This is a genomic window from Reinekea thalattae, from assembly GCF_008041945.1.
In the GTDB taxonomy this organism is placed as follows: Bacteria; Pseudomonadota; Gammaproteobacteria; order Pseudomonadales; family Natronospirillaceae; genus Reinekea; species Reinekea thalattae.
In genome coordinates, this window is sequence record NZ_VKAD01000001.1 from 115344 (window position 1) to 346029 (window position 230686).

213 protein-coding genes, 4 tRNA genes and 1 other RNA gene (1 of these 218 running past the window's edge) are annotated in these 230686 nt (G+C 45.2%); 143 read left to right on the forward strand and 75 right to left on the reverse strand.

The window, feature by feature from the left end:
* Window positions 1-67: 67 nt before the first annotated feature.
* The 6 genes from FME95_RS00550 (at window position 68) to FME95_RS00575 (ending at window position 3704) form a co-directional block, all read left to right on the forward strand.
* Window positions 68-244 carry a DUF1328 domain-containing protein gene (locus FME95_RS00550; RefSeq protein WP_147712059.1) on the forward strand — a complete coding sequence of 59 codons (177 nt, stop codon included), beginning with the start codon at window positions 68-70 and terminating at the stop codon, window positions 242-244.
* A gap of 58 nt (window positions 245-302) precedes the next feature.
* Window positions 303-545 carry a YtxH domain-containing protein gene (locus FME95_RS00555; RefSeq protein WP_147712063.1) on the forward strand — a complete coding sequence of 81 codons (243 nt, stop codon included), beginning with the start codon at window positions 303-305 and terminating at the stop codon, window positions 543-545.
* A 137-nt stretch (window positions 546-682) separates the two neighbouring features.
* Entirely contained in the window at window positions 683-1336 is a 654-nt protein-coding gene (locus FME95_RS00560; protein WP_147712066.1) for a glycine zipper 2TM domain-containing protein, read from the forward strand.
* A gap of 19 nt (window positions 1337-1355) precedes the next feature.
* Window positions 1356-1622 (forward strand): PepSY domain-containing protein, encoded by a 267-nt coding sequence (locus FME95_RS00565; RefSeq protein WP_147712069.1) that lies wholly within the window; start codon window positions 1356-1358, stop codon window positions 1620-1622.
* Between the two features lie 55 nt (window positions 1623-1677).
* Window positions 1678-2364: a response regulator transcription factor gene (locus tag FME95_RS00570; protein ID WP_147712072.1), complete on the forward strand. Its 687-nt coding sequence runs from the start codon at window positions 1678-1680 to the stop codon at window positions 2362-2364.
* On the forward strand, window positions 2361-3704 hold the full coding sequence (locus tag FME95_RS00575) for an ATP-binding protein (protein ID WP_147712074.1): 1344 nt from the start codon (window positions 2361-2363) through the stop codon (window positions 3702-3704). The genes FME95_RS00570 and FME95_RS00575 overlap by 4 nt, the downstream gene beginning before the upstream one ends.
* Here FME95_RS00575 and FME95_RS00580 read toward each other — a convergent pair whose 3' ends face one another.
* The 4 genes from FME95_RS00580 to FME95_RS00595 all read right to left on the reverse strand — a co-directional run bounded on the left by FME95_RS00580 (window position 3705) and on the right by FME95_RS00595 (window position 6324).
* The gene (locus FME95_RS00580; protein WP_147712076.1) at window positions 3705-4079 is read right to left on the reverse strand and encodes a hypothetical protein; all 375 of its coding nucleotides are present in this window, start codon (window positions 4077-4079) and stop codon (window positions 3705-3707) included.
* Between the two features lie 9 nt (window positions 4080-4088).
* The gene (locus tag FME95_RS00585; RefSeq protein WP_187265396.1) at window positions 4089-4811 is read right to left on the reverse strand and encodes a M48 family metallopeptidase; all 723 of its coding nucleotides are present in this window, start codon (window positions 4809-4811) and stop codon (window positions 4089-4091) included.
* Between the two features lie 38 nt (window positions 4812-4849).
* The gene (locus FME95_RS00590) at window positions 4850-5095 is read right to left on the reverse strand and encodes a DUF3820 family protein (protein ID WP_147712082.1); all 246 of its coding nucleotides are present in this window, start codon (window positions 5093-5095) and stop codon (window positions 4850-4852) included.
* Between the two features lie 98 nt (window positions 5096-5193).
* Window positions 5194-6324: a MalY/PatB family protein gene (locus FME95_RS00595; protein WP_147712085.1), complete on the reverse strand. Its 1131-nt coding sequence runs from the start codon at window positions 6322-6324 to the stop codon at window positions 5194-5196.
* Window positions 6325-6550: 226 nt separating this feature from the next.
* Between FME95_RS00595 and tcdA the strand changes: the two genes are divergently transcribed.
* From tcdA to FME95_RS00710, 23 genes are all read left to right on the forward strand, one after another.
* Window positions 6551-7336 (forward strand): tRNA cyclic N6-threonylcarbamoyladenosine(37) synthase TcdA, encoded by a 786-nt coding sequence (gene tcdA, locus FME95_RS00600; protein ID WP_147712088.1) that lies wholly within the window; start codon window positions 6551-6553, stop codon window positions 7334-7336.
* Between the two features lie 165 nt (window positions 7337-7501).
* The gene (locus FME95_RS00605; RefSeq protein ID WP_147712091.1) at window positions 7502-8008 is read left to right on the forward strand and encodes a TIGR03546 family protein; all 507 of its coding nucleotides are present in this window, start codon (window positions 7502-7504) and stop codon (window positions 8006-8008) included.
* Window positions 8009-8047: 39 nt separating this feature from the next.
* Window positions 8048-9958 (forward strand): TIGR03545 family protein, encoded by a 1911-nt coding sequence (locus FME95_RS00610; protein ID WP_147712094.1) that lies wholly within the window; start codon window positions 8048-8050, stop codon window positions 9956-9958.
* A gap of 100 nt (window positions 9959-10058) precedes the next feature.
* Window positions 10059-10877: an RNA pseudouridine synthase gene (locus FME95_RS00615; protein ID WP_187265397.1), complete on the forward strand. Its 819-nt coding sequence runs from the start codon at window positions 10059-10061 to the stop codon at window positions 10875-10877.
* A 93-nt stretch (window positions 10878-10970) separates the two neighbouring features.
* A complete protein-coding gene (locus FME95_RS00620; protein ID WP_147712100.1) occupies window positions 10971-12161 on the forward strand; it encodes an amino acid aminotransferase in 1191 nt (396 codons plus the stop codon).
* A 143-nt stretch (window positions 12162-12304) separates the two neighbouring features.
* Complete coding sequence (gene uvrB / locus FME95_RS00625) at window positions 12305-14329, forward strand: excinuclease ABC subunit UvrB (protein ID WP_147712103.1); 2025 nt, start codon at window positions 12305-12307, stop codon at window positions 14327-14329.
* A gap of 191 nt (window positions 14330-14520) precedes the next feature.
* Window positions 14521-15558, forward strand: coding sequence for a dihydroorotase (gene pyrC / locus FME95_RS00630; RefSeq protein ID WP_147712106.1), 1038 nt, complete (start codon window positions 14521-14523; stop codon window positions 15556-15558).
* 264 nt (window positions 15559-15822) lie between these two features.
* Window positions 15823-19164: an HD domain-containing phosphohydrolase gene (locus FME95_RS00635; protein ID WP_147712109.1), complete on the forward strand. Its 3342-nt coding sequence runs from the start codon at window positions 15823-15825 to the stop codon at window positions 19162-19164.
* 221 nt (window positions 19165-19385) lie between these two features.
* Window positions 19386-19461, forward strand: a tRNA-Glu gene (locus FME95_RS00640).
* Between the two features lie 341 nt (window positions 19462-19802).
* Window positions 19803-20144 (forward strand): type II toxin-antitoxin system RelE/ParE family toxin, encoded by a 342-nt coding sequence (locus tag FME95_RS00645; RefSeq protein ID WP_147712112.1) that lies wholly within the window; start codon window positions 19803-19805, stop codon window positions 20142-20144.
* Window positions 20137-20424 (forward strand): NadS family protein, encoded by a 288-nt coding sequence (gene nadS / locus FME95_RS00650; protein WP_147712185.1) that lies wholly within the window; start codon window positions 20137-20139, stop codon window positions 20422-20424. Before FME95_RS00645 ends, nadS begins: the two co-directional genes overlap by 8 nt.
* 285 nt (window positions 20425-20709) lie before the next feature.
* Entirely contained in the window at window positions 20710-21957 is a 1248-nt protein-coding gene (locus FME95_RS00655) for a hypothetical protein (RefSeq protein ID WP_147712187.1), read from the forward strand.
* A gap of 79 nt (window positions 21958-22036) precedes the next feature.
* On the forward strand, window positions 22037-23254 hold the full coding sequence (locus FME95_RS00660) for a HEPN domain-containing protein (protein WP_147712189.1): 1218 nt from the start codon (window positions 22037-22039) through the stop codon (window positions 23252-23254).
* A 42-nt stretch (window positions 23255-23296) separates the two neighbouring features.
* The gene (locus tag FME95_RS00665) at window positions 23297-23620 is read left to right on the forward strand and encodes a hypothetical protein (RefSeq protein WP_147712192.1); all 324 of its coding nucleotides are present in this window, start codon (window positions 23297-23299) and stop codon (window positions 23618-23620) included.
* Between the two features lie 69 nt (window positions 23621-23689).
* A complete protein-coding gene (locus FME95_RS00670) occupies window positions 23690-24100 on the forward strand; it encodes a DUF5675 family protein (protein ID WP_147712195.1) in 411 nt (136 codons plus the stop codon).
* Window positions 24094-24624 (forward strand): hypothetical protein, encoded by a 531-nt coding sequence (locus tag FME95_RS13690; protein ID WP_246109296.1) that lies wholly within the window; start codon window positions 24094-24096, stop codon window positions 24622-24624. The genes FME95_RS00670 and FME95_RS13690 overlap by 7 nt, the downstream gene beginning before the upstream one ends.
* A 158-nt stretch (window positions 24625-24782) precedes the next feature.
* Window positions 24783-25727 (forward strand): hypothetical protein, encoded by a 945-nt coding sequence (locus FME95_RS00680; protein WP_147712198.1) that lies wholly within the window; start codon window positions 24783-24785, stop codon window positions 25725-25727.
* A 67-nt stretch (window positions 25728-25794) separates the two neighbouring features.
* Window positions 25795-26304, forward strand: coding sequence for a hypothetical protein (locus FME95_RS00685; RefSeq protein ID WP_147712200.1), 510 nt, complete (start codon window positions 25795-25797; stop codon window positions 26302-26304).
* A gap of 54 nt (window positions 26305-26358) precedes the next feature.
* Entirely contained in the window at window positions 26359-27219 is an 861-nt protein-coding gene (locus tag FME95_RS00690) for a pseudouridine synthase (protein ID WP_246109297.1), read from the forward strand.
* Window positions 27220-27428: 209 nt separating this feature from the next.
* On the forward strand, window positions 27429-28292 hold the full coding sequence (locus tag FME95_RS00695; RefSeq protein ID WP_147712203.1) for a hypothetical protein: 864 nt from the start codon (window positions 27429-27431) through the stop codon (window positions 28290-28292).
* Between the two features lie 113 nt (window positions 28293-28405).
* Window positions 28406-30196: an SEL1-like repeat protein gene (locus FME95_RS00700; RefSeq protein WP_147712206.1), complete on the forward strand. Its 1791-nt coding sequence runs from the start codon at window positions 28406-28408 to the stop codon at window positions 30194-30196.
* Between the two features lie 233 nt (window positions 30197-30429).
* On the forward strand, window positions 30430-31146 hold the full coding sequence (locus tag FME95_RS00705; protein WP_147712209.1) for an aspartate/glutamate racemase family protein: 717 nt from the start codon (window positions 30430-30432) through the stop codon (window positions 31144-31146).
* Window positions 31147-31227: 81 nt separating this feature from the next.
* Complete coding sequence (locus FME95_RS00710) at window positions 31228-31812, forward strand: DUF938 domain-containing protein (protein ID WP_147712211.1); 585 nt, start codon at window positions 31228-31230, stop codon at window positions 31810-31812.
* Between the two features lie 50 nt (window positions 31813-31862).
* Here FME95_RS00710 and FME95_RS00715 read toward each other — a convergent pair whose 3' ends face one another.
* Complete coding sequence (locus FME95_RS00715; protein WP_147712214.1) at window positions 31863-33263, reverse strand: SLC13 family permease; 1401 nt, start codon at window positions 33261-33263, stop codon at window positions 31863-31865.
* A gap of 324 nt (window positions 33264-33587) precedes the next feature.
* On the opposite strand from FME95_RS00715, the gene FME95_RS00720 reads away from it, so the two are divergent.
* From FME95_RS00720 to FME95_RS00740, 5 genes are all read left to right on the forward strand, one after another.
* Window positions 33588-34421: a WYL domain-containing protein gene (locus tag FME95_RS00720; protein ID WP_147712217.1), complete on the forward strand. Its 834-nt coding sequence runs from the start codon at window positions 33588-33590 to the stop codon at window positions 34419-34421.
* A 449-nt stretch (window positions 34422-34870) separates the two neighbouring features.
* Window positions 34871-35764, forward strand: a complete 894-nt coding sequence (locus FME95_RS00725) for a hypothetical protein (protein ID WP_222709884.1) — start codon at window positions 34871-34873, stop codon at window positions 35762-35764.
* A 94-nt stretch (window positions 35765-35858) separates the two neighbouring features.
* The gene (locus FME95_RS00730; protein WP_147712220.1) at window positions 35859-36710 is read left to right on the forward strand and encodes an HAD-IIB family hydrolase; all 852 of its coding nucleotides are present in this window, start codon (window positions 35859-35861) and stop codon (window positions 36708-36710) included.
* Between the two features lie 62 nt (window positions 36711-36772).
* Window positions 36773-38005, forward strand: coding sequence for a glycosyltransferase family protein (locus FME95_RS00735; RefSeq protein ID WP_147712222.1), 1233 nt, complete (start codon window positions 36773-36775; stop codon window positions 38003-38005).
* Between the two features lie 76 nt (window positions 38006-38081).
* Window positions 38082-39851, forward strand: a complete 1770-nt coding sequence (locus tag FME95_RS00740) for a sugar phosphorylase (protein ID WP_147712224.1) — start codon at window positions 38082-38084, stop codon at window positions 39849-39851.
* A 106-nt stretch (window positions 39852-39957) separates the two neighbouring features.
* Here FME95_RS00740 and FME95_RS00745 read toward each other — a convergent pair whose 3' ends face one another.
* From FME95_RS00745 to FME95_RS00760, 4 genes are all read right to left on the reverse strand, one after another.
* A complete protein-coding gene (locus FME95_RS00745) occupies window positions 39958-40920 on the reverse strand; it encodes a GGDEF domain-containing protein (protein WP_147712227.1) in 963 nt (320 codons plus the stop codon).
* Window positions 40921-41149: 229 nt separating this feature from the next.
* Entirely contained in the window at window positions 41150-41917 is a 768-nt protein-coding gene (locus tag FME95_RS00750) for a YciK family oxidoreductase (protein WP_147712230.1), read from the reverse strand.
* Window positions 41914-42657, reverse strand: a complete 744-nt coding sequence (gene ubiG, locus FME95_RS00755; RefSeq protein WP_147712233.1) for a bifunctional 2-polyprenyl-6-hydroxyphenol methylase/3-demethylubiquinol 3-O-methyltransferase UbiG — start codon at window positions 42655-42657, stop codon at window positions 41914-41916. The genes FME95_RS00750 and ubiG overlap by 4 nt, the downstream gene beginning before the upstream one ends.
* An 81-nt stretch (window positions 42658-42738) precedes the next feature.
* The gene (locus FME95_RS00760) at window positions 42739-44052 is read right to left on the reverse strand and encodes a TRZ/ATZ family hydrolase (protein WP_147712236.1); all 1314 of its coding nucleotides are present in this window, start codon (window positions 44050-44052) and stop codon (window positions 42739-42741) included.
* Window positions 44053-44279: 227 nt separating this feature from the next.
* Between FME95_RS00760 and gyrA the strand changes: the two genes are divergently transcribed.
* The 11 genes from gyrA to FME95_RS00815 all read left to right on the forward strand — a co-directional run bounded on the left by gyrA (window position 44280) and on the right by FME95_RS00815 (window position 55238).
* Window positions 44280-46913 carry a DNA gyrase subunit A gene (gene gyrA, locus FME95_RS00765; RefSeq protein ID WP_222709885.1) on the forward strand — a complete coding sequence of 878 codons (2634 nt, stop codon included), beginning with the start codon at window positions 44280-44282 and terminating at the stop codon, window positions 46911-46913.
* A 54-nt stretch (window positions 46914-46967) separates the two neighbouring features.
* Window positions 46968-48083, forward strand: a complete 1116-nt coding sequence (gene serC / locus FME95_RS00770) for a 3-phosphoserine/phosphohydroxythreonine transaminase (RefSeq protein ID WP_147712239.1) — start codon at window positions 46968-46970, stop codon at window positions 48081-48083.
* On the forward strand, window positions 48076-49194 hold the full coding sequence (pheA, locus tag FME95_RS00775; protein ID WP_147712243.1) for a prephenate dehydratase: 1119 nt from the start codon (window positions 48076-48078) through the stop codon (window positions 49192-49194). Before serC ends, pheA begins: the two co-directional genes overlap by 8 nt.
* Window positions 49195-49198: 4 nt before the next feature.
* Window positions 49199-50086, forward strand: coding sequence for a prephenate dehydrogenase/arogenate dehydrogenase family protein (locus FME95_RS00780; RefSeq protein ID WP_147712246.1), 888 nt, complete (start codon window positions 49199-49201; stop codon window positions 50084-50086).
* A gap of 297 nt (window positions 50087-50383) precedes the next feature.
* Complete coding sequence (cmk, locus tag FME95_RS00785) at window positions 50384-51070, forward strand: (d)CMP kinase (RefSeq protein ID WP_425468221.1); 687 nt, start codon at window positions 50384-50386, stop codon at window positions 51068-51070.
* 309 nt (window positions 51071-51379) lie between these two features.
* On the forward strand, window positions 51380-53062 hold the full coding sequence (rpsA, locus tag FME95_RS00790) for a 30S ribosomal protein S1 (protein ID WP_147712250.1): 1683 nt from the start codon (window positions 51380-51382) through the stop codon (window positions 53060-53062).
* A 242-nt stretch (window positions 53063-53304) separates the two neighbouring features.
* Window positions 53305-53595: an integration host factor subunit beta gene (ihfB, locus tag FME95_RS00795; protein ID WP_147712252.1), complete on the forward strand. Its 291-nt coding sequence runs from the start codon at window positions 53305-53307 to the stop codon at window positions 53593-53595.
* A gap of 36 nt (window positions 53596-53631) precedes the next feature.
* Window positions 53632-53850, forward strand: a complete 219-nt coding sequence (locus tag FME95_RS00800) for a LapA family protein (protein WP_187265398.1) — start codon at window positions 53632-53634, stop codon at window positions 53848-53850.
* Window positions 53843-54964, forward strand: a complete 1122-nt coding sequence (locus FME95_RS00805; protein WP_147712255.1) for a tetratricopeptide repeat protein — start codon at window positions 53843-53845, stop codon at window positions 54962-54964. Before FME95_RS00800 ends, FME95_RS00805 begins: the two co-directional genes overlap by 8 nt.
* Before the next feature lie 79 nt (window positions 54965-55043).
* Window positions 55044-55119, forward strand: a tRNA-Glu gene (locus FME95_RS00810).
* Window positions 55120-55163: 44 nt separating this feature from the next.
* Window positions 55164-55238 (forward strand) — tRNA-Gly (locus tag FME95_RS00815).
* A gap of 160 nt (window positions 55239-55398) precedes the next feature.
* On the opposite strand, the gene FME95_RS00820 is transcribed toward FME95_RS00815, so the two are convergent.
* The 5 genes from FME95_RS00820 to FME95_RS00840 form a co-directional block, all read right to left on the reverse strand.
* On the reverse strand, window positions 55399-56205 hold the full coding sequence (locus tag FME95_RS00820; RefSeq protein WP_147712257.1) for a cupin domain-containing protein: 807 nt from the start codon (window positions 56203-56205) through the stop codon (window positions 55399-55401).
* Window positions 56206-56486: 281 nt separating this feature from the next.
* On the reverse strand, window positions 56487-57854 hold the full coding sequence (locus FME95_RS00825) for an NAD(P)-binding domain-containing protein (protein ID WP_147712259.1): 1368 nt from the start codon (window positions 57852-57854) through the stop codon (window positions 56487-56489).
* Between the two features lie 149 nt (window positions 57855-58003).
* Complete coding sequence (locus tag FME95_RS00830) at window positions 58004-58795, reverse strand: PAS domain-containing protein (RefSeq protein WP_187265399.1); 792 nt, start codon at window positions 58793-58795, stop codon at window positions 58004-58006.
* Between the two features lie 9 nt (window positions 58796-58804).
* Window positions 58805-59476, reverse strand: a complete 672-nt coding sequence (locus tag FME95_RS00835; protein ID WP_147712263.1) for a response regulator — start codon at window positions 59474-59476, stop codon at window positions 58805-58807.
* 14 nt (window positions 59477-59490) lie between these two features.
* Window positions 59491-60672 (reverse strand): ATP-binding protein, encoded by a 1182-nt coding sequence (locus tag FME95_RS00840; RefSeq protein WP_147712265.1) that lies wholly within the window; start codon window positions 60670-60672, stop codon window positions 59491-59493.
* A gap of 433 nt (window positions 60673-61105) precedes the next feature.
* Here FME95_RS00840 and FME95_RS00845 point away from each other — a divergent pair, with 433 nt between their 5' ends.
* The 10 genes from FME95_RS00845 (at window position 61106) to FME95_RS00885 (ending at window position 71002) form a co-directional block, all read left to right on the forward strand.
* Window positions 61106-63436 carry a DUF1989 domain-containing protein gene (locus FME95_RS00845; RefSeq protein WP_147712267.1) on the forward strand — a complete coding sequence of 777 codons (2331 nt, stop codon included), beginning with the start codon at window positions 61106-61108 and terminating at the stop codon, window positions 63434-63436.
* Between the two features lie 128 nt (window positions 63437-63564).
* Window positions 63565-63924: a cupin domain-containing protein gene (locus tag FME95_RS00850; RefSeq protein ID WP_147712269.1), complete on the forward strand. Its 360-nt coding sequence runs from the start codon at window positions 63565-63567 to the stop codon at window positions 63922-63924.
* 130 nt (window positions 63925-64054) lie between these two features.
* Window positions 64055-65368, forward strand: a complete 1314-nt coding sequence (locus FME95_RS00855; RefSeq protein ID WP_147712271.1) for an ammonium transporter — start codon at window positions 64055-64057, stop codon at window positions 65366-65368.
* Between the two features lie 47 nt (window positions 65369-65415).
* Window positions 65416-65583 (forward strand): hypothetical protein, encoded by a 168-nt coding sequence (locus tag FME95_RS13590; RefSeq protein WP_187265400.1) that lies wholly within the window; start codon window positions 65416-65418, stop codon window positions 65581-65583.
* A gap of 347 nt (window positions 65584-65930) precedes the next feature.
* Window positions 65931-66461 (forward strand): dimethylamine monooxygenase subunit DmmA family protein, encoded by a 531-nt coding sequence (locus FME95_RS00860; protein ID WP_147712272.1) that lies wholly within the window; start codon window positions 65931-65933, stop codon window positions 66459-66461.
* Window positions 66461-67411, forward strand: a complete 951-nt coding sequence (locus tag FME95_RS00865; RefSeq protein ID WP_147712274.1) for a PDR/VanB family oxidoreductase — start codon at window positions 66461-66463, stop codon at window positions 67409-67411. The genes FME95_RS00860 and FME95_RS00865 overlap by 1 nt, the downstream gene beginning before the upstream one ends.
* Window positions 67412-67434: 23 nt before the next feature.
* On the forward strand, window positions 67435-68454 hold the full coding sequence (locus FME95_RS00870; protein ID WP_147712276.1) for a heme-dependent oxidative N-demethylase family protein: 1020 nt from the start codon (window positions 67435-67437) through the stop codon (window positions 68452-68454).
* A 76-nt stretch (window positions 68455-68530) separates the two neighbouring features.
* Window positions 68531-69664, forward strand: coding sequence for an S-(hydroxymethyl)glutathione dehydrogenase/class III alcohol dehydrogenase (locus tag FME95_RS00875; RefSeq protein WP_147712278.1), 1134 nt, complete (start codon window positions 68531-68533; stop codon window positions 69662-69664).
* A gap of 102 nt (window positions 69665-69766) precedes the next feature.
* Window positions 69767-70606, forward strand: a complete 840-nt coding sequence (gene fghA / locus FME95_RS00880; RefSeq protein WP_147712280.1) for an S-formylglutathione hydrolase — start codon at window positions 69767-69769, stop codon at window positions 70604-70606.
* 78 nt (window positions 70607-70684) lie between these two features.
* Window positions 70685-71002 (forward strand): DMT family transporter, encoded by a 318-nt coding sequence (locus FME95_RS00885; protein WP_147712282.1) that lies wholly within the window; start codon window positions 70685-70687, stop codon window positions 71000-71002.
* Between the two features lie 18 nt (window positions 71003-71020).
* On the opposite strand, the gene FME95_RS00890 is transcribed toward FME95_RS00885, so the two are convergent.
* Window positions 71021-71614: a helix-turn-helix domain-containing protein gene (locus FME95_RS00890; RefSeq protein ID WP_147712284.1), complete on the reverse strand. Its 594-nt coding sequence runs from the start codon at window positions 71612-71614 to the stop codon at window positions 71021-71023.
* A gap of 285 nt (window positions 71615-71899) precedes the next feature.
* On the opposite strand from FME95_RS00890, the gene glnT reads away from it, so the two are divergent.
* The 11 genes from glnT to FME95_RS00945 all read left to right on the forward strand — a co-directional run bounded on the left by glnT (window position 71900) and on the right by FME95_RS00945 (window position 84291).
* On the forward strand, window positions 71900-73231 hold the full coding sequence (gene glnT / locus FME95_RS00895) for a type III glutamate--ammonia ligase (protein WP_147712286.1): 1332 nt from the start codon (window positions 71900-71902) through the stop codon (window positions 73229-73231).
* 390 nt (window positions 73232-73621) lie between these two features.
* Complete coding sequence (locus FME95_RS00900; protein ID WP_147712288.1) at window positions 73622-74527, forward strand: class II glutamine amidotransferase; 906 nt, start codon at window positions 73622-73624, stop codon at window positions 74525-74527.
* A 26-nt stretch (window positions 74528-74553) separates the two neighbouring features.
* Window positions 74554-75237, forward strand: a complete 684-nt coding sequence (locus FME95_RS00905; protein ID WP_147712290.1) for a GltB/FmdC/FwdC-like GXGXG domain-containing protein — start codon at window positions 74554-74556, stop codon at window positions 75235-75237.
* A gap of 58 nt (window positions 75238-75295) precedes the next feature.
* The gene (locus FME95_RS00910; protein ID WP_147712292.1) at window positions 75296-76627 is read left to right on the forward strand and encodes an FMN-binding glutamate synthase family protein; all 1332 of its coding nucleotides are present in this window, start codon (window positions 75296-75298) and stop codon (window positions 76625-76627) included.
* A 67-nt stretch (window positions 76628-76694) separates the two neighbouring features.
* Window positions 76695-77558: a formyltetrahydrofolate deformylase gene (purU, locus tag FME95_RS00915; protein WP_147712294.1), complete on the forward strand. Its 864-nt coding sequence runs from the start codon at window positions 76695-76697 to the stop codon at window positions 77556-77558.
* Window positions 77559-77676: 118 nt separating this feature from the next.
* Window positions 77677-78549: a bifunctional methylenetetrahydrofolate dehydrogenase/methenyltetrahydrofolate cyclohydrolase FolD gene (gene folD / locus FME95_RS00920; protein WP_147712296.1), complete on the forward strand. Its 873-nt coding sequence runs from the start codon at window positions 77677-77679 to the stop codon at window positions 78547-78549.
* 128 nt (window positions 78550-78677) lie between these two features.
* Window positions 78678-79925 carry an FAD-dependent oxidoreductase gene (locus tag FME95_RS00925; protein ID WP_147712298.1) on the forward strand — a complete coding sequence of 416 codons (1248 nt, stop codon included), beginning with the start codon at window positions 78678-78680 and terminating at the stop codon, window positions 79923-79925.
* Window positions 79926-79957: 32 nt separating this feature from the next.
* The gene (locus tag FME95_RS00930) at window positions 79958-80260 is read left to right on the forward strand and encodes a sarcosine oxidase subunit delta (protein WP_147712300.1); all 303 of its coding nucleotides are present in this window, start codon (window positions 79958-79960) and stop codon (window positions 80258-80260) included.
* Window positions 80257-83157, forward strand: a complete 2901-nt coding sequence (locus tag FME95_RS00935) for a 2Fe-2S iron-sulfur cluster-binding protein (RefSeq protein ID WP_147712302.1) — start codon at window positions 80257-80259, stop codon at window positions 83155-83157. The genes FME95_RS00930 and FME95_RS00935 overlap by 4 nt, the downstream gene beginning before the upstream one ends.
* A gap of 2 nt (window positions 83158-83159) precedes the next feature.
* Window positions 83160-83768 carry an aminomethyltransferase family protein gene (locus FME95_RS00940; RefSeq protein ID WP_147712304.1) on the forward strand — a complete coding sequence of 203 codons (609 nt, stop codon included), beginning with the start codon at window positions 83160-83162 and terminating at the stop codon, window positions 83766-83768.
* Window positions 83769-83784: 16 nt separating this feature from the next.
* Window positions 83785-84291, forward strand: a complete 507-nt coding sequence (locus tag FME95_RS00945; protein WP_147712306.1) for an aminoacyl-tRNA deacylase — start codon at window positions 83785-83787, stop codon at window positions 84289-84291.
* A gap of 67 nt (window positions 84292-84358) precedes the next feature.
* Here the strand turns inward: FME95_RS00945 and FME95_RS00950 are convergent, their stop codons facing one another.
* The 6 genes from FME95_RS00950 to FME95_RS00975 all read right to left on the reverse strand — a co-directional run bounded on the left by FME95_RS00950 (window position 84359) and on the right by FME95_RS00975 (window position 92535).
* On the reverse strand, window positions 84359-86281 hold the full coding sequence (locus FME95_RS00950) for an iron ABC transporter permease (protein WP_147712308.1): 1923 nt from the start codon (window positions 86279-86281) through the stop codon (window positions 84359-84361).
* On the reverse strand, window positions 86274-87221 hold the full coding sequence (locus FME95_RS00955; RefSeq protein ID WP_187265402.1) for an ABC transporter substrate-binding protein: 948 nt from the start codon (window positions 87219-87221) through the stop codon (window positions 86274-86276). Before FME95_RS00955 ends, FME95_RS00950 begins: the two co-directional genes overlap by 8 nt.
* The gene (locus FME95_RS00960; protein WP_187265403.1) at window positions 87218-87931 is read right to left on the reverse strand and encodes an ABC transporter ATP-binding protein; all 714 of its coding nucleotides are present in this window, start codon (window positions 87929-87931) and stop codon (window positions 87218-87220) included. Before FME95_RS00960 ends, FME95_RS00955 begins: the two co-directional genes overlap by 4 nt.
* 67 nt (window positions 87932-87998) lie before the next feature.
* Window positions 87999-90191 (reverse strand): TonB-dependent receptor, encoded by a 2193-nt coding sequence (locus tag FME95_RS00965; RefSeq protein WP_147712314.1) that lies wholly within the window; start codon window positions 90189-90191, stop codon window positions 87999-88001.
* 373 nt (window positions 90192-90564) lie between these two features.
* Window positions 90565-91683 (reverse strand): siderophore-interacting protein, encoded by a 1119-nt coding sequence (locus FME95_RS00970; protein WP_147712316.1) that lies wholly within the window; start codon window positions 91681-91683, stop codon window positions 90565-90567.
* A 279-nt stretch (window positions 91684-91962) separates the two neighbouring features.
* Entirely contained in the window at window positions 91963-92535 is a 573-nt protein-coding gene (locus tag FME95_RS00975) for an acyl-CoA thioesterase (protein ID WP_147712318.1), read from the reverse strand.
* A 210-nt stretch (window positions 92536-92745) separates the two neighbouring features.
* Between FME95_RS00975 and FME95_RS00980 the strand changes: the two genes are divergently transcribed.
* Window positions 92746-95013 (forward strand): YgiQ family radical SAM protein, encoded by a 2268-nt coding sequence (locus tag FME95_RS00980; RefSeq protein ID WP_147712320.1) that lies wholly within the window; start codon window positions 92746-92748, stop codon window positions 95011-95013.
* A gap of 55 nt (window positions 95014-95068) precedes the next feature.
* Here FME95_RS00980 and FME95_RS00985 read toward each other — a convergent pair whose 3' ends face one another.
* From FME95_RS00985 to soxR, 3 genes are all read right to left on the reverse strand, one after another.
* Window positions 95069-96244 (reverse strand): tRNA-queuosine alpha-mannosyltransferase domain-containing protein, encoded by a 1176-nt coding sequence (locus FME95_RS00985; protein WP_147712322.1) that lies wholly within the window; start codon window positions 96242-96244, stop codon window positions 95069-95071.
* The gene (locus tag FME95_RS00990) at window positions 96234-96689 is read right to left on the reverse strand and encodes a dCMP deaminase family protein (RefSeq protein WP_147712324.1); all 456 of its coding nucleotides are present in this window, start codon (window positions 96687-96689) and stop codon (window positions 96234-96236) included. Before FME95_RS00990 ends, FME95_RS00985 begins: the two co-directional genes overlap by 11 nt.
* Window positions 96690-96776: 87 nt before the next feature.
* Window positions 96777-97214 carry a redox-sensitive transcriptional activator SoxR gene (soxR, locus tag FME95_RS00995; protein WP_147712326.1) on the reverse strand — a complete coding sequence of 146 codons (438 nt, stop codon included), beginning with the start codon at window positions 97212-97214 and terminating at the stop codon, window positions 96777-96779.
* Between the two features lie 230 nt (window positions 97215-97444).
* Between soxR and FME95_RS01000 the strand changes: the two genes are divergently transcribed.
* Window positions 97445-98650 carry an MFS transporter gene (locus FME95_RS01000; RefSeq protein WP_222709886.1) on the forward strand — a complete coding sequence of 402 codons (1206 nt, stop codon included), beginning with the start codon at window positions 97445-97447 and terminating at the stop codon, window positions 98648-98650.
* Between the two features lie 29 nt (window positions 98651-98679).
* Here FME95_RS01000 and FME95_RS01005 read toward each other — a convergent pair whose 3' ends face one another.
* The 3 genes from FME95_RS01005 to FME95_RS01015 all read right to left on the reverse strand — a co-directional run bounded on the left by FME95_RS01005 (window position 98680) and on the right by FME95_RS01015 (window position 100168).
* Window positions 98680-99129 carry a GNAT family N-acetyltransferase gene (locus tag FME95_RS01005; protein WP_147712330.1) on the reverse strand — a complete coding sequence of 150 codons (450 nt, stop codon included), beginning with the start codon at window positions 99127-99129 and terminating at the stop codon, window positions 98680-98682.
* Between the two features lie 67 nt (window positions 99130-99196).
* On the reverse strand, window positions 99197-99865 hold the full coding sequence (locus tag FME95_RS01010) for an HAD family hydrolase (RefSeq protein ID WP_147712331.1): 669 nt from the start codon (window positions 99863-99865) through the stop codon (window positions 99197-99199).
* A 153-nt stretch (window positions 99866-100018) separates the two neighbouring features.
* Window positions 100019-100168 carry a hypothetical protein gene (locus tag FME95_RS01015; protein ID WP_147712333.1) on the reverse strand — a complete coding sequence of 50 codons (150 nt, stop codon included), beginning with the start codon at window positions 100166-100168 and terminating at the stop codon, window positions 100019-100021.
* Window positions 100169-100596: 428 nt separating this feature from the next.
* Here FME95_RS01015 and FME95_RS01020 point away from each other — a divergent pair, with 428 nt between their 5' ends.
* Window positions 100597-100839, forward strand: a complete 243-nt coding sequence (locus tag FME95_RS01020) for a type II toxin-antitoxin system Phd/YefM family antitoxin (protein ID WP_147712335.1) — start codon at window positions 100597-100599, stop codon at window positions 100837-100839.
* 7 nt (window positions 100840-100846) lie between these two features.
* Window positions 100847-101146, forward strand: coding sequence for a type II toxin-antitoxin system RelE/ParE family toxin (locus FME95_RS01025; RefSeq protein WP_147712337.1), 300 nt, complete (start codon window positions 100847-100849; stop codon window positions 101144-101146).
* A gap of 79 nt (window positions 101147-101225) precedes the next feature.
* Here the strand turns inward: FME95_RS01025 and FME95_RS01030 are convergent, their stop codons facing one another.
* Both FME95_RS01030 and FME95_RS01035 read right to left on the reverse strand, forming a co-directional pair.
* A complete protein-coding gene (locus FME95_RS01030) occupies window positions 101226-101492 on the reverse strand; it encodes a CopG family ribbon-helix-helix protein (protein WP_147712339.1) in 267 nt (88 codons plus the stop codon).
* Window positions 101493-101668: 176 nt separating this feature from the next.
* A complete protein-coding gene (locus tag FME95_RS01035) occupies window positions 101669-102619 on the reverse strand; it encodes an AraC family transcriptional regulator (protein ID WP_246109299.1) in 951 nt (316 codons plus the stop codon).
* A gap of 59 nt (window positions 102620-102678) precedes the next feature.
* Between FME95_RS01035 and FME95_RS01040 the strand changes: the two genes are divergently transcribed.
* Complete coding sequence (locus FME95_RS01040) at window positions 102679-103641, forward strand: alpha/beta hydrolase family protein (protein ID WP_147712341.1); 963 nt, start codon at window positions 102679-102681, stop codon at window positions 103639-103641.
* A 73-nt stretch (window positions 103642-103714) separates the two neighbouring features.
* Here FME95_RS01040 and FME95_RS01045 read toward each other — a convergent pair whose 3' ends face one another.
* From FME95_RS01045 to FME95_RS01125, 16 genes are all read right to left on the reverse strand, one after another.
* Window positions 103715-104173: a GNAT family N-acetyltransferase gene (locus FME95_RS01045; protein WP_147712343.1), complete on the reverse strand. Its 459-nt coding sequence runs from the start codon at window positions 104171-104173 to the stop codon at window positions 103715-103717.
* A 93-nt stretch (window positions 104174-104266) separates the two neighbouring features.
* The gene (locus FME95_RS01050; protein ID WP_147712345.1) at window positions 104267-104671 is read right to left on the reverse strand and encodes an NUDIX hydrolase; all 405 of its coding nucleotides are present in this window, start codon (window positions 104669-104671) and stop codon (window positions 104267-104269) included.
* Window positions 104672-104747: 76 nt separating this feature from the next.
* Entirely contained in the window at window positions 104748-105221 is a 474-nt protein-coding gene (locus tag FME95_RS01055) for a GNAT family N-acetyltransferase (RefSeq protein WP_147712347.1), read from the reverse strand.
* Between the two features lie 57 nt (window positions 105222-105278).
* The gene (locus FME95_RS01060) at window positions 105279-105725 is read right to left on the reverse strand and encodes a protein tyrosine phosphatase family protein (protein WP_187265404.1); all 447 of its coding nucleotides are present in this window, start codon (window positions 105723-105725) and stop codon (window positions 105279-105281) included.
* A gap of 75 nt (window positions 105726-105800) precedes the next feature.
* Window positions 105801-106088 carry an ASCH domain-containing protein gene (locus FME95_RS13810; protein WP_147714318.1) on the reverse strand — a complete coding sequence of 96 codons (288 nt, stop codon included), beginning with the start codon at window positions 106086-106088 and terminating at the stop codon, window positions 105801-105803.
* A gap of 160 nt (window positions 106089-106248) precedes the next feature.
* Entirely contained in the window at window positions 106249-106671 is a 423-nt protein-coding gene (locus tag FME95_RS01070) for a GNAT family N-acetyltransferase (RefSeq protein WP_147712351.1), read from the reverse strand.
* Between the two features lie 56 nt (window positions 106672-106727).
* Entirely contained in the window at window positions 106728-107330 is a 603-nt protein-coding gene (locus tag FME95_RS01075) for an HAD family hydrolase (RefSeq protein WP_187265405.1), read from the reverse strand.
* 74 nt (window positions 107331-107404) lie between these two features.
* Window positions 107405-108259, reverse strand: a complete 855-nt coding sequence (locus tag FME95_RS01080) for a PIN domain-containing protein (protein WP_147712355.1) — start codon at window positions 108257-108259, stop codon at window positions 107405-107407.
* A gap of 138 nt (window positions 108260-108397) precedes the next feature.
* A complete protein-coding gene (locus FME95_RS01090; RefSeq protein ID WP_147712357.1) occupies window positions 108398-108733 on the reverse strand; it encodes a threonyl-tRNA synthetase in 336 nt (111 codons plus the stop codon).
* Window positions 108726-108941, reverse strand: coding sequence for a glycine zipper domain-containing protein (locus FME95_RS01095; protein WP_147712359.1), 216 nt, complete (start codon window positions 108939-108941; stop codon window positions 108726-108728). Before FME95_RS01095 ends, FME95_RS01090 begins: the two co-directional genes overlap by 8 nt.
* Window positions 108942-108984: 43 nt before the next feature.
* A complete protein-coding gene (locus FME95_RS01100) occupies window positions 108985-109686 on the reverse strand; it encodes a RipA family octameric membrane protein (RefSeq protein ID WP_147712361.1) in 702 nt (233 codons plus the stop codon).
* 581 nt (window positions 109687-110267) lie between these two features.
* Window positions 110268-110636 (reverse strand): 2Fe-2S iron-sulfur cluster-binding protein, encoded by a 369-nt coding sequence (locus tag FME95_RS01105; RefSeq protein WP_147712363.1) that lies wholly within the window; start codon window positions 110634-110636, stop codon window positions 110268-110270.
* A 286-nt stretch (window positions 110637-110922) separates the two neighbouring features.
* Window positions 110923-111306 carry a VOC family protein gene (locus FME95_RS01110; protein WP_147712365.1) on the reverse strand — a complete coding sequence of 128 codons (384 nt, stop codon included), beginning with the start codon at window positions 111304-111306 and terminating at the stop codon, window positions 110923-110925.
* A 69-nt stretch (window positions 111307-111375) separates the two neighbouring features.
* Complete coding sequence (locus FME95_RS01115; protein ID WP_147712367.1) at window positions 111376-111783, reverse strand: cytidine deaminase; 408 nt, start codon at window positions 111781-111783, stop codon at window positions 111376-111378.
* Between the two features lie 441 nt (window positions 111784-112224).
* Window positions 112225-112300 (reverse strand) — tRNA-Glu (locus tag FME95_RS01120).
* A gap of 93 nt (window positions 112301-112393) precedes the next feature.
* On the reverse strand, window positions 112394-113242 hold the full coding sequence (locus tag FME95_RS01125; RefSeq protein ID WP_147712369.1) for an OmpA family protein: 849 nt from the start codon (window positions 113240-113242) through the stop codon (window positions 112394-112396).
* A 346-nt stretch (window positions 113243-113588) separates the two neighbouring features.
* Between FME95_RS01125 and flhA the strand changes: the two genes are divergently transcribed.
* The 13 genes from flhA (at window position 113589) to FME95_RS01190 (ending at window position 128296) form a co-directional block, all read left to right on the forward strand.
* Complete coding sequence (flhA, locus tag FME95_RS01130; protein ID WP_147712371.1) at window positions 113589-115820, forward strand: flagellar biosynthesis protein FlhA; 2232 nt, start codon at window positions 113589-113591, stop codon at window positions 115818-115820.
* Between the two features lie 10 nt (window positions 115821-115830).
* Window positions 115831-117252, forward strand: coding sequence for a flagellar biosynthesis GTPase FlhF (flhF, locus tag FME95_RS01135; protein WP_147712373.1), 1422 nt, complete (start codon window positions 115831-115833; stop codon window positions 117250-117252).
* 164 nt (window positions 117253-117416) lie between these two features.
* Window positions 117417-118241 (forward strand): MinD/ParA family protein, encoded by an 825-nt coding sequence (locus FME95_RS01140; RefSeq protein WP_147712375.1) that lies wholly within the window; start codon window positions 117417-117419, stop codon window positions 118239-118241.
* 23 nt (window positions 118242-118264) lie between these two features.
* Window positions 118265-118990 (forward strand): RNA polymerase sigma factor FliA, encoded by a 726-nt coding sequence (locus tag FME95_RS01145; protein WP_147714320.1) that lies wholly within the window; start codon window positions 118265-118267, stop codon window positions 118988-118990.
* A gap of 242 nt (window positions 118991-119232) precedes the next feature.
* Complete coding sequence (gene cheY / locus FME95_RS01150; protein WP_425468222.1) at window positions 119233-119607, forward strand: chemotaxis response regulator CheY; 375 nt, start codon at window positions 119233-119235, stop codon at window positions 119605-119607.
* A gap of 24 nt (window positions 119608-119631) precedes the next feature.
* On the forward strand, window positions 119632-120534 hold the full coding sequence (locus FME95_RS01155; protein WP_147712379.1) for a protein phosphatase CheZ: 903 nt from the start codon (window positions 119632-119634) through the stop codon (window positions 120532-120534).
* Between the two features lie 12 nt (window positions 120535-120546).
* The gene (locus tag FME95_RS01160) at window positions 120547-122751 is read left to right on the forward strand and encodes a chemotaxis protein CheA (protein ID WP_147712381.1); all 2205 of its coding nucleotides are present in this window, start codon (window positions 120547-120549) and stop codon (window positions 122749-122751) included.
* Window positions 122752-122773: 22 nt separating this feature from the next.
* On the forward strand, window positions 122774-123814 hold the full coding sequence (locus tag FME95_RS01165) for a protein-glutamate methylesterase/protein-glutamine glutaminase (protein ID WP_147712383.1): 1041 nt from the start codon (window positions 122774-122776) through the stop codon (window positions 123812-123814).
* A 107-nt stretch (window positions 123815-123921) separates the two neighbouring features.
* Complete coding sequence (locus FME95_RS01170; protein WP_147712385.1) at window positions 123922-124653, forward strand: MotA/TolQ/ExbB proton channel family protein; 732 nt, start codon at window positions 123922-123924, stop codon at window positions 124651-124653.
* A gap of 279 nt (window positions 124654-124932) precedes the next feature.
* A complete protein-coding gene (locus FME95_RS01175; RefSeq protein ID WP_147712387.1) occupies window positions 124933-125706 on the forward strand; it encodes a ParA family protein in 774 nt (257 codons plus the stop codon).
* 109 nt (window positions 125707-125815) lie between these two features.
* A complete protein-coding gene (locus FME95_RS01180) occupies window positions 125816-127090 on the forward strand; it encodes a chemotaxis protein CheW (RefSeq protein WP_147712389.1) in 1275 nt (424 codons plus the stop codon).
* Between the two features lie 207 nt (window positions 127091-127297).
* Entirely contained in the window at window positions 127298-127777 is a 480-nt protein-coding gene (locus FME95_RS01185; RefSeq protein WP_147712391.1) for a chemotaxis protein CheW, read from the forward strand.
* Between the two features lie 48 nt (window positions 127778-127825).
* Window positions 127826-128296, forward strand: coding sequence for a hypothetical protein (locus FME95_RS01190; protein WP_147712393.1), 471 nt, complete (start codon window positions 127826-127828; stop codon window positions 128294-128296).
* Between the two features lie 144 nt (window positions 128297-128440).
* Here the strand turns inward: FME95_RS01190 and FME95_RS01195 are convergent, their stop codons facing one another.
* A complete protein-coding gene (locus tag FME95_RS01195) occupies window positions 128441-128746 on the reverse strand; it encodes a PilZ domain-containing protein (protein WP_147712395.1) in 306 nt (101 codons plus the stop codon).
* 162 nt (window positions 128747-128908) lie between these two features.
* Here FME95_RS01195 and FME95_RS01200 point away from each other — a divergent pair, with 162 nt between their 5' ends.
* From FME95_RS01200 to aroC, 7 genes are all read left to right on the forward strand, one after another.
* The gene (locus FME95_RS01200; protein ID WP_147712396.1) at window positions 128909-130096 is read left to right on the forward strand and encodes a SpoIIE family protein phosphatase; all 1188 of its coding nucleotides are present in this window, start codon (window positions 128909-128911) and stop codon (window positions 130094-130096) included.
* 95 nt (window positions 130097-130191) lie between these two features.
* The gene (locus FME95_RS01205; RefSeq protein WP_147712398.1) at window positions 130192-130686 is read left to right on the forward strand and encodes an STAS domain-containing protein; all 495 of its coding nucleotides are present in this window, start codon (window positions 130192-130194) and stop codon (window positions 130684-130686) included.
* A 9-nt stretch (window positions 130687-130695) separates the two neighbouring features.
* A complete protein-coding gene (locus tag FME95_RS01210) occupies window positions 130696-131733 on the forward strand; it encodes an NAD(P)H-dependent glycerol-3-phosphate dehydrogenase (protein ID WP_147712400.1) in 1038 nt (345 codons plus the stop codon).
* Window positions 131734-131819: 86 nt separating this feature from the next.
* Window positions 131820-132086 (forward strand): DUF4389 domain-containing protein, encoded by a 267-nt coding sequence (locus FME95_RS01215; RefSeq protein ID WP_147712402.1) that lies wholly within the window; start codon window positions 131820-131822, stop codon window positions 132084-132086.
* Window positions 132086-132523 carry a SixA phosphatase family protein gene (locus tag FME95_RS01220; protein ID WP_147712404.1) on the forward strand — a complete coding sequence of 146 codons (438 nt, stop codon included), beginning with the start codon at window positions 132086-132088 and terminating at the stop codon, window positions 132521-132523. Before FME95_RS01215 ends, FME95_RS01220 begins: the two co-directional genes overlap by 1 nt.
* 86 nt (window positions 132524-132609) lie before the next feature.
* The gene (gene prmB, locus FME95_RS01225; protein ID WP_147712406.1) at window positions 132610-133557 is read left to right on the forward strand and encodes a 50S ribosomal protein L3 N(5)-glutamine methyltransferase; all 948 of its coding nucleotides are present in this window, start codon (window positions 132610-132612) and stop codon (window positions 133555-133557) included.
* Window positions 133558-133661: 104 nt separating this feature from the next.
* Complete coding sequence (gene aroC / locus FME95_RS01230; protein ID WP_147712408.1) at window positions 133662-134771, forward strand: chorismate synthase; 1110 nt, start codon at window positions 133662-133664, stop codon at window positions 134769-134771.
* Here the strand turns inward: aroC and FME95_RS01235 are convergent.
* From FME95_RS01235 to flgA, 6 genes are all read right to left on the reverse strand, one after another.
* On the reverse strand, window positions 134768-135889 hold the full coding sequence (locus tag FME95_RS01235; protein WP_147712410.1) for a cation diffusion facilitator family transporter: 1122 nt from the start codon (window positions 135887-135889) through the stop codon (window positions 134768-134770). The two genes, aroC and FME95_RS01235, sit on opposite strands and share 4 nt — an antisense overlap.
* Before the next feature lie 58 nt (window positions 135890-135947).
* Window positions 135948-136604 carry a response regulator gene (locus FME95_RS01240; RefSeq protein ID WP_147712412.1) on the reverse strand — a complete coding sequence of 219 codons (657 nt, stop codon included), beginning with the start codon at window positions 136602-136604 and terminating at the stop codon, window positions 135948-135950.
* 311 nt (window positions 136605-136915) lie between these two features.
* The gene (locus FME95_RS01245; protein WP_147712414.1) at window positions 136916-138514 is read right to left on the reverse strand and encodes a coiled-coil domain-containing protein; all 1599 of its coding nucleotides are present in this window, start codon (window positions 138512-138514) and stop codon (window positions 136916-136918) included.
* Between the two features lie 3 nt (window positions 138515-138517).
* Entirely contained in the window at window positions 138518-139003 is a 486-nt protein-coding gene (gene flgN, locus FME95_RS01250; protein ID WP_147712416.1) for a flagellar export chaperone FlgN, read from the reverse strand.
* A 55-nt stretch (window positions 139004-139058) separates the two neighbouring features.
* Window positions 139059-139367 (reverse strand): flagellar biosynthesis anti-sigma factor FlgM, encoded by a 309-nt coding sequence (gene flgM / locus FME95_RS01255; protein ID WP_147712418.1) that lies wholly within the window; start codon window positions 139365-139367, stop codon window positions 139059-139061.
* Between the two features lie 122 nt (window positions 139368-139489).
* Window positions 139490-140266 (reverse strand): flagellar basal body P-ring formation chaperone FlgA, encoded by a 777-nt coding sequence (gene flgA, locus FME95_RS01260; protein WP_187265406.1) that lies wholly within the window; start codon window positions 140264-140266, stop codon window positions 139490-139492.
* A gap of 108 nt (window positions 140267-140374) precedes the next feature.
* Here flgA and FME95_RS01265 point away from each other — a divergent pair, with 108 nt between their 5' ends.
* The 13 genes from FME95_RS01265 (at window position 140375) to flgL (ending at window position 158199) form a co-directional block, all read left to right on the forward strand.
* The gene (locus FME95_RS01265; protein ID WP_147712422.1) at window positions 140375-141331 is read left to right on the forward strand and encodes a chemotaxis protein CheV; all 957 of its coding nucleotides are present in this window, start codon (window positions 140375-140377) and stop codon (window positions 141329-141331) included.
* 72 nt (window positions 141332-141403) lie between these two features.
* Window positions 141404-142228 carry a CheR family methyltransferase gene (locus tag FME95_RS01270; RefSeq protein ID WP_147712424.1) on the forward strand — a complete coding sequence of 275 codons (825 nt, stop codon included), beginning with the start codon at window positions 141404-141406 and terminating at the stop codon, window positions 142226-142228.
* Window positions 142229-142638: 410 nt separating this feature from the next.
* Window positions 142639-143037 (forward strand): flagellar basal body rod protein FlgB, encoded by a 399-nt coding sequence (gene flgB, locus FME95_RS01275; RefSeq protein WP_147712426.1) that lies wholly within the window; start codon window positions 142639-142641, stop codon window positions 143035-143037.
* A 3-nt stretch (window positions 143038-143040) separates the two neighbouring features.
* Window positions 143041-143481, forward strand: a complete 441-nt coding sequence (gene flgC, locus FME95_RS01280) for a flagellar basal body rod protein FlgC (RefSeq protein ID WP_147712428.1) — start codon at window positions 143041-143043, stop codon at window positions 143479-143481.
* A 16-nt stretch (window positions 143482-143497) separates the two neighbouring features.
* The gene (locus FME95_RS01285; protein WP_147712430.1) at window positions 143498-144253 is read left to right on the forward strand and encodes a flagellar hook assembly protein FlgD; all 756 of its coding nucleotides are present in this window, start codon (window positions 143498-143500) and stop codon (window positions 144251-144253) included.
* Window positions 144254-144430: 177 nt separating this feature from the next.
* Window positions 144431-148729, forward strand: a complete 4299-nt coding sequence (locus FME95_RS01290) for a flagellar hook-basal body complex protein (RefSeq protein WP_147712431.1) — start codon at window positions 144431-144433, stop codon at window positions 148727-148729.
* A gap of 399 nt (window positions 148730-149128) precedes the next feature.
* Window positions 149129-149872, forward strand: coding sequence for a flagellar basal body rod protein FlgF (locus tag FME95_RS01295; protein WP_147712433.1), 744 nt, complete (start codon window positions 149129-149131; stop codon window positions 149870-149872).
* Between the two features lie 100 nt (window positions 149873-149972).
* The gene (flgG, locus tag FME95_RS01300) at window positions 149973-150758 is read left to right on the forward strand and encodes a flagellar basal-body rod protein FlgG (protein WP_147712435.1); all 786 of its coding nucleotides are present in this window, start codon (window positions 149973-149975) and stop codon (window positions 150756-150758) included.
* A 26-nt stretch (window positions 150759-150784) separates the two neighbouring features.
* Complete coding sequence (flgH, locus tag FME95_RS01305; protein ID WP_147712437.1) at window positions 150785-151474, forward strand: flagellar basal body L-ring protein FlgH; 690 nt, start codon at window positions 150785-150787, stop codon at window positions 151472-151474.
* Window positions 151475-151519: 45 nt separating this feature from the next.
* Window positions 151520-152605: a flagellar basal body P-ring protein FlgI gene (locus FME95_RS01310; RefSeq protein ID WP_147712439.1), complete on the forward strand. Its 1086-nt coding sequence runs from the start codon at window positions 151520-151522 to the stop codon at window positions 152603-152605.
* 164 nt (window positions 152606-152769) lie between these two features.
* Window positions 152770-153792 (forward strand): flagellar assembly peptidoglycan hydrolase FlgJ, encoded by a 1023-nt coding sequence (gene flgJ, locus FME95_RS01315; protein ID WP_187265407.1) that lies wholly within the window; start codon window positions 152770-152772, stop codon window positions 153790-153792.
* A 10-nt stretch (window positions 153793-153802) separates the two neighbouring features.
* Complete coding sequence (flgK, locus tag FME95_RS01320; RefSeq protein WP_147712442.1) at window positions 153803-156823, forward strand: flagellar hook-associated protein FlgK; 3021 nt, start codon at window positions 153803-153805, stop codon at window positions 156821-156823.
* 137 nt (window positions 156824-156960) lie between these two features.
* Entirely contained in the window at window positions 156961-158199 is a 1239-nt protein-coding gene (flgL, locus tag FME95_RS01325; RefSeq protein ID WP_147712444.1) for a flagellar hook-associated protein FlgL, read from the forward strand.
* A 32-nt stretch (window positions 158200-158231) separates the two neighbouring features.
* Here flgL and FME95_RS01330 read toward each other — a convergent pair whose 3' ends face one another.
* Window positions 158232-158537, reverse strand: coding sequence for a hypothetical protein (locus FME95_RS01330; RefSeq protein ID WP_147712446.1), 306 nt, complete (start codon window positions 158535-158537; stop codon window positions 158232-158234).
* A gap of 307 nt (window positions 158538-158844) precedes the next feature.
* On the opposite strand from FME95_RS01330, the gene bfr (FME95_RS01335) reads away from it, so the two are divergent.
* The 8 genes from bfr (FME95_RS01335) (at window position 158845) to trhP (ending at window position 170345) form a co-directional block, all read left to right on the forward strand.
* Window positions 158845-159321 (forward strand): bacterioferritin, encoded by a 477-nt coding sequence (bfr, locus tag FME95_RS01335; protein WP_147712448.1) that lies wholly within the window; start codon window positions 158845-158847, stop codon window positions 159319-159321.
* Between the two features lie 49 nt (window positions 159322-159370).
* A complete protein-coding gene (bfr, locus tag FME95_RS01340; RefSeq protein ID WP_147712450.1) occupies window positions 159371-159838 on the forward strand; it encodes a bacterioferritin in 468 nt (155 codons plus the stop codon).
* Between the two features lie 212 nt (window positions 159839-160050).
* Window positions 160051-160266 carry a bacterioferritin-associated ferredoxin gene (locus FME95_RS01345; protein ID WP_147712452.1) on the forward strand — a complete coding sequence of 72 codons (216 nt, stop codon included), beginning with the start codon at window positions 160051-160053 and terminating at the stop codon, window positions 160264-160266.
* 403 nt (window positions 160267-160669) lie between these two features.
* Complete coding sequence (locus tag FME95_RS01355; RefSeq protein ID WP_147712454.1) at window positions 160670-162907, forward strand: flagellin N-terminal helical domain-containing protein; 2238 nt, start codon at window positions 160670-160672, stop codon at window positions 162905-162907.
* A gap of 124 nt (window positions 162908-163031) precedes the next feature.
* Window positions 163032-163457 (forward strand): flagellar protein FlaG, encoded by a 426-nt coding sequence (locus FME95_RS01360; protein WP_147712456.1) that lies wholly within the window; start codon window positions 163032-163034, stop codon window positions 163455-163457.
* A 326-nt stretch (window positions 163458-163783) separates the two neighbouring features.
* The gene (gene fliD, locus FME95_RS01365; RefSeq protein WP_147712457.1) at window positions 163784-167704 is read left to right on the forward strand and encodes a flagellar filament capping protein FliD; all 3921 of its coding nucleotides are present in this window, start codon (window positions 163784-163786) and stop codon (window positions 167702-167704) included.
* Window positions 167705-167800: 96 nt separating this feature from the next.
* Window positions 167801-168787 carry an alpha/beta hydrolase gene (locus tag FME95_RS01370; protein ID WP_187265408.1) on the forward strand — a complete coding sequence of 329 codons (987 nt, stop codon included), beginning with the start codon at window positions 167801-167803 and terminating at the stop codon, window positions 168785-168787.
* Between the two features lie 196 nt (window positions 168788-168983).
* Window positions 168984-170345: a prephenate-dependent tRNA uridine(34) hydroxylase TrhP gene (trhP, locus tag FME95_RS01375; RefSeq protein WP_147712459.1), complete on the forward strand. Its 1362-nt coding sequence runs from the start codon at window positions 168984-168986 to the stop codon at window positions 170343-170345.
* A gap of 180 nt (window positions 170346-170525) precedes the next feature.
* Here trhP and FME95_RS01380 read toward each other — a convergent pair whose 3' ends face one another.
* Together FME95_RS01380 and FME95_RS01385 are read right to left on the reverse strand one after the other, a co-directional pair.
* Window positions 170526-170960 (reverse strand): hypothetical protein, encoded by a 435-nt coding sequence (locus FME95_RS01380; protein WP_147712460.1) that lies wholly within the window; start codon window positions 170958-170960, stop codon window positions 170526-170528.
* 16 nt (window positions 170961-170976) lie between these two features.
* Complete coding sequence (locus FME95_RS01385; RefSeq protein WP_147712461.1) at window positions 170977-172026, reverse strand: aldose epimerase family protein; 1050 nt, start codon at window positions 172024-172026, stop codon at window positions 170977-170979.
* A 161-nt stretch (window positions 172027-172187) separates the two neighbouring features.
* Between FME95_RS01385 and murI the strand changes: the two genes are divergently transcribed.
* Window positions 172188-172985 carry a glutamate racemase gene (murI, locus tag FME95_RS01390; protein ID WP_246109300.1) on the forward strand — a complete coding sequence of 266 codons (798 nt, stop codon included), beginning with the start codon at window positions 172188-172190 and terminating at the stop codon, window positions 172983-172985.
* A 41-nt stretch (window positions 172986-173026) separates the two neighbouring features.
* On the opposite strand, the gene FME95_RS01395 is transcribed toward murI, so the two are convergent.
* The 8 genes from FME95_RS01395 to FME95_RS01430 all read right to left on the reverse strand — a co-directional run bounded on the left by FME95_RS01395 (window position 173027) and on the right by FME95_RS01430 (window position 181613).
* The gene (locus tag FME95_RS01395) at window positions 173027-173542 is read right to left on the reverse strand and encodes a glycine cleavage system transcriptional repressor (RefSeq protein WP_147712462.1); all 516 of its coding nucleotides are present in this window, start codon (window positions 173540-173542) and stop codon (window positions 173027-173029) included.
* A gap of 45 nt (window positions 173543-173587) precedes the next feature.
* Complete coding sequence (gene gcvP / locus FME95_RS01400) at window positions 173588-176470, reverse strand: aminomethyl-transferring glycine dehydrogenase (protein WP_147712463.1); 2883 nt, start codon at window positions 176468-176470, stop codon at window positions 173588-173590.
* Window positions 176471-176723: 253 nt separating this feature from the next.
* Window positions 176724-177113, reverse strand: a complete 390-nt coding sequence (gene gcvH, locus FME95_RS01405; protein ID WP_147712464.1) for a glycine cleavage system protein GcvH — start codon at window positions 177111-177113, stop codon at window positions 176724-176726.
* Window positions 177114-177188: 75 nt separating this feature from the next.
* Entirely contained in the window at window positions 177189-178277 is a 1089-nt protein-coding gene (gcvT, locus tag FME95_RS01410) for a glycine cleavage system aminomethyltransferase GcvT (protein WP_147712465.1), read from the reverse strand.
* A gap of 140 nt (window positions 178278-178417) precedes the next feature.
* Window positions 178418-178645 carry a hypothetical protein gene (locus FME95_RS01415; RefSeq protein WP_147712466.1) on the reverse strand — a complete coding sequence of 76 codons (228 nt, stop codon included), beginning with the start codon at window positions 178643-178645 and terminating at the stop codon, window positions 178418-178420.
* Between the two features lie 238 nt (window positions 178646-178883).
* Window positions 178884-179441 (reverse strand): cob(I)yrinic acid a,c-diamide adenosyltransferase, encoded by a 558-nt coding sequence (locus tag FME95_RS01420; protein ID WP_147712468.1) that lies wholly within the window; start codon window positions 179439-179441, stop codon window positions 178884-178886.
* Between the two features lie 84 nt (window positions 179442-179525).
* Window positions 179526-180605 carry a sensor histidine kinase gene (locus tag FME95_RS01425; RefSeq protein ID WP_187265409.1) on the reverse strand — a complete coding sequence of 360 codons (1080 nt, stop codon included), beginning with the start codon at window positions 180603-180605 and terminating at the stop codon, window positions 179526-179528.
* Between the two features lie 48 nt (window positions 180606-180653).
* Window positions 180654-181613, reverse strand: coding sequence for a ketopantoate reductase family protein (locus FME95_RS01430; protein ID WP_147712472.1), 960 nt, complete (start codon window positions 181611-181613; stop codon window positions 180654-180656).
* 394 nt (window positions 181614-182007) lie between these two features.
* Here FME95_RS01430 and groES point away from each other — a divergent pair, with 394 nt between their 5' ends.
* From groES to FME95_RS01485, 11 genes are all read left to right on the forward strand, one after another.
* The gene (gene groES, locus FME95_RS01435) at window positions 182008-182295 is read left to right on the forward strand and encodes a co-chaperone GroES (RefSeq protein WP_147712474.1); all 288 of its coding nucleotides are present in this window, start codon (window positions 182008-182010) and stop codon (window positions 182293-182295) included.
* A gap of 35 nt (window positions 182296-182330) precedes the next feature.
* Window positions 182331-183974 (forward strand): chaperonin GroEL, encoded by a 1644-nt coding sequence (gene groL / locus FME95_RS01440; RefSeq protein ID WP_147712476.1) that lies wholly within the window; start codon window positions 182331-182333, stop codon window positions 183972-183974.
* 218 nt (window positions 183975-184192) lie between these two features.
* Entirely contained in the window at window positions 184193-184930 is a 738-nt protein-coding gene (gene gspN / locus FME95_RS01445; protein ID WP_187265410.1) for a type II secretion system protein N, read from the forward strand.
* On the forward strand, window positions 184931-185863 hold the full coding sequence (locus tag FME95_RS01450) for a type II secretion system protein N (RefSeq protein ID WP_147712480.1): 933 nt from the start codon (window positions 184931-184933) through the stop codon (window positions 185861-185863).
* 10 nt (window positions 185864-185873) lie between these two features.
* Window positions 185874-187796: a type II secretion system secretin GspD gene (gspD, locus tag FME95_RS01455; protein ID WP_147712482.1), complete on the forward strand. Its 1923-nt coding sequence runs from the start codon at window positions 185874-185876 to the stop codon at window positions 187794-187796.
* 439 nt (window positions 187797-188235) lie between these two features.
* Window positions 188236-190851 (forward strand): phosphoenolpyruvate carboxylase, encoded by a 2616-nt coding sequence (gene ppc, locus FME95_RS01460; protein WP_147712484.1) that lies wholly within the window; start codon window positions 188236-188238, stop codon window positions 190849-190851.
* 142 nt (window positions 190852-190993) lie between these two features.
* Window positions 190994-191644 (forward strand): adenylate kinase, encoded by a 651-nt coding sequence (gene adk / locus FME95_RS01465; RefSeq protein ID WP_147712486.1) that lies wholly within the window; start codon window positions 190994-190996, stop codon window positions 191642-191644.
* 193 nt (window positions 191645-191837) lie between these two features.
* On the forward strand, window positions 191838-192074 hold the full coding sequence (locus tag FME95_RS01470; RefSeq protein WP_147712488.1) for a hypothetical protein: 237 nt from the start codon (window positions 191838-191840) through the stop codon (window positions 192072-192074).
* A complete protein-coding gene (locus FME95_RS01475) occupies window positions 192067-193830 on the forward strand; it encodes an ABC transporter ATP-binding protein (RefSeq protein WP_147712490.1) in 1764 nt (587 codons plus the stop codon). The genes FME95_RS01470 and FME95_RS01475 overlap by 8 nt, the downstream gene beginning before the upstream one ends.
* Window positions 193823-195604 (forward strand): ABC transporter ATP-binding protein, encoded by a 1782-nt coding sequence (locus FME95_RS01480; RefSeq protein ID WP_147712492.1) that lies wholly within the window; start codon window positions 193823-193825, stop codon window positions 195602-195604. The genes FME95_RS01475 and FME95_RS01480 overlap by 8 nt, the downstream gene beginning before the upstream one ends.
* A gap of 20 nt (window positions 195605-195624) precedes the next feature.
* The gene (locus FME95_RS01485) at window positions 195625-195945 is read left to right on the forward strand and encodes a DUF3301 domain-containing protein (protein WP_246109301.1); all 321 of its coding nucleotides are present in this window, start codon (window positions 195625-195627) and stop codon (window positions 195943-195945) included.
* A 72-nt stretch (window positions 195946-196017) separates the two neighbouring features.
* On the opposite strand, the gene pykF is transcribed toward FME95_RS01485, so the two are convergent.
* A complete protein-coding gene (gene pykF / locus FME95_RS01490; protein ID WP_147712494.1) occupies window positions 196018-197430 on the reverse strand; it encodes a pyruvate kinase PykF in 1413 nt (470 codons plus the stop codon).
* Window positions 197431-197879: 449 nt separating this feature from the next.
* On the opposite strand from pykF, the gene FME95_RS01495 reads away from it, so the two are divergent.
* The gene (locus FME95_RS01495) at window positions 197880-198320 is read left to right on the forward strand and encodes an RrF2 family transcriptional regulator (RefSeq protein ID WP_147712496.1); all 441 of its coding nucleotides are present in this window, start codon (window positions 197880-197882) and stop codon (window positions 198318-198320) included.
* A 161-nt stretch (window positions 198321-198481) separates the two neighbouring features.
* A complete protein-coding gene (locus tag FME95_RS01500; RefSeq protein WP_147712498.1) occupies window positions 198482-199258 on the forward strand; it encodes a methyltransferase domain-containing protein in 777 nt (258 codons plus the stop codon).
* Window positions 199259-199322: 64 nt separating this feature from the next.
* Here the strand turns inward: FME95_RS01500 and acnB are convergent, their stop codons facing one another.
* Together acnB and queE are read right to left on the reverse strand one after the other, a co-directional pair.
* Window positions 199323-201908 (reverse strand): bifunctional aconitate hydratase 2/2-methylisocitrate dehydratase, encoded by a 2586-nt coding sequence (gene acnB / locus FME95_RS01505; RefSeq protein WP_147712500.1) that lies wholly within the window; start codon window positions 201906-201908, stop codon window positions 199323-199325.
* A gap of 316 nt (window positions 201909-202224) precedes the next feature.
* Window positions 202225-202872 carry a 7-carboxy-7-deazaguanine synthase gene (queE, locus tag FME95_RS01510; RefSeq protein ID WP_147712502.1) on the reverse strand — a complete coding sequence of 216 codons (648 nt, stop codon included), beginning with the start codon at window positions 202870-202872 and terminating at the stop codon, window positions 202225-202227.
* Between the two features lie 176 nt (window positions 202873-203048).
* Here queE and ffs point away from each other — a divergent pair.
* The 13 genes from ffs (at window position 203049) to FME95_RS01575 (ending at window position 218343) form a co-directional block, all read left to right on the forward strand.
* Window positions 203049-203145, forward strand: an RNA gene (gene ffs / locus FME95_RS01515) — signal recognition particle sRNA small type.
* Window positions 203146-203363: 218 nt separating this feature from the next.
* Window positions 203364-205559, forward strand: a complete 2196-nt coding sequence (dnaX, locus tag FME95_RS01520; protein WP_147712504.1) for a DNA polymerase III subunit gamma/tau — start codon at window positions 203364-203366, stop codon at window positions 205557-205559.
* A gap of 4 nt (window positions 205560-205563) precedes the next feature.
* On the forward strand, window positions 205564-205890 hold the full coding sequence (locus tag FME95_RS01525; RefSeq protein ID WP_147712506.1) for a YbaB/EbfC family nucleoid-associated protein: 327 nt from the start codon (window positions 205564-205566) through the stop codon (window positions 205888-205890).
* A 74-nt stretch (window positions 205891-205964) separates the two neighbouring features.
* Window positions 205965-206576 carry a recombination mediator RecR gene (gene recR / locus FME95_RS01530; protein WP_147712508.1) on the forward strand — a complete coding sequence of 204 codons (612 nt, stop codon included), beginning with the start codon at window positions 205965-205967 and terminating at the stop codon, window positions 206574-206576.
* Window positions 206563-207696, forward strand: a complete 1134-nt coding sequence (rnd, locus tag FME95_RS01535; RefSeq protein ID WP_187265411.1) for a ribonuclease D — start codon at window positions 206563-206565, stop codon at window positions 207694-207696. Before recR ends, rnd begins: the two co-directional genes overlap by 14 nt.
* 33 nt (window positions 207697-207729) lie before the next feature.
* Window positions 207730-208023: a YcgL domain-containing protein gene (locus tag FME95_RS01540; RefSeq protein WP_147712512.1), complete on the forward strand. Its 294-nt coding sequence runs from the start codon at window positions 207730-207732 to the stop codon at window positions 208021-208023.
* Window positions 208016-208456 carry a YcgN family cysteine cluster protein gene (locus tag FME95_RS01545; protein ID WP_147712514.1) on the forward strand — a complete coding sequence of 147 codons (441 nt, stop codon included), beginning with the start codon at window positions 208016-208018 and terminating at the stop codon, window positions 208454-208456. Before FME95_RS01540 ends, FME95_RS01545 begins: the two co-directional genes overlap by 8 nt.
* 119 nt (window positions 208457-208575) lie before the next feature.
* Window positions 208576-208956, forward strand: a complete 381-nt coding sequence (locus tag FME95_RS01550) for a 4Fe-4S dicluster domain-containing protein (RefSeq protein WP_147712515.1) — start codon at window positions 208576-208578, stop codon at window positions 208954-208956.
* Window positions 208957-209117: 161 nt separating this feature from the next.
* On the forward strand, window positions 209118-209783 hold the full coding sequence (locus FME95_RS01555; protein WP_147712517.1) for a YEATS-associated helix-containing protein: 666 nt from the start codon (window positions 209118-209120) through the stop codon (window positions 209781-209783).
* Between the two features lie 163 nt (window positions 209784-209946).
* Window positions 209947-212439: a VWA domain-containing protein gene (locus tag FME95_RS01560; RefSeq protein WP_187265412.1), complete on the forward strand. Its 2493-nt coding sequence runs from the start codon at window positions 209947-209949 to the stop codon at window positions 212437-212439.
* A 126-nt stretch (window positions 212440-212565) separates the two neighbouring features.
* Window positions 212566-213387 (forward strand): class II glutamine amidotransferase, encoded by an 822-nt coding sequence (locus FME95_RS01565; protein ID WP_147712521.1) that lies wholly within the window; start codon window positions 212566-212568, stop codon window positions 213385-213387.
* Window positions 213388-213523: 136 nt separating this feature from the next.
* The gene (gene hrpA / locus FME95_RS01570; RefSeq protein WP_147712523.1) at window positions 213524-217423 is read left to right on the forward strand and encodes an ATP-dependent RNA helicase HrpA; all 3900 of its coding nucleotides are present in this window, start codon (window positions 213524-213526) and stop codon (window positions 217421-217423) included.
* On the forward strand, window positions 217420-218343 hold the full coding sequence (locus tag FME95_RS01575; RefSeq protein WP_147712525.1) for an alpha/beta fold hydrolase: 924 nt from the start codon (window positions 217420-217422) through the stop codon (window positions 218341-218343). Before hrpA ends, FME95_RS01575 begins: the two co-directional genes overlap by 4 nt.
* A 121-nt stretch (window positions 218344-218464) precedes the next feature.
* Here FME95_RS01575 and FME95_RS01580 read toward each other — a convergent pair whose 3' ends face one another.
* Complete coding sequence (locus FME95_RS01580; protein WP_147712527.1) at window positions 218465-218794, reverse strand: protein tyrosine phosphatase family protein; 330 nt, start codon at window positions 218792-218794, stop codon at window positions 218465-218467.
* 262 nt (window positions 218795-219056) lie between these two features.
* On the reverse strand, window positions 219057-219182 hold the full coding sequence (locus FME95_RS13755; RefSeq protein ID WP_281289355.1) for a hypothetical protein: 126 nt from the start codon (window positions 219180-219182) through the stop codon (window positions 219057-219059).
* A 3-nt stretch (window positions 219183-219185) separates the two neighbouring features.
* Here FME95_RS13755 and pdxR point away from each other — a divergent pair, with 3 nt between their 5' ends.
* Window positions 219186-220634 carry a MocR-like pyridoxine biosynthesis transcription factor PdxR gene (gene pdxR / locus FME95_RS01590; protein ID WP_147712529.1) on the forward strand — a complete coding sequence of 483 codons (1449 nt, stop codon included), beginning with the start codon at window positions 219186-219188 and terminating at the stop codon, window positions 220632-220634.
* 36 nt (window positions 220635-220670) lie between these two features.
* On the opposite strand, the gene FME95_RS01595 is transcribed toward pdxR, so the two are convergent.
* The 3 genes from FME95_RS01595 to FME95_RS01605 form a co-directional block, all read right to left on the reverse strand.
* Window positions 220671-221084 carry a GFA family protein gene (locus tag FME95_RS01595; RefSeq protein ID WP_147712531.1) on the reverse strand — a complete coding sequence of 138 codons (414 nt, stop codon included), beginning with the start codon at window positions 221082-221084 and terminating at the stop codon, window positions 220671-220673.
* Between the two features lie 23 nt (window positions 221085-221107).
* Window positions 221108-221971, reverse strand: a complete 864-nt coding sequence (yghU, locus tag FME95_RS01600) for a glutathione-dependent disulfide-bond oxidoreductase (protein ID WP_222709941.1) — start codon at window positions 221969-221971, stop codon at window positions 221108-221110.
* A 238-nt stretch (window positions 221972-222209) separates the two neighbouring features.
* Window positions 222210-222764 (reverse strand): carboxymuconolactone decarboxylase family protein, encoded by a 555-nt coding sequence (locus tag FME95_RS01605; protein ID WP_147712535.1) that lies wholly within the window; start codon window positions 222762-222764, stop codon window positions 222210-222212.
* 172 nt (window positions 222765-222936) lie between these two features.
* Here FME95_RS01605 and FME95_RS01610 point away from each other — a divergent pair, with 172 nt between their 5' ends.
* Complete coding sequence (locus tag FME95_RS01610) at window positions 222937-223518, forward strand: TetR/AcrR family transcriptional regulator (protein ID WP_147712537.1); 582 nt, start codon at window positions 222937-222939, stop codon at window positions 223516-223518.
* A gap of 54 nt (window positions 223519-223572) precedes the next feature.
* Here FME95_RS01610 and FME95_RS01615 read toward each other — a convergent pair whose 3' ends face one another.
* Window positions 223573-224646, reverse strand: coding sequence for a patatin-like phospholipase domain-containing protein (locus FME95_RS01615; protein WP_147712539.1), 1074 nt, complete (start codon window positions 224644-224646; stop codon window positions 223573-223575).
* Between the two features lie 130 nt (window positions 224647-224776).
* The gene (locus tag FME95_RS01620) at window positions 224777-225523 is read right to left on the reverse strand and encodes an inositol monophosphatase family protein (protein WP_147712540.1); all 747 of its coding nucleotides are present in this window, start codon (window positions 225521-225523) and stop codon (window positions 224777-224779) included.
* 320 nt (window positions 225524-225843) lie between these two features.
* Here FME95_RS01620 and trmJ point away from each other — a divergent pair, with 320 nt between their 5' ends.
* Both trmJ and cysE read left to right on the forward strand, forming a co-directional pair.
* Window positions 225844-226629 carry a tRNA (cytosine(32)/uridine(32)-2'-O)-methyltransferase TrmJ gene (gene trmJ, locus FME95_RS01625; protein WP_246109302.1) on the forward strand — a complete coding sequence of 262 codons (786 nt, stop codon included), beginning with the start codon at window positions 225844-225846 and terminating at the stop codon, window positions 226627-226629.
* Window positions 226629-227399, forward strand: coding sequence for a serine O-acetyltransferase (gene cysE / locus FME95_RS01630; RefSeq protein WP_147712542.1), 771 nt, complete (start codon window positions 226629-226631; stop codon window positions 227397-227399). Before trmJ ends, cysE begins: the two co-directional genes overlap by 1 nt.
* Window positions 227400-227497: 98 nt before the next feature.
* Here cysE and FME95_RS01635 read toward each other — a convergent pair whose 3' ends face one another.
* Together FME95_RS01635 and FME95_RS01640 are read right to left on the reverse strand one after the other, a co-directional pair.
* Window positions 227498-228292, reverse strand: coding sequence for a UDP-2,3-diacylglucosamine diphosphatase (locus FME95_RS01635; RefSeq protein ID WP_147712544.1), 795 nt, complete (start codon window positions 228290-228292; stop codon window positions 227498-227500).
* 297 nt (window positions 228293-228589) lie between these two features.
* Window positions 228590-230686 carry the 3' portion of an ExeM/NucH family extracellular endonuclease gene (locus FME95_RS01640; RefSeq protein ID WP_147712546.1) on the reverse strand. Its footprint extends 471 nt past the window's final position, so the window shows 2097 of its 2568 coding nt (coding positions 472-2568); its start codon lies beyond the right edge, outside the window; its stop codon occupies window positions 228590-228592.

Below are 230686 nucleotides of genomic sequence, written 5' to 3' on the forward strand. Positions count from 1 at the left end.
TTTTTAGCGATCTCGTTATCAAGATCATAACTTGTTAAAAAATAATTAAGTTTTTAGGAGGAATAAAATGCTTACTTGGGTGCTCACCTTTTTGCTGGTTGCAATTGTTGCAGGTGTGCTTGGTTTTTCTGGTATTGCAGGTGCTGCTGCCAGCATCGCTAAGATTATATTTTTCATCTTTTTAGTTTTATTTTTAATTGTCGTTATTCAACGTCTCTTAAGCAGACCTAAATCTGATCTCTGATGTTTGTTTTTTTCGTGGATTTCAATTTTAAATAAAATTTATAAGAGAGAGTGAGAAGATGAAAAATATAGTTATGACATTATCTGCCGTTTTATTGTCGTTAATGATGGTTGCCTGTTCGGATGCAAGTCGACAGGAAGAACTGAAACAGGATGTTAATGATGTCTCAGAAGATGTTGGCGATGCAGTTTCCGATGGCGTCGATGGCGCTAAAGATGCGTTAGGCGATGCCGGTAATGAAGTTGAAGATCTGTGCGAGTCGGTGAAGGAAGATCTGAACACTGAACAGCAGAACTGTTAAGTCAGCGATATATATTTGCTAAAGCCGCCGGTTGGGCGGCTTTTTTTATGTTCTAAAAGCGGTATTCAATTCAGGCCGTATTCAGTCTCGCTGGATTAATCTGTGTTCATTGTTCAGATAACCCTGTGGAGCTACAGATGAAAACAATACTTGCTCGATTTAAGCCATTTACATCAGCTACGGCACATCGAATGACTCGGTCGCTTAACTTGAATGTACTAACAACGCCCGTTATTACTGCAGTCGCACTGCTTTGCGCGTCTTTAGCCAATGCCGGTGGTCACTCTGGAGAGTATTTTTATACCACTGCTCGGGTAGTCGATGTGACTCCAATGTATGAATACCACCGTACTTATCCATCGCACTCGTCTCACCAGCCGCATTACGGTAATGATCAGCGCTGCAAAATTAAGCATGTTGAAGTGCATAATACACATAGAGATTCAGGTGCCGTCGGGGCGATTATTGGCGGCGCTATTGGTGCTCATATCGGTTCTAGTATTGGTGATTCTCGCGAAGCTACAGCGGTTGGTGCTATTGCGGGTAGCGTATTAGGCGGTGCCGTGGGTCAGCAACAAAGCAGTTCGGTGCATTATCGAGTCGGACAGGATTGTTATCAGCGTCCAACACATCATAGCCAAGGTTATGAAAAACCTTATCGAGAATATCGCGAGTTGATTGGCTATAAGGTTCGCTACCGCTACAATGGTCGCGAATTTTCGATGACGACGCATGAACATCCAGGTCGTACCGTTCGCATTCGTGTGGAGGTGCAGCCTAATCGGCGTTAAATGCAGTGAGGGGGAATGAATGTCACGAATGGCATCAATGTTACTAATCAGTGCGCTATGGCTTAGCGCAATACCAATGGCGAATGCCGCCGTGCACCCCTGTACAAAAGAGGCTTTGCCGCTGACTTCTGAGAAATCAGTGGTTAAGGCAATAGAATGCATTTATCAGGGCCGAGTGGCTAAGGTTGAACGTAAAGACGGTTATTATCGGTTACGAGTGGTAACGCCCGATGGCCGCATTCGCAATGTCGATGTGGACCCAAAAACAGGCCAGCCACTGAAGTAAGGCAATTCGGTCGTTTTTATGGCTTTTTATAACAGCACAGAATTGGATACAGCGCATGAGATTGCTAATAGTCGAAGACGAGCAGGGGTTACGAGATCATTTGCTCGCAGCCTTTAAAAAGGAAGGTTTTGCTGTCGATGTCAGCGATAACGGCAAGGAGGGTTTGTTCTTTGCGATGGAAACCGATTACGACGCTGCCATTATCGATATTGGTCTACCTGAGATCGATGGTTTAGAAGTCGTGCGCAGTTTACGACAAGCAGGAAAAAGCTTTCCTATTATTTTGCTCACAGCACGCGGACACTGGAAAGATAAGGTCGATGGTTTAGAAAGTGGTGCCGACGATTACCTAGCCAAGCCTTTTGTATTCGATGAACTACACGCTCGGGTTAAAGCATTAATGCGCCGCAGTGTTGGCATGAGCAGTGCCACATTAGAGTTGGGCGATTACAGTTTAAACACCTCGACCAAAACAGTATCCGTTGCTGGTGTCAGCGTTGAATTAACCAGTTACGAATACAATACGTTGGAATATTTAATGACCCACCGCGACAAGGTGGTCTCTAAAACCGAGTTGACCGAACATCTCTACGAACAGGATTACGATCGCGACAGCAATGTTATCGAAGTATTCGTACGTCGGTTACGTAAAAAACTCGACCCAGAAAATACCCGAAACCCGATCATCACTCAGCGTGGTCAGGGTTACCGCTTTAACGTATCGGCAGCTGCGAACGAATGACATTCTCTTTGCACTCGTTAACCGCACGGCTGCTCTTGGCCGTTGCGCTTCAATTGGTGTTGTTTTTAGGCGTTACTGGCTATGCGTTGGATAGAGCCTATGAGAAAAGCCAGCTTGCCGGTCAAGGCGAACAGCTGTTTATCCGCATCTTCAATCTAATCTCTGTTGCCAGCTTCGACGACAATCAACTTGATCTACCACGGGCATTACGCGAGCAGCGTTTTAATTCACCAGAGTCTGGGTTAATCGGTATGGTGTTAGATGCCGATCGACAACCGATTTGGCGCAGTCTATCCAGCGAGTGGTTCACCGAAGAAGAGTGGCTAAAAAGGCAGCCGGCCTTATCGGCTGGCGATGAGCAATTTGGTGTCCACGCCGACTATGTTTATCAACGTAATGGTTTTGTTTGGGAAGATAGCAACGGACAAGAGCAGTACTTTGAGTTTTGGGTGTTAGAGTCAGCAGAGCCCTTTCGCTCATCGTTGCAAACCTTTCGGCGGCAGTTATGGGGCAGCTTTATTGCGTTGTCGGTTTGTTTGATGGTGTCGATGCTGTTTGTCACACTGTGGGGCTTAAAGCCATTACGCTTGCTGGCCAGTCGCTTACATCGTATTCGCATTGGTAAAGCAGAAAGCCTAACCGGCGATTACCCGCAAGAATTAACGCCTCTTACCAATAGCCTAAATCAATTGCTGGTTGCCGAGCGCACTCAGCGAGAGCGTTATCGCCAAGCGATGGGCGATTTAGCGCACAGCCTAAAAACACCGTTGGCCATTTTACGCAATGAATCGCCGGCCGAACCGTTGATCAATGAACAAATCGATCGTATGGATCAGATTGTGCGTTATCAACTGCATCGCGCCGTCACGGATTCACGCACCGGCTCGACCATCGGTCAGCATTGTCAGCTGGATGAAGTGATCCTGCGTATCGCTAAAGCCTTAACCAAGGCTTATCAAGACGACGACAAAGCATTAGAGGTTGAAGGGCCAGAGCAGGCAATTACCGTGGCGATGGATTCTAACGATGTCTTCGAGATATTTGGCAATCTTATCGATAACGCACTGAAATATGGTCGTAGTTTAGTCGTGGTGAGTTTTCAGCTCGACGATACCAGTGTCGAAGTCTGCGTCGATGATGATGGTCCAGGTATCGATGCAGAACTGCATCGGAAGATATTTGCTCGCGGTCAGCGGTTAGATACTTTAACGCCTGGTCAGGGGATTGGTTTGTCGATGGTGAAGGATATTTTAGCCAGTTACCGCATTGAATTGTCGGTTGGCGCAAGCCCCTTTGGCGGGGCTCGCTTTGCGGTTCGTATGCCGCGACTTAATGATTAATTAGGCCGTGTTGCCTAAAATTTGGAACCAATAAACCGCATAACCGACTAGCGTTAAAGCCAGTAAAATGACTAGGTGAGATCGTTTTGGGTCGGTTCGGCGGCGCGATCGCAACGGCCGTACGCCCAATGCAAATAGGCTGATCAGCGCGCAAATACCGAGTAAGTACGGTAGCCACTGTACCCATTGAGCTTGCCAAGTACGACGAATGTAGATGTCGTTGTAGCGAACCAATGCGTTATCAAACTCAGGCGCAGCAACCCAAACTAAAATCTGTACAATAAAAATAATTGACCAGCCAGCCAGTGCCGATACTTGCAGCATGCGAGTTAAGGGGTCTGGTCGCCTTTTACGGCGTTCACGTCTTTCTTCCACAATCTCTACCTATTCAATGGTTAGTCGATGGCCATTTTCATTCAGCCAATTTCGTTGTGCTTTGTATGTTGGATTAAATTCTTCTACCAGTTGCCAAAACTGAGCGGAATGATTCATGTGCACCAGATGCGCGACCTCATGAGCGACAAGATAGTCAATAACTGGCTCTGGTGCCATCATAATCAGCCAATTGTATTGAATAACGCCTTCAGATGAGCAATGCCCCCACTTTGTTTTGGTCTTGCGCAATTTCAAGCCAGTATAACGGTGTTGTAGGTTAAATTTAATAACCAGTTCACGAGTTTTTTTATCTAACCAGAATTGCGCTTGCTGTTTATAAAAATCGGCAAGAGTTGTCAGTAGGTACTGGTTCTTATTGACCAGCTGGCAGTGAAGGCCCTGTTCGACCAATTGCCATTGGTTTTTATCGGCAACTTCAACGTGCAGTGCGACGTTAAAACCCATAAATGGAATGTGTCGCGCGTTGAGTAGATCTGGCTTTTGCAGTTGACGTTGTTCAATATCAAAAAGCTTTTGGCGGATCCAATGGTCGTGTTCATTAACAAAGGTTTGCGCCAACTTTATCGGTGTGCGGTAAGGTGCGCGAACTTCAATCAGCTCGGGCTTAACATGCAGTGCCATGGTTTTACGTCGACTGAACGTCAGCTTTACTGACTGCTCACGCCAAGATAATTTATCGAAGTGTGAGTTTTTTTTGGCAGAGGAAGTCATAGATGGCAGGCTAGGCGTCATAAATAATGAGGTATGCTTCACTGGATCTGTTGGCTGCTGGGCGCGGTCGGTTTGCTGATTGGCTCTAGCAAATGTTCAAGACCTTCGGTTCGGATCAGCAGCGCCAGCTCCAATAATTGGCCGAGTCGGCCATTAGGAAAGCCCTTGTTGGCAAACCACAATAAATAGGGCTCAGGCAGTTTAATCAGTGCACGACCGGCGTATTTACCAAAAGGCATGGTGGTGTGTGCCAGTTCAAGGAGCACATCTGAGTTTAAATCCATAAAAAAGGCCAGTCGCTTACAGTGAGTCTATTTTGTCAGAAAACCGATGCAAAAATCTATTACACCGGAGTTCTCAGAACGTTCAATACCTAATTAGATTAGTTGCCATGACGCTCAGGCCAGTAGTCCGTGAGCAAGCCAAGAGCTTTATCTAAGGTTTCTGCTCCGGTGCCAAAGTTCAGCCGTGCATGATTCGAGTTGCCAAAAAACTTGCCTTCGCTGGGCATAATGCCTGCCTTAATAAAGTGTTGAGCAATCGGTTGATCATCTGCGGTACTTTCAATCCAAGCTAAAAAGGTTGCAGACTGAGGTCGGTAAATTAAACCGTCGAGCGGTTGCAATGCCTGCTCAATACGTTGCTGATTTTGTTTTAGATGCACTAATAAATCTTGGTGCCATTGTTGGCATTCACTAAAGGCGATTTCGGCACCGATGTAGCCTAAAAAGTTAGGGTGCGGGATGAGGTCGGTCATGCGTTGTTGCCAAGCGCTGCGCAGCTTTTTATCTGGGATAATGGCAAATGAGCAGCCCAAACCTGCAATGTTAAAGGTTTTACTGGCGGCCATCAGCGTAATGCTGCGTTCAGCCAACGCCTCGATGGAACCAGCAGGAACGTGTTGGCTGCCATCTAAAATGAGGTCGCAATGAATTTCATCAGAGCAATAGATCACCTCGTGTGCTTGGCACAGCTGAGCGATTTTTTCTAAATCGTCAGCAGAAAGCAAAGCGCCCAATGGGTTCATCGGGTTGCACAGTATTAATAGGTGGCAATCTGGGTGAGCGAGTTCTTGCTCTAGCGTCGCCCAATCCAGCTGCCAACGGTTTTGATCAAACAGTGAAGGAATGTTGACCGCCGTGCAGCCTTGGCGCTCGGCTGCAGCAAGCAACGGCGGGTAGTTTGGCGTTTGTACAATGACACGACCGCCTTTGCCATAGAGTAAGCAAGCCAGATTAAAACTTGGCACCACGCCCGGCATCCAGACAATCCAGTCCGCTTCAATTGACCAGTCGTACTGGCTTTTGCACCAGTTCACTACCGACTGGTTAAGTGAAGGCCAAGGATGGGTGTAGCCGTAAATAGGGTGAGAGACTCGTTTAACTAATGCATCGGTAATGGCGCTGGGTGAGGCGATGTCCATGTCGGCAACCCACATCGGTAGCAGGTTCTTGTCGCGGTATAGTTCCCATTTGATGGCGTGGGTGTTATCTCGGTTGACCGTATTGAACATGAGCGCTTCCTTTTGAATCTATAGTTGAGTAACAGAATAACGAATTTACAGAATAACTAAGTAAACTGCTGATAAAATAATAAATGACAGTCTCGGTAAAATAACAAAAGACAGCATCAACAAATAGGCCTCATCTGTTGCGATGGCTGTTATACTGTTGCACCGATTTTTTTGATTGCAGTGGTCGTGCTGTTGTTTTTAGTTTGAGGTATGAATGGCTTTGAGTATGAGCAGTGCCGTAGCCGAGCGTTTTGCTGGCACTCAGCGTCTTTATGGCGTTAAGCAAACCGAGTTTTTAGCGCAGTCGCATTTTGTTGTTGTTGGTATCGGCGGCGTTGGCAGCTGGGCTGCCGAAGCGTTGGCCCGAACCGCTGTCGGTGAGATCACCCTGATCGATCTAGACGACATTTGCATCAGCAACACTAATCGCCAGATTCACGCACTAACCAGCACTGTTGGGCAGTTTAAAGTCGAAGCCATGGCTGAGCGTATAAGCCAGATCAACCCAGACTGCCAAGTCAACGCAGTCACTTCGTTTATAACGCCAAACAACCTAGACGAACTCATCCCTAGTCAAGCCATTGGTATTATCGACGCCATCGACAGCCTCAAACCAAAGGCCGCCTTGGTGAATTACTGTAAGCGCAATAAACGCCGACTGATTACAACTGGCGGTGCCGGCGGTCAAATCGACCCAAGCAAAATTACAGTCGATGACTTAAGCCGCACGGTTCACGATCCATTGGCGGCCAAGTTACGTAACAGTCTGCGACGCGAGTATGGTTTTCCTGCGGCAGATAAGGGTAAATTCTCCATCGATTGTGTGTATTCTTCTGAGCAGTTGCTTTACCCTCAGCCGGATGGCAGCGTCGCGCATGCTAAGCCAGCGCAAAACCAAGCATCGAGACTCGATTGCGCCGGTGGCTTTGGTGCCTCGATGATGGTCACCGCCAGTTTTGGTTTGATCGCAACCGCGCATCTAGTGAACAAAGTATTAAAGGCTCACTGTTAGAAAATCTGGTTAAAGGTATTGAGTTAGAAGTACTTAATTAGACGCATTTAATTAGAAGTATTTATAGAAGCATTAAGTTAGAGATATCAAAGGTTAGGGGCACACAGGCTTGCGGCATAAACCATACAAAAGCAGCTTACGATGCCCGCAATAAAGGACAGCTGAATGATTGATCAATTTTTAAAACTCTTTAAAGCATTGAATTCCGACGCCAACCCTTGGCAAATGGCCTTCGCTGCCGCCTTTGGTTTGGTTATTGGCTTCACACCGCTATGGTCGCCGCATAATTTACTGGTGTTGCTGTTAGCCTTTATTTTTCGCGTGCATCTGGCCAGCTTCTTTGTCTTTTGGCTGCTTTTTTCGGCCTTGGCTTATTTGCTCGACCCTTGGTTTGATCAGATCGGCTACAGCCTGCTCACTCAAGTTCAACTCACCGATTTTTGGACCACGCTTTACCAAAACGATTTTTGGCGGGTACTGCGTTTTAATCACACCATTACACTCGGCAGCTTTGTGGTTTCGGTGATTGCTTTTCTGCCGCTGGCGGTCATCTTGCGCCTGTCGATTATTCGTTACCGCGGTGCGGTGATGCCTTGGGTCGAAAAGCTTAAGGTGGTGCAGTTACTTAAAGGCAGTAAACTCTATGAGCTGTATCAGCGGCTTGACGGTTAACGATTGGCGATTAAACGAATAGGCGGTTAAAAGTAGGCTATGAAGATATTTCGTTGGAGTGGTTTGATTGGTTTTGTGGTAACGCTCACGCTGCTGGTCGTTATCGGTTATTTCTTTTTATCTGGCTGGGTAAAAAAAGGCATTGAGGTTGCGGGTATGCAGGCCAATGGTGCCGAAGTGAACGTCAGTGGCGTTTCGCTGTCGTTGAACCCAATTGGTTTCAATATTCGTGGTGTGCAGATTGCCGATGCCGATAAGCCAAGCCATAACGCCGCGGCACTTACTGAAATCAGTTTGCAGATCAGCCTAGCTGAATTGTTTTTAGGCAATGTGCGCATCGAAGAATTGATCGTCAGTAACGTCGATACCAATACCGAACGCAGCCAGGTGGCTAAGTTAAAAGAGCAAAGCGCGGACGATGCAACACAAACTGATGACTCAGATTCCTCTGCGCCAAGCGATAGCGAAAGCTCAGAGCAAGGCAGTTCTATTACCGAGCAGTTAGCAGACCGATTGCCGTCGGCAGATTCGGTGGTCGACTCAGCAACTGCCAGCACGCAAGCGGCGTTAACGTTGACAGAGCAAACGCTGTCACAGTCAGCCGATCAGCTCGACGCTATTCAGGCAGTGCTCCCTTCTTCGAGCACCATTGAACGTTACAACGCGCAGTTGGCGGCGTTAGATATCAGCAAGGTCGACTCACTGGACGACCTAGAAAAATATCAAGATGCGCTATCGGACTTAGCAGACAGCATTAAGAGCGACACGGCCAAGGCAAACCAAGCCACTAAGGATGTAAAAAACCTAACCGAGGCGAACCAGGCGGCGTTTAAAGCATTAGTCTCTGCACCAAGCCAAGATTGGGCAAACATTCAACAGAACTACCCACTGAATAAACAGAGTGCAATTAAAGTCTCCGAGCGTTTATTAGGTGACGGGCTGTGGCAAAAAATAGAAACCGCTGTTAATTGGTACAACAAGGCTAAGCCTTGGTTAGCAAAGCTTCGTTCCGATAAACAAGAAGACGATGATCAGCGCACGCGCAGCGAGGGCCGCTTTGTACAGTTTGAGCATCCTGACCCAAGCGCTAAATTCCAGCTCGACCATGCATTGCTGTCGTTCTATTCCGACGGTTGGCCGTGGCATTTTAGCCTCGACAATGTTCGTTCTACACTCAAAGGTGCGGTTGCACCGGTAACGCTAGAATTACGCCGCGGCGAGCAGGGCAATGCTCGCTTTCTAGTGACTGGTTTATTAGAGCGAAACGATGACCGCTCTATCGATACCTTTAATTTGCAAGGCAATGCTATCGAAGTCGCCAGTCGTCGGCTCAGCATTGCTGGCAGCGAGCTTAATTGGCAACCGAACAAAGCCGATGTTAATGGCACTCTAGTGATTATCGATGGCGAATTAGATGGCAAGGTCGCAATAAACTTTGCCAGCAATCAATTCTCGGTGATCGGTGACGGCGTTACCGCGCGCTTTTTGCAAGATGCCTTGTCGCGGATTGACCAATTCAGTATCGACATTGCGTTATCGGGTGAAGCCACGCGACCAAAGTTTGCCATCAGCTCAACACTGGATAACCAACTAAGCTCGGTATTACAGCAGGTCGCCGAAGAAGAGTATCAAGCTTGGTTGAGTGACGTACGCAATCAGTTTGACCAGCAGGTGGCTCAGCTGACCGAGCCTGCCCGCTCGCAACTGGATCAACTAAACGATGTCGAGAAAAACATCGAGCAGCGCATCGAACAATTCCAGCAGCAGGTTACTGAGCCATTAGACCGGCTAGAAGATGAGGTCGCGGCCAAGCGCAAAGCAATAGAAGATAAAATTAAAGCTGAGAAAAAAGCCTTAGAAGATAAAGCCAAGGCAGAGCAAAAAGCCCTAGAAGATAAGTTAAAGGACGAAGCCAAAGACAAGGCCAAAGATCTTTTTAACGGCTTTTAGTGAAAGCAGGCTTATGTTTAAAACAGAGCCGAAAGCGAAAATTTACCCCAACGCGCGCGCAAGCGGCGCGATAAAAGAACACAGAGGAAAGTTTAAACGCATGGAAATTGATGCAGTTTTAGAAGTTGAAGCCGGCGACCCGCAAATCGCTATCGATTTTTTGGTGGCTAACGTCAACCTATCTAAATCGCGTTTAAAAGACTTGATGAATAAGGGCGGCGTTTGGCGAGTCGATCAACGTGGTCAGCGTGAACGCATTCGTCGCGCCATGACCGATGTTTTGGTTGGCGAGCAGATCGAAATTTTTTACAACGACGAGCTGCTGGCACTAAAGCCGCAGCGTGCCGAACTGATCGAAGATCTAGGCCAGTACTCAGTCTGGAATAAACCTGCCGATATGCCATTAGAAGGCAGCGACTGGGGCGACTTTAATAGCTTTGCCCGCGCCGTCGAACTAGAGTTTTCACCGCCACGCGAATGCTTTTGGCTGACCGCATTAGACTACCAAGCTGCAGGCCTATTGGTGTTAGCCCACAGCCGTAAAACCGCCTTGGCGTTTTCTGAAACCTTTGCCAGCGAAAAGTTTACCGACGCGCAACTGCATTATCGCGCCGATGTTGCTGGCGATATTGGCCAACTCACCGAAATTGACTTAGAACTCGACCAGCAAGCCGCCACCACTCAGCTGGCAAAAGTGCGTTACGACGAGCGGCCTAATCGCAGTGTTGTCGACCTTTGGCCTAAAACTGGTGTGAAAGATCAATTAGTGCGTCATCTCAATGCTAAGGGTTTTCCAATTATTGGCGATGAGCGCTATGCTCACGACTTAGAAAGTCACGAAGGTTTACGCTTACGCTTGGTTGAAATGTCGTTCCTTTGTCCGGTAACGGGTGAAGCGAAAAACTATTCGTTGATTTAGTGCACAGCCGTGCTCGAGCAGTAAAGAAACAAAGCAGCAAAAAAGTACAACCAAAACTGAAAAATTCACAACAGAGGCTAATAGGGTTTAATCATGTTTGAACAAGTGTCAAAAGCGCCTGCAGACCCAATCTTGGGTTTAACTGAAGCATTTAACGCCGAACCGCGTGCCGAAAAGGTCAATCTAGGTGTCGGTGTATTTAAAAACGAAGACGGCATTACCCCTATTTTAAATACAGTTAAAAAAGCCGAGCAGCGTTTACTGCATGATGAAGCCACCAAAAGTTACCTAGCAATCAGCGGCTTTGCCGACTATGGCTATCAGGTACAGCGTCTGTTGTTTGGTGAAGGGCATAACATTATTACCAGCCAGCTTGCGCAAACCGCACAAACACCCGGCGGTACAGGTGCATTGCGAGTCGCTGGTGAATTTATGGCAAGCAAGCTTGGCGTTAACAATATTTGGGTTAGCAACCCAACGTGGGCCAACCACGGCAGCGTTTTTACGGCGGCCAAGCTTGAGGTAAAGAGCTACCGTTATTACGACAAAGCCACGCAAGGCTTAGATTTTGAAGGCATGCTGCAAGATTTAAAACAGGTACCTAAAGGCGATGCAGTGTTGCTGCATGGTTGCTGCCATAACCCAACCGGTATCGACCCAACGGCGGAGCAGTGGCAAGCCATTGCACAGGTTGCTGCCGAAAACGGCTTTGTTGTACTGTTCGATTTTGCCTACCAAGGCTTTGCCAAAGGCGTGGTAGAAGATGCCGAAGGCCTGCGTATTTTGGCGGATAAAATCCCAGAAATACTCATCGCCAGTTCGTTCTCAAAAAACTTTGGTTTGTATAACGAGCGTGTCGGTGCCTTTACTTTAGTTGCCAAAACAGCCGAAGTTGCAGCCGATGCTTTCAGCCAAGTCAAAACAGTCATTCGCGCCAACTACTCAAACCCGCCAGCACACGGTGCTAAAGTAGCAGCGGTTATTTTGGCGGACGATGAATTACGAGCAGAATGGCTAGAAGAGCTAAAAGCCATGCGCGTGCATATTCGTAACTTGCGCGAACTCTTTGTTAAGGCATTGGCAGAGCAGGGCGTTAAGCAAGATTTCAGCTTTATTGAACAGCAAAACGGCATGTTCTCCTTTACCGGTTTAAGTAAAGAGCAGGTGGCAACACTGAAGCAAGATTACGCCATCTACATGGTCGACAGTGGCCGTATTAACGTAGCGGGCTTGTCATCTAAAAACATGGCTTATGTTTGTAAGGCGATTGCAGCGGTACTGTAAGAAATTGCGGTAAGTGCATTGTTTTATAGATTTTTCATCGATGAAACGGCCTTGCTAAAAGTAAAAGCCAGTAGAAATTAAAAGCAAGAGAGTTGACAAGAAGGGCTTTGGTTAAAAACCAAGCCCTTTTTATTGGAGCGGTTATGAAGCCTTTTAAGGTCGAGTCTAAGTATCAGCCAGCGGGCGATCAGCCCAAAGCCATTGCGACGTTAGTCAGTGGTATTAATCAGGGCCTTGCAGCGCAAACACTATTAGGTGTGACGGGTTCTGGTAAAACCTACACCATGGCGAAAGTGATCGAAGCGGTGCAGCGTCCTACCATTGTTATGGTGCATAACAAAACACTGGCGGCTCAGCTCTATTCAGAATTCCGTGAATTCTTTCCCTCCAATGCGGTCGAATATTTTGTTTCTTACTACGACTATTATCAGCCCGAAGCTTACGTGCCTTCTTCGGATACCTTTATCGATAAAGATTCATCGGTAAACGAACACATCGAACAGATGCGGCTTTCGGCTACCAAAGCGTTGTTAGAGCGTAAAGACACCATTATTGTCGCCACCGTTTCTGCGATTTATGGTCTTGGCTCACCAGACAGCTATTTAAAAATGGTGCTGCATTTGCGCCGCGGTGATAGCGTCGATCAACGAGAATTATTGCGCCGTTTAGCCGAGCTGCAATATGCCCGTAACGATGTTGAATTTGGTCGTGGTAATTACCGAGTTCGCGGCGATATTATCGATATCTTCCCAGCAGAATCCGAATTAGAAGCCATTCGTGTTGAACTGTTCGATGAAGAAATCGAAAACATCAGCCTGTTTGATCCACTCACAGGCGAAGTGCTGCAAAAGTTACATCGCTATACTATTTATCCAAAAACGCATTACGTGACACCACGCCAAACCATTTTAGACGCTGCCGAAAATATCGAAAAAGAACTCAAAGAACGGCTCAAGGTTTTTGAAACAGACAACCGTTTAGTTGAAGCGCAACGTTTAGAACAGCGCACCAAGTACGATTTAGAAATGATGCGCGAGCTGGGTTTTTGCACTGGCATCGAAAACTATTCACGTTATTTATCTGGCGCGAACCCGGGCGACCCACCGCCAACGCTTTACGAATATTTGCCCGACGATGCACTCATGCTGATCGATGAGTCGCATGTTTCCATTCCACAGATTGGCGCCATGTACAAAGGTGACCGTTCGCGTAAAGAAACCTTAGTCGAATACGGTTTCCGTTTACCTTCGGCGTTAGATAACCGCCCGCTGCGTTTTGAAGAATGGGAGCAAGCCGCGCCGCAAGCGATTTATGTTTCGGCAACACCGGGCAAATATGAAAAAGAACACTCGCAACAAACCGCCGAACAGGTGGTGCGGCCAACCGGCTTACTCGACCCCATTATCGAAGTGCGGCCAGCGCAAAGCCAAGTCGACGATGTACTGGAAGAAATTCGCCTGCGTATTGCTGTTAACGAGCGAGTGTTGATCACCACTTTAACCAAACGCATGGCCGAAGATTTAACCGATTACCTACACGACAACGGCATTCGTGTGCGCTATTTGCATTCTGATATCGACACCGTAGAACGAGTCGAAATTATTCGCGATTTACGTCTAGGCGAGTTCGATGTCTTGGTGGGCATTAACTTGCTGCGAGAAGGTTTGGATATGCCAGAGGTGTCGCTGGTGGCGATACTTGATGCCGACAAAGAAGGCTTTTTGCGCAGCGATCGCTCATTGATCCAAACCATCGGTCGTGCTGCTCGTAACCTAAACGGTAAAGCCATTTTATACGCCGACAGAATGACCGGCTCTATGGAGCGCGCCATTGGCGAAACCGAACGCCGCCGTGCCAAGCAGATTGCGCACAACGAAGAACAAGGCATTACGCCGCAAGCGTTGAATAAATCGATTACCGATATTATCGATGGCGCACCACAAGCGCCGGGCCGTAAAGGTAAAATGGCCAAGAACAAGAAAAAGGTTGAGCATATTAATGGCGAAGAAGCCAAGAGCTACATGCAAATGACTGTGGCAGAACTCGGCAAAGAAATTGTTAAAATTGAAGACAGCATGCACAAGGCCGCGCGCGACTTAAAATTTGAAGAGGCCGCCGCAATGCGAGACCAATTAGTTGAACTGAAAGACCTACTCAAAAGCCGTTAGCTAGATTAGCTACAGCAAGTAATAAACATAAACACAGGCGCAAAAAAAATACTTTTTAGAAAGTAAAAGTTTTTTAGAAAGTAAATACTTTTAGAGAGAAGTATTTTTAGAGATAAGTGTTTTTTGAAAAAGTTAAAGAGAAATTAAAACCAGCAACTTTAAACGATAAATTGTTAACAACGGGACGGCGCATGACACAAGAGATCACCCTAACAAAACCGGATGACTGGCACTTACACTTTCGCGATGGCGATATTTTACAAGAAACCGTCGCTGCCACGGCGCGCTGTTTTTCTCGTGCCATTGTTATGCCAAATTTGGTGCCGCCTGTTACCAGTGCCGATCTAGCCCTAAGTTATAAAGAGCGCATTCTTGCCGCTCGGCCGCTGGGTAATAGCTTTATGCCGTTGATGGTTTTATACCTAACCGATAACACCACACCAGAGATGATCATTGCTGCCAAGCAAGCCGGTGTTGTTGCCGCCAAACTTTACCCAGCTGGCGCAACCACTAACTCAGCCTTGGCTGTTACTTCCATTGCAAACTTGCAGCCGGTTTTAGAAACCATGGCAGAGCAGGGCATGCTGCTGTTAATTCATGGTGAAGTGACCGATAAAGAAATCGATATTTTCGACCGTGAACAGGTGTTTATCGACACCCACTTAAAAACCATTGTTGCCAATAACCCAACACTTAAGATTGTGCTAGAACACATCACAACCGCCAACGCCGCCGAATTTGTGATGAATGCAGCAGATAACATTGCCGCCACACTGACACCGCAGCATCTAATGTACAACCGTAACGACCTGCTTGCTGGTGGCATTCGTCCGCACAACTATTGCTTGCCGATCTTAAAACGTAACACCCACCAAAAAGCCTTGCAGGAAGCCGTTGCAACCGGCACTAAAAAAATATTTTTAGGCACCGACTCAGCGCCACACGAAAAGGGAGCCAAAGAAAGCGCCTGCGGTTGCGCTGGCTGTTACAGCGCTTGGAGTGCTATTGAACTGTACGCGCAAATTTTTGAACAGCTGGGTATTTTGGATAAGCTCGAAGGCTTTGCCTCACACTACGGGCCAGACTTTTACGGCTTGCCGCGTAATAACGAAACCATCACCTTGGTAAAGGAGTCGTGGCAATTACCAGAAGAAATCACCTTGCCAAACGGTAACCCAATTGTACCGTTTTATGCTGGCCAAACGGTCAACTGGAAAGTCAAAGCCTAATCGTCACATCTTTTATTGAGCGGCGGCTAAGTTGTCGCCGCTCAATGCTCTGCATAATTTAAAATAAATTCGTTAAAAAAAATCCGTTCAATTATTTTTGCCGTGCTAGTCTTAAAAGGTAGCGAGCAAAATCATCGACAATTGTTATTGTCGCTTTCTTCGGTAGTCTGCTGCGTCGGTTAATTTTTAAGCTGTAAAAGCCGTCATCAAACACTCAATAAAAATAATAATGAATAGCCGCAACCAATGCGGTGAGGTGTTTTTATGGACACTCAAAAACCACAGCGACACTTCAGCATGAAAGCAATGGTGCTAAGCTGCTTTTTAATTATTGCCTTTACTGGCACGGGTTTGGCGCTGGCGTTGCAATACAGCTTTGGCGTTTCGTTAGCAAAAGAAGCTGCGCAGCGAGTGTTTAGCCAAATAGCCGAACAGGTGAGCGAACGTATCCACAACATGGATGAGCAAAGCTCCGTGCTGGTGAATATCCTTTCAGAATACCCCGTTATTCATAACTCGGTTTCGCGCCAAGTCGAGTACGATCTGTTGCCGGTGCTGGCTCGTTCGATGGAGTTACACCCTTATGTTTATAGCATTTACTTAGGCCACGCCAACGGCGATTTTTATGGCCTAATCAACCTAGAAAGCGACAGCCATTTACACCAGCACTTTAATGCCAACGCGCAAGACCGCTGGGTGCTTATCCATATTTTTAATCAGGCGGGCGAGCAAGTTCGCGAGTCTTTTTATTACGATGCGCAACTGAATTTACGCAGCAGCGAACAGCAGGCCAGTAACTATTTAAGTTACGACCGCCCGTGGTATCGCGATGCCATACTCGCCAACCAAGTCACCAAAACCAAACCCTATATGTTCAGCCTGCTAGGAGAGCCTGGTGTCACCTATTCAAAACAGATTGCCGGTACCGACAGCGTTATTGCCGTTGATGTGTCGTTATCGATCTTATCCGAATTTTTAAAACAACAACGAACCCTGCCGGAAAGTGAAGTGATGATCTTCGACCAGCAAGGGCGTATTTCGGCGCACTCTTATGAGCTGGATAAAAAACAACTCGAATGGCAAACCGAACCGCTCACGCTTAGCGAACAGGAGCAAGCCTTTATTGCCGCGCTGCCTGCATTGCGTGTTTCTAATCAGGCCAACTGGCCGCCATTCGATTACGCCGACGGCGGCCAGCCTTATGGTTATTCGGTCGATATAGTAAACCTAATCGCGGCGAAAATAGGGCTTAATATTGAATACATTAACGGCTACAGCTGGCTCGAAATTATGGAACTGTTCGAGCAAGGAAAAATAGACTTGGTACAGTCTGTTTTTAAAGCCGACAACAGCGCCAGCTGGGGTTTGTATTCTCAGCCCTACAGCAAAACCGAGCTTGGCGTTGTGGTTAAAAAAGACAGCGCAGCGTTAAAAAGCATGGCCGAATTAAACGGCAAAATAGTCGCCATGACAGAAGGGCGAGCGTGGACTAGCCAAGTACAGAACAGCTTCCCAGAAATAAAAGTTCTATTGGTGAGCGACAATTTAGCCGCGCTCAAAGCAGTCGATCAAGGCTTGGCCGATGCCGCGATCGACAGCAAACAAAGCCTGAGCTTTTTACAGCGCGCCAACTTTTTACAACAGCTGCAAGTGCTTGCCGCACCGCAAGGGTTAAATGCTATTCAGCGCGAGCAAACTCTGCTGCTTGGGCACCAGCAACAGCAATTGCAAAGCATTTTAAATCGCGCCATCAGTGCGATAACGCCGCAAGAATACCAAGCCATAGAACAGCGCTGGCTCGGCGATGATAATTCCAACCAGCTGTTGCATTCGATCAACGCCAGCGTTGTACCGCACCCAAGTTTACTGCCGCAAAATTGGCAAAGCACTGACGAGGCAATTGGCGAGTCGATCATCGAAGGCATTCAACCTTTCACGACGAGCAGCAATGTTAATAACGCTAACGTTAATAACAGTAACGTCAATAACAGTAACGGCAATAACATCAATACCAGCAGCGACAGCCTGTTTACCAATAACAACGCTCAGCCAGAGCAAAGCAAAGAACGCTACAATTACTCGTTCGAGATCGACCGAGAAGCTTACCTAGCTTACGCCCAGCCGATCGACTCACAATTTGGTCAGCAGCAAAACCTAGCCATTGTTGTACCGCTAAAAACAGTGCTTGGCCCGTACGTAAAACGCTTGCGAACCACAGTGATTGTTTCGGCAGCCTTTATGGCGTTGCTGTCGCTTATTGTTATTTACCTAACCCAGTTTATTGTTAAACCAGTTAATCAGCTGGCCCAAGAGAACGAAAAAATAAAGCGCCGCGATTTTAAATCGGTACGCAAAATCCATTCAAATATTAAAGAAATTGCCGAGCTTTCAGAGTCTATCGTCGCTATGTCGAGCGCTATCGAACAACACCAAGCCTCGCAACAAGAACTGTTGGACTCCTTCACTCGCGCCTTAGCGCAGGCTATTGACCAAAAATCGCCTTACACCGGCGGCCATTGCGAGCGCGTGCCAGCCTTGGCAATGATGCTCGCCGAGCAAGCGGCAAATTCAAACGACGCCGCCTTTAAAGATTTTAAATTAGAAAACCCAGACCAATGGCGCGAATTTGAAATGGCCGCTTGGCTGCACGACTGCGGCAAAGTCACCACACCAGAACACATAGTCGACAAAGGCAGTAAATTAGAAACCGTCTACAACCGCATTCACGAGGTGCGCACTCGCTTTGAAGTTTTATGGCGCGACGCCGAGCTAAACTATTGGCAAGGCATCGCTGCCGGTAAAAACCCAACCGAACTGGCGCAGCAGCTAACCGCCGAACAACAACGCCTACAGGATGAATTTGAATTTATCGCCCAATGCAATATTGGCGAAGAACAAATGCCCGAAGAACACCTCAACCGGCTCAGCAGCATTGCAGGCCAAACTTGGCTGCGCCACTTTGATGATCAACTCGGCCTTTCACCAGTAGAGCAACGCAGGCTAAACACACCGCCAGCAAGCTTGCCCGCAGTCGAAACGCTACTGGCAGACTTACCCAAGCATTTAGTGCCGTGGCCTAAAAAGCCCGAGTACGATAAAAAATACGGTTTCCAAATGGACGTGCCAGACTACCAAGCTAACTTGGGCGAACTGTATAATTTATCGATACGCAGCGGCACACTCAGCAAAGAAGATCGCTACCGTATTAACGAACACATTATGTCCACCATACAAATCCTCAACGAACTGGCCTTACCAGAAGACTTATCGCACGTGCCCGAATACGCAGGCGGCCACCACGAAACGCTGATCGGCACCGGCTATCCATGCAAACTTAAAGGCAAAGAATTACCCACAGCCGCACGCATCATCGCCATTGCCGACGTATTCGAAGCACTCACCGCTGACGACCGGCCGTACAAAAAAGCCAAAACGCTGAGCGAATCACTCGATATTTTATACCGCATGGCAGAACGCCAGCATCTGGATATAGACCTAGTACAACTGCTGGTAGAAAGCGGCGTCTATCGCCAATACGCCGAACGCTTTTTGCACCCGCACCAGCTCGACGAAGCCGAACAGCCCAACCATAAACACAGCGCCTGAGCAGGGCGCTGAATAGGACGTTGAATAGGACGTTGAATAGGACGTTGAATAGGACGTTGAATAGGACGTTAAATAGAGTGCCTAACCAAACAAGAAAGCAGCCCAAAAACCAGAGCCCGAAAGCCGCACCTAACCGATATGATAAGTTGTTGATTTTAATAATAAAAATGGTTGATCTTTAGCGACCAATCATTAATATAGCCGCCGTTCGCAAGCCTAATGTCCCGTTCGTCTAGTGGCCTAGGACACCGCCCTTTCACGGCGGTAACAGGGGTTCGAGTCCCCTACGGGATACCATCTTTCTTAGAAAATCTAATCTGCAAAATCACCCTTCGCCTTAGAAAAGCCGGTGTCTCACCGCACTCTCTGTTCAAACTCAAGCACGGCGACTATCAAAGTTCGAGTCCCCTACGGGATACCATCTTCTTTTCAAAACATCTATATCACCTTCAGATACTCAACAATTCGACTAATGTTTCCCCGTATTCTCTTAGATGCTAATGCAAGGCAAAACGAAGCGAACAGAATCGGTTCACTGAACGTACCGCTCGGTAATACTCCATAGTCCCTCATTGACGCAACAAAGAGTTAGCACCTATTTTAGCTTGTCGCCTATAATCCAATGGATTACCATGATAATGCAGACAATCGTAGAACTACCGGAATTTCAAAGGAAAGCGCTGAATATCCTCTCCATAGAAGAGAAGGTGAGTATTATCAATTACTTAGCAAGCCATCCTCAGTCAGGGGATCTAATGCAAGGGACAGGTGGAATACGAAAACTACGCTGGTCGGCGCAAGGAAAGGGTAAAAGTGGCGGGGCAAGAGTCATTTATTACTACCACAATGGAACTGTACCGTTGTTTCTTCTAACGGTTTTTGGAAAAGGAGAAAAAGCAAACCTGAGTAAAGCAGAACGTAATGAACTTGCTCAGCTCACAAAACTATTGCTTAAGCATTATGGTGAAAACAATGACTGAATCATTTTTAAGTATCAAACAGGGCCTAACCGAAGCCATTGAGTTTTCAGAAGGCAAACCAAACCAAGCTGTTGTGCATGAGTTCAGTCCCGTTGATGTAAAAAATATCCGCGCAAAAATAGGCATGTCCCAAAATGAATTCGCATCGGCTTTTGGCATTAGCGTCAGCACACTAAGGCATTGGGAAAGAGGCGACCGAACGCCACAAGGCCCAGCTCTTGTTCTACTGAATGTCGTCGCAAAAGAGCCAGCACTGGTACTTAAAGCACTCAGTTCTTGAGTGCTTTCTCCGTTGCTAACGCAAAATAAAAATAAAGCAAACTCGTCACTCCAGCTGTTTAATTTTTAAACAATCCCTTAAGCCAACTCAAATATCCAATAACCTAACTCTGTTCAAAAACAGAGAAAGTACCTATATGCCGAATTATTATTAATAATCAATTTGACAGGTTAAATTAAGAAATAGGATATTAGGGGAGTTGAGATGGGCGGTTATTTAAAACTGATCCTTCTAAATGCCACTTAAGTTGTATAAGAAACTGTTAAATTCTCACTGGAGTCGATAATGTCAAAATGGATAGATAGATTTAATTCACATGCTCTTACAGGGGTATGGGCTAATTTGATCCAGTTGATTCAAGATAAAAGTCTTGATGAAGGTGTTACTGAGGATGCTGTCGAAGACATTGCTAGGCTTAGAAAGGTAATTTATTATCTCAATGGGATATATGAAAGTATCGATCCGGAAGTAACTCCTTTTAATCATTTAACAAACCTCCAGAAGAATTCACAGAATTGTATAAACGAAATTAATGCATATAAAGGCAATAAAAATCCAGGGCATCTAACAAATGCAAACAATTATGCCGACTCTATTGTGATACAGTTTCAGCAGATTCCAGCATCAGTAAATGCAGCGAGCACTGAGAATATAAAAAAATCTGTAAGTGCATACTCGGAAACAATTGGTTCATACATATCAAAATATAAAAACGAGACTAAAGAATCAGTTGAGAATCTATTCAAACGAATTGAAGACCTTAATGGTGAAATTCTCATTAAAGAAAAAAAACTCATTGACTTGACCTCTCAAATCAAGAGTGTAGAGCAAACGATTCAACAGCAAACCACCGAATTTAACACCCAATATCAAGCAAGCGAAAAAGTAAGAGCAGATAAATTCGAAAAGGAATTAGCTGATTATTCAACTCAATCAGAAGATAACATCGAGAAGTATACCAATAAAACAGATGAGGAGTTCAAAAGTCTTTCTGTAAAAGCAGGGAAGATAATTGAGGTGTTAACTAATCTTCAAGATGATGCTTCTAAGGTATATGGAGTCACCATTAATACGCTACAAGCTGGCGCATATTCATCTTATGCAAATAATGAGGAAAAAGTAGCGAATAGGTATCGACTTTACGCATCTTTTTTAATGTTGTTGGGTGTCGGATTTTTGATTCTACCTGAGGTAAAGCTTATATTGGAAAATGGTAACTACAACTTTGAGTGGGTAAAAGTAATAGGTAGAATTCCGCTATCTCTTGTGGTTTTTGTTCCTGCATTTTATTTTGCTAGAGAATCAGGCAAGCATCGGTCTAATGAAATAACCAATAGACGCCGCCAGCATATCCTCACAACTTTAGACCCTTACATTGAATTGATGAAGCCAGAAAACGCGGAAGACCTTAGGGTTCATGTGGCGAAAACTATATTTTCTGAGAGTCTTCCTACGGGGGAGTCTAAAGACAATGAAACAGGTAACATACTGTCGCAATTAGCTAATTTAGCGAAACAAATAAAAGAAAACTGAATATAACAAGCGTATGCTTTCGGACTGGTTGACCAGTCAAAAATCTGAGCGTTAAGCTTACAAGGAGTAGTGACCTAATATGGACGAATTTTTTAAAACCAAGGTAGGGTTCACTATAGGGCTTCTCGCAGCAGTATTTGCGTTCAAGCCGTTAGTCGATTCCAATTCTGGTGCTGGCTTTAGCGTATTTAATATAAAAATCACAATTGGATATGCATATGTGTTTTTAACTGCATCTTTAGGGTTGGCCGTTTACTTTATATCGCTTCAGTTTGCATCATCTAAGCATGTTAAAACCTTTGATGCAATTAGCGATACTTGTTATTCAATTGCACTTGCAACTCCTCCGGTATTTCTAGCATTTTGGTTGATCACAATAACTTTTAGCTATATTGGGTCGTATGTAAGTCAAATATCTGTTTACGTAGTTAACTTTCTTGCTGGTGTACTCTCTAGCATTTTGGCTGGTGTGATCTACTCATTACTACAAAAATCCATAAAGACAAATTTTTTGAAAACAGAGAAGCAACAAGAGAGAAAAGAGGATATTGAGAGTCTTGCTAAAGCAAAGGAACTCATTAACATCGGTATGTATGATTTATCTTTTTTAGAATCGAGCAAAATTGTTGAATCTGCGTTAAGGAGATTATTAGTAGTAAGAGGTATATCAATAAAAAAAGGCAGTATGATTGATCTGGTACATCTATCAGAAAAGCATAGAATACTTAGCAGTGAAGAAATTAAATTTATAAACGAGATAAGGCGAAAGAGAAATGAATCTGTTCATTCAATTCATGCTGTAGATAAAACTTCGGCAGATAGAGTTTTACAAATTTCACGGGAGTTAATTTCCAAACTTGATGAAGTTACACAATCATCTGGTTACGAATGGCTAAAGAACAATAGAGAGAAGGTAATACAGCAGTTTAAAGAGGGCGATCTTCAAAAGAGTCGTCATGCATTAAGCATGCTCAAGGAAGCCTGGAAGAATCGCGATGGAGCTGCTTGGTTACATATGAGTGACTTCTTTGAAGTCGCGCTCACTTCCAATCCGGAATTAATTGTTACTATGTTTGAATATGATGAAGAGTTGCTTGATAGTTGGCTTGAAAGAGCTGGTATTCAATTATTCACGGATTTTCTTGGTGGGGAAAAAGATCGGCTTATAGGGGTTAGATTTGAAATTATCTCACAACTAAATAAGTATATTAATTCAACAAATAAAAAAAATAGAATAAAAATAGCCAATAAAATTCTTTCAACAATTGAAGAATCTGAAGTTAGAGAGGTTGACTAAAGAATTTAGCAATAAAAAGGCTAAGATCCTTTGGAATTTTAAATGAACGATCAAACTCGCGATGCCATTGTGCGCATAAGCGCTTACGGTTTTTTAGCTTGCATAGCCTTGCTGCTGGTTAGCTCGTTTATATTCGGCAAAGACGTCGGCTTTTGGTTGCTGGCAAGCCTTATGCCTGCTTACTCCATTTATTACGCCATTATGTATTGGCAACTGTGCAAAAACTATTCGGACGAAGTTAAGCGTTTATCGGCATTTGGCACCATAGGCCGAGGCACTTTGGCCGGTGCAATTTATTACGTGAGTTTGTTTTTAATTATTGTGTTTGGTTGTATAGTTTTTAGCCTGTTGATGGATGGCGCTTAAGCATTCATATTAACGTCATTCATATTAACGTCATTAATAGAAGTTGTTATATCCAAGGAGGGAATAGCAGTGAAGTCAGCACTTTTAATTCGTAACGATATCAGTAGTGAGTGCATTCGCGGCGTGCTCTATGCCGAAGGTGAAATCTTCCACACCTTAGAAAGGCCGTGGTTAAATAATAGAGTCAACCAAAGCTGCATAAGTGCAGGCACTTACGATGTCGATTTTTTACCAAGATCGAGCAGTGGCAAATACCGTAATGTATTTTGTTTGCGCTCCGTTCCCGGCCGTTCTGGCATTCTTATTCACAGTGGTAATACCGTTAACCATTCTAAGGGTTGCTTAATTATTGGTAAGCGCCGAGGCGTGCTTGCTGCAAAAAGGGCGGTGTTAAATTCTAAAACTGCGTTATACGAGTTGGTGGATTTAATGGCGAAAGAATCGTTTGTTATTCATATTTATGGAGATCAGCAATGTTAGAAGTCATCGCAGGTATTTTTTCTTCTTCTGGGTTAGGGGCCATTGTTGGGCTGTTTGGCAGTTGGTTAACCAAACGTGAAGAGCGCAAAAACCTAAACCTTAAATACGATTACGAAGTGCAGATGGCGCAGATTCGTAAATCCGAAGCGGAGCTGGAATTTAATCACGAGCTGGCGCTGGCCGATAAGCACATAGAACGCGCGCAAGTCGAAGGCGACATTCAGCGCGATATCGATGAAATGAGTGCTTTTACCGAAAGCCTCAAAGAACAGCAGCAGATGTATAAAATCAGCTTTGTCGATGCCATTCGCGGCCTGATGCGCCCGCTTATCACGGTGTATCTGTTGGTTATCGGTACTTATGTCACTATTAAAATCGGCGGCTATGTCGGCGGTATCGAAGGCGCTATGGATGCAGATGAAATGATTAAAATGTACAAAGAAACCATTAATCAGGTGATGTTTCTGTTAACCACCGCTGTAACATGGTGGTTTGGTTCTCGGCCAAGTAGCCAACGTAAGTAGGTTTGAATAAATAAATTTGAGTAACCAAAGGAGCGGCTTGGTCTTGGCTTGGGCCATTGTTGCTTAATTTTACTCTGAGTCTCATTATTTCAAAAAATTTTAGAGTGCCAGCGCACTAGAGCTATCCCAAGCGTGAGCGTTAAAGAGGTAAGAGTTCGATGTTTAATCTAATGAAAGCACTGTTTGTTAGCCTGTTATTGTTCACCGCAGGGCAGAGCCTCGCCAATTGTTTACCGGATGACATTGTGACACTAAGAAACAGTGCGTTAGCCGATTATAACGCTGGAAGTCATGCACTGGCCGAGCAAAAACTAGCCAGTTATTACGAAAGCCAATGTGGCTATTATGAAATGAGTCAAGAATCTGATGCTGACTTTAATAAAGCTTTGTGGCTGGTGAGTGACTTAATGTTTTATCGTGAAAAAGTCGGCGATTATTTAGGTTGCTTGGCGTTATCTAACGAGGTGTTTTTTACTTGGAGAGTAAGCGAGCCACATCGTTATCAAAGCCGTGTCGACTCGGCTATGAAGGCAAATTATGAAAAATGTAAGAGTTCGCTAGCTGCCCTGTATCCAGAAGCAGAATCCTGCCCGATTGTTGGTTATGAAGATATGTTTGCCGTGCCTTCTGGTTGGCAAGAACAGGATGAACTCTATTTTGAAATTGCCTGCATTGGTTTTGTCGGTAATTATGCTTCAATGCGTGGTGTAGAACGAGACGGGCCTAAAGGTGGCAGTGAAGGTTTATCGGTAAGGCCAAGGTTAGAAGTTCTGTATGTTGAACGGGTTGAAAGAGCCGACGGTTCTACCTTGACTGACTGGCTTAGAAGCGACGAAGAAAACTGGTGGAATGAATTTTATAACGGCGAATGGGTGTCGTTTTATAAGGTTAACGAAGTGTATTTTTCGTCTCTTGAAGGCAGCCTCTGGGGCGCGGGTTATTGTTACTCGCTAACGCCTAAGTTTGGTCAGCAGGCCGGCATGATCTACCTAGCGGGAACGTCTTCTCCCTGTAATGGAGGTTCAGCCAGCTATACCGATAACCTTATTGTGAGATTAGACTACCCATTTAAAGCTCAGCTAATCGACGCTCAGAAACAATAAACGCCAAGACGAGGCATCGCGATTATTAGCGATGCCGCTTAAACGGCAGGAAAAAAGTTAGGTAACTATGATTAACACTCGGCAAGCCATTCTCATTTTAGTTATTTTATTCACCCTTAGCGGCTGTGCTGGCTTTGTGGGTGGTGATCTTAAAAACATAAATACCGACATCGATGTTAACTACTGTGACGAGAGTGCTTTTGAATATCACCTAAGTGTCAGTACAGAAGCAGAAAATGATTATGGTAGTGATAATCTATCGGGCAAAATATCGTCCTATTCGTTTGGTTTAATCCCAACCTATTGGCTCTCGTCTGAAAGCAGCCAAGTTGAAATAACACAGGGTAACGAGGTCGTTTACAGCCGCACAGACGAAAGCAGAATCCATAAGTTTTATGGCTTTTTGTGGCTCTTTGTATTCTTCTCTGATGGCGTTAACTCGCTCGATTGGGATGAAGGCGCAGGCTTAAGAGTAGAAGAGGGCATTAAAGATCGCGCGATTGCGAAAACGGTTATGCAGTTACCGCAAGGCATTGATAGCAACCAGCTGTGTGTTGAGTCGTTTTATTTTTATTAGAGCCTACTTTTATTAGTCTGTTTGGTTGTTGCTAGAATTAAGGTTTTACTCGCGGTGCTGAGGTCTACATCTCGCTTTTGCGCTGCTGTTATCAGTATTGCTCGCGGCATTGCAGAAAGGGTGTTAAGTTCTGCCTTAACGACAGTAAGTAAGCAGTACCTGATCATTATGCAGCCACAAGTTGACCCATTTATTGCGCCTCCGTGCGTTGAACAAATATCGATTGTTTATCAAGATGAGCACTTACTGGTTATCAATAAACCGTCTGGCCTATTAAGTTTGTCTGGCAAACATCCGCTTAATAAAGACTCTGTGCATTGGCGCTTGGTACAAGACTTCCCTACGGCAACTCTTATTCACCGGTTAGACTTCGGCACTTCGGGTTTAATGATTGTTGCGTTAAACAAAGCAGTTAATAAGCAGCTCTGTGAGCAGTTTAGTCAACGTAGCGTGACTAAATATTATCAGGCCATTTTAGATGGTGCGCTGCTCATAAACGGCCAACAGCAGGTTGGGCAGGGCGGTGAAATTAATATTCCAATTATTAAAGATGCCGATAACTTCCCGCTACAAAAGGTGTGTCAGCAAACGGGTAAAACCGCAATAAGTCAGTATCAGGTGATCAGTTATGATGCTTATGATGCTTATGATGCATCCTGCTTTCTCAGTTCTGAGCTTTCCTTTAATTCTGACAGCATTACCACAAAAGTCTTGTTTAAGCCGCTTACTGGCCGGACTCATCAGCTACGTATTCACAGCCGCGAAATAGGCCACCCGATAATCGGCTGCGACCTCTACGATGCAGGCCAATCTTACTTTAAAGCGCCAAGGCTGATGCTGCATGCCAGCCGGTTGATCTTTAGTCATCCTGTCAGCGGTAGCGAAATGGATGTTCAATTAGCCGCGCCTTTTTAAAGGCCGACATTGGCTATTTTTATGCTAGTTGGTTATGTTGGCTAGGCTTTATAGGTAAAAATAGGCTTTTGGGTATTGTTAAGCTGTTCTTTCCTATGGTTGTTTATTTAGGCTGAGTTGCTATCTGTACTTAGCTAGTCTCTATGAGCAGGGCCTGATGAGTTATCAGGCCGTTGTTATTTTTAGGTTTAACTAGGGCGGGGAGTCAGATGTTTTTTTCTAATAGAGTGCGCAGTCACTCTGTATGTTCACCTGTTAAGGCTTTCGGCTTGCTGGGTGTGTCTTTGTTATTGTGTATCCATACTAGCCAAGCGAATACTCTGAATAGGTACATTGAACAAGAGTTGGTTGGCTATAACGCAGAAGTCATTGCTGCTTATCAAGAACAGGTCAGCGGTTCTGGTGGCCAGCGTACGTACAGTTGCAGCTATTATTTTGAAAAAATAGCCAAGCTAGTTAATGACCTTGGCGGCTTAGCAAACAGTGATATTGCCAAAGAAACCCTCGCGAATTCAGTTAATTGCTTAGATTCAAAATTAGGTGGCTTGCAAAACTACTCGCCACCCTGTTCTGTGCCTGGTGAATTTTGCCAAGCGCTTAAAAATTCGTTTAAACAAAAAATAATAGCTAGCCGATTTGGTTACATACAGGCGGGATGTTCTGTTGACAACCTAAAGGGTGTGTCGATTATTCAGGGTGCTAAATCGGGTTGCCTTCTTTTTGAACCTTCTAACAGTCAAGAAAAGTCCGCCAGTTGCCCAAGGCTATATTGGTCGCAACAGGGGTTGATAGAACCTGTGGATATTGTTTTTGCTGCGGGGCCAGGAGGCCCAGAGCCGGAGAATAATATTTTGTACTCGGGCAAGTGTTGCAGTATTAATGAGCAAAGCCTATCTGTATATATGGCTGGCGATGAGTCGTTAATAAGAATTGCTTACGATGGTCATACCTGCCCAGACGGAGATCGTTGGTTTTATTCAGATGAGGTTCACTCGTTTAATCTGGAAACTAAAGAGTTGAATCTATTGGATAGCAAAGAAGTCTACTTTGGCAAAATTTCTGCCGACTTCTGATAAATAGTTAAGCATGCGTTTTAGGTTTTATATTTTTAGTTTTGTACTTTTAGTTTTGTACTTTTAGTTTTTTATCTTAGATTTTAAGTGCTCATATAATGAAAGGTTATTTTATGAAAATAATGATGACGATGTTCTTTGTTAGTGTTCTCGCGTTAAGTGGTTTTTCATCTGCATCGAATCAAGGCGATTCAGTTTTAACACAACAGGATCCTAAAGAAGTATTAATTGAAAGAGCCAACAGTGGCGATGTAGAAGCCATGATTGAGCTTGATGAACGGTTTTTGTTTCACCAATACCTTCCCGGCTTAATTTTATATAAAGAGTGGTACGACATTGTTTTAGAAAGTACCGATGCTGACGCTATTTATTTATATGCCAGCATGTATATTAAATACCAAGATATGTATTTCGATGGCATGATCAAATATCTTGATTTATTAGATCGCGCGCAACAGTTGGGTAGTAATGAAGCCTTTTATCAATTAGTAAATATGTATGAGTCTGTTCACACTGTCGGCGTATTTGGCACAGGTTACCCAGGCTCTGATGAGGTCTATTTTTATAATAACCGTAAGGTATTTAATGACGATTACTCACTAGAAGATTTACATATAGATCTGATTGAAACCAGTTCTGTAGAAAGGCTGGATGATTTGTATGAGTACTATAGAACAAATAATGGTTCCAAAGAGCTTGCGAAAAAATTGGCTGAGGATATTAAAGATAAACTGAAGGACGAGGGTTTTAGCCTTACTCTCGAACCTGCCTATGAAGCTTTTTTTGATAAACGAATTTCTGAGCAGAAAAAAGCCAAATTAATAGACGATCTTTTACTTTCTGATAACAAAAAGGTGATTCTTTTTGCTGCGGGAAGATTGCGATATTCCAATCCAGATAAGTCGATAGAGTTTTATGAGAAATCATTAAGCTTAGATCTAACAGAACGAGAGCGTCTCATATCTTACTCGGTTATAACGCACATCTACAAAAAAGCAAAAGACGAAGCATCATTGGTTTATTTTACAGAAAAAGAAATTGAAGATATCGGTGGCTATAATGCGACTTCTGATTTGTTAGAAATCTACCAAAAAGATGCAGAATCTAAACAAAAGTATGAAGATAATTTTAATAGAATCGAACCCTATATCTTGAAAGATCCTAACGCAAAAAGAGCCTTAGCGGATTATCTTTATAAGTCAGGGTTAAGGTCTGTCGGCGTTAGCATGTTAGAAGAGCTGGCAAACCAAGGTGATGATGAGGCGATTGTTTCGCTTGCTAAAAAAACCAACGATAAAGCTATTTCTGATAAATGGCTAAAACACATCTTAGACAGCAACAATCCCAAGCTTATGTTAGAGGTGTCTGAAGGGCATCATTATTATGAAAAGGGCTTGTTGAAAGCTATATACGATCAAACTATTTCGAACGGCTATATCTATTATCTGCGTGATAGCTATTTCGCTTTTTATAACGAGGACGAGGCTTACGCTATTGACTCCATGCGTCAGCTAATCGAAGCCGGTGATGCGGAGTCCATATCTAACTTTGTTTCTCAATATGATTCATACGATGATATTTTAAAACAAGAATACACCGCGTATGTAGAAGATCTCTACCAAGAGCTGGTGGAAGCAGACAACCTTCGTGTGATACACGATTTCGCATTAATGCATTACAAATCTCAATATTTTTTAAATAAACGCCTTGGTGATCCAAAAGAAGCGCTGAAATATTTTGAAAAATCTGCTGACTTAGGTAATGACTTTGCGGTTTACCAAATGGCAAGGTTTTATAAATATGGCGATGAGACTCTCGGTATAAGGCCGAACTCTAGAAAGGCTAAATTTTATCTTAAACGCCTTGAGAGTATCGGTGCTGATAATCGAATTAAAAGACTATAAATTTAATTTATAAGCAAGAGATAGAGTTAAATTATTATTAACATGTAAGGCCATGAAACGGAGTATGCAATTGAAAGCCTATTTGATGTCAGCCCATGGATTAAGATTATAATTCATATGTTACGCTGTGATAATGAACGTGCTTGCTATTCAAATTATGCCGCATTGGTAAATAACTCCATTGATGAAACAATGCTAAATGTGTTGGATAAGTACCTAGAGCTGAGGGTGATATGAAAACAATTGGTCTGTTAGGTGGTATGAGCTGGGAAAGTTCTGTTGGGTACTATAAGGCAATTAATGAGGGCATTAAGCATTCTTTGGGTGGGCTGCATTCAGCAAAAATTGCGATGTACAGTGTCGACTTTGACCCTATTGAAAAGCTACAACATGAGGGCGATTGGCAAGGTACTGCAAAAATATTGAGTGCAGCGGCTAAAAATGTGCAATCTGCTGGAGCGGACTTTTTACTTATCTGTACAAATACAATGCATAAGGTTGCTCCACAGATAGAAGAGTCCATTGATATTCCTTTACTGCACATAGCCGATGCAACAGCAGAAGTTCTTGTGAAAAAAGGAATCAAAAAAGTAGGGCTATTAGGAACGGCTTTCACAATGGAACAAAATTTCTATAAGGGTAGGTTAAGTGAAAATTACGGTTTAACTGTTTTAACACCTAATTCAGAAGATAGAAAAGTTGTTCATGACATTATTTATAAAGAACTTTGCTTAGGAAAGTTACTACCATCTTCTAAAGTCGAATATTTACGAATTATTGAATCACTTGCTGATCAGGGAGCAGAAGCTGTCATCCTTGGCTGTACAGAAATAGGGATGCTTGTAGAGCAAGCAGATACCGCAATTGAACTTTTAGACACAACTTACATCCACGCAGAAAAAGCAGTGGAATATGCAATTCAAAATATCACTCAACTAACTCAGAGTTAGGTAGATTTTTCGTTATGTCAGTAGTGAACTTAGCGGTGGCTTTGCCCTCTAATAAAACAATTATGTTTATTTAGGATTTATATGAGCAAAGCATTTTCGCCTTCATGCGAGCGTAACCAGCAGCCTATTTTAGAACAGCTAGCAGAGCATCTAAAAGACAGCAAACGGCTATTGGAAATTGGTTCCGGTACTGGTCAGCACGCGGTTTACTTTGCTGAGCGGCTGCCGCACCTTACTTGGTATTGCAGTGATGCGCCGGATAATCATGCGAGCATCAATGCTTGGTTGGCTGAGGCGAATTTAGCTAATGCAGTGGCTCCCTTTGCATTTCACTTTGGTAAAAACGATTGGCCAGCATTGGAAGTCGATGCTGTATTCACGGCGAATACCACACACATTATGCCACCGAGTGCGGCGAAGTTAATGATGCAAACGGTGGCGCAGCAGTTACCTCTGGGCGGGGTGTTTTGTCAGTACGGGCCAATGAATGTGAATGGCGAATACACCAGTGAGGGGAATCGAGAGTTCGATCTGCACTTGGCGCAATCTGGGTGTGGCGGTATTCGTGATATCGATGAGTTAAAAGAGTGGGGCACAGGCCTGACCTTGGTCGATCAAATTGCGATGCCTGCGAATAACTTCTTATTGGTCTGGCAGCGCTTGTAATTAAGCGCTGACGCTGCCTGCTTTACGATTAACCCTAATTTGTCTAACCGCTAAGCAAACATGCCTAACAGTTGCCACCACAAATAGTCCAGCGGCATTAACACCACCAATGTAATCAACGCTAAACGTAAGGTGACTCGCATAAGCTGGTTGAGTGGTTCTTTCGACAGCTGCATGGCGATAATTAACGGCGCCACCTGATATGGAAATATCACGGTAGAAAAGCCAATCACCTGAGTCATCAGCACGGCATTTAACGAAAGCCCAGTGGCTTGGGCAAAGTCCGCTGCCATTGGCGTTAATACTGTCGGTGCGCCCGGAGTTGTAGCAATAAGGCCTGCCAAAGTTGAGGTGATTGAAAGCAGCATAAAGTTTATAAAGTCGTGACCTGGGCCTATCAAAACATGGCTGAGCAAGCTCGCAGCGGCCGAGCCTAAACCAGAATAATTCACCAATGCACCGAGCCCGAGTGCAGCCGAAACAAAGACCAAGGTGCCAAAATCGACTGAGCTGTTAAAGCTTTTGGTTTCGACGACACCGATCTTAGGTAGCAACAAAATGACCGCTGTTGCCAAGCCAACCCAAGCTGGATTAATACCGTGCAGTGAATCGGTGATCCAAAGTAATAATGTTATCGATAACAGTAGTGTGGTTTTAATTTGTTGACTGATATGATGCGTTTGCTCTTCTACAGAGGATGGCGTTTCTGGTTGCAGGTTTATTTGGTCTGGGAACATTCGCAATACCAACGCTCCCAGTAATAACATTTTTAAAATGCCCAGTACCGGGAAGTGCAGTACTAGGTATTCAAGGTAGCTGAACTGAACGCTATAAATGGTTTCGCTAGCGCCTGCAAAAATCATGTTTGGAATATTGGCAGGCAATACGGCAAAGCTTGGCATGTTACAGGCAATAGCCAACGAGGTTGCAATGCCTAAGCGACCGTTGCTGCCGCCTTTAAAGCCGACTTTGTCAGCCAGTGCCATCGCAATAGGCACCAACACCACGGCGCGGCCAACCGAGGAGGGCATAATAAAGCCCAGTGCTGAGGCAATAAATATGAGCCCGAAGATGAGCGCTGAGTAACTGGCAGTAATGTGCGGTGCAATGACGGAGGCTAGCTTTTTACCTAGACCTGAACTGGAAATAGCCGACCCGATCACAAAACCAGAAATGATTAACCAGACAGCCGTAGAGCCAAAGCCAGAAAACAGTAGACTGGTTGGCATTAAATCCAGAATGCTGACCATGGCAAAAAAGCCAAGAGCAATTAAAAAGGGTGGTAATACGCCCGTACTCCAACCCACTAATGTAATTAAAATGACCGCAGCATGGTGGCTAAATTGCTCGGACTGCGCAGTGTTGGGTAGTACTGCAATGATGATTGCGAACAGAATAGTCGCAATGAAAAAGGTCGGTTTAGCTTTTAAAGATTTTAAAGACAGCGTCATGGCGAGGTCCTACGAGAAGTGGCTCAAAGTGTAGAAAGGCTTATATTAGAAAATACTAACATAATTTCAAGCTGCTATAGTCATTAGATGCGCTTGTCATGATGTTGAGCAGCTTATAACGCAGATTCCAGCGTTGCTAAAAAGTGAACGATGGGGTGCGAAAGTCAGATCAAAGGCTGTACACTATTTGTTCAAATGTGCAGAAATGAAGCGTTTTATAATACCAATTTGGTAAATTGACAGCCTAGGTAGCTGTATCTAGAGTGCAGCGATTCAATTATCCAACACTTAATTTTTTAAATTAGATAATAAGTAGAAGAATTTATGACAGAGAACGATCAACCGACCCTAAAAGAACAGTCGCAGCCGCAACAGGAGCGATTGTTTTATTTAGAGTTTCGCCTGTATTTTTTGGGTCATGCTAATCGCAGTGACTTGCAGAGCCGATTTGGCCTAAAAGAGTCGTCGGCATCGCGTGATATAGCGCTCTATAAAAAGTTGGTTCCTGATAATGTTGTTTACGATTACGGCATTAAATCCTATATCCCTCAGGAACACTTTAAGCCGTTGTTTTCGTACACGGCAACGCAAGTACTAACAGCATTATCACACGGCTTTGGTGATGATTACTCTGGGCCGAAGTACCCAGAAATTGCCACCGAGTGCCCTTGCCAAACACCATTGCCTTATATTCCTACATTGGCGGCAGTGACTCGAGCTATTCATAAGCAGCAGTCGGTTCGCATCAGCTATTTGGATGAGAACGAAGGCGAAAAGTCGATGACCTTGGTACCGCACGCACTGATCAATACCGGCATACGTTGGGCGGTTCGTGCTTACGATCGTCAAAGCCGAGAGTTCAATAACTATGTCATTAACCGTATTAAAGCCGTGCATGGCCCAGATGTGGCGCCACTAGTTGACGAGACTCGTGGCGCTGATGACGGTTGGAACAAAATTGAAGAGCTGCACTTGGTGGCGCACCCGTCATTGCCTTACAAAGAAGCGGTTGAGCAAGAGTTTGGTATGCATAAAGGCGTATTAAAAATGACTTGCCGCAGCGCCCTTAAAACTGATCTGTTGGCGCAATGGAATGTCGACTTAGGCAGTGTTGCTAAAGCCGACTCAAACAATTATCTACTCTGGCTTAAGCCTTAGTGCTCCAGTAGTAAGAATCTAAAAAGCGCTCCAATAGGGGCGCTTTTTTTTGCCCTTTATTTGTCGAGGGTTGTGAGTCCATCGTACCGAACGCTAATTATCATAACTTCACGCCAAGCGTTTATTAGTTCTGCTAGCGCTGATCAGTTCTGCAAGCATCTATTATTTTTACAAGCACTAACATCGCACTTTTCCGTTGTGCATGGTCTAGCACAGTGCGCTAGGCAGAATGGCAGTTGGTTTTGTTGGCGGCATCGGCTATGTTGTAACCAGTGATGTTTACTGGTTATGACGCTGGGCGATTGTGATCGGCGCGACAATGTTGCACAAATAATCGGCAGCGCTGCATAAAAAATCGACAGTATTGAGTAAATAATCGGCAGTTCTGCATCTGTGAGTGGCTGGTACATATTGTGCTAATCATCTATGTTGATGAAAAGGGAACCAACGTGACGCTAGATTCACTATTTGAAAATTTTTTGACACAACAGGCGCTGCCAAGCAGCTATAAAAAGATAGCGGAGCAGCACTTTATTCCGCTGGCACAACGCATTTATGAACAGGCGATGGCTTCCGAGCAGCCGATTATTGTCGGCATTAATGGTTGCCAAGGTTCGGGTAAATCGACGGTCACCGACTTATTAACGCTGCTACTAAACGAATACCACGCTTGCCCAGCCATGGGTATGTCGATCGACGATTTCTATCTCACCCAACAACAACGAAACCAGCTGGCTGAGCAAGTACATCCCTTGTTTGCGACTCGAGGCGTACCCGGTACGCACAATACTGAGTTGATGCACGAAACGCTGAATCGATTAAAAAACAGTCAGCTTCCAGTGCAAATTCCTAAATTTAATAAAGCGATTGATAATCCTTATCCTCAAGCGCAGTGGCCGTTAGTTGAACAACCCGTTAAGGTGATTTTGTTCGAAGGCTGGTGTGTTGCAGCCATGCCACAAGCAGACTCCGAGCTGGTTGAGCCGGTTAATAAGCTTGAACGTGAAGAAGATCCAAAAGCCATTTGGCGCGGCTATGCTAATAAAAAATTAGCTGAAGAATATCAACAGCTGTTTTCTTTAATCGATCGAATTGTTATGTTGAAGGCACCGGGTTTTCACACCGTGCAGGCTTGGCGCTTACAGCAAGAACATAAATTGCGTGACCGAGTGACAAAAGAAAAGGGCGACAGCAGTGCGGTGATGAGCGATGAACAGGTTGAGCGTTTTATTCAGCATTATCAGCGAGTAACGCAGAACTGTTTTAATCAGTTGCCGGAAAAAGCAGACGAATTATTTTTAATGGATGAACAACGACAAATTCAGCAAAGTGTTTGTCGATGATGCTAATACTTAATAGGCAACGACTCATTCACTATTGCAGCAGGGTGTTTAAATAATAACGATGATAAATGGCGCATAATATGAGAACAACCTTATGAATTATGTTGTCTATACCGACCTTGACGGTACGTTGCTAGACCACGATAGCTATTCTTATCAGGCGGCTTTACCAGCGCTGGCTCGATTGGTTGATCTTGATATTCCAGTAGTGCCGGTTACCAGTAAAACAAGAGCTGAGCTGGAACCCTTGTGTACAGAACTAAAGCTGCAAACTCCTTTTATTGTTGAAAATGGCGCTGCCGTTTTTTTGCCAAAAAACTATGCGGTTGAAACAGAAGAGCAACAATCTGAGGCCGGTGTTGAACTATCGTCTTGTGGCTGCTATTGGGTAAAGGCATTTGCGCCGAGTATGCCTTATTGGTTGCAGTTGATTGAACAACTACAGCAGTTACAGCCGAATACTTTTGTTGCCATGCACAGTATGAGTGTGGCAGAAATGGTAGAACTGACTTCTCTTTCTACCGTTGCAGCTGAGCGAGCATTAACACGCGAATACAGCGACCCATTGCATTGGTTCGGTAATGATGAACAGTTACAGCAGTTGAGCGATTACTGCGCTCAACAGGATGTGCAGGTGGTTAAAGGCGGGCGCTTTGTGCATCTACTAAAAGACACCGATAAAGGCATGGCATTGCGCTGGTTAAATGATTATTTATCTGAATTTATGCAACAGGCCGACCTAGAAAGTATTGCCTTAGGTGACGGTGAAAACGATCTGTCGATGTTGCGCCAAGCCGACATTGCGGTGCAAGTAAGGTCGCCGGTGCATGAATTTCCAGAATTAGAAAAAACAGCACTCTATCGAACTGAAAGGTTTGGTCCGGAAGGCTGGGCTGAAGCAATAACAAAAATTTTAAACTCATCAGCTAAGCAGTCTTATAGCTGAACTATTAAAACGACCTATTAAAACGATTAATAGAAAAACTTTACCGTTGACCGAGGGCTATCATGGCGGACTTTCATCAAAATGGAATTATTACCACGCTGCATAATTTGTCTCATCGCAGCATCGAAGATTTGGAGTATGACCTACAGCATTTTTCTCATTTTCGTCCTATGGGTCTTATTTTACCGTCGCTGTTTTCAGAACTAGAAGGCGATGCGTTACCTAAAATTGTTAATCAACTGAAAGAGGTTTCTTACCTTTCAGAAATCGTCATTGGCCTTGATCGAGCCGATCGCGAGCAATACTTTCACGCCTGCGAATTCTTTTCGGAGTTGCCACAGCATCACCGCATTCTTTGGAATGAAGGTCCAAGGCTGCAAGCGCTCGACAAAGAACTCGGAGAGCTTGGTGTTTCACCAAAAGAGTTAGGCAAAGGCCGTAATGTTTGGTATTGCATGGGCTACACATTGGCGACTGGGCGTTCGGAGTCTATTGCATTACACGACTGCGATATTGTCACTTACGACAGAGGCCTGTTAGCGCGCCTGCTTTACCCGGTAGCGCATCCGCAATTTAACTATGAATTCTGTAAAGGCTATTACGCCCGAGTTGCCGACGGGAAAATGAATGGCCGTGTTTCGCGTCTATTGGTGACGCCGTTGATCCGAGCGTTAAAGCGTACTTTAGGGCCGAATGAATATTTGGATTTTATGGACAGTTTCCGTTATCCGTTGGCGGGTGAATTTTCATTCCGTAAAGACGTGCTAACTGATATTCGTATTCCGAGTGACTGGGGTTTAGAGATTGGTGTGCTTTCGGAAGTTTATCGTAACTACGCCAATAACCGATTGTGCCAAGTAGATATTGCCGACACCTACGATCATAAACATCAGGATTTAAGCTTAAACGATGCCGAAGCGGGTCTGTCTAAAATGTCGATCGATATCAACAAAGCATTGTTTAGAAAGCTGGCGACTTACGGACAAACCTTTACCAGTGAAACCTTCCGCTCACTTAAAGCAACGTACTTCCGTATCGCGTTAGACTTTGTTGAAACCTATAACAACGATGCAAAAATGAACGGTCTGGTTCTGGACACTCACAGTGAAGAAAAAGCCATTGAAATGTTTGCTCAAAATATAATGACAGCAGGGCAACGCTTCTTAGAAGCACCAATGGAGCGTCCATTTATTCCGAGTTGGAACCGAGTGGTCAGTGCTATGCCAGATGTATTTGACCGGTTAATACAGGCGGTAGAAGATGATAGAGCTGAGTTTTTATCGCAAAAAGGTTAACCGCCGTACAGGGAAAATACATTCGGCAATATAAAGCGACGTTGCGTTAAGGCGCTTCTTTAAAGAGTGAATATTTATGAACGATGTCATTGAAAAGTTATCGGTAACTTTACAGAACCAGTTGGATGTGATTTATAAGGATGTCGAACTAACCACTAGCTATGAAACTATCGTTAGCCAGTTGTTAGAAATTATGCGCCTCAACGAGTTTGCTCATGAGCCTAAACCCTTTACTAACCACTGGAGCGAAAAGGATTCTATCCTGATCACCTATGGTGACAGCATTGAGTTAAAGGATGGCCAAAAGGTTGTCGAGCCGCCATTAAAAACCTTGCATCAATTTTTGGCTGGGCCGTTAAAAGAGGCCTTTAACTCGGTGCATATTTTGCCTTTTTATCCTTATAGCTCGGACGATGGCTTTGCCGTTATTAACTATTCGCAAGTTAATGAATCGTTGGGTGATTGGAAAGACATCAACGCCATTGCCTACGATTTCAGACTGATGTCAGACCTGGTTATTAACCATTGCTCCAGCCGCAGTATGTGGTTTGATCAGTTTATTCATAACGAAGCGCCGGGTAACCAGTTTTTTAAAACTGCCGACCCAGACGCGGATGTTAGCGCTGTTGTTCGGCCACGTGTATCACCGCTATTGAGAGAAACTCAAACCGCTGACGGCACTAAATATGTTTGGTGTACCTTTAGCCATGATCAGGTCGATTTCGACTTTGGTAATCCTGATGTGTTGCTCGAATTTGTACGTATTATTCGTTTGTATTTAGATGAAGGCGTGCGTATTTTCCGGCTCGATGCGGTAGCGTTTTTATGGAAACAGCTGGGCACTTCATGCATAAATTTACCGCAAACACATGAAGTCATTCGTCTGTTACGAACTCTAATAGAATATGCCTGTTCGGACTGCATTATCATTACCGAAACCAATATCCCAAATAAAGAAAACCTGACTTATTTTGGTAACGTCAACGAAGCGCATGCGATCTATAACTTTTCTTTGCCGCCGCTGTTGGTCAATACATTGGTGACAGGTGATTGTACGCATTTAAAACAATGGTTAATGACCATGCCACCTTGCCAAGACGGTACTGCCTATTTTAATTTCATTGCCTCGCACGATGGCATAGGCTTGCGCCCAGCTGAAGGTTTACTGGACGAAAAAGAAATTAATAATCTGGTCAATACCATGATGAACTTTGGTGGGCGTGTTTCGATGCGTACACTGGATGATGGTTCTTCAAAGCCTTATGAAATTAACATAGCGCTTTACGATGCTTTGCAAGGTACCGAGAACGGCCCCGATAAATGGAATTTTGAACGCTTTACCTGTGCACATGAAATTATGTTCTCGCTAGAGGGCATTCCGGGTGTCTACATCCATAGCATGTTAGGCACGCAAAACGATTACGCGCGCCTTGAGCACACCAATCATAATCGCCATATTAATCGCCATCGTTGGGATTTAAATGCTTTGCAGGCTGAACTGGCCGAAGAAAAATCACACCATGCTCGTGTTTATAAGCGCTTAACGGAGCTGTTGGTTATCCGTAAGGAGCAAAAAGCTTTTCATCCCAATGCTACTCAGTTTACCTTGCAGTTAGGTTCTCAGCTGTTTGGTGTTTGGCGGCAGAGTATTGATCGCAAGCAGAGTATTTTTTGCATCAGTAATGTGACGGATGAGCCGGTGAGCCTGATGCTCAGTGCCATTAATTTGATTAGCACCAACGATTGGGCCGATCTTATCAGCGGTACAGCGGTAGATGATATTGCCGGTGAAATTTTGCTCAGCCCCTATCAAACCGTTTGGCTAAGCAACCAAGTCGCCAGCTAATTACTGAGGCGCAAAAAAATAAACCGGACAGCCGTTTCGACTGTCCGGTTTTTTAATGCTCGTTAGGAGCTGCTTTCGGTTTAATACAATGAGGGTTTCGTTTAGCTTAGGCCAGATCTGAATGAACGTTACCAACGAGTGAGGTCACAGTCTGGTTACGGCCTTGAGTCTTGGCTTGATACATGGCGTCGTCGGCGCGCTCAACCAATTCAGGCCAATCAGATTCACCATCGTAATGGGCGATGCCAAAACTTGCGGTTATGCGGCGCTCTTTGTCAGGCAGAAATGCTGTTTTAGCAATTGCCACACGGATACGTTCAGAAACGACCTGCGCTAGCGATGCGGTAGAGTTTGATAGGCAGATTAAAAATTCTTCACCGCCCCAACGGAAACAAGCATCACAACCACGAATAGTGGTTTGAATAATTTGCGCCACGGTTCTTAATACAGAGTCACCAACTAGGTGGCCGTAACGGTCGTTAATGGCTTTAAAATGATCGATGTCGACAACCACAATACTCATCGACTGGTCGCTATGACGGCGGGCACGTTCAATTTCTCGCGTTAAAGCAACCGACATGGCACCACGATTACTAAGCCCAGTTAGCGGGTCAATCATTGCCGTGGTCATGGCTTCTTGGTATTTGAGTGCGTTTTTAATCGGGAAAATCACCACATCCATGATCGATTCAATGGTGGAAAGCTCTTTTTCGCTAAAACGACGGCTGCGGGTAAAGATGATTTCACCGTAGTTAATTTTGCTCATGCTGAGCTGGTAACTGCAGCGGTGTTTTTGGCTACGGCCTGCGGCAGTTTCAATGCTAGGTTGCTTGCAACGGTAATTGATCCCTGAAACATTGACGATCTTATTGAGATGTCGGTAAAGGATGTTGATCAGCTGATCGACTTCTAAAGTTGTCTGCAATTGGCTAGAAAGCTGGAATCTAAAATCTTTTAGATCTTCAGCCGTTAACGATTCAAGTGATATTGGTTGCACCTCTGCCATCTTCGGAGTCGAAGAGCCCGATTTTGAGGTACCAAAATTGATTTGAGTGAATCCGTTAGCCATGGAGTTACCAGTTATTTAATATTAATGAACGCTAATTAAGCGATAACTGTGCCAATGACGGTAAGTCCTTTTAATATCAATGACTTACGGAGATTTTAAGGGCTTTAAGGGCTTTAAGGCGAAGGTTTTTTCCGCTTAGCGGCAATCATATGCCGGAATTCCGTCATATGTTGCGAGTCTACAAGGTGGGTGACTTATTCTTGGCGGCTAAGTCTGACAGGTGAACAGTTTAAAGATAGTCGTAAGCGTCTAGCGATAAGCCATGGCAGTGATCAGACTGTTCGGACATTAAATAGCGGTACAGCGGCATGTGCTGTTTAGCGCTGGGCAGTGTTTCGGGGGCTTCTTGTGGGAAGGCGCTGGCGCGCATCTGAGTGCGAGTACCGCCGGGATTGACGGCAAATACTTTAACGCTTGAGCTGTCTTTAACTTCATCTGCCAGCGTTTGCATCAAGCCTTCGGTGGCGAATTTAGACACAGCATAGGCGCCCCAAGTTGCCCGACCCTTACGACCGACACCAGAGCTGGTAAAAACAATGCGACCCGCATCGGCGGTTTCGAGTAATGGTAAGAGCGCTTGAGTGAGGTAAAAGCAGCTGTTGAGATTGGTGTTGATGACATCGAGCCACTGTTGCGCGGGGTAATCTGCAATGGTGGTTTTGCTGCCAAGAATCGAGGCGTTAAATAGCACGCCATCGAGCCGGCCATATTCCTGTTGAATGGCCTGTGCCATTTCTAGTGCGATATCTGGGTTGAGAGTATTCAGATCGTATGGGAACAGCGTTGGTCGAGTATCTGTAGTCGCTTCTATCTCGTCGTAGATGGCTTCGAGCTTGTCTTGCGAACGAGCAATAAGCACCACGTGCGCGCCTTGGCGTGCAAATTCTAACGCTGCCTCTTTACCAATGCCGTCGCTGGCACCGGTAATTAAAATTACTTTGTCGGTTAACAGGTTTGCGTTGACGGCATTAACTTGAGCTTTGCTCGGTGCGCTCATGATGCCGTCGCTTCGTTGCTGCTCGCTTGTTTCTCAGTTGCCATCAGGTAATTCACCGAAACATCATCGGTTAGTTTAAAGCCTTTGCTAATGGGGTTGTATTGCATGCCCGCTAGGTTGAGTGTTTTTAAGCTAGCGTTTCTGGCGAATTGGGTGAGTTCCGAGGGCTTAATAAACTTTTTAAACTCATGCGTGCCTTTCGGTAACAGCTTTAATACATATTCTGCCCCTGCAATGGCAAACAACCAGGATTTAGGGTTGCGATTAATAGTCGAGAAAAATGCTTTACCACCGGGTTTTAGCAAGCGCTCACAGGCGTGCACAATTTGCTGCGGCTCGGGTACGTGCTCCAGCATTTCCATGCAGGTAATAACATCGAATTGGCCGGGTGCTTCATCTGCCAGCTGTTCGGCGGTCATTTGTCGGTATTCAATGTTTTCCACACCCTCGTCTAGGGCGTGCAGTTTGGCGACCTGTAATGGCGTATCGGTCATATCGATACCCAAGACCTGTGCGCCTCGTTTGGCTAGGGTTTCGCTTAAAATGCCGCCACCGCAACCGATGTCGAGCACCTTGAGGCCAGCGACATTGATGTAGCTGTCGATGTAACTCATGCGCAGCGGGTTAAGGTCGTGTAGCGGTTTAAAGTCGGAATCCGGATCCCACCAACGGCTGGCAAGCGCTTCAAACTTCGCAATTTCTTCTGGATCTACGTTATTAGTTGCACCTAGCTTTGCCACTGTGAATCTCCGTTTTAAATCAAAGCCGGCCTGTTGGCCGGCGGGTTTTGCTTATGTTGGCAATATTGCTTATCGACGATCTTAGCCGCGAATTTTCTTTTGCCATTGCTGCGCGTTTTCAATTACCGCGGCCTTATCAATGGTGGTCAGTTCACGGTCGTTGAGCAACTGCTTGCCATCAACCCAGACGTGCTTGATTTGGTCACGTGTTGAAGCGTAAACAATGTGCGATACCGGGTCGTAAATTGGCTGTGACTCTAAGTCGTCCAATGCGATAGAGGCTATATCTGCGCGTTTGCCGACTTCTAGGCTGCCAATTTCTTTATCCCAATCTAAGGCGATAGCGCCGTTAATCGTTGCCATTGCAAGCGCTTCATAGGCTGGCAATGCAACAGCACTTTGAGCCACTGGCTTGGCGATCATCGCTGCGGTACGCATTTCGCCTAGCATGTCTAGGTCGTTATTACTGGCTGCGCCATCGGTTCCTAGGGCGACGTTAATGCCGCGTTTTTGCAGCTTGTCGACAGGGCAAAAACCACTGGCCAGCTTTAGGTTGGACTCAGGGCAATGCAGAACGTGAGCGCCAGCTTCGGCGATGTCATCGATATCTTCATCGCTTAAGGCCGTCATGTGTACAGCTTGGAACTTGTCGTTTAACAAGCCAATGTTTTTAAGGCGACGAATCGGGCGGTTGCCGCGCTCATCCAATTGGCCTTGTACTTCAACTTCGGTCTCATGTACGTGCATCTGTACCGGTACGCCAAGTTGCTCAGATAATTCTTTAATGCGAATTAACGGCTCGTCAGAGCAGGTGTACGGCGCATGAGGACCAAAAATTACTTTAATTTTGTCGTTGTCTTTATATTTACCGATTAATTCCGCAATTAGATCAATATGCTCGTCTGGCGTTTGTGCCCAGTTGGTTGGGAAGTCCAGAATCGGTGGGCACAATTGTGCTCGCATGCCGCTTTCGATGGCAGCGCGTGCGGCAGCATCGGCAAAGAAGTAGTTGTCAGAGAATGTCGTGGTACCGGAACGAATCATTTCGGCAGCGGCAAGTAGGGTGCCGTCCTTAACAAATTCGTCGCTGACCCATTTGCCTTCGGCAGGCCACATGTGGTCGTTTAGCCAAGTCATCAGCTCAAGATCGTCAGCCATGCCACGGAATAGTGACATCGCGCAGTGGCCGTGAGTATTTACAAAACCAGGAATCAGCGCTTGGCCTTCTAGGTTTAGAGTGTTTGCGGCGCTGTACTGGCTGCTGGCTTGATCACTTGGCAGAATGTCGATAATTTTGCCGTCCAAGATGGCGACGCTGTGGTGTTCTAGTACATCTCTTTGCTTGTTAACCGGAATAACCCAGCGGGCGTTAATAAGAGTGTCGATCGTTTGCATAGGTTTTATCCTGCTAGCGTTGAAGGGAAGTTAAATTGTCTAAAGCGCGTATGCTAGTCAAAACGTCGGCTAATCTCCAGTTTGTCAGCGAATAGATCGCCAATTTCCTGTCTATCTCATTGATTTGTGGTATTATTTCTAGCTTTGTTGGGCTCGAATACTGATGCCCGGTAACACGGTGAGCCAGTTAGGCTGGCAGTGCCAATTAGAAAGGATAGTGATACCTCATGGGTGAATTAGCCAAAGAGATTTCTCAGGTCAATATTGAAGAAGAACTGAAACAGTCTTACTTAGATTACGCAATGAGCGTGATTGTTGGTCGAGCGTTACCAGATGTACGCGATGGATTAAAACCAGTGCACCGACGCGTCCTCTTTGCCATGAATGTATTAGGCAACGATTGGAATAAAGCCTATAAAAAATCTGCCCGTGTGGTCGGTGATGTGATTGGTAAATATCACCCGCACGGCGACTCAGCTGTTTACGACACCATTGTTCGTATGGCTCAGCCGTTTGCTATGCGTTATACCCTGGTCGATGGTCAGGGTAACTTCGGTTCGATCGATGGTGACTCTGCCGCGGCGATGCGTTATACCGAAATTCGCATGGAAAAGCTGGCACATTCGCTGTTAGCTGACCTTGAAAAAGAAACCGTCGATTACGTCGAAAATTACGACGGCTCTGAGCTGATCCCAGAAGTCCTACCGACTCGTGTGCCTAATTTATTGGTCAATGGCTCATCCGGTATTGCTGTGGGTATGGCGACTAACATTCCGCCGCACAACCTTAATGAGGTTGTTAATGGCGTATTGGCGCTTATCGATAACCCCGATTTGGATATCGATGCGTTAATGGAATACATCCCGGGCCCCGATTTCCCAACGGGCGCCTACATTAATGGCCGTAAAGGCATTGTAGAAGCCTATCGCACCGGTCGTGGCCGTATTTACATGCGCGGTAAGGCCGATGTTGTTGTCGATGAAAAGACAGGCCGTGAAAGCATTATTGTTCACGAAATTCCGTATCAGGTGAACAAAGCACGACTCATTGAAAAAATTGCCGAGCTGGTTAAAGAGAAGAAGATCGAAGGTATTTCTGAACTTCGTGACGAGTCTGACAAAGATGGCCTGCGTATTGCGATTGATCTTAAGCGTGGCGAGTCTGGCGATGTACTGTTAAACAATCTTTATGCTCAAACTCAGCTAGAAACTGTCTTTGGTATTAATACCGTTGCCTTGGTCGACGGTCAGCCTAAGGTGTTAAACCTTAAAGAACTGCTTGATGCCTTTATTCGTCACCGTCGCGAAGTTGTGACGCGTCGAACTGTTTTTGAATTACGTAAAGCTCGTCAGCGTGGACATATCCTCGAAGGTCTGGCTGTTGCGCTAGCGAATATCGATGAAATGATCGAATTGATCCGTTCTTCTGCAACAGGCGCCGAAGCCAAAGAGCGTATTTTGGATCGCAGTTGGGCGTTGGGCGATGTTTCAAGCATGTTGGAGCGCGCTGGTGCCGACGTTTGCCGTCCAGAAAACTTGGATGAGCAGTTTGGTGTTCGAGATGAGCGTTATTTCTTATCGCCAGAGCAAGCGCAGCAGATTCTTGATATGCGTTTACAAAAGCTGACGGGTTTAGAACACGAAAAACTGATCGGCGAATACAAACAAATTATTTCTGACATCAGTGAGTTGTTGCATATCTTGAACAGCTTCGAGCGCTTGATGGAAGTGATTCGTGAAGAACTTGAGCAAGTTAAAGAAGAGTTTGGTGACGAGCGTAAAACGGAAATTCTTTCCAGCCGCTTAGATCTTTCTATGGAAGATTTGATTACCGAAGAAGATATGGTGGTGACCATCTCTCATGCTGGTTACGCCAAGACTCAGCCGCTAACCGATTACGAAGCACAAAAGCGCGGTGGTAAAGGCCGTTCTGCTTCAAGCTTAAAAGATGAAGACTTTATTGAGCATCTATTAGTGGCGAACACGCACGACACCGTGTTGTGTTTCTCTAACTTTGGCAAGGTGTATTGGTTGCGAGTGTTCGAAATACCGCAAGCCAGCCGCGCCGCCAAAGGTCGTCCAATGGTCAACCTATTACCACTGGATGCAGAAGAGCGAGTCACGGCTATTTTGCCGATTCGTGAATACGATGCCGATCACTTTATCTTCATGGCAACCGCTAACGGTACCGTGAAGAAAACCTCGCTTGATTCCTTCTCACGTCCACGCAGCAGCGGCTTGATTGCCTTGTCACTGGATGAAGGCGATCACCTAGTCGGCGTAGCGCTGACCGACGGTGAGCGTGAAGTGATGTTGCTTTCTGATGCCGGTAAGGTTGTACGCTTTAAAGAAGAGCATGTGCGTGCAATGGGCCGTACTGCTCGTGGTGTTCGTGGTATTCAATTGGAGTCTGGCCAAGCGGTTATCTCTTTGATGGTACCAACTGAAGAAGGCACCGTATTGACGGCTTCTGAGCGTGGTTACGGTAAGCGTACTGCGATGAGCGAATTCCCAACCAAAGGTCGTGGCACTAAAGGCGTTATTGCCATGGTGTGTAATGATCGTAATGGTAAGTTGGTAGGCGCTAAGCAGGTGTTCAATAACGATGAAGTGATGTTGATTTCTGACAAGGGCACCTTGGTACGGACTCGCGTTGAAGAGATTTCGACTCTGGGTCGTAACACCCAAGGCGTTACGCTGATTCGTATTGCTGAGGATGAAACCTTAGTGAGCATTGAGCGTATCCAAGAGCCTGAAGAAGTACTTCAGATCGAAGCGGACGGCACTGCAGCACCAGAATCTGAAAGCGCAGTCGATTTGCCTGCTGCTGACGATTCTGAGACTCAGGAACCTGAAGCTTAATCAGAACTAGGTACTAACTAAGTAGGCGTTAAAATCAAGTAGGTAAAGGTGGCGATGGTCGGCGCAAAGAAGACATATAATTTTTGTTCTGGCCCGGCCATGCTTCCGGAAGATGTTCTACTTAAGGCGCAAGCCGAACTGTTAAATTATCAAAATCAGGGTGATTCAGTGATGGCACTGTCTCACCGCTCTGATGCCTTTCTCGAGATCCTAGCCCAAGCGCAGCAGCGCTTAGCGGCGTTGCTGGATTTACCCGATCACTATCGAATCTTATTTATGCAAGGCGGTGCCAGTGCGCAGTTTTCTGCTGTGCCGTTGAATCTTAGGCAGAACAACTTGCCGATTGGTTTTTTAGACAGTGGTTATTGGTCGCAAAAAGCTCTCGAAGAAGCTCAAAAATACGCCGAGGTTGATGTCATCGCGAGCTCTCAGTCGTCCGGCTATCTAAAGGCGATCGAGCAAGCTGATTATCAGCTTTCTAAGCCACTGTCTTATTTGCATTACACGCCAAACGAAACCATCGATGGCAATGCGTTTTATTGTATTCCAAACAACCAGTTGCCGAATGGCCAAGAAGTACCGCTGGTGGCAGATATGTCCTCCTGTATTTTGTCTGAACCGATCGATGTTTCGCGTTTTGGAGTTATTTACGCCGGTGCGCAAAAGAATATCGGCCCAGCTGGTTTGGCGATTGTTATAGTGCGTGAAGACTTATTAGCGCGTTCGCAGCAAAACCAGCAGGCTATGCCGCGATTATTAAACTACGCCACGGTGGTTGAGCAAAATTCAATGGCTAATACGCCGCCGACCTTTGCCATCTATATGGCGAATTTGGTGTTTCAGTGGTTGCAGCAGCAGGGCGGTTTAGAGGTGATTCAGCAGCGTAATCAGGCAAAAGCAGAGCTGCTTTATCAAGCTATTGATAGCAGCCGGTTGTTTGTCAACAATGTTGAAAAAAACCACCGTTCTAAAATGAATGTGCCTTTTAGTAGCCAAAATGCAGAATTAGACGCAAAATTTGCCGAACAAGCACAGCAACAAGGCCTGATTAGTTTGCAAGGTCACCGCAGTAAAGGTGGTTTACGTGCCAGTATTTATAACGCAATGCCTTATCAAGGAGTTGAGGCGTTGGTGCAATTCATGAAGAGTTTTGAGAACCAATATGTCTGATCAAAAAAAAACAACCGACGCTAAAGACGAAAGCGAATTATTAGGCTTGCGTGACGAGATTGACCGCATCGACGGCGATATTCTGCAGCTTATTTCGCAACGTGCAAAATGCGCCGAACGCGTTGCCGAAGTAAAATTAAAAGCCGACCCAGAGCACGCTGTTTTTTATCGACCAGAACGTGAAGCTCAAGTCTTGAATCGCATTATGGCTGCCAACCCTGGGCCGCTTGCTAATGAAGATATGGCGCGTTTGTTTCGTGAAATTATGTCTGCCTGTTTGGCTCACGAAAAACCGATTGAAGTAGCCTACCTTGGGCCTGAAGGCACCTTTACTCAGCAAGCGACGAAAAAGCATTTTGGTCAGTGGGTAAAAAGCCGACCGATGCCTGCCATTGATGAGGTTTTCCGCGAAGTTGAAGCCGGTGCTGTTCAGTACGGCGTAGTGCCAATCGAAAATTCGACCGAAGGCGTGGTTAACCATACGCTCGACACCTTTATTACATCGAATATTCATATTTGCGGTGAAGTAGAGTTGCGTATTCATCAGCATCTAATGGCTGGCCCAAATACCAAACGCGATAAAATCACTCGAATTTACAGCCACCAACAGTCGTTGGCGCAATGTCGTAAATGGCTCGATGCGCATATGCCGCATGCCGAACGTATTGCTGTAAACAGCAACGCTGAGGCGGCTAAACGAGTGCAGGGCGAGTGGAATTCTGCGGCCATTGCCGGTGAGTTGGCCAGTGAACTGTACGATTTAGACATCATTGAGTCGAATGTCGAAGATAGCCCAGATAATTCAACTCGATTCCTAATTATTGGCCGTGAAGAAGTTGGCCCTTCAGGTGATGATAAAACCTCGCTGGTGGTGTCAATGCGCAACGAGCCTGGCGCACTCTATAACCTATTAAAGCCTTTTAAAGAGTTTGGTGTTGATATGACACGGCTTGAGTCTCGTCCATCGCTGACAGGTAACTGGACGTATGTGTTCTTTATCGACTTTGTGGGTCACACCAGCGAAGAAAATGTTCAAAAAACATTGGCCTCGCTAAAGCAGACCGCTGCCGATGTGAAAGTGCTGGGTTCTTATCCAAAGGGCGTTATTTAATATTATGAATCAACAGCCTAAAGTGCTCGTTATCGGGCTTGGTTTAATCGGAGCATCCTTTGCTAAGGCTCTAAAATCCCGACACGCCGCCTATGTTTATGGCTATAACCGAGGTGCTGGCGTTGCTCAGCAAGCTAAAGAATTGGCGGTAATCGATGAGGTGGTTGACGATTTACAGTCATTACCGCCGCTTGATTGCATCGTGCTTGGTGTGCCTGTGTTGGCTATCGCACCAGTGCTTGAGCAAATTAAGCCAGCCTTATCCGGTTTGACGCTATTGACCGATGTTGGCAGCGTTAAGGGTGAAGTTGTCACCATTGTGCAGCAAACCTTAGGTGAATTACCGGCCTGTTTTGTACCCGGTCATCCTATTGCTGGGGCTGAGAAAAGCGGTTTAGCGGCGGCCAATGAGACGTTGTTTGACGATCACATGCATATCATAACGCCGTTAGCATCGAGCTCAGCTGCAGCGATTGAGCTGGTAACACAGCTTTGGCAAGCCTGTGGTGCCGATGTTATCTCTATGTCGGTAGAAAAACATGATGAAGTGCTAGCGGCAACCAGTCACTTACCTCATCTGTTGGCTTTTTCATTGGTTGATACCCTGTCTCGTGAATCTGAAAACAGCGAGATTTTCAAATACGCCGCTGGCGGCTTTCGGGATTTTTCCCGCATTGCGGCTTCCGACCCAACCATGTGGCACGACATCTTTTTAACCAATCAGTCGGCATTGTTAGCGGTACTTCGGCGCTTTCAGGCCGATTTAAGTCAATTAGAACAGGCTGTCGAGCAGGGCGATGGTGCCTACCTCAAACAGGTGTTTACGCAAGCTAAGCAGTCGCGAGACCACTTTTCTGACCTATTGGCGGCGCGCAAAAAAAAATCTCAATAACCAGTGCCGCCTTTGTTAATGGGCGTTAGCGCCCATTTTTCATCATTGTCATAAAGAATATTTCGCTAGGCGGTTGCTATTCGCTGACAAGATGCAAGAATGCGCGCCAAAATTCGTTGTCTCAACGTGAAATATGACACACAGCTTTTATTGATCAGCAATCTGTCTTGATCGGTGTCGGTGTTTTTACGTCGCCGGAAATTTTGTGAAGTAAGTAGTGACGTCACCGGAAATGTGAAGTACCGGAAAGATGACGTCGCCGGAAATTTAAAGTAACCCCTAATTAAATAAGTAGGAATGGACATGAGCAGCCAAGCTCCAATTATAACTCTTGATGGACCAGGTGGTGTTGGCAAGGGAACAATCAGTGCATTACTGGCGGAAAAACTCGGTTGGCACTTTCTAGATTCTGGTGCGTTGTATCGACTCACCGCTCTTGCAGCAATCAATCATGGCGTGTCACTCAAAGATGAGCAGGCGGTTGCCTTGATCGCTGAGCACTTGGATGTCCAGTTTGTTCAGAACGACACAGTGACTCATATCGTGCTAGAAAACGAGAAGGTGACCGAAGCCATCCGTACCGAAGAAATCGGCACCAGCGCCTCTATTGTGGCGGCTTACGGCCGTGTACGTGATGCATTATTAAAGCGTCAACGAGCGTTCGCGGTAATGCCAGGTCTAGTGGCTGACGGTCGAGATATGGGCACGGTTGTGTTCCCTGATGCGCCGCTAAAAATATTTATGAATGCGTCGGCGCAAGAGCGTGCAAAACGCCGCGTTAAGCAATTACAGCAAAAGGGTTTATTGCCCGATTACGATACCGTTTTGGCAGACATTACTGCTCGTGATGAACGTGACCAAAGCCGCAGTGCAGCGCCTTTAAAACCTGCTGACGATGCCATCTTAATTGACACAACAGAGCTGTCTATCGAGCAAGTTTTGGACGCTGTTTTAGAAGCGGCGCAGCAGCGAGCTTTGGTTTAAGACATCTGTATCGAATTTGGTGCTAAGTGGCGTTAGATTTGGATTTTCCCTGGTTTTCGAGTTTTTTGGCGGTTTTTTCGCCAAAAAAGCCTCGTAAGTACTTGGGTTTTAGTCTGCTATCCGTATAATACGCCACCCAATTTCAGACGAAACTGCATTGCTGTGTATGTTTCGAACTGTGCTCTAGAGCCTCACTTGGACCAGCAGCGTCGAGGTTTTAGGGAATTTAGACAGACCCGTGAAAGCTGGATCACGGCCTTGTTGTAAAAGATTATTTTACGACGCTAATCGCTTAGGAAATTTAATTAAATGACTGAATCTTTCGCTGATTTATTTGAAGAAAGCTTACAAACAATCGAAATGGAGCCAGGCTCCATTGTTACCGGTGTTATTGTTGACATCGATTCTGACTGGGTAACAGTCCACGCTGGCCTTAAATCTGAAGGTGTTATTCCACGCGCTCAATTCTTGAATGATTCAGGTGAAATTGAGATTGCAGTGGGTGACGAAGTTAAGGTCGCGCTTGAAGCCGTTGAAGATGGTTTCGGTGAAACACGTCTTTCACGTGAAAAAGCAAAACGTGCTGAAGCTTGGGCAGAACTTGAAAAAGCTTACGAAGCGAAAGAAGTGGTTATTGGTGTTATTAACGGTAAAGTCAAAGGCGGCTTCACTGTTGATGTTAGCTCTGTACGTGCTTTCCTACCGGGTTCATTGGTTGATATCCGTCCGGTACGTGACACGCTTCACCTAGAAGGTAAAGAGCTAGAATTTAAAGTGATTAAGCTTGATCAGCGTCGTAACAACGTTGTTGTTTCTCGTCGTGCGGTTCTAGAAGCGTCTAACAGCGCTGAGCGTGATGAGCTATTAGCTAACCTACAAGAAGGTCAAGAAGTTAAAGGTATCGTTAAGAACCTAACCGACTACGGTGCTTTCGTTGACTTAGGTGGTGTAGACGGTCTATTGCACATCACTGATATGGCTTGGAAGCGCATTAAGCACCCAAGCGAAATCGTACAGGTTGGTGACGAAATCGACGTTAAAGTATTGAAGTTCGATCGTGAGCGTAACCGTGTTTCTCTAGGTCTTAAGCAGTTGGGTGAAGATCCATGGATCGACATCAAAGCTCGTTACCCAGAAGATGCAAAAGTAACTGCGAAGGTAACTAACCTAACAGACTACGGTTGTTTCGCTGAGCTAGAAGAAGGCGTTGAAGGTCTTGTTCACGTTTCAGAAATGGACTGGACTAACAAAAACATCCACCCATCTAAAGTTGTTCAAGTGGGTGATGACATCGACGTTATGGTTCTTGATATCGATGAAGAGCGTCGTCGTATTTCTCTTGGTATTAAACAGACTGTTGTTAACCCATGGGAAGACTTCGGTACTCGTTTCAACAAGAACGACAAGATTTCAGGCAAGATCAAATCGATCACTGACTTCGGTATCTTCATTGGTTTAGAAGGCGGTATTGACGGTCTTGTTCACCTATCTGACATCAGCTGGAACGAGTCAGGCGAAGAAGCGGTACGTAAGTACAAGAAAGGTGATGAGCTAGAAACGACTATCCTTTCTATCGATCCTGAGCGTGAGCGTATTTCTCTAGGTATCAAACAGCTTGATATGGACCCATTCGCAGCCTATGCCGCTGAGAATGACAAGGGCACTATCGTTAAAGGTATCGTTAAAGAAGTAGACGCGAAAGCTGTTATCGTAACGCTTGAAGATGAAATTGAAGGCACTTTGAAAGCGTCTGAAATCTCTCAAGACCGCGTTGAAGATGCTCGTAACGTTCTTAACGTTGGTGACGAAGTTGAAGCTAAGATCGTTAGCATCGACCGTAAGAACCGCGTTATCAGCCTATCTATCAAGTCTAAAGATGTCGACGATGAGAAGACAGCTGTTAAAGAATTGAAAGAAAAAGCTGTAGAAGCTGCAGGTCCAACCAACATTGGTGACCTTATTAAAGCGAAACTAGAAGAAGGTAACAGCTAAGCCTGTTTCTCTCTTATTGAAAAAAGCCAGCATTTAGCTGGCTTTTTTTTGCCTGTAAAAAAGCCTTTGGTGCGGCGATTGTCTAGCTCTTTTTTTGATTTGATTAATGATCTTGCTCAGCACCGCTTAAGCAAAGCCCGTGTTAAATGAAAAGTCGTTTAAAAATAAATACTTGTGTTATTTTTGGGGCTGAATTAGTCTAAATATTAAGCACCTAATATAGCCTTGTTTTGGGAGGTTTTGTGACTAAGTCCGAACTCATTGAACGCATTGTTGATCGGCAGGGGCAGTTATCGGTTAGAGATGTCGAGTTAGCAATAAAAACAATGCTCGATCATATGGCGCAAGCGTTGGCCGAAGGCGAACGAATCGAAATTCGTGGTTTTGGTAGCTTTTCGCTACACTACCGCTCTCCAAGAGTCGGTCGTAATCCGAAAACTGGTGAGTCTGTCGAGCTGGAAGGCAAATATGTACCGCACTTTAAGCCCGGTAAAGAGCTGCGAGAGTCGGTTAACGACAGTATTGACGAGTAGCGTCATGGTCTTTTTTCTATCCGGAGGATTCCGAACTTGCGTTTGACCAAATGGTTATTGTTTGTCGGGGTTTTAGTACTGGGCTGGCTGTTAGGCTGGTCGAATAGCAATCTAATTCAGTTGCAGTTCCTTTTTTGGCGTTCGCCAGAAATTCCAATTTATTTAGTCTTACTGATGACCTTTTTTATCGGCCTAATTTTAGGTGTGTTGTTGGGCTATTTTTCTCGTCGTTCTCGTTCCAGCAAAAATGAATAAGCTGATTGACCTCATTAAACAATGCTTGCCCAGTCGTTTTAGACCTCGGCGTTATCCAGTCACTGATGACACCTTTGAACTAACTACCTTTGAAGGCGATATCGAACAGTGGCTACAAAATTACCCAGTTTGCCAAACCAATGTCGATATTTATTACAACCTTGCTGAGTTGTTTCGTCGGCGTGGTGAGTTTGATAAGGCCGTATCCATCCATCAGGCCATCTCATTAGCAAAGCTTGAAGGTCATGAACCCTTTAAATTAGCCATTGAAATCGCGCACGATTATTACTCGGCAGGGGTGCTTAGCCACGCCGAGGAAATGTTGGTCGGTGCCTTAGATGAGGCCGATGATCATACTTCTCGACAAGCCTTTCGTTTATGGTTGGCGATTTTAGAAAAAGAACAAGATTGGCACCGAGCCATTGAATTGATCGAAAAACACGGCACGCCAGGGTCGGGTAGCTTACGCTTGGCTAATCTTTATTGTCAGTACGCTATTGAGCTTGAACAGCGCGGCGATTATGCCGAGTCGGCCAGTTTATTAACCAAGGCGATGCGCATTGAAGGTTGCAGGGCGCTTTTTCTTTCTGGTTTGTGGCAAGAGCGTCATGGTAAGCAAGTACTCGCATTTCAGCATTATGTTGCGGTATTAAAAAATAACCCACTGCGAGCAGATCTGGTCGTATTACCGCTACAGCAGTTAGCCTTAGAGCTTGGCCGCCAAGCAGAATTACTGGCGTTATTTGCTGAGCTTTATCAGCGTCAGCCGTCGGTTCGTTTTGTCGAGTCGGTCATTGAGCTGTGCCGACTGTCACATCAACCCGTATCAGAGTCTTGGTCAGCGGCGATCCGGCAGCAAGCACATCTGGGCCGGTCAACCATTGTGAGCCGTTATTGGCTAGAGCAAAATGCTGACTGTTCAGAAACAACCTTGGCGCTGGTCGATTCTGTACTGGCGTCAGCCGATTTATCGACGACAGAGCATTATGTTTGCGCTCAGTGTGGTCGAGCAGTCGAAAAATTGCTTTGGCAATGCCCTCAGTGTGAAGCTTGGGAAACCATCTATTCCAGTTATGAACTGAAATTATCGAGCAGTTCGACACAATCGCTATAATTCATTGATTTTTATAAGAAAAAAAGTTGCATCACCGAAATTTTTCGGTATTATAGCGCTCGTTCTTGAGGTACACAGTGTCCCGTTCGTCTAGTGGCCTAGGACACCGCCCTTTCACGGCGGTAACAGGGGTTCGAGTCCCCTACGGGATACCATTTTAAAACTCAAGAATTTACCGAATAGTGAAAGCTTCGGTCTTGCGGGAATAGCTCAGTGGTAGAGCACAACCTTGCCAAGGTTGGGGTCGGGAGTTCGAGCCTCCTTTCCCGCTCCAAATTCTAAAAAGCAGCCTTATGGCTGCTTTTTTCGTTTCTGAAGCTCTATTTTTAACATCGAGGTTTTCTCGACAAAAAAAATCCCAACGTCGAATGCAACATTGGGATTATCGATTGTTATCTATTAATTCGCTTAGCCTTGATGACTGGTAGCGTTAATTACTGGCCTTCATAGGCTTTCAGTTTTTCAGCGAAGTACTCTACATTGGTGCCGTAAGGACCTAAGCCCATTGACTCTTTGCGCCATTCGTTAACTTCAGCAAAGGCTTCCTCAGCAGGGCGTAAGAACTGAACGTCTTTGATCCAGTAATATTTAAAGCCACTGAAGTTACCGTTTTTAGGGTACCAGTAGAATACGCCGAAGCCAGATGGATCTTCGATTGGCGTATTGTGGATGGTGTTGCCAGGAATATAAAAATACTGCCCCGTTTCCATCCACTGGTATTTACCTTGCGAAAGTGTACGTGCACGGCCAGAAACCGCGTAGTAACACTCAGGTTGGCCGTGGAAATGTGGTGCGTGGTCAGAAGGCTTACCATTGGTAATACCAATCGTGACAGGCCAATCACTGAGTTCTTTCCAAAGATAACCAACAGGAGCGTTATCTAGGCTACATTGAGCCGCTTCTAATACGTTACCATCGTCATCAATTGTTAAGCAGCCTTGGTTTTCTTTTGGAATGCTTTTGTCTGATTTAATGGTTTCAAAGTTAACTTTGCCTGCTTCCCAATCTTTAATGTAGGCCTCGATCGTTGGGTTAGAGCACTGCTCTGGCATAGTATCTTGAGGCGCATAAGGACTGGTTACATAGGGTACAGGTGTCGCCTGTTGGAACGGCTGCTGTGCCCGAACAAAGTGACCATGCTCGCTCATGTTAATGGTGGTGTGATCTTCTGCACTGGCTTGGCTTGTTGCTATTGCTATTAGTGCTGGGACTACGGTCGTTAAAAGTAAAGCTTTCTTCATGCTATCTATTCCTTAAAGGTTTTATAGAACATTAAAAGTACTTTCAAATTTAAGTGCGCAATTAACGTCGGCACTGTGTTTTTTGCACCGTCTTATGGTTATCGAGCTGGCAGAATAGAATTGCATTCCACCATATTCAGACAGTGTTCGAACAGTAAGCTAAAGTTTACTCGCAAAACCTGCCTGTTAGCGGTTATTCCATTAAATTTCACAAAACTATAATAATTGGAGCGAGACCCTTGGCGGTTATCAAGGATCTCTGCTTGGGCCAGTCGGCGGATTTAACCGACTTTTGGCACCTCGCTGCTCTCTGCCAGATAGGCTTCAAGGGAATCGTCTAAAGCATCGATCCACGGAGTGTGGTGTGCCGGCGACATTGAACCTGTCATCAACGAGCGGAAAGAATAATCACGGAACGTCATGATGTTTTCTTTCTTATGGTGCTTCCACTCTAAGAAGGTTTTATTGACGCCGGCAACGTCGAAGGTGGGGTAGTCTGTCGCCTCAATTAATTCAAGAATATAGTCGCCCTGATAGGTATACATTTCTTCGGCGGTTTCGAGCGTTAATTCACGCTCACGCCAAGCCATGCTGTCGGCGGTCATCTCTTCAGTGGTTGCTGGTAGTGGAATTTTTCCAACAATAAGATCACGCACATACCAAGCTTGGGCGTCGAACATATTGAAGGTGTACCACTGGTCCTGCATACCTAAATAAAACAGTTTTGGGTTAGCTTCCCAGGCAACGCCTTTATAGAGATTCAACGGCCATAAGCGGTTGTCGGTTTTTAAACGTAGCGACTCTTCCATGAATGGGAAATGATGCAGGTAGCCAGTACATAAAATAATGGCGTCGACCTGTTCGCTGGTGCCATCTTGGAAGTAGGCTTTATCGGTATCGACTTTAATTAGATTGGGTTTTTCATCCCAGTTGTCTGGCCATTTATAACCCATAGGCGCGGTTCGGTAACAGTTGATTAAACGCTTAGCGCCGTATTTGTAGCACTGCGAGCCGATATCTTCAGCGGAGTAACTGCTGCCAATAATCAACACGGTCTTGTCTTTAAACTCTAATGCATCGCGGAAATCGTGGGCATGAAGAATGCGGCCTCCAAACTTACTGAAGCCTTCAAATTCAGGTACGTTTGGTGTTGAGAAGTGGCCCGAGGCACAGATAACATAGTCAAACTCTTCGCTGTATACGTTGTCTGTATTGTGGTCGTGAACGGTTACCGTGAACAGCTGGCTTTCATCACTAAACTCAACATGACGCACAGGTGTGTTGAAGCGAATGTACTTACGAACACCAGCCTTCTCTACGCGTCCTTTTATGTAATCCCAAAGCACTTCGCGTGGCGGATAGGAGGCAATCGGTTTACCAAAATGCTCATCAAAGCTGTAGTCAGCAAATTCCAAACACTCCTTCGGACCGTTAGACCAAAGGTAGCGATACATACTGCAATGCACTGGCTCACCATTTTTATCTAAGCCGGTGCGCCATGTGTAATTCCACAGGCCACCCCAATCTTCTTGCTTTTCAAAACAAACTAATTCTGGAATGTCTTCGCCTTTTTCTTGCATTGACTGAAAGGCTCGCAGTTGCGCTAAACCACTTGGGCCTGCACCTATGATCGCAATACGTGCTGTCATAATCGTCTCCGGTTAGTGCTAATTCTCAACGTTCAGGCTGCATTATTGATTACAGCGTTATTGCGACTAATAAATCACGTTAGCTGGGGTAAAAAAATTCCTACGAATGGGTAATTCAAAGGGGGTAAGCAAGGGTATTTTGGGCAATGTTAGTCGTGATTTTTTCGTTGCGTCTGAAAAATAAATCCTTCAACACCGAGCACAACACCGCTTTCAGAATATTGGCCGTGACCCTTGTCTCTTACCCAAATTTCTTTGCCATCTTTTTGTACTAAAACATATTCCAAGTCAAAGCTGCTGTATTGTTGCAATGCGCCCTGTACACCTTCCCAAACATAAGAGGCGTAATCGGGATGAATCATGGTGCCGATGCTGATTTCCAATTGATTCAATAATTCATCGGTGGAGTAACCGGTTAAGGCTTGGCAGCCGCCGCTGACATAATCGATGGTCCAGCTAATATTGTTGCGTGTTCGATACAGCATGGCCGGTAGGCGATTAACCAAACTTTGCAGGCTGCGGTGACTGGCTTGGCGAATCTGTTCGTTACGAACTTGCGGAGTGATATCGCACAGCGTCGCCGATAAGGGGTACAGACTAGACTCCCGCATTGATTGAATACGCATTTCACACCAGCGGAATTCACCGCTGCTGTGTAATAGGCGAAACCAAATAAGCTCGCTCTGATCAGGACTGAGTCGCTGCAATAATTGATGCCATTGGTTGATATCTTCTGGGTGAATAAAATGATTCAGTGGTAGGTCTAAACTCTGATCGACGCTGACACCTGTTAAATTTTGCCAGCATTGATTTACCGTTAAAATTTTCTGATCTTTATCCAAGGCGAGTACAACGTCATTTAAACTATTGAATAACTGCCAGAGGTGACGTTCAGATAATTCTTTGTTTGTGTTTTTGATCGGCCATTTCAGTAGTGCCATCATAGACCCCTAATTCATTTCATCTTCCGTCAAATTCTTATGCGCCCATGCGGCTAACTCTAGGCGAGAATGCATCCCCAGTTTTCGCAATAGGTTTTTAACGTAGACTTTTACAGTGCCATCGCTAATACCCAGTTCACGGGCGATGAGTTTATTATTCAGGCCTTTGGCAATGTAGAGTAACGTCTCGCGCTCGCGTTCGGTCATATCGGCCAGAGTTGCATGATTATTGGTTGACTCCAATTGACTGCTTTCTCTTAAATGGCTGGCTATGGATGTTACAGCGTCGGCGTTTAAGGCGATGTTGCCATCAATAACAGACAGCAAATGGCTGAGTAATTCATCCGGTGGCGTGTCTTTTTGCAAGTAGCCGTTGGCGCCATATTTGAGTGCTTCTAGCATTTTTTCCTGTTCGGTACAGGCCGTCATGATGACAATTTTTAATTGCTCATTACATTCCCTTAACTGTTTGAGTAAGGTCAGTCCGTCTTTATCGGGCATTTGTAGGTCGAGCAATAAAATGTCTGGATAGGCCGCTTCTAGATTATCCAGCAGGCTAAAGGCATTGTTGTATTCAGCAATAACTTGCATCTGTTCGCTGTCATTCAGTAGCTCAACAACGCCACGTCTAAACAGTGGGTGGTCATCGACAACAGCGACTTGAATGGCTTGTTCACTCATAGTTCTCTCCGATTTTAAGACTCAGAAGAGTCTTCGACGTTTAACAATAGCCGAGTTTGGCTGCCGCCCTGATCACGATTGGTAATCGATAGGCTGCCGCCAATGCGCTCGGCCCGTTCACGCATAATTTGCATACCAAAACTATCGCGTCTTGCCGCAGAAGGCTCGATGCCGATGCCGTTATCTTCGATAACCACTTCCAGTTGGTTGCTGTTAACAGGGTTTAATAAAATGCTGGCATAGGTTGCATGCGAGTGGCGAACAATGTTGCTCAAGCTCTCTCGAATAATGTACAGGATTTGCAACGACTGCTTTGGGCTCAGTGTGTTAATGCGCATACGATTATCCAATTCAAAAAATATCGCAGACTGGTGTTTAAATTCATTGATTGAATTAATAACGCCTTCAGCCAGGTTGTCCGTTTGCATGGTGATGCGTGAAGAGGTGATCAGTTCGCGAGTTTGACGGTAGGCGCATAAAGTGTAACTGCGTAAGTCTTCGGTGATCGGCTGTAATTCTTTATAGGGTTCTTGCTGGCAGAGCTTATCGAGTTTGGCGCTTTTAATACGCAAGTAGCCCAACACCTGTGCCAGTGAGTCATGTAATTCTGCCGCGTAAATTGAGCGCTCTGTTTGCAGTGCGTTTTTTACTCGCTGCTCACGTTGATACCAGGCGTAAATACCTTTCATTAAGCCTTGTTCAATGGAGCTAAGGGCCCAGTTTATTTTTTTACTGTCCGGTACTTTATCGTCGAAACTGCACAGTAACCAAACCACCACCTTGTCATACCTTAAGATTCGTTTGGCGAGCAATTGCCAATGCTTAGATTGGTGCGAAATGGTGAGTAATTCGTTTTCGGCTGGCGTGTTTTTGGTGAACTCTCGATGCAGCGACTGCAATAATTTTGGATGCGGTTGGTTTTGTTGCGCATGATGTACATAGGTTTCTGAGGTTTCTGGCATCGAAAAAATCACCAAAAGATCGCACCGCTGTCGGCTGGTAAATAAATCATTCAGTGACATCTGTAAGTTTTCGATAATGCGCGGTAAGCGTTCACTTAACTGATCGGCCGTGGCTAATTCAAATGCTAAATCATTAAGGTCTGGAGCCTTGATTGGTTTATGCACTGTCATTGTTTGCGAGGTCAATAGTGGCAGATCGATACTCTGCAACCACTTTCTTATCGTTAGTGCCATTGCGCGCTCCCACGTTACTTTCTGATCACTCAACTTCCTGATCACTCATTATCAAGATTGAGACTGCTGTTCTGATTCGTATGTTCTTGGTACGTATGTTCTGAGTACGGACATTTGAAGGGCACTATCTATGCCATAAATTTAATTTTTATTTTACTAACCCAAAAGGGGTATTCCCTCTGGAGGATTGCCTGAATTTTCCTACTGGTAAATATTTATTAACTGAAAAGCGGACTCCATTCAACAGCAAAGTAGGAGTGGAAGGATGCTCAGCTTTGGTGACGCGAAGGTCTTTATTCGCACTCATAAGGCGCATTATTGGATGTTGTTAGGCTTTAGTCGTAGGGCTGATTTCCAGTGCACAGCAACGACAATTTATTTTGTTAAGACGTGATTTTATGAATAACAGAGTTCCATTGCGTAGGGTGAAAGTATGCGTGAAGAGCAACAGAGTGATGGCGATGTTTCAGAGCTTTATAATTTTAGTGTTGATCGTCCAGTAGACAAGCAGCTGTTTAGAATTGATGCGCAAAAGGCATTGGCGTTAACGCTGAACAAAGGCGATCAGTTAAAGCTAGACAGCCCAGACCAAGCTCAGATTTGTGAAATTTTGGTGCTCGATGAGCAGGGCCAGTCGGTACCTGAGGCATTGAGTCAGCAAGCCGTTTCGGTGGCAGAGCAAACCTTAAAACAGCTGCAAGGCAAGGGTGCTTCGGCAAAGCAATTACAGCAACAGTTTGATGCTTGGGGGATTGAAGAATCTCATCTCAACAAGGCGTTGCAGTTTTCCGGTGAAGGCAGTGTTTTTTTAGAAGTGGCTGAGCCGGTGCGAGTTATTTTTATTGCCGCAGGCGAGGACATGCTGGTTGAGCAACATACGCCAGTCGGTGAAGTGCATCTTACCGTGCAATATGCGTCGCCGTGGAGTGAATACCTGCCGGAGCCGTTGGCAGAAGTTAAAGAAGAAATTCGTATTCCGCGCGAAACCGCACGCAGCTACGAAGTTAAAGCCGGTGAGTGGATCCAAATTATCGATGTTTCTGGTAAGCAGTGTTCCGACTTTCTGGCCTTTGATCGTGCCGAGTTAGTTGCCGGTAACGAGCTGGGTTTAGACTCAACCGCGACTCGCTCGGTTATGTCTAGATCAACGCCACAGCCTGGCTTGTTTTCACGATTTTTAGCCAGCGACATGCAGAGTATGGTTGAGGTTGTGCAAGATACCGTTGGCCGTCACGACAGCTTTTTAATGGCCTGCAATCCAAAATATTACGAAGACAGTGGTTATTTTGGCCACAAGAGTTGCACCGATAATTTTAATCGCGTGTTGTCCTTTTACGACATTGCACCGCGCGCCGCTTGGCCTGCGATTAATTTCTTTTTTAACACCGGTGTAGAGCCTTGTGGCACCGTCTTTATGGATGAACCTTGGTCTCGTGCTGGCGACTATGTCTTGCTGCGAGCAACGCGAGATCTTGTCTGTGCATCGTCCGCTTGCCCTGATGATATCGACCCTGCCAATGGTTGGAATCCTACCGATATTCATGTCCGTATTTATGACGCAGAAAACGAATTTCCTCGTGCCAGTGCGCATCGACTTTTACCTGAGGAGTTGCCTCGAATGACTAAGACCACCGGTTTCCATAAGCCGATTTCTGAAATGACTAAGCAGTTGAGCGAATATCGAGGCTACTGGGTTGCATCGGAATACGAAGGCTGGGGCGCAAAAGCAGAATATTTAGCCTGCCGTGAACGCGTTGCCATGATTGATCTTTCGCCACTAAGAAAGTTTGAAGTAACTGGGCCAGATGCCGAAGCCTTTTTGCAATATGTGCTGACTCGTAACGTGCGGCGGTTGGCGATTGGTGAAATCGCTTACTCTGCAATTTGCTTTGATACCGGCGGCATGATCGATGACGGTACGGTTTTCCGTATGAACGAACAAGCCTTTCGCTGGGTTTGTGGCGACCCTTACACCGGTATTTGGATGCGCAATAAAGCGCGCGAAAAAAACTACCGCGTCAATATCCGAAACTCAACCGACCAGCTGCATAACGTAGCCGTTCAAGGCCCAGAAAGCCGTAACTTATTGCGCGAAATTATTTGGTCGGCAGAATGCCAGCCTAGTATGGACAGCCTAGCCTGGTTCCATTTTTTGATTGGCCGAATCGGTGGTCCAGAAGGTATTCCGGTTATGGTTTCACGAACTGGCTACACCGGCGAGTTGGGGTTTGAAGTCTGGTGTCACCCTGATGAAGCAGAGCTCGTTTGGGCTGCAATTTGGAGCGCGGGCGAAAAATATGGCATTGCGCCGCTCGGTTTTGATGCACTCGATATGTTGCGAATTGAAGCCGGATTAATTTTTGCTGAGCATGAATTCTGCGCCGAAACCAATCCTTTTGAAGCTGGAATTGGTTTTACCGTGCCGTTAAAAACAAAGGAAGATGAGTTTGTAGGTCGTCAGGCAATCGCGCGTCAGGCGCCAGAAAGCCGCAAAAAATTAGTCGGTCTTATTTTAGATCAGGATGAGCCAGCAGAGCATGGTGATCAGGTTTTTCAGGGCCGTTATCCGGTTGGAATTATCACCAGTGCAACGCCTTCGCCATTACTCGGCAAACAAATTGCATTATGTCGAGTCGCCCCTGAATTTGCGCAGGCGGGGACTGAACTAGAAGTAGGGAAGTTAGATGGCCATCAAAAACGGCTGTCAGCAACGGTAACTACGTTGCCATTTTACGACCCAGACAGAACCCGAGTTCGTTCTTAAAACTAGGCCTTGGCCTAGTTGAGAAAGATCCGTTCGTTAAAATTCTTTTAGTATTTACCTAGCCTAATTATTAACAGAATTTTTTAGCGAATTGTTAACAAGCCAAATAAACCAGAAGGGGAAAATCAATGGCTGAAGCAATGACGTACTATGAGAAAGCAGTAAAAACAGATCTACCAACAATGGGAGTTCCCGGTGTTAATGCATTTTTAGGTGACATTGCGGTCTCTAAAGATGAGGATAAAACCATTGTTGCTGGTTTTTATCGAATGGAAAAATCAGACGAGCCATTGGTTTATGAATATCATTATCACGAAATGAAAATTATCGTTGAAGGTGAAATGATTATTTCAGATGCAGCAGGCAATGAAGTTCACGCGACAGCTGGCGATGTATTTTATTTTCCGAAAGGCAGTGTTATTACCTTTCAATCGCCGAATTATGGTATTGGATTCTTTTGTGGCCAGCGTAAAGAAGGCGAAGCCTAAGCTTCACTAATTTAAGCCGGTAAAAACTTATTACTACAAAGTTTTCTTTTAATTAAGAAACAAAAAAAGCAATCACATGTATTAGCCATTAATAACTTAAATCTGTTTTAGAGCAGTTGGAGAGAGTCAAATGGATCAAACTGAAGTTGCAACAACACTAGCGAGCCTACAGGCTCAGTTAGACATGACAGGCATTATCAATATGGAAGTTTTTTATTGGTGGTGTACTGGCCTTATGGTGATCATTCACGCAGGTTTCTTGGCCTACGAAATGGGTGCATCTCGGCTAAAAAATGCATTGGCATCGGGTGTTAAAAACATTCTTGCTTTTGCCTTTATTATTCCTACCTTCTTCTTTTTTGGTTGGTGGATTTACCTTGCGATGTACAACGGATTTGTTCCAGATTTCGCAGCGGCAGCAGCCGGTTTGCCTTGGTCACAATATATGGGGCCAAACCTAACCGATAATGCCAGCGGTATTTTCTGGGGTGCATTCGTACTGTTTGCAGCAACAACCGCTTCGATTTTCTCGGGCGCTGTTATCGAACGTATCCGCATGAGTTCATTCATTGTACTGGCCATTCTTTTGGGCTCGGTTGTATGGATTCTTGGCGCATCTTGGGGCTGGCACCCAACCGGTTGGTTAACCGTTAAATGGGGCTTCCATGACTTTGGTGCTGCTGGTGCGGTACACATGGTTGCAGGCTTCTTCGCACTGGGTGTAACGATCAACCTAGGCGCACGTTTAGGTCGCTTTGCTCCAGATGGCACGCCAGTGGATATCAAAGGCCACAGCATGCCAATGACGATCATCGGTCTTATGCTTATTATCGTTGGTTTCTTCGGCTTCCTAGGCGGCTGTATTATTTATGCAGGCAACGCTCAGTGGACGACCATCTTCGGTACGCCAGTAACGCTATCTGCTATTAGCTTCAATACCTTGATGGCATTCTCTGGCGGCATCATCGGTGCTTACTTCGTAACTCGTCAGCCATTCTGGATGATGTCTGGTGCGCTAGCCGGTATTTTCTCAGCAGCGCCAGGCTTAGACCTTTACTACCCACCATTGGCTTTCCTAATGGGTATCACTGGCGGTATCGTCACTCCATTGGTTGATAAGTTCATTACCAGCAAGTTCAAGTTGGACGATGCTGTTGGTGCTTTCGCAGTACACGGTGTCGGTGGCCTAATTGGTATCGTCGGTCTTGGTATCTTCAGCGGCTTCCCGAACGTTATCGAAGGTGCACCAAACATTACCTTCTTCGGTCAGTTAGCCAGTGCTGTTGTTATGGCGCTACTGGGCTTTATTCCTGGCTTTGTTGTGTCTTTCTTTATGGCCAAAGCGGGCGCATTACGCGTACCACCAAAAGCCGAAGAAATGGGTCTGGATATCGTCGAAGTACCACTCGTCGCGTACCCAGAATCTGTACCTGCTTCTAAATAAGTTACCATTTCAATCAATACTGCCAAGTGCAGTAAAAGGAGAACAGTATGAATGCAAGTCCAATTACCAGCTGGGATGGCGCTGAAGCTTACTTCACGTTCGCTGACAGTCCTGTAGCTATGGGGATTATCTTAGTACTCTCTGTTGTTGTAACCGTTGGTGCCATTGTTGCCTCGGTTAAACATGAAAACGACACCTATATTGATTATCAATAAGACGGCTATCAATAAGATGTTAGTTACCCCAAGGTAACTCGTTGTAACATCTTTGCCGCTTGCGGCAGTCGTTAAAATAAAAGCCAGTAATCCTTTGGATTACTGGCTTTTTTTATGCTGACTTTTTGCGTGGATCTGCATTTTATAAATAAATTTATTTTGCCCTAAGCAGTCCGTGTTTTTTTTGTATCCAACCTTGACCTCAATGCTTACCCCCATCGGGGTACTCCTTCTAAGGGATTGTTTAAATGGCTGTTAAAAATACTATTTAACCTATGTTTTGTGATTTAAGTTTTTGTTTGGGCATATCGCCCTAATTGAGCTGTCGTTAAATAGAGGAGGGCATTATGCAGTCAGACATCTTACCCGAGGTTGTCAGCAAGCCAGTTTATCGCTCTGTGGTAAAGCACCCTCGTGCTCAGCATCATCTGTTTGTCAGTAACGAACCGTTAACCGGCGCGGCTGAGTCGATTTTTAACAGCTGCGCGGAAGGTGAGCGCAGCCTCATTGTGGTAGCCGACAGTCAAAATTTGGCAGCCAATGTTGCTGAATTAGTATCCGAATTACCACTGGCAAGCTGCCTTTATTTAGCTGGTGAAGAATCCTTTATGTGGGTCGTTGCTGAATTGTTTTTTGCCGAGGGCTTACGCGAAGATCAGCTGCAGTTTTTTAAACCGACTAGCCAAGGCCGCGCCATTTTTTGTTGCCACTGTTATCAGGTAACGCAAGGCGTAACACACAGCCCTTCGGCGTGCGCTGGTTGTGGTCGTTTGTTATTAGTGACTGATCATTTTTCGCGTAAAAATGCTTCTTATTTTGCCTACCAAGCCAATGCCGAAGATCCGCAGGATATTCCTAAAACGGAGAAGTTAAGCTGATGAGTGCTGATCAAATCCTTGTTGAAGTGACCTCGGTGGTCGATGTTTCGCCGTCGATTCGAGAATTTACGTTAAGCCCGGTTAACGCCGAATTTTATCCGTTTTCTCCTGGCTCTCACGTGGTTGTTGAAATGCCCGCAGCAAAGAAGACGATCAAGAATGCCTATTCTCTGTTGAGCGACCCACTGGATACCGCTGTTTATAAAATAGCCGTGCGTTTGCAAGAACAGTCACGTGGTGGTTCGGTTTATATGCACCAGCAGGTGACGCCGGGTGATCAATTAAAAATCTCACCGCCAGCCAATTTATTTGCGCCACAGTGGCAAGCTAAAAAACATATATTGATTGCCGGCGGTGTCGGTATTACGCCCTTTATGTCCTACTTGCCTGAGCTGGAACGACGCCTAGCCGATTACGAATTACATTATTTGTATCGTAGCGACTTTACCGGCGCTTACCGAAAAGAATTGGCCGAGCAATTGGGCGAGCGTTTTTTCGATTACGATTCTAGCCAGAGTCAACGCTGTGATCTGGCGCAGATTATGTCTGATCGCACGGTAGGTACGCACTTTTATATTTGTGGCCCAGAAGTATTGATCGACAGTGTCAAGGCGCAAGCAGAAGCCTTTGGTATTCCTGCCAGTGTGATTCATTACGAAGAGTTTGCCGCACCTGCACCAGGTGAACCTTTTGAAGTGGAATTGAAAAAAACCGGTCAAGTTGTCTCGGTTAGTTCTGATGAAAGCATGTTAGAAGCCTTAGAGGCGGCGAATGTTGATATTCCTAATTTATGTCGCGGCGGCGTTTGCGGCCAGTGTGTTTGCCAAGTTGCCGACGGCGATATTGAACATCGCGACAACTTTTTATCGGAATCAGAAAAACAGGCGGGCACTGCTGTGATGCCATGTGTGTCCCGTGCCAAGAGTGATCGATTGGTCTTGGATATTTAAGCTTTATTGTGTGGAGTAATGTTATGCGATTAGCACCAAAAGAAATTCAAACCTTCCGGGATGACTTCACCTATACCAACAGTGCCGAAGCGATACGTCGATTTCCGTTCCCGTTTCCTGAAGACGAATACCGTTACAGCGTAAACATCGAACCACATGAGCCTAAAGACGGCGAAGGTTCGGTGTATGAAAATTTGTTGGACATTGATGAGCATTACCTTTCAGAAATGCACGAGCGTTCGTTGGTGTTAAAAGAAATGCCGCATCGTTGTTTAGCCATGGATCATATGGAACTGGCCAGCTGGGACATGATTGAACGCTGCATGACCTCGATGGCAGAAGATTACCCAGAGTATTTTTCACTAACCAAAGAGGGTGAACACTGGACGTGGGAAAACAAACTGCTTGGTATTAAAGACGATTTTATTTTTGCCGACAGCGACTCGCTACCGATGCCGCCGTTAGAGTATATCGGCCGACAAGTTCAGGGTGACTTTGCTCTGCTTGACCAGCGTGACGGCGATCTATTTATGGACGCCGGTATCATTACTTGCCCTGCCGATTGGTCGTTAGCGTTTGATGCTGGAATGAGTTTTTCACAATGGCACGGACCGGTGCCGATGGCGCATAAAGAGGGTATTTTTGACCGAGCACTAAAATACCTGACGGCAATTCCAGTAGGTAAACCGGTGCGTCGATTAAATTGGACGTTGACAGTTAATGCCCGCATGGATACCGCGCCAGAAAACTACCACGAATGGGGCCATGAACGTACCAGTGTAACGCCTGAAAATGTCGGCGAAAAAGTTTACCTGCGCGTTGAGTTACAAGTGATCGACCGTATGCCGCGCAGCAATGCATTGATGTTCAGCATCCGAACCTATCTCATGAGTCTAGAAGATATCGTGACTAACCCACAGTGGGCGCAGCGGTTACATCGCGTCATGAAAACCTTGCCGCCAGCACTGATTGATTACAAAGGCTTGTCCCGTTACCACAGTACCGTGGTGGATTACCTTGCTCATTTCGATCAAACCAACTGATTGCTAAAACCAGTTATTTGACCTAGCCAGCTAATTAATCATTGCGCTAAACGAGCCAACTTTTTAGGAGTGTGACATGAAATTAAATGCCAACGGCATGATCGAATCTAAAGCCGCCGTTGCTTGGCGTCAGGGGGCACCGCTGAGTATAGAAACAGTGGAAGTGATGCCGCCAAAATCAGGCGAGGTGTTGGTAAAAATAGTTGCCTCTGGCGTTTGCCATACCGATGCGTTCACGCTTTCTGGTGACGACCCTGAAGGTATTTTCCCTTGTATTTTGGGCCATGAAGGCGGCGGTGTTGTTGCCGCTGTTGGTGAAGGCGTTAGCAGTGTTGCTGTCGGTGATCATGTCATTCCGCTTTACACTCCAGAATGTGGTGAGTGTAAGTTTTGCACGTCAGGTAAAACCAACCTGTGCCAAAAAATTCGAGAAACCCAAGGCAAAGGTTTAATGCCAGATGGCACCACGCGTTTTTATAAAGACGGCAAGCCTATCTATCACTACATGGGCACTTCAACCTTTTCTGAATATACGGTACTGCCGGAAATTTCATTAGCCAAGGTAAATCCTAAAGCGCCATTAGAAGAGGTTTGCTTATTAGGTTGTGGCGTGACTACCGGTATGGGCGCGGTGATGAATACCGCCAAAGTAGAAGCCGGTGCCAGCGTGGCAATTTTTGGTTTAGGTGGAATTGGTTTGTCTGCTGTAATCGGTGCAACTATGGCGCAAGCGTCACGAATTATTGTGATCGATATTAACGAATCTAAATTTGATCTGGCAAAAAAATTGGGCGCCACCGATTGCATTAACCCAACCCTATACGACAAACCGATTCAGGATGTTATTGTTGAGTTAACCGATGGTGGTGTCGATTATTCGTTTGAATGCATTGGCAATGTTAATGTTATGCGATCGGCATTGGAGTGTTGTCATAAAGGCTGGGGCGAATCGGTGATTATCGGCGTTGCTGGTGCAGGCCAAGAAATCTCGACTCGACCTTTCCAATTAGTCACTGGGCGAGTTTGGCGTGGCACGGCTTTTGGTGGTGTAAAGGGTCGTAGCGAATTACCAGATTATGTTGAGCGCTACTTGCAAGGTGAATTTAAATTAGACGACTTCATTACTCACACCATGGGCTTAGAAGATATTAATGACGCTTTCGAGCTAATGCACAAAGGTAAAAGTATTCGTACGGTGGTGCACTTTTAATCGATTAAACGCAAAGGCTTATGAGCTGGTGAGTGCTCATAGCCTTGGCCGATAAAAACCGATTAAAGCTGCCAGCGGTACGAAGCGTAAGGATAAAAAATCATGCAACTTATCAGTAGTCAGGCTTTGTTTGCTGGCAAGTATCAACGTTATCAACACACTTCAGCGGCAACACAGTGTGACATGGTGTTTTCCATCTATTTGCCGCCAGCGGCATTGGCAGGAAAAAGTGTGCCGGTGCTGTATTGGTTGTCTGGCTTAACCTGTACCGATGAAAACTTTATGCAGAAAGCAGGGGCGCAACGTATTGCAGCAGAACTAGGCATCGCCTTAGTTGCACCAGATACGTCACCACGTGGCGAACAAGTCCCAGACGATGCTGACGCAGCTTACGACATGGGTTTAGGCGCAGGGTTTTATTTAAATGCTACTCAGCCGCCATGGAATCAGCATTACCAGATAGAGCGTTACATTGTTGAAGAGTTGCCTGCCTGTATCGAAAGTAATTTTCCGGTGACTTCGCAAGCCAGTATTTCTGGTCACTCGATGGGTGGCCATGGCGCGTTGACATTGGCGTTAAAAAATCCGAAAAAATTTAAATCTGTTTCTGCTTTTAGCCCAATTGTTAGTCCAATGAATTGCCCTTGGGGTGTTAAAGCATTGAGCCAATATTTAGGTGACGATCAAACAGTATGGCAGCGTTACGATAGTTGCGCTTTGATCGAGCAGGGTGCAGAACAGTTGCCAATGCTGATTGACCAAGGCAGTGCTGATGACTTTTTAGAAGCGCAATTAAAAACAGAGCTTTTGCTCGATACGCTAAACCGAAAAAACTATAAAGCGACAGTAAGAATGCAGCCAGACTACGATCATAGTTATTATTTTATTGCGACCTTTATCGAAGAACACTTACGTTTTCACGCTGGTTATTTGTTGGATTAACACCTGTTGTTAGATTAAAGCTTGTTGCTAGATTAGAACGAGATGTTATTGGGTATTAGTGAATAAGGAATCGTAGTTATGGGTTGGATTTATTTAGCAATAGCAGGATTTTTTGAGTTTTTTTGGGCGATAGGTTTAAAGCAAAGTGATGGCTTTTCTAAATTTTGGCCGTCGGTAATTACAGCGGTTTTAATTGTCGCTAGTTTGTTTTTATTGTCGCTGGCGATGCGCACCATACCGATTGGTACTGCCTATGCAGTTTGGTCTGGTATAGGCGCTGCGTTGTTAGCTATTTATGGCATTACATTTTTAAATGAGTCGGCAAGTCTATTACGCATTGCCTGTATTTTGATGATTATTGGCGGTGTTGCTGGGCTAAAATTTTTAGCCCATTAGGTTTTGTTAGTTTTTTTATTAATCATCTGAGTAATAAATTAACGATAAAATTTCTATCGGTACATCGGTTAGTTTTTCTGGCCCGTGCGGCAGCTCACCATTAAAGGCTAGGCTGTCACCTTCGGTCATTTCGTACATCTTATTACCCACGCGATAGGTTAGTTTACCTTTCAGTAAATAAATAAATTCTTCACCTGGATGCGAAAAAGTAGGGAAGGTTTCGCTGAGATCATCGATGCTGACTAAAAAGGGTTCTAGGTGGCGATGACTACCGCGTTGGTAACCTAAAAGTCGGTAAGTGTGGCCTTTTTCTGTACCGCGCCGCACCACCTCGATGCCGTTTCCTGCTTTGGTGAAAAGAGCACCGCCGTCTGGCAAATTGTAATCGCTAAATAATTTAGCGACCGGAATACCAATGGCGTTACAGAGTTTGTCGATGGTTTCTAAACTGGGCGAGACTTGAGCGTTTTCGATTTTAGAAATCATGCCTTGGCTAATGCCAGAAATGGCAGCGATGTCGGTAATTTTTAATGCCTCAGCTAGACGTTCTCGCTTGAGTCGAATACCAACGTGACGATCTAAGGATGACTTATCTTCTTTGCTTTGGTTCATCGATTTGCCCCAAATTGGAAATGCGACGCATTAATGTTGCGCACAGATGGAAAAGATTGTTTTAACTAGTTTGCCATATCTCTGGCGTGTGACGTAGGAAAAAAATTTATTTTATATAAATCAAAGGCTTAGCCTTTTTCGCCGATGACTGGCACGGCTCCTGCTTTCCTATTGGGAATATTATATTCCTGAGGTTGTTCGATATAACAGCAGGCAATGTAGTCGCTCATTTGCGTACGAATTGCTTAAAAAATTTTAAGCGCGCCCATACTGAGGAGAGTAGTCATGACCGTTAATACAGAAGCGTTTATTAAAGAAAATAATATCAAATATGTGCTTGCCCAATTTGTCGATATCCACGGTGTTGCAAAAACCAAGTCGGTGCCTGCGCATTGTTTACAAGATGTTGTCGACACCGGAGCAGGCTTTGCCGGCTTTGCAGTTTGGGGTTTAGGTATGGAACCGCACGGGCCAGATTTTATGGCGCGTGGTGATTTAAAGTCGATGACCGTGGTGCCTTGGCAACCAGGTTATGCTCGCATCGTTTGCGACGGCTATGTCAACAACGAGCCGTACCCTTACGACAGTCGAGTCGTTTTGAAAAATCAGCTAAAAGCATTTGATGAAAAGGGTTGGACATTAAATACAGGTTTGGAGCCAGAATTTTCTTTATTCCAACGTCGCGAAGACGGACTGGTTGAAACGGTCGATAACAGCGATGTGTTGGATAAGCCCTGTTACGACTATAAAGGCCTGTCTCGTTCACGCCAGTTTTTAGAAACCTTTGTTGAATCGCTACAGCAGGTCGGTTTGGATGTTTATCAAATCGACCACGAAGATGCTAACGGTCAGTTTGAAATTAATTACACCTACAGTGACGCACTCGACTCTTGCGACAGCTACACCTTTGTTCGTATGGCCGGTGGTGAAATTGCTAACGACCTAGGCATGGTGTGCTCCTTTATGCCAAAACCGGCTTCAGATAAAACCGGTAATGGCATGCATATTCACCTATCGTTGAGCGACAAAGACGGCAAAAACCTATTTGGTGACGACAGCGATGAAAACGGTTTAGGCCTTTCTGAAATGGCGTATCACTTTATTGGTGGCCTGATGCATCATGCCGAAGCTTTGTGTGCCTTTGCCGCACCGTCGGTCAATTCTTACAAGCGTTTAGTCGTTGGTGGCGCAGCCTCGGGTGCAACTTGGGCACCGGCTTATAAATGTTATGGCGATAACAACCGCTCGGCGATGGTGCGCATTCCTTATGGTCGTCTTGAATTCCGTTTACCAGATTCCGGTTGTAACCCTTACCTTGTACACGCGGCGTTAATTGCTGCAGGCATGGATGGCGTTGAGCGCAAACTAGATCCAGGTGCGCCCTGTAATGAAAACCTGTACACCATGAGTGCAGCAGAACGTGAACAGCGTGGCATTGGCGTGCTGCCGCAAAACCTTAACGAGGCGTTAGATGCACTCGAAGCCGACACAATTCTGCGTGACCGTATGGGTGCAGAAATTGTCGATGAATTCCTAAAAGTAAAACGTAACGAATGGATTGAATACATGCGTCACGTTTCGGATTGGGAAGTGAAACGTTATTTAGAATTTTTCTGATAACGGCTGTATTTAATTACGTCGATGGTATTAAAACGTCTGTATTTAATTAAGTCGATGGTATGAAAACGGCTGTCGCTAATTGCAGCACAGCCGTTTAGCAAGGTTGGATCCATCGGCGCATTCCCAGAGATGCTGTGAATGCGCCAAGTTGACTCTCAGAGAAAACAGCATGCTCGTTGATGAGGCGGTTTTTTATCAGTTAGAGCAAGCAGCGTTACCGATTTTAACGGTTTAATTTCTTTTAAATCTTTATAAATCAGTCACTTATGTATTTTAGGTGGAAGTTGGTACGTCTCCTGCTATTCCTGAGAGTAATATTATATTCCTATTGGTGCTTTTCGGGTGGCCCGACAAGACTAAGCGGACGCTTTTACAAAGGAGCTAATTATGTGTGGCATTGTGAGCTTGTACTTAAAAAATCCGGATTGGCAGAATCGTCTCGGAGAATTGTTTGAACCGATGTTGATATCGATGACCGATCGTGGTCCAGACAGTGCTGGGTTTGCTATTTATGGTGATGCGGTAACTGACGGGCAATGCAAACTCACCATTCGTGGCGAGCAAGATACCGACTGGCAAGCGTTGGCCGAAACACTGAAAAAGTCTTTTAGCGTGGACTGGTTTAACAACGCCAATGTTGGTGTTTTTAAATGTTCGACCGATCAAAAAACCGCTACGGCAGCCGTTGCGAAAGCGGCACCAGAATTGACCGTGCTGAGCTCTGGTCAGTCGATCGAAATTCTTAAAGAAATTGGCTTGCCAGAAAACATTGCCCAACACTTTAAGCTTTCTGGCATGAAGGGTTCTCACATCATTGGTCATACTCGCATGGCAACAGAGTCAGCGGTAACGACCTTGGGTTCACACCCGTTTTCGACCGGCAGTGATCTTTGTTTGGTGCACAACGGTTCTTTATCGAACCACAACAGTTTGCGCCGCGATCTAATACGTGAAGGCATTGTTTTTCACACAGAAAACGACAGTGAAGTGGCGGCGGGCTATTTGAACTGGCGGCTTAATTGCGGTGACACCTTGGAGCAAGCGCTTGAGTCTGCATTAAAAGCTCTCGATGGTTTCTATACCTTCGCGATTGGCACAGCCAATGGTTTTGCAGTGCTACGTGATCCTATTTCTTGTAAGCCAGCGGTATTGGCAGAAACCGATGATTACGTTGCCATGGCGTCGGAATATCAAGCCTTGCGCACCTTACCAAATATCGAAAAAGCGAAACTGTGGGAGCCGGAACCGGCAAAAATTTATGTTTGGCAGCAGTCGCAAGCCGCCTTTCATTAGTCGAACGTTTTGTTGAGGAGACAATAATGCAAACTCTGGATTTAACACAACACAAAACGCGCCAGATCAATCAGCGACTGCATGAGCAAAAGGTTGAATGCACCGAGCGCGAATGGTTAATCGAAAACGCCCAAGGCGAGCACAATTTAGCCTGCGGTCTCGACCAAAATATCAGCGTCGATATTAAAGGGCCGGTCGGTTATTACTGTGCCGGTATGAACCAAAAAGCGCACGTAACCGTGTATGGCCACGCAGGCCAAGGCGTTGCCGAAAACATGATGTCTGGCAGCGTACGTATTAAAGGCGATGTTTCTCAGTCGGCTGGTGCAACAGCGCACGGCGGCCTGTTAGTGATTGAAGGTAATGCCGGTGCTCGTTGTGGTATTGCCATGAAGGGCGTCGACATTGTTGTCAAAGGCAACGTCGGTCATATGAGTTGCTTTTTGGGTCAGGCTGGCAATCTTTTAGTCTGTGGTGATGCTGGCGATGGCTTGGGTGATTCGCTTTACGAGGTGCAAATTTTTGTGCGTGGCAAAGTAGAAGGTTTAGGCGCAGATTGCATCGAAAAAGAAATGCGCGCTGAGCATTTAGAAACCGTTAAAGACTTACTTAATCGTTCTGGTATTGATGCCGATCCAAATGAGTTTCGTCGCTACGGTTCTGCTCGCACACTTTATCATTTTAATGTCGCGAATCAGTCTGCTTATTAAGCTTGTCTCAGCAAAATTAGTGCAGTGACTCACTGAGAATTTATTAAGGGATACTATTATGACTAAACCCATCGATCCACACGCAGGCTTGCGTGAATCCGCAACGTTCGATCTGTTTACCCAATCGCAGATTCGTCGTGCCGCAGAAACCGGTATTTATGACATTCGCGGCTTTGGTGCCAAGCGCAAGTTGCCGCATTTTGACGACCTATTATTTTTAGGTTCAAGCATGTCGCGTTATCCATTAGAGGGTTATCGCGAAGCCTGTAATACCAGCGTTACTTTAGGAACGCGCTTTGCCAAAAAACCATTGCAGCTGGATATTCCGATTGCCATTGCCGGCATGAGCTTTGGCGCTTTATCGGCCAATGCTAAAGAATCATTGGGGCGCGGTGCCAGTACCTGCGGTACCTATACAACCACTGGCGATGGCGGCATGACACCAGAAGAACGAGGTCATTCTAAAACGCTGGTGTATCAATATTTACCATCGCGCTACGGTATGAACCCAGATGATTTGCGCAAAGCCGATGCCATTGAAGTGGTATTGGGTCAGGGTGCAAAACCGGGTGGTGGTGGCATGTTGCTGGGCCAAAAAGTGACTGAACGTGTTGCTGGTATGCGTACGCTACCGGTGGGTATTGATCAACGCTCTGCTTGCCGTCATCCCGACTGGACCGGCCCAGATGACTTGGCCATTAAGATTGAAGAACTGCGTGAAATTACCGATTGGCAAGTGCCTATCTTTATTAAGATCGGTGCAACCCGCACCTATTATGATGTCAAACTGGCGGTTAAAGCCGGTGCCGATGTCATTGTTTTAGACGGTATGCAAGGTGGTACAGCAGCGACTCAAGAAGTCTTTATTGAGCATGTCGGTATTCCAACCATGGCAGCTATTCCGCAAGCGGTGCAGGCACTGCAAGAAATGGGTTTGCATCGTAAAGTTCAGCTGGTGGTTTCTGGTGGTATCCGTAACGGTGCTGATGTTGCCAAGTGTTTAGCTATGGGCGCAGATTGCGTTTCTATTGGTACCGCAGCGCTGTTGGCATTGGGTTGTAACAGTCCAAAATACTCAGAAGAGTTTCGTAAAATTGGCTCCGAAGCGGGCTATTACGATGACTACCAAGACGGCAAAGACCCAGCGGGGATTTCTACTCAAGACCCAGAATTGTCGAGCCGATTAAATCCAGAAGAAGCTGGTAAGCGTTTGTCTAACTTCTTGTCAGTAATGACTATGGAAGCACAGGTTATTGCCAGAGCTTGCGGTAAAAATGATGTTCGCCATCTGGAACCTGAAGATTTAGTTGCACTGACAATGGAGTCCTCTGCAATGGCACGAGTGCCTTTGGCCGGTACCAACTATATTCCAGGTATTACCGATAAATAATTGAAAATTCATAATCAAATTTAAAAGCCATAAGCATTTAAAAAATTAAAGCAATAAGGAGCCAGTCATGGCTGCAGAGAGTCAAAGCATTATCTTAAAAATTAATTGCCCAGCTGGCCGAGGCATTGTTTCGGCCGTGTCCAGCTACTTGAGTGAGCAGGGTTGTTACATCAGTGAGCTGGCGCATTACGACGACCAAGATTCTGGTCAGTTGTTTTTACGTGCCAGTTTTCAGCCGCAAGTCAAACCATTGGGTATTGATGAATTGCGCGAGGGCTTTAAAAGCGTCGCCGAAGAATTCTCGATGAAATGGGATATGCACGACGAGTCGGCGCCGGTAAAAACTATTTTAATGGTCAGTAAGTTCGATCATTGCCTAGACGATTTGTTATTCCGCATTCGTAAGGGTGAATTGAACTTAGAAATTACCGCCGTTGTTTCAAACCATTTAGATTTAAGACCGATGGCCGAACGCGAAGGCTATCGCTATATCTACTTGCCGGTAAACAAAGAAAACAAACCAGAGCAGGAGGCGGCCTTGTTAGAAGCCTTTAACGAAACCGACTCAGAACTGGTTGTGTTAGCGCGCTACATGCAGGTGCTGTCTAATAATTTGTGTACCCAATTGCGTGGTCAGGCGATCAATATTCATCACTCCTTTTTGCCCGGCTTTAAAGGCGCTAAACCTTACCACCAAGCCTATGATCGCGGCGTAAAATTGATTGGTGCCACAGCGCATTATGTCACCGCCGACTTAGACGAAGGCCCGATTATTGATCAGGCTGTACAGCCGGTGGATCACACCTATAGCCCAGAACAATTAGTGGCTGTTGGTCGAGATACCGAAACGGTCGCCTTGGCACGCGCGGTTAAATTACACGCCGAACGCCGGGTCTTTTTGGATGGCAATAAGACGGTTATTTTTAAATAAATATTGCTCGTAATGGCTAGCTCTTAAGGTGCTAGCTGTTGATATGCGTCTTAGCCTATTTTTATTAGGCGAGTAGTCGCCTAAAGCAACGAGCTGAATGCAAAGCAGGGTGAAGTAGATGGCAACGATCATTGATGGTAAGGCAGTCGCCTTTGAGGTTGTCGCGTCGGTGGCAAAAGAAGTCGCGACGTTAGTTGAACAAGGCTTACAACGGCCAGGTTTAGCCGTGGTGTTGGTCGGTGATGATGCCGCCAGCCAAGTGTATGTGCGTAATAAAATCCGCACATCAGAGCAGGCGGGAATTACCAGTATAGAGCACCGCTTAGCGGCAGATGTGAGCCAGCAAACGCTGCTGACATTAATCGATGAACTCAATGCCAGCGATCAGGTAAATGGCATTTTAGTGCAGTTGCCATTGCCGGATGGCTTGGATGAAAAACTGATCTTAGAGCGAATTTCTCCAGCCAAAGACGTTGATGGATTCCACCCCATGAATGTGGGTGCGTTGAGTAGTGGCTTGCCTTCGTTGGTGCCCTGTACACCGCAAGGCTGTTTGATCATGTTGCAACAGCAGCTGGGTGATTTATCTGGCAAACATGCGGTGGTTGTTGGCCGTTCAAACATTGTCGGTAAACCGATGGCGGCTCTGTTGCTACAGCAAAGCTGTACCGTCACAGTGGTGCATTCTCGCACTAAAAATATTGAGCAACTCTGTGCCCAAGCAGACATTTTGGTTGCCGCTGTTGGCCGGCCAGAAATGGTAAAAGCCAGCTGGTTAAAAGAGGGCGCAGTGGTGATTGATGTTGGCATTAACGCTCAAGAAGTTGACGGTAAACGCAAGCTGGTGGGCGATGTCGATTTTGCCGACTGCCTAGCTAAAGTTTCTGCCATTACGCCAGTGCCCGGCGGTGTTGGCCCGATGACGATTGCCTGCCTGATGCAAAACACTCTAATTGCAGCGAAACGTCAGTTGGGTTTTTCAGGTAACTAATTTAGCGCGGCTTTTTTGTTAGTCGTTTATATAGCTTGCTTAGCCGGTTATATCTTTTGAGTAGCCGACTATATCTTTGAATAGAAAGTTATATAGCTTGAGTCTGCGTTTTTAAAGGGAGTAAAGCGATGCCTTTTGGGTTATTGAAGTACGGTTTAAAACACGAATACCCGTTTAGTGATCATGCTGATTTACCGTCCAATAAGGCGCTAAAACCGCACTACGATGTGGTCATTATTGGTGGTGGCGGTCATGGTGTGGCAACGGCTTATTATTTGGCTAAATACCATGGCATTACCAATGTAGCGATCTTAGAAAAAGGCTATTTAGGCGGTGGTAATACGGCGCGTAATACGGCTGTGATTCGCTCTAATTACATGACCTCTGAAGGCGTTAAGTTTTACTCAGAATCGGTAAAGCTATTTCAAAAATTATCCAACGAATTTGATTTTAATATTATGTATTCGCGTCGCGGTCAGCTGACCTTGGCGCATACCGACGCCACCGTACGTGCCTTTCGTCAGCGCGCCGAAGTAAACAAACACTTTGGCGGTAAAACTGAGTTGATCGACGCGCAGCAAGTCAAAGAACTGGTGCCGACGTTAAATATGAACCCAGCCGGTTTGCCGGTGCTGAAAGGTTTGTGGCATATGGATGGCGCAACAGCACGGCACGATGCAGTGGCTTGGGGTTACGCTCGTGAGGCCAGCAAACGCGGTGTCGAAATTCATCAGCTTACCGAAGTTCAAGACGTTGAAGTTGAGCAAGGTAAGGTGACGGCGGTAAAAACAAATCGCGGTACCGTTCAGTGCCATTCTGTCGTTCAGGCGGTTGCCGGTCACAGCTCTGTGGTTGCGGCGATGGCGGGTATTCGTTTACCGATTGTCACCTATCCATTGCAAGCCATGGTGACTCAACCCTTTAAACCCTTTTTAGATCCACTGGTCAGTTCCTCGGCGTTGCATTGTTATGTGCAGCAAACTGGCCGTGGCGAAATTGTATTTGGTGGCGGCTCCGATCCGTACCCTTTGTACAACACCCAGTCGACGTTAGAACTGAAAGAAAGCTTACTGGCACACGCGATTGAAATGTTCCCCTTTATGGCGAATTTAAAACTGATGCGCCAGTGGGCTGGCTTAACCGATATGACATCCGATTACAGCCCGATCATGGGTTTAAGTCCGGTGCAAAATTATTATCTCGATGCCGGTTGGGGCACCTGGGGCTTTAAGTCGACACCGATCTGCGGCAAAACCATGGCGCAGTTAGTCGCCAGCCAAGGCAAGGTGCCGGAGCTGATCGCACCCTTCTCATTAGATCGATTCGGTCGTTTTCAGCAGGTTAATGAAATGGGCGCTACGGCGGCGAGTCATTAGTTAAGCGCTTATTAAATAGCGAGGTTCTTATTATGAAAATAATGCCATGCCCGTTAAATGGGCCGCGTAACATCAGCGAATTTGTTTACGGTGGTGAAGTCACCGATATGCCAGAGCCGAATCAATGTAGTGATCAGCAATGGGCAGAATACGTTTTTTATTCCGACAACCAAATCGGCGTAGTGCGCGAGTGGTGGCTGCATGCGCCCTCTAACTATTGGTTTATTGCCGAGCGCCATACGCAAAGCGATGAAATTATTCGCAGCTATGATGCCAGCGAAATCTTTAATCAGCGTGTCGAGTTTAGTCCGCAAGATCCACAGGAGGCCTCATGAACAGTCAGCGCTTAGCGGCACCGATGGGCCGTTTAATCGACCGTGATAAGCCGGTGTCATTCTCCTTTGAAGGTCGAGAGTATTGGGGTTATCAAGGCGACAGTATTGCCAGCGCATTGGCCGCGCAGCAGCAGTGGGTGTTGTCGCGTTCTTTTAAATACCATCGCCCGCGCGGGCCGTTAACCATGGCCGGGCACGACGCCAACAGCTTGGTGCAACTTCGCGGTGAGCCAAATGTGCTTGCCGATCGCCGCACCATTGAGCCGGGTTTAGAGGTGAAAGGGCAAAACTACGTCGGTTCACTGAAGCACGATCTCGATGCCTTGCAAGGCTACTTTGGCCGCTTTATGCCGGTGGGTTTTTATTATCGCGCCTTCTATAAGCCGCTGGGTGTCTGGGACAGCTGGGAAAAGTTTTTACGCGCCAAAGCCGGCTTGGGTGTTATCGATCTTGAACATGAACCGAGCTATCACGACAAAGCCTATTTGTTTTACGACCTAATGGTGGTTGGCGCAGGGCCTGCTGGTATGCAAGCAGCACTGGATGCAGCGCAGGCCGGTGCACAGGTGTTGCTGGTGGATGAAAACCCGCTTATGGGTGGCTCGCTTAATTACCACCGCTTCGACATCGATAATCAAGCTGCGGAGCAACTTAGAGCGCAGCTGATCGAACAAATCGAAGCGCACGACAACATCAATGTATTATTGCAAGCTACCTGCAGCGGCTATTTTAGAGACAACTATTTGCCCGTGGTGAAAGACAACCGGCTTTATAAGGTGCGTGCCAAAGAATGCATTATGGCGGTTGGATCAATGGAGCAGCACGCGGTATTTCACAACAATGATCTGCCCGGCATTATGCTCAGCTCGGCAGCGATGCGTTTAATGAGTCTGTACGCGGTTAAACCAGGCGAGCGAGCGGTGGTGTTGGCCGGTAACGACGATGCTTATTTAACCGCCTTGAGTTTAGCCGAGCAGGGGGTTGAGGTGGCTGCTTTGGTCGATATGCGGCCAGCGGCGCAAAACGCAGCACTTGCCGAGGCGATGAGTGCGCACGGAATCGAAATTCTTTACCACAGCGCTGTCTATCAAGCCGAAGCGACATTTGGCCATAAGCACATTAAAGGCGTTGAGGTTCGCCCGTTGATCGCAGAAGGTCAGGTTGGCGAAAAAGGTCAGCGCATCAGCTGCGATCTATTGTGTGTCGCTGTCGGTTATATGCCGAGTTACCAGCTGCTTTGCCAAGCCGGTGGTCAGCTTAGTTATAACGATGAACGTGCCAGTTTTCACATCACGCAATTACCTGAGCATTTACGGATGGCCGGTTCAGTGAACTCGATGCATGAATTAACAAGCGTGCTGCAAGATGCCCATTTTGCCGCGCAAACCGCGCTCGGTAATCTTGGTTTAGAGGTGGCTACGCCAGTGATGCCAGCGCAATGTGATCAGCAGGTGAATCACCCTTGGCCGATGGTGGCGCATCCGCGCGGCAAAGACTTTGTCGATTTCGATGAAGACTTGCAAAGCAAAGACATCATTAATGCCACCAAGTTAGGTTACCGCGATGTGCAACTGGTGAAGCGGTTTTCTACCGTTGGTATGGGGCCTTCGCAAGGTCGGCATTCGGCAGCGCCAACCGCTCGTTTAGTTGCCAAAGCAACCGATCGCAGTGTGCAAGAAACCGGCGTCACCACGGCGAGGCCGCCACTGGCTGCCGAAACTCTGGCGCACATCGGTGGCCGTATTTTTACGCCCTATAAGTATTCTCCTATGCATAATCGCCACCTCGAAGCGGGCGCTAAGATGATGCCAGCGGGAGTTTGGCAGCGGCCCGGACATTATGGCGCGCCAGAACAACGCCAGCACCGTATTCAGGCCGAGGTGAATCAGGTTCGTAACGGTGTCGGCGTCATTGATGTCAGCACGCTAGGTGGCATTGAATTACGTGGCCCAGATGCCGCCGAAATGATGGAGCGCATCTACACCTTTGGCTTTAAAAAACAGCCGATTGGTAAAACCCGTTATGCCGTTCATACCAATGAGCACGGCGTGGTGATTGATGACGGCGTCGCTTGTCGCATTGCGGACGATTACTTCTATGTGACCGCCACCACTTCTGGTGTCGATCGCGTCTACCGCGCCATGCTTAAATGGAACGCCATGTGGCGCTTAAACGTCGTGATCAGCAACGTCACCGAAGCCTATGCTGCGGTTAATGTTGCAGGCCCTAAAGCGCGCGAGGTGTTGGCTAAATTGACCGATATCGACATAAGCGCCGAAGGCTTCCCGTATCTTGCCTATCGTGAAGGCCAGTTGTTAGGCGTCGAAGCACGCTTTATGCGCGTCGGCTTTGTCGGTGAATTGGGTTATGAAATTCACTTGCCTGCTAACTATGGTCAAGCTTTGTGGGATGCCGTTATCGAGGCGGGCAGCGAGTTTGGTATTCAGCCCTTTGGTGTCGAAGCACAACGGCTGCTGCGTTTAGAAAAGGGTCACATCATTGTTGGTCAAGATACCGACGGCATGAGTCACCCCGGCGAAGTGCATTTGGATTGGGCGGTGAATCGCAAAAAGCCATTTTTTGTTGGTCGTCGCTCAGTCGATATCGTGCAAGCGCAAACGCAAAAACGTCGCTTAGTGGCATTTACGCTGGCTGCTAAAAGCGCCAAACCAGAAGAAGGCCATCTGGTGCTAGCAGGGCCAGACATCAGTGGTAACGTCACCTCATGCGAATATTCCCCAACGCTGGATTGCATTATTGGATTGGCTTACGCCAGTGTTGAGCAAGCCGCCATTGGCAGTGACCTGCCCATTCGGGTCGACGGTGGCAAGCTGGTGACCGCCAAGGTCGTCAGCCTGCCATTTTTTGATGCCGACAACAGCCGACAGGAGATGTAACCATGACGCTAAATACGCAACTTAAGGCACGCAGCCCCATTCATCACAGCTTAAAAAGTGCAGGCCCGCTGCAAGACTTCCGTTCGCTAACGCCAGAGCAACTCACGCTGTGTGACCTGTCGCTGTGCTCACGTGCCAGCGCCAAAGGTTCGGGCGTGGCAGAGCAATTAACGGCTCAGGGTTACAGCTTGCCAAAGGCGGTGAACGAGGCAGTTAAAAGCCAAAAAGATCATCTGGTTTTGCAATTGGGCGCCAATGAATTTTGGTTGCTCAGCGCGCCAGAAGTCACAACCAGTTTGGTTGCGTTAGCCGAGGCCGAAAATTGCTACCCGCAACCTTGCCAAGCCGCTTATGCTTGGTTTGCCTTAGCAGGGCATCAAGCCAGCGAATGTTTAGCCAAGGTTTGTGGTGTCGATTTGCGTGAAAGTGCGCAGCCGTTAGGCAGCATTGCGCAAACCTCCGTAGCACGAGTGAACTCTATTGTTGTTCGCGTGCCTGACCCTGAACCGATTTTTTATCTCTTCTGCGCGCAATCTTCGGCGGACTATTTGTGGCATGCACTGCTTGACGCCATGGCCGAGTTTGATGGTATCGTCAGCCAACTGAGTTAGCCCGTGGAGAACCGTTATGAGCGAACCGTTACCAACCACAGCCCAGAGCGATTTGGTTTTTCAGCGCATCAAACAGCAGCTGCAAGCAGAGCAGGTGGAACATGAGTACCTTGCTCATGAAACCAGTAAAACCATACAGGACGCGCAAGATAAGCTGCAATTCGACGTCAACAGCATTTTAAAAACCATTGTCTTTAAGCAAAAAAACGCTGGCTTAATTTTGGTTGGCTTAACCGGCCACAAACGTATCGACTATAAAAAACTTGGCCAAGCTGTGGGTGTTTCACGCAGTAAATTATCAACCCTTTCGCCTGAAGAAGTACTGCAAGAATTGCAGGTCGAGGTCGGTGGCGTCAGCCCATTTTTAACCAACGCCGACATTGCTTTATGGCTGGATGTTGATTTTCCCGACTATGTAATTTGCGGCAGCGGCCGTTTCGATTACAGCATTCGCATCAACAGCCAAGAGTTGATCCGCAGTACAAATGCGCAGCTTGCCGACTTAACAAAAGTTGAAGCCTAGGCTTTATAGCAAATGGATTCAGCAAACAAAAAAAGCAGCGCGAGGCTGCTGTTCGTGTAAGTAAAAATTATTTTCTTTTTCTGTAAGCGGCAAATAGCAATAATAGAAAATAAAGGCTACCAATTACCGAAACTAATAAGCCTGCCGGTATTTCATTTGGATACATAAGGGTTCGACTTAGGTGATCAGCGTACATTAGCAATATAGCGCCAGTCATTGCAGAAGCTGGTAGCAAATGCACATGCCGGTACAGGCCTAATAAGCGAGCACAGTGTGGTGCTAGTAAGCCAACAAAGCTAATAGCTCCAATAGTTGCAATACAAATGGCAGTGAGTACTGCTGTTATGGCAAGCAATAGAGTTCGTTGGCCGTTTAGTGAAACGCCTAATGTGCGAGGTAGTATTTCACCTAGAGGCATTAAATCTAGGTTTCTGATGAATGGGATAATCAGTGCGCCAGCAACTATAAGCACTATGGCTAATGGCACTATGCGTTCGGTAGAAGCTCCATAGGTTGTTCCAGCCATCCACATCATCGTGACTGATGAGGTGGAAGTACCAAAGGTTAATAAAATCTGGGTTGCTGTTCCGGAAAAAGCAGTAATCACGATGCCGAACAAAGCAAGCTGAGCCACACTTAGTTGTTGGTTTAATCCCCAAGTTAATAAGCCGATAACAATGCCAGCACCGATCAGAGCGGCAATAATTAATATAAAATGATTGGCTGAAGGAAAAATTACTAGCACGCAAGCAATAATAAAAACTGCAAACGCACTGACGCCAGAAATATCTGGGCTGGCCATTGGGTTTTTAAATAGTGTTTGTAGTAATGTACCCGCACAGGCTAAGCCCAAACCACCAAGCCCTGCTAAAATAACTCGTTTATTAATCCAAGTAGATCCAACATTACCTAAAGGCTCTGAACAAACGTAGATAGTAAAAAGTAGCAATAAAAATAACGCGATTAAGGTTTTATTAGCTGAGATATGCAGTAATGGCCGCAGAGAGATATTTTGTCGTTCCGTTGCTGCTAATAGTCGCCCAGAGCGTTGAAATAAAAGATAGATAAAATACGGAGCGCCCAGTAAAGCAGTAAAAGCACCTGTCGGTAATCGGTAGCCTAAAAATAATAAACTTCGTGAGCACCATTCTGCGAGCAATACTAGCATCGCACCAACAATGATAGTCAGTAGCCACTGAAACCCCATGTTTCCGCCGCCGTTTTTAAATTTATTTAACAATAAACGTGTGATATGAGGAGCCATTAAACCGACAAAACCGATCATGCCAACAATTGATGTCGCTAATGCAGCCTGTACTAAAGCAAGTAACAAAACGAGCCAGCGCCAAGGTTTTACTGCTAAACCTAAGTTAGCTGCGTGAGTATCGCCAAGCAAAAAGAGGGCTAACTTTGGAAATATAAAAACTGTTAGCAACAAGCTAATAATGATAGGTGTGAAAGACTGTTGAACGGCCGTAAAGCTTGTTTGCAATACTTGACCGCTGCCCCATAAAAATAACCCATCAATTTGATTTTCAAAATAAAGAATCAATAACGAAGACAACGCTCCGGCGCTCAGACCCAAAGTCATACCAATAAGAATAACAGGCAGTTTACCACCACCGATTAAATGACTCAGACTTAGTACTGCTAGAGATAGAAAAAGGGCGCCAATAAGTGCACCGGTCCAAACAATAGTTAAACTAGCTTCTGGCATTATGATTCTAACTAACAGTGCGCCGAGCAAGGAGCCGGCTGCGATGCCTAGTGTCGAAGGTGAAGCGAAGTCATTATCTAGTGAGGTCTGAATGAGCAAGCCAGAACTGCCTAACAGAGCGCCTGTCAATAAAGCCATTAACGCTGTTGGCAGCCAAACATTATTGAACATCGCAGTTGCTAAAGACGTATTAGATATCACAGGAGGAAAGAATAAATACCCGCACAGCAGTGCAAGTAGAAGTACTCCGCCTATTGAAAGTGACTTAATCATGTAGATTTTCCTGCCGTGTTAAAAGTGACTGAGTAAATGCTTCAGCCATTTTTATAGCGGACAAAGGTCCACCAAAACTGAATAATGGAGGTATTTCAGATATGTCGTTGTTTTGTACAAAGGGCAATAGTGGCCAAACAGGTGAGTGCATCATACGTTCGCCGTCTACCTGGTTACCAGCCAAAAGTAAGTGGCTATTTTGTAGTGCGGGCAACTGCTCTAATTGTAAGTGAGTGAAATCTTTTCCAGGTAGCCCATCTCGCCATGTGTAGTTTAATCCCAGTTCTTCAGAGATTGAACCAGCAAGACTGATGTCGGTAAAAATTCTTAAACCATAACCCATACCAACAAATTTACCGTAACTGACATCCATATTGGCAAGGCCAGCATCTGCTAATTGTTGCTTTAATTCAGCTAGTCGGGTGTGCATTTCTTCTAGTTGAGATAAGGCTTTTTGTTGTTTGTCGGTTGCTTCTGCTATAGCTAAGAAAATTTTTTGAGACTCATCAAAATAGCGAAATTCTGATTGTGATAGTGTTGGAAATTGTTGGTAGAGTAGTGTGGGTGCAATGCTTTGCAGTGAGCTTAGAATTCTACGATGACGAAATTCGTAGCCGATAATTAAATCAGGATTTAAGGCCATAATTGCAGCAAGATTAGGCTCTTGTCGAGTCCCGACTTCAGTTACGGTTTCAGGTAACTCAGGTGTATTAGTTTGCCATTTGCGATAGCCATTTCCCTGAGTCACTCCAACAGGTGTTATGTCCAGTGTTAATAGCATTTCTGCTACAGACCAATTAAGTGCAACAACTCTTATGGCTGGTTTATCCAGTTGTACGCAACTACTCAAGCACACAGAAACAGGCGATGCCTGAGCATAGGATTGGGAGTTGCTAACAAAAACCAACAGGAGCGTTAGGCACAGGGCGCAACGTTTCATAGTTGCTCCTCGGGCCATAAAATATCGCGGTTTCCAAGAGAATGCATTTTTACTGAAGTTTGGTAGACGCGAGTAATATTTTCAGCATTGATAACATCGTTGACATCACCTTGAGTAATAATTTCACCATTGTTAATTAAAATGGCTCGATCACTAAATTGGCGAGCTTGGTTTAAATCATGCAATACCCAAACAATGGTTTTATTATATTGCTTGTTTAGGCGGCGAACGATTTTTAACAGGCTGACTTGATGGGCAATATCGAGCCAAGATGTCGGTTCGTCCAACATTAAAATGTTTGTATCTTGAGCAAGTACCATGGCAAGCCATGCTCGTTGCAACTCACCGCCGGATAAATCTGTAAGTAAGCGCTCAGCGTAAGCTGTGACACCGGCTTCATTCATCGACCAGTCAATCACTTGCTTATCTTCTTTGGCTACTTTTTTATACCAAGGTCGATGTGGATGGCGACCAAAGGTCACTAAGTCAGAAACGGTTAATGTTGTCGGGACAGGGTTACTTTGAGGTAATAGAGCTATCTGTTTTGCTATAATGCTGCGCTTTATTTTGTTAAGCGATTTTTCGTTTAATAAAATTTCACCTTCTGTCGGTAAGGTTAATCCGCATAACAGGGATAGTAAGCTACTTTTACCTGAGCCATTAGGCCCGATCAATGCTGTGATCGAGCCTTCTGGAATTTCTCCTGTCATATGACGTAAAATTTCATTCCCTCCAATTTGGAGGGAAAGGTTGTTAAATTTAAACAAATAAATTCTCCTAAAATTCAGCGCTGTAGCTTATCGCATAAGTTCTACCACTGCCTTTGAACTTGAACAGGTCTTCATCTAGGGTGCTATAAAGAATTTGTGCTCGTTGAGACCAAAGCGTGTAGTAGTCTTCGTTTAATAGGTTCTGTACACCAAAGCTCAACTTACCTATAGGTAAGGTGTAGTAAGAACTCAAATTCATTAAAGAAAACCCATCAAGTTCTTCATCATTGTCGTCAGAGTAACTTGCTATCGTTTGCCATTGCAGTTCTGCACCGTAGTCAAAGTTATCGAAGCCAGCGCGAATAATTGAGCTAGAAGGAGAGACTAATTCAGCGTCTAAAGCGGACCAGCTGCCATCTGTTTTTGTTTCACTGTTAAGTAAGTGCGCTTGTGCACCTACATACAATGCATCAGTGAATCGATAAGTTGTTTCACCTTCAATACCGTAAATACGTTTTTGATCGTCATTTACCACAACAGATAAGGTGGTTTCATCAATAGTCGTTGTTTTGTCTGACAAAGCATAATAAGCGGCTATCTGTGCATTGTATTTTTGTTTATTTAGACGCCAGCCAAGCTCAACTGAGTTTGTTTTTACGCCGTCCAGCGGATTGTTTTCTACACTGACACTACTCGTTAGGCTTCCTGTATTGTCATAAGTACCGATGCCGTAATATTTTGATGGATCCGGTGTCTCAAAGCCCTGGCTGACATTAGCCCAAAGTTGTTGGTTTTTATTTATGGTGTAAATAGCACCAATATTGGCTAGGAGCTCATTGTAATCAGTTTCGCCACCTTCTATGGTATCTGCACTGGTTAGATAGCCTTTATCAATTAATATCTGCTGCTCTGTGCCAACAAAGTCACCAATCTCATGAGAGATATATTGATAACGTAAGCCGCCTGAAATACTTACATGATCATTAATTTCCCAGTCAGCTTGAGTAAATAAACCTACTTTGGCGGTATCGACATCGGGGTATCTATCAACTTCTCCCTCTTTTTCAAAGGTTATACCACCAGAACTTGTTGCGGTATCATCGTAATAGGTTGATACCGCTGTAGAAGATTCCAATTGGGCATCAATGCCGTGATTCAGCTTTATGTTGTTGAATGTTTTGCTTGCGAGAGTCTTTGCACCAATGGTTTCTGTTTTTTGTAAGGAGGCTGAGAAGACGTAATAACCAGACACTCCTATGCTAGATCCAACCGCAGATGGAAACGGGAAGAATTGTATTTCTTCATTTCGATAATAAGCTTGAGTAAGAAGGTTATGGCCTAGTACATCTTCATTACTGTATTGAGCGTTTAGCATTAGACGCTCAGTGCTTGGTTGAGTATCTAAATCTAATTCATCACTGATCGTGATAGGAACATAGCCAAGCGCGCCAAGAGAGTTCGTGCCAAGGTCTGCTGTATAGTCGGTGTCTTGTGCGCTGTTATAATATTGGGCCGTGATGGATAAGAGCTGCTTATCCGTTGGCTGGTAATCTACATTACCCATAATGTCGAGGGTGTCGTTAAACTGAAGGTCTGTTTGTGTGATGTCTGGTAAAACCATGTCGCCGTTGGCGTCATAATTTGCACCAGTGGTTTCATAGGAGGCAGATAATCGACCGCGAAGTTGCTCACCACCACCAGAGACAGCAAGGCCAATATTTTTAGTTAAATCTTCACTGCCATTGAAGCCAGTTGATACGCCGGATTCAAACTCTACAGTCGTTTCATTAGCCGTTGCTTTTTTGGTGATAATATTAATGATGCCGCCTGAAGCGCCAGCACCATAAATAGAGGTCGCACCCGATAAAACTTCAACTCTGGCAATGTTAAAAGGAGAAATACTTTCCAGCTGACGGCTAACCGCTCGTGTTGAATTTAGAGACACGCCATCAATCATAACCAGCGCCGAACGACCACGTAAATTCTGGTTGTAGCTTGTTCGGCTTTCGCCACCAAAATCGTAACCAGGGATCAATCGACCCAATGCGACTTTTAAGTCGGCACCACTTTTAATTTCGCGTTCAATCTGTTCTTGATCAATAACCCACATAGTTGCAGCAACATCAGATATCGAAGTGTCGTTACTGTTTGCGGTAACGATGATTGTGTCTAGTGATTCAGCGGTACTAATTGCAGATGCAGTTATTATCGCTAATACAAGAGGGGTGAGTTTTGTAAAGGTCGTCGGCTTACTAATCATTTATCGTGAGCTCCGTATAGGCCTTTTACGCCACTCGAAAAAGGCTGAGTATCTAGGATGATTTAAATGCAAGTGAAAATAATATTGATAATCATTCTCAAAGTAAAGGATTGCTTACAGTTTATGCTGAGAATCTTCGATTTTGATCTTTGTCTTTGATATGAAAACTTGAGTGCAAGCTTGAAAACGCTCATCACAACGAGAGTGTTTTTTATAGCAAGCTTCTGGATAAAAATGATTGAAAGGTAGGTTAGGTCTGGTGTGAGCCTAATAAGTAAGTGGGTTGTAGCACTAATTCAACATTTAAAATGTTTGTTAGGGTGAACTCGAACCGTATGACAATGGCTGTATGTAGTGAGTGTTACTTATTGATTTATTTTATCCTCCAATAAGCTTTTACATTGTTGTTTTTCCCTGGTAGGGCTCGTTTATTACGCAGATAATGCCGTACTTTTTTTGCGGATACTGATTCAAAAGCAGCCCAAACCGCATCGATATTTTTTATTTTTTCGATAGTAGAGATGACTTCTTCTGCCTGATCTTGAGGGGTGCATATTATGTTATGAATTTGAGTTCCTTCCGGTAAAACTATGGAATCAAAGTAGCTTTGTTCAGTACTTTTTGAACTGATTGTAATGAGGATAGGAGCGGTTGGGTTTTGCCAAAGCTCAAGAATACCAGCGATAGCAGGGTAGGCAGTCTCATCTGCTATGAGTAGTGCTTGTCCTTCCTTTAAGTGCGGATGATTATCCTTTGACTCTGATTGGCTCATAATGATGTCGCCAATGATCAAGTTTTTAGCCCATAGGCTGCCAGCGGTGTCATTGTGAGTATAGATGTCTACATAGGCGAGATCATTGTGCAGCGAGGATTCATTACTTTTCCACGCCTTCCTAAGTGTATAAGGCCGAGTGTTTTTCTTTGTTTTTGCCAGTAATTTTCTGCGAGATTCTTTTGAAATATGTTTGAGTAACCAGACGAAAAATCGATTCAATAATGCTTTTAACCATTGATCGCTCTTTTTATTTTTTTGCTGTTTAGTTGAGTGATGTTTTAATGATTTTAGCGAAAAGGCATAAGCATAACCTGCATAGTATTCAGGTAGTGATGTTTGCGTTTTTACAGTGAGCCTGATTATATTTTTTGTAATGTTTTCTTTTTTTATAACCTCAAAAAAGCAGGTTCCGGTATTATTTAAATCGATTCCCTGCTTGACGGCTGCAATATAGGCGAGGTAAAAAATTTTCTCTTCTATAGACCCTTCTACCTCAAATGGAATGAAAACAGTATTAGCTGTTTCAATCTCTTTGTAGAACAGTTGAACCATAATTCCTTCATGGAAAATATCGACGAGAGTTGCTCTAGATACAGGCTCTTGAGTGACTTGACTGCTCGCGATGATATTCACTTCATGTTGATGGTTTTGATTTACATGATCAATAATATCTTGTTTTAGGTCGATATCTTGAATGGCCGTGTACGATTTTTTCATAGACTTTTTTTATTGAGTGTCGAGGTGAGATAGTTCAGTAGAGCCTATTTCAAATGAGAATAAATTGCATTAAAAAATACAATAGATCACTAGAATGCAAAAAATAGGTGACGAGCAGGTTGGAAGGGGTGAGGGGCGATTAGGCATATGCACTATTGTTTAGCCAGTAATTTAGTGTCGTTATTTCAGCAAACAAAAAAAGCAGCGCGAGGCTGCTTTTCTTATGAGCTTTTTTATCAGGCTGTTTTTGAGCTATGAGCCGCAAAAATCAGCCATTGGTTAGCTTTTATCAGTGTTCATGTATTTATCGAATTCAGCGTCGATCTGTTCGCTGGTTAGGTTTTCTATTTTATCTTTCCATTTACTGTGCAGTGCAGAAAGGTGTTCGTTGTGCCGTGCTCTGAGTTCTTTGCGTAATTTAGCCGCAATGAAACGTGCCTTTTGCGTGCTGTCGACCAGCTTAAGCGGTGGCACCTTGCTCGGTTTGCCGTTTTCGTCCACTGCAACCATGGTTAAATAGCAGCTGTTGGTGTGACGTTGCGTGTTGGTTTGGATATCTTCGGCGACGATTTTAACGCCGACTTCCATCGAGGTATTGCCAACATGGTTAACAGACGCCAGCAGCGTCACCAGTTCGCCAATTTTGATCGCTTCTTTAAATTGAACGTGGTCAACCGATAGCGTCACCGCATATTTGCCGCAATAGCGAGCGGCGCAGGTGTAAGCGACTTGGTCAATCAATTTAAGCAAGCTACCACCGTGCATATTGCCGGAAAAGTTTGCCATGTCCGGCGTGATCAGGACCGTCATTTCTACTGTGTTATTACGTTCGTCATAGTGTTGTTTGGTCATTTCTGTAGCCTGTTATTCATGTATATAGCTAGTGTAATCTAACCTAACAGTGTTGCTATTCCTATTTAAGTACTAATTTAGCACTGAAGCTCGATTTATTGCGCTTGAATTACGCTCTAGAGTGCTTGAACCAAAGGCGGATAGGCCAGAACGCGACGTATTCGGGCGGCTCTGCTACTATGCGCGCTTAACTTTACCGATACTGGCCTTATGCATAAAACCGCACCTGATTTATTCAAATACCCGAAATACTGGGCGTCCTGCTTCGACCCCGCACCTTTTTTACCGATGAGCCGTGCCGAAATGGACCAGCTCGGTTGGGACAGCTGCGATATTATCCTAGTAACGGGCGATGCCTATATCGATCATCCTAGTTTTGGCATGGCGGTTATCGGCCGTTTATTGGAAGCACAAGGTTATCGCGTCGGTATTATTTCCCAGCCAGATTGGCGCAGTGCCGAACCCTTTAAAGAACTCGGTAAACCGAATTTATATTTTGGTGTCACCGCGGGCAACATGGATTCGATGATCAATCGTTACACGGCGGATTTAAAAGTTCGTAACGACGATGCCTACACACCCAATAACGAAGGCGGTAAGCGTCCCGATCGTGCGGTATTGGTTTACAGCCAGCGCTGCAAAGAAGCCTATGCCGATACGCCGGTGGTGATCGGCGGTATTGAAGCCAGTTTGCGCCGTATCGCCCAGTACGATTACTGGAGTGATAAGGTTCGTCATTCGGTGTTGTTCGATGCTAACGCCGACATTCTGCTGTACGGCAATGCCGAGCGCGCATTGGTTGAAGTGACGCATCGTTTAGCCAATGGCACTCCTATTTCTGATATTACCGACGTGCGTGGCACCGTTGTGTTGCGCAAAACCGTACCAGATGGCTGGACGGTTATTGATTCTACTCGAATCGACTGGCCAGCAAACATTGGTGAGTTGACCGAGTTTGAGCGCGAAAACCCCTACCAAGAAGCCATGCAAAGTTCTTGTGCCTCAGGCTCGGGTAAGAGTGCTGGTAAAGATGCGGGCAATGATCAAACTGCAACAGTGCAAATGGCCGAGCCAATGGCAGCCACGGCGGTAGCAGAAGAAACCGAAGTACAGACCGTACGAGTGATTCCATTGCCGTTACAGCGTAAAGAAAAATTCGAAAAAGACACCAGCTGCATTCGCTTGCCGTCTTTTGAGAAGGTCAGTGCCGACCCCGCACTTTACGCCCATGCCAGCCGAATTTTGCACATGGAAGCCAACCCGCATAACGCTCACGTGTTAGTGCAAAAGCACGGCAACCAAGAAGTTTGGGTGAACCCGCCGCCGATCCCGTTGTTAACACATGAGATGGATGGCGTGTTTGATTTACCGTACGCCCGTGTGCCGCACCCCAGTTACGGGAATGCCAAAATCCCCGCGTACGACATGATCAAAACCTCGATCAACATTATGCGCGGCTGCTTTGGTGGCTGTACTTTTTGTTCGATTACCGAGCATGAAGGCCGAGTCATTCAATCGCGTTCGCACGAATCGGTATTGCATGAAGTCGAAGAGATGAAAGCCAAAGTACCAGGCTTTAGCGGCGCTATTTCCGATTTAGGTGGCCCAACCGCCAACATGTATCACCTCAACTGCATCAGTGATGAAATCCAAGCCAGTTGCCGCCGTTTAAGTTGTGTTTACCCAACCATTTGCGTCAACCTAAAAACCGATCATTCTGAAACCACTGAGCTTTACCGCAAGGTGCGTAAAACTGAAGGTATCCATACCGTATCTATCGCATCGGGTTTGCGTTACGACCTAGCGGTAGAAGACCCAGAATACGTTAAAGAATTGGTGACTCATCACGTTGGCGGCTATTTAAAAATTGCCCCAGAACATACCGAAGACCGACCATTAAAAATGATGATGAAACCGGGCATGGGCACTTACGACCGCTTTAAAGATATGTTCGATAAATTTTCTAAACAGGCCGGTAAAAAACAATATTTAATTCCGTACTTTATTGCCGCGCACCCCGGCTGTGAAGATGAAGATATGGTTAACCTTGCGCTGTGGTTAAAGAAACGCAAAATGAAAGTCGACCAGGTGCAAACCTTTTATCCTTCGCCGATGAGCTTGGCGACAGCGATGTACTATTCGGGCAAAAACCCGCTGAAAAAGGTTAACTACAAAAGCGGCCGAGTCAGCATTGTTAAGCAGATAGAACAACGCCAATTGCACAAAGCCTTGTTGCGTTACCACGATAAAAACCACTGGAAAGATATTCGCAAAGCGTTGGTGCGCATGGGCTTACAAAAGTTGATTGGTGATAAAGACCATCAGCTCGTACCAGCAGAAGGGCGCGGGCAATCGACAAAAGCCGTTGGCAAAAATACGGCGGGTAAAAACAATAACAAATTCAAACCTACCAGTCGGCCAGCTAACCGCAAGGGCGCGCGCTATACCGGCAAACCCAGCTCAAGTAAAAAACGCTAGGCGGTAATTTAACCGCCGCTTGTAACACTCACCGGGCAATAAAAAACCGTGAGTGTTACTCGATAGCGTTTAGCAACTGCTGATAATCGCTGGTCAAATTCCGCTGATAAAAACTCGATAAATCAGGGCTGCAAGGTAAACCCTGTTGCAGCCAATGCTTGAGTTTTTTAACCGCGCTGGTTGCTTGCTGGTGGATGCTTTTTTGGCCGTTGTATAAAAAATTCGCATCAAAAAATTCTGGGTAACTGAGTCGGTTTGGCAGCAGCGGCACGCAACCTTCGCTGACCGCTTCCATCACCGCAATACCTTGAAATTCATGGTCAGCGGTAGAAAGCACCACATCGCATTGCTGTAGCGTGGCTCGGTAATCTTCATCCTGTTCAATAAAGCCAGCTTGCTTAATCAGGTGAGCAAACTGCTGTTCAATTTGCTGCAATTCTGTTGGCACCGTTCTAAATTGTTGGCCGGTTAAAACAAAGCGAATCGGCAATGCTTGCTCGTTAACCTGCTTGATAATTTCCAACAACAAGGCTGGGTTTTTGTCCCATTCCCAGCGGTGATTCCATAAAACAGTTATACCGTTATCTTGGGTTGATGCTTTGGTTGCTTTCTCTAAAGCTTTAGAGCTTATAGTTTTACAGTCTGTAGCTGGAAGGCTGGATGTTTGAGAGGTTACAGCGTGAGCGTCTGGCTTTAGGGCGCGGGGTTCAACAATGGGTACCGCCAGCACGCTGGATTTATCCGCCAGTTTTTCTGTTATGCCTTTAGGCACTAAATCTGGCAGTTTGCGCATGAGCTCGGTTACGCCAGTTAAAAAACTTTGCTGGTTAAACTGGCTGTTAAACACCAAATAGTCGGCGCGTAATGCCGAGTAGAGGTTGACCATTTGCCAGTCAATCATGGCTTTAGGTTGGTTGGTTTTCGGGTAGGCGAATTGGTTTTCATGGAAGTACAGCAGGCTCGGAATATTACGCAGTGCAGGGTACAGGCTTTGCACTGTGGCAAGGTCGACACTTGAGGTTGCCACTAAAAAGTCGTAAGGCTGTGCCAGCGCAGGTTCATCGAGTGCCGCAAACGAAAGCGGTGCGCCGCGCATTCGCCACGAAAAATAGCGCGCCGGTAAGGCTAACAGTTGCCAATTAAAGTCGGTGTTATGCACCACAAACTCAGCCCAATGTTTTTGGCTTAACGCATGGTAGCCAGAAAGCAGCAAGGCATTTTTATGGTTCATTGCGCGCCAATTCAGCAAGCGGCAACCATTGAATACCAACACCGGCCTGTTCAAACATTTCTGCGCTGATCTTTATTTTATCGCCCCAGCGAGATAAAAAGTCGTCGCTCTGTTCAGGGCAATTAACGGTTTTAATACCGGTCTGAATAATTTTTGCCGCGCAATTGGGGCAAGGGAAGTGCGTTACCCAAATTTCACAACCAGTTAGGTCACGCTTGGCAAATAGAATGGCGTTTTCTTCGGCGTGCAGTGTTTTGAGCAATTTCATGTCGCGGTCGTCTTGATCGGCGCTGTCCGATATGCCGTGCGGGTAACCATTAAAACCAAGTGATACAATACGGTTATCTTCGGTGATCACCGCGCCCACTTGCGTAGAAGGGTCTTTACTCCACGAGGCAACTAATTGTGCCATTTGGAAAAAGCGCTTAGCCCATTTTAAATTCATTAGTTTTTACCTGTTTTTAGTAACGAATGTTATTTGCCTAATATTGTTGGTAAACGCGCAGCAGTGTAACCAAAATGCGGTGTGCAGTCATTCAGTCGTGTTTGAGTTTAGTTTTGAACCCTGATTATTTTCACCAAAGCTATCGTCTGGGTTAAATAGCTGGCACACACCGAGCGATAAACAGCCGCAGTTTATGCAGCTGTCTAGGCCGTCTTTTAGCTGGTTAAGGGTGTTGATTTTGGCTTCGAGCAAATCATTCCATTGGTTTGCCATTTGCTGCCATTCTTCTTTGCTCGGCGCTGCATGTGTTGGCAAACAGCCGAGCGACTGTTTGATCTCTTCTAGCGATAAGCCGACTTTTTGCGCGGCTTTAATGACTGCAACGCGGCGCAGTATTTGGCGGCTGTAACGGCGTTGATTACCGTTATTACGAGTGCTGCTAATTAAACCCTTTTGTTCGTAAAAGTGCAGCGTTGCCACGCTCACCCCAGAACGCTTGGCCACTTGGCCGACGCTCATTTCCATAACGGCTCTTCTCCATCGTCGCTCAGCGTTATAGCTATTCACTTAAAAAACGGCAGCAAAACACCAAAAAATGCTTTACCTAAAGTTAACTTGAGGTTTTAGCATGCCAGCGATTCATCAAAAAAGACAGTCACTAATCAAAAAGACGGTCACAACTTATCCATAACCACAATCAATCCATTACACGGCGATTTAAGAGAACGAACTTTATGCAAGCTATAAAAAGTCACATGACGAAAAAGACTCGGCATTACCTGTGTGCTTTGTTTTTCGATGGCCTCTCCACAGGCTTGTTTTTAATGGCATTACCCTGGTTGATGCTTTCGGGCGAGGGCAATGGCCTGTTTGTCGCCTCGGTTGCTATTGTCTGTACTGCTGCTTCCTTTTTGGTGACACCGTTTTTTGCCACGTTGATCGATCGGCATTCGCGCAAGCTGATTCTGCTCAGCATGCAAGGCTTGCAAGCGTTAACGGCAGTCATCACGCTGCTGGTTTCTATCTATGTTGAAAACCAACTCATCTGGTTAGCCGCAGCGCAACTAATTTTTTGGGTCAGTAGCGACGTCGCCTGGACAGCCTCCAATGCCTTTGTGCAAGAAAATTTCCAGCCAGAAGAATATGCGCAACTGGCAGGGCGGCAAGAGGTGGTGTTGCAAGGCACCACATTGGCCGCCGGTGCTTTGGGTATTTTATTATTGCAACGTTGGAGCCTGACGGAATTCGCCCTGTTTGCCAGCATTGCTTCAAGCTTGGGCTGGTTGTTTTTTCTGTTAACGCCCTATAACCGCCAGCCTCGATCGCTTCAAAGCAAAGCATCGTTCAAAGCCGAGCTGGTGCAAAGTGCGAGCTTGGTAAAAGCACAGCCGCGATTTTTTGCCTTGCTTATGCTGTCTACCCTGTCTTACCCATTGCTCACCTATTTGGCAAAACTGGTGCCTATTTGGTTTGCCGAGCAGGGCGTTTCTGGTAGTTGGTTTTCGGCCTATTACTTAAGTTTTGGGCTGGGTTCTTTATTGGTGGGTTTTGTTATTCAAAAGTTGTTAGCTCGGTTTCAACAAACTCAAATAATGTTGGCGGCGTTATTTGCCATTAGCCTGTTACTGTTAACCGTCGCCAATATACTTACGCCCATTTTTGTAGTCGGTTTTGCTGCGCTATTCGGCGTGTTTAATGCCGCTAATCGCATTGCGCGTATTAATTGGATGCATCACCAAATAGAAGTAAGTAAGCGCGGTCGCAGCGAAGGTGTGTTAACGCTGTTTAGCATTGCAACACAAAACTTATCTTATGTTGTCATCGCCTTGCTAAGCGCACAAAAAATAACCCATTACGGTTTTTATATTGCCGCAGTGGTTATGCTTTTTGCGGCGCTGGCATTTTATGGTTTAGTGAAGGGGCGTACAGCTTTAAATGACTCTCTTACTGTAAAAACCTAATGGGCTTTGAGTGGCAAAAGCAGGGCAGCCTAAATGGCAAGCACCATAATAAATTTATCGTCGGTTTGCTCAACAATGCGGTAACCGTGTTTTTGGTAAAGCCCTGTGTTTGCTTCAGTACAGCGTAAATACAACGCCGGTATGTTGAGTGTTTTGGCTTTTTCTTCCGCAAAGTTAATTAACTCAGTGGCATAGCCAAGGTTACGATGTTGCTCACTAATAAAAACACCATCGAGCCAGTAACGGTAGTCTGGGTATTCTGCAATGTTGCGAAACTTTAATTCGGCTGTGCCAATTAGCTGGTCATCTACAAAGCTCAAAAACATAATCGGCAATTGGTTTTTGTTAGCGCTGAGCTTCAGTTTTTCAGCCAGTGCTTCAACGGTAGGTGTAAACTCGCTCGCACCCCATTGATTAAAAAACCATTCGGCAACGGTGGGTAAAAGGTCAGGGTGATCGGCGAGGTAAGCTAGTTTCATGTTTGGAGTTGTTTTTTCTTAAAGTGGGAGTTGATTAATTTTATTAATTGGTTATCTACAATTTTAGTTATTCATTATTAGGTAAAAGCACAGATGGAATGTCCGTAATATTTTCGAGTTTATAGGTTGCACCGTTAAAGTCGGCTTTCTTGGTTAGCTGATTAGGTATGACAATACAATCAATTGATGCAGCCTTTGCTGCAAGTAATCCACGTGGAGAGTCTTCAATAGCCACGCATTCCTCGATATTAAAACCGCTGCGATTGGCAGCTGTAAGATATGGTTCTGGTGATGGTTTACTAAAGGCATAGTCTTCACGTGTTATCACAAAGTTAAAATACTTTAATAATCCTGTTCTATTATGGATTGTCTCAAAGTGGCTCTTGCGTGAACTGGTAACAATGGCCATTACATAATTAGACTTTAGTTTTTCGAGCGTTTCTTTAACGCCTTCAATGACAATATCTTCTTTGCTTAAATATTCGTTGTAGAGTTCATTACGTTTCTGCTTTAAAGAAGCAATATTTGACTCTGATAAGCCATGAAGTGATGCATATACTGAAGTACCGCTAGAGCCTTCTAAGAAATAGGTGTAAAAATCATCTGAACTGAGCTTTATTGAAAATGAAGCAAAGGCTTCCAGCGTGGCTTTGTAGTACCACTGCTCAGTATTAACAAGAATGCCATCGTTATCCCAAAGAATCGCTTTGTAGTTTTTGTTATTTAGAATATTCATAATTAATATTTATAGTGGGTGTCTGGTTAACTGTGGTTGACTCGTCAAGTTAGCTATAGGTGTCTACTAAAACGGGGGAAGTTCAAGCTCTGTTTAATTAGTTTGTTAGGAATTGATGTACTAAGTACATCAATGTTTATGAGTTTAGATTCTCTAATTCTTACAACCATTTTTATCACAGGTTATTTTTTGATGTGAATTAACCCAATGATCTGAGTGTTTTTTTGTATCGATACCACAACCCGTTTTACTCCCTTTGCTGCCATTATGAACTACACCAGTCGGGGTATGTTTAACTGCCATATTGCTCTCCTTTATTAGTGTCATGGAATATCTAACAGCGGTTATTTCACCACTCTCGCGGCATTATCCGAAGCGGCTTTTTCTAGTTACTGAAACCGACCGATTCCGTTGAATAACCCTAATATGCTATCTCTTAAACTAGCCTGTCAATTTGAGATGTTAGAAAAAAAATCGTCTGGCTGATTCTTACAGTGTTTCAACTGTGTAGGCTTAATTACTTGTGATTTAGGTGCAGGGTTTGGGTGCTAGATTTTGTGGATGGGTTTGGAGCGGAGAGGGCGTTGCTTTGTTGTTTTTGGCGTTATGGGTTAGCTGCCTGCGAGGCTGTTTCTTCCATATATTTTGCCCAAATCGCACGATTTAATTAAATTGAACATTTCGCACAAAAACCTATAATCCTACTGTTAACCCGAATTTGGAGTTTGTACATGCATACATTAACAGCCAATGACGCTAAGCGTAATTTTGGTGAGCTACTTCTCAGTGCTCAACGAGAGCCCGTTAAAATTAGCAAAAACAGCAAAGATGCTGTTGTTGTTATGTCTATTAAAGACTTTGAAGAGCTTGAAGCAATGAAAGCTGAGTACATTAAATATTGTTTTGAGTCTGCAAAAGAAGACCTAGCACAAGGTAATGCTATTGATGGCGAAACATTCTTAAAGAACTTGTAGCCAAAATATGCAATCGAAGAAATATAAGCTAAGTAAATTGGCTCAAATTCATCTACGCAAAATTAAAAGCTACACCGTTACTAACTTTTCTGAGTTACAGTGGAATAACTACAAAGGCAACCTACTTACAGCTTTTCAAATGCTTGCTGATAACCCTGCTGTTGGGCGAAGCTGTGATGAATTGTATCCAAACGGATTCTACTTCCCTGTTGGTAAGCACACGGCTTACTTTACCAAAGAAGATGGCTTTATTCTGATCGTTGCCGTTCTTGGTCAATCACAGTTGCCTCAGAACCATTTGAGATAAAACTAATATCCTAGGCTCAACTGTTAGAGTGCTGAAATTGGATTTTTCTCAGCAATAGACTCCGGTGAATACTGCAAGATCATGGTTTAGGTGGCGTCTTTTCATTTGGGCCTCCCCAGCTCTGTAGCCAAGATTCTACCTCTTGAGCACTAACTGCTTTACCGGACTTGATAGAATTAAGAGCCTCCAAGGTATCTGACCAGAGAGTCTCTACCATTTCTTGGCGTGCAATAAATTCTCTAATTGCTTGATTAATAAGGTAATTTTTACTTCTATCAAGCTTCTTTGAGAGGTTTTCAAGCGGGATTTTGACTTCATTATTGAGGCGGATACTGGTTAAGCTCATAACCGTTTGTTTTACCGCTCTCGAGGCACTATCTAAACTAAAGCGGATTTTTCAGGGTGCCGACTCTTACAGTGTTTCAACTGAGTGAGCATTCATTGTTTGTGGCTTGTGGCTTGTGGCTTGTGGCTTGTGGCTTGGAGCGGTGAGGGCGTTGCTTGTTGTTGTTTTTGGCGTTATTAGTTAGCTGCCTGAGAGGCTGTTTCTTCTATATATTTTGACGGTGGTTGGCCGACGTATTTACTAAATGCCGAGCTAAAGGCGCTGGCAGACTGGTAGCCAATCCGTTCTGCAATTGTGGCCATGGAATAGTTTTGCTGCCTGAGTAGGTCTTTTGCGATCGCCATGCGCCATCGAATAATGTACTCCATTGGCGTACAGCCGACCGCTTTACTAAAGCGTTGAAAAAACGCGGAGCGAGACAAGGAGGCCTCTTTTGCTAGCTGTTCTATGGTCCAAGCTTGGTTAACATCCTGATGTATTTTACGGATTGCCACCGCCAGCCGTTCATCAGCTAAGCCGACTAATAAGCCTGGCGCATCGGGCGTATTCATCTGAGTTCTAAAAGCTTCGATCAACAGAATTTCTAGTAGCCTAGACAAAACCGAGTCGCGACCTGGGCGTTGCGCTAAAGACTCTTCAATGACCAGTTCGACTAGTGTTGTCAGTTTTGTGGCGGCGCAAATATGCACCAGCTTTGGCAGCAGCGATACCAATAGATTGGAGTCGGGCGAGGCAAACTGACAATGACCAATGAGTAAGTGCGCATTTAATTCACGGCTTTCGTCACCGGCAAAAAAACGGTTAGCTGCAGTTTTAACGGGGACTGAATCCGGCATGTTTAACGCAGGGGGTGGGCTGCTGCTGACAGTAAAATTATGCGCTTCTGGAACAAGAATAAAATCGCCAGCGGTTAAAGCAATCGGCTCATCGCCCTGTAATGTGAATTCGCAACGGCCATCTAACACAACACAATAAAAGGGGTTGCCGATTTCTTCGCGCCGAATGCGCCATGTGCCGGCGGCATGCAGCACCTTAGAAAAGTCGGCCTTCGGCTGTAATAGGTTCACAATACTCGAAAGAGGATCGCTCATATCAATACCATTGATAACGTAATTTGGATTTTTCATTATATATCGTTCAGGTTTGTTTCGGTAGAGTGAGTAGCTCAATCGCTAAAGGAACCTTTATGAATAATCTCGTTACGGAATCTAAAATGATTCCAGACTCTACTAGCCAACTGACTCAGTCGATAAGCCCAGTTAGGCTCGCAATTGAGGGGCGTGAAACGCTGCTTGAGCTTCGCATTACGATGCCATTGAGTGGCGATAACATTCCGATTATCTTGCTTTCGCATGGTCACGGGCCGTCGTCGTATTTACCTTCTAAAGATGGCTATGCGCCGCTGGTCAATTATTATGCCGAGCAGGGGTTTGCCGTTATTCAACCGACTCATGCCAGTTCAAGAGTTGGCGGTTTAGCTGAAAGCCATGCCGATGCGCCGTTATTTTTAAACGAAAGAGTGCGCGAAATAAAAACCATTTTGGACAACTTGGTGCACATTGAACGCGACATAAGTTCTGTTTCTGGTCGGCTCGATAAAGAACGCATCGCAATTGTTGGTCATTCCGCAGGTGCGATGACCGCCGCTATGCTCATGGGCATGTTGCTACCAGAAAACCAAAGCGCATTAGATGAGCGCATTAAAGTTGGCGTGCTGCTCGCGGCTGTTGGTAAAGGCGGCGATGATTTAATTCAATCTGCAAGAGAGCGATTCCCTCAGATTAATCCCGATTACGCATCAATGAAGATTCAAAATTTAGTTGTGTATGGCGACCAAGATTTGAGCCCTCACTTTACTCACAGAGGTGCCGACTGGCATGCAGATGCGTATCATCTTTGCCCCGCGAGCGATTATTTACTGACACTCATCGGCGGCAAACACGGGCTAGGTGGCATAGCGGGTTATGATGCCAAAGAAACAGACGATGAAGATCCCGACCGCCTCGCCATTACCCAAAAAATGACATCGGCTTATTTAAAGTCGGCGTTATATAAAGGTGATACTGCTTGGAAAGATGCCTGTGCAGCCTTGAGTACTTCTGCCAGCAAACACGCATATGTAGAGCGTAAGCACAGCGCCGAAAGTTAACAGTGTTTTAACGTTTTATTGGTGTAGAAACTAGAACAGGCAGAACAAGCGAAGCTTTTATCTGCCTGTATTTTTAACTGCTCTTAAAACGCTTTACATCTAACTCCATTTCTACGCAATCAATACCTTCACCAAATCCATTTGGTGTTGTTTTGGCTATAACAAAGCCCTTTGTGCTGTAGAAGTCCGACGTGTGTTGAGAGGTTTGTATTTTAACTTTTTCAACTCCAGCGATAAGCTTAATTTTAGACAGCCTAAAATCCGTCAATTTAGAGCCAAGACGCTGATTGTGGAACTCACGCAGTACCATTCCCCAAGTTAAAGATGCGTTTCCATTAACAATATTAAAACCACCACAAGCCAGAACCTTTTCATTCTGTCGGTAAACGTAATAGCAACTTTCGCTATCTATTGAATCTAGGTACTCGCAGAAATCCTTTCGCTCAGACGGGTCAAAATACTTCCCGACATTGCTATCAAAAACCTCTAAACACTGAGGCTTTAGTTCTTTATTGTATTGCTGAAAGCTCATGTATTTCCTTGCTTGTTATCACTAAGAACAGCGGTGGAAGGGCTGGCACATAATTGTGCAGCAGTTGGTTTGCTAGCCTTATGCTGTTGTTTGCTAGAGCGCTATACCCAAACTACCTGAAACTCTCTTGAACTCAGACAATGCAACTTTATCCACATTGATGCCAACTGGAGCTTCTGCTAATGAATACCAAGATATATCTTCGGCTTCAAATGGTTGAGCTTCACCCTCCCAGCTAGTTACAACATAGTAATGAATTAGCTGTAACTCACTGGTTGGATGATAAAGAGAACATAGGAAGTGGTACGTGATGGGTACGATACCTAACTCTTCTGAAAGCTCACGATATAGAGCCTGACTCTGTGTTTCATCGTTTTCGATATGGCCGCCGGGGATATTAATAGTCCCTGGATCAACCTCCCTCAACTCTGAGCGCTTCTCTAGAAGAATTTTCCCATCTGAAATAACTAAAAAAGAGACGCATTCATTTGGTTGCATCATATTTCCTGTAAGGTTTAACGCATTTAGTAGTTGCGCGGGATTTTTCGCGTCGCTTGCCTATGATTGTTAGTAGTCATAGTCCTGTCGCCAGAAAAAACTTATAACGATGGTTCTCTGTATTACGTAAGCTGAACCCTAACCGCTTATGCAAGGATACAGAAACGGCATTATTAATATGAACAGAACTTTTAAGTTCTTTTATATGTTGCGCAGGAATACACGATTTAAAATTTCTAATCAACCATATCAAAACACTGCCATTTCGATGATCAGGATGTACTTGTAGAGATACCACGTAACAACTGCCAAATTCATCAACCGAGTATTGCAGGTATCCAGCTAATTTCGGCCCAATATATCGTGTAATGATTTTTGATCCATCGCGAATTTCTTGTTTGAGTGCATTACTTCTCTTTTCTGGCGAGTAGGTTCCACCAGACTTTTCAATAATGTCACTCATATTAATTCTATCGAGCTCTACAATATCGCTTACTTTCAAATCAGCCATTTCTAAATGTCTACTAATGCCAAAATTTGTGGCGAGCATCAGCGAGTCCAACACCCACCGCGATACCGGTTGGCGGGACTACCGAGCATTGCCTTGTTACAAGCCGATGTCCGAGGATGACCAGGACATAAGTTCTTCCCAAACGGGGTCTAATTCCCAGTATTCAAACATTAAAGACTTAGCTTCCGACTCTGGAAGTTTTTCAACCTTCGACAAATAATGGTACATAAAAGCTGAGACTCGGAAATTCATAATGCAATGTACAAATATCTTTGTACCTTTAAGCGAAGACATTAAATTACAGAAAAATCGAACCTGTTCTTTTGTTGGTGAGTCAAAAGCGACCGGAATATGGACATATGTCAATCCTAATTCAGCAACAACTTTATTTTCTGTAGCGACTGCATGAGGGTGATCAAGCATGCCTATATTAATAACGTATTTATACCCAGCTTCAGCTATGTCCTTAAACTCAATTTCCTTAGGCTGACCAGCGGTAGCAATATCATTTGTAAGTTTAATAAAATTCTTAATAGAGTCCATCATATTCCTTGCTTGTAACGCCTAGCAAAGCTTTGCCAGTCCAATGTTGCTGTTTGTTCTGAGTAGACTTTATAATCATTGGTTTATTACCTTGAAACAAATAAACATCAATTCTGATTCATCTGGATAAAGTTTCCGAGCTATTCGCTTCAAAAGAAAAGTAAACGGAAGCCCTTCTGCTTTTGCATGAGATCGGTTGAGATTCTTAAGATTCACCTTCTCAATCCCCTTAATCTCCAAATTGCAGATGAACTCACCTTCTTCATGAGTTACAGCACAGAGTATTTGGCCCAACTTAAAAGTGCTCTCAGCTGTACTACGAATAGTGCCTGTCTTTCTTCCGGCGATTATTAAGGGAGCCAGTCTTCGAAAAAACTAATCTTCTCCATTTAAGTATCAGCCTTAATAAACTCATAACGTCAAACTTTGGGGTGAGTGACGAAGGGAAAAGCCCCTTGGCCCGTCGCGAAGCGATTTTTTGGCGAGGCAACTTGCAACAGTGCCTTGTTAATTGGCAGTTATGCTATATCGCTTTTTTGAAGCAAATTCTTTCACCCTCAGCATGCCCATAGTTTTCTACTCCAGTTATGTCATAGCCATTGGCGACTAACATCAGCAACATGGAACGAAAACGGTTCATAGACTTTACTACGATATTCTTAAATGAATGTTCGGCTGCTAATTTTTCTTGCAACTTAAGCAAGCCTTTCGCTACTCCTAATTTACGTTTACTAGGTACAACGCCACCCAACCAACTGTAGAAATCAGTGGTGTTAAGCGGGTATCCAATCTTAAATCCAACTATCTCGCCTTGGTGTTCACTTACCAGAACTATGGAACCTTTTATAACACGCTTTCTCATATCTTCGAGCGATAAATACTGGTCTAATTCTGGTACTTTTAAAAACACTTCAAAAGCTTCTTCAACAGTTCCGACTCTTTCCATTTTAAATCTCTAACGCTTACAGCAAGTGTGCCTATGGCGTCGCTTGCCTGTTTTTGTTATGCGCATTTTTCCTCAATGAACTGCAGAGTTTCCTGAATATTTGAATGCAATAGACTTTCAATACCCAGAGACCTCGCTGCCTCCACATTCTTAGGAGTATCATCAATGAATACACAATTATCCTTACTTACACCGAGTTTCTTTAGTGCAATGTGAAAATAGTTCAATGCTGGCTTTGCAATGCCTATTTCAGATGAGTTAATGACTTTATCAAACTCCCCCTCTAAACCAACGGAGTGAAGATCGTTATTAAGTCTGCTTGTAGCATTAGTCACTAAAACAAGTTGCCCGAAAGAAGGTTGGCTACGAATTTTGGTTAGAAAATCGTAGTCAATTTCAGCTTCCAAGGAGTACCATTTTTTTACTAACTCTTCCGCCACATTTTGTCCGTAATCTTTTGATAGATCAAAACAGACATTATCACACCATTCTTCGTGCGAAATCCTCCCCGTAATAGCCGGTAGTAAATGCCGTTCAGAAAAGGCGCACGGAAATAAAGGATTGCTTTCTAGACCCAGCGAAGCTGCGTAATTATCAAGCTCAGTACTCGACCAGTGACGTATTACACCGTCAAAATCGATCAATACCGTATTTCTCACTGAGGCCTCCCTGCGTATAACGTTAAGCGCTGGGGCGAGGAACGAGTCCCAAGCCCGTACTTGTTATGGCGCCACTACCCATTTTTCAGTATTGCCCGCAATTGTTCGATCACAGTTGCTGTATCAACTGCATCGACCTTATCTAACTTTTCACTTTCAGAAATTGTCTTAATATCATCTTCTTCGGCTTCTGACTCTGCCTTAGTAACATTTACTTCTAACTCTTTAAGTGCAACAGACAGCTTATTTGTAAAAAGAATCGACTTCTTGCCTACCCGGTCCCTAAACTCAGACTTTAGAGCATCATTGAGAAAGGCCTTGTCATTAAAGAAAGATCCAAAGTCTCCATCTCTAGAGACAATAATGAATTTCCCCTTTAATTCTGATGCGCAATGAATAAACCATTCCCAATTTAACGCGTCTCCGATAGATGTGTCATTGGTTTTTCTAGGCGGGTATCCCATTACAAACCTACGCCATGCAAGCCTTTTTATCTGATGGCGAATTTTCATGTCTCTTGTTAGAACATGTGTATTTGGACTTTGAAAGATTGTATCTAACGATTTATGAACAGGATCATATAACCCCGGATTCGAGATAATGTTCTCTATGCGTTTTTGGTGTTCTTTTTTGCGCTTTTCTAAATCACTTTTAGTTCGCTTTAATACGGAACTTAAAGAACTATCCTCCATTACAGCAGGAAGTCGAACATCGATATTTAATTTTGTCTCTTTCGAGTTATCGATAATCGCTCGTTGTCGGTTCTTCCGAAATTCCATTTCAACCTGATAAGTGCAAATTATGTGCTCTTTTACCGTTTCTAACTTACTCAGGAGCGACAACGATGATTCATTCTGTGACCTGTAGAAGTCCAAGAATATATTCGTGTCGATAAAAGCATATACGTTCAATGGTTTTTTCTTTGCCATGCTTCCCTCATTGATAAGCCATAACGCCCTGTTAAGGGGTGAGCAACGCAATACGGAAGCCGCTGCATTCCACCTTAATCACTAAAACCAACGCATAATAAAAATGCCACGCGTTGCGAATCCCTCTTGAACAGTTTGTTAGTTGCTTTCTTCTACGGGCACTTGCTCATTACTACTTTCGCGTTCTTTTGTTGGCTGAATAGCGTCACGATGGAAGCCTTGTGCTGATACAGCAAAAACCGCGAGACCACTTACGAAAATATAGATATCTATGCCTGAAATCATAGCCTTGGCTTCGGGGAAAAATACACCTGCAATCAAAAAGACACCGCATACGATACCACTTGCTTGAAACACGCTATTTATCATAACTGCATGATTAAACTCCGTACCAGTTTTCAAACAACGCCATAGATATAAAAAAACTAGAAGTAGTCCCAAGATAGCGGAAGGAATAAGCATTACTTTATCCACGGTTCCCTCCTTTTGGCTTATTATCGTTTGATGGTGTTTTTTTCTTTTCCGCTCGTTTGGAATCATTGACTGATTCACCAAGAGCAGCGCCAATTACACCACCAATAATTGCTCCAAAAGGTCCACCTAAAGATGCCCCCAATATTGCTCCACCAACAGCAGAACCTGTCGTTCTCGTATTATCTTCTTCAGATCTTTTATTAGACATAAAACCTCCATGTAATTTTGATAGTCGCCAAGCAACTAACGCCTCAATCAGCCGACGCGTTAGCGGTCGGCTGCATTGAATTGTTAGCTGGTTTGACTCTAGACTGCCTTTTTTTCGCTATATGGTAAAGCCCATCTTTATATGATTTACCCTGCCAAATGAATGAAATACATACAATCACTGATAGGATGATGGAAACCACATAGTACCAATTAATACCGGCGGATTTACTAAACTCGGGCAGCGAGTAAATAAGAAAGAAAATCCAGAGCAAGAACACATATATACTGATGAGAATATTAACCTTTGACACTGACACTTCCGCAGGCCCTGTAATGAAATTGGATGCGCGTTGACGCCTATTCATTTCATCATTTCGCTTCAACTCGATCTTGTAGAGAGGTCCAGTGATACTGTCCTCTAATATATCAACATGTTTTTCCCAGTTTTCCTGCCAATACTTACTTCCTTTATTTACACACACCCAACCAAATGAAAACACTATACCTATACAAGAGAGAAAGACTGAAAGATCCGTTCTTGAAGGTGAGGCAGAAGCTTGCACCGCTAAGAACGCAGCAAAGGTAGCCCCGATAAATGTCCAAAAATAGGTGGCCCTTTTCCAGTAAAGCTCGATTTCAAATTTACGAATATCGACAGCCTGATTAAATGCTTCTAACTCCTTTCCCTCGAATTCTTGAGTATATTCTTCTGGGGATAATGTTTTGGTTGTCGTATTCGTCATCTAACTCATATCTCTGATTTCTACTTACAGCTAACGGTTTCTTATATCGCTTAAGCGGCATTGTATGGGAGCGGCTTTTTACGGTTGCTGACATCGACTGACTCCGCTGAATAGCCCTAATATGCTATCTCTTAGGTTAGCCTGTCAATTTGAAACGGCAGAAAAAGCCGCGTGCGCGGTTATTTCCTTGTTTTTACCACGCCGCTAGGCCTTTAAACATCAGAGGGTTGTTTTGGTAGGCTGATTAAATAGCACATAAAAATATACCGCTTGCCATGTTTTACCGCGCAAGCGGCATTGTATGGGTATTTGCGGGGTTTTACCGCGTGGTTGAAGCTTTCAATGTTTTTAAAGCAGCGCAGGGTTTCTTGAGGCTATAGATAAATAGGCATCGTGAGCGGATTGCTAAACGTTTGAATGATGGGTTAAGCCGATCAGCCTCATGGGTTTAGCTTAGGCTTAATTAGAATGTAAGTAGCTTGCTTAGGTAATGGCTTTGCAGTGTTAAAAGTACAGCGTTTCTAATCTGTTTGATAAAGCCGCCTTGCTTGGCGGCTTAATTACTGGCCTAAAACTTACGGTTAAGCGCCTCCTGGCTCGCCGGTAAACTCAACAAGAATATCTTCGTCAGTTAACATGGTTTGGCAGGCTAAACGATAGGTGGGTGGTAGGTCATGAACGGATGCGTTTTCTTCTTCTTTCGGGGTTATTTTCCCTAAGGACTTCAAGGCCATGCGTTCCTTATCTGTTAGCATAACGCCTTTAATGCGATCGCCATCTAAGTGAGTGACCTTTACTAAGCAGCTGCCGCATTCACCATCTTCACATTCATGCGGAACGGGTACGTTGTGTTTTTTAATAACACCTAAAAGTGCTTTTCGATCACCTGTGGTTGCTTCTACTTTGAGGTTTTTCTTCATGATCGGGGATGTAAAATAAACTGTCGCCATGGATAATCTCCTTCTGGCATTGAAGTTGTTATTCCGGTCCCCGAAAATGAATATAGCAGAGTATCTGTCTGTGAGTCTTTATAAAATTTAAATAAAAATATCTAATTTAATTTTCTAAATTTTTTTCACTTAGAATATATTTTTTAAGAAATAGGGTAGTGATAATTATTGTCATTCCTATTTTTATTTCTGTCTTATTGTATGTTTTTTAAGTTGATTTATAACGGCTAATGACAGTTGCCATATCGCCGCTATGTGAACACTTAGGCAGGTCTGTTCATTTTTACTAGGGGTGAACAACAAAGGCGAGTTTATTGCCATCTGGGTCACGAATGTAGGCGGCGTAAAAGCCTTCGTCGTATTCAGGCCGGTAACCCGGTTTACCTTCGCAGCTGCCGCCCAGTTCCATTGCTATACGGTAGAGTTTATCGACAACGGTTGGGTTGCTGATTTCAAATGCGGTCATCACGCCGTTGCCAACGCTGTAGGCTTTTTTATCGAACGGGTAGCCGACAAAAAAACGCGGTAAGTCTGGGTTGTCTTTTTTACCAAACGAAGCCGATGAGTCATCGCGCCAGCAAAGTTCCATCTCCATTTCAGCAAAAATCGCGCTATAAAATTTCAACGCTAATTCTAAATTCTGTGTGCCAACCATGGTGTAAGCGATCATAAAAGGTGCTCCGGTTTATTGGTCTGTGCGAGGAATATTTACACAGCTTGGGTTGTTGTTAATTAATACTTAAAGCGTTTCGCCGTTTACGATAGACCAATGGTGCGGCATTAATTCACGAATGGTTTTAAAGATCAGTTTGTTTTCTTTGTTGCTGACGGCAGCTTTGACATCGCCACCCCAAAAACTGAGCCGCTCTTGGCAGATGCCGCAGGGCGAAAGAATGATAATTTCGCCGTCTTCTTGTTCTCTGTAAATGCAAAGGGAATGAGTCACTGCTTCGTCAATTTTAAAGGCTTCTAAATAAGCGCCCAGTTCAATGCAAACATTGAGGCTGTCGTTTTTAACGTCTGGCGGTACGCTGGTGAGTATTTTACCGGATTCGGTACGAATGGCCGCGGTAAAGCCTTCACCGCTTGGGTAGCGTTTATCCATTAATTCAAGCGCAGAGTCGTACAGCTGTTGTTCGATATTCATGGTTTGCCTCAGAGTGCATTTATTTTTTGGCGATTAAATCGATGGTATCGCAGGGGATAAATGGCGTAAAGCAAGGGGGAGTGCGGTGAGACACCGCCTGATACGGCGATAGATTGGCTATATAAGTGGAATTTAAAACGAAAACTAAGTGGTATCCCGTAGGGGACTCGAACTTTGATAGCCGCCGTCTCAACAAACGTCTAACTACCTGCGTTGCTTCTGCTGCGTTAAAACTCAGCTCACAATACTCATTTATAAACATAAACTCCGTCTGTTCGCTTCGTTTTGCCTTGCATTAGCGGCCTCGGAAACGTTAGTCGAATTGTTGAGTATCTGGAATTGATTAGATGGTAGAGAGACTTTCTAAATAAAGAGTGCGGTGAGACACCGGCTTTTCTTAGGCGAGAATGAGAAGAGGTTAAATTTAAAACGAAAACTAAGTGGTATCCCGTAGGGGACTCGAACCCCTGTTACCGCCGTGAAAGGGCGGTGTCCTAGGCCACTAGACGAACGGGACACTTAGGTTGCTCGAAAAGAGCGGGGCGCATAGTACCATCGCGTTTTGGTTATGCAACCCTTTTCTTTCTCTCACATTAAATAGCGGGCCGTTTTAGCGGAAGGTGATTTCAATACGGCGATTGAGGTTCCATGCTTCTGAGTTGTAGTCGGTGCGCACAGGGTCGGTGGCGGATTTACCAATGACGGAAATCTGTTTTGGGTTAATACCAGAGTCGATTAGATGCTGGGCAACTTTACTGGCGCGTGCCGCGCTGAGCTCGATGTTGGTTGGGTAAAGGTTTTTTAACTCAGAGACAATGGCGCGCGAGTCGGCGTGGCCGATGACGCTGATTTCGGCTTGTGGGAACGCCATTAAGGTTTTGCCGATAGGTGCCAATAGCTGGTCGGCGTCGTCACGCAAGGTAACGGTGTTTTTTTCAAATAGATCGCCCAGTGTTAATTCGATGACGCCGTGGCCTTCGCTGGTTTGGCGGAATAGGCTGTTCGGGTAGCGTTGTTCTAAACGTGCTGAGAGGTTTTGCAGTACTTCTTGATAGGCCAGCTGTACATCTTGGTTTAAGCCAAGCACTCCGGCGCGCATTAGGCGTTGTTGGTTGGCGATGGTTTTTTTCGCTTCGGTGAGTTCTTTTTGCTGGGCTTTGAAACGGCCTTCTAACGCAATGCGTTGTTGTTCTACAAGACTGAGTTGCCGCTGTGTTTGGTTGGCGGTTTCTTGGCTGTTTTGGTAAGCCTGCGTCAGGCTGGCGAGCTGTTGTTGCATTTCGATAGTAACGTCGATCAGCTCTTGCTGTTGCGCTTTAACGGCGTCTAGTTTCGAGGTGTCGCCCGTGCCGGTCAGTGCATTTGGGTTGCCTTTCACTAGCAGGATATTGGCGATCACTGAGATGGTCAGTATCACGATAAAAATAGTTTTGGTCGAGGTGTGAATAGAACGGCTCACGCTGCAATCCCTTATGTCTGTTTTTGTTTCTGCGACTGTATCTTGCTTTCTCTATGTCTATGACTGCGTCTTGGTTTTTACGACTGCGTCTTTTTCTAAGATAGAGTCTTTGTTATCGGTCTTTGTTCGGCTATCTGTATCTGTTTTTAACGGTACTGGCTTGTTTAACGGTACTGCTATTAATTACTGAGGCTGATCAAAGTATATGTGCTTGAGGATAGCAAACAACAGTATCGATAAATGCCGATTAGTTGGTTTTTTGAACGCCGATTTAATTCTTTCTGGCTGTTGGCCCGATCCTTGCGATACACACTATAACGATATTATTTTGACAGAATGTTGACGTATGGCTTTCATTGACAATTTCCGTAACGCAAGTGCACAACTTAGAAATGTAGACGGCCAAGCCGTGCTTAAAGGCACCGGTGAAGGTGCAAAGGCGGCCAGCCAGAAGCTGATGGGCGTGCCTATTTTGCTGCTGCTGCTGTTGGGTTTAATGACTCTGCCAGTACCTACGTTGCTGTTGGACTCCTTCTTTACCTTTAACATTGCGCTATCCATCGTGGTTTTGCTGGTTTCTATTTATGTGTTGAGACCGCTCGATTTCGCCGTGTTCCCAAGTATTTTGCTGGTTGCGACGCTGATGCGTTTGTCGCTCAATGTTGCCTCGACCCGAGTGGTGCTGATGTATGGCCACGAAGGTGGCGATGCTGCCGGTAAGGTGATTGAGTCGTTCGGTGAAGTGTTGATTGGCGGTAACTATGCGGTTGGTCTTGTGGTCTTCGCGATCTTGATGATCATTAACTTTGTGGTTGTCACCAAAGGTGCTGGTCGAGTCTCTGAAGTTAGTGCTCGCTTCACCTTGGATGCAATGCCGGGTAAGCAGATGGCGATTGATGCCGACTTAAATGCCGGTTTGATCGATGCCGAAACTGCCAAGCTACGTCGTTCAGAAATTGCTCAAGAAGCCGACTTTTACGGCTCTATGGACGGTGCGTCAAAATTTGTACGCGGTGATGCAGTCGCCGGTATTTTGATTTTGGCAATTAACATTGTCGGTGGTTTGTTGATCGGCATGATGCAGCATAATTTGGAATTTGCTGACGCCGTTCAAAAATATGCGCTATTAACCATTGGTGATGGTTTGGTGGCGCAGATCCCATCGTTGTTGTTGTCGGTTGCGGCCGCCATTATGGTGACGCGTAACTCATCGAGTGGCGAAATGGGTGAGCAGATTATCAACCAGATGTTCTCCACGCCTCGCGCCTTGGCGATTACCAGTTTTGTGCTCTTTATCATGGGCATTATTCCGGGCATGCCGCACTTTGTGTTTTTGTCTCTAGCTGCTGCTACCGGCTTTGGCGCACTGTTTATTATTATGAGAGATCGTCACGATGCGGGCGAACCTATGCTGCCGATGAAGTCGGCTGCTACAGACGTTAGCTCTGGCCCTGCCAAGCGTGGTGAAAAGGGTGCTAAGCCCGATGGCCCGCCAGCTCGTGTTGAACAACCGACCGAAACCAAAGAGCTAAGCTGGGATGATGTTCAGCCAGTCGACATGATCGGCCTTGAAGTGGGTTATCGATTGATCCCGCTGGTTGATCGTTCTCAAGGCGGCCAGCTGCTCGGCCGTATTAAAGGCATTCGTAAAAAGCTTTCGCAAGACCAAGGTTTTCTTATTCCTTCTATTCATATTCGCGATAACTTGGATTTGATGCCGAACGGCTACCAATTGACGTTAATGGGCGTCGGCGTTGCTGAAGGAGAAGTCTATACCGACAGAGAGTTGGCGATTAACCCAGGTCAGGTATTTGGCCCGTTGGATGGCATTAAAACGGTTGATCCTGCATTTGGTCTGGAGGCTGTTTGGATCAGCGCGACCGACAAAGATAAGGCGCAGACTTTGGGCTATACCGTTGTCGATACCAGTACTGTGGTTGCAACGCACGTTAACCATGTCTTGGCGCAACACGCCTATGAACTGCTCGGCCATGAAGAAGTGCAGCAAATGCTCGATTTGTTGAGCAAGCATTCACCTAAGTTAGCTGAAGAGTTAGTGCCCAATACTTTGACGCTCAGTCAGCTATTAAAAGTATTACAGAATTTATTGATCGAAGAAGTGCCCATTAAAGACATGCGTTCGATTGCAGAGTCGATCACCAATATTCAGCCAAAAACACAAGATATTGGGGTTTTGACCAATGCAGCACGCATGGGATTGTCTCGTATGATTGTTCAGCGCATCGTTGGCAACGAAAAAGAGATCCCTGTTGTGACATTAGATCGAAGCTTGGAACAGTTGTTGCACAAGACTGTACAACAGGCCGGAGCTGATGGAAATCTTGACAGTGTGGCGTTGGAACCTGGTATGGCCGAGCGTTTGCAGCAATCGTTAGCTGAGATGGTGCAAAAGCTCGACGCCGAAGGTAAGCCCGCCATTTTATTAGTACCGGCGCAATTAAGAATGTTGCTGGCACGTTTTGTCAGACACGGTGTACAAAATTTGAAAGTGCTGAGTTTCCAAGAGATTCCAGACAACAAGCACATAACCATTGTCGCCAGCGTAGGCGGCCAATGAGGAGCTACTCATGAAAATTAAACGATTTACTGCAGGAAGCATGCAGGCGGGTTTGAAAACCATTAGCGAAACGCTAGGCCCAGACGCGGTGATTTTATCGAATCGCCGATTGGCCAATGGTTTAGAAATTGTCGCCGGCGTTGAAGAGATCGATTATGAGCGCTATCTGGAATCTAAGCCTGCTGAGCAAGCCGACGCTGCTCAAGCAACGGACATCATTAAGGCAGATGCGGCACTGGCCGGTCAGCCGTTAGATGGCGATACCATGAAGCATTTGTTCGAAGCGATGGCCGACAAAAACAGCCAGATTTTTGCGCCGCATCAGGGAGCTTCACAGCAAGCCGATACGGTAAGTCGCCAAGAGCGAGTAGAGCCTTCGTTTGAGCGTTCAAAACCAGCATCACGTTCTAACGTGGTTGCTCACCGAGCGCCACAAAAGGTTGAGTTCGATGCCGACTATCAGCCTAATGGCGCTCAGCCAGATTATGCCGAATACGAAGACTATTTAGAGCCAGAACCGGAACAAGGTTTGGTGTCGTCTGATATCAGCTTGCTTCGTCAGGAAATTGACGGCTTAAAGGGTATGTTAAAAGCCCAAGCTGAGCAGCTTGAAGATCCAGCAGGGCCAACACAGTTTTCGCCTCAGTATGAGCGCTTAGAGTCTCGCTTGTCGGCATTGGGCTTTAGCTCGCGCCTGACTAAGCGTTTATTATCGCAATTCGATAAAGAAGAGCCGATCGAAACAAACTGGCGCAAAACGCTATTTCGTTTGTCTTCGTCTATTTCAACACCGCTTTATGAACCAATGGCTAACGGCGGTGTGTTTGCATTGACCGGCCCAACGGGGGCGGGTAAATCGACTACCATTGCTAAGCTTGCGGCATTAGCAGTACGCGATCATGGCATCGATTCGGTGGCGTTAATTTCGTTAGATTGGCATCAGGTTGGTGGTCAAGAAATCTTAAGCTCAGTGTCTGAAATTTTAGGTATTGAGTTCCATGCGTTATCAGAAAAAGATTCGTTGTCTGAAGCGTTGGTGAAACTAAGCGGTAAGCGTTTGGTGTTGATCGACACCAGTGGTAGCCGAGTCGCGGTTAATCATTGGAACAAGCTGATGAAAAAGCCAAGCTTGAGCAATCGTATTCGTAAGCTCTTGGTGTTGCCTTCAAATATGAATCAGGGTTCGGTGAATCAGTTTGTTGATTTACACGAACAAAAAGATTTTGCAGCGGTTATCTTGTCTAAGCTGGATGAGTCGATGAGTTTTGGTAGTGTTATTGAGCCAGTACTAAAGTATGGCTGGCCGGTATGGTTTTGCACTACCGGGCAAAATATTCCCAAAGATATAGAGAAGGCAGACTCGAAAGCGTTGATTGGTTACCTCGTCGAGGCGCTTAAAAAAGACGCCGCACCACTAGCAACGGCGGGTTAATCCGGTTGCGTTGGCAGGTAGTTGATCAAAAAATATCATTGGTTTTTTCACCAATGTTAAAATATATTGAGAATTCACTCAGAACAGCATGGCATTGAGACCGAGCAATCTGCATTTTTTAAGTGCTGATCTATACTGAGTGATATTGAGGATATAGGTAATTCATGAGTAGTTTGAACCCAGTACAGGTTGTAGCTGTCACAGGTGGTAAAGGCGGCGTTGGTAAAAGCAACGTCTCTGTGAATCTCGCCATTTCTCTTGCCGAACTTGGTAAGCGAGTTGTTATTCTGGATGCCGACTTAGGTTTAGCAAATTTAGATATATTGCTTGGGCTATCAGTTAATAAAAACTTAGGCGATGTGCTCAACGGTGATGCTGAGCTTGCTGATATTATGGTTGAAGGCCCATTGGGTATTAAGATCATTCCGGCGTCGTCTGGTACGCAGCAGATGGCAAACCTAGGCGAAATCGAGCATGCGGGCATTATTGCGGCCTTTAGTGAGCTAGCGGATTCTATCGATGTATTAATTGTCGATACGGCTGCTGGCATCTCGAAAACCGTGACCAGCTTTGTTCGAGCCTCTCAAGAAGCCATCGTCGTTGTTACCGATGAGCCGACCTCGATTACCGATGCCTATGCCTTAATAAAAGTATTGAACCGAGACTGTCGTATGGATCGTTTCCGTATGGTCTCTAATATGGTTCGCTCAGCCAAAGATGGTCAGCTATTGTTTGAAAAGCTGGCCAAGGTAACTGATCGTTTTTTAGATGTATCTCTACAGTATGGTGGTTCCATTCCGATGGACGAGGCGGTGCGCAAATCTGTGCAGCGTCAAAAAGCGGTTCTTGAGGCGTATCCACGCTCAGAGGCGGCTGCTGCTTATCGAGCTTTAGGCCGAAAGGTTGTGACTTGGCCGTTGCCAACCACACCGAAAGGTAATCTGGAGTTCTTTGTAGAGCGACTCATTCAAGGAGCAGGAGCGGCCTGATCATGTCTGCACAGATATATGGTATGTATGAAACTGAAGCTAAAACGAAAGTAGATTACCAGCAGCTCGTCGAACAGTATGGCGTTCTCGTTAAGAGGATTGCACATCACCTGTTAGCTAGGCTGCCAGAGAGTGTTCAGCTGGACGACTTGATTCAATCCGGCATGATTGGCCTGTTTGAAGCGGCGACCAATTACGATCATTCAAAGGGCGCGAGTTTTGAAACCTACGCTGGTATTCGAATTCGAGGCTCGATGTTGGATGAAATTCGCAAAGGCGATTGGATTCCACGCAGTGTGCATCGCAATTCGCGGCGTATCTCTGATGCTATTCATACCATTGAAATGCGCGAAGGCCGTGACGCTACAGACCAAGAGGTCGCCGATGAGCTTGAGGTTAGCCTGCCAGAATATTACGGCCTGCTAAAAGATACTCAGGGCTCTCGGCTGTTTAGCTTTGAAGAGCTAATAGAAAACAGTCACTCAGATACCTACGATACTACCCACCCCGATATTACTGATGAGGCTGCACCTCATTCAGGTCATCAAAATACACAGATGAACGTTCAGTTGGTCGATGCCATGAAGGCTCTGCCAGAGCGTGAACAGCTTGTCTTGTCGTTGTATTATGATGAAGAGCTGAATTTAAAAGAAATTGGTGCAGTATTAGATGTCAGTGAATCGAGAGTCAGTCAGATACATTCTCAAGCGACTTTGCGGTTGCGAGCAAAAATGCGCGACTGGGCATAATATCGCTGCAAAATTTTCTTTTTTACTCATTATTGTAAACTTCTCATTAAATTAGCCGATATAGGTAGCACCTGTATCCGCTGATTAATGGTAACCTTTGTTCGCGATTTCTTTTCCTCGCGTTCTTGTTAAAGAAATACGGGGAAATGAATGATTTAGTGGATAGCACCGTAGCACGGTCTATTATGAAGAGTGGAGTGGTTGTCCGGATAAGGCTATAGGAGGTCATCTTGGATAAAAATATGAAAATTCTAGTTGTCGACGACTTTTCAACGATGCGTCGTATTGTTAAAAATTTGTTACGTGACCTAGGGTTTACGAATACACAGGAAGCAGACGACGGCGCCACGGCTTGGCCGATGTTGCAAAGCGGCGATTTTGACTTCGTTGTGACGGATTGGAACATGCCAGGCATGACAGGTATTGAGCTATTGGGCCACATCCGTGCGGATGAGCGTCTTAAAAGCATGCCTGTTTTGATGGTGACTGCAGAGGCAAAACGCGATCAGATTGTGGCTGCAGCTCAGGCTGGGGTTAATGGTTACGTTGTTAAGCCATTTACTGCCGCCGCGCTAAAAGAAAAAATTGAAAAGATATTCGAGCGTGTTGACGGCTAGCTTGACGGAATTACGGGGGACGTTATGAGTGAGCTCGCTCAAGTCTCGAATGAGTTTGTAGACCTGTTGAAAGATCAGGCTGCAATCTTATTGGAGCATGTAGAAGGCGGCAATATAGAAGCTGCAGTTACAGTATTAAGCAAGTTACAGCAAGCCCGTACTCCGGAAATCGCTAACGATGATGACTTGATGGAATTGCTGCGTAGTAAGGCTATGGATCTATACAGCAATATTTCCAATGGTGAATTTAAAGAAGCCATGGAAAACCTGCAGCAAATGCAAGATGTCAGGGATAAAGGTCTCTATCAAGAAGTCGGCAGACTCACTCGTGCGCTGCACAGTGCTATTACAAATTTCCAAATAGATGCTGCCTCAGAGGAAGCCACTTCGGAAATTACCGACGCGACTGATCGCTTAGGTTATGTCGTTGAGCTAACCGATAAGGCGGCGAATAAAACCCTAGACTTAGTCGAAGAAAGCCTCCCCATTGCTGATGCTGTTCAACAGGAAGCAGAAGAGCTTCAGGGTCAATGGCAGCGGCTTGTTCAGCGTGAAATGACACCCGATGAATTTCGTGTGCTCTATTGGCGCTTGGATGAATATTTTAAAAAATTAACCACTGACAGTCGCCAGTTGTCGTCTAACATGACAGAAATACTGATGGCTCAAGACTTCCAAGATCTGACTGGACAGGTCATTAACAAGGTAACGTCGTTGGTTAAAGAGGTCGAGGCAAGTCTTGTTGATCTTGTTTATATGGCCAGCCAAGTTGAAGCGATCACCGGTATCGTAACAAAAGGTGAAGGTTTGCCAGACGCTGCCGATATGGATATGAAAGGTCATGGCCCGCAACTGGATAAAGACAAAGAAGATGTGGTTGCCAACCAAGACGATGTAGACGATCTATTATCAAGTTTAGGTTTTTAAAGGACATAGGATATGGGCTTCGAAGCAGATGATGAAATCCTTCAGGACTTTCTCGTTGAGGCGGGTGAGATTCTTGAGCAGTTATCAGAACAGCTGGTAACCCTTGAGAATACGCCAGACGATAAAGATCTGTTGAATGCGATATTCAGGGGCTTTCATACTGTTAAAGGTGGTGCTGGGTTCTTACAGCTGACAGAGTTGGTTGATTGCTGTCATGTTGCGGAGAATGTGTTTGATACCTTACGTAATGGTCTTAGATCAGTAGATGCTGATCTAATGGATTATGTATTAAGTGCATTGGATTCGGTAAATGGCATGTTCTCTCAAGTGCAAAATGGTGAGGCACTGACCCCTGCCGAGCCTGAACTGCTTGAAAAGCTGCATCACTACGCTAAGCCAGAATCCGAAACCGGTACTACGCCACCACCGGCGCCTGAGCCTACTCAAGCTGCTGCGCCAGAACCAGAGCAGGCGGAGCCAGAGCAACCAGCGGCAGAAACCTCAGTAGAAGCGGGCCAGCCTGGTGAAGATATTACTGATACTGAGTTTGAGCAGTTATTAAACGCCATTACTCCAGACGGTAGTGCAAACAGCGCTGAACCATCTGTTGGTAGCGATTCTGATGATGAAATTACCGATGATGAGTTTGAAGCCTTGCTCGATCAGTTGCATGGCAAAGGTAAGATGTCACAAAACCCATCAGAGCCTGAGGCAGTAAAAGAGCAAATGGGTGAGCCCGTTGCATCGACGCCGGCACCGGAGTCTGCACCAGCGAAAGAAAAAACCAGCAGTGATGAAATTACTGAAGACGAATTTGAAGCCTTATTAGACGAATTACACGGTAAAGGTAAATTTGGTGCTGACGCTGCACCTACGCCAGCGCCTACTAATAACGCACCGGCTGCGCCTGCTCCGGCAGCAAAACCTGCGGCACCCGCAGCGCCAGCCAAACCCGCCGCACCAGCAGCAGCTTCTAAGCCAGCGGATGCTAAACCGAGTGCGCCAGCGCCAGCTAAAGCCGCCGCAAAAGCACCAGCGCCATCCAGTCAAGATACAACGGTGCGTGTTGATACGCAGCGCCTTGACGACATTATGAATATGGTCGGCGAGCTTGTCTTAGTGCGTAACCGTTTGGTGCGCTTGGGCGGTGAGCTAGAAAACGAAACGCTGCAAAAAGCAGTTGCGAACCTCAATGTGGTGACGGCTGATCTGCAAACTTCGGTGATGAAAACCCGAATGCAGCCGATCAAGAAGGTGTTTGGTCGATTCCCTCGTGTTGTTCGAGATCTAGCGCGTAACCTGAAAAAAGAAATTAACTTAGAGTTGGTTGGTGAAGAAACCGACTTAGATAAAAACCTAGTGGATGCCTTGGCCGATCCGCTTGTCCACCTTGTGAGAAACTCGGTTGACCACGGTGTTGAGCTACCTGAAATCCGTGAAGAGAAAGGCAAGCCGCGCACCGGTAAAATTGTTCTTTCTGCAGCCCAAGAGGGTGATCACATCCTATTGACCATCAAAGATGATGGCGGTGGTATGGATCCGGATAAACTTCGAGCCATTGCTGTTAAACGTGGCGTTATGGATCAGGATGCGGCAGATCGACTATCGAACTCAGAATGTTTTAACTTAATTTTTGCTCCAGGCTTTAGTACTAAAGATGTGATTTCTGACGTCTCTGGTCGAGGCGTGGGTATGGATGTTGTTAAAACCAAGATTTCACAGTTGAACGGCACCATCGATATCGACTCGGTGATGAATGTCGGTACCACAATCAGTATTAAAGTGCCGTTAACGTTGGCGATTATGCCAACGCTTATGGTGATGTTGGAAGATCAAGCCTTCGCGCTGCCGTTGGTCAGTGTGAATGAAATTTTCCATTTGGATTTGTCGCAAACCAATGTGGTTGATAATCAGGAAGTTGTGTTGGTTCGTGGTAAGCCAATCCCTCTGTATTACTTGAAGCGCTGGTTAATTAATGATCAAGCCTATGCCAATGTTGAAAATATAGAGGGTCACGTTGTTGTTGTTTCTGTGGGTACTCAAAGTGTGGGCTTTGTGGTTGATCAATTAGTTGGTCAAGAAGAGGTAGTTATTAAGCCACTTGGTGAAATGCTTCAAGGAACGGATGGTATGGCAGGTGCTACTATTACTGGTGATGGCCGTATTGCTTTGATTCTTGATATTCCAAGCCTATTAAAAGCACACGTAAAAAAATAATAGTAAATAAAGAGGTACGCACATGTCGATTAAGGTTTTAATCGTCGATGATTCATCTTTCTTTCGCCAGCAAATTAAAACCATAATCAACTCCGATGCGAGACTTCGAGTTGTTGGTGAAGCTGCAAATGGGCGAGAGGCAATTGAAAAGGCTGAAAAGCTTAAGCCAGATGTAATCACAATGGATTACGAAATGCCGATGATGGATGGCATCACCGCAGTTCGTGAAATCATGAAGCAGCATCCCACCCCGATTTTGATGTTTTCTTCGCTAACACTACAAGGCGCGCGAGTAACGCTCGATGCATTAGATGCTGGTGCAGTTGATTTCCTGCCTAAAAGTTATGAGCGAGTTTCGGGTAATACCGATTCGTTAAAGAAAGTTTTAATTGAAAAGCTGATTACCATTGCTAAACCATCAACGGCATCTCGTTCTGGTTTAACAACATCCACTACGCCGCCGCCAAGTCGTCCTAGCAGCAGTGCTAAAAAGTATCCGCAGCGTTTTGAATTAGTGATGATTGGTACCTCAACTGGCGGTCCTGTGGCATTACAAAAGGTACTTACGCAGCTGCCTGCTAATTTCCCAACACCTATTTTGCTAATTCAACATATGCCAGGCTCTTTCACTGGCGCTTTTGCAGCTCGCTTGGATAGTCAGTGCCAAATTAATGTCAAAGAAGCGGAAGATGGCGATACTATTCAGCCTGGAACCGCTTATTTGGCACCCGGTGGCATGCAAATGATGCTGACTGCGAAAAATAAGTTGAAGGTATTGGAAGGCGATGCGCGACTAAACTATAAGCCTTCGGTTGACCTAACCTTTGGCAGTGCCACCAAATACTATGGCAAAAACGTACTTGCCATTGTTATGACGGGCATGGGAGCTGACGGTCGCGAAGGCGCTCGTTTGTTAAAGCAGTCTAATAATGTTATTTGGGCTCAAGAAGGCAGTACTTGCGTTATTGATGGCATGCCATCTGCAATAGTTAAAGCAGACTTAGCAGATGAAGTCGTTCCGCTACAAGATATACCGCAACGTATGGTCACCGTGGTGTCCTAGTGGCAACTTTTAGCCGGAACGTTAGTGATGCTAGCCGTAAGGCTGGCTGATCCATCTGCAATATCTGATTGATGTATTTTTGACGTATTGCAGAACAAGGACATTTAATGATCGCAATTTTCGGATTGCTTTTAGCCTGGCTGGCGTTATATGGCAGCCTTATGCTAGAAGGCCATTCATTAGCTGTATTGTCCGACTCCAACGCCGCCTTGTTCGTTCTCGGTGGCTGTGTCGCCAGTGGTTTGATCCATTTTAGATTGACCACGTGGCAACTCGTTTGGCGTCTCTTCCCAGCAATTTTTTGGTTCCAAGATCGAAACCAAAAGGTTGTTGCACAGCAGTTGGTAGAGTGGGCTCAACAGGTTCGCCGTGATGGTTATGTCAGTTTGGATGCGCAATCTAGCCAGCAGACGGACGAATTCCTTCGCTTTGGCCTACAGTTGGTCGCCGACGGTGTTCAGCCTCATAGCCTAAAGCAAAGTTTGAACGCTCGTATTCAATCCCGAGAAGCGCAATGGCTTTTGGTCGCCAGTTTCTTTGACGCATTGGCCTATTACGCAATCTGTATTGGCGTGCTGGGCTCGTTGATTGATGGTGCTTTTTATCTGGATACTTCATTAAGCCAAGGTTGGCAGAGTTTGCACTCGCTAATCACTGTATTCACGCCTGTTATTTATGGCATTGCACTGTCTACGGTATTTCTAAAACCTGTTGCGGGTAAATTTCGTTCAGAGTCTCTTATTCATCGCCAGTTTGAAAGTATGGTGTTGGATGGGTTTGTCGCGATTGCAGAAGGCGAAAGCCCGATAGTGATGCAGCGCAGGTTAGATGAGTATTAAGTTATTGGTTCTGGTTTAAGTTATTGATAATTAAAGTTTTTTAGTCAAAATGGCTGCAAACTGAGTAAGTTTGCATATTTAGTTACATATTTTTTTGTAGCTGCCGATATTATCAATGTAACGGCAGTTTTATGCGCTTGTGCATTGTCGATTGATGGTCTCGTTGTTGTGAAAATAGAGATTAATAAACTGAATAACCACTTAGTGCATTTTATTGATGGGCAGATCGGTAAGAGTCGTTCTGTATCTAAAAAGAAGTCTCGAGTTAATGGGTGTGGTATGAGAATTTGGTCTGTAGCAAATCAAAAGGGCGGGGTCGGTAAAACAACCTCGACTGTTTCGATTGGCGCGCTTCTCGCGGAGCAGGGCTATCGCGTTCTTTTGTTTGATCTTGATCCACAAGGGTCGCTAACGAGTTATTTTGGTTTAGATCCTGATGAAGTATCTCCCAGCGCTTACGATCTGTTTATGCATCAAGGCAATATCAAAGCCGACTTAGTCAAGCCTATCTTGGTTGATACGCCGGTTGAGGGGATGAAAATAATTCCAGCCTCTACTGCTTTGGCAACCTTAGAAAGAAATGCCAGTAAACAGGATGGTCGAGGCTTGGTGGTTTCTAAAACCTTGGCTAGCCTGTGGGATGACTTTGATTTTGCCATTATTGATACGCCACCGTTGCTGGGTGTTCTGTTAATTAATTCATTGGCGGCCTGTCAGAAATTATTAGTGCCGGTACAAACTGAATTCCTAGCAATAAAGGGTTTAGAAAGAATGGTAAACACCATTCAGATGGTGATGAAATCGCAGCGCCGAGAAATGGACTACATGGTTATTCCGACGATGTTTGACCGCCGAACTCAAGCGTCAGTGAAAAGTTTGCATACATTACGCGAGCAGCATGCCGGCAATATTTGGCAGTCTGCTATTCCTGTCGATACTAAATTACGCGATGCCAGCCGATTAGGTAAAGCGATTAGCCAGCTAGATCCAGACTCTCGCAGTGCCAGAGCCTATACTCAATTGGTTAAGAATTTAATGGAAACATCGAACTGAGCATACGACGCCCGGTTAGTTGAATACGAAAACGGAACAAACATAAAGACTTGAGCCTCTCATGAGATGGAACATTGAGAGTGGTTGAATTCAAAAGTAAGACGCTGTTATGAACAGAGATAAGCTCACACCAGATACAGAAGTACTGACACAAACCGCAGGCAGTCGCCTGGCGGTGATGTCGTATTTGGATGACATGCTACATGAAGCGACGACCCAGGCAGAAGAAGAGGAATGGGTTGACGATTCTATACTGGCGTTGACGATTGTTAAGCCGGAGTCGGCGCCTGTGGCGCAGCCAGAAACAGTCGAGCAGGTCGAAGAGCCCGCTGTGCAAGCTGATCAGGAACCTGTGGAAGAGCTAAGCGCACAGGCTTTCGAAGCATTACACGAGCCTGAAGAACTTGTTGCTGAGCTAGAACCTGAAACATTTGTAGCACCAGAGCCAGTTGAGCCTGAAGTCGAATTACAGGCAGAGCCAGAGCAGTCAATTGAAGAGTCGCATGTCGCTGAATTTGACATGGCCCCTGAACCGGAGTCGGAAGCTGCATTAGAAGCAGAACCACAGGCTGTCGAAGCTGAACTAGCAGAGCAAGATCTGTCAGATGAGTGGTTGTTAGACCCTGAAGTTCAAGCTAAGGCGAATCGCCAGTTAGCGACACCTCAAGCTGAGCCATTGGCCGCCGTTGAGATGGAACCAGAAGCCGTTGTTGAGCAGCCTGCTGTTGAACAACCTGTAGTTGAGCCGCAGGTTGATGTTATAGAGACGCCGGCAGCTATAGAGACACCGCAGGTTGAAGCCTTCGTTGTAACGCCTGAGCCAATAGTAACGGAACCAGAAGTCGCCGAGCCGGTCGATTATATCGACCCAGAAGAAGATTTTGATATTGCTGGAGTTGACTTACAAGCTGCTTCGGCCGTGCCTAGCTGGCAAGAAAACGGCCAGCCAGAGTGGGGACAAAGTCGGTTTGATTGTCTAGTCTTTACTGTGAATGGGCTAAAGCTCGCTGTGCCACTGGTATTGCTGGGCAATATTCACCCGCTGGATCGTGAGTTGACCTATCTTTACGACCAACCCGATTGGTTTTTGGGTTTGTTGCCGATCCATCAGGGGCGCAATATTCGAGTCGTAAATACAACGGCTTTGGTGATGCCAGAAAAATGCACGGAAGACGATAAGGATAATTTGAAGTTTGCGGTCAGTATGCACAACTCAGATTGGGCGTTGGGTGCAGACTCTATTGAAGGCTCTATTTCGTTAGACCCTGAAATTGTTAAATGGCGTTCTAACCGGACTTCGCGGCCATGGCTTGCAGGTACTGTAACGTCAGAGATGTGTGCATTGATCGACATCGACGGCTTTGCCGGGATATTAAAAGGTTAAGGCAGAACTGCTTGGTTAAGTGGCTGCTATTTTTAGAATTGACCAACGAAGAATAGATTGACGTAAATACGGCTACCAATCCACCGGTGCTGCTATATAGCGAGATCAGTCCTATCGTTAGTGAATATTAGGATCATTAGACTGATATAGCGCAGGTTAAACCAACCTAGGCTATAGTAATTACATTCGAGTTGCGGAGGAAAACAAATGACCACTCAGACAGCTAAAGGCGGTGAAGATCCAATTCTTCAGTGGGTGACATTTCGTTTAGAAAATGAAACGTACGGTATTAATGTTATGCAGGTTCGTGAAGTCTTACGCTACAGTGAGATTGCCCCGGTACCTGGTGCGCCATCCTATGTGATTGGTATTATTAACCTTCGCGGTAACGTTGTTACAGTGGTTGATACTCGTGAGCGCTTCGGCTTGCAAACCACAGATGTGACTGACAATACGCGAATCGTTATCTTGGAAACTGAAAGTCAGGTTGTTGGCATTTTGGTTGATGCTGTCGCAGAGGTTGTTTATTTACGTCAGTCAGAAATCGAGGTTGCGCCGAATGTGGGTAACGAAGAAAACTCTCGTTATATCCAGGGTGTGAGCCATAAAAATGACGAGCTATTGATTCTTATTGAAATCAAAAACCTGCTGACTGAAACAGAATGGGCGGAAATCGCCGACCTGTAATTTATCTTGGCTTGAATCCTGCTAAGTACCCATAGATGTGTCAATTTTATGGAGACGACAATTATGGTGATGCTTGGCGGGATTCAACTTTCAATTATTGAGCTAGTACTTTCTTCTTGTTTAGCGCTGTTCGCGTTAATCACACTTTTTTCCTTACATCGTATCTCACGTTTGCAAGCGCAACTGGCGCATCTGCATGACGAGGCTTTTCGTGAAATCAAAATGGTCAATCAGGGCGCTATTGGCTTGGGTCGACGTTTTTCTCATTTAGAAAGCAATATGAAAAATCGTGCAGCTGCTGTTGCAGCACCGGTTGAGCCTGTTTCTGCAACCCAAACACAAGAGCCAGAAATGACGGCGCAGGCGTTTGAAGCTTATCGTCGACAAGCGATGGCCGAGAGTGAAGCGGTAGAGCAAGCCTCTGTGCAAACTGCACAAAAAGCAGCACCGACTCGGCGTTTTAAAACGGTTGCTGAGCAGTCTTTATCTCGCTGGATGAATGAGCAAAAAATGGCTTAGTAGCTAAGACCATAAAATAGGCTGTCATTAAATGCATAGCTACTTGCTGAGCAACATTAGGATGTCAGTCGTCAACTCACCGACGCCCAGTAAACAACTGGGTGTCAGCGGTTTAGGTTGCTGATAGTCGTTAGCCGCAGAGTGCTAGCTAATATTGCTGATTTCAACGCCAACTAAGAAGCGTGTTTCATCATCATATGGATCGCAGCGAACCACTTGGCCTTTACTGCTCATGGGTTCAAATTGAGCGTTGGGGGAGGGGATGTCGATGGTGACTTCGCTACCCAGTGTGAGTGGCTCGGTGGCAATAATAGACATGCCGGTGGCGCTTAAATCGTGGCAGATCACATCGATAGGTTGCGAGCCTTGTGAGTGAAGCTTCGCGGTGGAATTGAGTTGCATCCGAATAAAGTCTCTTTTCTCTTCAAAGTCTCGGTCAGTGTGGCCCATATAGCCTCCCTCAAGTTTTGAATGTTAACCCTTTGATAGATAAACGCAGCTGAGTGCCGATTGCAAAGTCATAGTACTAGCAGAGCGTCAAAGTACAAATAGTTGCGTTCTTTTTCGAGTATAGCTAAGTTGCATCTATATTCTTGGTATTTTGACTATAAAATGACAACGAAAGATTCAACGCTTTTAATCGTTGAGGATGAACCTGCGTTACGTCAATCATTGGTGGCGTTTCTCGAAGACAGTGGTTATCGAATTCTACAGGCAGAAAACGGCAGCGATGGTTTAGCTGTGTTCGAACAAAAGCGTCCCGATCTTGTTATATGCGATTTACGTATGCCAGGTATTGATGGCTTAGAGCTGTTAAAGCGTATTTCGAATGCCTCCGCCTGTACGCCGGTTATCCTGCTCTCTGGCGTCGGTGATATGAAGGATGTTGTTGACGCCATGCGCTTAGGCGCAGCAGATTATCTGATCAAGCCAGTCGTCGATTTACGTGTTCTAGAATGCGCCATAGATCGCGCCATAGACCGCTCCTGCCTGTTACAAGAAAATATTCAATATCGACAAAAGCTGGAACAACGCAACAAAGAATTGCAAGAGCATGTCGATCGCTTAAAGCTCGATTTGCAAGCAGGCCGAGCGGTGCAGCAACAATTATTACCGAGCGAGCCGTTACTTATTGCCGACTACCGCATTTCATTCGATATGGAGCCGTCGTCCTATTTAAGCGGTGATCTGGTTGATTATTTTAAGCTCTCGGATGACGTTTTCGTTTTCTACATTGCCGATGTTTCCGGCCACGGAGCCAGTTCAGCACTGATTACCCTGCTGATTCAAAATCAAATCAGTTTATTGTTATCGCATTACAATTCTGGCGCTTGTGCGGCGGTGCTTAACCCCAGCGAACTGCTAAGCCAGATCAATCAAGAACTGCTGAAAACGGATACCAGTAAGCATGCAACACTGTTTTATGCCGTGTTTGATATCGTAAAACACAGCTTAACCTATGCCTCAGCGGCCTGCTTCCCTGGGCCCATTATCTGCACGGAGCAGAAGTGTGAAATGCTCGAGCCCGAAGGGCTTGCGGTTGGGCTATTTGAAGACGCAACCTATAGCAATCAAACGCTTGATATGACCGGTGTTCAGAGCATTGTGTTGTTGTCCGATGGTATGTTTGAACTTATGGATGAGCCCAGTTTGGCAGAAAAAGAAGCGAGGTTGCTTGAGATAGCAGGCCAACCTGATCATACTATGCATCATTATTTATCTGAGCTGCGTAACAACGGCAAAACAAAGCACGCACCAGATGACATTACCGTGCTCACGGTTGAAAAGTACCGCAACTGATTCAGGTTATATTTAATAAGGTTGTTTATTGATATAGCCGGTCAATGATTCATCATTGCGGTTAAGAAGTATCAAGCAATAGGGTGTAGCAATGTATGAGTAAGGGCCGAGTGTTGGTGGCAAACCACCAAGGAGACTATGTCATTAAATTGACTGGTGATGTCCGAATGACGCTCTGTACAACCATAGACGCCTGCTTAAACGACATGCTTGATGATCCCGACTTCAGTCATGTTGTTGTCGATGTATCAGAGGCTGAAGGTTTAGACAGTACCAGCCTTGGCATGTTAGCTAAAATCTCGCGCGTTTCAGCGCCAGTTATGGGCCAGCCTCCGGTACTTGTTTCCCAAAATACAGATATCACAAAAGTTATAGATTCGATGGGGTTTCGTGATCGGGTTTATACAATCGCCAATAAATCTGACATGGTTGATGCGTATGCGCTACAAGAAGCCAACCTCAGCGAGTTAGACGAACATTCTGCCCGTGAGCAAGTATTAGAAGCTCATAAAATTCTGATGTCATTGAACGAGCAAAATCGGATAGCGTTTACCGAGCTTGTTGAATGTATTGAAAACCAACCTAAGTAAGGAATTTACGTGTCACAATCCAACTCTTTGGCTTCCTGCAAAGTAACCGTTTTGGGAGGCGGTAGTTTTGGAACAGCAATCGCTAATATTGCTGCTATCAATAATCACCAAGTAAAACTGTGGATGCGCAGCGAGAAGCAAGCGCAAGATATTATCGATAACCGAGAAAACTCTCGTTATTTGCCGGGTTACCAACTACACGAACAGTTACAGCCATCATTAGATTTAAAAGATGCGGTCAGTGATGCTGACTATGTCTACGTAGCCGTGCCGAGTAAGGCTTTTCGCTCAGTCGTCGAAGAGATGGTGCCATTTTTACCGAAAAAAGCTCGTTTGATTAGCTTAACTAAAGGTATTGAACCGCATAGCTTTAAGCTGATGAGTCAGCTATTACAAGAGCTAGCTGTCGGTCATGAAGTTGGCGTCATTTCTGGTCCAAACCTAGCCAAAGAAATTGCTGACGATCAGATAACAGCAACGGTAATCGCTTCTTATAGCCAAGAGTTGCGCCGTGATGTGCAAGAAATGCTGAGCTTTCACTCGTTCCGTGTCTATGGCAATCCCGATATCTACGGTGTTGAAATGGCCGGAGCGTTAAAGAATATCTATGCGATTGTCACAGGTATGGCGGTCGCTTTAGGAATGGCAGAAAATACCCGAGCGGCGATTATTACTCGGTCCTTGGCTGAAATGTCGCGCTTTGCTGTTCGTTTGGGTGCCAACCCGATGACATTTTTGGGTCTAGCCGGTGTCGGTGACCTTATTGTGACTTGCTCTTCTAAGCTGAGCCGAAATTACCGTGTTGGCTATTATATTGGCGAAGGACAAACATTAAAGCAGGCGATTAAGCATATTGGTGAAACGGCTGAAGGGATAAACACCTTACGCATGGTTTATGAAAAATCGAAAGAATTAGACATCTACATGCCGCTGGTCAATGGTCTTTATAAGATAATCTATCAAGATTGCCCAGTTGAGCAGGTTGCGAAAATGCTAATGTCCGGCGATCTAGCTCAGGATGTTGAATTTATGTCTGCTGGCGTTTAATAGAGCGTATCAAGCAATAACAAACCAAAAATAATAATAAATTGAAAACAGCAATACGTTAAAAATAAGGCACAGGTGAGCAGGCAATGCACAAAGAAAAACGAGAATTTCTACTATTCCGATTGGCTTTTATGATTCTTTTTGGCCTCTTGTTTAAGCTCAGTTTGGTACTGACGGTGATGATCGCATTGATTCAGTGGATTATTCTGTGGTTTCAAGACGAGCCGGTACTGAGCTTGTCTCGCTTTTCTCGTGCACTTATTCAATATCAGCGTGCGATTTTAGAGTATTTGAGTTTCCAATCTGACGAAAAGGTTTTTCCGTTTCGTGATTGGCCGAGCGAGACAGACTAATGCGCCTTTATCTGATGCGTCACGGCGAAGCCGAATTTAATGCACGCGATGATATACAACGCTCATTGACTGCAACTGGACGCGCTGCAGTTGCCAGTAAAACCAGCTTTATTGAGCCGGTTGATCGCATGGTGGTCAGCCCCTATTTAAGGGCACTGCAGAGCTCAGATATCCTAATCGCTGAAGGCTTAAGTGTGCAGCGACGTATTGTCGATGAACGAGTCACGCCAGATTGCGACCTGCAACCAGTGATTGATGAAGTTATCTTGCCGGATGTCGAGGTACAATTAATCGTTGCTCATAACCCGCTATTAAGCCGCTTGATCCATCTATTATGTGGTGAGCAGGCCGCCAATATACAACTTGATACGGCCGATTTAGCCTGTCTGACTGGCGATTTTCTGCCCGGTTGTTCGTCTTTACTGTGGTTGCGCTAATAGCATTATCTGCTGCTGTCGGTGGTTAGGTTTTCCGCGAGCCGTTAGGCAGGTATAATGTCGCCACCTTTGCTAGAAACCATGCTATGAGCGTTCACAATCTAACTGTTTTCCCCGAATTTAAAGACCTTGCTGAATTGAAATCTATTCTTGATTGGACTCGATTTTCAGCCAGCCAAATGGAACGCCACGACTGTTTTTATGGTCACGGGTTTCAATCGCCTTGGCATGAAAGCCAATTTTTGGTGTTGCGAACACTGAGCTTAGATTGGGATGTGCCTGACGTTGCATTGTCATCGTCGCTGCTTTTGAATGAGCAAGAAACCCTGTACTCGCTGATTCGTAAGCGCTGCTTGGATAAAATCCCAACCGCCTATCTGTTAGAAGAGGCATGGTTTTGTGCTGAGCCGTTTCGAGTGACTCCAGATGTTTTAATCCCTCGGTCACCTATTGGCGAGCTAATCCAACAGGGTTTTGCGCCTTGGCTGGTAGAGCCGCCTAGCCAACTGTTAGATATGTGTACCGGTAGTGGCTGCATTGGCATTGCCATGGCCAGAGCCTTTCCAGAGGCGCAAGTGGATGTCAGCGATATCAGTGAGTCGGCGTTAAATATTGCGATTGAAAATATCAGTGATAAGGATCTTGGTTTTCAGGTTGATGCCTATTTGAGCGATCTATTTGAGTCGATACCTGAAAAAAAATACGACCTAATTGTCACCAATCCTCCTTATGTCGATACCGAAGATCTTTCAGATATGCCAGCTGAATTTACTCATGAGCCAATGCTCGGCTTAGCTGCAGGTGAGGATGGCCTAGATTTGGTTATCGATATTCTTGCGCAAGCGCCAGACTATTTAACCTCGCAAGGTTGGTTGATTGGCGAAGTGGGTAACAGTGCGCTGGCGCTCATGAATCGATTCCCAGAGGTTGAATTTCAGTGGCCTGAGTTTGAATTTGGCGGCCAAGGTGTTTTTGTTGTCTCCGCCGAAGAACTTTTAAAGCATCATGATCAGTTTGTCGCGGCACAACGTTGAGTGGTTTACTGTTAAAAATAGAACATCAAAAATTTTAAAGCATTAGCTGTTTTAAAATATACATAAGCAAAAGAATATAAAAAGTAATAGAGAGAATTAAGCGAATGTCTGGAAATACCTACGGTCGATTATTTACCCTGACAACCTTTGGTGAAAGTCACGGTATTGCATTAGGCGCAGTTGTAGATGGTTGCCCGCCGGGCTTGAGCTTAACCGAAGCCGATTTACAGCAAGATCTGGATCGTCGTAAGCCAGGCACCAGTAAGCATACAACGCAGCGTAAAGAGCCTGACGCAATCAAAATTTTATCTGGTGTTTTTGAAGGCAAAACCACCGGAACGCCGATTGGTTTATTGATCGAAAATACCGATCAGCGCAGTAAAGATTACTCCAATATTCAAGATACCTATCGCCCAGCGCATGCTGACTATGGCTACGACCAAAAATATGGCTTCCGTGATTATCGTGGCGGTGGTCGCAGCTCGGCACGTGAAACGGCGATGCGAGTTGCCGCTGGTGCGATTGCAAAAAAATACCTTAAAGAAGAATTTGGCGTCGAAATATTTGGCTATTTGAGTCAATTAGGGCCGATTCCTTTGGCGTTTAAAGATAAGAGCCAGATAGAGCAGAACGCATTTTTCTGCGCCGACCCAGATAAGGTGCAGCAGTTAGACGAGTACATGACCAATCTGAGAAAGCAGCAAGATTCGGTTGGCGCGCAAGTCTCTGTAGTCGCAACCGGTGTGATTCCTGGTTGGGGTGAACCTATTTTTGATCGCCTTGATGCTGAAGTGGCGCATGCCATGATGAGTATTAATGCCGTTAAAGGTGTAGAGATCGGCGATGGTTTTGCCGTTGTTGAACAAAAGGGTACCGAGCATCGTGATGAGATGACCAGTGCTGGTTTTTTAACTAACCATGCCGGCGGCATTATTGGCGGTATCAGTACCGGCCAGGATATCTTGGTGAATATTGCGCTGAAGCCAACATCATCAATTACCACACCTGGCCGCAGTATTAATCGCCAAGCAGAAAATATTGACGTTGTGACTAAAGGGCGTCATGACCCCTGTGTCGGTATTCGCGCGGTTCCTATCGCTGAGGCGATGTTGGCGCTGGTATTGATGGATCACTGTATGCGTCATCGAGCGCAAAACCAAGGCGTACAGCCACCCATCAAGCCTATAGCAGGCCAAGCGCCACAGCAGGGTTAATCGGACATTGCCTGATAAATTCGGATTGAGCGAATCCACTCAATCCGGCTTTCTAATGCCTCGCAGCGTGATTTGATGCTGGTTAGTACGACGTCGCTGTCGTATTGCAGTTCAATTTCAATTTTATTTTTTGCGTAATGCAAGCCAAGCTGCTGATAACGGTCGATATCGCAAGCTTTCAGTAAGGCTTCAACTTCTTGGCGTTTAGGCTCGAGTCGAGTTTTTGACGGCAAGCTGTCGTTTTCAAAGTCGATGTGTAAAGTAACATCGGTCACTTCTGGGTGATTCTCTCGAATCGCCTGAACCGCAAAATCATTTATCTGATGAGCTTCAGAAATCGATATCTTCGGCAATACCTGAATATGAGCGTCGATAATGACATCAGAACCCATCAGCCGTGAGCGCAGTTGGTGAGCGTCTAAAATATCAGGTATGGATTCTAACGTTGCTGCATAAGAGGCAATTTTATCGGTTGGTACGCCTCGGTCTGTTAGGTCGAGTAGGGCGTTCCATGCCAGCTTGATGCCCATGTGGCCAATCACAATAGCCACTAAAATAGCTGAGATGTATTCCACTAGCGCAAAGCCAAATAATGAGCAGGCAATACCAATAAAGACGGCGACAGAAGACAGGCTATCGGTACGTGAATGCCAAGCGTTAGCCTCCAGTAAGCTGGAGCGACTGGCCTTGGCCCATCGGATGGTGTAGTGAAATAAGACTTCTTTGATAATGACAGAGACGCCTACGGTGATTAATGCCAGTAAGCTTGGCTCTAAGGTGTCGCCGTGAGCCAGTGCTGCAATGTTTTCAAAGCCAATGCTTAGCGCCGCGACAATTAAAGCAGTACCAATGATTGCCGTGCCAATAGTTTCGTATCGCGCGTGACCATAGGCGTGGTCGTCGTCAGGGCCTTTTTGTGAGAATTTAGACAGGATTAAGGCAAATATGTCGGTTGCAAGGTCCGATAAGCTGTGTAGCCCATCTGCGATTAAACCAGGAGAGCGTGCCATGACGCCAACAGATAGCTTCAGTGCAGAAAGAAGGGCATCGACCAGAGTACATACCCAATTGACACGATTAATAATCTTATAGCGTTGTTGACTGTTGAGCTCGTTCATAAGCGGCTAAACCTTGCTCTGACTACTGGACCCTGTACTGATTGCCTACTGGCGTTAACTATTCAGGAACATTTAAGTACTGATTAAAAATGGCGGCCTGAGTTCGATTAAAGATGCCAAGCTTACGGAAAATTTCTGAAACGTGTGTTTTGACGGTGGTTTCTTTAATGCTGAGCTCATAAGCAATCTGCTTATTGAGATAGCCGCGGCTGATCAGGCTTAAGACATTTTGTTGCTGAGGTGTCAGTGATGAAAGCTTGCTCATGGCCTCGATATCATCGTCGACATCGGCCTGATCAATAACGCCTTCTAGGGCAAAGTATTGCTCGCCTTTTAAAAGACTATTGAGCGCTTCAACGAGGCTATCCAGTTCCATTGATTTGATCAGATAGCCGTTGGCTCCGGCCGATTTCACTTTACGCATGGTTTGGCTGGATTCATTGGCGGTTACTACGGCAACTGCGATTTCTGGGTGCTTTTCTCTTAGCTCGATTAAACCCATTAGGCCAACGCTATCTGGCATTTTTAGGTCTAGCAGAATCAGGTCGAGATCGCCTTGATCCGCAGCTTCAAGAGTACCTGCCATCGTTTGGGCTTCAGAGATTTGAATCTTGTAGTCGGTCTTAGATAGGGCTTCTGATAAGGCTTGTCGGAAAAGAGGGTGATCATCGGCTACTAAAATATTAATTTGATTAGAAAATACACTTGAGTTCATAAAGATTGCAGCCTGAATTAATCAATTGTGAATTGCAGTTTGTTGCCTCTGCAATGTGGCTATAAGCCATTGTTTTATGGTTAGATTTTATATTTAAACAAAAATGCCTAATGAATGATAGCGTCTTTGTCCACCCACCTTTTAGGTGATTTGTTTTTTGCTGAGCATAGCCCGCTAGAGGCGCATGGTATAAGGCTTTACAAGGCGAGGGGAAGTTTTACTTTGCGTTGCACCGGTTTGTTTAGAATCGGTGTTTTTATAGGTGGTTGTCAGAACTTGAGGTGATGCAGTTTAAGAGAGAGCTGGGATCGTTAAATTATCTCGGCACTGAGCTTGGATTTTAATTCGCCATTTTCTTTTTCCAGCTTACTGGTCATTTTTAACAGGCTTTCCGTGTCACTCATGTATTGGCGTAGTAGTAATTGCATTTCTTCGACACTTTCATTCGGGAAGCTGGTCGAGTCGTCGCTGTGCATGCTGTCAGCGCCAGCCTGATTGGCATTTTCTAGCTGATCGGCAAGGCTGTTGACTTCCGATTCTAACTGTTCGATAAGTGTCTCAGATTCGGCTAAGAAGCCTTCTAGACGGCTAATCTGCTCCTGATGTTGCTGTACCAGCTCGTCACTGTTGCCGTCACCGCGCTGAATTTCCGCAATGATGTCTTTGAGTTTGCCGAGGCCGTCTTTTTGTCCTTCTTGGGTTGAGTTTAGGCTGCTAATCTTGTCGCTAGCGTTACTGGCATTGCTGCTTGCTAAATCGGATTCCAGTCGGCTGATATCGGCGAGCGATTTGGCCAGTTCGGATTCTAAAATAGCCACGCATTGTTCGCTTTCGCGAATGATCTGTTCCAGAGAGGCGAGCTGCTGCTCTTGGTCTTTAATAACGGCGTCAAGGTCTTCACCGGATTTGAGCTTTTCTATATTTTCCTTCATTGAACCGAGTGCTTCAGCTTGAGCGGCCTGCTGTGCTTGTAGTGGTGCGAGCATGCCGCTGGTATCGATCTCCTGGCCACTATTCGCTGCTGGTGAACTGTTGTTTGCGCTGAGTTGAACTTCGAGTAGCTCGGTGGTGGCGTTAAGGCCTTCGATCTGTTGCTCTAAATAGCTGATTTGCTTTTCTAGTAGCGCGATATATTCATCTTGTGAATCGCCTGCGTTGGCCTGTTGTAGCTCCAATTTTAGATTATTGATGGTGTCATTCAGGTCATTGTTCTTATATTTCAGCTCATACAGACGTTCATCGTAACTGTCGGTAAAGGCCGCATCCATTGATGAGCCATCTTGCGTTGCCTCTGGAGGGGTAAGTTTGGCGAGTTCGCCTTCAAGTTGGCGAATTCGAATCATCGCCTCATTGAGTTTGGCTTCAGACTCGCCTAAGTCTTTTTCCAGTTGTCCGGTATAGCGCTCACCTTCAGCGTTGGTTTTCTGGTTTTCAGTGGCCTGTTCAAATGCTGCAACTTGGCTATGCATGCGGCCAATGGCCTCGGAGGCAAATTCTTGCCACATGTTATCGCTGATGTTACCGGCGAGTAATTCTTGCTCAAGCTCCAGTAAGCGAATGCGCAGCCATTGCTCTGGTTGATTAAGCTCGATAGCGTTAGTTAAATCGTGTGGGTAGGCTTGTTTATGTTTTTCTAACTGACGAGCGATTTCACCTTTTGGCGGCGGTCTACTGTCGTTAGAAAAGATATCACCAGTTGAATCGGGTAGTGGGCCTCGATTTTGCGCCCGCTCAAGAGCCGCTAGGTTCTGTTTTTCTTGTTGTCGTCGCAGTTTTTCATAACGCATTTCTTGCAGTAGGGCAGTTAATACTTTGCGCAGCCTGCTTTTATGAAATAAAAAGATATTAATAATGATATAGACAACAAAGATCTCGCCAGTAATGAAGAGCGTGAGCGGATCAATATACATAGTTTAGACCTGTTCAACCCAGCCGCGATTGGCGTAATTCGTTTGTTGGCCTTTTGCTGAATAGGTATCTGTTTGCCGGCCTAAATTATGCACAATCTGCTGCTTTATCTGATTTCTACGAATAAGTTCATTCAGTATAGCTTGGTTTGTTTTGTTTAGGGCTTGGTTCTTGATGAGTTGGTTTTTTAACTGGGTCCAGTCTTCAAGGATGGCATCTGCCGTCGGTACGCCAAGACGGTAGAGGTAGGCTCTGAGAGCGCTGTAGCTGGGCTCAATCTTGCTGGCTTCACAAAAACCAAGAATGGTGGTTTGCATACCAGCAAGCTGATTAATTAATAGCTCTTTTTGAGGGAGTAGAGCATTGATCTCTTCTCTATCTTTCGACGTCAGTTGTTTCTTCTCGTTGAAGAGTAGCTCCCCAAACTCACGTGCAATTAAGAGTGTTTCCTTTAGTACTTCCTGCAATTGGGTAAAATTTTGAGTAACCATAACCACTGCCTTTTTGGTGAGCTGCGCGGAGCACCTCGGCAGTGAATGTTAGCGGTTAAAGCTCATTCTCGAACTGACGAAATGCCGACGCGAGCTTGTCATAATTAATTTCATACTCGCCGTTCGTAATAGCATTTCGAATGTTGTCGACCTTTTCTTGGTTAACATCTGGCAGGCTTTGGATGCTGCTTTCAAGCGATTCCATCACGCGGCCACGATCCGAAAGTTCTACTACGTCACCAGAACTAGCAGGATTTGTGCCATTGCCGCTTTTTGCCGTCAGCTCAGCTTCTGGAGCGCTTTGCTTTGCTGTTTTGTTAGCACCAACTTGAGTGGTGTTCGTGCTATTGATATTAATTGCCATTGTGGATGATTCCTTTATGCAGAATAAACGTACCTAAGGTGTATATCGGCAGTTTGTTAGTTTACTTTAACTTTTTTTTAAAAGCTTCTGTTTTCCGCTACAGCCCTTAAATATAGGGGGCTTTAATTAAAATCTTTTTGAGTGCTGACAACGCCTTTTTTCACCACCCAAGCTTTTAAGCGTGTATTCGACTTGACGTTTTTGACCAGAATTTGGTCGCCATAGGAACCGTCTCTTAAGGCTTCTCCTGTCGAGGTGACGCGTAAACCGCCACTGCCAGAAATAATTGTCACCCAATCACCGCGATTTACTAAAAACGGAGGTTTTGCCATATAGGGGGTAATAATTTGGCCAATTTTTACCGTTCTTTGGACTTCGTAGTCGGTTAGGGCTTTCGGGTCGGTGAAATAGCCTGATCGCAATTTACTGGTCGGCATACGCTGAAGCGTTAAATCTGACGGCAACATAGGTTGGCCTCGACTGAGAGGCTTGGCTGTGACAACGACGTCTTTAAAAATCTCAATACTGACTGGAATGTAAACTTTCCAGAGAGGCTCATTACACGTCATCGATAGCGTGTTGTTGCCAGCACTGGGTTTATCGCGCCATTCAAAATAGACTTTAGCAGGACAGCCATTATTAAGTACTGAATCTGGAGGGTAGTTAATAGTATACTGTCGGTCAGAATGATCAGTATCAGGAAAGTTTTCAAAGAGTGATTCCAACACATAACTATCGATAGCCGCTTTATTGGCGTCTAATGCCGTATCGTTCGCCCAGCTCGGCAAACTGAGCAACGACAAAAACGCAGCGCAACGCAAAATATTTGCACACAGAGGTAAACCCTTGCTCACAGCAGCCGATAAGGAATAAAAATGTCGGCTATTACGGTTGTTCATGTGAAATTGCCGTCTATGCTTAATTTTCATATTTAGTCAGTTTTTTGGCGTGTCTATGTAATTACCTAGGTTGTTGCAAATGCCATGCCTGAGTTACGGAGTGCTTTTATGGCCGGTGTAATGGAAAGTGTAAACCAGCGAACTCAGCTGGTGGGTCAAAACCGTTTAGAGTTATTGCTCTTCCGTTTGGAAGGTCCGCAAATTTACGGAATTAATGTATTTAAAGTAAAAGAAGTATTGCAGTGTCCTAAATTGACTAACTTGCCACAGGCCAGTTCAGTAGTTCGCGGTGTGGCGCATATTCGCGAAGGCACGATTCCGATTCTTGATTTAAGTATGGCGACGGGTAATCAACCTATCCAGGACATTGAAAATCGATTTGTGATTATTACGGAATACAATATTCGTGTTCAGGGCTTTTTGGTAAGCGGTGTCGAGCGCATCATTAATATGAATTGGGAAGACATTCAGCCGCCACCAAAAGGAACTGGCCACGAACATTATTTGACGGCGGTAACTAAATACGAAGATGAGCTAGTTGAAATTATTGATGTTGAGAAGATTCTTGCTGAAGTTTCTCCGTCAGACGACAGCCTATCTGACGATATTATTACTGAGGAGGTTTCGGCGGCGGCTAAAAACATTGAAATTATGATTGCCGACGATTCAAAAATTGCACGTAAGCAGATATCACGGACGCTTGAAAAAGTGGGCTATGTTGTACGTCAATTTAATGATGGTAAAGAAGCACACGATCACCTTGAAGAGTTAGTATCTCAAGGTATTAAACCATCGCAAAAATACCCTATTTTAATATCTGATATTGAAATGCCGGAAATGGATGGATACACACTGACCGCAGAGATAAGAGCTAACCCACAACTGCAAGATATGTATGTTGTGCTACATACCTCTTTAAGTGGTGTCTTTAATAAGGCCATGGTGAGTAAGGTTGGCGCGGATGACTTTTTAGCGAAGTTTCAACCGGATGAACTGGGGAAATTGGTTATCGATCGCATTACCAGTCTAGGTTTGACAGCACCTCAAGAACAAACAGAAGAATAAAATAAGATGATAATAACCAAAGCAGCACAGCAAACAGCGAGCGCAATTGGCGATCAGGGAGAGAGTATCTGAATGACGGACTTAACAGCCGGCTATGAAGAGTTTTGCGCCTATTTAGAAAAACACAGCGGGATTTGTCTTGGCGCAAATAAACAATATCTGGTGACTAGTCGCCTGCGACGTATTATGGCAGACAATAATCTAGAAGATTTAAAAAGCCTATTAGACAAAATTAGCTCATTTCAGCATCGAAACCTGAAAACAGAAGTCATTGATGCAATGACAACTAACGAAACTCTGTGGTTTAGGGATACGCATCCCTTTAGGATTTTAGAGGAAATGTTGCTGCCTGAGTTTTATGGCGAAAAGTCTTTACGCCAGTTGCGAATCTGGTCTGCGGCCTGTTCGACCGGACAAGAGCCTTACTCAATGTCGATGATTATTAACGACTATAAAGAGCGTCATCGTATTGCTGGCATGGGTGAAAAGATCATTGCGACGGATATTTCGCCAACTGCTCTCGATCAGGCTAAGCAGGGTGAGTATCCGAGTTTGGCGATTGGTCGAGGGCTTGATCCCGCTCGCTTGAAGAAGCATTTTGCAGAAACCAGTGACGGTCGTTTTAAAGTCAATCCTAAAATTGCTGCGCCGGTTGAGTTTAAATTGTTAAACCTTCAAGACAACTATGCTGGTATGGGTAAGTTTGACATTATTTTTTGCCGTAATGTGCTGATCTATTTTACCGCTGAGTTTAAGCAAGACATCTTAACTCGCATGCATGCTGCGCTGAATCCTGGCGGCTACCTGATGGTCGGCGCATCAGAGGCGGTGAATGGTCTTTCGGACTTGTACGAGATGGTTCATTGCCGTCCAGGTATTATTTACCGTAAAAAGTAATGCTCTCGTAGTATTGATCGGCGCGGGTTAAGCCCACGCTGATCAAACTCCCAAACTCCCAAACTCCCAAACTCCCAAACTCCCAAACTCCCAGACTCCCAGACTCCCAGACTCCCAGACTCCAAACTCCAAACTCCAAACCCCAAACCTCAAACCTCAAACCTCAAACCTCAAACCTCAAACCTCAAACCTCAAACCTCAAACCTCAAACCTCAAACCTCAAACCTCAAACCTCAAACCTCAAACTCTGGTCGAGGCGGTAAGGAATGGCATTGCCGCTTTGCCGATAGCTGCCGCTATTTTAAAAGCCAAAACGTCATAAGTCTTTGATTTTAAAGGTTTTATTTTTTTGGCATCGCTATTGCATTATTCATGGAAAGACACTCAGAGCGGCAAATAGAGGATAGGTTATGTCTGCATTAGGTTTTCAAAACTCGCTAGGTATTCACGACGATGCGTTGATGATTCGTTCAGATCGTTCGTCAATCTTAGCTAATAACCTGGCGAATACAGATACGCCGGGATACAAGGCCCGCGACATTGACTTTCTAGGTGTATTGCGTGGCGAAGTAAAGCGCCATAAGAGCCTAGGTACAGATTTGACTCATGACCGCCATATCGATGTGCCAGTACGAGAAAACTGGGAAGCGCTATACCGTAACCCAACGCAGCCGTCGATCGATGGCAATACGGTGGATGAAAACATCGAAAACAGTGAGTTCACCACTAACGCTCTGTCCTATAACTCAAGCTTTGAATTTTTAAGTGGTAAGTTCAAAGGCTTAACCGGCGCGCTTCGAGGAGAATAATCGATGAGCTTAGGTAACATTTTTGATATTTCCGGCTCGGGCATGAATGCCCAATCTATCCGGTTAAATACCACGGCAAGTAACCTGGCAAACGCCCAGAGTGTCAGTTCGAGTATTGATGAAACCTATCGTGCACGTAAGCCGATTTTTCAAAATATCCATACCGATATTTTGGATCGTTCGCTAGTACCGGTGGATTTAGAACACGATGTAGGTAAGGGCGTTAAGGTTGCCGCCATTGTCGAAAAAGATACGCCATTAGAAATGCGTTATGAGCCGTCCCATCCGTTTGCAAACGAAGAGGGTTATGTCTATTACCCGAACGTCAATGTGGTTGAAGAAATGGCCGATATGATGTCCGCTCAACGAAGCTTTACCATTAATGTTGAGGTGTTTAACACCGCCAAAACCTTAATGCAAAAAACACTTACTCTCGGTCAATAATAAGGAGCAATGAAAAATGACTGATATTACCGACAGCAGTATTTACGCTCTTTATGGCAACAGTGCTGCGACAAGTGCTGTTTCAACGACTAGCGAAGACAGTAACGAGTTAGGTCAGGATGAGTTCTTGCAGTTGATGATTACTCAGCTAGAAAACCAAGACCCGACAGACCCATCTGAAGGTGCGGAATTTATTTCTGAATTGGCTCAGTTCACCACGGTAGAAAACTTGGAAGAGATAGCAACATCGATTGAATCGCTGTCCAGTTCTTTCCAATCATCTCAAGCATTACAAGCCAGCTCTTTGGTCGGTGGCAACGTCACGATCGATGGTAATTCGACCAGTACGCTTTACTGGGGCGATATTGTCTATGGCACCGCAGATGTGGTTTCTGGTGCCAGCGATTTATCGCTGCAAATCACCAATAGCGCAGGCGAGATGGTTGAAAACGTCGATCTAGGTTCCCAGTCGAGTGGAACCTTAAGCTTTAAATGGGATGGCGCTAACTTAGAAGTTAATGGCGAGTTAATGGATATTGACTACAGCCAATTCGAAACCGATGAAGACGGCAATATTATTCCGCACGATGCCGGTGAATATACATTCTCTATCGTCGGTAGTTATAACGGTTCTTCAACCGCTATGGATGTCAATACATCTCAGTTTGTTGAGTCCGTGACCATTCTAGACGACGGTACGATTCAATTGAATTTAGATGACGGTTCGACGGCAACATCGTCCGAAATAGCATCGATAAACGAAACGGCCTAAGGGCTATTAATGGCCTAAGGGCTATTAATGGCCTAAGGACTATTAATGGTCTAAGGACTATTAATGGTCTAAGGGCACAGCAAGACAGCATTTTATTTTTTAAATAGGGCGAGTTTGGTCGTCGTTTAAGAATACTGGCATCAGTGGCACGCCACAGCCTAAAAAGAGGAACGTGTTATGAGTTTTAGCATTGGATTAAGCGGGGTTTCCGCGGCAAATACAGATTTAAGCGTAACAGGTAATAACATTGCTAACGCCAGTACGACCGGTTTTAAGTCGAGTCGTACCGAGTTTGGCGATGCCTATACATCATCGCTCTTGGGTATGGGGCAAGATATTGTTGGCTCTGGTGTATCGGTGACCAATATTGGTCAAAAGTTTAACCAAGGCTCGATTACTCAAACCGATTCGGCGTTAGACTTAGCTATCGATGGCGACGGCTTTTTTGTTACCGAATACGATAACGGTGAAATTACCTATACCCGCTCTGGTATTTTTGGCTTAGATGAAGATGGCTACGTAGTCTCTAATTCTGGCGCTACTCTGCAAGGCTATAGCGTTGCCAATGGTGAGATCGTCACTGGTGTATTAACTGATTTGCAGGTCGACAGTACACCTATCGCACCGCAACGTACGACCGATGTAGACATGGCGGTTGATATCCCATCGAATGCCGAAGTCTTAGTTTCTGAAGGCTCTATCACAACAACCGATGGTCTTGCCGTTGGCGTTGTGCAAGCTGGTCCAGAAGAAGATACCGCAACGACGCTGAATTCGATCAGTTACCCAACAACAGCAGGAACGGCTTCTGAACTGGCGGGCGGTCCAATCACAGGCATTGTTTTTCCGTGGCAACCCACTACTGCTCAAGCCTCTATGACTCTCGATGTTAGTCTATATGGAGTCAATATTGACACTGATAGCTTTGCAGTAACGGCAAACATTCAGCCCTTCTCTGACGACACTGTTTACAATGACGTTAATGATATTGTTTCTGCGATCAACTCAGCAATAGAGGGAAGTAGCGAGATTGCAGGGAAGATAGAAGCGTCAGTAAATGAGGTTGGTGGTATCAGCTTTCAAACCGTCGGAACTTATGCAACAGACGGCACTTCGATTGTGAGTGTGGACGATAATGTCGGTACACTTTCAAGTAGCAACTTTTTGAATTTTTCTGATTTTTCTTACACCTTGCAAGGCTCCAGTGAGACAGGTTTAGAAATTGTCAGCACGGCTACCTTTACAACGCTGACTAGTGGTCGGGAACTTTCAGGTGTTGATACTAGTTCTCCTTATTTAGACGCTTATATAGGTGAAACCATTGACTTTAATGTCAGTGTAGGTGGGACCATTGATAATATTAGTGTAACCATCCCACCAGGGGGGTTTACAGCGATAACTGATTTAGTAACCGCATTAAACACTGAGTTTACAGCCGCTGGTGCCAACGTTACTGCTACTAACAGTGGTGATACCTTGGTCTTTACTTCTACTGTTGCAGGTGACGTTGACCTCTACTTTTATACTGACACTTCATCAACAAGTGCCTTCGATGCTGAAGATTTAGGTTTTTTAACTTCTTCATCTTTTACGCCGACGACAGTGCAAGGTATTGATGTAAATGATACTTTGGTTCTTGATTATAACGGTACGACATCCGGCACAGATACATTCAATATTACTCCTGGCTCCTACGCAAATGCAGATGACTTGGTTACACATCTTAATTCTTTAGGCTCCACTGAGATTCAGTTCTATGCAATTGATGAAGTACTCTATGTCACTCGACTAGATACTGATACTACCGCTTCTGTATCGGTAGATACGCTGCTCAGTACTAACCCAGGCTATTTTGGTTTAGATCCTGCTAGTGCTGAAGTTATTACGGCCCCAACGAGCGTAACCCCTATTGCCGGTACAGACTTATTTGCTGACGATGGTTTTATAGATTTAAGTTCTTTCGATGGAGTAGCGACATCGATAGAAGGTAATACCACCGCTGGGACGAGCTATAATAACTTTTCTGCTGGCACATATAGCGTCTATAGCGCAGCTAACCCTAATAGCTTAGGCGACATTGATACAATATTAGCTGGTGATGCCAGCCCTATTGAGTTCACTATTACTATTGGTTCTACAACTCACAGTATCAGCTATTCTCACTCAGGCGCAGGTACTTACGCCTCACAGGCGGCTTTTGCAGCGGATCTTGAAGCACAAATTGAAACGACTTTTGGTGCTGATTTAATAACGGTTGCGTTTGACGGAGATATTATTGAAATTACGTCTAATAATGTAGGTCCGGTTAATATAGAAATTTCTGATATCTCAGGCCACCTAACAAATATGGCGTTAACCGAAGATGCTAATCCTGATGCCTTTTTACAACCAGGCACTAATGATATCGAAGCCAATAATGTATTAGAAATTACTATTGATGGTGGTAATGCAGAAAGTATTTCAATACCGGAAGATACCTATAGCATTGATGACCTTGTTGATGTAATTAACGAGCAGATTAACGCTAACGCTGTGCTCGCTAATGAGGTCGTGGTCACCGAAGAAAATGGTCGACTTGTATTCACCCGAACAGAGGTTGGTGACTACCCGTTAGAACTTGAAATTACTGGTACCACCGAAGCGCTGGAAGCCTTTGGTTTGGATAGTCAAACAGAAACCGCTGGTGAAGACCCGATTGATCGTAGCCATAGCTTTACGATTAATTTAGATGTACCGGACCCTGATGAGGACGGCCGCTCTGGTTCGGTGACTATTTCGTTAGATGAAGTAATCTATTCGATTGATCAGTTGGCGGCTTCGATCAACCGTGAGTTAGCCTCGGTGGAAGAGTCTGAATACATTGGTGTGCAAGCGGTTGTCGAAACTGATGAAGATGGTAATGAGTATTTAACTCTAGTGGCAACGGTCGAAGGTGAAGAGTCAACTATTTCCCTTACTAACATTACTGCAACGGGTGACGACTTAGATGTCAATGCGCTCTATGGCTTGTTGCAGGCTGATGAGTATGATTCAGACCTGTTAGAGATCGGTGAAGCCGCAACTGATAATGGCTACCCAGAACAGACTTTTGAGCTTTATAACGAAGCGGATGGCACCACTGAAACCATTGTGATTCCGGAAGCGTCGAGTGCCGCAGAAATTGCTGGTCAGCTGAGCGATTTAGCTGGAGTTACAGCGACAGCAGAAACCAATATGACCTTGGTTGCCAGCAGCTACATTAACAGCGGCGATATGGATCTTTATGTTAATGGCCAAGTGATTGAGTCCGATGATTTTGACGATATCGTTGACGAAATTAACAGCTATAGCTTGACTACGCTGAATGGTATTACTGCCGCACTGGATGAAGAGACCGGCAATATTACCATCACATCGGCGACCGGTATCGACCTTAACGTCGGCATTGAATCGGATAACCCAACCGATTCTATTACTGTAGAAGGCACGGATGGCTATATCGATGTTACCTTGGGTGGTGATGAGAACGCTGAAACCTATGCCGTTGTTGGTGGCTCGGTGGAGATTATTCTCAACGAAGGCTTCAGTATGTCTGAGCCGGACCCACGTTTGACAGGTCTCTTTAATGGCTTAACCGATGCTAGCTTTGAGCCTTACACCATTAATGAATTTGATCCGGATGATAGCGAAACCTACAACGAAACCTCGTCGATGACAGTGTACGACTCTTTAGGTAACGACCATGAGATGCAGCTCTATTATGTGAAAAACGCAGCCGATGCTAGTGAGCTGAGTTCTTGGACAGTCTATGTTCGTATCGATGGCGAAGATGTCGGTGACCCTGATACATCGCTGGATTATCCAGAGAATTTAGAGCCGACCTATGCTTCGTTTGAGCTTTATTTCAATGCTGATGGTACCGTCAACGAAGAAGATTCCGGTGAGTTTTTAATTACCAACTGGGATCCACTTGATCAGTATGGTGAGCCGACCGGTGCCTATACCTCGGTGAATATAGCCGAAGGTGCGTCAAGTATTATTGATAGAACTGATACAAACTCTAACTTCTCGATCTCATTCGGTGGTACCACCCAGTATGATCAAGACTTTTTCGCAGAAGTCGAAGGCCAAGACGGTTATGCGAGTGGTCAGCTTTCGGACCTTTACGTTGGTGAGGACGGTACTATTTACGCTACCTACACCAATGGCGAAACCGACCCAATTGGCCAGGTTGCCATTGCTAGCTTTACCAACAATGAAGGCCTAACACCTTCGGGCGATACTGAATGGGTTGAAAGTGTCGACTCCGGTGAACCGTCGATTGGCGTGCCTGGTACAGGAACATTAGGTACGCTTGTTTCGGCGGCATTGGAAGAATCGACCGTTGAGCTATCTGAAGAGCTGGTTAACCTGATTATTGCGCAACGTAATTATCAAGCCAGTGCTAAGACGATTGAAACAGCTAACGAAGTAACGCAGACCATCATTAACCTCTAACGGTTTATCGTAAGAGTTGATTGACTGATCTACAAAGCGAGTCGCTGCAGGCAGCGGATTCGCTTTGCTTTATTTAGTATCTTAGTTTGTTGTTAAGTGCTTCTATCAGGCTTATCGATTTAGGCAAAATTAAAAGTGGTACATAATAAAAAGCGGCACGTAATTAAGAGCGGCAACCTCGTTGCCGTTTTTTTCATATGAATGGAAAGCGTTTGCCATCTTTCCTGATCTGATGGTTGTTTGAGTGCTGTTTAGCTGTGACCTCCTGCTACAAAGATGCTCCTAGGCCTTTATCTATGTGCCCTCTGAATTAATTCCCTAGTAAATTTAAAAACTGGCACGTCTCTCGCTTAACTCTCTGTAATGACGAAAACCGTCAATCTAACTCAGGAGTTTGAAATGGATCGTGCAGTCTATATCGCCATGACCGGTGCCAAGAACAATATGTTTTCGCAGGCGTCTCATGCAAACAACCTTGCCAACTCAAGTACCTATGGTTTTAAGTCGGATTATGAGCAAGCCAGAGCGATTCCGGTTTGGGGTGAACATCATCCATCGCGTGCTTTTGCAATGACCGAACGACCCGCTTCAGACTTTAACGACGGCGATCTAATACAAACCGATAACCCGCTCGATGTGGCGATTGCCGGTGATGGCTTCTTTGAAGTAATCGATGCTAATGGTCAGCCAGCTTATAACCGCCGTGGTGACTTTTCGGTAACGCCACTCGGTGAAGTCATTAACGGCTCCGGCCAATTAGTAATGGGCACGGGTGGCCCGATTACTTTGCCAGAATATGAGCGTCTAGAAATTGGTTACGATGGTGTTATCAGTATTAAGCCCGCAGGTGCTGCTTCTGATCAGATGGTGATTGTTGATCAAATTAAAATGGTGAACCCAGATTTGCAAAATTTTGAAAAGGGCATCGATGGTTTGTTTCGTCCAGTTGAAGGTGAACTGATTTTGGAGGCTGACGAAACACTGAGAGTCGTTTCAGGCTACATCGAAGGCTCTAATGTTAACCCTGTTGCTGAGCTTACCAATATGCTGGCGGTGAATCGCCAATACGAAACGCAAATTAAGATGATGAAGACCGCAGATGAAATGTCGGAATCATCGGCCAGTATTTTACCGATTAGTTAATAGTTTGAGAGCTTTGTTTGCTAAAAATCTAGCGAATAAAGAATGAATTTAAATTGGCTGCAAGAGGCAGTCGGTTAAAAAAATAAAGAGGGCTTACGCCATGATGAAAGCACTTTGGGTCGGTAAAACCGGCTTAGAAACTCAAGATACATCGCTATCGGTGATCTCGAACAACCTGGCTAACGCATCAACCACAGGCTTCAAAAAAGACCGTGCGGTTTTTGAAGATTTAATCTATCAGGTACAGCGACAGCCGGGCGGCCAAACTTCGCAAAACTCGCAACTACCCAGTGGTTTGCAGTTAGGTAGTGGTGCTCGTGTTGTGGCAACACAAAAGCAATTTACTCAGGGTGATTTAGAAGTTACTGACCAAACGTTGGATTTGGCAATTAATGGCCGTGGCATGTTCCAAATTACATTACCGACAGGTGATCTCGCCTATACCCGTGACGGTACTTTCCAGATTGATTCGGAAGGTAACTTGGTGAACTCCAGTGGTTATTTGCTAGAGCCTAACATCGTTGTGCCGGATCAGACTGACACCATCACTATTGGTGTCGACGGTATTGTCACTGCGGTTTCTGAAGGTGAAACGCTAGGTGAAGTGATTGGTAATATTGAAATCGCTGATTTTATTAACTATGCCGGCTTGGAAGCCATTGGTAATAACATGTTCCAAGAGACTGATGCCAGTGGTGATCCTATTGTCGGTGATCCGAGCATCGACGGTTTTGGTTCGTTGATTCAAGGCGCTTTAGAGTCTTCAAATATTTCAATCGTAGAAGAGATGGTTGACATGATTGCGACTCAGCGTTCTTACGAAATGAATTCAAAAGTGATTAGCTCAGCAGACTCGATGCTTGGCTTTATTACCTCGAACTTATAATAAAAATGAGTAAAGGGGAGCAGATAATGAAAAAAAACTTGGTGATATTTTCAGTCATGTATGCGTTGTTACTGACTGGCTGCGGCAGCATGGAAGTTGCATCGCTACCGAGTTCAGAAAAACCAGGCGACCCTGAATATGCTCCAGTTCCGTCTGATTCATTATTGCCACCGCCAGGTGCCGGAGGTTCGTTATTTTCAGACGCTTACGGTTTAAGTTTGTATGGTGATAAAAAAGCTCGTCGCGTTGGCGATATCATCACCGTTCTTTTAGATGAAAGCACGCAAGGTTCTAAGTCTTCTGCGGCGTCATCGAGTAAAAGTTCCAGTGCAGAAATTACCGCACCGACCGTAGCCGGTTTTGGGCCCTTTAATTCATTGAGTGCGCAAGTTGAGGGTGGTCGAGATTTCAGTGGCTCAGGTGATGCAGACCAGTCTAACTCTTTGGTGGGTAATATCACGGTGACTGTTTCTGAAGTGCTGCCTAACGGTGTGCTTCGAGTGCGAGGCGAAAAGTGGATTACCTTGAATACCGGTGCAGAATTCATTCGTATTAAAGGCATGTTAAGGCCTGATGATATTAATTTAGACAATACAGTTTCTAGCCAAAAATTGGCCGATGCCCGTATTGCTTACAGCGGTTCAGGTGCTTTACAAAATGCCTCGAAGCAGGGCTGGTTATCGGCATTCTTTAATTCACCATGGGTACCTTTTTAGGCACGAATCAGCACTCAGACGCAGCGCTAAAATGAGATCATTATTATGAAAAAACTGCTATTCATTATGTTAATTGGCCTATCTAATTTGGCCGTTGCCGATCGAATTAAAGATCTGGCTTCGGTGCAAGGTGTTCGCAGTAACGAGCTTATTGGTTACGGCTTAGTCGTTGGCTTAGATGGAACGGGCGACAATGCCGATTTTACTGAGCAGACCTTCCGTAACATGATGGAACAGTTTGGAATCACCATTCCTGAAGGTGAAGACCCTGATATCGATAATGTTGCTGCCGTCAGTATTCATGCAACGTTACCGGCCTTTGCTAAACCAGGTCAGCAAATTGATATTACTGTATCGAGTCTCGGTAATGCCGATTCGTTGCGCGGAGGCAGTCTATTGTTAGCGCCATTACGCGGTGCCGATGGAAATATTTATGCCTTGGCTCAAGGCAGTGTCATCGTCAGCGGCTTTGGTGCTGAAGGTGAAGATGGCTCATCGATCAAAGTGAATATTCAAAGTGCAGGTCGAATACCAAATGGCGCAACGGTTGAGCGGTCAGTACCAACGTCCTTTTCTCAAGGTGATCATCTAACCTTTAACCTACACCGTGCCGATTTTACAACTGCAAAACGCATGGCTGAAACCATTACCGATCTTTTAGGGCCAGATTCTGCTTATGCTCTTGATGCTACGTCGATTCGAGTGACAGCACCGCGCGATGCTAACCAACGAGTGAGCTTTTTAAGTGTGCTTGAAAATCTGGAAGTTACTCCGGGTGAAGAATCTGCCAAGGTGATTATTAATTCCCGAACCGGAACCATTGTTGTAGGTCAGCATGTTGCTATTGATCCTGTTGCCATTACGCACGGAGATTTAACGGTCACAATCGATAATAACCTCGAAGTGAATCAACCCGAAGGCTTCACCGCAGGTGAAACTGTCGTGGTACCGGACGCAGAAATTGACATCGAAGAAGAAGATCAACCGATGTTCTTATTTGGCCCTGCGGTTACCTTGAATGACATTGTTAATGCCGTTAATGAAGTCGGTGCAGCGCCAGGTGATTTGATGGCAATTCTCGAAGCGCTAAAGTCTGCTGGTGCATTAAAAGCAGAACTGATCATTATATAAAACCAACCATTACGCCGGTGGTTGATAGCATCTTATTGGCCCACCGGTTGTGAGTAGCATTGTCTTTTTTGCAGGCGTTTATAAAACTGGCACGGCTCTGGCTATATAAATAATAAGACCGATATTTTTGACGAATAGCGGCAATTTATTTCCGGAGGATGTTCATGACAGCACAATTTGATGCCGCCTTTAATTACAACGATTTATCAGGCTTGAACTCGATAAAACAGGGCGCTCGTAAAGACGATCCTGAAGCATTAAAGGCTGTTGCGCAGCAGTTTGAATCAATGTTTATGGGCATGGTTTTAAAGAGTATGCGTGAGGCAAACGACGTCCTTCGATCAGATCTTCTCAATAGCAGCGAAACCGATTTTTATCGTCAAATGCATGATGAGCAGCTATCGCTGACGCTTTCTCAGCAAGGTGGTTTTGGTCTAGCAGACGTTATCTATAAACAGTTAACAGATACCGGACGCGTCAAACTATCGGACATCGACTTAGAACCCTTTGAACAAAACCTAATGCAACGTAAGTCTGTTGAAAGCGAAGGCCAGTCAGAGTCTGACTTTATTGAAAGTTTAGGTATCCAGTTAAATAGCTCGTTGTTTGACGGCAGCCAAAACGACATAACTGAATCACCTAAGCAAGCAAGCGATGTGAGCAAGTCAGCTGGAGATGAAGTATCAAATATGGTGACGCCACTGTCGCAATATTTAAACTTCGACGGCCCTAAAGACTTTATTAAAAAAATGTTACCACTGGCTGAGAAAGCTGCAGATGCGATTGGTGTTTCAGCTAAAGTTTTGGTGGCCCAAGCGGCACTGGAAACAGGCTGGGGTGATAAGCAAATTAAGACAGAGTCGGGTGATTCGAGCTTTAACTTTTTTGGTATTAAAGCCAATCATAATTGGCAGGGCGAATCGGCTTCGACACTCACCACCGAATATATCGATGGCCATGCTATTAAAATCAATGAGCCTTTTCGTGCCTACAGCGACCCACAACAATCATTCGATGATTATGCTCAATTTATAACGCAGCATGACCGCTATAACTCGGCGGTTGAAAATGCAGATGACGATGCTAGTTACGTCACTGAATTACAAAATGCTGGCTATGCTACCGATCCTCAGTACGCAGAAAAAATAATTACCATCGCCCAAAGCGATTGGTTCGATGAGTTTTAGGAGTGTATAGATGAGTCTGATAAATACTGCCATATCGGGCCTTAATGTCGCTCAAACTGCGCTAGAGGTAACCGGAAATAATATTTCTAATGCTGAGACAGAAGGCTACTCTAGGCAAGTGGTTGAGGTTTCATCATCCATTTCACTCTATACCGGCTCTGGTTACATTGGTACTGGCGCAGACGTTGTTGATATTACTCGTATAACCGATGAATTTTTAACTGTTCAATTACGCTCGGATACTTCGGATTTTTTCGATCTTGAAACCTACCGCGAATTAATTGAGCAAGTTGATACGCTAATTTCTACCGACTCTACTGGGTTACAATCCTCTATGGATCAGTTTTTTGCTGCCTTGCAAACGGCAGCAGAAAACCCTGCTTATATTCCATCAAGAGAAGTGCTAATCGGTGAGGCCGAAAGTTTGTCGGCTCAATTTAATATGGTTGCCGATTATCTCAACGATATAGAAACGACTTTAGATAGCCAAATCGCCGCATCGGCAAAAGAAGTAAATTCTCTGGCAGAAACCATTGCGTTGTTGAACCAGCAAATTATGTCTTCAGCTGGTTCAGCAACAGGGTTAGATGCGAATGACCTACTCGATGCGCGTGACCAAGCGGTTTTAGAACTGAGCAGTTATATTGATGTCGATGTTGATGAAGTCGACGGCGGTTACAATATTTCTATTGGTAGTGGCCAGGCCTTAGTACTCGGTGTGACCTCCTATTCTATCGAGGCCACAGCCTCGGAGTCTGATCCAACTCAGATGGGTATTACTTACGTTGGCGCGACCAGTCGAGTTGATATTACCGATGACATTAGTGGTGGCTCGATTGCCGGCATGATCGATTTTCGTGAGCAATCTTTAGATAGCACCTACAACAGTATCGGTCAGCTAGCATTGACAATTTCTGAGGCGATTAACTCAACCCACACTTATGGTCTCGACTTGAATGGTGAATGGGGTGGTGAATTCTTTAGTGAAATTAATAGCGATGATTTGGTTAGTAATCGAGTCACCAGCTTTTACACCAATACGTCGGCAAACGATAATTATTTTAGTGTCTATATTGAAGACACCAGTGCGCTGACTGGCAGCGATTACACGCTATCTGTTCCAGGACCTGGCACTACGCGTTACCAGATAACCGATGGCGATGGTAATGTTGTATTAGAAGGCGGTTTACAAAATGACTTCCCTCAAGAAATTGAATTTGATGGCTTGCGGCTAGTGATTGAAGATGGAAGTTTTGCTGAAGGCGATGGCTTTACCATCAATCCTTACAGCGGCGCTGCAGAAAATATGACAACAGTGATCAGTGATCCTGAAGCAGTTGCGTTGGCTTATCCGATTCGTGCCATTACAAACCTGAGTAATAACGGTTCTGGCGAAATAGACCAAGGTACTATGCTCAGTATCGATACTGAAACATTTTCAGTCGACGGTGAATTATCGCCACCGTTAGTGATCGTTTTTCATGATGAATACACCTACTCTGTATATGATAATACCGATGAAGGTAATCCGGTTTCACTTGAGCCGCCATTAGAATACTTAAGCTATGTTCCCGGTACTACCAATACTATTTTTACCGATGATCCAGGTGAAACTCAGGTCAGCAGTTGGCGAGCTCGCTTGCCTTTTGATGCAACCACTGTCGATCAGGGTGATACTGAAGATTTATATAACGGCATAAACCCGGAGCGTTTCGAGTTCTATTATACCGATAGCGAAACTGGTGAGGTCACCCTAATGGATGATCTGTCGACTGAAAGCGGTGCCTCTGCGGCAGAAATAGCAAATGAGTTGAGTTTTATTGATGGTGTTGAGGCTCGCGCCTATACCGAAGTTCAGATGACCAACTTCACCAATAATGGCACGACCTATGTACCAGACAATGAATTCGAGGTATGGATAAACGGCTTCAATATTACTAGCGAGGTGACTGCATCTTCGCAAACAACCTATATGGATGGTTATCCAGAAGAAGTACCTGACGAAATGACGCCAGACTTTTTGGCCGATCGTATTAATAGCCATTATGAGCTTGTTGATTCGGGCATTGTTGCTTATAGCGACGGTACTACGCTAACAATTGTCGATTCCAGCGGTGAAGATATTGTTATTGAGATGACCGGTGACAAGCCAGATGAAGTGCTTGTTGATGGTGTGCCGGACGTGATTGATCCAGGTGACTCTTTCCAACTTAGTACAGGGCAAACTTGGTCGATAGATCCTATTGTGGGCAATACCGATGGTTCGCTTAACAACAATACGGGCTATGATTTTACTGAGGAAGGCCCTTATGAATATGAGCTATATTTGCCGGATGGTCGCACGGGTTATATCACGCTAGATCAAAACTACTCTGATGCCGAAACGATGATTGCGGATATAGAGGATAAAATCACAGATTTACTGGATGATACATCCGTTGCTGAAGTTTCTATCGATGCCAGTGGCAATCTAAGCTATAAAACATTGATGACTATTTCTGGAACAGGTGATCCTACTCAGGTTGAAGCGGTCAGTATTGGTGGGCAAGTCGATATCACAATGGCTGATGGTATCTCGTTAGAAACTGACCCTGATATTGGTGGTATTTTCAATGGCATACCAGATGCGCAATCAACTTATTTTGGTTTCCAGTTTGAAATATCGGGTAATCCAGAAGCTGGAGATGAATTTAGTATTGAGTGGAATGAAGACGGTGTCTCAGATAACCGTAACGCGTTAGATTTAGTCAATCTAGAAACTGCAGAAATTGTTTATGGCACCACCACCATGGGTGAACTTTATAGCCTGACGGTTGAACGAGTCGGTGCGCAAACATCTTCGGTACAGGTATTGGCTAGTGCCTCTGAAGTGATTCTTGAAACAACGGCGGCTGAAGTACAGAGTATTCAAGGTGTTAACCTTGATGAAGAGGCCGCACTGTTGATTGAGTATCAAGCTTTATACAGTGCAAATGCTAAAGTTATTTCGGTAGCGCAAGAACTGTTTGATACATTATTAGCAACATTTTAATTTTAACTACTAAAGCAGAATATTTATCAACTAGGTGTTGTTCTCAGTAGCGCAGGTTCTTAATAACACAGTTTTTAGTAATACATATTCTTAATAGTTAATGCTCTTAGAAACAAACGCTCTATAAGGAGCCCGTTATGGCTGATCGTATTTCAACATCCTGGAGTTATAGCCAGCCGATTAGTGATATGTTGAGTTTGCAGGTACAGGTGAACGAAACTTACTCCAAAATTAGTTCTGGTAAAGAGGTTCAAACCGCCTCTGATGATCCTGTGGCTATGGCGCGTATCCTTCAGCTGGATCAAGACATTAACCAGATGGAACAATATCAAGAAAACATAGATATGTTGGAGGCTCGGCTAGAAATTGAAGACGCAGCCTTGTCTGGCGTTGCCGATGTGTTGCAAGGTATTCGTGAGTTGGTTGTGCAAGCAGGTAATGAAGGGGTTTACGAAGACACAGAGCTTCAGGCTATAGCCGATGAGATTCAGCAGTATCTATATTCGTTAGTCGACTTAGCTAACAGTAAGGATGGTGGTGGTGAGTATTTGTTTTCTGGTTTTCAGGGTGATGACATGGCGTTTGTCGAATCCCCAGGCGGTGGTTACAGTTATCAAGGAGATGATGGTGTCCGAGAAATTAAAATCAGTGACAGCGTAACGCTCGATGCTAGTGATGCTGGCTCGGAAGTTTTTTTGGATATCGATTCTGCCAGTACATCCTTTTATTCTTTTGCCAGCGATCAAAATACTGGCAGTGGAATTATCACGCAGGGTATTACTGTTGATCAAGAAGCGCTTGATGAGTTTTACCCGGATGATTTTTATATTGAATTTAACAATGAATATGAATTGGATCCGCCTAATACCAACTATACCGTTTATCGCGTTTCTGACGGTCGAATAATGGAAGGTCTTGAGAACGTCGAATATTATGAGGGCCAAGATATCGTGGTCGGTGGTATGAGTGTTGAGATTACAGGTGATCCTTACGCAGGCGATCAGTTTATTGTTGAATCATCACAGACTCAAAGTATGTTCGTTTCGATCGAAAAAATAATTTACGCCATTGAAAATTATTCTGATAACACTGAGCTGTATGCAGCTGCCATTGCAGATGGCTTAGATAATATGGACTATATTATTGATAACGTTTCAACGGTTAGAGCCAGTATTGGTTCACGCTTAAATACAGCAGACAATGTTGATAACCAGATGGCGGATAATATTTTAGCCTCACAAGAAATCCGTTCAGATCTTGAGGATTTAGATTACGCCGAGGCTGTGAGTAATTTGCAATATCAGGAATTTGTTTTGCAGGCAGTTCAACAAACCTATTCAACAATTTCTCAATTGAGCCTGTTTGATTACATCTAATGATTCGGTTACTTCCCCAGTAGAGTAGAGCTCTACTGGTCGCCTTCTTGCTTGAACTTACCTGCTTGTTTTTCTTTTGTATAACTCAATTCACCAATCTTTAATTGTTGTTGTAGTTTATTTTTTTGCTCACTAAATAGTGCGTTATTTTTATCAATTATGTCTTGCCAACTGTCAGCATATTGACTTAACACCTTAACGTTTTTTGTGTTTGCGTCGCTACGTTCAACTAAGTCCTGTAGTTTTTCTTGCCACTGCTGTAGTGCCTTGGGTAGCCTCTCGGTTTTTAGCCAAAGTGCTTTAAATTCTTTATCTAGTTTATCCAGTTCGTGTTTCATTAATGGCTCACATTAGAGTTATATAGCTAAAATGGTTGTAGGTATAAGAGTTATAGGTAAATAAATTCTGTTACTTGAGTTTACCATCCTATTTAAAAGTTACTACGATATTGGCTTTATATTTCGTCGTGACGATCAACGTTCATTGAGTGTCTATCAAAGTTTTAATATGAATGAGAATCGCTTGATAGTGAGAGTAATTATTGTTGACATCTATCGTATTTTTTATTAGCAACCTGCAAAAGTTGTATTGTTTTTCGGTAGCTATTCGCCTACCTTGTGATGCAAATAAATAAGGAGATGCGCCATGAAGGGTGATCGCCAAGTATTGGTTGAATTAAATAAAATATTAAAGAATGAGCTGACGTCGATTAACCAGTTTTTTTTACACGCACGCATGTATAACAACTGGGGTTTTGAGGTTTTAAATGAAAAGGCTTATAAAAAATCGATTAAAGATATGAAACAGTCTGATGAAATCATTAATCGTATTTTGTTCTTAGAGGGTCTGCCAAATTTACAAGACCTAGGTAAGTTGCACATTGGCGAGCATACCGAAGAGATGATCGAGTGTGATAGCCAAATACAGTTGGCGCAAATTGCTCAGTTAAAAGACTCCATTAAAGTTTGTGAAGATTTAAAAGACTTTACCTCTCGTGAGCTGTTAAAAAGTATTTTAGCCTATGAGGAAGACTATCTCGATTGGTTGGAAACTCAACAACATCTCATTGAAACGCTAAGCATTGAGAAATACTTACAGTCACAAATTCACGATGATGACTAATATTTCTAATATTACACATCGCTTTGTTAAAGAATCATAGGAGCACAGTATGAAGGGTAATCAAAAAATCATTGATGCATTAAATAGTTTGTTAGCACTAGAACTTACAGCGATGGATCAATACTTTATTCACAGTGAAATGTATGCCGATTGGGGTATCACAAAACTCTATGAACGCATTGCGCATGAATTTGACGATGAAAAAAGCCATGCTAAAGCGTTGATTGAACGGATGCTGTTTTTGGAAGGCGTACCAGATATGGCAGGGCGAGCGCCATTGCGTATTGGTAAGGATGTTCCAGCCATGCTCGATGCCGATTTGCAGGTAGAATATGAAGTACAAAAGGTGCTGGTAGAAACAATGGCGCTATGCGAACAAGAAAAAGACTTCCATACACGGCATATATTGCAAACCTTACTGGAAGATACCGAGGTTGATCACGCCTGGTGGCTGGAACAGCAACTTGGTTTAATCAAGCGTATTGGCTTAGAAAACTACATTCAGTCGCAGCTTTAACGGCTCGTGTTAGCCAATAAGCGCATTAGTTTGTTTCATAAAATCGATTAAAGCAGGCTTGATGTCTGCTTTTTTTGTGGGTTTAGCTCGAATCGAAGTAAAAGCAATGATTCTTATCAATAAATGAGAATCATTGCTTTTAATGTGTTGTGAGAATGACTATTATTCTTTTTGTTAGCTTTTAATGAAATGAATAATAGGGCGTTCTTAAAATGTATGTTTGTTTATGCTTAGGTATCACCGACCAAGATATTCGCCAGTCGATAGCAGATGGCGCCAGTTCGGTTAAGCAGGTGCGTGAACAGCTTGGCGCCGGCTCTCAGTGCGGTAAGTGTGCAATGCATACTCGTCAGCTGGTTCGAGATGAACTGGAACTGTTGAAACAGAGCACTGCATCAGAAACTCAATTGTTTTATGAAGCTTCTTAATCTTTTAAGTCATAGTCATTGCATTCCGGGTTGCTTAGTTGGTCTGAGTTGTAAAATTAAGTCGCCATTTCGCCATTTCGCCATTCATTATAGTCGCCTAGCTTCACCAAAACTGTTTGTATCTATTTATAGTTAAGTCTTATTGTCTGCCGCACACCGCACACCGCACACCGCACACCGCACACCGCACACCGCACACCGCACACCGCACACCGCACACCGCACACCGCACACCGCACACCGCACACCCACCGCATGCTGTGAAGGTTATATATTTTTGGTTTTTTATTCCAAAAAACTATAAAAGGTTTTTCAATATCGGCCGTTATAAATATTGTGAATCAATAACGTCGCTGGTTCGGGTCGCAATAGGGTGGCACTGTAAGGCGAAGGAGAAAAGAATATGGCTTTAGTTATTAATACCAATATGGCCTCGCTTAACGCTCAACGTAACTTGAGCTCTTCTCAAAGCGAGTACAATACATCTTTGCAACGTTTGTCTTCTGGTCTACGTATTAACAGTGCGAAAGACGATGCAGCAGGTCTTGCAATTTCTGCAAAATTTGAATCTCAAATTACCGGTCTTGATCAGGCGGTACGTAACGCAGGCGACGGTGTATCGCTAGCGCAAACAGCAGAAGGTGCCTTGGGTACCATGACCGATAACCTTCAGCGTATCCGTGAACTAGCGGTTCAGTCTTCTAACTCAACCAACTCAGAAGAAAACCGAGTGGCGTTGCAGGCAGAGGTTGAGCAGTTGATGTCGGAAATTACTCGTACAGCTGAAGAGACTAACTTTAACGGTCAAAACCTACTAGACGGTAGCTTTAATGGTATTTTCCAGATAGGTGCTGATGCAGGCCAAACTGTAGAAATTAGCATTTCAGAATTGACGGCGAGCAAGTTAGGCGCCTCTAGTCAGGCTGGTGTTTCAGCGTTAGGTAATGAAAATGCATTATCTAATGGTGACCTTGTCATCAATGGTGAACAGATTCGCTCGTCTACAGGTTCTGATGATAACTTGTCTTATGCCAATGCTGCTGCTAGTGGTATCGCTAAGGCTGCAGCTATCAATGAATATGCAGAAGAGACCGGCGTAACAGCAACTGTTGATGAAAATGTCATGGTTGGTTCAGGAATGGCTGACCTAGCGACTGATGGTACGGCTGGAGCTGATGCTACTGCTGTTATTGCCATTAATGGTGTGGATATCACCATTCAAGGTACGGATAACTCTGATGAAACGGACCGAGCGGCGACGCGTAGCTCTGTTGTTGCATCTATCAATGCCTTTGCTGAACAAACAGGTGTGACGGCATCAGACGGTGGCGATGAAGGTGGTATCGTGCTAACTGCAGCCGATGGTCGTAATATTGTACTGGAAGATGGTACAGGTAACGCCGTAAATGATTTGACTGTGTATGGTCTTCAGGATGGAGATACAGCAGCTACTTCCGCAGGTGCTGATGCGGATGGTGACGGAGTAGATGATAGTGGTGTTGCTTCCTATGCTGGTTACACGCTGACTGCTGAAAATGCTTCGACAGATATTGTAATCACCGGCGGTAATGGTACTGGCAGTGGTGATCTTTCTAACTCTGGCTTAACAGAAGGTACCTACACAGCTCAAAATGCTTATGTCACCTCGACATCTCAGGCTGTTGCTTTTGATACAGATATTGCTACTACTGAAGCGTTGGCAGCAGAGAAGGCGTTAGATGATGGTGATTTGGTCATTGAGGGTGTAACTATCAGGGCCTCTAGCGCAACTGATGATACCGCTTCCTATACAGGTGCGGCTTCTTCAGATGCCTCAGCTTCAGGTATTGCTATCGCGGCAGCTATTAATGATGCTTCAGATGATACTGGTGTTACGGCAACGGTTAACGCAACTGAGTTTACTGGTGCGTATGATGCGACTACTGCACTAGCTGGTACGGCAGGTGATACATCTGTGCTTACTCTTAATGGTATTGATATTACGTTAACCGATTCAGGTGATTACGATACTAACTTGACCAATGTAGCTGATGCGATTAATCAATATGTTGGTCAAACAGGTGTCACAGCAACGAATAACGGTAAAACTATTACGTTAACTGCAGAAGATGGGCGTAATATCTCTACCGAGCTGGTTGGTACGTCAACCGGAGTTCAGTTAGGCCTATCGGGTGTGTCTGAGGTAACTGGTGAAGCAAATACGACCTACTCTACGGTTACACTAAATGCTGCTTCTGCTATTGATATTGAGTATGGCTCTAACGGTATTGATGGTGTTACTGACTCTGGTTTTGCAGTGGGTAGTTTTGGTGGCGGTGAAGATGGTACCTTCCTAGAAGATATTGATATTTCTACCTTCGAGGGTGCTCAAGATGCGATTGTTGCCATCGATAATGCATTAGAAACAGTAACATCGCAGCAGGCAGAACTTGGTGCAATTCAGAACCGTTTTGAATCAACAGTAACTAACCTTGAAGTAACGCAAGAGAACTTGACGGCTGCGCAATCTGCAATTCAGGATGCTGACTTTGCAGAAGAAACAGCAGCGATGTCTCGTGCTTCGGTTCTGCAGCAAGCGGGTATTTCGGTACTATCGCAAGCGAACTCAAGTGCCGAGCAAGTGTTGTCACTATTGGGTTAATAGCAACTCTGTTAAAGCAGCTTGATGCCAACCTGTTTGGCTATCTAATAGCAGTAGTATGGGTATCAAGCGGCTTGTTGTTAACGGAATTGATTGATAAGCCTAACAGTGAACGGAGGTGGATATGAATGAAATAAGTGTGCCGCAGCAAATAAAAAGCAGTACGCCGAAAGCATCCGCGCCGAACACGCAAGCTGATGGAGTGAGTAGTGGGGGTTCCACACCTCCAGCAGTAAGCAATGCGGATAACCACGCAGTTGGAGTTGAAGACGGTTTAAGCTTAGCAGTAAACGAGCAAAACAAACCTGAGTCACAACAAAAGGAACAGGAGCAGCTAGCTGCTGCAGTTGCAAAGTTGAATGATTACGTGCAATCACATGAACGTAAGCTCGACTTTCAGATGGACCAAGATTCAGGTGAAACGGTAGTCACGGTATATGACGCAAACTCAGAAGAGGTTATTCGCCAAATACCAAACGAAGAGGCTTTGGAGTTAGCTCAGCGATTAAATCAGCAAGAGCCGATCACTCTATTTAGTGCTAATGTTTAAGCTTGCATTTAAAGCTTTTACTGTCAAAACCCAGCTTAGCTGGGTTTTTTTATGCCTGTAATTTTTACTATGTATGAACTAAGGCTTTTACTGTCAAAAGCGAAGCGTTTTAAAAATAAAGTGTATTTTTATTTTGGTAACAAGTCGTTACAAAGCTTCCATGAAATCTACTTAAAGTTTTTGACATATCGGCCGCTATAGAAACTAGCCGGTTTTGTATCTATTGGCTTAAGCTTTGCATTTGATTAGTGTTAGCAAGTAACTGTTTAATACAGACTATTGCAGTATTAAGTTTCTTTAATTGATGAGTTGTTCAGGGTGAGCATATGGCTAGTGTATCGTCGCTTGGTATTGGTTCTGGGACCTTAACGTCCGATTTAGTGGAGAGCTTAGTTTCCGCTACTCGAGCGGACGCTGATCTCCGCTTAGCCTCCGATGAAGCGGAAAATGAGGCAGAAATTTCCGCTTGGTCTGAACTGCGAAACTACCTTGAAGACTTACAGTCGGCCGCGTCTGCACTATCAAATTCTAATACGATTGATAGTACAACTGCCACGTCTTCGGATGAAGATGTCCTTACAGCAACAACAACGGCCGCAGCCGAAGCAGGAACCTATCGATTTGAAATAGATCAGGTTGCTACAGCTCATACCTTAGCTAGCCAAAGCTATGACAGTGTTGATGCAGTTGTTGGTACTGGTGTTTTAACTTTTAGCTTTGGTACGACAACCTTTGCAACAGATGATAGCTATCTTGCCTTCGAGCAGGATGCTGATACGGTTTCTACGCAAATTACAATTGACTCTAGTAACAACACGCTCGGAGATATTCGTGACGCCATAAACGATGCAGAATTCGGTGTAACGGCATCGATAGTTTATGACGGGAATGGTTATCGACTTTTGATGACTAGTGATGAAACCGGCGAAGAGAGCTCAATGGAAATCACTGTTTCAGGTGATTCTGGATTACAAGCACTGGCTTACAACAGTGCCCAGAATGATGAATCAGTCAATATGATGCAGACTCAGGCTGCGGAAGATGCATTACTTACTGTTAACGGGTTGTCTATTTCCAGTGCTAGTAATCAATTATCAGAAGTGATCACTGGCGTTACCATTGATCTAATTGATGCTAAAAGCAGTGCAGTAACATTGAAAATTTCGCAAGATACCGATGAGATTGCCGACAAAATTCAGACATTCGTTGATGCTTATAATGAATACGCTGGTCTTTACGACATTCTAACCGAATATTCTGTTAGTGAGGATGACGAGACTATTTCTGAAAATGGTATTTTGATTGGTGATAACACCCTTCGTACTATTGATGATGCAGTACAAGATATTTTAAGTACTGTCTTAGATGGGCTAGAAAGTGCTACCTATACCTCTTTAGTATCACTAGGCATAGAGACAGATCAAAATAATGACTTCATGTTAACTTTTGATAGCAGTACTTTTAATGAGGCTATGGAAGAAGCTTCAGATTCTGTTATTGGTCTTCTATCCAGTGCAGAAACAGCTACCAGCAGCCAGGTAAGTATATTGTTAACGGGTACTGATACACAGCCGGGAACATACAATGTCGATATCACTCAGCCTGCTACACAAGGCTATTACCAAGGATTGTCTACTGATGCGCTGGCTTTTGCATCGGATGTGGTAATTTCTGATATTAATGATCAATTTAGTATCACCTTAAACGGAGATACAGAAGTGATTAGTCTTGAGCAGGGGTCATACTCAAGTGGTGATGAGCTGGCTCAAATGATCCAGACATCTATTAACACTCAATATACTAGTGATAGCGTTTCTGTTGAGTTTGATGAAGATAATCTTAGGTTCGCTATAACATCCACAAAATTTGGTAGTGAGTCGGAAGTCGTTATTAATAGTGTTGATACTATATTAGCAAGTACGCTTGGTATTGCATCGACAGGGTCTGGTGAATATCAAGGAGCTTATTTTGGTTCCTTGGGGGATACTTCCTTTTCTGCTATCAGTGATGCCGCGGTCCTTACTGTAGATGAAGAAGATGGTATTGATTTTAATTTAAATCCGGTCAGCTTCGATATTGCATTGACTGGGACGACTGCAGATGGCACATACACAATTAACCTAGATGAAGATTGGGCTGATGACATCGATTCAAATGGTGAAATAACTAACGATCGTGATCGTGACGATGTACTAACTTATATACAAAGTGAATTAAATGATGCCGGTCTTGCAGGCATTGTGACCGCAGAGTTTAACGATAGTGATCGGTTGGTATTTTATACAGAGCCAGGTGCAGGAACTCAGACACTAGATATTTCGAATATTTCGGTCACCGGTAGTGATTACTTAGGCTTGGTTGATAGTTCTAACACGAGCGGTTATACGGTTTCTGGTGCCAGTTTCGATCTTTCTTATTCTAACCGGGTGGGTGATGTTGACTCGGCTGCGAGTATTGTCGTTCCAGATGGAACTTACGAGACGGCAGAGGACCTAGCCCAAGCAATACAGGATGCAATTAACGCTGATGCAAATGTTTCTTCAAGTGCTTATGGAGCAACGACAGAGAGAGGCTCGCGTAGTCTTTATACTGCAGTGGATTTTGCTTCCGATCCAGCCCAGTTTGTTATGGCAGTCAACGGTCAGGAAGTAACCGTCACAGTCGACACTAATGGTGCTGATAACATTAATAGTATTCAAGATGCGATAGATGCTGCTCTAACGGCTGCAGGCATTTCAGAGACAGTTAGTGCAAGCTTAGACAGTAATGGTTTAGTGCTAACAACAGACTCTACTGGGTCGAGTGAAACACTGGAGATATTATCTGACGGTGCAGGTGCGACAACAAGTTCTGGATCAATTGACTTATCGTCATCTGTTATCGATTTTGCTACAAATCCTGCAGCGTTCTCTATAGAAGTCGGTGGTTATGATTTTGATATTGAAGTTGACTCAAATGGGCTGACTGGTGATACAGATGAAGAAACAAATCTTAATGCAATACAGAATGCACTAAATTCTGCACTAGCTTCTGCTGGTGGTGGCGGAGTATTTAGTGCTGGTGATGTTGAGGCTAAGTTAGACGAAAACGGTTATCTTTATTTTGAAACTATTTCTCAACAAGGCGAACAGACAGAATCAACCTTCGGTGCCGATGCCACAATTCAAATTACATCAGTTGATGCAACTAATAATTCACTAGGATTGACTGCCGAAGCTTCACCTAATATTAATGGTTATGACAGCTTTGGCTTGAGCTTGGGTTTATATTACGGATTCGATTCCGGTGCTACGGTAACTTATAAACAGAATGATGAAGGAGAAGGTGGATTTTCAATCTCCTTTGATAATGATACGGATGTAACCCTCAGTAATATATCAACTGAGGCAACTGCATTATTGGGCTTTTCTACTACTAATTACAGTGGATCTGAAAATCAAATCGGTCAGGATGTTGCGGGTACTATTAATGGAGTGGAGGCTATCGGTAATGGTCAGTTTTTGACTGCAGCCGAAGGTAATGAGTCTGCAACAAATGGTTACTTATTAGGCTTTTCTGCAGCAGATTTTAGTGAAGCGGTTATTATTGATAGCTCTAATAATAAATTTACCATTGAAGTTGATGGTGTAGAGTCTAATGAAATCGAAATAACGCCGGGTGCTTATGCTAGTGCTGATGATTTGATGGCAGAAATAGAGGAACAAATTAATAGCGACTCGAACATTTACTTAGCAGACCTCGGTGTTGAACTTCAGTACGATGCTGATAATGCAATTTTTGGTATTTTTTCAGAATCTACGGGCTCTGAGTCTTCTATATCTATTACAGATATTAATAGCGGGCTAGTTGATATCTTAGGAATGGCTGAATCGACTCAGGGGGTTGATGGTTCTGAAGCCTCAGGAGAGGTTGATGACGCGGCAGGTCTAATGCTCAAAGTAACCGCTACTTCAGCTGGGTATTATGGTAGTGTCACTTATGTCGAAGGGATTTTTGCTAATTTAGATGGCTATTTTGATGATATCTTAGGTTCTAATGGTCTAGTAACCTACAAGGAAACTGTGCTCGAAGAAGAAGCGACAGAGATTGATACGGAAATGAATGATCTAGATGATGAAATGGAAACTTATGCGGCAAGGTTATCTGATCAATTTATATACTACGATTCAGTTATTGCGGAGTTAAATAGCTGGGGCCAATACATTACCTCTCTATTTGCTGCTTTAACCAGTAACGATGACGAATAGAACGGAGTTTGTTTTATAACCTAACTGAAAAAACGCTAACTATTTTATTGAAAATGTATTAGCGTTTCGAGCTTCAACAGGTGTGTGGAGCTCGCGTTGTTTTTGTTTATCATTAGCGTTGTTATTTTATTTGGGTTTTTGCTTGGCCCCAGAGCCAATGTTCGCTTAGGTCGATACCAGCTAGTACTCGACACGAAATTAAATACCCAAGAACGAAACCAACCTGATTTACTAGCACTGCTGGCCGATCAGGTTGCGACCCAAGAGCGGCAATATCCATCGCTCATTTCTGGCACTGAAAAGCTAGTGCAATTCCACAATCCTGAGAAGCCTACTAAAACAGAGCATGTTGTTTTGTATTTGCATGGTTTTTCTGCCTGTCGGCAAGAAATATCCCCCGTGGCTGAAAATATAGCTGCGCAACTGCAAGCTAATTTTTTTGCCACTCGGCTCACCGGTCACGGTATGAATGCGGAGCAGTTAGCACAGGCAACCGCTGATGATTGGTTACAGGATGCAATCGAAGCTTGGCAGCTTGCAACGCAACTTGGACAAAAGGTCGTGATTATTGCCACTTCTACGGGCGCAAGTTTAGCGACTTGGTTAGCGCAGCAGCACAGTGTTGCGGAACAATCACACAGCCTAATTTTGGTTTCGCCTAATTTTCGACCTAACCATTGGGCGATGAATGTCTTTTTATGGCCATGGGCCAAATTCTGGCTGCCGCTATTAGTGGGGCGAAAGAAGGGGCGTGCACCGCAAGATAAAATTGCAGCCCGTTATTGGACGGCACCTTATCCGACGAGTTCTTTGTGCCATGTGGCTGCATTGGCTAAAGCGGCGTGTCAATCTGATGTCGCGTCAATACAAACACCGACTCTGTTTATTTATTGTGACGATGATAAAACGGTGGACTCTCGTGTCACTGATCAAGTGATTAAACGCTGGGGCTCCAAGCGAATTAGGTGTTTATCTGAGCAGGCTGTTGAGGGAACGACCAATCATGTCATTGTCGGCGATCTCGCACGGCCAGAAAGTAATCACCGTATTACAGAAGAAATTCTTCGATTTATTCACGGGTAAGTCGTTGTCGATTTAATAAGTCGTTGCGGCTTGAATAAATCTAGAGCGCTATGAGTATTTTTATTTATATAAACCCGACCTAGCTCAATTTCCTGTTAATTATTTTTGTTAAAATCCGCGCCCGCCGTGTCGGCCAAGCAAATAACTTGGCTAATCGGTGCTATTTAGCAAAATCTCAATTGGCCTAGGTAATGAAATGACTTTTACACCAGAACTCTTGTCTCCCGCGGGCACTCTCAGAAACATGCGTTATGCCTTTGCTTATGGTGCCGATGCTGTTTATGCCGGTCAGCCTCGCTATTCATTACGTGTTCGTAATAATGACTTTACGCTAGCCAATTTAGAAACCGGTATTAATGAAGCCCGAGCGCAGGGTAAGCGACTTTATGTTGCCAGCAACATTGCGCCGCACAATTCAAAAATAAAAACCTATATGCGTGATATCGAGCCGGTGATCGAGATGCAACCGGATGCGTTGATCATGTCTGACCCTGGTTTAATTATGTTGGTGCGCGAGCGCTTTCCAGATCAGGAAATTCATCTTTCTGTGCAGGCTAATGTCGTCAATTACGCTGCCGCACAGTTTTGGTATAAACAGGGTATTAAGCGAATTATTTTATCGCGAGAATTGTCGCTGGAAGAAATTCAAGAGATTCGTGAAAACTGCCCAGGCCTAGAGATTGAAACCTTTGTACACGGTGCTTTGTGTATTGCCTATTCTGGTCGCTGCTTGCTGAGTGGTTATATTAATAAGCGGGACCCGAATCAGGGAACCTGCACTAACACTTGCCGCTGGAAGTACAATGCTCACGAGGCTGAAGAAGACGCCAGTGGCGATTTTGTACCTAAAGACGCCAAGATATGGACACCGCCAGAAAATAAAATTGCCAGTGATGCTCCGACATTAGGTCAAGGCCAGCCAACCGACGAAATCTTTTTGTTAGAAGAAGAAGGTCGACCAGGAACCTATATGCCAGCCTATGAAGACGAGCATGGCACCTACATTATGAATTCAAAAGACCTTCGTGCCATTCAGCATGTTGAGACATTGACAAAAATGGGCGTGCATAGCCTAAAAATTGAAGGCCGCACTAAAAGTCATTATTACGTCGCACGAACAGCGCAAGCTTATCGCCAAGCAATTGATGACGCCGTCGCCGGTAAAAGTTTTGATAAAGGCCTAATGAATACCTTAGAGAATTTAGCTCACCGCGGTTATACCGAAGGCTTTTACCGACGCCATGTTCATGATGAATACCAGAACTATGAAATTGGTCGTTCCGTGGGTGTGCACCAACAGTTTGTTGCCGAAGTTATTGGCCGTGATGGTGACGCGCTACATTTAAGGTCGAAAAATAAATTTTCAGTTGGTGACTCAGTCGAGCTGATGACGCCAGAAGGGAATGCGACTTTTAATATTGAACATATTCGAAACTTGAAAAAGCAGCAGGATTTAACCGAAGTGCCCGGCGGTGATTACGAAGTAAAAATTCAGGTGCCAGAAGCATTGGCAAAATCCGCTGAGCAGTATGGCTTGTTGATGCGTAATTTAGGTTAAGCACTATGAGCTAAAGCTTAGGAATAAAAGATTAAGAGTCAAAGATTAAAAGCCAGTTAGGCTGAAGTCAAAAAAATGAAATGAGCTGGATTAGACAGCAACAAAAAAGGAGCCAATGGCTCCTTTTTTATTTTTTAAATTAACGAACATGTTCCTAAACAGATAAAGGCCTAACTAAGTTTAAAAACGTACGCCAACGGAGACATAGTTTGAGGTTGGGTGAGTCCCAACTTCAACAAAAACTAAGCTTTTATTCACATCGACATTGGCACCGATTTCGGCACCGATATCAAATACAGCGTCGTCTGCAATGCCAATAGCCGGACCGGCACTGACATAGATACTGATACCTTTATCGATTGGGAACAACAGGCCAGCACTGGCGTCTGCGCCTGCGACAAATTCATCGTTATAGCCTGCGCCAACTTCTAGCTCGCCATAGGTGTATAAACCTTTGGAGCGTAAAAAGGTTACATGCAGTGGATAACCTTTAGCGGCAGTCACTCCGAGTCCGCCGTATGAAGAAAGCGCTAATTCAAGGCCACCTTTGCCGCCAGCAAAGCTGAGTGATGAAAGGAATAGCGTTGTTAATGCCATCATCAAGGTTTTTTTCATTAGGGAATACATCCATCTATAAAAATGAGTATTCAATTATAGCTGAGTAGCCGTTGCGTTCGTCAATAATACATTGGGGAAAGTGTGTATGGTTTGGCGAATTAATCCAATAGCCTGGCTCAAAACAGAAGGCTCCATGGCGGTTGTAGCGGTGTGAGGCGTCGATAGCAGTATCTTGTAAAAAATTTGCGCTATAAAACTGCATTCCTGGTAGGTCGGATTTGCAGACCAATTCTCGATTTGAGCGTGACGATTTAGCGCGTGCCATGGTGATCAGTCTTTTGCTTGAGTCGAAGCAGTAGCAGTGATCGTAACCTTGAAAGGGTTTTAATAAGGGGTCGGTTAACTCGGTCAGTGGCTGTTTAATGTTACGCCATTGAGAAAAGTCTAACAGGCTTTCGGCGCGGTTGACGATTTCGCCGGTTGGGATGCAGAGGTCATCGGTACTTAAAACATCGGTACTTTCAATTTGGAATGCGTGATGGTCCAAATTACCATAGTCGTGGCCATCTAAATTAAAGTAACTGTGGTTGGTTAGGTTAACGATTGTTTTTCTATCGGTCGTGGCGCTGTATTGGAATTGCACACAATTGGACTCTGTTAGCCGTATTTTGACTTCAAAGTCGACATTACCAGGATAGCCAGATTCACCGTGTTGGCTACGGCAATGAAAGGTCAGCGTTGGTATTTGTTGTGCGTCCAGTTCAATATGACTTTGCCAGATTTTTTTTGCCAAACTGGTGCTGCCACCGTGAAGGTGGTGGCCAGCTAAGTTTCGCTCCAGCTGTACTAATTCACCATCTAACATAAATTGCCCATGCGCGATGCGGTTCGCGTAGCGGCCAACGGTAGCGCCTAAAAAAGCCGATTGCTCTATAAAAGCCTGTGCCGTGTTACAACCGAGAACCAAGTTTGGTTCATCGGCTGCTAACTTAAATTCTATCCATGCCGCACCAAGATTATAGAAGCAGGCTTGTGCGCCAAGACTGTTTGTTAATTGATATTTTTTTAATGTTTGGCCGTTGTTAAGTGTGCAAATATCGCGTTCAGAAATGCTCGCAACCATCGCGTTGTTCCTTTGTTTTATTATTATAGTTTGCTTAGTTTAGCAAAAAATGTTCGTTCATAAACGATTTAACTGACTTACAAAGCGCTATACAGATTGATATTATGGGGTTGATTTTAACCATCTTTTCTTTATTGCGATTAACGGTTCATTAACTATGAATGACTTCTATGATCGGTGTCTTTGATTCTGGTCTGGGCGGGTTGACCGTCTTGACGCAATTAAAAATTCACTACCCAAAGCTTTCTTTGCTTTATGTTGCTGACCAGCATTATTCGCCTTACGGCAATAAGCCTGCTGAGCTTATTGTTCAACGTTGCAGAAGCATTACTCAATGGCTAGTTGATCAGGGTTGCAGCGTTATTGTGGTGGCCTGTAATACCGCAACGGCATTGGCGATTGAATTATTGCGTGAAGAGTTTGATCTGCCCATTGTTGGCGTTGAGCCTGGTGTTAAGCCTGCGGCGCTAAGTTCTCAATGTAAAAAAATAGCGGTATTGGCGACAGAGAATACTGTCAGTTCGCAACGATACAGTGAGCTGTTGAGTCGGTTTTTACCAAGTGTCACGGTGGTTAGTCAGCGTTGTGTCGGCTTGGCCGACGCCATTGAGCATTCTAGTGAACAGCTGCCACGTTTAATAAAAAAATACTGTCAGCCGCTAGTCGCTGAAGGTGTTGATCACATAGTGTTAGGTTGCACGCACTACCCATTAATTACAGATCAAATTCTCACAGCTCTAGGCAAGCCGGTGGCTATCGTTGATACCGGTCGAGCCGTAGCGAATTATGCTTTTCATTGCTATCAGCAGTTGGGCATTCAACCTCGGATCGCTGAAACAGCGATATACACAACTTCAGCCGCTGAGCAGTGTAAAGCGATGTTGTTGAATTATGAGCTGTTGCAGCCGCTGCGGAATGTGCCAGTGTATGCACTGGCGCACTCGGAGCTGACTTGTTGATTGGCTGTGAATTAGCGAAAAATTGGATTAGCTAATCAGCGCTATCGCTGATCAGTATCGACCATTAGGTCGGGTGACAACGCCTCTAAAGCATCTGTTATCTGTATCAGGTTTTGCTCATCCTGTAGCGTAAACTTGATCAGTGCCTTAAATAGATTACCGCCACTCATCGATGCGGGTTCGATTTCAGTTTTTATATCAATTAGGTTTGCGCCAATGCTTGCCAGTACGTTGGTAACCTGCCGAACAATACCAGGCCGGTCGTTACCGACCACCTCAACAACCTGAATGGTTAGGTTACTCAACGTGTCATCGGCAACGGAGTCTGCTGCTTCAACCTGTATTGACAAGCCCTCTTGCTTTAGCGGCAGTAACGCAGTTTGCAGTGCGGCAGCCTCGTTGGTTGCCACCTGAACACGAACGATGCCGGCAAATTTACCGGCCATGCGCGCCAAACGGCTTTCTAGCCAATTGCCTTGATGTTGTTCGATAACGGCTGCCAACTTTTCGGTAATTCCCGGTTTGTCATCGGCCAAAATGGTTAAAATAAGTTCCATGAAATTGTCTCCATTATGAGTTATCGAACGGGTTGTCAGTCGCTCTTATTCTTGTTCTTGGTAGCTGCTGGTATCTGGGCAAGAGCAGAATAGATTTCTATCGCCCCAAGCATCATCAATACGATTCACGCTTGGCCAGAATTTATTTTCTGCCACCCAAGTTAATGGGAATACCGCCTGCTCACGGCTGTAACTGCGTTGCCAGTCGTTGAGTAAGTCAGCTTGGCTGTGCGGCGCATTGACTAATGGATTATCTTGTAATGACCAGCTGCCGTTTTCGACCTGCTGAATTTCTTGGTAAATGGTTGTCATCGCTTCAATGAATCGATCTAACTCTTCTTTTGACTCCGACTCGGTCGGCTCAATCATAAAGGTGCCCGGCACTGGGAATGACATGGTCGGCGCATGGAAGCCAAAGTCCATTAAGCGTTTGGCAATATCAACTTCGCTAATGCCGGTTGCCGCCTTTAATGGCCGCAAATCAATGATGCATTCATGAGCAACGTAGCCATTGGCATCGGTGTATAAAATAGGGAAGCAGGGCGCGAGTTTTTTCGCCACATAGTTAGCGTTTAGAATCGCCACCTGACTGGCTTCTTTTAGACCGTTTGCGCCTAGTAATCGAATGTACATCCATGAGATTGGTAAGATCGATGCGCTGCCGTAAGGTGCTGCAGAAACCGCCCCCATTAATGGGTTACCCTCTTTTATTTGCGCAACCGAATGGTTCGGCAAGTGAGGCTTTAAGTGACTCACAACACCGATAGGGCCCATACCAGGACCACCACCGCCGTGCGGAATGGCAAAAGTTTTGTGTAGATTCATATGCGCGACATCGGCACCGATATCGGCAGGGCGGCTTAAACCGACTTGGGCATTAAGGTTGGCGCCGTCCATATAAACTTGGCCGCCGTGTTGATGAATCACTTGGCAGACTTCTTTGATACCGGCTTCATAAACACCGTAGGTCGATGGGTAAGTCACCATCATACAGCTGAGGTTATCGCCGGCTTTTTCTGCTTTGGCTTTTAAATCATCAATATCAATATTGCCTTGCTCATCGGTATTCACGACAACCACTTTTAGCCCCATCATCTGTGCTGAGGCAGGGTTTGTGCCGTGAGCAGACTGAGGGATTAGGCAGATATCACGATTCGCTTCACCATTAGCTTCTTGGTATTTTCGGATAGCTAATAAGCCAGCGTACTCACCCTGCGCTCCTGAGTTAGGCTGCAAGCTCACCGCATCGAAACCGGTAATGGCTTCTAACATCTGTTGCAGCTCTGCGAGTAATTTTTGATAGCCTTGGGTTTGTTCACTTGGCGCAAATGGGTGGATGCGGCCAAAGGTTTCCCAAGTAACGGGCATCATCTGAGCGGTAGCGTTCAGCTTCATGGTGCACGAACCTAGAGCGATCATGCTGTGGTTCAATGCTAAGTCTTTATTTTCGAGTTTTTTCAGATAGCGCAGCATATTGGTTTCGCTTTGGTAGCTGTTGAAAACCGGATGCGTTAAGTAAGCGCTTTTACGTTCTAAATTTTCTGGCACAAAGGTGGTGTTTTTGCTGCCAATCTGTTGGTCGAGGCTGGATAAGCTTAAGCCGTGATCACTGCCTAAAATGACATCAAATAGCTGTTCAATGTCTGCGCTCGTTGTGGTTTCGTTGATAGAAATACCAACTAGATTGTCGCTAAAGCGAAGGTTTACTTGAGCGGCTGTTGCGCGCAGCTTTATGTCTTCAAGTTGCGGTGAAGTAAAACTGATGGTGTCGAAAAAGTGCGTATTACTGACGTAAACACCTCGCGACTCTAAGCCTTCTGCCAAGATGCCTGTCAGGTGGTGGATGCGTTTTGCAATCTGACGAATACCGTCTGCACCATGATAAACAGCATAGAAACCAGCCATGTTCGCTAGCAACACCTGTGACGTACAGATATTCGATGTCGCCTTTTCGCGACGAATATGTTGCTCGCGAGTTTGTAGCGCCATGCGATAAGCTGGCTTGTCGGCACTGTCTTTGGATAAGCCAATAATACGGCCTGGAATGGCTCGTTTGTAATCTTCACGAGTAGCAAAGAAGGCCGCGTGTGGTCCGCCAAAGCCCATTGGAATACCAAAGCGTTGACTGCTACCAAGCACGATATCGGCGTTCATTTCACCCGGTGCTTTGAGTAAGCAAAGTGCCATTAGATCGGTAGCGACAATGGCCAGTGCATTGTGTTCGTGCAGCGCGTCGATAAAGGGCTGCGGGTTGCTGAGCTGACCGTTTGAACCTGGGTATTGAATGAAGGCAGCAAAGACATCGTCGGCGGCTAAGTTCACCAGATCATCAACGACTAATTCAAACTCAAAATATTCGGCACGCGTTCTTAATACATCAATGGTTTGTGGATGCGTGTTTTTATCGACAAAGAAGCGATTTGATTTGTTCCGCTTGACGCATCGCTTTGCCATGGCCATCGCTTCTGCCGCCGCGGTGGCTTCATCCAACAAGGAGGCATTGGCAATATCCATGGCGGTTAAATCAAGGATCACCTGCTGAAAGTTCATTAACGCTTCTAGTCGACCTTGCGCAATCTCTGGCTGGTACGGCGTATAGGCGGTATACCAGCCCGGGTTTTCTAACACATTACGCTGAATAACAGTCGGCACTTCGGTGTCGTAATAACCCATACCGATATAACTTTTGGCAACGATATTTTGCTGCGCCAAGCTTTTTAAATAGCTTAACGATTCGGTTTCAGTGGTGGCATTGTTTAAGGCTAACGGCTGATTAAATTGAATGTTCTCTGGGACGATCTTATTGCTGAGTTGATCTAAGCTTTCGGCGTCAACCGCAGCCAGCAACTCTTTCTGCTGTTGTTTGTTGGGGCCAATGTGGCGGCTGATAAAGGCGTTCGAATTTTCATAGTTTGATAATGAAGTCATGTATATCTCAGCAATTAGTATCGTTGGGTTAGCAGTTCGTTCAGTGTTAACTTGAAAGCATGTCAGCATCAGAGTAAGCCTAAGCTGATGCTGGCATTTTTTACGGCTTAGCAAAAATAAAAGGCCTGCACTTTGAGACCTTTTATGATGTCCATCTTAAATCAACGTACGCGAAACAACTTTAAGATTGCTTTGTTCGCGTTAGCTGTTAATTACTCTTATTTTTTAGTTACTTTTATTTTCCTAGTTACTCTTATTCTTCAGAGCACTGGTCGGCGTAAGAGTCAGCATCCATTAGGTCGTTAACCTCTTCAGGGTCAGACATTTGGATTTTAAACAGCCAGCCATCTTCGTAAGCGTCTTCGTTAACCTGCTCAGGATTATCTTCGAGGTTAGAATTCACTTCGGTGATAACACCGGTTACCGGTGTGTAAATATCAGAGGCGGCTTTTACAGACTCAACCACAGCAACAGGGTCGCCTGCATTGAATTCAGCACCTTCTTCCGGTAGTTCAACAAAAACCACATCGCCCAGTTTGTCTTGGGCGTAATCACTGATGCCAATCACGACCACGTCACCGGCTTCTTCTCTTAGCCATTCGTGAGAGATGGCGTACTTCAGATCGGCTGGAATATTACTCATGAAAAAATCCTTAGATAACCTGTTAATAATTGAGATTGTTAATAATGCTTGAGAGTTAATTAGATTAGTCGTTAATTAAAACTGCTTTTTACCCATTCTGACAAAGGGTAGTGAAATTACCGTTGCAGGCAACTTCTTACCTCGAATATCGACCCAACATTGTTCGTCAATGTTGTTATCCACCCGAGCTATCGCAATAGATTGGTTAAGTGTCGGTGAAAAGCTACCGCTGGTCAATTCGCCGACCAGTGTTGTTTCATCACTGGCGTAAACCTTTTGCTCAGCACGCATAACGCCTTTCGCATCAAGCACTAGTCCAACCAATTTTTGCTGATTCGCTTGGTTTTTGATAGCTGTCAGTGCTTGGCGGCCAATAAAGTCACGTTCTTCTGGTTGCCAAGCAACAGTCCAGGCCATAGCAGACTCTAACGGGTGGTTCTGTTCGGTCATGTCATTGCCGTATAGGTTCATGCCGGCTTCTAAACGCAAGGTATCGCGTGCGCCTAAGCCGCAAGGCTGAACACCTGCGTCTAGCAAAGCCTGCCAAGCCGCTGTTGCCTGTTCTGCTGGCAGCATGATTTCTAAACCGTCTTCACCGGTATAGCCGGTGCGAGCAATAAACCAGTCGTCTATTGGCAAGCCTTGGAAAGGCGAGAGCTGGCTAATGAGCTCTGACTGAGTGTCATTAAAAGCCTGCTGGCTACGTTCAAGAGCGTTGGGGCCTTGCACTGCGATCATGGCAAGCTCTGGGCGTTCCTGTATCTGAACATCAAAGTTAGCGCCATGCTGATTAAACCAAGCGAGGTCTTTTTCGCGTGTTGCGCAGTTGACCACGGTGCGATAACCGAGGTCGGTCTTATAAACAATCAGGTCGTCCAATATGCCTGCCTGTTCATTCAGTAGAGCGGTATAAAGCGCCTTGCCGTCGCTTTTTAATCGCGCCACATCGTTAGCTAACAGGTAGCGCAAAAAGTCACTTGCTTGAGGCCCTTCAACGTCAACGATGGTCATATGAGAAACATCGAACATACCTGCGGATTCACGCACATAGGTGTGTTCAGTTTTTTGCGAGCCATAATTTATCGGCATTTGCCAGCCACTAAAATCGACCATTTTGCCGCCAGATTTTAAGTGCGCTTCATAAAGTGGGGTTTTGTTAGCCATAAGCCTTGAATCATTAATTGGATGAACCGTTCCCAGCGCGTCGCAAAGGGAACGAAAAAATGAGGAGGGCAGGCTATCTTATTCTGAGTGTTTTACCAAGTAGGAAATGGCAGGAAAGCCAAGCAGAATCAATTGTTGACCTATTGGCCAATTTTTGTGGTATCTACAGAAGTTATAGGTTTGGTTGAAACATAAATCCGTTCAGCCTTCATTGCTTTGATCAGTGCCAGCGACGATTTTTGGGCAACGTCGGTGGTAAGGTTGGTCAGCTGAGTCAAGTTTAAGCACTGTGAGTTTAAGTCACTGAATGCAAATTCGATCAGTTCTTCTTTGCTGAGTAGATTTTTACCAAGAATAATAGCCGTCATGAGCTATTGCCCCTTCTAAATGAATGTATGTTGGTGACAATTTAGTTATCGACCAGACACCGATTTGGTTTAGCGCTGTACGCCTTTTTCTTGATAAAAATTAATGGCTGATTGTTTTATCTGCTCTTTTGTTTATGAAGAAAACCTGTTTGCCTGAGCGGCCATCCAGTGCCATTAGCTTAAACCGCTTGATGGTTGGCCGCTCGCTTGACCGTTCAGCAAAGCAGGTTTGTTTGGATTAGCGTTTATGGCGTGATTGCCAAAGTACTTCATCACCGCCAGCTTCGATAACTAAGTAGCGTGCTAAGACGAACAGGTAATCTGAAAGCCGGTTTAAATAGCCCTGAGCAATAAGGTGCGGCGCCTGTTCTTGTTGATTGAATGCAACGATGGATCGTTCTGCACGGCGACAAATTGAGCGAGCCATATGGGTGTGAGCGGCGGCTAGATTCCCGCCCGGTAAAATGAAATTTTCCAGCGGTGGAATATCCTGATTGAGTCGGTCTATTTCTTGTTCTAGATCAGTGATTAATTGCTCGGTCAGTAACTCATAACCGGGCATGGCCAGTTCGCCACCCAAATCAAATAGATCATGCTGGCGCTGAATTAGCGCTGAGTGAGCAGGATGTGTTTGGGCTAGGGTTTCGCAAATCACGCCAATACAACTATTCAGTTCATCGATATCGCCAATGGCATGAATGCGTAAGCTTGCTTTAGATATACGTTCGTTTGTACCGAGTCCAGTGTCACCCTTGTCACCGGTTCGGGTGTAAATTTTTGAAAGGCGAAAGCCCATTTTTTTATTCCTTAAACTGTTAAATTTAGAAGGCTATTTTAAAGTCTGTCTAAGCACGATCTTAGAGGCTGGACAGATTTGTGTTTAGTTATTTGTTAGCGGCAGCTTAATGCTCAAACAGGAGCCAACGCCTTGTTTAGAGGTAACGCTTAGCTTGCCTTGATGATGTTGACTGACAATTTGCTGGCATAAAGCCAAGCCAATGCCGTGTCCGCTCGCTTTGGTGGTGAAGGATGGTTCAAATAGCCGTTGTTGTGTTGCTTCGTCCATTCCCATGCCGTTGTCGCTAACGCTGATTAAACATTGTTTATCTCTGGTTGTTTTCTGCTCAAGCAGAATATCTGCTTGCAGGATATCTTGTACGCATTGGCGACGCTCTTCGATCGCATCTAAAGCATTATCGATTAAATTTATCAGCACCTGTTGCAGTTCGATAAAAATACCGCTGATTTTTTCATTGGGGTTGGCGATGTCGGTTTTAATGTTGATCGGTAAACATGCCGACAGTTGTTGGTAGCGAGGCGTCAGGTACGTCATTGCTAGGCTGCGCTCGATCAGCTCTGCAACAGTAAAAACCTGCTGTGGTGCGGCATTGGTTTGGCTGAACTGCAATAAGTTTTGGCTAAGCTCAGAAGCGCGCAGGGCTGACTGCTCTATCTGGTTTAAGAATTCAAAAATATCACGCTGTGTTAAGTAGTTTTTGAGTTGGTTGAGATCAATATTCAACTCAGCTGCCAGCGTTTGATTAGCGGCCAGCGGCTCACCTAGACGGCGATTAATATTTTGTACGTTCTGTTGAATAACGCTCAGCGGGTTGTTGATGTCGTGAGCGACGCCGCTGGTCAGTGTTGCGATAAGCTCTTTACGTTGTTTTGCCAGCTCGGTCGCAGGGTCTTGATCCGACTCAGACTCAGAGTCATCTTTGTGATGTTCTGTATCACTATCAGAAGCGGAATGCCCCAATTGCATTGCATGGCTCTGCCGTCTTGATAGCCCAGCCAGCACCAACAGTGAGATAAACACCAACAGTAGACAGAGTTTAATAACCACTAAGCCATCTTGTTGCCATACTAAAAGCCCTGCTAGCCCGCTACAGGTGAGCGATAACAGCCACAGTAGCTTGTGTACCGTTTTAATCCGTTGATCGCGACTGTTGTCATTCATAGACATTGCCATTGTTAGTTAGGTCAGTAGAGCTAGATAAATAGATATTTAAGCGTCTGTCTGACTGTGCTGAATAATGCGCTGATACCAGCGGCTTATAAAGGGTGTTGCAAAGCCAGTCTGCCTAGCCTGTTCTAATAAAAAACCAAGAATAAAGTCGATCTCGGTTTTACGAGCTTGTCGAACGTCTTCGGCCATCGATGAGCGGTTGTTGGCCGTCAGTTGTGCCAGTGAGCGGACAAATGCTACAGCATCGGCTGGCGGCTTGATATCTTGCTGGCGCATCAGGTGAGTAACTTCTTGGCAAATACCGGCTACATCGGCAGTGAACTCAGGCGCAAGCACATCGCCATTATTGCATTGTGCGTAGGCGGTGATCGGGTTGATGACGCTGTTGGCTAATAGCTTATGCCATAACACCTGCTGAATGTTGGGGTTGGCGGTTAGGCCTAAAAACGGCGTTGTTTGCGAACAGTCATCGATAAGCTGTTTCACCAGCGTTGGTAATGGTTGAGGTGTCGGGTAGCCAATTTGAGTTTGCCCGAGCGCGGTCTGGCAAAACACGTGACTGCTTTGTTTAACGGCACCGCAGGTAGTTGCTCCCCAAAGTACGCGCTCGGCAAATTCATCACTGAGGGCTTGCTGTGGTCCCATACCATTATGCAATAGGATGGCAATCGCTTTAGGGTGTTGCTGAAGCAATTGCTGCGTCATCCTGTGGCTATGAAAGGCCTTACAGCAGACCCAGATAATATCTATCGATAGGTTCGGTATCGAGGTGTGCGCTTGCCACTTTAGAGTTGTTAAGGATGGCTGCAAGGATTGTTGCTTTGCCTCGGCTGGTGAGTCTGAATGATTAATAAGCTGCTCAGCCAGCTCTAGGTCGGGTCGATGTGCATAAGCATAGCAATTGTAGTGCTCTTGAAATTGAGCGCATACCAGCGAGCCAATAGCACCAGGGCCGACGATGAGCATGTTGAGTCGTGATTTGTTCAAAATGGAAGTCATAGAGCTTGCGTGATTCGGTTAGAGTCGATGAGTCGCGATGATGGCATTGCCGGTTCTACTGGGCAAGTCTGATTAGGAATTGATCAATTTTAGCTTGGAGGGCGATGAGTGACGCTGAGTCCAAAAAAATGCGTAATAAATTTAAAAAAAGACTGTTGAAATGGACTTAACCGCCCCCACTTATTCGCTGCAATGATGTTACGGCCCAGTACTTTAAGTGCTATCAACCACTTTGTGTAATTACCAAGCACTTCGTGTATTAAATAGTGCTTTAAGTCTAAATAAGAGTACCTTGAAAATAAGAATCGCTTGAATCTTATTCAGGACTCTTCAAAGACAACTGGCGGTAACGAACTATATATAACAGTCCCAACATTTTTTAGGAGGCTTATTCATGAATATTCGCCCTTTGCAGGATCGCGTTGTTGTTCGTCGCAAAGAAGAGGAAGAAACGACAGCTGGCGGCATCTTGCTTCCCGGCTCTGCCAAAGAAAAACCATCACAGGGTGAGGTTTTAGCGGTTGGTAATGGTCGTGTATTAGATAATGGTGATGTTCGCCCAGTAGATGTGAAAGTCGGTGATACGGTTGTATTTGGTCAGTACGCTGGCAATACCGTAAAGATTGACGGTGAAGAGCTGTTGATCATGAGTGAAGGCGACATCTTTGGTGTTATTGAATAATTTCTGAAATTTGAGAGTTAACAAGGTTAAAAAATATGACAGCTAAAGAAGTTTTATTTGGTCTTTCAGCACGAGACAAAATGCAGAACGGCGTTAACCTATTAGCGGACGCTGTGAAAGTTACGTTAGGCCCAAAAGGTCGTAACGTCGTGTTAGAAAAATCCTTTGGTGCGCCAAGCGTTACTAAAGACGGTGTGTCTGTTGCTAAAGAAATCGAACTAGAAGATAAGTTCGAAAACATGGGCGCGCAAATGGTGAAAGAGGTTGCCTCTAAAGCCAACGATGAAGCCGGTGACGGTACAACAACAGCAACGGTACTTGCTCAAGCGTTTGTTAATGAAGGCTTAAAAGCAGTTGCAGCGGGCATGAACCCAATGGATCTAAAGCGCGGCATCGACAAAGCAGCCGCAGCGGTTGTTGAAGAGTTAGCCAAGCTTTCTATTCCTTGTGTTGATTCTAAGTCTATCGCTCAGGTAGGTACTATTTCTGCGAACTCTGATGCCACTATCGGCCAGCTGATTGCCGATGCGATGGAAAAAGTTGGCAAAGAAGGCGTGATGACTGTTGAAGAAGGCAGCGGCTTCGTTGATGAGCTTGACGTTGTTGAAGGTATGCAGTTCGACCGTGGTTACCTATCACCTTACTTTGTGACTAACCAAGAAACCATGTCTGCTGAGTTAGAAAACCCTTACATCCTATTGGTTGATAAGAAAATTTCTAACATTCGTGACCTTATTCCGGTATTGGAAGCGGTTGCGAAAGCTAGCCGTCCATTGATGATCATCGCTGAAGACATCGAAGGCGAAGCGTTGGCAACCTTGGTTGTTAACAACATGCGCGGCACTGTTAAAGTTGCAGCGGCGAAAGCACCTGGTTTTGGTGATCGCCGTAAAGCGATGTTGCAAGACTTAGCTATCCTAACAGGTGGTACTGTTATCTCTGAAGAAATTGGCCTTAGCCTAGAAACAACGACGCTAGAACACCTAGGTTCTGCTAAGCGTGTGACTTCTACTAAAGAAGATACTGTTGTTGTCGATGGTGCTGGTGACGAAGCAGATATCAAAGCACGTGTTGAGCAAATTCGAGCCGAGATTGAGCAATCTAACTCTGATTACGATAAAGAGAAGCTACAAGAGCGAGTTGCAAAACTGGCCGGTGGCGTTGCAGTCATTAAAGTGGGTGCGGCAACTGAAGTCGAAATGAAAGAGAAAAAAGCACGTGTTGACGATGCTTTAGCTGCAACTCGCGCTGCGGTTGAAGAAGGTGTTGTTGCTGGTGGTGGTGTTGCTCTGGTTCGTGCCATGAATAATGTTCACGAATTAAGCGGCGATAACGATGACCAAAACGTTGGTATCTCTTTAGCATTGCGTGCTATGGAAGCTCCGTTGCGTCAAATCGTTCAAAATGCTGGTGGCGAGCCTTCAGTTGTATTGAATGAAGTGAAAAAAGGCGAAGGCAGCTTCGGCTTTAACGCTGCAACTGGCGAATACTTAGACATGATCGAAGCCGGTATTATCGATCCAGCTAAAGTTACTCGTACCGCGTTGCAAGCGGCATCTTCTGTTGCTGGTCTGATGATTACAACAGAAGCGATGATTGCTGATAAGCCTCAAGAAGGTGGTGCAGCCCCTGCGATGCCTGATATGGGCGGCATGGGTGGAATGGGCGGCATGATGTAAGCCTTTTCCTCGCTGTATTTTAAAAGCCCGCATTTGCGGGCTTTTTTGTGCCTGAAAGAAAGCTATGCTCTACTAAACCCTGTGGCCAAAAGGCAGAAACAGCTGTTCAATATGGCGGTTTTTTATTAACCTGCCTGCCTTAGTGTTAGAGTCATTCAGGCTTAGAATAGAAAAATCACTTTACTAAAAAGATGTGCTTAAAAAGTAGCCATGTATTCATGAAATTTTTCAATATAAAACTCGTCATTATTTTTGTTGCCAGCTACTTGCTAGTGTTAGTTGTGACAGCACCGATTCAATGGTGGCTGCCTAAGATTATTCAGCCTGCTCCGTCAACCGGTATTCTGCTACAAAACCCGCAAGGTAATATCTGGCAGGGGCAAGTCCATGTGCTTAGCCGAGAAGTTCAGCCTGTTACAGTGAGCTGGGATCTGTCGCCCTATAAATTAATCCTGTTACAGGCCGCCGTCGACTTCAGCCTTTCAGGTCAGGATATAGCGTTAACCGGAAAGGCTTCTTTTAGTCCGTTAGGTATGCGTTTACGGCAACTGAGCGGTTATGCGGATGAGCCATTTGTTGCGCCACTGATGCAGCAATATAAAACACAGGTCACGGGCCGTTTAACGGTCCAGCAATTAGCTTTTAATCTCGGCTGGAATCATTCTATTGGCGATTTAGAAGGACAGTTGGTTTGGTCGGGCGGTAATGCGCAGATGTCGGTTAACCGGCGTCAGCAGACTTATCAGGTGCCAATGATGATGCTTAATTTACAAGGCGATTCTGACGGTTGGCTCGGGCAGGTTTTAGGCAGTCAGCAGCAGTCGTTTATGACGCTATCTTTAACGCCAGAAGGGCGTGCTAGCATTTCGGTAAAGCGCCTACTTGCTGAGGCTCTTTCAATTCAGCTTCCTGGTTCCACTGAGTCAATTTTAGACTTTTCGCAGCAGGTTTTTTAAGTGAAGGTAAAACGATTACTGCAGTTTGCAGAGCTTAAATTACAATCTTGGGGTGTGGCGCTGTTGCTCATCACCAGTGCTTGGCTGCTCGCAAAAATTACTTGGCTTGTTATCGCCCCAATGCCCGGCGTTACTGTACCAAGCCTTGTTGCGTCTGATACACAAGCGAGTTCATCAGCTGGCTCTAGCGCAAATTCCCAGTGGCGAGAATGGGCACAGGCCATTAATCAGCGTGCTTTTTTTGGTGAGCCTGAAGCACAGCAAGTTACCGATGCTAGCTCGCAGATTGATGCGCCAGAGACACGCTTAAAGCTTTCGTTATTGGCTATTCTCGCCGCCAGCGACCGCGGTGGTTTTGCCATCATTGGGCAATCGTCTTCTTCTGGCAAGGTGTTTCAGGTCGGCGATAACCTCTTTGGTCAGGCGGTATTGTCGGCGGTATACAGTGATCGAGTAATTATTGAACGTGGCGGCGTTATGGAAACGCTCTACTTTGAAAAAACCAACAGCTCTTCGCTCGCAACGCCGGTGCCTGAACGGCCGGTAATCGATTCGAATGCCGAGTCATTACAGCAGGCGTTGACCAGCGCTAACCAAGCCATTGCTCAAGGAGCAGATGTTACGCTACAAACTCAGGGGGTCCTGGGTTATGTTGAACAGGCGATAAATGAAGATCCTCAAGCTTTACTGAATGAGCTGGGCTTAGAGGTAACCGATCAGGGTTATCAGGTATCACGCCGTGCTCGGCAGTTACTAATGGTTGGTTTGCGGCCTGGCGATATTATTACGGCGGTAAATAACACGCCAGTGGGTAATATTTCTCAAGATCAACAACTGCTTAACCAGCTAATGAGCACGGGTGGACAGGTGTCGATAGAAATTACTCGAGGCTCCAGAACATTAACGATTCATCAAGAAATACCGGCACGTTAAGGAATATAGAATGACGGTTCGAAAAGCACTTAAATTACTACTACTCATGCCAGTATTGTTTATGGCTGCAATGTCGATTGCTGCCGATGATGAACGATTCACGCTCAATTTGCAGAATGCAGACATCAAAGAGGTGGTTGACCTTGTTGCTAAGGTGACGGGTAAAACCTTTATTATCGATCCGAGAGTACGCGGTAATGTTACGGTCATTTCCGATAAGGAAATGACTCAAGCGCAAATATATGAAACCTTTTTAGCGACATTAGAAGTTTATGGTTTCTCTGCAGCCGAAAGTGGTGATGTCGTCAAGATTATCGCCCAGTCAGACATAAAATCAGCGGGTTTGGGTGTCGATCTTGATGGCTCTGTCGTTGGTGAAGAAATCGTCACTCGCGTCTTTGCTATTGAAAATGTTAATGCCACTGAATTGGTGCCAATTTTACGGCCATTGGTAGCTAAGTACGGGCATTTAGCCGGAGTCGCTTCAGCTAATGTTCTTATCATCGCTGATCGTGGTGCTAACTTGGAGCGAATTGCCGATATCATCGAGTTGTTGGATCGTGCCGGCAGTGAGGAGATTGAAGTCGTTGAACTGCAATATAGCTATGTCAGTTCTATGATCACCCTGTTAGAAAGTATTGCGCCAAGAACACTGACCACCGGTAACGATCGTGCGCCAAGTACGCTCGGTGTGCATCTGGTTGGCGATGAGCGCAGTAACCGTATTATTGTGAAAGGCGATGTAGAGTCGCGTAGCCAAATTATTGAGTTAATTAAAAAGCTCGATACGCCGGTTCGGGAGCAGGGGTCGTCTTATAAAGTTATCTTCTTGAATTACGCCGATGCAGCACAGATGGCACAAATATTAGAAGGGGTGTCATCCAGTTCGGTCGTTTCTGGCGCTGTTGAACAGGTTAATTATCAGCAGGTGCCGGTTTCGATTTTGGCGGACGAAAATCAGAATGCCTTGATTATCAAGGCGTCACCGATTGAATTACGCCAGTTGGAAAACCTGATCTCACAATTGGATATTGCTCGCGAGCAGGTATTGATCGAAGCGGCAATTGTTGAAATCAGTGGTTCTAGCGATGATGCTTTAGGCGTGCAATGGCTAACTAATCCTGAAAATACCTTTGAAAACGGATCGCCGTTTTTCTCTTCATCCAGCGATGTTGCAGGCAATTCGATCAGTAACATAGCTTCGTCGGTTGGTAGTGCAGACAGCGCTTTAGGTGCTCTTGCGGGGGTTCCAACAGGTACGACCTTGGCTCTCGCTGATAAATCCTTGTCGATTATGTCGATTATCGAAGCGTTGGACTCACGTACTAATACTAATCTGTTGTCGACACCCAGTGTTATGACCTTGGATAACACCGAAGCCTTTATTACCGTTGGTAGCGAGGTGCCGTTTGTAACCGGTGGTAGCGGCACGGATGATGATCCCTATACGATTGAGCGAGAGGACGTCGGTACCACCTTGACCGTGATACCGCATGTCCAAAAGGACGGTACTATCCGTTTAGAGGTGGATCAGTCGGTCGAGTCTATTCTTGGTGATGTTGTTTCGGGTGCTGTCGATATCATTACCAGTAAAAAAGAAATCAAGACAGAAATTCTGGTCGAAGATAGCCAAATTGTTGTACTAGGCGGACTGATCTCTGACGAGTTGGTGGAATATGAGTCTGGCATTCCGGTGCTCAGTCGCATTCCGCTGATCGGTTGGCTGTTTAAATCAACCTCGACCAGCAAGACTAAGAGCAACCTAGTGGTGATTATGCGTCCGACGATCGTTAAAGATAATTTGAGCGAATACCGTCGAAAACGTCTCGATGGGCTTTGGGAGTTGCGCATCGGTGGTGACTCGTCATTGCAGCAGCCGGATGCTGAATCTCTCTATGATGGCAGTTTCCTCGAAGGGATTATCTCTGAATAGCTTGGCCACTGAATAATCTGACGGTAGCCAATCAATAATGCTATTAAATTAAATAAATAGCTCGGTGTGAGTGCCCATGTAGAACCCCTTTAATAATAGGTTCTAGGTCGCTCTAACCGACTATATTTAACGCTGTTCGCGGCCTATTATTGCCACTATTGAAATACAGTACACGAATACTGTCACCTTTAAATTATAAGAAACACGCTTTTTATCGATTATTATCATATGCATCTTAGTTTTGCTGTGTATTATTAGCAGCTGTGATTTTTATTTAAGAGTCAAATTTTTGACCACTGGGTCGATGTGTAATAACAATCGGCTGGGTGAGTACCGACTGACCGAGTATCTATAGATTCGAGTGCCTATGAATTAGAACCCATAGGCTAGGCTCGAGTGCCTATAGGTTCAAGTCAGTCCTCAATTGTTGGAGTTAACCATGACATTAATACCGGATACCCTGCGCTCACACGTGCGCCTACTAGGGGATTTACTCGGGGATACTGTTCTAGAGAACCATGGACCAGAGTTGTTTCGTAAGATCGAAGAAATTCGTCTGTTAGGTAAGACGGCGTATAACGATCGTAACAGCGATGTGCAACCGCTTAGAACCGCATTGGCGAATCTTGAAGACAAAGATATTTTGCCTATTGCGCGTTCATTTAACCAATTCTTGAACCTAGCCAATATTGCAGAGCAAACCTATTTCTCAAGCGCTGAAGCTGCTCAACGTGATGTTTTAGAAGAAGCCGTTGAAGAGTTAACCGAGGAGTTGGGCAAAGATCAGGTCAGTGAAGCGCTGAGCAAAATGAAGATCGAGCTAGTCTTAACTGCTCACCCAACTGAAGTATCGCGTCGGACTCTGATCCGTAAATACGAGAAAGTCTCAAACGCATTGCGTGATTTGGGCCGAACCGACTTGTTCCCTTATGAAGTCGATAAGGTTAAAGGCCAGCTACGTACCACCGTTGATGAAATTTGGTACACCGATGAAGTACGTGAAACACGTCCATCGGCAGTTGATGAAGCTAAATGGGGCTTTGCTGTTATTGAGAATTCACTTTGGGAAGCAGTGCCTGATTTTATGCGTGAGTTCGATGCCATTGCACGCCGAAAAATTGGCCAAGGTTTACCACTCGATGCTAGCCCGTTCCATTTTTATTCTTGGATGGGCGGTGACAGAGACGGCAACCCGAACGTCGATCACAAGGTTACTAAAGAAGTGATTTTATTGGGTCGCTGGATGGCGGCCGAGCTGTATCTCGCCGATATCGACGAGCTAAAGACCAGCCTCAGTATGCAATCTGCCAGCGATGAGTTTAGAGACAGCTGGGGTAAGGGTTCAAAAACACCTTATCGTGAGTGCATGCATACCATTCGTGATCGATTAATTTTGACTCAGTCGCGAGTACATGCGCGCCTTAATGGCTTGCCCGTGCCTGAAGGTCGACCTATTTTAACGAAACAAGAATTGCTCGAGCCATTGGTTGCTTGTCACGATGAGTTAATGGCCCAAGGCCTTACCCGAGTGGCGAACGGTGCACTGCTGGATACTATCCGTCGCGTACATTGTTTTGGTGTAAACCTTGCTCCATTGGATATCCGTCAGGACAGCGAGCGTCATGTTAAGGCGATCGATGAACTGACTAATTACCTTGAGTTTGGTTCGTATGAAAGCTGGGATGAAGACGCACGTCAGGCATTCCTATATGAGCAGCTGCAAAGTAAACGTCCACTGATTCCTAGAAATTGGACGCCATCAGCAGATACCCAAGAGGTGTTAGATACCTGTGCCGTGATCGCCAGCGAGCCACCAGAAGCGCTGTCACATTACATTATCTCAATGGCTCAGCAGCCATCGGATGTGTTATCGGTTGCATTACTGCTGAAAGAAAGCGGTGTCTCTTGGAATATGCCCATTGTGCCGCTATTCGAGACCTTAGATGACTTAGATCGAGCACCAAAGGTGATGTCTCAGTTATGGCAGAACGAATGGTATCGTAACTACTCTGACAATAATCAGACAGTGATGATTGGTTATTCCGACTCCGCTAAAGATGCCGGTAAAATTACAGCAACGTGGGCTCAATACCGTGCTCAGGAGTCGTTGGTGGAGCTGTCTCATCAGCATGATATTACCTTGATGCTGTTCCACGGTCGTGGTGGCACCATTGGTCGCGGGGGCGGCCCAGTAGAAAAATCCATGGCGTCGCAACCGCCGGGTTCTGTTCCGGGGCAAATCAGGGTGACAGAGCAGGGCGAAATGATTCGCTATAAGTTTGGCCAGCCACGTGTTGCGATTCGCAGCTTGGCCATCTATTTGGCAGCAACGTTGAGAGCGACATTGCAGCCGAATCCAGCACCTAAACAAGAATGGCGCGATCTGATCGCGGCCATGTCCGATCATAGTTTGGCAATGTACCGTCAGGTTGTCCGTGAAGATGAGCGTTTTGTGCCTTATTTCCGCTCATTGACGCCAGAGCAAGAGCTCGGAAAACTGGCCTTGGGCAGCCGACCGGCTAAGCGTAAGGCAACCGGTGGTGTTGAAAGTTTGCGTGCTATTCCTTGGGTATTCGCTTGGATGCAGGTGCGACTGAATTTACCTGCTTGGTTAGGCGCAACTCAGGCGCTTGAGCATGCGGTTAAGAATGATGTCGACACGCTTAAAGAAATGATGACCGAATGGCCGTTCTTTGCCGCCTATATCGATCTACTAGAAATGGTCGTGGGTAAGGCAGAAGGCTCGATTGCCGCCTATTACGAAGAACAGCTGGTAGACGAGCAATATAAGAGTCTTGGTGAGCAACTACGTGATGATCTTTCTCGTTGCCAAGCGTTGCTCAATGAGCTGAAAGATCAGCAGGTATTGTTGCAATCTGATCCATTATTGCTGCAGTCGTTGCAAGTGAGAGCGCCATACACCGACCCACTAAACTATTTGCAAGCTGAACTGCTAAAACGTGAGCGTAAAGCAGGCCAAATAGCGCCAGAACTTGAACAGGCGTTAAAGGTTACCATGGCAGGTATTTCAGCGGGTATGCGCAATACAGGGTAAAGATTAAGCGTTTTATTCGGTTGTAACTTGTAAGGGGCGCAGGTAAAGTAGCGCCCCTTCATACGTTAAGGGTCTGTGTGATGTTGGTAAAATCAGACAAAATGGTCCTAACGTGGTAATAAAATAGGAGTACGTCTTTAATATGCGTATTATTTTGCTAGGTGCACCCGGCGCCGGAAAGGGCACGCAAGCCAAGTTTCTTTGTGAAAAATATGATATTCCACAAATTTCAACAGGCGATATGCTCAGAGCGGCTGTCAAAGCGGGTACGCCTTTAGGCATTCAAGCTAAAGAAGTCATGGATCAAGGCCAACTTGTTTCTGACGAAATCATTATTGGCCTTATTAAAGAGCGCTTGCAGCAAGATGATTGTAAAAACGGCTGTTTATTTGACGGTTTTCCACGCACCATTCCACAAGCCGATGCATTGAAATCGGAAGGCATCGAAATTGACGCCGTGGTTAACTTTGACGTTGCTGACGAAGAGATCGTTGCTCGTTTAGGTGGTCGTCGAGTGCACCCAGGTTCAGGTCGTGTTTATCACACCGTTTATAATCCACCGAAAGTTGAAGGTGTTGATGACGAAACTGGTGAGCCGCTTATTCAGCGTGAAGACGATCAGGAAGGCACTGTCCGTAAACGCTTGGCTATTTATCATGAGCAAACTAAACCGCTAGTTGAGTATTATTCCGATTGGGCTAAACGCTCACCGGCAGAGGCTCCTAACTATATCTACATTGAAGGTGTTGGCTCTGTTGATGAGATTAAAGAGCGAGTGTTGAGCGCTTTTTAAGCGCCCCGTGAAAACCCATCGGGGACTAATCGAAATCAATGAAGCGCCTTATGGCGCTTTTTTTTCGCCTGATTTTTAGTGATGAAAAGTGTACACTTATCAAAAAATAAGCTCAGCGTGAATTGCTGAGCGCAGATAAACCCAACGCAGATACATTAACGCCGAAAGAATAACGGCGGTTAAGGCAGTGATCATGAAAGCGAAAGCGTCACAAACAGATGAGGCTCAACAGGACTGTTGTGGGCGAGGTGGTGTCAGGCCTGGTTGTGGCCGAAAGCCAGGAGTTAAAACGCACCCAGTTAGGTTGCCGCAGTGGTTGTTGTCGGAACTGGAAGCGCGTGGAGATATAAAACAAGGCATTATCGAAGCCTGCGTTCGCCACTATAATCTTGATTGGCCGAAAGATGCTGAGGGCCATACAAGTGACTAAAATTGGCTTTATCCTGCATTATCTAAAACTTAATCGATTGTCTTATAGTCTGGCGGTTTTATTTATTTTTTTAGTGAATTGGCTGCAAGTTCAGATTCCACTCTATATTCAACGAGCCATCGACCTGATCGATGATCCAACCGAAGCCGGTCATGGTCAGTTGACTCATTACGTCACGGTCGTGGTGTTAATGGCCACGGCAATGATCGTTGTGCGAATTTTGTCGCGGGTTTATGCGTTTAATCCTGGGCGAATTACAGAAGCGGCAGTAAAAAATAAATTGCTTTATCAGCTAAACCGATTGCCTCATAGTTTTCATCAGGGCTTTGCCTCAGGGCAATTAATCTCGGTGATGAATAACGACATGCATGGCGTTCGATTGTTTTTTGGTGTCGGTGTTTTACAGTTTTTTAATGTCTTTTTTGCTTTGTCGTTAACGCCGGTTTGGATGTGGCAAATATCACCTGCTTTAACACTCTATTCCGTTATTCCTATTTTGTTTGGCTTTGTGATTTTTCGTATTGGCTTCAAACGCATGAAAGATCTACACCGCGAACATCTAAGTCGTTTGCAAAGTCTATCGAAGCATTTGATGAACTTATTATCCGGCATTGATTTATTAAAAAATTCCAACATGAGTGATTGGGCTCAACAGGAAGTCGGTCGGTTAAATCAGCAGTTATTAGAATGCCGAATTAAGATGGCGCGAATCCAAACCTTTATTATTCCGGTGCTGGAATACACCAATAACCTAATGAAAATTCTTATTTTAGGCTTGGGTGGCTATCTCTTATTACAGCAGCAATTAAGTTTGGGTGAAATCACCGCCTTTCTGTCTTATTCCGTTATGCTGGCGTTTCCATTGACACAGTTGGGCCGCATTGCAACGGTCTATCAGCGCGGCATGGTGAGCATCAGTCGTGTGCAAGAAATACTCAATGCTGAAATTCCAAAAACAGAATTTAATCGGTTAAGTCCGCCGCAGCTAGAGCTTGCTCAACAAGCCAGTTTGTCGGTCAGGCACTTAACATTCTGTTATCCCGGTAGTGATGAGCCGGTGCTGAAAGATATTAGTTTTGATATTCCAGCAGGCAAAAAAGTTGGCATTCTAGGTGGTGTAGGTTCTGGAAAAACAACGCTGGTGAATTGCTTAAGTCATCACTTCGACATTCCAGAAGGTTCGGTTTATTGGGGCGATATTGATATAGCGACTATTTCTCGCAATGATATTCGGCGTTTTATGCGTACTGTTACGCAAGACCCCTATCTCTTTTCTAATAGCATTGAGAATAATATTCGCTTTGGTCAAAACCATGTTGAGATTACCGATGCCGATATTGATCAGGTGTTAGAACTTAGCCAGTTTGCAGAAGATGTGTCACGCTTCCAAAAGGGTAAGCAAACCGTTGTTGGAGAAAAGGGCGTCATGCTATCGGGTGGTCAAAAACAACGGTTAAGTATGGCTAGAGCACTGTTAACGCCGACTAATTTATTGATATTGGATAATGTACTTTCGGCGGTCGATTACGAAACTGAGCGAAAAATTTTAAAACACATCTTCCGACGTTTAGGTCAGCAATCCATTCTGTTGGTGTCGCATCGAGTCAGTGCCTTGGAATATATGGATGAAATTATCGTACTCGATCAAGGGCGAATTATTGCTCAGGGTAGTCATCAGCAACTGCTAGAAACGAATAGCTACTACCAAAAAACTTGGCGCTTACAACAAAACAGTAAGGAGGCCAGTCTTGCTTAAAGCAAAGGACATACAGCACCTTAAGCATTTTTTTAAATATGCTAAGGCATATCGAGTTACTGCATGGATTGGCATCTTGATGTTGCCGTTGTCGATCATTACAAACCTATTGTTTCCTTGGTTAATTATTCAGGTTATTGATGATCAATTAGCGCAAAATAAAATCGAAGGCCTTTGGCTTAATATCGGTTTGCTCTGTTTAGTCTTGGCGCTGAACTATCTCTTTGAATCGCTTTATTCTTATAACTTAAAAAGAACAGGTCAATTAACCGTTGCCGACATGAGAACGGCGCTTTTTAATCGAGTGATTCATTTACCTCGTCGTTATTTCGATAACACACCATCGGGCGTTACCTTGACTCGCTTAACCAGCGATTTAGAAGCCATAGGCGAGTCTTTTGTGCAGTCTGTTGTTGGGCTGGTTAAAGACTCATTAATTACCATTTCTCTATTGGTGATGATGTTCGTTATTGATTGGCGTCTGGCCAGTATTGTGCTGTGCGTTATTCCTCCGGTGATGTATTTGACCATCTATGTGCGTAATCGATTACGTGCGCTGTATCGTATTACTCGCTCGGTAATGGCGCGCAGCACCGGCTTTCTGCAAGAAGTTTTATTGGGCTTTAAAACCGTTCAGCTGTATCGAGCCGAACAAGAAGTAGAGGAGGTTTATGGTGCTTACACGGATGAGTTTTTACGAGCACAAATAAAGGTCAATAAATACGATTCGATCCTGTTCGCAGTAATTTCCGGCATTACCTCAATCACGGTCGCGTTAATGATATGGTATGGATCAGGGCAGGTATTGCAGCAGGGTTTAACGCTCGGTGTATTGATTGCGTTTATCAATATGTTGGAAAAGCTTTTTTCACCGATTAAAGATTTTACTTCTCAAATAGCGACGATTCAGAGTTCTTTTGCTTCGTTGGATCATGTTGAAGAACTGTTTACGGAGCCTCTAGATGAGGCGGATCGCTTAATGATTTTAAGCGCGGGCGTAAGTAAGAAGCTCGAACAGTTCGATAGTTTAGAATTTAAAAATGTCAGCTTTCGCTATACCGAACAATTGCCTTATGTGCTTAAAGAAGTTTCTTTTTGCTTAAATAAGGGGCAGCAAATTGCGCTGGTTGGCGCGACAGGTTCGGGTAAGTCGACGATATTACGGCTCATCGCGCAAATTTATTCCGGCTATGAAGGAAGCATCCTATTAAATGGTGTCGAGCTTTCTTCGATACCGACAAATCAAATAAATCATATCTTTTCACTGATGAGACAGGATGCGTTTTTATTTGAAGAGTCGGTTCGCTTTAATATTGCGCTGGGTAAGCAGGATATGACTGATAAAGAGATCAAGGCTGCAGCTGAATATGTTTTTGCCGATCAGTTTATTGAACAGTTACCGAACGGTTACGATTTTAAATTAGATAAGAACGGCTCGAATTTATCCTCTGGGCAAGCTCAGCTGATTTCTTTTGCAAGAGCAGTCGCGCAAAAGGGGCAGGTTTTTATGCTGGATGAAGCCACTAGCTCGGTTGACTCAATGACTGAAAACCTGATTCAAAAGGCAGTGAAGCGCTTATTTGATGGCAAAACGGTAATTGCGATTGCACATAGACTCAGCACCATTCGGCATTCGGATGAAATACTGGTGTTTGATCAGGGACGTATTGTTGAACGCGGAACTCATGAGCAATTATTGACTCTTAATGCTGTCTATTGGCAACTGTTAAATAGCGATACAACACAGGCTGAACCGCTGAGTATTGCACAGTAAATTAAAAGAGGGCTAGGTATTTGAATTTCGTATTATCGGATGTCGTACTGTTAGCAATGTTAATTATTGCAGGTGCTTTGTGGTGGCACGGCCAGGGTATTAAGGCATTTGCTTTACGCAGAGTACGGCAATACTGCCAAGAGCATGATTTGCAATTATTGGATGAGAGCTTAGTGCTTAAGCGATTATGGTTGGCGCGTGGTGCTGATGGCTTATTGAAGGTTAGACGGCGCTACGGCTTTGAATTTACCTCAACAGGCGAGTTTCGCTATCGTGGTGCGGTCGTCATATTGGGTTATCAGGTCGATGCGATGGATTTAGATTCCCATCATTTGGTTTAAAGTTTTTTGATGACAAAAAAAGGAGCCTAAGGGCTCCTTTTTATTGGCTAACTTAATGTGCGCGAGGCAACATTAGTCGATGCACTGTACTGACATAGTGTTAGTTGATTGATGCATTGCACCAGCAACCACTAAGATTGAGTCGCCAGATTTTGCTACGCCATATTCAACGGCTTTTGCTTTGGCTTTTTCATAAATTGAATCGCTGTCAGCAAAAGGTTCTACAACAGAGGTGGTAACACCTTTTGTTAAACATAACTGCTGTGATGTTTTGGTATCTGTTGTAAGAGCAAGGATAGGTGCTTTAGGGAAGTACTTACGTACGGCCTTAACTGACTTACCTTCAACAGTAGCTACAACGATAGCTGCAACATTTAGTTCTTTAGCTGTTTGAGCCGCTGCTTTCGCGACTGCTTCAGTAACACGTAGTGCGCCTTTCTCTTCAGGTAATTTCACTTCGATCTGCTTCATTGCGGAATCTGTACGTTCACAGATTTGCGCCATGATTTTAACAGTCTCAGTCGGGTACTTACCTTTAGCTGACTCACCTGAAAGCATAACTGCATCGGTGCCATCTAGAATTGCGTTGGCAACGTCGCCGGCTTCTGCACGTGTTGGACGTGGGTTCTTGATCATTGAATCAAGCATTTGAGTCGCAGTGATCACAGGCTTACGTGCTAGTACACAGGCTTTGATCATCATTTTCTGAGCAAAGATTACGTCTTCAACTGCAATCTCAACACCTAGGTCGCCACGAGCAACCATGATGCCGTCAGAAGCTTCAAGAATTTCGTCGAAGTTATCAACGCCTTCTTGGTTTTCGATTTTAGAGATGATTTTAATGTTAGCGCCACCGTTTGCTGTCAGTAGCTCACGAATTTCGTGAACATCTGAAGCTTTACGGATAAACGAGGCTGCAACGAAATCAACTTCTTGGCCAGCACCCCAGATGATGTCTGATTTATCTTTCTCTGAAAGAGCTGGTAGCTTAACGCTTACGCCTGGTAGGTTAACGCCTTTTTTGTTACCTAGTTCACCGGTGTTTTCAACACGGCAGATAACGTCGTTACCTTTGATTTCAGTAACGGTTAGGTTTAATAGTCCGTCATCTAGAAGAACCGTGTTACCTACAGAAAGGTCTTTTGCGAAATCTTCATAGGTGACTGCAACGCGTGTTTTGTCGCCGACAACAGACTGATCTGTTGTTAGTGTAAAAGTTTGGCCTGCTTCTAGTAGGACGTCACCATCCGCTAGGTTCATTGTGCGAATTTCAGGGCCTTTGGTATCAAGTAGAATGGCTACTTTTTTACCGGTTTCCTTTACAACTTCACGAAGGTTTGAAATGCGTGCACCGTGCTCATCGTAATCACCGTGAGAAAAGTTAAGTCGCATGACATTCATGCCAGCGTTGGTGAGGTTCTTTAACATTTCCTTAGAGTCGGAAGCCGGTCCGATCGTACATACGATCTTGGTCTTACGCGTCATTTTGAAAGCCCTTATGTTCAGATTGGTCAATTTGGGAATGAAATTAAATTAGGGCATGGATGCTACCAAGTTTTAACCGTTGTTTCATTATTTCAAATCAACTTAATTCGCCATAGGGTCTCTTGACGGACGATTTTTTTTATAGATAGCTGTTTTTAGTCGAAAAAGTGTCTTAAGTTGCTTATCAGTTGACTGCTTTTGATTGGATTTGATTATTCGCAGTAGTGCAGTCTGCTGGCATTGCTAAAGCCAAAGAGGCTAATCAAATTGCTTGAGGAAGGCAAAGTGAACAATCACCGTCAAACTACTAACAGTAATAATGCGACCCATTAGACTTTCTGATTATAACTTGCTCGATTCGAATCCTTTAAGATGACCGGAAAAAGATAAGCAGCATCGATATCTGTACAGTTTTAACCCATGTTAAGTCGTCGTAGAGGTAGGGCCGAGTGAAAATTAACAACTTTACCAATTATGCATATCGCATATTAATTGTGTTGGGTTTAAATAAAGATAAAACGGTACCTCTTTCAGAGATTGCTGCGCTTTATGATATTTCGTTAAACCACTTGAAAAAGGTTTCGGCTCGCTTAGTTGAGCATGGCTATGTTGAGACAGAGCGAGGCCGTAGTGGCGGTCTAAAAATAGCGAAACCGACGGTAGATATCGGTTTAGGTGATGTTTTTAAAATCGCTCAGACTGAAACAGCCTTTATTGATTGCAGCATGAAGGATTCCAGTTCTGTATTGCAGGCCTCGGTCAGTGAGTTGCAGCTGGTGTTTGAAAAGGCGCTCAGTCATTTTATTGCAGTATTAAATCAATATACGTTGGCTGATTTGATGATTGATAGACGCCTGCAGTCGAGCCTCATGGTTTCGTCAACAGTTTAAACTTTGGTTGAGCGTTGTTTTTAGCTTGAGCACATTGAGTTAGGCGACGACGTTAAGTTTATAAACCCCCTGATCGTGATGATATGCTTAGTCCACTTGCCGATATAGGTGTAACTTAACTGCCATCGGTGACAATCCTTTTTGTTCAACGAGCATCATCCATGTCGAGTGTTAATTTTGACGGTCTGTTTGACCGATTTTCTCAGCAAATTTATCAAAGTCGGAAAGGGCGTTTGCGTATGCAACTCATCGATGCCCTGTATCGCCGCTATTTACCCTTAACTTCATTGAATGAAGCAGATGTGCTCGATGCCGCAGGTGGATTAGGGCAAATGAGCGCATGGTTTTTATCGCAAGGCAGTCGTGTTAACTATTTCGATGTCTCTGAAGAAATGGTGCAGGCGGTAACAGAACAGTTCGCGCAAGCAATAACTACTGATCGCCTTTTGGTGAGTTGCCAGTCGATTACCCAGCTGGAGACTAAGAATGCATTTGATTTGGTCAATGCACATGCAGTTTTAGAATGGTTAGAGCAGCCTTATGACGCGTTGGCTAGGCTGCAAGCCGCCGTCAAGCCAGGTGGTTACCTCTGTTTGATGGTGTATAACAAACATATGCTGATGCTAAGGCATTTGATGCGTGGAACGATGGCGCGGGCTATGGCTGGCGAAATTGCTGGCGATCGTAAAGGGTTGACGCCGATTTCGCCGTTGGACCCGAATGAGGTTGCAGCGACACTACGACAGTCTGGTTTTGAGGTAATATCTCAGGCTGGCCTTCGTACTTTTTCTGACTTGGCAGAAAAGACGGTGATTGATTGGTATGACGAGTCTGATGTTTTTGAATCTGAGCTGCGGCTGTGCGAATCGCGGCCTTATTGTGACATTGGCCGTTATGTACTGATAATTGCTAGGAAGGCTGATAGCCGAGAAAAATAACATGAACGATAAGTTATAAAAAAGCCCGAACGAGTCGGGCTTTTTTAGTGGTCACGATCAGAGCTTAGGCTGATGCAATCAGCGAGCTAGCTGCGTCAGTGAACTCTTCGATCTGATCGAAGTTCATGTATTTGTATATCTCATCCGACATGCTGTCTAAGCTTTGGATGGTGTTTAAATACTCATCGACAGTCGGTAATTTACCGATGATCGCTGCGACAGCTGCTAACTCTGCAGAGGCTAAGTAAACGTTCGCACCTTGGCCTAGACGGTTAGGGAAGTTTCGAGTCGAGGTTGATACTACTGTCGATTTATCCGCTACACGCGCTTGGTTACCCATGCAAAGGGAGCAGCCTGGCATCTCTGTACGTGCGCCAGCACGGCCGTAGATGTTGTAGTAGCCTTCTTCCATGAGCAGGTGAGCGTCCATTTTCGTTGGTGGCGCAATCCACATACGGGTTGAGATTGAGCCACCGTAGTTGTCAAGCAGCTTACCAGCGGCACGGAAGTGACCAATATTGGTCATACATGAGCCGATAAAGACTTCATCGATCTTGTCGCCAGCTACTTCAGACAGTAGTCGAGCATCATCAGGGTCATTTGGAGCACACAGAATTGGCTCTTTTACGTCTGCTAGGTCGATCTCGATAACATGAGCGTACTCTGCATCTTTATCTGCACGCATCAGGCTTGGGTTAGCAAGCCATTCTTCCATCGATACAGCGCGGCGCTCAAGCGTACGCTTGTCGCCGTAGCCGTTGGCGATCATCCAGCGCAACATAACGATATTTGAGCGCAGATATTCTGCTACTGAGTCTTCGCTCAAGGTAATGGTACAGCCAGCAGCTGAACGCTCAGCGGATGCATCAGAAAGTTCAAAAGCTTGCTCAACGGTTAGCGTCTCAAGACCTTCAATCTCTAAAACACGACCAGAGAATTCATTTTTCTTGCCGGCTTTTTCAACGGTTAATAGGCCTTCTTTGATGCCGTAGTAAGGAATCGCATGCACCAAATCACGTAATGTAATACCAGGCTGCATTTCACCTTTAAAGCGCACAAGGATCGATTCAGGCATATCCAATGGCATAACACCTGTGGCTGCGGCAAAGGCAACCAAACCAGAACCGGCTGGGAATGAAATCCCCATTGGGAAACGAGTATGGGAGTCGCCACCTGTACCAACGGTGTCAGGCAAGAGCATGCGGTTGAGCCAGCTGTGAATGATGCCGTCGCCAGGGCGTAAAGAAACACCGCCGCGGTTCATGATGAAGTCTGGCAGAGTGTGCTGAGTGTCAATATCGACCGGCTTAGGGTAGGCAGCGGTATGACAGAAAGACTGCATGACAAGGTCTGTCGAGAAGCCAAGGCAGGCTAGATCTTTCAATTCATCACGGGTCATTGGGCCGGTGGTGTCTTGAGAGCCAACCGTTGTCATTTTAGGTTCGCAATACTGACCAGGGCGCACGCCTTCAACGCCACAGGCTTTACCAACCATTTTTTGTGCGAGCGTGTAGCCTTTGTTGGATTCAGCAACATCAGCAGGGCGCTTAAAGATATCAGACGGGCCTAAGCCTAATGCTTCACGAGCACGATCTGTTAGGCCGCGACCAATAATTAATGGGATACGACCGCCGGCACGAACCTCATCCAGCAGCACGGTTGTTTTTAGTTTGAACTCAGAGATGACTTGGCCGTCTTTCTCAACTTTACCTTCATATGGGTAAAGGTCGATAACATCGCCCATGTTCATCTTGTCGACTGGAAGCTCGATAGGTAAGGCGCCTGCATCTTCCATGGTGTTAAAGAAAATAGGAGCGATTTTGCCACCCAGACAGAAGCCGCCAAAACGCTTGTTGGGAACGAAAGGAATGTCTTGACCGGTATACCAAAGAACAGAGTTGGTCGCTGATTTACGTGATGAACCGGTACCAACAACGTCGCCCACCATTGCAACTAGGTTGCCTTTGGCGGTGAGTTCTTCAAGTTGTTTGATTGGGCCGATTTCACCAGCTTTATCTGGGTTAATGCCATCACGGGCATTTTTGTACATGGCTAAAGCATGCAATGGAATATCTGGGCGAGACCAAGCGTCTTGCGCAGGTGACAGATCATCGGTGTTGGTTTCACCAGTCACTTTAAAGACGGTTAGGGTGATTTTTTCTGGTACTTCAGGCTTGTTTAAGAACCATTCGCCTTCGGCCCAAGATTGCATAACTGCTTTGGCTGCAGCATTACCAGCGTCGGCCTTTTCTTTGACATCGTGAAAGGCATCAAAAACCAATAGTGTTTCTTTAAGTTCTTCGGCTGCTAATTCCGCCAGTTCGCTGTTGTCTAGTAGTTCAACCAGCGTTTCGATGTTATAGCCACCTTGCATAGTGCCGAGTAACTTAACAGCTTCTTCTTTTGTGATTAGCGGGCAGCTGTCTTCACCTTTGGCAAGGGCCGATAAAAAGCCAGCCTTTACGTAGGCGGCTTCGTCAACGCCCGGTGGTACGCGGTTAACGATTAAGTCTTTAAGGAATGCTTCTTCGCCAGCGGGCGGATTTTTTAAGAGATCGACCAAGCTGGTAACTTGCTCTGCGTTTAGCGGTTTAGCCGGAATACCTTGGGCGGCTCGCTCTTGTTCATGTTTACGATAAGCATCAAGCACGATTTGATCTCCATTTTTAGTTCGTTGTTATGCGTTAACATTGATCACTCAGATGTTTAAGGCATAGCTGCCTAGTTAGGGTGACCGTTGTTAAGCTGTAGTCCCAGCTCGGTTTTTAATGATTCTCCCGCCGCTTCAATTTAAGAGTAGGCAGATATAGTAATAGCTCTAGAATCAAAATGTATCGAGCTTGTAGTGTTGAAAAAGTTTAGTGAATAGCACTCGGAAAGTTAAGTACTTATCGACGGACTGAAGAAATAACTAGTATTCACTGCGTGAATGGCTGGGTCAGCTTAATTGATAAGTTGTATATTTGTTAGTCAATATGAAGAATCTTGTGGCTTTGTAGTGTTAATCGCCATTGAGGGTGCGCAAGGCAGTAGTCAATCGTCGCTTGAGTATTACTGTTAAAGATCAGAGTGCTTTGCTGCCAGTCGTTTAGTGGGCTGAGATAGCGATAACGGGCTTTTATGTCGGTAAAGCGTTCAGGCATGGCGGCTTCTTGTGGGAAAACCAGTTTAAGCTCATCGCATTCGGTGACGGTAATTTCAGCGCTACCTTTTGGGCTGATGCAGACCCAATCGAGCTGACTAGGCAACGGCAAGGTGCCGTTAGACTCAACAGCGCATTCAAAGCCGCGCTTCTGCAGTGCAATAATCAGTTCATTGGTTAGTTGTAAAGCTGGTTCGCCACCGGTAAAAACGACGTATTTATGCTCGGCTTGCTCAGGCCAAAGAGCTTCTATTGCTTCAACTAATGCCTGTTCGGTGCGAAATTTACCACCATTTTGACCGTCGGTGCCGATAAAGTCGGTATCGCAAAAGCTGCATACTGATTGTTCGCGAGAAGCCTCTTTGCCGTTCCAGAGATTGCAGCCAGCAAAGCGACAGAAAATAGACGGTCTGCCACTGTGATGGCCTTCCCCTTGAAGGCTGTAAAACATCTCTTTTACGCTGTAAGCCATAACTTGCTAATCATCTGTTCTTAAAATCCAAGCGCTCAATAATAACGCAGCTGGCGCTTTATCGGTAGTCTAAGCTTTTTATCGCCAGCCTAAGCTTTCAGTGAGCGTTAAATGCTCGGCGGTTCTTGTGTTTCGCGTCTGGCTGTGGATAATGCGCCGCTCTTGTTATGGCGACCTGCCGGTCCCCTCGCAACGAACGGTCGTAAACCCCGCCAGGCCCGGAAGGGAGCAACGGTAGCGGCTATCTCGTGTGCCGGGGTGTGGCTGGTGGGTTGCCACCCAATCTAGATTCAGCAAAAATACCTACCTCGTTGCTTTACTTCACCTGTTTGTTTTCCTGTTATCTTTCGATTATGTCTTTGTTTTCCGATTTCTGTTTATCTAAGCCACTGTTTTATCTAGCTTTTTACTTAGCTTAAGCATTTCAGGGCTGGTAGAGATTGTGAATCAAAGTTAGGATACCGCTTTATTTAGTTTCTAATCGGATCTCTATGTCCTATCAGGTTTTAGCGAGAAAGTGGCGGCCAGCAACCTTTGCAGAAATGGTCGGCCAGGTTCATGTCTTGCGCGCACTTATTAATGCCTTAGACCAGCAGCGACTGCACCATGCGTATCTGTTTACTGGAACACGTGGCGTCGGTAAAACGACCATTGCTCGATTGTTGGCTAAGAGTCTGAACTGCGAACAGGGCGTCAGTTCAAAGCCCTGTGGTGTTTGTTCTAGCTGCAAAGAAATATCTGAAGGACGTTTTGTCGACCTTATCGAGGTTGATGCTGCGAGCCGTACAAAGGTCGAAGATACGCGAGAGTTATTGGATAACGTCCAGTATGCGCCGACCCGAGGTCGCTATAAGGTGTATTTGATCGACGAAGTGCACATGCTGTCGTCAAGCAGTTTTAACGCCTTGCTGAAAACGCTCGAAGAGCCGCCAGAGCATGTTAAATTTTTATTGGCGACGACCGACCCGCAAAAACTTCCAGTCACTGTATTATCGCGTTGCTTGCAGTTTAACCTGAAAAATATGACGCGCGAGAATATCGTTTCGCACCTCAATCATATTTTGGCAGAAGAGCAGGTGCCGCATGATCAAGGCTCGCTTTGGTCTATCGCTGAGGCCGCAGCTGGCAGTATGCGTGATGCGCTCAGCCTTACCGATCAGGCAATTGCTTTTGGCGAAGGTGCGTTAAAGGATTCCGATGTCTCGGCCATGTTGGGCTCAGTAGACCTAAAACGAGTGCTGCGCTTTGCTGTAGCCTTATTCGAGCGCAATGTTGATCAGCTAATGGCATTAACCGCCGAAGTTGATGAGCACTCCCCAGATTACCAAGCTTTAATGACTGAGTTGATGTCCGTATTGCATCGCACCGCGATAGCTCAAGCGGCGCCTACTGCGATTGATAACAGCAAGGGTGATCGCAATGCTATTGTGAAATTGGCCGGAGCGGTGCAGCCAGAAGATGTCCATCTGTACTACCAAATAGCGGCGAAAGCGAAACCAGAAATGCCGTTAGCACCGAGTGAGCGTGCTGGTTTTGAGATGGCCTTGCTGCGAATGGTAGCGTTTAGCCAGACGCCAGTGTCGAATATCGGTGAACTACCTGAATTATCAGCACAGCAACACCAGGCCGATCCAGAGGCGGTGGAGGCTGATGCTACTCCGGCAAAAAAGTCTGAGTTGATCAACCAAGCCGAATCGGCTTTAGAACCCGATGCATTGGCTGATCAACAGGCGACTAGCGATAATGCCGAATCCAACCCTGAGCTTGAACCTGAACCAGAATCTTCAATAACTGATTCTTCAATAGTAGATTCTTCAATAGTAGATTCTTCAATAGACAGTACCGCCGTGATTGCAGAATCGAGTGGCCAAGCGGACAGTCAATCTGTTACGCCGGTCGAAGAGCATGCATCTGAGTCTGTTTCCTTAGCGGAGCCGATAGTAGATGAGCAAACTATCATCGCGCCTGAGCCAGAAGCTGAGGTACTGCAAGCTGAGTTTGTTCAAGCATCGGTTGATGAGGCAGTAACATCGGTTGATGAGGTAGAAACGCCAGAAGCTTTAGCCACGTCGGAAATAGAGCCCGCTGAGCGTTTCGAGCCGCAAGGCGTAGAGTCTCAAGGTGTAGAGTCTCAAGGTGTAGAGCCTCAAAGTATCGACTCAGAAAATACAGCGAGTCATGAGCTATTATCCTCCAATGTCGATCAAGCAGAGCCAGAAAAAGCACCAGGCCAGTCAGAAGATAGGGTGGCTAAGGCTCAGTGGCCTGCAACCGATCGCAATGAAGATCCGGTATTTTGGTGGCAAGTTAATCTGCATCGTTTAGGTTTACAGGGCATGACAAAAACATTGTTTGCCCATAGCCAGTGGTTGGGTTTTGAAGGCGATACCTTAAGCCTTAATATATCGCCTAACTATCGTAAAATTATGAATGACAGTCACCAAGAAAAGCTGATGCAAGCCTTGGCAGATTGGTTGCCGGGTTGTCGTCGGCTTGCTTTTGAGTTCGCACCGGTCGAGCTAACCCCGCAGTTGTGGCTAGACCAATTGGTGCAGGCATCGAAAGATCAAGCCTACCAATATTTACAGCAAGACCCATTTATTACTCAGTTGGTGAATGAATTTGAAGCACAGTTACAGCGTGAGTCGGCAGTCACTAACCATAATCCAATTCCTTCAGGAGAATAAAAAAATGATGAAAGGCGGCATGGGCAACATGATGAAACAAGCCCAAAAAATGCAAGAAAAGATGCAGCAAATGCAGGAAGAAGTAGCCAATATGGAAGTCATTGGAGAAGCCGGTGCTGGCATGATCTCTGTGGTAATGACAGGCCGTCATGATGTTAAAAAAGTTTCCATTGACGATTCAGTTATGGGCGAAGACAAAGACTTATTAGAAGATTTATTGGCTGCGGCCGTAAACGATGCTGTGCGTAAAGTAGAAGCGCAAAGCCAAGAAAAAATGGCCTCGGTAACGCAAGGTATGGGTTTACCGCCAGGCATGAAACTGCCGTTTTAAGCGGCTTGAGCATAGAGCATTTTGTTGTCGTTTCATGCTTTAAAAGCGATAACCTGAACAAGATATAGGCAATCATGGCGTACACCCCAGCAACTGAAGAACTTATACGAGCCTTGCAAGGTTTGCCTGGTATTGGCAGTCGTTCGGCTGCACGTATGGCGTTGCATCTGCTAGAGCGCGATACCGAATCGGCACAATGGCTTAATAATGCATTGGCCGAGGCCTTGAACAAAGTGCATCGTTGCCCGTCATGTCGGACACTGACTGAGCAAGTTGAGTGCGATATCTGCCAGGATTCTGAGCGAGATGCATCGAGCCTCTGTGTTGTTGTCAATGATGCCGATAGAGCCGCTATTGAGATGTCTAAACAGTTTCAGGGGCATTATTTTGTTTTACATGGTGTGCTGTCGCCGATTGAAGGTGTTGGCCCAGAGCAGTTAGCGATTTTTGATTTAATCGATAAGCTTAAAAACAATGACGTCAGTGAAGTGATTTTTGTTTTAGACGATCAGATGGAATCCGAAGCCACCGTCTTCTACATTACTGAGCAACTTAAGGCGATTGATGTTCGCTGCAGCCGAGTGACGTTAATGCATTTAAAAAATGGCAATTTAGACCAAGCCGAAAGTCGCCATCTCGTCAGTGCGTTGACTAATCGTCAGGAGATCACGCTTGAGCAAGAGTGAACATTACCGTTGGGTTCAGGGTGATGCCGAGTTGGCGGATGTCTGTCAGCAATGGCTTACGTCACCGGTGATCGCGGTCGATACCGAATTTGTCAGAACGGAAACCTTTCATGCGCGTTTAGGCCTTATTCAAATAGGTATAGAGCAGCAGGTTTGGCTGATTGATCCGTTAACCATTGAAAATTGGCAACCGTTGCAGCAGGTTTTTACCGATCCGAATATCATTAAGGTTTTTCATGCCTTGTCAGAAGACGCTGAAGTGATTAAACACAGCGTCGGTGTGTTATTGGTCAATGTATTTGATACTCAAATAGCCGCTGCTCTGTTGGGTTATCCATTGCAGGTTAGCTACGCAAAGTTAGTTGAAGATGTTTGTGGCGAAACAATCAGTAAAGAAGAAACCCGAAGTGATTGGGTGGCACGGCCGCTCAGTGCTTTGCAATGTGAGTACGCTGCGGCTGATGTGCTTTGGCTTTATCAGGTCTATAAGCAGGTTGCAGAACAGCTAAAGCAAATGGATCGCTATGCTTGGGTACAAGAAGATAGCGAGCGACAGGTAGCCAATAATTTACCCGTAGAGCCAGAGCAGTACTATTTAAAGCTGCGAGGCGGCTGGAAACTCAAAGGTAAGGCCTTGTTTGCGTTGAAGCAGTTGGCGGCTTGGCGTGAGCGCAGAGCACGTGAAGAGAATTGTAATCGCGGGCAAATCTTGCAAGACAAAGAGCTGATTCAGCTGGTTGAGCGTATGCCGATCACCAAAAGTGATTTGCAATATCGTATTAAGCTCAGTCCGCGTAAGATCCGCAAATATGCTGATACCATTATGGAGATCATGGCAACGGCGGAAACCATTGATCGGCAACAGTGGCCAGACAAAATCGATGGGCCTTTGCCAGCGGACCAGTCTGATGTACTAAAAAAAGTGCGTCAGCTTATTAATGACATTTGCCAACAGCATAATATACCGCCAGAAGTCGTCGCCAAGCGTAAACAGCTCGAAAGCTGGTTGAGAAGCGGCTGCCGTAATGGAGAATACATTGTTCCTGATGTTTTTAATGGCTGGCGTCATGATTATATCGTGGAGCCCATTTGCCAGCTGCTTGAGCAGCAGGGATCTTGAAAGAGTGGCAAGACAAATGAATGAGGTATCTGTGTGAAACGAGAGATCGTTCGAATCTATCGGTCATCAAAGTCTGCTGAGACCTATTTATATTTGCGTAAAAAAGACTCCTTTGATCAATTACCTGAGGCGTTGAAAGCCTTGTTTGGTAAAGGGGTTGTTGTACTGGATATGCTATTAACAGAAGACAAAGCCTTAGCGCGAGTCGATGCGGCAAAGGTACTTAAGAGTATCGAAGAGCAGGGCTTTTATTTACAGTTACCACCACCAAAAGAAGACTACCTGTTAGACCTGTATAAAGAAAAGGGTTATTCCGATCATGGCTGATAGGGTTTTTTGGCAACGTAAGACACTGGCAGAGATGTCTCAGAGTGAGTGGGAATCGCTTTGTGATGGCTGTGGCAAGTGCTGTTTGCAAAAATTAGAGGATGAAGATGATGGAACTGTGTATTACACCTCAGTAATTTGCCAATACATGACCGAAGATTGCCGTTGTTCAGAATATGAAAAACGACATGAATTGGTTCCAAACTGTGTTTGGTTAAAGCCTGAGGATGTGGACAATTTCTTCTGGTTGCCATCGACCTGTGCGTATCGGATTTTATCCGAAGGCCGCGATTTACCGGTCTGGCATCCGCTGGTCAGTGGCGATCCTGATATTATCCACGCGGTTAATATATCGGTGAAACATATGGACTTGGTAAAAGATAACCAAATTCCTGAGTCTGATTGGCAAGAATATGTTATCGATAATCAGTAGCTTTTATTAAGCTAGGTTTAATCGAACTGAGCTTAGTTAAGCTGGGTATAATCGAACAGTTTAGGCAAAAGTAGGGCATTGCTCCAACAGTTGGGCGTAGCCTAAATAAGAGGCAATTCATGGTTTATCAAGATTTATATATGAATGCAGCCATCATTTATATGATTGCATTTTTAGGTTTTTGGTTGTGTTTATGGCGTGCAGTGTCTTATCTGCCATGGCGATTGGTACGCTGGTGGATACACTGGGTGTATCTGTGTGTGGTGTTGACGCCGTGGAAAGGTACAGAACCAGAAATTTTTTATGCGCCAGCCATTATAGTTGGAGCGTTTGATTTTCTAGATGTCGGTCCAACTGGCGCGATGAAGGCATTATTGCCAATGATCGCAGCATTGGTTGGCGGCAGTTTATTTTTAGTATTGGTTGCTATAGTTGGTCGTCATTTACGTATGAAGAAGGCTGGGCAACAATCTGAGCAAGAAGAGTCGGCTGTCGGCTGATGCCGGTTATGTTGATATGAGTGTTATTTAGTTCAGTAAACCTAACCTCAGTCGTTCGAGATCTTTAAGCTTTAGTGTACATTACTCGTTTAAATAGCTAGTCTTTTCGGGTAATACATCTTTAAAACTCGTTAAAAGAGAAACCAGATAGAAGGAATATCATGGCGAATCATATATTTATACTCGTAGCAATCATGTTAATGGCCGGTGTGTTTGGTGGTCTTTTAAACTATTACATGCAAGCGCAAGTAGACACCGACAATACGAGTATGCCTCGTTGTTTGGTTGGCGGCTTGGCGGCGTCTTTTTTGGTGCCTCTAATTCTATTTTTATTGTCCAGTGACCTCATTGTTAGAAGTCAGGGTGATGCCAGCGGCTTACTTATTTTTGCGGGTTTCTGCTTGATTGCCGCTTGGTCTAGTCGGTTCTTCTTAACCACCATTACTAAGCAAATTGTTCAAGAAGTGAAAACAACGACGCAGCAGTCTAATGAAATTTTAACTGAGCTGCGTTTACTTCAGCGTGAAATGGAGCCAATGTTAGACACTGAAATCGAGCACGAAGACAGTGGCGAGCAATTAGTTTTAGCACCTGAAGACGAACTCGATGTAACAACAGCGAACGTGCTAACAGCATTGGGTAATGGCCGTTACATCTTCCGCAGCGAAACTGGATTGGCGACAGAAATTGGCCTTGATGCTAATACCATCCATAAAACATTAAATATCATCGTTGCTCGTGACCTAGGTGGCAAAGTGCTCACCAAGAAAGGTACTCGTTGGTTTATCACCTCCAAAGGTCGTCATTACCTTTCTGTCTCCAACTAATGAATTTTTATTAGCTTATAGCCGTTTATATTTTTAAGCTGGCTTTGCCTTTATTTAACGCCCCGTATATACGGGGCGTTTTAGTTTAAAAAAAGACTACAGTTGAATAGGAAGATGCCGATTTATAATGGTGAGTAGTACGATTAGTTTAACAGAGGCGAACATGGTCAGGTTTCCAAACACAATAAATACCGCTTTTTTGCGTATCTGCATCGCTGTCGCGGCTCTACTATTGAGTTCGGCTCAGGCTGCGGATATCCGTATTCTGATTGATGTTTCGCAAAGCATGTTGCAGCACGACCCTGAAAACAAACGTCAGGCTGTAATCAGTGAGTTGATCGATCAAATCCCCGAGGGCGATAAGGCGGCGATCTGGACTTTTGGTCGTTACGTAAATTTATTGGTTCCTCATCAGGTTGTAACCGATGAGTGGCGTGATCAGGCAAAAGCCGAGGTCGCTAAGCTAGGTGCGCCAGCGGTGCGATCCAACATTGGCGCAGCACTTAATGAAGCCGCCTATGACTTTGACTTTACTAATTTTACCGCAGATGTTGAAACCATCTTAATCACTGATGGCGCTGTCGACATTGCACCGAATGCCGGCGTCAACGGTGTAGCGCAGCTGCACTTAGAAAAGCAGTTGATCCCTCGATACCAAAGCGCGCAAGCTAAAATTAATACCTTAGCATTGGCGGTAGCCGAAAATAATGATTTGCTGAAAGCATTGTCCACCAATACTGGCGGGCGTTATGCCAGCATTGACGATGCTCAATCCTTATTTGACCAGCTATTTGATAAAACAGACTTAATGGCTAGCGGACCGGATGATGTCATGGCTGATCCTGAAGTCGCGTCAACTGATACTACTATGGCCGAGATGGATGGCGTAGTGATGGAGCTGGTGGTAGAAGAAGGTCCAGCCTTGACGCCAGTGGTTGACCCTGAAGAGGCCTTCGGTGCGCCTGTCAATGCGATGGCAGGCCAGCTGGACAGTAAAGTCTTTAATGTTGCTCCGGGTACCGAGCAGCTAACCTTGGTTGTACGTCACTTTGCAAATGCCGCCTCTTTAACCTCTCCGTCTGGTCAGCAGACTTCTGCTTTAGCGCCTGCGAATCAGTATTGGCATGTCACAGCCGGTATGACGGAAGTTACTGTCATTGCACCAGAAGCAGGGCAATGGAAATTGGATGCCGAAAAGTTCATATCTGCCGAAGCCTATAGCGATATCGCTTTGGAGTGGACAGAGCCGCTAGAAGATCGCGTGGCGCAAGCCAGTACCATTGCCATTGCCGCCAGCCTTATGGATAGCGAAGGTCGCTCAGTGTTGGCAAATATTGGTCAACTGATGGAAGTTAATCTCTATGTCGATAATGTTGAGGTACCGATCAATGTAACGCCTCAGGCTATCGAAGCAGATTTGATGACCAGAGAAGGGCAAACATCGCATCAGCTGACATTAAATATTGCCGCCGAGACTTTCTCTCGAACCATTAGTCGAGAGTTGAGCCTGTTAAAACCCTATGTTTCTGAATTGCTAACCCTGTCGGATGCATACGAATGGCGCCTTTACCCAAGTCGTTCATTGGACATTTATTCCATTCAGGCGCAAGCCAGTTTTGACAGCAACGATCAGGTTCAAACACATGACTTTATTCAGCATGAAGCCGGTTACTGGTATTGGCGCTTACCCTTTGACATGCCTGCCGGGCAGTACGATGTCACCCTGTCAGGTGACTTAGTCTTATCGGACTCTATTCGTGCATTGGTTCCTGAGCAAAATCGTTTACAGGTACCACCAAAAAGCCTAATGCGCGCGCCTGAGCCTAACATGGCAATGCCAACCACATCTGCAACGACGGATATGAATGACAGCTCAATGATCGAGCAGGCCGATACCATGATTGACGATATGGCCAGTGAAAACATGGCTCCATCCGTTGATGACATGATCGAGCCGCAGGTTTCTGAAGATGTAGTTTCTGAAGACTTAGTTTCTGAAGACTTAGTTTCTGAAGACTTTGTCAAAGAACCGATTATCGAATTTGAAGAGTTGACCGCAGATATCGTGGTGTCTGATGGCGCACTAGACCCACTGATGAGCGAAGAGGACGCCTTAGATCCGTTGGATCAGCCTGCGAATAGCGCACCGATTCCTTGGACAACCTATTTGTTACTCAGCTCGGTTGGGGTAATTAGCTTGATAGTTGCTTATATTGGCTATCGCTGGTTTGAATCTCGACGTAAAACAAAAGCGGTTGAGTCCGACATGTTGGTCGGTGACGATGAGTTAGCAATGGTGGACGATCCAGAAGCCTTTACCTCCGGTTTAGATTTGGCAGGTGATGACGATTTATCCAGCGATGACTTGGATATGTCCAGCGATGAAGACAGTATTTTAGATGATGATGGCGGCATCGACTTGGCAAGCGATGATGATCTCGATATCGCTATGGACAGTGATGATTTTGGTAACGATGATGTGCCGACCTTAGGTGAAGAAAGTCTATTGGATGAGTCGTTACTGGAAAGCGAAGTAGATGGCAGCGATGGTGAATTATTTGATATCAGCGATGTCGATGGTGATTTTGATGACATTGATCTAGACGTAGATGACCCATTTGCAGAATCAGAGCAAGAGCAACCGGCCAATGCTTAACGTTTAAGCCTGCCTTTGCTCTGGTGGTTTGCTGAAATCCTTTAAATTTGCGGAATGTTGGTCGAGACATTACTGAAAAACAGATCGAATGAGGTAGAATGGCTCCTCTTAGGAGGTAATCCCCATATGTGTGAGTTAATGGCATTAAGCGCTAATGTGCCAACCGATATTCGATTCAGTTTTTCAGGTTTGTGCCCGCGCGGAGGTGTCACCGGCCCTCATCGCGACGGCTTTGGCATTTGTTTTTATGAGCATGGTGGTTTACGAGAGTTTAAGGACTACTTGCCGAGCTGCCAGTCTGCTATTGCTGAATTTCTGAAATCCTACGCTATTCGCAGCAAAACCATTTTAAGTCATATCCGCCAAGCTAATGTTGGTGGCGTCAGTCTTGAAAATACTCACCCTTTTCAGCGCGAGCTTTGGGGCAAAGTCTGGACCTTTGCGCATAACGGGCAAATGCCAATAGAGCAAGTACCTCAACCCAGTTATTACCAACCTGTAGGCACGACCGATAGCGAGAAAATTTTCTGCTGGATTCTCAGTGAGCTACGTTCTGCTTTTAATGCCGATGTTTGTATTTCGCAAGTTTCAGCCTATTTACACAGTTTATGTAATCGCTTGAATGCCTTGGGTATTAACAATATTTTATTATCCGATGGCGATGCCATCTTTGCATTCTGCTCAACCAAATTACATTGGGTAGCACGCAAAGCGCCTTTTGGTGAAGCGCAATTGCGAGACTGTGATCTATCGATTGATTTCGCCTCGGTTAACAGTGACGATCATGTTTCGGTTGTTATTGCTACCGAACCACTGACCAAAAACGAGCAGTGGTTGGCTATGAAATCGGGCGAGGGGCGTATGTTCGTCAATGGCGAAAGTAGCTGGCATGATTTTGGGCCAGAAATTATTCATAAAAAATCAGAGCCGACTAAAATTGCATCCTAATGACTAATAAACGCGACGCTCATTAATTAATGCTTGTGGCTGGTTAGGCTGCAAGCTTGTTTTTTACAAGCCGGTTTAGATTACCAACATGTAGGTAAGTAAAACGGTAAACACTTAACACATCCTTTGGTTGTTCATGTCGACATCATTAACCCCGCATTATATTTTAGCTAACTTAGATCAATGTCTTATTCGTGATCGGCATTTTTTACGCTCGCGTTGTCGGCGTATTGAGTCGTTGCAAAAAGCAGCCAAGCCGACAGAAAAACTGCAGGCAACGGTAGAGCAGGTGTTTACTAAGTCTGCTGCAGCGCTGAAACAGAAACGAGATCGCATACCGGCGGTAACGTTAGTCGAACAGCTTCCTGTGAGTGAGCATGCGCAAGAAATTGCTCATACTATTTCTTCGAATCAGGTGGTTATTGTTGCCGGTGAAACCGGTTCTGGTAAAACAACTCAGCTGCCTAAAATTTGTTTGCAACTAGGCTTAGGTGCCGAAGGCATGATCGGGCACACTCAGCCAAGACGGCTAGCCGCTCGTTCGGTAGCAGACCGAATCGCCGAAGAAGTGAATACCGAGCTTGGCGATTTAGTTGGTTATCAAGTGCGTTTTACCGATAAATCCAGCAGCGATACTGCCATTAAGTTGATGACTGATGGTATTTTGTTGGCTGAGATTCAGAACGATCCGTACCTTAATCAGTATCAAGTTATTATTGTCGACGAAGCGCATGAGCGCAGCCTCAATATTGATTTCCTATTGGGTTATCTGAAGCAGCTGTTACCTAGGCGACCGGATTTAAAAATTATTATTACTTCGGCAACCATCGATGTTGATCGTTTTTCTGCTCATTTTAATGACGCACCGGTAATTGAAGTTAGCGGCCGCTCCTATCCGGTTGATGTCTTGTACCGACCTATGAGTACAGATGATGCTGATTACGCGGCAGACTTACCGACAGCCATTTTAAATGCCGTCGAAGAGATTGAGCAGCTTGAGCGATCTGGCCAAACACACAGTCGCGGTGGTGATGTGTTGGTGTTTCTTCCTGGTGAACGAGAAATTCGTGAAGCCTATAATGTTTTAAAACGCTCTGAGCTTCGAAGTACAGAAGTCTTGCCGCTGTATGCTCGACTTAGCGCCGCAGAGCAACAGCGTATTTTTTCATCACACTCTGGCCGACGCATTATTTTGTCGACCAATGTTGCCGAAACATCACTGACCGTTCCAGGCATTCACTATGTTATTGATAGTGGTTTGGTGCGGATCAGTCGTTACAGCTATCGTTCTAAAATCCAACGCTTACCGATTGAGCCGATTGCACAGGCTTCTGCAAATCAACGCTCCGGTCGGTGTGGGCGAATAGCTCCAGGCCTTGCAATTCGGCTGTATGATGAAGAAGATTTCTTAGCGCGACCTGAATTTACTGACCCTGAAATTCTGCGTACAAATTTAGCTTCAGTTATTTTGCAGATGTTACATCTTGGCCTCGGGCTCTTAGAAGATTTTCCATTCGTTGAACCGCCAGAAAAACGAATGATCAAGGATGGTTACACGCTACTGAATGAACTCGGCGCAGTGACCGATCAGGGCAAACTGACGCCAGTTGGCAAAGAACTAGCTCGTTTGCCAGTCGACCCAAGAATTGGCCGTATGGTCATCGCGGCAAATAAATTTAATGCGCTGCGTGAAGTGCTGATTATTGCCAGTGCGCTATCTGTGCCAGACCCACGCGAACGACCGCAAGAAAAACAGCAGGCTGCGGCAGAAAAGCATGCACAAGATAAAGATGAGCAGTCAGACTTTTTGGGTTTCTATAATTTATGGCAACGTTTTGAAGAGCAGCGCCAAACATTGACGCAAAACCAATTAAGAAAGTTTTGTAAAACGCAATTCTTAAACTACTTACGAATGCGTGAGTGGCGCGATATACATCACCAGTTAACACTCATGTGCCAGCAGCTTGGCTATAAGCTCAGCCAAGGTGAAGCCGATTATGAAGCCATTCATAAGTCGTTAATGAGTGGTTTGTTGAGCCATATAGCAACACACAAAGAAGAGCGAACCTACACAGCAGCTCGTAATCGACAGTGTGTTATTCATCCTTCATCGATTTATCGCAGACGCGGCCCTAAATGGTTTGTCTGCGCAGAAATGGTCGAGACAACCGCGGTTTATGCGCGTTGCGTAGCTAAGATTGAGCCGGCTTGGTTAGAACCCATCGCCATGCATTTGGTGAAGCGAAACTATTCAGAACCTCACTTTGAAAAAAAACGGGGTCAAGTTGTCGCTAATGAAACCCTGTTGCTTTATGGCTTGCCCATTGTGGTTAATCGTACCGTTAACTATGGTGCGATCGATGCTGTTCGTTCACGAGAAATATTTATTCGCACAGCTTTAGTTGAAGGCCAGTTAACCACTAAAGAAAAATTCTTTAAGTATAATCAAAGCCTAATGGACGATGTATTAGAGCTAGAAGATAAAGCGCGACGCAAAGATATTTTGGTCGATGAAGAAACGCTGTTTCATTTTTATGACGCTAAATTACCCAATGATATCGTCAACAGTCGAGGCTTTCATGCGTGGCTGAAAAAAAAACCTGCAGATTTTTTAAATTACAATACAGAGCTATTGTTGGCTGATACGGCAACTCATGTTTCTGATCGAGACTTCCCAAACAGTATGGAAGTGAACGGTATGTTGCTGCCGCTGAGTTATCATTTTGAACCGGGCCATGCTGAAGATGGCGTCACTATAAAAATTCCTGCAGGGGCTGTTAGTCAAATTTCTGCTGCCAAAATGCAATGGTTGGTACCCGGTTTATTAAGAGAGAAAATTACTGCGCTGTTAAAAGCGCTGCCAAAATCTTATCGTAAAAACTTTGTGCCGGTTCCTAACTATGTCGATGCGTTGATGGATTCATTAATTCCAGAAGATCGACCGTTAACAGCTTGTCTTTCTGATAAGTTATTTCGCATGACCGGTGTAAGAGTGCCAGAAGATGAATGGCAAGAAGACAGCATTGCAGAACATTTGCGCTTTCGTTTTCAAGTGGTCGATGAAAAAGGTAAAACTGTTGCTGAAAGTCGTACGCTGCAGCAAATTTTAAAACCAGCTAACGAAACGGCGCAGAAGCAAGCGGCTGAACCAAAGTTAAATAATGAGAAGTATGTCACTGCAACCGCATGGGAGTTTGCAGAATTACCTGAAATAGAGCACAGAATACAGGCTGGAATCAAAGTTATTATGTACCCAGCTTTGGTTGATAAGATTAATTCTGTTGGCAAAGAAAGTTTTACTAGTGAACAGTGGGCACACTTCAATCATCGTCAAGCTTTATGGCGTTTAGCGAGTTTTTATTGGCATGACAATATCCAATATATGGCTAAGCGGTTGCCCACTTTTAAAGAGTCGGCATTGTTATTTGCGCCTTATGGTAAATCAGAAAGCTTAAAGCAAGATCTATTATTTGCAGCGGTGAAAGAAAGCCTACCGCTCAATGATGAATTACCTCGCAGTGAATCCAGCTTTAAGAGCTGGCTAGATCAGGGGCGAGGCGATTTTTCTGCAATTGCGGAGAAAAAGGCAACAGAGTTGCACGATATCTTGTTAGCGCATCATAAGGTGCGTAAACAGATTAAAGGTAAGGTTTCGTTCGCAACGGCGTTTATTTTTGCCGATGTGGCCAGTCAATTAGATAACCTTATTTACCCTGGTTTTATATCGAATACCGAATCGGAACATTGGCAGAATTTACCTCGGTATTTGTCGGCAGTTGATAAACGACTTAACCGGACTTCTGGTATTCCAGCTTCCGAAACGATGGTAGTTGATCAGCTAAAAGAGTATTGGCAAAGGTTTACAAAGTACTCGACAGTGCTAGAAAGTAGTCAGCGTTTGTCAGCTGAGCTTATAGAGTTTCGTTGGATGCTTGAAGAGTATCGTGTTTCTCTTTTTGCTCAATCGTTAGGGACGCGTTTTTCTGTTTCTCAAAAACGTATCGAGAAACAGTGGCAGAAGGTTATTGAACAATGAAAAATGCATTACACATCGACAAAGTAAAAATTCAAACCGTTAAAGGCGGTCAGATTTATCTGCGCCGATTAGAGCCAGAAAACAGCAAGGCAGTAGTACTGTTTTTGCATGGTTTAGGCAACAACGGTGATACCTTTTTGAAAAATGATCGTGGCCTTGCGAATTTTTTATATGAACAGGGTTATGCATGCTATATCCCTGACATGATCGGTCATGGCGAAAGCTGGCCGCATTTAAATCAGCATCTTGATCACACTGTTTCTGATATTTTAAATGAAGACTTACCTCGGATTTTTCATGAAGTTAGTCGTCATTTAAATGGTCGTCCGTTACTTCTTGTTGGGCAGGATTTTGGCTCAACACTGTTGATGGCCGCTTACGCTCGTTACCCTAACTTACGTAACATGGTTAGAGGTTTTGTGCATTTTTCTGCTCGCCGAACGACTGCGCATAGCGATCTTAATCGCAACCCTATCAAAACTATTTTCTGGCAGCGTCTTCTGCCGTTATTTGCGCGTAAGAGCCGAGTAGTGCCGTTGAATTTATTGTCTGATTTTAATGAGCCAGAAAGCCTTCAGTGGTACCAGCGTTGGGTCGCTTGGTCTAACGGCCCTTGGGTCGATGATGGTGATAACTTTGATTACAGTGCTGCGATGAAAACATTGGTGCTTCCTTCGAGCCTGTATATAGCGGCTAACCAAAATAAGTACCGTTGCGACATTGCTGATGCGCGAGCATTTATGATGGAGCAGGGGCGTCATGATGCACGCTTGGTCATTGTTGGTAAACGACAGGGTAATTTACATCAGTACAATGATCGGGAATTACTAGAGCATCGACATGCCAGCAAGGATCACTTTCCACTGATTTTAGATTGGCTGGATAGTTGTATCGATGTTGAGTACCAACAGGCAATATAAGTTGGCAAGTGATGATGGCCTATTTGCTTCGGCCTGATAGGTTAAAATGACCCGTCCTAATGTATGTTGACGGTTTAAAGCCGCTGAGATCAGCGGCTTTTTTTATGCTTTGGAGACAGGCTTAACCTTGAGTGGTTGCTTCAAACAATACTGCCGAGCGACGACCAGAGCGGCAGTAAGCCAAGACTTTCTTATCTTCTGCAACAATCGGTTTTAATGCCTCAACCTGTGCTGAGCTAATATTGATGTTAACCATTGGGATATGGATGCAAGCCATACCTGCACGAGTGGCAGCGGCACTTATTTCTTCAAAGGTTGGTTGGCCTGGATCTTCAGCATCTGGGCGATTGCAAATAATGGTATCAAAACCTTGACGACTGGCTTCTTCCACATCGGCTAGTGTGATTTGAGGGCTAACAAAATAGTTGTCGGCAATTTGGGTCCAGCTCATAAAAAGATCTCCGGTTGCAAAGCTGTTGCTTGAATGAATTATCAAGCAGCTAGCTAAAATATTCAGTTTATCTAATATAATGAATTCTATCAGATTTACTAGGGCCAGCGCAGTTCAAAGTAGCTCTTTAATGCATCTAACAGGGTTGACGAGATGCAATTCACCCTGATGATCATCACCAAGGTTAAACGGCAGTGGTTGCAGGTCGGTTAAAAAACCGCATTGCTGAAAAAAGCCTAACATCTAGTTAGGCATTGCTTTATTAGCTTTTGGTGTACGGGCAAGCCGGTAGTGTACCGTGCCAAACGGGCAGTTCCATATCTTCCGGTTCTTCATTTGGGCCGCCAGTGCGCTGTTTGAAAGAGCCTTCTTGGATTGTCAGCTTCATTAAATGGCCATCAGTGATTTACCGCCCTTTGATCTAGATACGACGCAACCGTTGCAGGCTCAGATACATCGACAGTTTGTGCAATGGATTAAAGAAGGGCGGCTAGAGCCGGGCACTCGATTGCCATCGTCTCGACAGTTGAGTCTGTTGTTAGCGGTCAGCCGTAATACGGTGGTTGCCGTGATAGATCAGCTAAAAGCGGAAGGCTTTGTTCGTACAGAAGTTGGCCGTGGCAGCTTTATTGAGCCATCGTTGCCCCAAGTACAGCCGATAGATCCTGTAGTTTCATCACTAGAGTTTTCATCTTTGCCTCTTTCTGGGTTTGCGCAACAGCTGGAGCAGCTCTCTGTTAGCGTGCATCAAAAAACGATGCCGTTTACGCCGGGTATTCCCGCATTAGAAGACTTCCCAATGGCGGTTTGGCAGCGCTTATGGCGATATAACCAGAGCCGCATACGACTCATGGGTTACGATCATTATCAGGGTTACATGCCGTTGCGTTCTGCAATAGCCGACTATTTGCGGGTATCGCGAGGGGTTCGCGCCAATGCGGATCAGATTTTAATTACCGATGGCGCACAACAAGCATTGGCTTTGAGTGCGTTGGTTTTGCTAGACGATGGCGATAAGGTTTTGCATGAAAATCCAGGTTATCGAGGCGCACAATCGGCCTTTTCGATTCGCCATACGCAGCAAGTTGCGGTGCCGTTAAAGCACCAAGCGATCGATGTTGATTGGCTGATTAAGCATGAGCAGCATTGCGAAGATGCAAAACTTCTCTATACAACGCCAACTCACCAATACCCGATGGGTGGTTTACTCAGTGCGGCTGATCGTATTCGGTTGTTAGAGTGGGCGACTGAAAAAAAATTATGGCTAATCGAGGACGACTACGACAGTGAGTTTCATTTTTTACATTCCCCAGTGGCGGCAATGCAAGGCATGACTCAGCAGAATAATGTTATTTATATGGGCAGTTTCAGTAAGGTTTTATATCCATCGTTACGATTGGGTTATTTGGTGTTGCCAAAGCAATTAGTTGCTCCCTTCACTCAGGCTAAATCTATTGTCTCAGGAGAATCGACACTGTTGCAGCAAGCGGTTATTGCAGACTTTATTGAAGAGGGACACTTTGCTCGGCACTTGCGTCGCATGCGTCAAAGCTATAAGAAAAAATGGCTCGATTTTGAAGATAAAATTAATAAAAAATTAGCTCAGCAAGTCGATGTTATTGCTGAAAGTGCCGGTATGCATTTGGTGTTAGATTTTAACGGCCGGGACGATAAATCTATCTGCCGGATATTAAACCAAGAAGGTTTTGGTGGTTCTGCGTTGTCAGCCTACTACTTAGATGATGCGCAAAAAACCGGCATGGTTTTTGGCTTTGCCAATAGTAATGAGCAACAGCGAGAAGCGCTGGTTGAGCGCCTCGCTGATTTATTAGGGCATTAAGCCTTTGAATATTTTTATCTACGGATAGTTAAGCAGTTAGGGCTGTCGAGCGAAGCTCTTAACGCCTTCTGGTATGGTGAACCAGCTGACTTTTTCATCAGTCCAAACGTGCGCTGTTGGTTCAAAGATCGTATCGTCTTCTAGCTCGATTGGTTTCAACTTTAACTTTATGGTGCTTGGGTCTGCAGGGTTAAAATGATAAACCCGATTACCACAAGTACCGCAAAATTTAGCGGCACTGATATTGCCGCTATCAGCAGAGCGTTGCCATTCTTTCAGTTCACCAAAAAAACGAATATCGTCTTCAGCCATAACTGCCGTTACACTAAAAGGAGCGGTTGCAAGTTTTTGACATTCTTTGCAATGACAGGCAATGACCATTTTGGGCATTTGCAATATTTCAAAATGAACTTGGCCACACTGGCAAGCCCCTTTTAATGGAAAGCTCATTCAGTTTCTCCTTTGGCTGACTTTTAGTCCTTAGGTTTATTTTTTAGCACTTCGTCAATATCGGCAGCACTATGACGCTCAGCCAACTGTTCCCATTCTTCACCGAAGGTACGGTTTACAATGCGACCACGCTGTACTGCTTCGCGTTGTGAAATTTCGGTAGCCCAACGAACCACATTTTTGTACTCATGTACGGCTAGAAATTCTGCCGCTTCGTAAGAGTTGTTCAGCACTAAGTTACCGTACCAAGGCCAGGTCGCGATATCGGCAATGGAGTATTCATCACCGGCTAAATAGCGATTGTTTGCTAAACGCTTGTCTAACACATCGAGTTGGCGTTTGACTTCCATGGTGAAACGGTCGATTGGGTATTCGTATTTTTCATCGATGTAATAATAAAAATGACCAAAGCCACCACCCAGATAAGGTGCTGAACCTTGCAGCCAGAATAACCAATTGAGTGCAGTTGTACGCTGGTTAATTGATGTCGGTAAAAAGGCTTGGTACTTATCGGCCAAATACAAAAGGATCGAACCGGACTCAAATACTTCGACTGGAGTGTCGGTTGAATAATCAACCATCGCAGGGATTTTGGAATTTGGGTTTAGCTCGACAAAGCCAGAAGAAAACTGAGTACCTTCTCGGATGCTGACTAGGTGAGCGTCGTACTCGGCGTCTTTGCCTAGAGCGAGCAGCTCTTCCAACAAGATAGTAATTTTTTGACCATTAGGCGTACCCATAGAATAAAGCTGAATAGGGTGATTACCTACGGCAAGTATCTTTTCGTGTGTGGCGCCGGAAACCGGTTGATTGGTGCCTGCCCATGCGCCGCCGTTTTCTTTATCGAATGTCCATACCTTAGGGGGGGTGTATTTTTCTGCCACAATAAAACCTCATCTGTTGTCGGTTATAGCTTGTTGGTATTAATACTTGATGCTTGATGCTTGATGCTTGATGCTTGTTGCTAATTGTCGATGCTGTTGGTTGTCGACGATAATGCATTTAAACCCTAGCTTATCAGGCTGATCGGTTAAGCGCTAAATCAGACTGGCTGAATTAGCGCTCAAACTCATATTATTGTTGTTATTTTTTGCCGTTATTTTAACAGCACGATGCGTTTAGCTATTAGGCTTTTTTGGTCCACGCAAAGGGTTGGAACATTTCATCAACAGGCGTTTTAGCAAGGTGGTTAACGTAGTTGCTGATCACCTTTTGAGACAAGCCTAGAACGATTTCAAGTACTTGTTTCTGTGCGTAACCTGCAGCGTAAAAAGCTTCAAGTTCTGCATCGTCAACAAAACCACGCTTACGTACAACGCTCAATGTGAAGTCATGCAAAGCCTGAAGTTTAGCTGTAGGCATTGGTTCTTCGTTACGTAACGCTTCGGTTAATTCAGGGTCAACCTTCATTGAATGAGCAATGGCTGTGTGGGCTGGTACGCAAAAATGACAGTTGTGCTCGACGTTGATCGTTTGCCAAACCACAGTCAGCTCTTCTGCACTAAAAGACGTGCTGGTGAAGTAGCCGTGCAGCTTAGTGTAGGCTTCTAGCAGCTCAGGTGATTCTGCCATAACCGCGTATAGGCTTGGGATAGCGCCCATTTGCTGCAAAGAACCTTCTAGAATAGGTTTGGCTTGTTCTGGTGCTGATTCGACGTCGTGCAGTTTAAATTCGCTCATATTTTTTTACTCTTAATTGTATTGGCTAATGATATTAGGTGTCTTTTTTCGTGCTGTGATTAGCTAAAAATCACGTTGCTTGTTTAACGGGGAGTAACTTAACTGGATTTGAACGATCGTTCAAGCTATATTTGAACAATCGCTCAATTATATTTTGTTCTAAGGTTATGCCATGAGTAATTCCGCAAAGTTCGACCGCTTACAGGTGATAGAGAAAGCGACTCAGCTGTATTGGCAGCGAGGCTATCATGCAACCTCGATGCGTAACTTGCAGGATGCTATTAACATGCGCCCAGGCAGTATCTATGCTGCATTTGGCAGTAAGGATGGTGTCTTTAAAGAGGCGTTAGAGCATTATGCGCAGCAGAGCTTGGCTGGCCTGAGCCGTGCGCGACAACAGCATAGCTCGCCGTTGGCAGCGTTAAAGCAAATGATTCACGATACAGTGGTGGAGTCCCGAAAAGACGCTCCTAGCTGTTTATGTATGCTGGCTAAAACCGTAGCTGAGCTGACAGAAGATCAAGCCGAGTTATTAAGTTTGGCAAAGCACAAGCTTAAGCGCATAGAGCAGGGATTTGCGGAGTTGTTGAGTGAAGCCCAGCAGCAGGGTGAAATTGGCTCCGAATATGATGTCGACCAGTTAGCGCAATACGTACAGGTGCAAATTATGGGCTTACGTTCTTATGGCAAGGCGAACGATGACGCGCCGTTAGAGCGTATGGTCGAGCAGATGTTTGAGCGTTATTTAGCGTAGCGATAGCAAGCAGCTTACCGTTAAATACGGCTTGCTGCCTGTTTAAAGATTGGCTCACTTAGAGTGGCAGATTTCTTCGATAGGTTTGACGTTCTTAATAGGCGTGCCCTGTTCATACCAACGCTGGAACTCTTCAGCAAGTTTACGGCTTTCTCTTACTGCGGTTGTCCAGTTGTTGATGCGAGTCAGATCATCAAAGCGTGTGTAGTCTTTCCGATTTGGAATCGCGCCATTAGGTAGTGAGTCAATAAAGGCTTGGCTTGGGCAAATAACCACAGTATGAGAATAGTTATCTGCTGAAACCTTACGAGATTGGATATTTTTATCGAACCAGCCTGGCTTTATCGTCGATGAAAAATGCGGATACAGTACCAAGCCGTCTTTTGGCTTGATTGGTAGGTCGAAGTGGTAATCGACCATGCCGCCGTCGCGGTATGTACCTTTAGGCGCACCAAAGGGGTCTTTGACGCCTTGCATCACAATCGGTATCGCACCGCTGGCTTCTACTGCTGTGAAGTAGTTTTCTTTAGACAGAGTGATAGCGCTGGTTTTAAATTTATCCCACTGTTCGATAGGCAAGTGACCACCGGGTGATTGGAATATAACGCGATCAAAATGGCGCGCCAGCAGTTTGCGAGACAGATAATTACCCGCTGCTACCTGTGCTAAGCCTAATCCCTGTTTGAATTTATTTTCGTTCTCAATTAAGCCTTTTGCTCGAGCAGTGATGATATGAAGCTTGCGGCTTTGATGATGCTTGAGGTCATTTTCTGACAGCATTGCCTTGAGAATATCAATAGAGGATTGTGAGACTTCTTTGCTGCTTGGGCGATTAGTTGAGTAGCGTTGATTAATGTATTGTTTTTCAAGCTGCTCAATTGCCGCTAATGGGTTTTCGCTGGCGTAGGCGGCCATGCGGAAAGCACCGATAGAACTACCGACTAACTCTAGTTGATGATCAATTTGGGGTAACCAGTTGCTTACTAGATAGCGGTCGAGGTGGCTTAATACAAACCATTTAGGGCCGCCAGAGGCACCAATAATAACGCGAATATCACGCGGTTTTAGACCGTTTTTCTCAATGTGTTGAAACGCCTGTTTGCCCGCATAGATGTCTATTGTTTGCATACTATTCAATACTCAATAAAGCCCTTTACAGTCATTGCTAAAGGCATTTAATTCGTGCTGTTCTGTCTATAGATATGGGCAAGTGCTGGAGCTGTTGTCGAGAACTCGCCCTGAATTGCTGTCGGCTAAATTAGCGTGCCATCAGCTGTTTAAATAATTTTGGTGCTGCTGCCATTAGCTGGCCATTGTCCATTTTAACCGGTCGGCCACTCATGTCGCCGGTCAGAGCACCTGCTTCTTGAGCAATCAGCATAGCGCTTGCTATATCGGATGCGGACATTTTGTCGGCGGCAGCAATATTGACACGGCCAGCGGCTAGGTTAACAAAATCTAGTAATGCACAGCCAGAAACACGCAGTGCCTTTACCTTGCCATGCCACTGAGCTAGGCGTTCAGAGTCATCGGTATATAGAGCGCAAAAGGCATCTTTTAATGGGCAGGTTTCAACGCGCACACGCTTGTCTGAAAACTGTACACCACGGCCTTTAAAGGCGGTCATATAGTCACCCGTCATAGGGTCAACAATAGCGACACAATCGATTTTGTCTTTGGTGTATAACGCAACATTGACCACAAAGCCGGGTAGGCCATTGCGCAGGTTATCTTCACCACAGGCAACATCGACTAACCAGCGAGACTGTTTATCCCAGTCGCGACTTTCTTCTAAACCGAGTTGAACCGAGTCGATATGATGTTGGGTGTGGGCGTTACGAATGGTTTTGCGAGCACGCCAAGCGGCATCCTCAATGGCTTTATCGAACACGTCTTTGCGGGAATCACCGTCGGCAGTTAATGACAGGATGTTTTCAACGGTGTAATTGATCTTATCGGCAGCGCCTTGGGCAGCGCGCAATGCTATAGCTAATATGGGTTGCATAATATTCTCACACAATAACAGAACACTCCCGTTTTGAGAGTGTTCAAAGAAATCAGAGTCCGCAAGGACATGTTAAAAAGCGCAAAGGCGATGCAGCTGTCGGCAGTCGCCCGTTGTCAATGATATGACTAAATTCAGGGCGCGCATTCTACCTAGCCTGAAGGTTAAAAACCAGCCTTATTCGTGATTACGGCGTTGATGACATATAAGGCAGAGGCGATTGTCATTAAAGCAGATACAGCCTGTAAGCGGCTTTTATTTAGTGGCCGTTGTAATATTCATATATAGTTAGCCTTTAACAAGAGTTAGAGCATCTAAGAGTGACCGATCAATCTTTTCAAAACCAAGAACCAGATACGGCGTTAGCTGTCTTAAAGCGGACTAAAATAGTCATGGTTCATACTTCTCATGCTGGCAATATTGGCTCTGCTGCTCGGGCCATGAAAACTATGGGTTTGTCAGATCTGGTGTTGGTACAGCCGAAGGAGTTTCCGTCTGAACAGGCGACGACATTATCCTCTGGTGCGACAGATATTTTAGAGCAAGCGACAGTAGTAGAGACCTTAGAGCAGGCGATCGCCGATTGTGATTTCGTCGTTGGTGCTTCTGCTAGATCACGGAATTTGCCATGGCCATTGGTAAACCCGCGCGAGATGGCAAGCAAGGCATTGGCCTTACCGGAAAATGCTAAAATAGCGATGGTTGTTGGTCGTGAGCGCAGCGGCTTAACCAATGAGGAGTTGGCTCGTTGCCATATGCACGTCAATATTCCTGCTAATCCAGATTACAGCTCGTTAAACGTCGCTTCGGCTGTGCAAGTTTTGTGTTATGAATTACGCATGTCAGCAGTGGCCTCAGCCAATGAGCCTAAGCCGACTTGGGGTGTTGAGTGGGATCAGCCCTTAGCGAAAGCGAGTCAGTTAGAAGGTTTGTTTGAACACTGGCAGCAGGTATTAACCCATATCGAATTTTTAGACCCGAATAACCCTCGACATCTGATGACTAAGCTACGCCGTTTAATACTGAGGGCGCAGCCAGATGAAGTTGAAGCCAATATTTTGCGTGGCATGCTCAGCCACGTGGATAAAAAATTAGGGAGACGTTGATGTTTCGCCAATTCAAAGAAGATATTAAAAGTGTTTTCGATCGAGACCCAGCAGCGCGTAGCTGGTTTGAAGTTGTGCTCAATTACCCTGGTTTACACGCGATTCTGTTTCATCGTCTGACCCATCGGCTTTGGGGTTGGAATTTAAAAACCTTGGCGCGCTGGTTATCGCAATTTGCTCGCTGGTTAACCGGCATTGAGATTCACCCCGGTGCAACCATTGGCCGGCGATTTTTTATCGACCACGGCATGGGCGTTGTTATTGGCGAAACTGCCGTCATTGGTGATGATGTCACCGTTTATCAGGGCGTGACCTTAGGCGGAACCAGTTGGGAAGAGGGCAAACGTCACCCGACATTGGAAGACGGTGTCATTGTTGGGGCAGGCGCTAAAGTGCTAGGGCCTTTTACGGTGGGTAAAAACTCACGCATTGGCTCTAACGCTGTGGTGACCAAAGAAGTCCCTCCAGCGGCGACAGTCGTCGGCGTACCGGGTCGTATTGTGAAACAGAATGGTGAGAAGGTTTTGCCGTTTTCTGAGCAGCAAAAAGACATTGCTAAAAAAATGGGTTTCGATGCTTATGGTGTTGCTGATATGCCCGACGTGACTGCTCAGGCCATTAAAGCGCTGCTAGAGCATCAACATGCTCAAGACGAGCGCATGGAGCGCATGTGTAAGGCGCTGCAAATGTTAGATAAAGACTTTAAAGAGCAAGATTTACATGAGCTCAATGATGATGACTTTGCTTCGATCGGCTGTAATGACAAATAAGCACTGAGTTGTTTTCAATAGATATAAAAATGCCAACCCTAGGGTTGGCATTTTTATTTTTGCTTAACGCGATCAGTTATAAAACTGCTCTAGAGTCGTTAGGCTTTGACCGCAGCCGGGCGAGCGTTGATTGGTTGCTTTTTCTCAACCGTCACTGCTTGGCTAGTTAATAGCTCAAGGCTACCATCTTCGTTTTCGACTAAAGCCGTGCACGATTCCACCCAGTCGCCATCATTACCATAAATAATGCCGTCTCGCTCAATTAGCTTACTTTGGTGAATATGGCCGCAGATAACACCCTGTGCATTTTGTTCTTTGGCGTACTTGACGGCCAGTTGTTCAAAACGCTCGATATAGTCGCGAGCTTTTTTGCTGTTCATTTTTAATGCTACAGAAAGCGACCAGTAGGGTTTGCCCATCCAAGTACGGACACGGTTTAGCAGGCGGTTCGTGGTGACAATGGTTTCGTATAGGGCTTCACCGATATGATGCCAGATGTCGCCGACGTAGAGTTCTTTATCAAACCGGTCACCATGAATGAGCAAGAATTTGTTACCGTTTGCCATGGTATGAACATATTCTTCATGGACGTCGATCTGGCCTAGGTTTAAACCACCAAAAGTACGGAAGAACGGATCATGATTACCCGGTACATAAATAACTTTGGTATCTGTATTGGCTAGGTCAATCAGTTGATGCAGGACTTTTTCGTGCGATTGATACCAGCGGCCTTTACGGCTAGACAGTTTCCACAAATCAACGATGTCACCCAACAAGAAGACATAGTCAGCATCGATCATGTTCAGAAATTCACTGAGTCGTTTAGCTTGGCTATTTGGACTGGCGAGGTGAAGATCGGATATAAAAAGCGTTCTAACTTTTCGTTTCTGCATGAGGATACCCCCTATTCACGTTTCGCCAACAGTAGGAATAATCTGTGACTGAAATGTGAATATTAGGTTAAAAATTTATGATGGCTGTTTTTGATCAGTGATAGAACAATAGGCTGGTAAGGTCGCCGGTTGGTTGGGCTTTGGTGGTTATTGTTGTCAGCCCATCAATGACGCAAGGCCGAGTTTGTGACAATAAAAGGACGTCGGCTCCGTGACTGGCTGGCAGCGATTGAGTCAGGCAGTAAGCTAAAAAAGAGCCCGATAGCTCGGGCTCAGTTGGTTGCTATTGATTGGTTGTTACTTTTGCTTATGTTGATTTTGGTGTTGCTGCTTATCAGGTTTTGAGCCTTTGCCATCAAACTCCAATACCACTATCGCAGGGTCATGGTCAGAAGAGCGGAAGGCATCGCCATATAGCGTGACTTCACCATAGCTGTAGTCGTACTGGAAGTAACTGCTCTCACCAGCGTTGATGTTCCAATGGGCGGCATCGATGACAATGTCTTTTAAGTCTTCACTGCCCAGCATGTAGTCTAAGGTGCCGACTTCATCGTTGTAGGAATAGCTGTAGGCATCGTCTTCGAAGTGCTCAGTCAGATTCAAATAGCCATAGGTTTTGCGCAACACTGCACCTTCTGCTCCGTGCAGCGGGATAGATTCAGCCTGACGATTATTAACATAAGTGTAGGCGGCTGCGTTTATCTCGTAGTCTGAGCGGTGCTTTTGCGTTAGCAATAGGATGGCGTCTTCACTGCCGTAGGCGTTTAAGTCGCCGATAATCATTTTGTAGCCTTTCATGCGTTTCAGTTGCTCGGCTAGGTAGTAAGCGCCGGACACGCGAAATGCTTCACAGCTGCCTTGCAAATCATCATCGATAAGCGAGCCTGTCATAACATCTTCGTAGCAGACTGAGCCTTTTGACTTCAAATGGTTAACGGCAATGATCAACGGTTTGTCGCTTTTTGGGTGTTTGAACGTAGCGAGTACCGCATCACGCTGATAGTTGTCGCCACTTTCAAAGCTGCCGTCATCATAGCTAACAGATGGCGCATGCTGTTCTGGCATTTTAATAACGTCTGCATTCATTAGCTTCAGTTCACGCGGACGATAAAGCACAGCATTGGTGATGGCATCGGTGCCAATGTAGTCATAACCAGGCGGCTGTACAAAGCGATAGTGCTGCTTTCTCGGCAGTTGCTCATTAAGAGCATTAACCAATGTGGCAATGGCGGAATCATCGCTAAAGCCGTTATTCTCAAGCTCCATAAGGCCAATGATGTCAGCATCTATAGCGATTAACGCCGCGACGATCTTATCTGTTTGCAGGTAAAAATCATCGATGTTTTCAGTGCCGCGATTGTCATCGGCAGACTGGTTCGGATTAACGGCACCGCCGACCTTGGAATTGAAGTAGTTCAAGACGTTAAAGGTGGCAATGCGTAAATCGCCTTCTTTAAGGTCGAGTTGAGCAATGCGGTCATTGCCGTCAGGATAGAGGAAGTGCTGCTGAGAGAGCTCAAGTTCCGGCTCAACATAAAAACGGTATTCAGAGTAGGAATAACCAATAAAGCCGGTCATGCCATTGGCAATGGCGCCAATGCGCAGATATTCATCGGCGGAGCCGTCGTTATCTGAATCTTCAGCAAAGCTTGGGTACCAAGGCACAGAGCCGTCTTCGGCCTCTTGCATGCTTTCAACAAATAATCGGTTTTGTGCGTTAGCAATCGACTGTGCTGCTGCTTCGCTGGAGCCGGGAACCGCATGCTGATTCGGGTGTGGGTTCCAGCCGCCTTTTGATAACACCATGTTATTGCGATAACTGGCGTAGTCGAAACCAAAGGTGCGGGTAATGTGCATGTCAGCAGACTCATCGAGTAGCACATACATGCCTTCATGGCGCTCTAGGGTTTGTTCGAAGTTGTCATCGCTGGCTAGGGTGCGTAACGGTGTTGCGACAATTTCCGCGCTATTACCGGTCAGTTCAACATACTCAGGCGCTAATTCGGTGAGGCCGAAGTACTCTTTGATTGGGCCATAAACAGCAACCTCATCGCCAACATTCAGATCAAGCTGTTGAGTGTCGTAGTAATAGACATAGATGCCGTCTGATGTAAGTGGATCATTATCGCCTTGGGCGTCTTGAATGAAAAAGCCTGGCGCAATGACATCACCGTTGGTTGCCGTTTCAATGCCGGTGACAACACCGCTGACCTTGTAGTTATCGGCAGACGAATAGCTGCCAGTGTCAATATAAGGTGAGCTTTCGCCAGTGCCTTGAACTTGCATGATACTAAGCTCGGCTAAGTAGTCAGGGACCGTCGGTTCGCTCGGTGTGCTGCTGCCGCTACCAAGGTAAGCAAGCGTGTCTTGTGGGTATTCGGTCCATTGAGCACT

Coding starts and splice junctions, on each gene's coding strand:
- FME95_RS01385 (WP_147712461.1), bottom strand. CDS start 172,026: ATGGTTGCGAGCATTTCTGAACGCGATATTTGCACACTTAACAACGGC.
- FME95_RS01420 (WP_147712468.1), bottom strand. CDS start 179,441: ATGGGCTTTCGCCTTTCAAAAATTTACACCCGAACCGGTGACAAGGGT.
- FME95_RS00925 (WP_147712298.1), top strand. CDS start 78,678: ATGCCTTTTGGGTTATTGAAGTACGGTTTAAAACACGAATACCCGTTT.
- FME95_RS01425 (WP_187265409.1), bottom strand. CDS start 180,605: ATGAATGACAACAGTCGCGATCAACGGATTAAAACGGTACACAAGCTA.
- flgL (WP_147712444.1), top strand. CDS start 156,961: ATGGCTGATCGTATTTCAACATCCTGGAGTTATAGCCAGCCGATTAGT.
- FME95_RS00550 (WP_147712059.1), top strand. CDS start 68: ATGCTTACTTGGGTGCTCACCTTTTTGCTGGTTGCAATTGTTGCAGGT.
- FME95_RS13755 (WP_281289355.1), bottom strand. CDS start 219,182: ATGAAGCTGACAATCCAAGAAGGCTCTTTCAAACAGCGCACTGGCGGC.
- FME95_RS01545 (WP_147712514.1), top strand. CDS start 208,016: ATGGCTGATAGGGTTTTTTGGCAACGTAAGACACTGGCAGAGATGTCT.
- FME95_RS00820 (WP_147712257.1), bottom strand. CDS start 56,205: ATGAAGAAAGCTTTACTTTTAACGACCGTAGTCCCAGCACTAATAGCA.
- FME95_RS01310 (WP_147712439.1), top strand. CDS start 151,520: ATGAAAAAACTGCTATTCATTATGTTAATTGGCCTATCTAATTTGGCC.
- FME95_RS01020 (WP_147712335.1), top strand. CDS start 100,597: ATGCATACATTAACAGCCAATGACGCTAAGCGTAATTTTGGTGAGCTA.
- FME95_RS01380 (WP_147712460.1), bottom strand. CDS start 170,960: ATGAAAAAAACCTTGATGATGGCATTAACAACGCTATTCCTTTCATCA.
- bfr (WP_147712450.1), top strand. CDS start 159,371: ATGAAGGGTAATCAAAAAATCATTGATGCATTAAATAGTTTGTTAGCA.
- FME95_RS00745 (WP_147712227.1), bottom strand. CDS start 40,920: ATGGCTAACGGATTCACTCAAATCAATTTTGGTACCTCAAAATCGGGC.
- FME95_RS01185 (WP_147712391.1), top strand. CDS start 127,298: ATGACCACTCAGACAGCTAAAGGCGGTGAAGATCCAATTCTTCAGTGG.
- gspN (WP_187265410.1), top strand. CDS start 184,193: ATGAAATTTTTCAATATAAAACTCGTCATTATTTTTGTTGCCAGCTAC.
- FME95_RS00740 (WP_147712224.1), top strand. CDS start 38,082: ATGAACGATGTCATTGAAAAGTTATCGGTAACTTTACAGAACCAGTTG.
- fliD (WP_147712457.1), top strand. CDS start 163,784: ATGGCTAGTGTATCGTCGCTTGGTATTGGTTCTGGGACCTTAACGTCC.
- FME95_RS00570 (WP_147712072.1), top strand. CDS start 1,678: ATGAGATTGCTAATAGTCGAAGACGAGCAGGGGTTACGAGATCATTTG.
- FME95_RS00780 (WP_147712246.1), top strand. CDS start 49,199: ATGAATCAACAGCCTAAAGTGCTCGTTATCGGGCTTGGTTTAATCGGA.
- FME95_RS00945 (WP_147712306.1), top strand. CDS start 83,785: ATGAGCGAACCGTTACCAACCACAGCCCAGAGCGATTTGGTTTTTCAG.
- prmB (WP_147712406.1), top strand. CDS start 132,610: ATGAGCGTTCACAATCTAACTGTTTTCCCCGAATTTAAAGACCTTGCT.
- FME95_RS00555 (WP_147712063.1), top strand. CDS start 303: ATGAAAAATATAGTTATGACATTATCTGCCGTTTTATTGTCGTTAATG.
- FME95_RS00930 (WP_147712300.1), top strand. CDS start 79,958: ATGAAAATAATGCCATGCCCGTTAAATGGGCCGCGTAACATCAGCGAA.
- FME95_RS01055 (WP_147712347.1), bottom strand. CDS start 105,221: ATGCTCGCCACAAATTTTGGCATTAGTAGACATTTAGAAATGGCTGAT.
- FME95_RS00620 (WP_147712100.1), top strand. CDS start 10,971: ATGTTTGAACAAGTGTCAAAAGCGCCTGCAGACCCAATCTTGGGTTTA.
- flgJ (WP_187265407.1), top strand. CDS start 152,770: ATGACAGCACAATTTGATGCCGCCTTTAATTACAACGATTTATCAGGC.
- gyrA (WP_222709885.1), top strand. CDS start 44,280: ATGGGTGAATTAGCCAAAGAGATTTCTCAGGTCAATATTGAAGAAGAA.
- FME95_RS00615 (WP_187265397.1), top strand. CDS start 10,059: ATGGAAATTGATGCAGTTTTAGAAGTTGAAGCCGGCGACCCGCAAATC.
- FME95_RS00805 (WP_147712255.1), top strand. CDS start 53,843: ATGAATAAGCTGATTGACCTCATTAAACAATGCTTGCCCAGTCGTTTT.
- FME95_RS01415 (WP_147712466.1), bottom strand. CDS start 178,645: ATGACGGCTATTATTCTTGGTAAAAATCTACTCAGCAAAGAAGAACTG.
- FME95_RS00705 (WP_147712209.1), top strand. CDS start 30,430: ATGAAAACAATTGGTCTGTTAGGTGGTATGAGCTGGGAAAGTTCTGTT.
- FME95_RS01580 (WP_147712527.1), bottom strand. CDS start 218,794: ATGAGCTGGACCCAAATTGCCGACAACTATTTTGTTAGCCCTCAAATC.
- FME95_RS00665 (WP_147712192.1), top strand. CDS start 23,297: ATGAACGATCAAACTCGCGATGCCATTGTGCGCATAAGCGCTTACGGT.
- FME95_RS01330 (WP_147712446.1), bottom strand. CDS start 158,537: ATGAAACACGAACTGGATAAACTAGATAAAGAATTTAAAGCACTTTGG.
- trhP (WP_147712459.1), top strand. CDS start 168,984: ATGACTTTTACACCAGAACTCTTGTCTCCCGCGGGCACTCTCAGAAAC.
- FME95_RS00990 (WP_147712324.1), bottom strand. CDS start 96,689: ATGAATTTAAAATGGGCTAAGCGCTTTTTCCAAATGGCACAATTAGTT.
- fghA (WP_147712280.1), top strand. CDS start 69,767: ATGCAACTTATCAGTAGTCAGGCTTTGTTTGCTGGCAAGTATCAACGT.
- FME95_RS00840 (WP_147712265.1), bottom strand. CDS start 60,672: ATGGCACTAACGATAAGAAAGTGGTTGCAGAGTATCGATCTGCCACTA.
- FME95_RS01615 (WP_147712539.1), bottom strand. CDS start 224,646: ATGCAAACAATAGACATCTATGCGGGCAAACAGGCGTTTCAACACATT.
- pdxR (WP_147712529.1), top strand. CDS start 219,186: ATGGCCATCAGTGATTTACCGCCCTTTGATCTAGATACGACGCAACCG.
- FME95_RS00715 (WP_147712214.1), bottom strand. CDS start 33,263: ATGACGCTGTCTTTAAAATCTTTAAAAGCTAAACCGACCTTTTTCATT.
- FME95_RS00980 (WP_147712320.1), top strand. CDS start 92,746: ATGCATAAAACCGCACCTGATTTATTCAAATACCCGAAATACTGGGCG.
- FME95_RS00890 (WP_147712284.1), bottom strand. CDS start 71,614: ATGAACCAAAGCAAAGAAGATAAGTCATCCTTAGATCGTCACGTTGGT.
- FME95_RS00575 (WP_147712074.1), top strand. CDS start 2,361: ATGACATTCTCTTTGCACTCGTTAACCGCACGGCTGCTCTTGGCCGTT.
- FME95_RS01095 (WP_147712359.1), bottom strand. CDS start 108,941: ATGTCTAATAAAAGATCTGAAGAAGATAATACGAGAACGACAGGTTCT.
- murI (WP_246109300.1), top strand. CDS start 172,188: ATGACTTCTATGATCGGTGTCTTTGATTCTGGTCTGGGCGGGTTGACC.
- FME95_RS00560 (WP_147712066.1), top strand. CDS start 683: ATGAAAACAATACTTGCTCGATTTAAGCCATTTACATCAGCTACGGCA.
- serC (WP_147712239.1), top strand. CDS start 46,968: ATGGTCGGCGCAAAGAAGACATATAATTTTTGTTCTGGCCCGGCCATG.
- FME95_RS00960 (WP_187265403.1), bottom strand. CDS start 87,931: ATGACAGGAGAAATTCCAGAAGGCTCGATCACAGCATTGATCGGGCCT.
- FME95_RS00910 (WP_147712292.1), top strand. CDS start 75,296: ATGACTAAACCCATCGATCCACACGCAGGCTTGCGTGAATCCGCAACG.
- FME95_RS01080 (WP_147712355.1), bottom strand. CDS start 108,259: ATGGCAAAGAAAAAACCATTGAACGTATATGCTTTTATCGACACGAAT.
- FME95_RS00710 (WP_147712211.1), top strand. CDS start 31,228: ATGAGCAAAGCATTTTCGCCTTCATGCGAGCGTAACCAGCAGCCTATT.
- gspD (WP_147712482.1), top strand. CDS start 185,874: ATGACGGTTCGAAAAGCACTTAAATTACTACTACTCATGCCAGTATTG.
- FME95_RS01015 (WP_147712333.1), bottom strand. CDS start 100,168: ATGGCAGTTAAACATACCCCGACTGGTGTAGTTCATAATGGCAGCAAA.
- FME95_RS00845 (WP_147712267.1), top strand. CDS start 61,106: ATGCGTGAAGAGCAACAGAGTGATGGCGATGTTTCAGAGCTTTATAAT.
- tcdA (WP_147712088.1), top strand. CDS start 6,551: ATGAGCAGTGCCGTAGCCGAGCGTTTTGCTGGCACTCAGCGTCTTTAT.
- folD (WP_147712296.1), top strand. CDS start 77,677: ATGGCAACGATCATTGATGGTAAGGCAGTCGCCTTTGAGGTTGTCGCG.
- FME95_RS00985 (WP_147712322.1), bottom strand. CDS start 96,244: ATGAACCATAAAAATGCCTTGCTGCTTTCTGGCTACCATGCGTTAAGC.
- FME95_RS01430 (WP_147712472.1), bottom strand. CDS start 181,613: ATGACTTCCATTTTGAACAAATCACGACTCAACATGCTCATCGTCGGC.
- pykF (WP_147712494.1), bottom strand. CDS start 197,430: ATGACGCGTAAGACCAAGATCGTATGTACGATCGGACCGGCTTCCGAC.
- FME95_RS01635 (WP_147712544.1), bottom strand. CDS start 228,292: ATGCAGAAACGAAAAGTTAGAACGCTTTTTATATCCGATCTTCACCTC.
- FME95_RS01050 (WP_147712345.1), bottom strand. CDS start 104,671: ATGCAACCAAATGAATGCGTCTCTTTTTTAGTTATTTCAGATGGGAAA.
- FME95_RS00870 (WP_147712276.1), top strand. CDS start 67,435: ATGCGATTAGCACCAAAAGAAATTCAAACCTTCCGGGATGACTTCACC.
- FME95_RS00680 (WP_147712198.1), top strand. CDS start 24,783: ATGTTTAATCTAATGAAAGCACTGTTTGTTAGCCTGTTATTGTTCACC.
- FME95_RS00720 (WP_147712217.1), top strand. CDS start 33,588: ATGACAGAGAACGATCAACCGACCCTAAAAGAACAGTCGCAGCCGCAA.
- nadS (WP_147712185.1), top strand. CDS start 20,137: ATGACTGAATCATTTTTAAGTATCAAACAGGGCCTAACCGAAGCCATT.
- FME95_RS00610 (WP_147712094.1), top strand. CDS start 8,048: ATGAAGATATTTCGTTGGAGTGGTTTGATTGGTTTTGTGGTAACGCTC.
- flgM (WP_147712418.1), bottom strand. CDS start 139,367: ATGGCAATTAATATCAATAGCACGAACACCACTCAAGTTGGTGCTAAC.
- purU (WP_147712294.1), top strand. CDS start 76,695: ATGGCTGCAGAGAGTCAAAGCATTATCTTAAAAATTAATTGCCCAGCT.
- flhF (WP_147712373.1), top strand. CDS start 115,831: ATGAAAATTAAACGATTTACTGCAGGAAGCATGCAGGCGGGTTTGAAA.
- FME95_RS01165 (WP_147712383.1), top strand. CDS start 122,774: ATGTCGATTAAGGTTTTAATCGTCGATGATTCATCTTTCTTTCGCCAG.
- flgK (WP_147712442.1), top strand. CDS start 153,803: ATGAGTCTGATAAATACTGCCATATCGGGCCTTAATGTCGCTCAAACT.
- queE (WP_147712502.1), bottom strand. CDS start 202,872: ATGGCTTACAGCGTAAAAGAGATGTTTTACAGCCTTCAAGGGGAAGGC.
- FME95_RS01010 (WP_147712331.1), bottom strand. CDS start 99,865: ATGAATATTCTAAATAACAAAAACTACAAAGCGATTCTTTGGGATAAC.
- FME95_RS01560 (WP_187265412.1), top strand. CDS start 209,947: ATGGTCAGGTTTCCAAACACAATAAATACCGCTTTTTTGCGTATCTGC.
- FME95_RS00660 (WP_147712189.1), top strand. CDS start 22,037: ATGGACGAATTTTTTAAAACCAAGGTAGGGTTCACTATAGGGCTTCTC.
- FME95_RS01565 (WP_147712521.1), top strand. CDS start 212,566: ATGTGTGAGTTAATGGCATTAAGCGCTAATGTGCCAACCGATATTCGA.
- FME95_RS00735 (WP_147712222.1), top strand. CDS start 36,773: ATGGCGGACTTTCATCAAAATGGAATTATTACCACGCTGCATAATTTG.
- pheA (WP_147712243.1), top strand. CDS start 48,076: ATGTCTGATCAAAAAAAAACAACCGACGCTAAAGACGAAAGCGAATTA.
- FME95_RS00835 (WP_147712263.1), bottom strand. CDS start 59,476: ATGAGTGAACAAGCCATTCAAGTCGCTGTTGTCGATGACCACCCACTG.
- FME95_RS00955 (WP_187265402.1), bottom strand. CDS start 87,221: ATGAAACGTTGCGCCCTGTGCCTAACGCTCCTGTTGGTTTTTGTTAGC.
- FME95_RS00940 (WP_147712304.1), top strand. CDS start 83,160: ATGACGCTAAATACGCAACTTAAGGCACGCAGCCCCATTCATCACAGC.
- FME95_RS01040 (WP_147712341.1), top strand. CDS start 102,679: ATGAATAATCTCGTTACGGAATCTAAAATGATTCCAGACTCTACTAGC.
- FME95_RS01205 (WP_147712398.1), top strand. CDS start 130,192: ATGAGTAAGGGCCGAGTGTTGGTGGCAAACCACCAAGGAGACTATGTC.
- FME95_RS00595 (WP_147712085.1), bottom strand. CDS start 6,324: ATGTTCAATACGGTCAACCGAGATAACACCCACGCCATCAAATGGGAA.
- rpsA (WP_147712250.1), top strand. CDS start 51,380: ATGACTGAATCTTTCGCTGATTTATTTGAAGAAAGCTTACAAACAATC.
- gcvP (WP_147712463.1), bottom strand. CDS start 176,470: ATGACTTCATTATCAAACTATGAAAATTCGAACGCCTTTATCAGCCGC.
- FME95_RS00730 (WP_147712220.1), top strand. CDS start 35,859: ATGAATTATGTTGTCTATACCGACCTTGACGGTACGTTGCTAGACCAC.
- FME95_RS01030 (WP_147712339.1), bottom strand. CDS start 101,492: ATGAGCTTAACCAGTATCCGCCTCAATAATGAAGTCAAAATCCCGCTT.
- FME95_RS00750 (WP_147712230.1), bottom strand. CDS start 41,917: ATGAGCGCACCGAGCAAAGCTCAAGTTAATGCCGTCAACGCAAACCTG.
- ppc (WP_147712484.1), top strand. CDS start 188,236: ATGACATTAATACCGGATACCCTGCGCTCACACGTGCGCCTACTAGGG.
- FME95_RS01215 (WP_147712402.1), top strand. CDS start 131,820: ATGCACAAAGAAAAACGAGAATTTCTACTATTCCGATTGGCTTTTATG.
- FME95_RS01295 (WP_147712433.1), top strand. CDS start 149,129: ATGGATCGTGCAGTCTATATCGCCATGACCGGTGCCAAGAACAATATG.
- gcvH (WP_147712464.1), bottom strand. CDS start 177,113: ATGAGTAATATTCCAGCCGATCTGAAGTACGCCATCTCTCACGAATGG.
- FME95_RS01195 (WP_147712395.1), bottom strand. CDS start 128,746: ATGGGCCACACTGACCGAGACTTTGAAGAGAAAAGAGACTTTATTCGG.
- FME95_RS01140 (WP_147712375.1), top strand. CDS start 117,417: ATGAGTAGTTTGAACCCAGTACAGGTTGTAGCTGTCACAGGTGGTAAA.
- recR (WP_147712508.1), top strand. CDS start 205,965: ATGGCGTACACCCCAGCAACTGAAGAACTTATACGAGCCTTGCAAGGT.
- flgB (WP_147712426.1), top strand. CDS start 142,639: ATGTCTGCATTAGGTTTTCAAAACTCGCTAGGTATTCACGACGATGCG.
- FME95_RS00855 (WP_147712271.1), top strand. CDS start 64,055: ATGGATCAAACTGAAGTTGCAACAACACTAGCGAGCCTACAGGCTCAG.
- FME95_RS01240 (WP_147712412.1), bottom strand. CDS start 136,604: ATGAACTCAAGTGTATTTTCTAATCAAATTAATATTTTAGTAGCCGAT.
- flgH (WP_147712437.1), top strand. CDS start 150,785: ATGAAAAAAAACTTGGTGATATTTTCAGTCATGTATGCGTTGTTACTG.
- cmk (WP_425468221.1), top strand. CDS start 50,384: ATGGACATGAGCAGCCAAGCTCCAATTATAACTCTTGATGGACCAGGT.
- flhA (WP_147712371.1), top strand. CDS start 113,589: ATGGCTTTCATTGACAATTTCCGTAACGCAAGTGCACAACTTAGAAAT.
- hrpA (WP_147712523.1), top strand. CDS start 213,524: ATGTCGACATCATTAACCCCGCATTATATTTTAGCTAACTTAGATCAA.
- FME95_RS01145 (WP_147714320.1), top strand. CDS start 118,265: ATGTATGAAACTGAAGCTAAAACGAAAGTAGATTACCAGCAGCTCGTC.
- FME95_RS00655 (WP_147712187.1), top strand. CDS start 20,710: ATGTCAAAATGGATAGATAGATTTAATTCACATGCTCTTACAGGGGTA.
- flgN (WP_147712416.1), bottom strand. CDS start 139,003: ATGGTTACTCAAAATTTTACCCAATTGCAGGAAGTACTAAAGGAAACA.
- FME95_RS01525 (WP_147712506.1), top strand. CDS start 205,564: ATGATGAAAGGCGGCATGGGCAACATGATGAAACAAGCCCAAAAAATG.
- groL (WP_147712476.1), top strand. CDS start 182,331: ATGACAGCTAAAGAAGTTTTATTTGGTCTTTCAGCACGAGACAAAATG.
- FME95_RS00635 (WP_147712109.1), top strand. CDS start 15,823: ATGGACACTCAAAAACCACAGCGACACTTCAGCATGAAAGCAATGGTG.
- FME95_RS00830 (WP_187265399.1), bottom strand. CDS start 58,795: ATGGCACTACTGAAATGGCCGATCAAAAACACAAACAAAGAATTATCT.
- flgA (WP_187265406.1), bottom strand. CDS start 140,266: ATGAACAACCGTAATAGCCGACATTTTTATTCCTTATCGGCTGCTGTG.
- pyrC (WP_147712106.1), top strand. CDS start 14,521: ATGACACAAGAGATCACCCTAACAAAACCGGATGACTGGCACTTACAC.
- uvrB (WP_147712103.1), top strand. CDS start 12,305: ATGAAGCCTTTTAAGGTCGAGTCTAAGTATCAGCCAGCGGGCGATCAG.
- FME95_RS00950 (WP_147712308.1), bottom strand. CDS start 86,281: ATGATTAAGTCACTTTCAATAGGCGGAGTACTTCTACTTGCACTGCTG.
- FME95_RS01180 (WP_147712389.1), top strand. CDS start 125,816: ATGAACAGAGATAAGCTCACACCAGATACAGAAGTACTGACACAAACC.
- FME95_RS00695 (WP_147712203.1), top strand. CDS start 27,429: ATGTTTTTTTCTAATAGAGTGCGCAGTCACTCTGTATGTTCACCTGTT.
- flgC (WP_147712428.1), top strand. CDS start 143,041: ATGAGCTTAGGTAACATTTTTGATATTTCCGGCTCGGGCATGAATGCC.
- FME95_RS13590 (WP_187265400.1), top strand. CDS start 65,416: ATGAATGCAAGTCCAATTACCAGCTGGGATGGCGCTGAAGCTTACTTC.
- FME95_RS01235 (WP_147712410.1), bottom strand. CDS start 135,889: ATGAACGAGCTCAACAGTCAACAACGCTATAAGATTATTAATCGTGTC.
- FME95_RS01070 (WP_147712351.1), bottom strand. CDS start 106,671: ATGGAAAGAGTCGGAACTGTTGAAGAAGCTTTTGAAGTGTTTTTAAAA.
- FME95_RS01355 (WP_147712454.1), top strand. CDS start 160,670: ATGGCTTTAGTTATTAATACCAATATGGCCTCGCTTAACGCTCAACGT.
- FME95_RS01115 (WP_147712367.1), bottom strand. CDS start 111,783: ATGAATATCGAACAACAGCTGTACGACTCTGCGCTTGAATTAATGGAT.
- FME95_RS00935 (WP_147712302.1), top strand. CDS start 80,257: ATGAACAGTCAGCGCTTAGCGGCACCGATGGGCCGTTTAATCGACCGT.
- FME95_RS01290 (WP_147712431.1), top strand. CDS start 144,431: ATGAGTTTTAGCATTGGATTAAGCGGGGTTTCCGCGGCAAATACAGAT.
- FME95_RS13690 (WP_246109296.1), top strand. CDS start 24,094: ATGTTAGAAGTCATCGCAGGTATTTTTTCTTCTTCTGGGTTAGGGGCC.
- adk (WP_147712486.1), top strand. CDS start 190,994: ATGCGTATTATTTTGCTAGGTGCACCCGGCGCCGGAAAGGGCACGCAA.
- FME95_RS00645 (WP_147712112.1), top strand. CDS start 19,803: ATGCAGACAATCGTAGAACTACCGGAATTTCAAAGGAAAGCGCTGAAT.
- FME95_RS00860 (WP_147712272.1), top strand. CDS start 65,931: ATGCAGTCAGACATCTTACCCGAGGTTGTCAGCAAGCCAGTTTATCGC.
- soxR (WP_147712326.1), bottom strand. CDS start 97,214: ATGGAAATGAGCGTCGGCCAAGTGGCCAAGCGTTCTGGGGTGAGCGTG.
- FME95_RS00605 (WP_147712091.1), top strand. CDS start 7,502: ATGATTGATCAATTTTTAAAACTCTTTAAAGCATTGAATTCCGACGCC.
- FME95_RS01220 (WP_147712404.1), top strand. CDS start 132,086: ATGCGCCTTTATCTGATGCGTCACGGCGAAGCCGAATTTAATGCACGC.
- FME95_RS01265 (WP_147712422.1), top strand. CDS start 140,375: ATGGCCGGTGTAATGGAAAGTGTAAACCAGCGAACTCAGCTGGTGGGT.
- FME95_RS00850 (WP_147712269.1), top strand. CDS start 63,565: ATGGCTGAAGCAATGACGTACTATGAGAAAGCAGTAAAAACAGATCTA.
- FME95_RS01100 (WP_147712361.1), bottom strand. CDS start 109,686: ATGACGAATACGACAACCAAAACATTATCCCCAGAAGAATATACTCAA.
- FME95_RS01575 (WP_147712525.1), top strand. CDS start 217,420: ATGAAAAATGCATTACACATCGACAAAGTAAAAATTCAAACCGTTAAA.
- FME95_RS01550 (WP_147712515.1), top strand. CDS start 208,576: ATGGTTTATCAAGATTTATATATGAATGCAGCCATCATTTATATGATT.
- FME95_RS01005 (WP_147712330.1), bottom strand. CDS start 99,129: ATGAAACTAGCTTACCTCGCCGATCACCCTGACCTTTTACCCACCGTT.
- FME95_RS00975 (WP_147712318.1), bottom strand. CDS start 92,535: ATGACCAAACAACACTATGACGAACGTAATAACACAGTAGAAATGACG.
- FME95_RS00590 (WP_147712082.1), bottom strand. CDS start 5,095: ATGGATTTAAACTCAGATGTGCTCCTTGAACTGGCACACACCACCATG.
- cysE (WP_147712542.1), top strand. CDS start 226,629: ATGTTTCGCCAATTCAAAGAAGATATTAAAAGTGTTTTCGATCGAGAC.
- FME95_RS01045 (WP_147712343.1), bottom strand. CDS start 104,173: ATGAGCTTTCAGCAATACAATAAAGAACTAAAGCCTCAGTGTTTAGAG.
- flgG (WP_147712435.1), top strand. CDS start 149,973: ATGATGAAAGCACTTTGGGTCGGTAAAACCGGCTTAGAAACTCAAGAT.
- FME95_RS00905 (WP_147712290.1), top strand. CDS start 74,554: ATGCAAACTCTGGATTTAACACAACACAAAACGCGCCAGATCAATCAG.
- FME95_RS01105 (WP_147712363.1), bottom strand. CDS start 110,636: ATGGCGACAGTTTATTTTACATCCCCGATCATGAAGAAAAACCTCAAA.
- FME95_RS01285 (WP_147712430.1), top strand. CDS start 143,498: ATGACTGATATTACCGACAGCAGTATTTACGCTCTTTATGGCAACAGT.
- FME95_RS01620 (WP_147712540.1), bottom strand. CDS start 225,523: ATGCAACCCATATTAGCTATAGCATTGCGCGCTGCCCAAGGCGCTGCC.
- FME95_RS00565 (WP_147712069.1), top strand. CDS start 1,356: ATGTCACGAATGGCATCAATGTTACTAATCAGTGCGCTATGGCTTAGC.
- cheY (WP_425468222.1), top strand. CDS start 119,233: ATGAAAATTCTAGTTGTCGACGACTTTTCAACGATGCGTCGTATTGTT.
- glnT (WP_147712286.1), top strand. CDS start 71,900: ATGACCGTTAATACAGAAGCGTTTATTAAAGAAAATAATATCAAATAT.
- FME95_RS01245 (WP_147712414.1), bottom strand. CDS start 138,514: ATGTATATTGATCCGCTCACGCTCTTCATTACTGGCGAGATCTTTGTT.
- FME95_RS00900 (WP_147712288.1), top strand. CDS start 73,622: ATGTGTGGCATTGTGAGCTTGTACTTAAAAAATCCGGATTGGCAGAAT.
- aroC (WP_147712408.1), top strand. CDS start 133,662: ATGTCTGGAAATACCTACGGTCGATTATTTACCCTGACAACCTTTGGT.
- FME95_RS01160 (WP_147712381.1), top strand. CDS start 120,547: ATGGGCTTCGAAGCAGATGATGAAATCCTTCAGGACTTTCTCGTTGAG.
- FME95_RS00760 (WP_147712236.1), bottom strand. CDS start 44,052: ATGCAAACGATCGACACTCTTATTAACGCCCGCTGGGTTATTCCGGTT.
- FME95_RS01610 (WP_147712537.1), top strand. CDS start 222,937: ATGAGTAATTCCGCAAAGTTCGACCGCTTACAGGTGATAGAGAAAGCG.
- FME95_RS01595 (WP_147712531.1), bottom strand. CDS start 221,084: ATGAGCTTTCCATTAAAAGGGGCTTGCCAGTGTGGCCAAGTTCATTTT.
- FME95_RS01155 (WP_147712379.1), top strand. CDS start 119,632: ATGAGTGAGCTCGCTCAAGTCTCGAATGAGTTTGTAGACCTGTTGAAA.
- FME95_RS01190 (WP_147712393.1), top strand. CDS start 127,826: ATGGAGACGACAATTATGGTGATGCTTGGCGGGATTCAACTTTCAATT.
- FME95_RS01060 (WP_187265404.1), bottom strand. CDS start 105,725: ATGGACTCTATTAAGAATTTTATTAAACTTACAAATGATATTGCTACC.
- FME95_RS00585 (WP_187265396.1), bottom strand. CDS start 4,811: ATGACTTCCTCTGCCAAAAAAAACTCACACTTCGATAAATTATCTTGG.
- FME95_RS01175 (WP_147712387.1), top strand. CDS start 124,933: ATGAGAATTTGGTCTGTAGCAAATCAAAAGGGCGGGGTCGGTAAAACA.
- bfr (WP_147712448.1), top strand. CDS start 158,845: ATGAAGGGTGATCGCCAAGTATTGGTTGAATTAAATAAAATATTAAAG.
- FME95_RS01345 (WP_147712452.1), top strand. CDS start 160,051: ATGTATGTTTGTTTATGCTTAGGTATCACCGACCAAGATATTCGCCAG.
- FME95_RS01035 (WP_246109299.1), bottom strand. CDS start 102,619: ATGAAAAATCCAAATTACGTTATCAATGGTATTGATATGAGCGATCCT.
- dnaX (WP_147712504.1), top strand. CDS start 203,364: ATGTCCTATCAGGTTTTAGCGAGAAAGTGGCGGCCAGCAACCTTTGCA.
- FME95_RS01200 (WP_147712396.1), top strand. CDS start 128,909: ATGACAACGAAAGATTCAACGCTTTTAATCGTTGAGGATGAACCTGCG.
- FME95_RS00865 (WP_147712274.1), top strand. CDS start 66,461: ATGAGTGCTGATCAAATCCTTGTTGAAGTGACCTCGGTGGTCGATGTT.
- FME95_RS01025 (WP_147712337.1), top strand. CDS start 100,847: ATGCAATCGAAGAAATATAAGCTAAGTAAATTGGCTCAAATTCATCTA.
- FME95_RS01110 (WP_147712365.1), bottom strand. CDS start 111,306: ATGATCGCTTACACCATGGTTGGCACACAGAATTTAGAATTAGCGTTG.
- groES (WP_147712474.1), top strand. CDS start 182,008: ATGAATATTCGCCCTTTGCAGGATCGCGTTGTTGTTCGTCGCAAAGAA.
- FME95_RS00875 (WP_147712278.1), top strand. CDS start 68,531: ATGAAATTAAATGCCAACGGCATGATCGAATCTAAAGCCGCCGTTGCT.
- FME95_RS01360 (WP_147712456.1), top strand. CDS start 163,032: ATGAATGAAATAAGTGTGCCGCAGCAAATAAAAAGCAGTACGCCGAAA.
- FME95_RS00970 (WP_147712316.1), bottom strand. CDS start 91,683: ATGAAAAAATCGTACACGGCCATTCAAGATATCGACCTAAAACAAGAT.
- FME95_RS01270 (WP_147712424.1), top strand. CDS start 141,404: ATGACGGACTTAACAGCCGGCTATGAAGAGTTTTGCGCCTATTTAGAA.
- FME95_RS01395 (WP_147712462.1), bottom strand. CDS start 173,542: ATGGAACTTATTTTAACCATTTTGGCCGATGACAAACCGGGAATTACC.
- FME95_RS01555 (WP_147712517.1), top strand. CDS start 209,118: ATGGCGAATCATATATTTATACTCGTAGCAATCATGTTAATGGCCGGT.
- FME95_RS00885 (WP_147712282.1), top strand. CDS start 70,685: ATGGGTTGGATTTATTTAGCAATAGCAGGATTTTTTGAGTTTTTTTGG.
- FME95_RS01470 (WP_147712488.1), top strand. CDS start 191,838: ATGAAAGCGAAAGCGTCACAAACAGATGAGGCTCAACAGGACTGTTGT.
- FME95_RS01170 (WP_147712385.1), top strand. CDS start 123,922: ATGATCGCAATTTTCGGATTGCTTTTAGCCTGGCTGGCGTTATATGGC.
- FME95_RS00965 (WP_147712314.1), bottom strand. CDS start 90,191: ATGATTAGTAAGCCGACGACCTTTACAAAACTCACCCCTCTTGTATTA.
- FME95_RS00700 (WP_147712206.1), top strand. CDS start 28,406: ATGAAAATAATGATGACGATGTTCTTTGTTAGTGTTCTCGCGTTAAGT.
- FME95_RS01500 (WP_147712498.1), top strand. CDS start 198,482: ATGTCGAGTGTTAATTTTGACGGTCTGTTTGACCGATTTTCTCAGCAA.
- FME95_RS00685 (WP_147712200.1), top strand. CDS start 25,795: ATGATTAACACTCGGCAAGCCATTCTCATTTTAGTTATTTTATTCACC.
- FME95_RS00825 (WP_147712259.1), bottom strand. CDS start 57,854: ATGACAGCACGTATTGCGATCATAGGTGCAGGCCCAAGTGGTTTAGCG.
- gcvT (WP_147712465.1), bottom strand. CDS start 178,277: ATGGCTAACAAAACCCCACTTTATGAAGCGCACTTAAAATCTGGCGGC.
- FME95_RS01605 (WP_147712535.1), bottom strand. CDS start 222,764: ATGAGCGAATTTAAACTGCACGACGTCGAATCAGCACCAGAACAAGCC.
- FME95_RS01000 (WP_222709886.1), top strand. CDS start 97,445: ATGACGAAAAAGACTCGGCATTACCTGTGTGCTTTGTTTTTCGATGGC.